Genomic DNA, 229368 nt, shown 5'->3' on the forward strand with positions numbered 1-229368 from the left:
AGTCCATTTTCAACCTGGTGAGGCCGCGACCGATAGCCTTGTCTGTGCCCTTATGTTGGTTGATCATATGGCGCACATAAGCTCCCCTGCGCACCTCATCAACTTCATCTACAGTGTTCTTGAGTTCGGCGATTTCTTCTTTCGTCTTGTCGATCCAGGCCTTCAGCTCCTTCGAATACTTTTCCTTTGCGACACTGGAGCGTGCCCGTAGTTCGTCTTCCAGGCGTTTGATTTCCCCGGCCATAGCTTCGGTAATATAGACGCGGGTCATCTCAGGGTCGTAATGACGGAGCAGATATGCCAGCGAGTCCAAATCGTGCCACTCAAACCCATAATAATAGTAGATGGCAAACCCACGCCTCAATTGGTGACTTGCCAAGCTCCATTCAGCCTCGGGGTCCACAGGCCTCAGCCCCGTGTAATCGACAAATTCTTTCATGTTCTGGGTGAACACGAACGCAACTCGGCTTGTTTGCTTGAAGAAATTGAAGAGGGGCGCTTCAGCTTTGGCATTAACACCACCCTTGGTAAGCTTGTTTACGATTTCGACGGCAGCCGCAACCATCTGCGGTACCGGAATTTTGTCGATCCCCTGCAAGGTTTTTTCGATGTAGACAGTGAGGTAGTAATGGGCTCCTACTTGTGTGATGCAGTTTGAGCGAAGCATCTGTATCTCTCCGCCCCGTCGAGCAGAAAAACACCCGATGATGATCGCGCAGGATGCCAACAAGTGTTTGACTGCTGCCCCGAGCGATATACGCCCTTCGGATTCAGTCTCTGAGACGTCCTGAATTGTCCATCCGTGGTGAAGCTTCGGTGCCCCCTCTGGACGCAAGGGATCAATGCGTGCGATGAAACGCTTTCCGTGTGCTGTTATAGTGCCACGGTTGTGAGCGCGTCGGCTTTCTACAGCTTCACATATATAGTCACTGTACTCGAAAATCCATTTCGCAGCTTCCTTGAGAAGGCGCATGAAATCCTCGGGCTCAAGGGTGTTCGTTCGTTCGCCTTGTCGAAGCTCCAGGCTCTTTATAACCTGCTTAAAGCTACGTTTTTCGAACGCATTGAACGTCAGCACACCGTGTGTGAGTTGTCCTTCTACGCCCAGTCTGTAGAGTTTCATCCAGGGGTAAAAGAGTTTCTGGACGCTCGACTCCGCATAATCTTCGCGGCCTTCTCGGTCATCTCTTCTGACAAGGGAAGCAACCAATCTTGGTACGACCGGGTGATCTATCGATCCCAGTCGGTCCACAAGCTCCGAAACAAACGCTCGCGATGTTGAAAGGTGTATCTTTGTTGTGCCCATCATATCAGCGAACTGAGGCCAGTCAAAATACTGCCGATGGTTTTTCGCATCCTCCTTGTAGAACTGAGTAATATCAATTTTTCCAAAGTTTATTGCACTGAAAACGACGTCGAGCCGGTCCATGATCGGAAGAAAATGCAAAGGATCGCCAGAGACATCATCGCAATAAACCTCGAAATTATGCTTTGTAATGTGCTCGTTATGTTCAATCCCGTTGCTAAGTCGCCAACGCGTAAAGAGATCATATTGACGGGCTCTTTGGATTGCGAGCATAGGGGCTATAGGCTTTTCCCCTGTCGCACCCAATCCAGATAAGACAAAGACCTTCTTCACTAGATAATCGAGTTTGCGTCGGGGAGTCGTGAGCCGCACTCCTTCGAAATCGATGACGTTGTCGAAGTCAAACCAAAGAATTTTTTCATCACCGCGACCGACGATTTGTCGTACGCCCCAGTGATTGTGGTGGATGTTTATCTGGTTGCCTTCTAGGGAACGACCATCAGGGGTCTTTTTCGACGCGATGACTGCGGGCGGCAAACGAAACTTTGAAATCGTTTCGAAGTAAATCCGCTCCATTTCGCTAATGCTGGGTTCGAAGTTCATCGTCACACCTCCAGCAATACGGGGAGGCTGACCTTCCCGGATTTCACTAGGCGTCTTGCATGACGGGCCGCAGCCCAATAGTCGCGCCGAAGTCCACTAGCAATTATCTTTCTGCCGACGGCCTTTATTATCGCTAACAAGGCTTTGCCTTGGATGACCCAGCGTTGATGTGAAACCTCGTAGCGCTGATTTTTTACTCCCGCGTGGCAAAGGTACAGATCAACCAGGTTGGAGAACGTTGGCTCGAACACGAAGTCATCTGTTACCTCGCCGTCCAGCTCCAATTGGGTCATGCCACATGCGCTCATGACGCCGGTGTGGAGAGCTACCATGCGGAAATGCGTTCTTGTTTCGTCGCTTATGTTTAGCTTAAGCGCGATACGCTTGTTTAGGGTAAGTTCCTGTATGCACCCTTGCATCACCCTTACGGAATCCTCGTAGGTGCGGGCAGCTTGTTGATCCACGAAGTAATTCGTGGCTAGAACTTTGCTGGACCGATGACCTGCGATTTCGGCAATAAAGCTCGGCTCATAACCCGCCGTCGACAGCGTGTTGAGGAACGATTTTCGCATTGCAGAGAATGTCGCGCCCTTTCTAGTCAGCGGGCCTTCGGGCATCAGAACGCCGGGGTCACGATCAGCCTTGACCACCGTGTCAGTTCGTTGGCTGAGCGCATAAAAGAACAGGTTTTCCGTCTCACCCTTGGCCCAGCTGCGGCTCAATGCCTGTAGCTTCTCGAAGCGATCAAGGATTTGAATTAGTTCAGACTCCGGTGCCAAGCTCGTCTGTTCGTCAGCCTTGGCCAAACGCAATTCGTTCGCAACTTCGTCCCAGTGCGATTTCAAATCCATTTCAGCGATCCCACGCACGACCGCCGCCATTTCCTTGCCAGCATGGACCATGTGTCCGGCGCGGTTTTTGAAGTTCGCCAGGACTTGTTCCGAGCCGAGAAGAACCGAAGATGATGTTCGGAAGGCATAGGGCTGTTTGGGCAATCCCTGTATAGGTTGGCGGTTCCAGCCGGTGTCTGTGCAAAAAATCACCTGCACGGCCTGGTTCGCGCGAAATGTTGGTCCAATACAAGCAAGGACGGTGTCTGCGACGGTCGTATAGTTTAGAACGTCCTGACTGGTTTGGATGTCGAGACCAAACCCACGCCATATCTCCGCGTCTTTGAGCTGATCTATCCGATCTGCGAGTGGGACTGACCAGGTCATGCTGAATTGGGAACGACCATTCGTTTCCCACGACCGAATTTCGTCCACGATCAACCTTTTCAGGGTCTTGACCGCTTTTTTATTCTTCACCCAGGAGCATTCGTTGTTCAGAACGCACTGACCGAAATGGAAGATTTTTTCGTATCGCTCAAAAACCTCTAACGCGGCCTTTCTAAGTAAGGCGAGGGCCACCGCATCGCGACGCTCTGGCTCAACCCCCTCGAATTCCGGCCAGTCCAGGGTACCCAGTGAGGTGTAGTTCCCGCCATCGTGATGAGAGCCCATCGGCATGGTTCGGGGGTCGATTTTCGGGAAGCTTTCGGGGTCGAACTCCCTAAGCTTGTTCAGCGCCTTAAGGAGATGATCGCGTTGAGCACGTATCGACCCGCTCTTCCAGACGCCGATTTTTTGCAGACCATCGACCCAGCAAAGGATCGCGCTACGGATTGCTCCTAGCGTTGCATGCGAGTCTACATCGCGATTGTCATTGGCTACATACGCTCGCATCCATTCGGCTTCGGAGGTGTCTGACGTGGCGACCCAGCCGAAGAACCGCTTCGCTCCCGCTGTCTTGTGTCCGCTTCCTACGATCTCTTCTAGTTTAGCAATTACTGGATTATCGAGCTTTTCGCGGACCTCTTGCCATGTCGGTACCGGGTCTAATGCTGCTGCCATAATGATTCCTATTGCGAAGGTATATAAGAAACGCTATATATTCCTTCGCAATAAATTGAATTTATTACGAAAAAGTTATGGCTGCCTTATACCTTCTGTTTTCGCAAAACGGGAAAACGAATTCGTATCACAATGGGGCCATGATTTTCGGCCGGAATATCGCGAACTCGGCCAGCTTGGCGAACATTTTCCAGGTGTTCCGCGCATTGCGCTGACGGCAACGGCCGATCCGCATACGCGCGAAGATATTATAGAGCGGCTCGGATTGCAGCAGGCGAAGGTTTTTTCGACCAGTTTTGACCGCCCCAATATCGCTTACGAAATCGTCGAGCGCGACCAGCCACGACAGCAGCTCCTGCGTTTCCTGTCTCGCCACGAAGGGTCGAGCGGCATCGTCTATTGTTTGTCGCGCGCCAAGGTCGAGGATACCGCCGAGTGGCTGAACACACAGGGCATCCGGGCCTTGCCCTATCATGCCGGCATGGACCGGGCGATCAGAGATTCCCATCAGGATGCGTTCCTGAAGGAGGAAAACCTCTGCCTTGTCGCCACGGTCGCCTTCGGCATGGGTATCGACAAACCGGATGTGCGCTATGTCGCCCATCTCGATCTTCCGGGCTCCGTGGAGGCCTATTACCAGGAAACCGGCCGCGCCGGGCGCGACGGACTGCCATCTGACGTGTGGATGGCCTATGGCATGGCCGACGTCATCCAGCGACGGCGGATGATCGACGAAGGGCAGGCCGCCGAGGAGATCAAGCGGGTGGAGCGCGCGAAGCTCAATGCGCTGCTCGCCATCTGCGAGACCGCATCCTGCCGCCGCCAGGCGATCCTCGGTCATTTCGGGGAAGCGCATCCCGGTCGATGCGAAAGTTGCGACACCTGCCTTAAACCGGTCGAGACCTGGGACGGCACGGAGGCAGCGATCAAGGCGCTGGCCGCCGTCTACCGAACCGGCGAACGTTTCGGCACCGGCCATGTGATCGACGTGCTGATGGGCGTTGCCAACGAGAAGACGGAGCGCTTCGGCCATATCGATATGCCGGTCTTCGGGGCGGGCAAGGATATTCCGGCCAAGACGTGGCAGTCCGTCTTCCGCCAGCTTCTGGCGGCCGGCCTGATCAGTGTCGATCATTCCGCCTTTGGCGCGCTGAAGCTGGAGCCAGAATCCTGCGCGGTTTTCAAGCGCGAGCGCGAATTGCGCTTTCGCAAGGATCGACCTTCGCTCGGAAAATCTCAACGCAAGGGATCGCCTGCCGCCGCCGCCCGCAGCACGCTTTCGGATCGTGATGGCGAGCTTTTCCAGGCGCTGCGCTCCTTGAGGGCGACGCTTGCGAAGGATCTCAACGTGCCGCCTTATGTGATCTTCCCCGATACGACGCTGATCGCGCTCGCCAGGGAGCGTCCGTCCGATGAGGATGAACTGCTCGATATCCCCGGCATCGGTCAGTCGAAGCGCGAGCGCTACGGCGATATCTTCCTGAAGGCTATCCGGGATCATGAAGGTGGTTGAGAGGCGGGCTCGCTGAACCCGCTTTTTTGTGGGATACAGGCAAACGGAACTTCCAGAGTCCTCACGGAGGAGCATCGCATGTCGTCGCTTGAACTGTTTGCCACATTCCTGATCACGACGGCGATCTTTGCCTATATTCCCGGTCCCGCCATGCTCTATGCGGCGGCCCAGACGATGGCGCGCGGACGCTGGTCGGGCATGATGGCGACGCTCGGTATCCATATCGGCTGCTATGTGCATGTGCTTGCCGCGACGGCGGGTCTTTCGATCCTTTTTCAGGCGGTGCCGACGCTGTATGTCGCCGTCAAGCTCATGGGCGCGGCCTATCTTGTGTGGCTCGGGGTTTCGCTCATGCGTGCCAAGGTCAATGGCGAGGCGAGCGTCTCCGGCATCTCGCCCAAATCCGGCCGGCGCGCCTTTCTGGAAAGCGTGACCGTCGAGGTGCTCAATCCGAAAACCGCGATCTTCTTCCTCGCCTTCCTGCCGCAGTTCGTCGATGTTTCCGCCGGCTACCCGGTCTGGCTCCAGTTTCTGGTGCTTGGCACGATCGTCAACTGTATCTTCTCGTCCGCCGATATCGTCTGCGTCCTGCTGGCCGGCGCGGTGATGAAACGGTTGCGGCAATCCGGGACCGCCCAGCGCATGCTCCAACGGGCAGGCGGTACCGTTCTCGTCGGGCTGGGCGCCCATCTCGCCCTGCAGAAAAGCTAATCTACATTCTGACCGTCATGCCTCCATCGACGGTCAGGACATGGCCGTTGACGAAGGAAGCGGCAGGGCTTGCGAGAAACAGTGCCGCTCCGGCAATTTCGTCGGGTCGCGCCCAGCGTTGAACGGGGATGCGCTGGCGCACAAAGGGCATCAGCTCTTCATTTGCGGCCATGGCCGCGTTGGTCTCGGTCGCAAACCAGCCGGGCGCGATGGCGTTGCTGGTGATGCCGAAAGGACCGAATTCGACTGCCATCGACCGCATCAGCCCTGTCAGGCCCTGCTTGGCGGCGGGATAGATACCATCCCCGGGCATGGCGACCTGACCGTTGATGGACGTGACGGAGATCAGCCGACCGTATTCGTTCTTCCGCATCAGCAGGGCGGCATCCCGCGAGAGGATGGCAGAGGCTGTCAAGTCTGTGCGAATGAGTTCGTCGATCGCCGCGTCATCCATCTCCGCCAGCGGCCGGCGGTCGCGGGCGCCGACATTGTTGACGAGGATGTCCAGCCGACCATGCCTGTTTTCGATATCCGTCAGGGTTTTGCGCTGCGCTTGCCGGTCGGCAATATCGAAGGCTGCTGCCTCGGCGCTGCCGCCATCTGCGACAATCCTGCTGACTGCATTTTCCAGCGTCGCAGCCGTCCTGCCGGTGATGACGACGTGCGCCCCGGCTTCCGCAAAGGCGCGCGCCATTTCGAAACCGAGGCCTCGACCTGCACCTGTAACCAGCGCCACCTGACCCTTGAGGGAAAAACGATCGAAAATGCTCATGGGAGCTTGATGGCATGGGATGACATGATTTTCCATCGAAAAGGCCAGATTTCGCGACGTACCGTACCGTACGGTTCCTTGACATCGACAAGCCGTGGACGTAACCGGCTCCGATATTTACAATGGAGGAGGCCAAGGTGAAGGCTGTTGCATCATTCTCGACGTTTGTCGGCAAGACATTCGCGATCTGGGTTATTCTGTTTGCCGTTCTGGGGTTCTTCTTTCCCGAGACCTTCAAGCAGATCGCGCCTTACATCGTGACCCTGCTCGCCATCATCATGTTCGGCATGGGGCTGACGATTTCGGTCGAGGATTTCAAGGAGGTCGCACGCCGTCCGTTTGATGTCGGCATCGGCGTTGTCTCCCAGTTCGTCATCATGCCGTTGCTTGCTGTCGTGCTCACCAAGATCATACCCATGTCGCCGGAGGTTGCAGCGGGCGTGATCCTCGTCGGCTGCTGCCCGGGCGGCACATCCTCCAATGTGATGACCTATCTTTCCAAAGGCGATGTGGCGCTCTCCGTCGCCTGCACAAGCGTCACGACGCTGGCGGCACCGGTCGTCACCCCCTTTCTGGTCTGGATGTTTGCCAGCCAGTATCTGCCGGTCGATGGCTGGGCGATGTTCCTGAGCATCGTCAAGGTCGTTCTGGTGCCGCTGGCTCTGGGCTTCGCTTTGCAGAAGTTGCTGCCGGGCGTCGTCAAGGCTGCAGTTCCGGCGCTTCCGCTGGTCAGCGTCGTCGGCATCGTGCTGATCGTGTCTGCTGTGGTCGGGGCGAGCAAGCCGGCAATTGCCGAGTCCGGCATCATGATTTTCGTCATCGTCGTGCTGCATAACGGTCTTGGATATCTGCTCGGCTTCTTTGCTGCCAAGGCAAGCGGGCTTTCGCTGGCCAAGCGCAAGGCGATCGCCATCGAAGTCGGCATGCAGAACAGCGGCCTGGGTGCGGCACTCGCCAATGCCTACTTCTCGCCGGTCGCCGCTGTGCCGAGCGCTATCTTCAGCGTCTGGCACAATATTTCCGGCGCGCTGCTCGCCAATGTGTTTGCCCGCAATGTCGATGAGGATGAGAGCGGCAAGGTTGTCCCTGCCAAGTAAAAATTGCGATGGAAGGCGGCTTTTGTCGCCTTCCATGCTCCTGTCGCGATAGCGCCGTGTATCGCCGCTGTCCTCGGCTGTCTTGAGAGTTCGAATATGCTAGGTCTTGGCCGCAATGCCATCCAGCCTGGAGTGCGACGTCATGACCTCTGCCTTTATCGACCATTTGACCAGCGAACTCGAAGGCTTGAAATCGGCCGGCCTCTATAAGTCCGAGCGGGTGATTACCTCCAAACAGAGCGGCGAAATCCAGGTCGCGTCCGGCCAGAAAGTTCTCAATTTCTGCGCCAACAACTATCTCGGCCTTGCTGATAACGAGGAGCTGGCCGACGCCGCCAAGACGGCGCTGGATCGCTACGGCTACGGCATGGCCTCGGTGCGTTTCATCTGCGGCACGCAGGAAGAGCATAAGCAGCTGGAGGCGCGTATCTCCTCCTTTCTCGGCATGGAGGATACGATCCTCTATTCCTCCTGTTTCGATGCCAATGGCGGTCTGTTCGAGACGCTGTTGTCGGAGGAGGATGCGATTATCTCCGATGCGCTGAACCATGCCTCGATCATCGATGGCGTGCGGCTCTCCAAGGCAAAGCGCTTCCGTTACGCCAACAACGATATGGCTGCGCTGGAGGAAGAGCTGAAGAAGGCGGAAGGCAGCCGTTTCAAGCTGATCGCAACCGACGGCGTGTTTTCCATGGACGGTATCATCGCCAATCTTGGCGGCGTCTGCGATCTCGCGGAAAAATACGGCGCCATGGTCATGGTCGACGACAGCCATGCGGTCGGCTTCGTTGGCAAACATGGCCGGGGCTCTGCGGAATATTGTGGTGTCGAGGGGAGGGTCGATATCATCACCGGCACGCTCGGCAAGGCCCTGGGCGGCGCTTCGGGCGGCTATACCTCCGGCAAGCAGGAGGTGGTAGACTGGTTGCGGCAGCGCTCGCGGCCCTATCTGTTTTCCAACACTCTGGCGCCGGTCATCGCTGCCGCCTCGCTTAAGGTGTTCGATCTGATCGAGCAGGGCGATGCGCTGAGATCCCGACTTGAAGCCAATTCCGTGTTGTTTCGCACCGAAATGGCGAAACTCGGTTTCAGGCTGGCGGGCGAGGGGCATCCGATCATACCCGTGATGCTCGGCGATGCGGCGCTGGCGCAGGAGATGGCGGCCCGCATGCTGGAGAAGGGTGTCTATGTGATCGGATTCTCGTTCCCCGTCGTGCCCAAGGGGCAGGCGCGCATCCGCACCCAGATGTCGGCTGCCCACAGCGAGGCAGATGTTCGCAAGGCCATTGCTGTCTTTGAAGATGTCGGACGCTCTCTGGGCGTCATCGCTTGATACGATGCAGAAAGCCCGCTGCGGCGCAGCGGGCTTTCAAAGCGTTTGGCACTCAGTTCAGAACCTGAACGACCGTGTAGGTGTTGGGATCGACGATTACACGCTGGTTGTTGACAACGGTGTAGGCGTAGCGCGGGTCCTCCTGCACGGGGACAAGCACGACATCTCGCGGAATGGGCTTGCCGATAACGACCGGCTGCTGAACGACGACAGACTGCTGGACCGGCTGCTGCTGCACATAGGTCACGACCTTGGCCGGGGGCGGGTCGATTGTGCCGGCGGCAACGGCACCGACGACAGCACCGACGCCGGCGCCAACAGGACCGCCAACGATCGCGCCGGTGGCTGCACCGCCGACCATGCCGGTCACGGTTGCTTCCTGGGCGGCTGCCGTGGTTGCGAAGGCTGCAAGGGCAGCGGTAACGATAAGCATCTTCTTCATGACGTTCTCCTTTCAATTCGATGGCCGGAGAACGCGGGGCATGCGGTTTCGTTCCGATGCCGTTAATGATGCCGGGGTTGAAGAACACCCGGTATGCGTCATCAAGGGACGGATTCCGGGGCTGTAAAGCAGCCGGAGGACTTGCTACTGTCCGCCTCGGAAAAGGCCCGGATCGGCCTGTCGTGGAGAAAACGATGACCAATATGATGAGGGCGCTGGTAAAGGCGAAGCCGGAAGTCGGGCTCTGGATGGAGCACGTGCCGGTTCCCGAGCCGGGGCCGAACGATGTGCTGATCCGCGTGCGCAAATCGGCTATCTGCGGCACGGATGTCCACATCTGGAACTGGGACAGCTGGGCCCAGAAGACCATCCCGGTGCCAATGGTCGTCGGCCACGAGTTCGTCGGCGAAATCGCCGAGATCGGTACCTCCGTCACCAAGTACAAAGTGGGCGAGCGGGTTTCGGGCGAAGGCCATATCGTCTGTGGCAAATGTCGCAATTGCCGGGCAGGCCGCGGCCATCTCTGCCACTATACGAAGGGCGTCGGCGTCAACCGGCCGGGTTCCTTTGGCGAGTTTGTCTGTATTCCCGAATACAATGTCGTGCCGATCCCTGACGACGTGCCGGACGAAGTCGCGGCGATCTTCGATCCCTTCGGCAATGCCGTGCACACGGCTCTGTCTTTCGATCTCGTGGGCGAGGATGTCCTCGTCACGGGTGCAGGTCCGATCGGCATCATGGGCGCCATGGTTGCCAAGCGCTCCGGCGCGCGCAAGGTTGTCATCACCGACATCAATCCCGTGCGTCTCGATCTCGCTCGCAAGGTCGGCATCGACTATGTGGTCGATGCCTCCAAGCAGGATCTGGCCGATGTCATGAGCGAAATCGGAATGACCGAAGGGTTCGATGTCGGCCTTGAAATGTCGGGCGCGCCGCCTGCTTTCCGTTCGATGATTGATACGATGAACAATGGCGGCAAGATCGCCATTCTCGGCATCGCGCCAGATGGTTTCGGCATCGACTGGAACAAGGTGATCTTCAAGATGCTGACGCTGAAAGGCATCTACGGCCGCGAGATGTTCGAGACATGGTACAAGATGATCGCCTTCGTGCAGGGGGGGCTCGACCTTGCGCCGATCATTACCCATCGCATCGCCATCGACGATTATCGCGACGGCTTCGAGGCGATGCGCTCGGGCAATTCCGGCAAGGTGGTGATGGACTGGTAATGCCGAACGAGGTGCCGTCGTCCGGTTGCGCCGCATTTCCGATAGAATCGAAAGTTGAGTGGACCGGGCTGGCTTATGCACCTGCACCCCTTGTCTTTTAGGGGCGAATACCTACATCTGCCGCAGGAAGCCGGAATTTAAGTCTGAAAGGCTAGATTCAGCGTTTTTTACCGAATTGAACGGTTTTTTGCCGGAATCGCTTGACGGAGCGACATTTTCTGGGAATCAACCATTCTGGCGCAGAAGGTGAAAATGGGTACGGCGGATACGGCAATCATGCAAGTGGTCTTTGTATGGGCACGCTGTCGAAGGCGCCGGCCCCTCCACGGTGACTGTCGTGGTTAATCAGGAATTAAACATCATCCCGTTACGTCAGGGGTAATGATTCGCGGTGGAGGCTTTGCTGGCCCCCGGACCGAGATGGTCGCACCGCTTATAAAAATGCTTGTCCAGGGAAAGCGACGAAGAATGGCAACAAAAGTCAAAGAGAACGAAGAGGCAGAATCCGAACGCGAAGGCGCTCCCGATGGTCCTCTTCTCGATCTCTCGGATGACGCCGTCAAGAAGATGATCAAGGCCGCCAAGAAGCGCGGCTACGTCACCATGGACGAACTCAACTCCGTTCTGCCTTCGGAAGAAGTGACCTCAGAGCAGATCGAGGACACGATGGCGATGCTGTCCGATATGGGCATCAACGTCGTCGAGGACGAGGAAGTTGACGAAGCCGCCGGCGGTGAAGACGACGGCGGTGACGATGACGGTGAAAGCGAAGGCGGCGAAATTGCGCCTTCCAGCGGCACTGCTCTTGCGACTGCGAAGAAGAAAGAGCCCACCGATCGTACCGACGATCCGGTGCGCATGTACCTGCGTGAAATGGGCTCGGTAGAGCTTCTGTCGCGTGAAGGTGAAATCGCCATCGCCAAGCGCATCGAGGCTGGCCGCGAGACCATGATCTCCGGCCTCTGCGAAAGCCCGCTGACGTTCCAGGCCATCATCATCTGGCGCGACGAGCTTAACGAAGGCCAGACGCTGCTGCGCGAGATCATCGATCTCGAAACCACCTATTCCGGTCCCGAGGCGAAGGCTGCGCCGCAGTTCCAGAGCCCGGAAAAGATCGAGGCCGACCGCAAGGCTGCCGAGGAAAAGGAAAAGACCCGCAAAGCCCGTTCTTCCGACGACGACATCACCAATGTCGGCGGCGAAGGTCTGCCGCCGGAGGAAGAGGAAGAGGACGACGACGAGTCGAACCTGTCTCTCGCTGCGATGGAAGCGGAACTGCGCCCGCAGGTCATGGAAACGCTCGACGTTATCGCCGACACCTACAAGAAGCTGCGCAAGCTGCAGGACCAGCAGGTCGAAGCACGCCTGCAGGCAACCGGCACGTTGTCGCCTGCTCAGGAGCGTCGCTACAAGGAGCTGAAGGACGAGCTGATCACGGCGGTCAAGTCGCTTTCGCTCAACCAGAACCGTGTCGACAGCCTTGTCGAGCAGCTCTACGACATCTCCAAGCGCCTGATGCAGAACGAGGGCCGCCTGTTGCGTCTCGCGGAAAGCTACGGCGTCAAGCGCGATTCGTTCCTCGAGCAGTATTCCGGTGCGGAACTCGATCCGAACTGGATGAAGTCTATCTCGAACCTTTCCGCCAAGGGCTGGAAGGAATTCGCGAAGAACGAAGGTACGATGATCCGCAACATCCGCGGCGAGATCCAGAATCTTGCAACGGAAACCGGCATTTCGATCGCGGAGTTTCGCCGCATCGTCTCCATGGTCCAGAAGGGCGAGCGCGAAGCGCGCATCGCCAAGAAGGAAATGGTCGAAGCCAACCTGCGTCTGGTGATCTCGATCGCCAAGAAGTACACGAACCGTGGCCTTCAGTTCCTCGATCTCATTCAGGAAGGCAACATCGGCCTGATGAAGGCCGTCGACAAGTTCGAATACCGCCGCGGTTACAAGTTCTCGACCTATGCGACATGGTGGATCCGGCAGGCGATCACCCGCTCGATCGCCGACCAGGCCCGCACGATCCGCATTCCGGTGCACATGATCGAGACGATCAACAAGATCGTCCGCACCTCGCGCCAGATGCTGCACGAGATCGGCCGCGAGCCGACGCCGGAAGAACTGGCCGAAAAGCTCGCCATGCCGCTTGAGAAGGTCCGCAAGGTCCTGAAGATCGCCAAGGAACCGATCTCGCTCGAAACGCCTGTGGGTGACGAAGAAGATTCGCATCTCGGCGATTTCATCGAGGACAAGAACGCGCTTCTGCCGATCGACGCCGCCATCCAGGCAAACCTGCGCGAGACGACGACCCGTGTTCTGGCATCGCTGACTCCGCGCGAAGAGCGCGTTCTGCGCATGCGTTTTGGTATCGGCATGAACACCGACCACACGCTCGAAGAAGTCGGCCAGCAGTTCTCGGTGACTCGCGAACGTATCCGCCAGATCGAAGCAAAGGCGCTGCGCAAGCTGAAGCACCCCAGCCGGTCCAGGAAGCTGCGCTCGTTCCTCGACAGCTGATCGGGACAGACGAAAAAAATACGAAGGTCGGGCGCGTTGCCCGGCCTTTTTTTGTTTGTGCGACCATACCTCTTTGAAACAACACCTCCTGTAGGATAAAGCCGGATTTCGCGGCATTGCAACTCTTGGTTACGCAACTTTTCGATGTTAGACTTCAATCGCTGGGGCTACTGCGTGTGACAATGGAGCAGCCCAATGACGAAGACTGTTGCGAATGCCGTAGGCAAAGGCCTCTTTTATAGCGGGGCTTCCACAGCCTGGTTTTCTGCCGTCGGTTCGACCGAAATCCTGAATGGTTCGGCCGGAAACGATTCTCTCTGGGGCAGCGCCGATGTCCGGGTGACGATGATGGGCGGGGCCGGGGACGATATCTATTATCTGTACTCAGCTGGAAACATCGCGGAAGAGAGCGTGGCCCAAGGGGTCGATACGATCTCGACCTGGATGAGCTTCACGCTTCCCACCCATGTCGAGAACCTTGAGGTGACCGGTGATGGTCGTCATGCTTTCGGCAATGCCGCCGACAATATCATTTCCGGTGGCTCCGGTGCGCAGACGCTCTTTGGTGGACGCGGCAATGATGTTCTATCCGGCGGTGCTGGCGCCGATACGTTCCTGTTCGAGCGCGGAGCGGGCAGCGACCTCATTCTTGATTTCGGCGCGGAAGACACCCTGCGTCTGAAAGGCTATGGGCTGACGTCATTCGAGCAGGTGCTCGGGCGACTGACCCTGAAGGGCGACGATCTGGCGCTCGATCTGGGCAACGGCGAAAAGCTTGTCTTTGCTGATACACGGCCCGAGGACCTGAGGGCTGAACACTTCGATCTGTCGATCGACAAAAGCCACATGACCCGGACTTTCTTCGACAATTTCTCGACGCTTTGGCTGCGCACCGACAAGGGCGGCATCTGGGACGCGAAGTTTCCCTGGGCGCCGGAAAGCGGCGGCACGCTGCACACCAACGGCGAGCAGCAATGGTACGTCAATCCGGCCTACGTGCCGACCCGTTCGCTCAATCCGTTTTCCTTGAGCAACGGCATATTGACGATCAATGCGGAGCCGGTACCGGAGGGCATGGAGCAGCAGGTCGGTGGCCGCGCCTACACATCCGGCATGCTGACCACCCATTCGTCCTTCGCGCAGACCTATGGTTATTTCGAGATGCGGGCAGATATGCCGGACGATCGGGGCGCGTGGCCGGCATTCTGGCTGCTGCCCGAAAACGGCAAGTGGCCGCCCGAACTGGATGTCGTCGAGATGCGGGGACAGGAGCCTCAGACGATCCATACGACGGCGCACTCGATGCAAACCGGCTCGCATACCAAGCAGCACACTGCGACGGCCGTGCCTAGCACGGAAGGGTTCCACAATTACGGCCTGCTGTGGACCAAAGACGAACTGGTCTGGTATTTCGACGACGTCGAGATCGCGCGGACGGCAACGCCTGCGGATATGCACGACCCGATGTACATGGTCGTCAATCTGGCGGTCGGGGGGACCGCCGGCACGCCCTCCGACGATTTCGCCGATGGTGCCCAGATGAAAATCGACTATATACGCGCCTATTCGCTGGATCCGGACTGGGCCATCTGAAGGGCGCCATCAACCGTGCGCCGAGCCGTAGACATCGGCTCGGCGTCTTTGTTCTCAAAACCGAAATTCGCAGTTGTCTTGGAACCGGCGGTCCACCATCCTGCATCCGCGTACGGCAGCCATAAGGATATCAGCATGAAGCTCCAGCTTTTCCGCAATGCCACCTTGAAGCTCGACTACGCCGGTCACACCATCCTGATCGATCCCTATCTTGCTTCCAGGCATTCGCTGCCGTCCTTCGCCGGCCGCTCACCCAATCCCATGGTGGACCTGCCCGTGTCCATCGACGAGATCCTGGCCGGCGTGGAGATGGTGATCGTATCCCATCTTCACACGGATCATTTCGACGATGTGGCCAAGGAGCGTCTGCCGAAGGATTTGCCCCTCTTCTGCCAGCCCGGTGATGAGGGCGACATTCGTGGGGCGGGTTTCACCGATGTGACACCGCTGACAGATACCGCCATCTGGAATGGCCTGAGGCTGACGCGCCGCGAAGGCAGCCACGGTCTTGGCCCGGTCGTCGATCTCATGGGCTCGGTCATGGGCTTCACGCTGGAAGGAGAGTGCGAGCCGAACGTTTACTGGGCAGGCGATACCGTGCTTTACCCGCCCGTGGAAAAGACGATTCGCGAGACGACACCGCAGGTGATCATAACCCATTCCTGCGGCGCCAAATGGGATGGCGACCTCATCGTCATGGATGCGGCGGAAACGGTTGCGGTCTGCGAATTGGCCGGCCAGTCGACCGTGGTCGCGGTGCACATGGAAGCGCTGGATCACGCAACTGTAAGCCGTGCCGATCTTCGCGCGGCGGCCGATGCCAAGGGGATTTCTGCCGATCAACTGCGCATACCGGACGATGGCGAGGTGCTCTCACTCTGACGCTGGCCTCGACGTTGTTACCTCAAAAGTGCCGGCACTCTATTGATATTTCGGTCCTGCCCGCCAAAGTGAAGGGCAGGATTTTGGTTTTATCCGTCGGTCTTTTTCATCGGCGGGCGTGAAGGCTGTGATGCAGGATAAAGTTAAGCGGGATTGGAAAGAGCTGAGCTGGGGCACGATCGTCTCGATCGCGTTCCATGTGGTAGTCGGCGCCATCCTGCTCTATCAGTTGCCGATGCCCGATTTCACGCCCCCCGAGGAAGAGACTGTGAGCGTCGAGATGGTTCCCCCGCCTCCGGAGGAAGCCGAGGAGCCGCCGCCCGAGGAGGAGGCCGAACAGGCGCCCCCGCCGCCCGCCGAAGAACAGCCGCAGCAGGAGCCACCGCCGGCAGAGCAGGCCGCGCAGGAAATTCCCATCCCCGTCCTGCGCCCGGTTTTTGAATTTGGCGAGAAGGATACGGGAAACGCCGAAGCTAACGATGGCGATGCCGCCCGCGAGGCCGCCAAGCCTGCGCCTGAGCCTGTCACCACGCCGGAAGAAAAGCCGATTGAACCGACCGAGACCGCCGAAATCGACAGCCAGCCGGCGCTCGAGACCCTTGCTGCGATGGCCGAGGCCGATCCGGCGGATGCGATCGAGCCCTTGCCCGAGGTAGCGGAAATCGCACCGGAGCCTGAAAAGACGGAGCCTGAACCCGAAGATATCGTCGCCGATATTCCCGAGGCGAAGAAGCTGTTTTCAAAGGATACGGACGACAACCCGATCGCGCAGGCGGCCATGGGGGATTTGCCACGCAGCGAGCGCATTGCGCGCCTCTGCAGCAGCGAGCTTTACGCCCAGCTCAAGAACGGATCGCCCTCCTACAATGCCGAGCTTGTCCCGTCCTTCGAATTGCCGAAGGGCAATGAGCTGAAGGTTCCCAAAGCTGCATTCCGCTCGAAGAACCGCTGGTATGACATCGCATTCCGCTGCGAGGTTGATGCCGATGGCATGCGCGTGGTGTCCTTCGGCGTGGATGTCGGCGCCGAGGTTCCGAAAAGCCAGTGGCGGAGCAGGGGCTTCCCGTCGTCTTGACGGGCATTCGCGTGCCCCGCGAAAGCATATTCCTCAAGCTTCTCTTGCTGTGGCGGAACCATCCGTGCCCATAATCGATTTCGGGCTATGATGAGTTTTTTCAAAAGGAGGAAAGCGCATGACCTATGTCGATGGTTTTATCGTTGCGGTGCCCAAGGCCAATCTCGACGCCTACCTGGAGATGGCAAGGGCCGCGGGCACGATCTGGAAGGAGTATGGCGCGCTTTCTTATGTGGAATGCGTGGCGGACGACGTTCCCTATGGCGAGCTCACGTCTTTTCCCCGCGCCGTTATGACGAGCGAAGATGAGACCGTGATCTTCTCCTATATCACCTATCCCTCCCGAGAGGTGCGCGACGAGGTCAACAAGAAGGTCATGGCCGATCCGCGCCTTGGACCGGATCAGTGGACCATGCCCTTTGACGGCAAGCGCATGATCTATGGCGGTTTCAAGAGTATTCTGGAAATGTAGGACACCCCTGCAAATTTCGTCGAGAACACCATGCCGCAGCAGATTCTGACCGTCTCCACCCGGGGCGCCGGCCTCTACGAATTCACCGACGAGGCTGCCGCCTTCGTGGCCCATGGTGCCGCGAGGGAAGGGCTCCTGACCCTCTTCGTACGACACACGTCCTGTTCGCTCACCATTCAGGAAAATGCCGATCCCGATGTAAAGCGCGATCTGCAGGCATTCTTCAACCGGCTTGTCCCCCCGGCTGACGATGCTTCCATGGCCTGGCTGCACCACACGATAGAAGGGCCGGATGACATGCCCGCCCATATCAAGGCAGCCTTGACGCAGGTTTCTCTCTCCGTTCCGGTGATTTCCGGCCGCCTGGCGCTTGGCACATGGCAAGGCATCTACCTTTTCGAGCATCGCAACCGCCCTCATCGCCGCGAGATCGTGATGCATCTCAGCGCCTGACCGGCTCTGGACAGCGCCGTGTCCGAAGCGCAGGCTGGGGACGCTTGCAGGTCTATGATTCTCTTCCTGTTCCAGGAACGAAATCAGTGGCTTGGCGTTCTTTGTCTGCAGGGATGTTCCACAGGGGAGACAGATCATTGACCGACGCGCAAACCATCGCCAGCCGTTTCATGGAAGCGCTCAACGAGCGTGATTTTCAGACGATTGCAAGTTACGTCGATGAGGATGTGGCGCTCGATACGATGCTCGGACAGCGCACCATCGGTGCCGAACCGCTGCGCATGGCGATTATGAGCTATTTTCGCTGCTTTGATGAGCAGTTCGGCGACATGGTGGTGATGCACGATGGTTTTGGCCAGCGTGTTGCCGTCGATACCACGGCGAGGGGCCATTACCGGGAAACGGCATCCGGGCTGCCGGCGGCAAACGGGCAGTCTTATTCCATCCCCAGCGTCTTCGTATTCGAGGTCGAGGGAGGACTTATCGTGCGGCTCACCCACTACCGCAACATCCGCACGTTCGAGCAGATGCTGTCCCGTTGAGCACCCCTGCTTCGCTGCTTGTTCCGACTGTCCCATGCCTGAACCGCATATGAATGACCGGTTCGAGCAACATTCAGGTGCAGGCCGCTAGTCTTCTCCCATAGCCCGATCAAGCGCTCCTCAAGCAAACACCGGGCCGCTCAACGAAGTCCAAGGGAGAATGATGATGAAAAATACGTTTGCAAAACTGATGGTTGTCGGCCTGATCGGTCTTTCCGGTTTCGCTGGTCTTGGTGCAACGTCGGCATCTGCCGATACGCTTTCGTTCGGCATCCGCTCCGGCGTCGTCGAAGTCCAGTATGGCGGTGGCTATCATGACCGCCATCGCTGGGATCGCGACCGTCGTCCCGGCTGGGACCGGGATCGCCGCGGCCGCTGCGCGCCTTGGATCGCGACCGAAAAGGCCCGCGACTACGGACTGCGCCGCGCGCACGTCGTTCATGTCAGCCCGCGCCGCGTGGTCGTTGAAGGCCGTCGTCACGGCGATTTCCGCACGATCGTCTTCGCAAACGTCCGGGGCTGCCCGGTTCTCGGCCGATAACGAAGACGGCGCCCATGGTTGCCGGAAACCGGCCGCCACGGGCATTTGATCACACAAAAAGCCTCCAGCTTTGCGAAAGCGGGAGGCTTTTTCGTTGACGAGATGCCGCGCTCCTGCCCGGTAGTGATCCGGACAGGAGCGTATGCACGCTACTGCTTGATCGCGAAGGTGACGTTGACGGTAACGCTGTAGCTGTTTTCGCCGGTTGCGATCGGAACGGCATCAGCCGCATATTCCTTCGCCATGGCGCGCATCATCGGCATGGGCTCGGGACGCTGCGTGTTCTCGGAAATTTCGACGATGCGGCCAAGCGAGATGCCGGCCGCTTCGGACAAGACTTTTGCCTTGGCGATGGCGTCGGCGACGGCCGCCTTGCGCGCTTCGGTCAGCACATCCTCCGGCTTGTCGTTGGTGAACTGGATGCTGCCGCCCTGGTTGACGCCGAGTGTCACGGCCTGATCGATGATTTCCCCCAGCTTCGGCAGATCGCGCACGCGGATGGTGAGAGAGTTGCCCACCTGATAACCGATGAGGACAGGTGGCTTGTTGCCGCCGTCGCTGTTGTCGGGATACTGGTACTGCGGGTTGATCGAGAAGCCGGATGTCTGCAGGTCGCGCTCGGCGATGCCGCCATTTTTCAGCGCGTTGAGCACATCGGTCATCGTCTTGTTGTTGGCGTCAAGGGCCTCGCGTGCGGTCTTTGCGTCGTTGACGACGCTGAAGGACAGGATGGCCATGTCCGGTGCCGTCGCCGAGCGGCCTTCGCCGGACACCGAGATAACGGCCTCGCGCGGTGTGTTCTCCTGAGCTTTTGCAGCGGCTGCGGCCGTAAGCACGATGGCCGCGACGGCTGCAACGCCGAACACCGGACGCGAAAAATTCCTGATCGTCATGAATGGTTCTCTCCAATTGATCGTCCCTGCCGCCTTCTTGGAGACGGATTGTGTAGGCATTACGGCAAAGCCTTGTGGGAACTGAGAATTTGGGTTAGAGCCAGACCCGCGGCGGACTACCATTGATCCGCCGCCGTCCTGCTCGTCGGGAAAGGGCCTGTAGCTCAATGGTTAGAGCCGGCGGCTCATAACCGCTTGGTTGGGGGTTCGAGTCCCTCCGGGCCCACCAAATTTCTAATGTCTGAACTAAGACGTTTATCTATAATAACACAACAGTGTGCAGGCGCGACCGGCCACAGTGTTGTTGCCGTTGCCGAGCACAAAGCAGGAATGTCACCATCTATGTTTGATAACGAACGCGATTACGCACCGGCTTTAAAAGCCCTCAAGCCGGTGCTCCACAATCTGCCTGGCAAGATTGTTGCGATCGGCGGATCACCGGGTGTTGGCAAGACCACTCTCGGCAGATACCTCGCCAGCCGATTCAACGTCTCCTTGATCGAGACCGATCTGTTCCTCATTCGCGGTCAGGGCAATATGGTCTACCGTGAAGACTGGATAAATCAAGTCATAAGCTCGCGCCTTGACAGAGCCGACCCCGATTGGCAACGTCCAGTCATTATCGAGGGCGCCACGGTACTGCGCCTTCTCGCCAGCATTGGTCGGAAGCCCGATTTCATAATCCATGTCGTCAACCACGATGCTCCCGAGAGTGAAGGCACGTTGGCAGAAGACTTAAAGAGCTATGAGGTCGCGTATGCGCCAGCGTCCAAGGCTGATATCGTTCTCAATTTCTCCGATTAGCAGAGTAAGGGTTCATTTTAAGTACCAGCCCCACGGCTTATCCGCGTTGAACGATGTGATCTGCTTGGTCTCCAGATAGTTCTGCAGGCCCCAGCGGCCGAGTTCGCGGCCGATGCCGGATTGTTTGTAGCCGCCCCAGGGGGCTTCGGTGAAGGTCGGTTGCGAGCAGTTGATCCAGACGATGCCGGCGCGCAGTGCGCGGGCGACGCGTTCAGTGCGGGCTTTATCGTCAGACATGATGGCGGCGGCGAGGCCGAAGCGGCTGTCGTTGGCCATGCGGATCGCGTCCGCTTCCGTCTCGAAGGGCTTGACGCAGACGACGGGACCGAAGATTTCTTCGCGCCAGACGAAACTGTCTTCCGCCATGTCGGTGATGATCGTCGGTTCCAGGAAATAGCCGGTGTTGAAGCCGGCCGGGCGCTTGCCGCCGCCGGCTAGGGTGGCGCCGTCCGCACGGGCGCGGTCGATGGCCGCCAGCACTTTCTCATATTGCCCCTCCGAGACCAGGGGACCGAGAAGCGTGCCTTCTGCGAGGCCGTCGCCGATCTTGATCTTGCCGGCTTCCTCGATCAGCCGGCTCATCAGCGCGGGATAGAGACTTTCCTCGACCAGCACGCGGGAGGTGGCCGAGCAGACCTGGCCCTGGTTCCAGAATATGCCGAACATGATCCATTCAACAGCTTTGTCGATATCGCTGTCGGCAAAGACGATGAAGGGGGATTTGCCGCCGAGCTCGAGGCTGACATTCTTGATGTCACGCGCCGCCGCTGCCATGATCTTGGCGCCGGTCGGCACCGAGCCGGTGAAGGCGAGCTTGTCGATATCCGGGTGTTCGGACAGCGGCTTGCCAGCCTCCGCACCAAGGCCGGTGACGATGTTGAGCACGCCGGCGGGAAGTCCCGCTTCCGCGGCAATGTCGCCGAGTTCCAGGGCGGTGACGGGCGTGAGTTCCGAAGGCTTCAGCACCATGGTGCAGCCTGCGGCAAGGGCCGGAGCTACCTTCCAGGAGGCCATCAGCAGCGGATAGTTCCAGGGGATAATGGCGCCGGCGACGCCGATCGGCTCCTGCACCACCTTCGCCGAAAAGCGGGCATCGCCGAGGGAGAGGATTTCTTCCGGGTTCTCGTCCATCTCCTCGGCCATTCCGGCGTAGAAATTGAAGCAACCGGCCGTGTCTTCCATGTCCCAGACGGCTTCCGGGAAGGGCTTGCCGTTGTCCATGACTTCGAGGCGGGCGAGATGCTCCTTGCGCTCAAGAATGAGGGCGCCGATCTTGCGCAGGACGGTGGCGCGCTCCTTGCCGCTCAGTTTTGGCCACGGACCGCTATCGAAGGCGCGGCGGGCGGCGGCGACGGCGCTGTCGATATCCTCTTGCGTGCCGGCGGGCGCGTGATGGATCACCTCTTCGGTCGCTGGGTTGATGACCGCGAAGCTGCCGCCCTTTGCCGGTGCGACCCAGCTGCCGTCGATGAAGAGTTTGTCGCGCATTGGCGTTCCCTTTTGTTTAAAAGCGTCTCGCGATCGATTACACGCAGCCACACCCCCCTCTGTCACTGCGTGACATCTCCCCCTCAAGGGGGGAGATCGTTATTTTCCCTGGTCGGCGTTGGTGGCGGTGAGGGGTCTCTTCCTGCGATCTCCCCGCTTGAGGGGGAGATGCCCGACGGGGCCGAGGGGGGTATCGCAGGTCGTTTCTGTGTTGTTTTGAGGATCGCCTCCGCCGCGCGCTTTACGCCCGCCGCCTCTTGCATTTTGACGGCATTGTCCTTCAGACGTGCCCGCATTGCCGCGTCATTCATCAGGCTGGTAATCGCATAGGTAAGCTCGTCCTCGCTCCAGCCGTAGCGGTCGAGATGCAGGCCGACGCCGGTTTCCTCAGTGCGCTTTGCATTGTCGTGACCATCCCAGCAATAGGGCATGACGATCGAGGGAACGCCGAAATAGAGTGCCTCGCAGAAGGAATTGTTGCCGCCGTGGTGGATGAAGAGGCTGGCCTGCTCGACCACCGACGGTTGGGGAAACCAGGCGTCGATGAACACGTTGTCCGGCACGTCGCGGTATTCGTCGCGCCAGTGGCCGGCATTGACGAGGAAGCGGTAAGGCAGCTTCGAGAAAGTCTCGATCATCCGCTTCATCATCGCCACATCCATGGCGCCCAGCGAGCCGAAGCTGATCAGCGCCAGCGGCGCTTCGTTGTGGCTTGCAAAGCGCGGCGGCATGTACGGCGCTTCGTGGCGCACGCAGCCGTCGAGGAATTGAAAAAGCTCTTCATCCAGCCGATTGCGACGCTCGTGGCGAATGATCTCGGGCGCCAGCAGCAGGTTGAGATAAGGCGACGGCTCAAGGAAGATCGAAGGCGGCGGCGGGCGCAGGCCAGATTGGGTGAGGAAACCCGAAAACCGCCGGTGGGCAGACGCCGTCACCGCGCGATAACGCTCGGAAAAGCGTTCCCAGTCTTCACTCGGCGTTTCGGTGCAGCCGGAGAGATAGGGCGGTACGAGCGGATCGGGGATTTCAGTCTCGGCGCAGGAAACGACGCGAACCCAGGGCACGCCCGCATTGGCGATCGCCGGAAACATCACGACGTTGTCGAGCACGATCGCATCCGGCTGCAGCCGGGCGATCAGCTTTCTGAGCGGCTCTTCCACACGGATCGCGGTATCGACGATCGCGTCCCAGGTCGGGCCGACATAGCTTTCCAGCTGGTCGAACGGGCTCTGGCGAAAGGCATCCTGATGGCGCTCGATGAAGTCGTTCCAGTCGGTGGCCGGAGCGGACGTGTCCTCGCCCAGCTGGTATTCGGCAAAGCCGTAATCTGAAAAAATGCCACTGAAGCCGGGATGACAGATGAACACCGGGGTCGCGCCCAGCCGACGCAATTCCTGCGCGATGCCGATGCAGTTCAGCGCTGCGCCATAGCTGGCTTCCGGAAACAGGGCGATGGTCTTTGCCGGCGTCATCGATCTCAACGCGAAACGAGCTTGAAGGCGGGGGGAACGCCGCGACCTGCAAGGCGCGGCCGCTGGCTTTGGGAGAGCTGTATATGCACGCGCATCAGATCGGCGGCAAGCTCCATCTGGCCGCGCTCCACGTGTTCCAAAATCTGCATGTGCTCAAGGTTGGATTGCATCAGGCGGAAGAGATTGGCGTGGCCGGCGGTGGGGGAGCTGCGCCGGCGGCGGTGATGGTTGATGAGAGCTTCCGACATGAAGGGGTTGCCGCAGCTCTTGGCAATCAGCATGTGAAAGTCGAAATCCGTGCGCTCGAAAAGTTTCTGGTCGAAACTCGCCTCGCTCATGCTGCGGAGAATGAGCATCGACTGGCGCAGCGAAACGATTGCCGGGATGTCACGCTTGAAGTCGGGCATGGTCAGCGCCAACGGCTCTGTCGCGAGACGGAATTCGTAGCTTTTGGCGATGGCATCGCTGCTGACGGCGAACTGCTTCAGCACCCATTGCTGGCCGGCGGCGCGCTCGGCAAGGTTGTCGTCCGCCAGTTTCATCATCGCATTCTGTACCGTCTGCCGGGAGACGGCATAGCGCCGCTGCAGGGAGGCGACGGTCTGCTGGTCGGAGATGCGGCCGGCGGCAAGATCGCGGAGGATAGCGGCATAGACATCGCTCTCACCCTCGTTTTCCGCCGTGCCTTCCAATCTTGGCATGGTCGCGGGATCGGCGGAAAGCGCATAGCCGCCTTCGGCCTCGGTCGTGACGACGCCACGCTCGAGCAGAACTTGCAGCGCCTTGCGGATCGGGGTTCGCGAGACATTGCAGAGCGAGGCGAGCGCCTGTTCGGCCAGCCGGTCGCCGGGACGCATGCCACGCTCGCTTGCGATCTCCAGTATCTTTTGCGCCAATTCGACATGACGGTGGTTGGTCCGTCGTGTTTCGGAACTCATGCGAAGCGTGCCTCCAGTTGGCGCAATGCTGCCGCCTGTTCGATAAAACCGCAAGCCCAGACACGCGAATTTTCGAAAATACGCAAATCGTCAGAAAGCCTATTGACGTATTTTTTTTATAAATAATACTGCCACTCGCAGGGCAATGAGACCGGAAGACCGGCAGGGGCCGTGCGCCAGAGGTAGAACAATCGAAACAAGGGAGTTTTCCGTGAAAGCGCGAAACGGAAAGACGACGTCCTATGCGACGGCGGCAGTCTTGGCTGCAAGCCTGATGGCCGGCACCGCATCCGCAGCCGATCTGGTGATATCCAACTGGGATGGCTACATGGCCAAGGATATCGCCGAGACCTTCAAGGCGGCGACCGGGCTCGAGATCGAGGTCGTCAACCATGCGACCAATGAAGAGGTCATGGGCAAGCTGATGGCCAGCGGGGGCAAGGGCTATGATGTCGTCTTCGTCTCTTCGCCCTTTGCGGAAATCCTGAACCATCAGGGCTTGGCAGCGCCGATCGACAAGGCCGCCGTGCCGAACCTCGCCAACCTCTACCCGGAAGCGGCGGCTCTGGCCTACGATCCGGGCACGGCGTTCTCCGTCCCTTATACCTGGGGCAGCACCGGCCTCTGCTATCGCTCGGATGTGGTCAAGACCGCGCCGGACAGCTGGATGAATCTGCTGGCCCCCTCCGACGATCTCAAGGGCAAGACCACGATGCTCGCCACCGACCGCTGGCTGATGGCCGCCGGCCTGCTGGCCAAGGGCTATTCGGTCAACGAGACCGATCCGGCCAAGGTCGCTGAAGCCAAGAACCTGCTGATCGAAGCCAAGAAGACGCTGCTCGCCTATGACGACACGACCTTCTATTCGAAGCTGGTTTCCGGCGAAGCCTCGCTCGTTCATGCCTGGGACGGCTGGTGCAACTACGGCATCGGCGAAAACAAGGATATCAAGTTCGTCGTGCCGAAAGAGGGTTCCGATCTTTGGGTCGATACCATCGTCGTCATGAAGAACTCGGAAAAGCAGGCAGAGGCGATGAAGTTCATCAACTTCATTCTCGATGCCAAGAACCATGCCTGGGCAGCCGAAAACATCCTCTACAAGGTGCCGAACAAGGCCGCCATGGAAAGCCTCGATCCCAAGCTGATCGAGCAGTATCCGAACATGGGTATGACGCCGGCGGAGCTTACGAAATACGAGCTTCTGCGTGATCTCGGCGATGCGCAGAAGGAATATTCCCGCGCTGTCAGCGAAATCAAGGCGGCAAACTAGGCCCGTCCCTAGAGTTTGTCAGGGAAAAGTGGACACCGGTTTTCCCGAAAAGACAAACGAAAACGAAGTGCGGCGATGCGGCGCCAGGGGGTGCCGCGTAGCCCACCAACCCGTGGCGGCTGGGTGGCGGCCCACCGCCACGGGATCATCTTCAAGACTGTAATGACAGACCAGTAGACGCAGCCGGTCTCACCCGGCAGCGGCGGAGCTTTGCGTGGCCTATCAAACGACAAGACCCAACATGCTGGCGGCACCCGCCGTGCTCTGGCTTCTTGCCTTCATGGTGGCGCCGTGCCTGCTTGTGCTGAGTTACGCCTTTTTCCAGCGCGGCACCTGGGGCGGCATCGAATACACCTTCACGCTCGAAAACTTCGCCCGCGTCTTCGATCCGCTCTATGCCAGGATTTTCCTGAATTCTGCCCGGATTGCGCTGATCACCACCATCCTCGCCATCCTCATCGCCTATCCGGCAGCCTATGCAATCAGCCTTGCGCCACGGGTGCGCCAGCCGATGCTTTTGTTCTTCGCCGTCCTGCCCTTCTGGAGCAACTACCTGATCCGCACCTATGCCTGGATCGTGCTGCTCAATCGTGAGGGGCTGCTGAACGGTTTTCTCTCGTATCTCGGCTATCAGGGCGAACCGCTGTCGCTGCTCTATACGGAAGCCGCCGTCATCACCGGCCTCGTCTACAACTATCTACCCTTCGTCATCCTCGCGATCTACTCCACGCTCTCGCGGCTCAACCCGGAACTGATGGAGGCCTCGCGTGATCTCGGTGCCGGTGCTTTCCGCACCTTCTGGCGGGTGACGTTGCCGCTGACGCTTCCGGGCGTTGCGGCCGGCGGGGTGTTCGTCTTCGTGCTGTCGATCGGCAATTTCGTGACCCCGGCGCTGCTCGGCGGGGGCCGGTTCCAGATGATCGGTAATCTCGTCTACGACCAGTTCCTGACGGCGAACGACTGGCCCTTTGGTGCGGCACTCGGCATGGTGCTGATCGCCATCATGGTCGCACTGCTGTTCCTGCAGGCGCGCGCCACCTCCCATGCCAGCGGCGAACGCAAGGGAGACGAAGCATGAGTGGCATCGCCCCCAAGCGTCTTCCGGGTCGCATCATCCTTCTCCTCGTCTTCGGCTTTCTCTATCTGCCGATCGCGGTTCTGGTGATGCTCTCCTTCAACGAGTCCGGCCTGCCGACCTCGTGGTCCGGCTTCTCCACGCGCTGGTATGCGGCGCTCATGGGCAACGGCGAAATCCTGCATGCCGCCTGGAACACGCTGGTCGTCGCCATCTTCGCCACGCTGGTTTCGACCGTGCTCGGTACGCTGCTCGCCATCGGCATGGAAACCCGCGCCCGCAAGAGCAACGGGCTCGAAGCGCTCGCCTTCGCGCCGATGGTCATTCCCGACATCGTGCTCGCCGTGGCGCTGCTCACCTTCTTCTCGCGCCTCAATATAACGACCGGCCTGCACACGATCATTCTCAGCCATGTGATCTTCGATCTCGCTTTCGTCTGCTCCGTCGTTCGGGCGCGGCTGAAGCATTTCGATTTCTCGATCGTCGAGGCCTCGCGCGATCTCGGCGCGTCCGGCTGGACGACTTTCTGGCGGGTGACGTTCCCGGTGCTCTTGCCGTCGATCATCGCCGGTGCGCTGCTCGCGTTCACGCTTTCCGTCGATGAATTCATCATCGCCTTCTTCACCGCCGGCCCCGGCCGCTCGTCGATCACGCTGCCCATGCAGATCTATTCGATGATCCGGTTCGGCATCACGCCGGAAGTCAATGCGCTCGCAACCATCGTCATGGCCGTCAGCGCCACGGCGCTCCTGCTGTCGCAATGGCTCAATAAAGAACAGATCCAATGACCGCTGCCGCACCCTCCGCAAAGCCGATCCTCAAGATCGAGGAGATCGTCAAGAACTACGGGCCGATCACGGCGGTCGATCGCGTGTCGCTCGATATAAGAGAGAAGGAGTTCTTCGCGCTGCTCGGCCCCTCCGGCTGCGGCAAGACGACCCTGTTGCGCATGCTGGCCGGTTTCGAGGTGCCGACCGCCGGCCGCGTGCTGCTCGAAGGCCGGGACATCTCGCCGCTGCCGCCGGAAAGGCGTCCGCTGAACCTGATGTTCCAGTCCTATGCGCTCTTCACGCATATGAGCGTGCGCAAGAACCTCGCCTACGGGCTGGAGATGGAAAAACTGTCGCGCGCCGAGATCGATCGCCGCGTCGATGAAATCCTGGCGACGACCGATCTCGTGCGCTTCGCCGACCGCAAGCCGGAGCAGCTTTCCGGCGGTCAGAAGCAGCGTGTGGCGCTCGCCCGCGCGCTGGTGAAGCGGCCGAAGGTGCTGCTGCTCGATGAGCCGCTGGGCGCGCTCGACAAGAAGCTGCGCGAGAAGATGCAGCTTGAGCTGAAGCGCATGCAGCACGAGGCCGGTATTACCTTCATCATCGTCACCCACGACCAAGAAGAAGCTCTTGTCATGGCAGACCGCATGGCGATCCTGAAGGATGGGCGTCTCCTGCAATGCGGCACGCCGGAAGAGATCTACGAGCAGCCCGCAGACCCTTTCGTCGCCAATTTCATCGGCGTGATGAACTTCATCGAAGGCACAGTCTCCGCGACTGGTGCATTCGAGGCGCCGGGCCTGCAGCTTGCCGTTTCCAGTAATCGCAGCGGCCCCGCGTCGCTTGCCGTCCGCCCCGAGCATATCGCCGTCGCAAGCGCGGAAGCGGGCTTCGGTGGGGTGATCGAGGAGATCGCCTATCACGGTCTCGACCGGGTGCTGCATGTGCGCACGAGCGCATCACAGAGCGCCATCCAGGTCCGTGTCTCTGCCGAGACCGGCGCCCGCTACCGGCCGGGAGACCGGATCGGGCTCGGCATCGATGCCGCCAAGGCGCGGCTTTTCCATTCCGCGGCGTAAGCCGTGAGCAAAGACAAAGAAGAAGGGAACACCATGTCAAAGACCATCGCATTCTTTCCCGAAGCGGCCTTCGGCCCGGCGCTGAATTCCGTCGGCATCGCGCAGGCCGTCGAGGCACTCGGCCACAAGGCGGTGTTCCTCTCCGATCCCGGCTTCGTCTCGGTTTATGAAGGCTATGGTTTCGAGGCCCATCCGGTGAACCTCTCAGAGCCGATGCCGCCGGAGCAAATGGCGAAATTCTGGGAAGATTTCATAAACGGCCACATCCCGAACTTCCGCAAATCGCCCTACGATCAGGTCGACAACTACGTAAAGGATTGCTGGACGGCGATCGTCGACAGCGCCAAGTGGGCGCAGAAGGATCTGCCGCGCGTGCTGGCGAAGATCAAGCCGGACCTGATCTGCGTCGACAACGTCATCCTCTTCCCGGCGATCAAACAATATGGCACGCCTTGGGTGCGCATCATCTCCTGCTCCGAAAACGAGATCGAAGACCCGAAGATTCCGCCGCATCTCTCTGGCTGCAACGAGAAGGATTTTGCCGGTCATCAGGCTTACCGCGATCATTTCAATGCCGTGATCAAGCCGATCCACGACGACTTCAACGGTTTCCTGGCTGAAAATGGTGAACAGGCCTATCCGATCGGCCAGTTTTTCGAGGCCTCGCCCTTCATGAACCTGCTGCTGTATCCGGAGCCGGTGAAATTCGACCGCGAGCATCCGCTGGATCCGAAGCAGTTCCAGTATCTGGAAGGCTGCGTACGCACCGAAAAGCCCTACGAAGTCCCGACCTTCAAGGCCAACAACGACAAGCCGCTGATCTACATCTCCTTCGGCTCGCTCGGGGCAGGGGACACGGACCTGCTGAAACGCCTGATCGAGACCATCGGCAAGCTGCCCTACAGGGCGCTGGTCAATGTCGGCGATTACAAGGACACTTATGACAACATCCCGGACAATGTGATCATCGAAAGCTGGTTCCCCCAGCCTTCCGTCATTCCGCAGATCGATGCGGCGATCCATCACGGAGGCAACAACTCGTTCACGGAATGCCTCTATTTCGGCAAACCGGCGATCATCATGCCCTATGTCTGGGACGGCCACGACAACGCCACCCGCGTCGACGAGACCGGCCACGGCTTCAAGATGCCCCGCTACGACTGGACTGACGCCGAGCTTGCCGCAAAGCTGGAACACTGCATCACCGATGCCGCGATGAAGGCCAAACTCGCCACCACCAGCGCCCACATGCAGGCCCGCAGCGGCCCGAAGAAGGCGGCGGGAATTCTGGATGAGCTTGTGAAGACCGGGGTCTACAATGGCTGAGCCCAAGCCGTCATCGGCCCCGCATATCTACAACGCCACCACCTATGACGATCTCGTTGACTGGGGAAACCAGCCGGACAGTCTCGAAGGCCAGTCCCATTCCTCTGGCAGGCTCGTCCACAAGGGGCCAAACAACCAGCCGGAATCCGGCATCTGGGTCTGCACGCCCGGTCGCTGGCGGCTGTCCATTCCGCGTGACGAGTTCTGCCACTTCGTTGCCGGCCGCGCCGTCTATCGCTCCGACGAGGGCGAGGTGATCCAGGTGGAGGCTGGAACAGTCGTTATGTTCCGGGCCGGATGGACGGGCGAATGCGACGTCATCGAGACCATGCGCAACATCTACATGCTGGTCTGAACAACAAAATCGAAAGGAAACACCATGACCGCGACACCGCTGATGCGCAAACCGCTCGACGAAACCGATCTCAAGGACTGGGGCGTAATCCCCACCATGATCGAAGGCGAAAGCCGCACCTCCGGCAAGCTCATCCATAAGGGGCCGAACGGCGAGTCCGAATGCGGCCTGTGGATCTGCACCCCTGGAAAATGGTTCTGCCATGTGACCCGCGACGAGTTCTGCCACTTTCTCGAAGGCCGCTGCACCTATGTCCACGAAAGCGGCGAAATGATCGAGATCACCCCGGACACCGCCGCCTTTTTCCCGCAGGACTGGAAGGGCGAATGCACGGTCCATGAGACGGTGAAGAAGGTCTACATGATCCGCTGAGCGGGCTTTGCCCCTCATCCGGCCCGTTGGCCACCTTCTCCCCGCAGGCGGGGAGAAGGGATTTGCCGCACCTTTACGGGCAAACGAACCATTCGCAGAATGCAAGGACGATACCATGTTCAACCCAGCCGAACCCGTGTTCTACCGGCATCCGGCCTATGTGCCGACAACGGGCGAGCGCCATGCCGTGATCGATCCGGCAACGCTTAAAACTGTCGGCCATTTTGCGGATACGACGCCGGCTGAGATGGAGACGACACTGGATGTCGCCACCGCCGCCCAGCGGCAATGGCGCAAGCTCGATGCCAAGACGCGCTCCACCATTCTCCACCGGATCGCCAGCAGCATCGAGGCCAAGGACATGCGCTTCTGCGCCGAGCTGATGTCGCGCGAGATGGGTAAGCCCTATCCGGAGGCGATCGGCGAAGTCGCCAATTGCGCCGGCGCCTTCCGCTATTTCGCGGAGATGGCGCGCGACGACGGCGGCAAGGTGGCGGGCACGACGCAGGCCGGTTCCTTCCAGCACGCCCGCTATGATGCGCTGGGCCTCAGCGTCCACATCATGCCCTTCAATTTTCCGATCCTCTTGATGTGCTGGACGGTCGCCGCCTCGCTCGCCTCGGGCAATGGCTGCATCATCAAGCCGGCCCCGGTAACGACGCTCTCGACACTCGAATTCATGTCGGTGTTCGACGCCTTGCCGGAAGGTCTCGTCGCCTGCCTGCCGGGCGGTGCCGAACTCGCCAAGGCCCTCATCGCCTCGGAAAAGACCCATGCCGTCGCCTTCACCGGTTCGGTTGCCGCCGGTCGCGCCGTGGCGATGGCCGCTGCCGCGCAGATGAAGCCGGCCGTGATCGAGGCGGGCGGCAGTGATCCGCTGATCGTGACGGCCCATGCACCACTCGATGTCGCCGCAGCCGGCGCCGTTACGGCCGCCTTCCATATGTCCGGGCAGGTCTGCACCTCGGCCGAGCGCTTCTTCGTGGTCGATGCCGTGCACGACGATTTCATCGCCCGCTTCGCCACCGAGGCGAAAAGGCTCCGTATCGGCAACGGCCTGAGCAAGGCCGAAATCGGCCCGCTCGTCAGCGAAGCCGCACGCGACAAGGTGATCCGGCTGGTGGAAGACGCCAAGGCCAAGGGCGCGAGCGTCGTGCTCGGCGGCAAGATACCGGAGAGCGAACCTGTCGGCTGGTTCTATGAGCCGACAATCCTCGTCGATTGCACCGCCGACATGGCGATCATGCGCGAGGAGTGCTTTGGTCCGGTGGCGGCCGTTATGCGGGTCAAGGATTTCGACGAGGCGATCGAGAAGGCCAATGACAGCGAATTCGGCCTCGGCGCTTCGATCTTTACGACATCGCTGGAGGAGGCGATGGAAGCCGCCGACCGGCTGGAGGCCGGCATGGTCTGGGTCAACAATCCGCTGATCGACAACGACGCACTCCCCTTCGGCGGCTGGAAGAAATCCGGTCTCGGCCGCGAACTCTCCCGCCTCGGCCTCGATACCTTCCGCCGCTCCAAGATGGTGATCATCGATCACAAACCGGTGGTTCAGGGCTGGTGGTATCCGTACCCGGACGACTGGTTCTACGACGCGGAGGGGCGCAAGCATGTGTGAGGGACGTCCTCTTCTCCCCAGTGGGGAGAAGATGCCCGAAGGGCAGATGAGGGGGATTTCCGCATATTCTGAATGTGCCGCTTCACCCCCCTCTGCCCTGCCGGGCATCTCCCCCTCAAGGGGGGAGATCGCAGGAAGCACGCTCTCGCTTCAGCCACGGGAGCCGGCAAGGAAAAAGAACAATCTCCCCCCTTGAGGGGGAGATGTCACGAAGTGACAGAGGGGGGCGGAGCGGCAACCTCGGAGCTTGCCTAAAGTTCTGCCCCTCTCCCCGCGGCCAAGGAGAGGGGACGATCCTGCCTAGACCAACGCCCATAAAACCAACCAGATTCAACAGGAACACCAACATGATCATCACCCTTCTCGGCGGCGCGGGTTTCATGGGCGCGGGCATCGTGCGCGACCTCATTTCCGATCGCGCCATCATCGATATCAAGACGATCCGCCTCTGCGATGCCTCCCGCGAGAAGATGGAAGCATTGGCCAGTGAACTTGCCGATCCGCGCATCGAACTCGTCTCGCTCGATGTCACCGATCCGGCAGCCCTTTCCTCCGCCATCTCCGGCGCCGATATCTGCATCAACTGCGTGCCCACTTTGCTCGGTTTCCAGATGACGATCTTCGAAGCCGCCCTTGCGGCCAAGGTCGCCTATGTCGATCTCGGTGGTCTCGGCACCTTCACTGTCAAGCAACTCGCCGAGCACGAACGTTTTCGCGCTGCCGGCGTGACTGCCGTCATCGGCGTCGGCGCCGATCCCGGCATGTCCAATGTCATCTGCCGCGCGGTCGCCGAAGAGCTGGATGAGATCGACAGCATCAATCTCTATTGGGCGGCCGAACTGACGGGAGACGAAAACCCCGTGCTGGTGCCTCCCTACAGCGTCTCCACCGTGCTCGCCGAATACGCCCATCCCAGCACCCAGTTCTATGACGGCAAACACGTCGAATGCCCGCCGATGAGCGGCCGCGAATATCTCGACCTGCCGGAACCGTGGGGGCGCTGCGAGTTCATGCACTCGCCCCATTCCGAACAGCTCACCGTGCCGCTTGCCGACGGCATCCGCGAAAAGGGCATCAAGGAATTTTCCTGGAAGCTGCATCTGCCGCATCGCGAGCATGAGGCCTGGGTCGGTCTGGTGAAAGCCGGCTTCGGCGATTTTGCCGAGCCGATCGAGATCGGTGGCGTCAGCATCAAGCCGCTGGATGTGCTGAACAAGGTGATCGAACGCAACATCCGCAAGAACGGTGGTCAGATCCCCCAGCAGGACAGCTACGAAATCCACTTCGCGATCGGCCGCGGCCGCAAGGATGGCGTCGCGCGCACGGTCACGGTGGAAGTCACCGTCTCGCCCGATCCGCTTTACGGCCCCTATATCGACGCCTGCACCTCGATGAACGCCTCGATCGCCGCCCAACTGATCCTTGCGAAACCACGCAAACCCGGCGTCTTCGCCCCGGAATCCTATTTCGATGTCGAGGAATATTTCCCGGAACTGGAAAAGCGCAAGTTTGCGATCAGCAAGCGGATCGATTGAGACCGGGAACCGACCTGCCGCTTTCCCCGCGGCAGGTCGTTGCGCAGGCAATCCTTATGGTTTCGACGTTTCCATCTTACCGTCTGCAAAGAAAGCATTTTGGGGGGCGGGCGTGCCGCGCAGGATGCTCAAAAGTCTCGGTGCGACGACATCGAGCGAGAAGTTTTCCTCGACGTGTCTGCGGCCCTGTTCGGCAAATTGATGCCGCAGTAGAGGGTTCTCTCCCAGCCTGATGAGTGCCTTGGCCCATGCTTCCGGGGTATCCGCGAAATACCCGTTTACACCTTCGCTGACGATATCCTTGTTGGCGCCGACCGGGCTGCAGACCACGGGCAGCCCCGCGCTCATATAGGCGATCAGCTTGAAACCGCATTTGCCGCGCGCTTCTTCATCGTCAAACAAGGGCATGATGCCGACATCGAAGGATTGTATGTCCGCAATCTCGCGCTCCAGCGTCCATTTCCGGAACTCTACGGGAACGCCGCCGCAGTCGAAAGGCTCGGCGCCGACAAAGACGAAGCGGGCTTTCGGCAGTTTTCGCGATACGGTGATGATCGCCTCACGTATCGATCGAAGATACGCCGTTCCCCTGGGCGTCCCGATCCAGCCGATCGTGAAATCGTCACCATGTCGCTGCCCGGGAGGGCGGAAATCCCGCGTGTCTACAACGGTTGGCAGGATCGAAATGCAACTCACTATCGGTTTGTGCCTTGCTGCGTAACGCGCGAGATGATGACTGCCGGCAACGATGTGATCGGCCATGCGGATCAACTTTTCCGTCTTTGAGAAATCGCGGAACCGGTCGAGCGGATTGGTGTAGGCCGTCGAGGACACATAGATGGCATCGTCGTAGTCGAAGATCATGCGGGATGCGCCGGCCGCCATCAGTCTTTCCAGAAGAGGCGGGCCAAAGGGGAAGGCTTCGCGCAGCACGTAGACGACATCATATCGCGTGGAGCGCAGCACGTCGTACAGACGCCGAAGCAGCCCGTAACCTGTAAGAAGGATTTTTTGAGCCGTCTTGCCCTTGTCATAGACAATCGGCGCGAGCGAGGAGGAGAGGAGCGGAGAAACGGTCGCTTCGATCCCGTGCGCCTGAAGATACGGTAGAAACTGATAGACGCGAAAGCGGCTCGAAGGACCTTCGATCGGATGGGGCAGGATAAAAAGCACCCGCAACTTTCGTTGTGCCTGCGGTTCCGGGTCGAGGAGCGGGTTCATGCCTGGATGCTTTCTGTTTCGCTCCGGGGCGATGGCTCTGAAACAGGCCGGTTGCGGTAGTCGCTGCGCATGCGTTCGCCCTCAGCTATCAGCCGCCTCAGCTCGCGCGCTGAAATGCGTCTTCGCACATCGGGCCGTTTTTGCATCATACGCGGCATGTGCATGATGGCTTCGAGCAGCCCGCGACCATAGGCCCTGAGGTTCTTGCGAAGCCAGGGATGGCGGTTCGTGAAGATGCATTGAATCACGGCGCCGATTTGCAGCGCGATCGTTTTCGCCAGAACCTCCGGTATCAGGGATAAGGGAATATCCTTGATGATGATTGCGAAAATATTGCGTGTCGTCAGTCGGATGGAAAACGCGCTCGCGGTTCCCCCGGTCGAGGCGCTCCCCATGTGATAGATTCTGGCTGACGGCACCGAGAGACAGCGATATCCGGCCAGTCGTGCCCGAATGCTGAGATCGACATCCTCCATATAGGCGAAGAAATCGACATCGAACACGCCGATATCCTCAAGCATGCTGCGACGGTATATGGCGGCGCAAGCCGAGGCGCCGAAGACGTCGAAAGCCTCGCTTTCGCTGACATCATCCCTGCAGCGCGAACCGATCTTGAACGAAAGCCCCGCCAACGTATAGCCGTCGCCCACGGTGTCGATGATATCGCGGTTGCGGAAATCTATGACTTTCGAGGTGGCAAGGCCCGCCTCCGGGTGCCTGTCCATCGCCTCCACCAACGCGGCAAGCCAGCCGGGATCGATTTCCGTGTCGTTGTTGAGAGCGACAACATATTCGCTGTCACCGGCTGCTATCCCGGCATTGATCGCGGCGGAAAATCCGAGGTTCTCGGCATGGCTGAGGACGAAGACCTCGGGAAAGCGTTCTGCCAGCAGGGCGAGCGATCCGTCCGCCGATCCGTTATCGACAACGATGGTGCGGAAGTCGGCGAATGTCTGGCCACGCAACCCCTCCAGACAGCCCGGCAGAAGATGAGCTCCGTTCCAGTTGGGGATGATGATCGAGACACGGCTCACCGGGCAGCTCCCGCATTGAGGCGTGCGAGGACGGCGAAGGCGTTGGCGGTGCCGAACATGCGCAGCAACAGGTGAAACGCAGCCGTCGGACCCGTTGCCCCGGAGCGCAGCGCTTGCCATTCCACGATAGCAAGCCCGTGACGTTCGAGGATAGCCCGCACGTCTTGCGGGTCGTATCGCCGATACCGCTTCTCCTTGCCGAGAACGCGCCAAAGGGGACGCAAGCGGGCATTCATGAAATCGAAATAGACGAGCCCATCCGGAGCAAGATAGGGAACGTAGCGGCTGAGAACAGTGTCCAGATCGAGCGCGACCTCATAGAGGAGATCGTGCATCACGATCAGGTGGAAACGCTTCTCCGGATAGCTGACCACCATGGCGTTGGCCGTGGAAAAGGAAACATCTTCAAGCAGGCCCTCGTTGCGGAAAATCTCGAAAAATCTTGCAAATTCGAGCGTGTAGTCGAAGGATTCGATCTTCTGCTGCTGCAGCGCCCCGACGAATATCTCGCTGGCAAAGGGACCGCACCCCGCGTTCAGAACCATCTTGCCGGTGCCCTTGACGTGACGCCGGAGCATGCCTGCCATCGTTTCAAGCCGTCGCATGTTGGCAAAGAAGGGTGCGAAAGACTTGAAGGTTTCCGGTAGATTGTCGTGCAGCAACGCTTCATAGCGCGCCCGGTAGTCCGTGCGAACAAGGGCCGAGGCTGGCTTGCGGGATACGGCGTTCTCAGACGACATCCATGTCCCCCCAGGTAAAATACCAGCCATCCGGTTTCAGGGCATCATTGCCTTCCGGTGACAAAACCAAGCCCGTCAGGAAAAAACGCTTCGGATTGTATTTTTGCGGTACAGTGAAAAAGCCGCTTTTTGAAAGCGCCTGATCGAGGCTATGCCCCTCGCAGGATTGCGCCGCGCACAGTTCCAGTCCGTCTCGCGCACCCTGGCGGACCGCATGGCGTATTATGGCCGAGAGCAGATCGGCATCGTCGCTCTCGCTCAGGGCATCGACGATGAGAAGTGACTTCAGGCCGAGGATGTCGCGGGTGGTGGTGACGACGAAGGCAGCCAGCCGTCCGTCGATCTCCCAGCCGAGAAAACGATATCGGTATATCGGATGATGGAAGTACCGCCAGTTCAGATAACGCCGATCGCGTACAAAGGCGGTTTTAAGATGTTGCGATGCTCTCATCCAGAGCGCGTCAAGCCGTTCATCGGTTTCGACAAGTTCGACGAGCCGCCCTGCCGGGGTTTTGTTCCAGCGCTGAAGGAGGTGGATGCCCTTGGAAAGCATTGCCGTTCCCAGGCGCGTTGCCCATGCAGGTATGCGCGACAAAAAATTTGGGCGAGCGGAGAAACCGTTGAGCGGACGTACGCACAGGTGCGGCTCGAGGATGACCCGCCACTGCAGACGCCCAGAGGTGAGCAACCGGAAGGAGTTTTCGTTGGGAAAGACCACGCCGAAGGAAAATCCCTGATCCGTTGCGAAGCGGGCCCAGGCGGCGCTGACTTTCAGGCCGCACCGTCCGGAAAGCATTCCGCCCAGAAAAGGATCGACCATCAAATCGAGGCCGTGCGCTGCCTGAATGACCTTCCCGTTGAGGGACATCATGCGCGGGCTCAGACCTGCAAAAGCGATGACCTGGCCGGCTTGTCTGGTTAGAGCGCCGGACCCCTCCCGAACCGGGTTTTGTCGCAGCAGCCAGGAAAGAAAACGCGCATCCGTGTGCGGGTGGTCTGCTCCCCAGACTGTGGCGCGCAGCTGCAAAACGTCAGCCTCGTCCTCCTCCGGACGATACGGGCGCACCATACCATCCCGCGGTCGCTCATTCAGCATAGCGGGGCTCCCGTCCGGTGGCTTTGGCCGTCAGAAGCCGGTCGTAGAGATGGGCGGTCTGCGCGATCATGTGTTCCGGTGAGAACGCCCGCACCACTCGTCTTTTTCCGGCGGCACCAAAGGTCTGTCGGTCATCGGGGCTTGCAAGCAATCGCAGAATGCGATCTGCGACATCGCTTGGTGACCTGGACGGCACAAGAAAACCCGTCTTCCCGTCATCGACGATTTCGCTGACGCCTCCGACGTCGGTGGCCACAACCGGCAATCCGGCCGCCATGGCCTCCAGGATCGAGATCGGCAGGCCTTCCGACACGGATGTCAGTGCAAACACGTCAGCGGACGAAAGGATGTCCGGAATGTCACGCCTTTCCCCGGCAAAGATCACATTCTTGGAAATCCCGTCGGTCAAGCACTTTGCCCGAAGTTCGTCATGCTGCGGGCCGGAGCCGACGATCAGGAAGCGGACCTCCGGAACCTGCCGCGATACGATCCCTGCTGCGTCCAGCAGGTCGTGCAGCCCTTTGAACCAGACCAGACGGGCAACCGTGGCGACGACGGGCTGGGTGGCGGCGATGCCAAAGGCCTGTCGGACCAGGTCCCTGGAGCCGGATTCCACGGAAAACCGACCGGCATCGATCCCATTGTGGATCGCGAAAACCTTATATGTCGGAGCTATCCGGCTGCCGACGATGCCGTCGCGCACCCTTTGCGAAACGGTGATTACCGCATCGGCTGTCATGGCGAAAAGCAGCCGGTCGTAAAGCCAGAAAAGCCCTTTTGCCAGAGGGTTTGAAAGGGCAAGGAAGCCGATATTGTGGGCGGTGTTGACGGTGACCGGGATGCCGCTGAGTGCGGCTGCCAGCCCGCCGATCAATGCCGCCTTGGACATATGGGTGTGCACGACATCGAAATCTCCATCACGCAGTGTCTCGCGCAGTCGCGCGAAGCTTCTGAAGTCGGAGAGCGGAGAGAGGGAACGCTCCATGGGAACGCTTACGAACTCTACGCCGAATGCTGCAAGCGCCTTTTCATGCTCTACATCGATCGAACTGGCGATAACCACAACGTCCGCGATTTTGCTCAGGCCCCTGACAAGCGTCATCACATGGTCGGGTACCCCGCCGATATCCATGCGCGTCACGATCTGCGCAATGCGGAGTTTTCTGTCCTGTCGATCTGGTGCGACCCTTGTCGTCATGACGCCCCCTTGGCGAGAGGCATCAGGAGCCTGTTGGAGAGCGAGAGCAGCCGGCGAATTGGCGCGCTGTCCTTGACCACCAACCAGTCAAGGCTGCCGCGAAGTTTCATCCTGAAGACAAGTCTGCTGTCGCTTGCGGAAACCTCCGTGCGGCTCAGCGCAGTCATCCGGTCTGTAACGGTGGCGGCTCCGGTGCGTGTCGTGAAGGCGGTCACATAGCCCGCATGCGCAACACTTTGCTCTACCCTGTCGTCCAGATCTCCGCCCGGATAAGCGAAACTCGTGACCTTGACGCCGAACATCTCTTCCAGTTTTTCGCGCGAACCCTTGATTTCTTCGCGCAGTCCCGGGCTGTCCACGGACGTCAGGAGAGGATGGCTGATCGTATGCGAACCGATCTCTATCCCTTGTGCGAGCATCGCCTCAATCTGTTGGTACGAGAGAAACCTACCGTATTGCCGCTCGTCGGCATAAGGCAGGACGTCAGAGCTCTCCTTCCCGATAAAGCCGGCGACGACGAAAACGACAGCCGGAAAACCATGCTGTTTCAGGATAGGAGCGGCGTACAGGAGATTGTCTTCATATCCGTCGTCAAAGCTTATCAGGATGGAGTTCCGGGACGGCTGCCGATTGTCGGCGCGCAGCGCTTCGAATTCCGAAAGGCTGAGCACGCGAAAGCCGTGGCTGGCGAGATAGGCCATCTGCCAGGCAAATTCTTCCGGACGGACGGTGATCTCCCGGGAGACGGGGCCGAGTTTCGCTACCGGGTAGGGATTGACGCGGTGGTAAAACAAAACCCGCACGCACGGCTCCCGTCGCGGCAAAAACATGCCGGGCAGGCCGAGCGCGGTCTTCAACAGGCGTTTGACGACAATTCTGGCCGTGGAAAGTGCGGGTCCCAACATAAACTCCTTCAGCCAGCGCGATTTGCGATGGTCATGCTGCTTTCCATTCCATGCAGTCATTCCGCCCCGTTTCCGCGGAAATTTCGCGGGCATAAACCGCGTCCACTCGTGCCCATGCGAAATTACGTAGGAGTTGGCGCAATTTTCCCTCCATTGCCGAAAGGTTGACGTAGTGGCGAAATCGCGACCGGGCCTCAACCTTGAGCCGCGGCTGGCCAGGGTCGATTTCCCAGGGATGAAAGTAGAAGTGCGCCGGGCGTTCGTCGGCCTGGATGATATGGCGAAGGACACCCTGGTACAGGAAATAAGGCAACAGGCGGAAATAGCCGCCACCCGAGGCATGAAAACGCCGGTTTCCCACGAGCAGGCTCGTGAGCGGCAGCTCAACGATGCCGTCCGCCCCAGGCCGAAACGGTTGGCGCGGGGCGGAGGGCACGCCGTAGTGATCATGCGGGACCGGGTTTACGCTTGAACTGTAACGATATCCCGCTTTCGCCAGAACCTCGTAAGCCCACCATGTTTTCGCGTTTATGGAGAAGTTCGGAGCCCTGTAACCGAGAACCGGTTGTCCTGCGATATCCTCCAGCAGTTTCCTGGTGTCGGAGATGTCCCTGTAAAAATCGTCGGGAGACAGCTCCCCGACACGATGGTGCATGAAGCCGTGGCTGGCGATCTCATGCCCCGCCTGGGCGATCTCGCGCACAAGATGAGGATGGTGTCTGGCGACGCATCCCAGAACGAAGAAGGTCGCCTTAACATTTGCGTCGGCAAATAGCGTCAGCGTCCTCGTGGTGCTGGCCTCCACGCGCGATGGCATCTTATCCCAGATGTCTCGTGGTGATGCCGCACTCAGGGCAGAGGCATGGAAATAGTCCTCCACATCGACGCTCATCGCGTTCTGAAAAAGGAATTTCTGATTGCCCCTTGACGGCATGTTGCGCTCTCCCATCATGCCAGAAGCGACAACAGCGATCTTGCGCGAACGGTTGACACCGGCATTGCGCCCGGCTTGCGTTCGGGATCGCCTCGCGTCAGCAAGGTCACGCTTGAGAGATAGCGGCAGACGAGATTTGCAAGCGCGGCGGACATGGCCGGGTTGTCGGCATAGAAAGGGGCTCTTTCACGCCCAAGGATGCTCGCCAGTTTGCCGCTGAAGTATCGCCCGGTGTAGCAGAAGGATGACGTCTGGCCGCTCGCCTTGGCCAGCGAATGCGTTTCGCGCTGCGTTTTGTAGTTGGTGAGATGCGTCAGAAACGTACTGTGTTCCCGCACATAGGTTTCGAGGCTGTGGTTCAGTGATGGCGTTATGCTGCGTCGGGCCTGCGCCCATCCAGGATAGCTGGAGAGACGCATCCTGCTGCAGAGCCGAAGCCACGCGTCAAGCAGGTCTGCGTCCCGCAGCCGGTGCGCGAACGGCACCTGCAAATGCGGTTCGACGACACAATGGCGCGAGGGGTAGAGATGCGCGGAAAACCCTTTTGCGTTGAGGACGCGGCCAAGCTCCGAGAAGAACAGAGGCTGGTCGCGCACATGTTCCAGCACCTGGTTCGAGACCACGATATCGAAAAAATCCGCTTCGTAGGGCCATGGATCGTGCTCGGATATCAGGGCAAGCCTTTCGCGCCATTTGCCGCCCGGGGCGGCTGCCTCAAGCCGGGCGAGGGCGTCCTTGAAGAAGCTTGGCGCCTGGAGCCCGTGATCGCCGACGTCGAACCCGTAAAGATCGAATTTGAGCGAGGGCCAGCACGCCTGCAATGCAACGGAAAGATAGATCAGCAGCTTGCCATCGCCGCACCCGACGTCCAGAAGTCTCAGCCTTTCGCCGGAAAGGGGACCACGCCGCTGTATCTCGGTGTTGATGATCGACAGAAGATGGAAGTGTGTCTGGCTCTCGGCTTTTGGCACAAGGTCAGCATCCCACCGGAAGCTGGTTGTGGAGCCGAATTCTAGTTTCGAATGCAAGGCGACAGACATGATCACATCCTGCTTGACGTTTCCGTTCATCAGTTTTGCGGCGTTGTGATGAACCTGCGGCGCACTTCCACGACATCTCCAGGCAGGACGGGTTCGGTTTCGCTGCGGATGTCGTCGAGCACCGAGCCGTCTTCCCGGGTGATCCGGTACGTTACGTAAGCATTGTCCTGCGGCTGCCCGGATGTGCCGGTCTGTGACTCGACGATGACCGCTCGATCCGCCGCCAGTTGCCGACCCAGCCTGTCGATGGTTGCGGTCACGTCCTTTATCCGTCCGAGCACGTCAAGCTTGCGGTCTCGATTGATGTTGTTCAGCTGGATTTCGAGCTGCGTTCTCGCCTGACGGGCCTGATTCAACAGCACGGCGGTCTGCAGGTTGGTGCTGAGCACCTGGCCTTCCTCGCGCCGAAGCTGGAAGATCGTCTGGCGCAGAACCAGTTCCTTCTTTACCAGATCTTCGTTGCTACCAATTTCGGCCCTCAACGCCTCAAGCTGTGCATCCGTGGCCTTTATGCGGGCCGTGAGGGCGGCAATTTCATCGTCGCGGATCCGTATTTCCCGCGTCAGAAAGTCGATCTGACGGCGAAGACCCACCTTTCGAGTCTCAAACACTTCGGTTTCGCGTTCGATCGCGGCAGCAAGATCCTGAGGGCTGGTACCTCCGCCCTGTATCGAGGTTGCATCGAATGTTTCGGCGCCGGAATACTCGGCCTGAAGACGCGCATGCTCGACCCTCGCCGACAAGAGCTGCCTTGATGCGACCTGCATGGCCTCCGAGGCGCGAATACCGGTGACGGTTGCCGTATAGGGATCGCTTTGTCCCTTGAAACCACCGGCAATCGCCACGGCCTTCAAGACTGTTAGCTGCAATCGGGTGGGGTAGGGACCGGCGCTATTGACGTCTCCCAGAATGAAGAACGGCCGCATTTGCGCAATTTCGACCGTCACGGTTGGCCGGACGAGGGTTTTTTCCAGGATTTTGCGGATCGCTTCCGTCGCCTGATCGACAGACATGCCTTGAAGTGGAACTGTTGCTCCGAGCGGCATGGCGGTAACACCATCCTCGCCTAGCACATAGGTACCCGAAAGATTGGGAGACTCCGCCACGATCACCCTGATCTGATCGCCCGCAGCGAGTTTATAGTTGGCGCTGACGGCGGGGTTTGCGCCAAAAGCAGCAGTCAGAAAGACGATCGAAGAGAAGGCTGCTGCCCGCAGGCGTCCAAGGTTTGCCCTTCTCGGTGACAGTCCCGAATGAACCATTGCAGACCTTTCCGCGGGATTGCACCCGCTTTCCCTCTATCAATCCATCAATGCGGTAATGCCCTGCTCACCGTTAAAACGTCCTGCCATAACGGGCTCTGCGGATTTGCGTTGAAGGCGGAACCGTACCAGATCACCAGCTTTGCCCCGTGTTCTATGCTGCTTTGTGCCATGTCCGTGAGTTCTCGCTGATGCGGTGCACGCGCCTCGGCGATCATTTCCGGCGGGGCGATTTCGCTCAGATAGGTTTTCTCGAACTGGTCCGCATAGGCGAAGGACTGCAGCACGGCCATGGTCTGTTTTTCGGGAAGATTTTCCGCAAGCCAGGTCATGTAGCCGTCGATGGCGGTGGGATAATCGACGATCCTTTCGCCATGCCCTGGGCTGCCGAGTTTTGCGATGGCAGGCGGGATGGGATAGAGGCTGAAACCGACGATGTCGGCATAGGCGCTCTGCTGTTTGACCTGCTCCATATATTGTGAGCGGGCGGCATCGCTATCCTGTCTACCGGGCTCGATGACCATTGGGGATTGCACCATCAGGACAGGAAGGGAGGGATCGATCTCTTTCACCCGTTCGTAAAGCTGGCGAGAAGCCTCGGGATCGATGCCGTTCAAAACAGGCTCGTCGAAGCCCAGGACACCGTAGATCGCTTCTCGCCCGGCACAGGCCAGCAGGGCGTTCAGCGGATCGTTGTCCATCGGCGGAAACGCTCCCGTGGGCGGATAGAGCAGTCCGGCCGGTACGATCAGCCGGATCTCGTGGCGCCGAAGGGCTTCAAAACTCGCAGACGTTCGTTTGCAAGGCGGCACGAAGTCGGTTTCGTGCCCAAGCGTCTGTGGAGACGGGGCCTCCTGGTACTGAAACACGGGAAAGAACACCCCGATATCGGCAGCTCTCAGGGCGGAAAACATGGTGTCGTAATCACGGGTTTCGCCGATATACTTGGGGACCCCGGCCACCCCGATGTCCGCGCAAAGACCTTCGCCGGCGGCAAACGCTACGGACGCAAGGAAAAACGCGACACCTACTGGATGTTTCACCGTCCGCTGCTCCTACTCATCAGACGACATGAATTTTATATTTAACGAATATTAGATATGGCAAAGACGGTGTGTTCGATTTGCTTTAAGTTCACTTCTTCTGTTTTTGATTTTAAGCAAGCTATATCGAGTTTACGTAAGAAGTTATGACAAAAATCGTAGATCATTTCTGTTTGTTTGACAATATTTTATTGAAGATATAGGCTTTGTTCTCTGGCGCTGAGCGTTCTTTTGCCGCGCTGTCCTATTTCGCGTCGCATTTTGTATTATTTTTTTTGCGGTGGTGCGTCTTATGAGCTTTTCGCGACAGCTATTGAATCTCGTTCCGGTAAAATTGCGGGTCATGCGATCCAACGCCGTTCACGCCTTGCGGCGCGATAACGCCTATCGGGAGAGGCATGGGCGTCAGGAGTTTTTCCGAAAAGCCTTTCGCGGATTGAAGTTCAATGGAATCTCGGGGAGCTATGCGGAGTTCGGGTGTTGCGGGGCGATGACCTTCAATCTCGCTTTTCGGGCGGCGCGGGAAAACGGCTACCGTGCGCATTTCTGGGCGTTCGATTCGTTCCAGGGCTTGCCGCCGCAGACAGCCCCCGAGGATCAGCATCCGATGTGGGTGGAAGGCGACATGAGCATGTCGGTCGAGGATTTTAACAAGGTTTGCAGAAGCACCGGCATGACTGCGCGGGACTACACGACCGTCAAAGGATTTTATGACGATACGCTAAGGGACGTCGGTATGGCTTCCCCAGGGCGTCCGGATCAGCTTTCGCTGGTTTATATCGACTGCGATCTCTACAGTTCCACGATGGATGTTCTGAGGTTTCTTGCGCCGCGCCTCCGGCACGGCATGGTGATCGCCTTCGACGATTATTTCTGCACATCCGAAGACACGATATCGGGGGAGAGGCTGGCTTTGCTCGAGTTTATCGAGGAAATGGAGGGGTTCAGTTTTCTTCCCTACCTGCCGATCGGCTGGCATGGCATGTCATTCGTGGTTGAGAACCGAAAACTGCTGGACCGGTCGATAACCCGACGTCTGGCGGACGAGGGAAGGGCAGAGCAACTTCAAGACGCCATTGGCTGAGGTCGTTTCGCATGACCGACGGAGAGGCAGGAGCCGCCATTGCAACGGTCGAACCAAGCAGATTTCAAAGGCGTGTTGCGTCCACCCTCTCGCCGGTTCGCCTCGCTTTTTTTCTCATGCTGCTGGTCATTGTCGGTTTTGCGGCTATGGCTGCGCCCCTGTTGCTGGTTGCTTTTGTCGGCGGTGCCGCGTTTGCATTGATGTCCGCGCAGTTTCCCGTCGCGATGGTCGGTGTGTTCGTTTTTTTCCAGCTCGCTTTTCCTCTTTACGCAAGGTTGCCCCCGATCGGTCCCCTTCCGCCGATGCCTGTTGCCTCGGTCATGCTGATGGGCATTGCCGCGACCTCGTTACTCGCGTGGCTGACAGGTGAAAAGGGTAAGCCGCTCGGTCCCCTGGGTACGATGTTCCTGAAGCTGTTTCTTGCTTTCGCGGTGGTTGCTCTTCTGTCGTTGCTGGACGAGCGTACCACGGAGGAAGGCATGGGTATGTGGGTCAAGGTCTTCGTGATCCCAGGGACGATCCTCTGGGTGCTTTTGTACCGGCTTTCCGGGACGCGTGATGTGGACCTCGTGTTCCGCTGTCTGCTGGCGGCAGCTTCGGCCTGCGCCCTTTACGCGCTGCTTGAATCCCTTCTCGGCTACAATCCGCTGCTTGATCTTTATGAGGGGCAGACTGGCGTGGTCTACTTCAGGGCCGAGGAGTTGGGCTCCGCGCTCGCTTACCGCGCCTTCAGCGTTTTCACGCAGCCGATCGAGTATGCCACCTGTCTTGGCATGATTTTCCCCTACGCCATCATCCGTATGGCAACGACGCATCATCCGGTGCACCGGCTGTTCTATGCGTTTGGCGGCGGATTATGCGCGCTCGGGGCGGCATTGACCTTCTCGCGGGGGCCGGTTCTTGCCCTGCTCGTCTGTTCCGTCATCATAGGGCTGACCTACCGTTCGTTGCGGCGTGCTCTGGTGATGCTGATGGTCGCTGGTCTCGTGACCGTTGCTGCTGCTTGGCCGTTTCTGGGGGCGGGCATCAGCGATCGTCTCGGTGATGTCGACAACGTCACGCTGCGGTTCAAGCTGTGGCAAACGGCCTTCGCGGTGTTCAGCGATCATCCCATTCGCGGAGTCGGCATCGGCAATTTTCCGGAATACTATATCGAGGCAGCCCGGCAGCACGAAATCGGGCCATTCTTCGAGTTCGGCGTGGATGCCGTCGAGAGTATCAGGGTGGCCGAGAATACTTATCTTCAGATGCTGGCCGAGATGGGCATCATCGGCTTCATCTGTTCCGTGCTCGTCGTTCTCGTGTTTTTCCGGATGCTCATCGTGACCGCGCTCAAGGCGCCCGAAGCCCTGACGCGCAACCTTTCGATCGCTGTGGCTCTCGGGGGCCTGGCTTATCTCATCAATGGCTTGACGATCACCGCCTACACCCATTTCACATCGACGACGCTCTTTATCGGCATGCTGTTTCCCTTCGCCATCATCCTGGAAAGAGACGGCGTTCAGCGTGCGGACCTCGCCCAGGTCAGGCCGGTATAAGCCACGTCTGCCATGATTTTCCTGAAGCCTTGCGCAGCAACGCCGCAGTAGATGCTGTGACGTTACATTCTTCGCTGGATATCCGGGGTTTGCGGCATGAGCGATAAGGCTGCTATCAAGTTTGTGAAACGGGAACGCTCGTCAGGGCTTCGCGTTATCCGAAGTCGTTCATGCTCCGTTAAACTGTTGAAGCAGAATCTCGGGCCTGGAGAAGTCTACATGAGAGAGACGTGCCAAACCGCAACCGATGTCGAGACCGGTCCTCCCGCACGGGAGCGCTGGACGGTGCGCCGTTGCGCCTTCGTTGTGCTTGGGCTGTCCGCACTTTTCTGGCTCGCGCTTACGGTCTTCTTCTTTTCCTGAGAACTTTAGGCGGGTCGCGATCCATCATATTCGCTCATACGCTTGAGGTTTTTTATACGCATGTCTTTCCGCAAAACCGCGGCACACTTTTGCGAGACATGCTTCAGCGCGCACCTTCGCCCATCAGGATAACCCGTACGGTCTGAAGCAGAATTCTGGTGTCCAGGATGATGGACCCATGTTCCAGATAGAAGAAATCGTATTTCGTCTTTTCCTGCGCATCCTGCAACGAGGCGCCATAAGGATAGTTGATCTGCGCCCAGCCCGTTATGCCGGGTTTGACCCGGTAGCGGTTGCGGTAGTTCGGGATCTCGTTTTCCAGCATGGCAGCTATCGTCGGGCGTTCTGGGCGGGGGCCGACAAGGCTCATGTCCCCCAGTAACACATTTATGAATTGGGGAAACTCGTCGATGCGGCTGCGCCGCAGGAACTTGCCGACCATCGTTATCCGGCAATCGCACACTTCGGCCCAACGGGCGATCCCATCGGCCTCCGCGGCAACGTGCATGCTGCGAAACTTGTATAAAAGAAACGTCTTTCCGTCGCGACCGACCCGTTCTTGCCGATAGAAGATCGGCTTGCCGTCTTCGATCAGAATTGCCAGAGCGGCAAGCGCCGTGACCGGAAGGGTGAAGGCAAGCAGCAAGCTGCAAAGCACGATGTCCATGCATCTCTTCACGGTATTGCTGAACAGGCTTCGTTTGTTGCAGAAGGCCGATCCGAGATTGTGCGTCCGCAACGCATCAAGCCTTACCTGCCTGTTCTCTCTGGCGCGAATGGCGAGCGTTTCGTCGAGATGAAGGACGGATGCGGCGGCCAGCCGTCCGAAGAACATCATGATGAAGGCGAGTGGCAGGGCCGCCAGCCACCGTCCTTGCAGCGTGTTCTGAAAGCCGGCCGCGGACATGATGGCCACCGTGCATGCTGTAACCAAGGTAAAGGCAATCAGCGTCGGGGCGACGATATCGCGCGCCATAAGCCGTTCGAGGCGATAAAGCCCCATTGCGTAGGCCCAGACGATGGCGCATCCGACGATCAGCAGGTTGATCGTGAGTGGAATATTTGCAGGGTCGCTCGAAAATGCGAGCTGCGCGATCGCATCGGCAACCAGCAAAGCTGTCAGAAGGTAGACAATATCAAAGAGGATCGCGACAAACCCCAGCGTGAAGGAACTGTTCTGCGTCGGTGCCATGGCGAATACTCTGGTGCGCTGTCTAGATTTCTATCAACAATTCTGAGTGAAAATTCCTATATATTGATATCGCGCGCGCGCATCTCCGGCATGTGTTGCCAGAACGCGCACGTTGCTTGCGAACGTAGCCTTTCTAATTGATGCTTTATGTATCTGAATGTTTCTACAATGCCTGCACTTTTCATTTTGCACAACAGCTTTATGAGTCTAAGCTAATTTTAATTTGACGGTGCGGGCCAAGCGCTTGCTTCGGCAACACTTTTAATGCGCGAGGGTGGCAGGGTATGGACGCAACTGTTCCCGCGATTTCCGTGGTTATGCCGACCTACAACCGGTGCGGCGTTCTTCTGCGAACGCTCGGCTATTATGGCGACCAGACGCTGGATGGCTCGTCCTTCGAGGTTATCGTCGTAGATGACGCTTCCACAGACGAAACGCAGGCGGTTGTCAGCGGACTGCTTGGCAATTTCAGGTTCACCATTGTTTATAGTCGCCTTCCTGAAAATTCCGGCCCGTCGGCGGCCCGCAACCGGGCCATCGCGCTGGCGCGGGGCGATATTCTCGTCTTCGTCGGAGATGACATCTTTCCCGAGCGGGACTTCCTGGAGCAGCACCTTGTCTGGCATCACGAGCTTTATCAGGAGGACGGTGCGGGAGCCCTGGGGCGCGTCAAATGGTCTGATGAGCTAGGTTGCACACCGCTTATGCGGTGGCTTGAGACGAGCGGCACGCAATTCGCCTATGGCCAGATGGTGCACGGGCAGGTGCTGGAGTACGGTTATCTTTACACATGCAACGTTTCGGTGAAGCGTGCCTTCGTGGAGCGAACGGGTGAGCGGTTCTGCGAGCGATTGCGTTTCTGCGAAGATTCAGAATGGGGCTTGCGCCTGATGCGCCGGGGCTTCGAACTGCGCTACAATGCGCAGGCACGCGCCAGCCATCACCATCCTGTCACGCTGGCCAGTTCCCTCAGCCGCATGGTCGATCTTGGCCGCTCGACGGGAGTTCTGGCGGAGGTAAGCCCGAGCAACTTCAGACGGATAACCAACGCCGACCGCTACGAGGCGCATCGGTGGCGAGCCTGTATAATGAGGATGATGCTGCATCCCGTGATGGGTCGCTTTCTGTATCGTCCGCTCGCCGAGTTCTGCGAGCGCCGTTTTATAGCCGACCGGGTATTTGCGGCCTGCCACGCATCCTATTTTTATCGAGGACTGTTGTCCGGGCGTCCGTCGCCCAAGCTTGCGGGGTGAGCGACTATGCCCGTTATGCGGAGATACCGGCGGCAGCTGCAGGATATTTCAGCGCAAGCGCCCACTGTGCCGCTGCCTTTGCTGCTCTGGCGGCTGGTGCAGTGGAAGATCCTGCGCAGCGTGCATGGGTCTCAGACCGTGCCGGTTCATGCGAACAGTCGCATGCGACTTGATGCACGGCGCGGCGATCATGGCATACGCACGAGCATCTACCTTTTCCGCGACGCCTATGAGCCCTCGGTGCGTTTTGCCATCGATTGCTTCGTTCGTCCGGGTTCCGTCTGTTACGATATCGGCGCAAACCAGGGGCTCTGGGCGCTGCGCATGGCGGAGAGGGCGGGTCGCGATGGCAAGGTGTTTGCTTTCGAACCGATACCCGACAACGCCCGTAGCCTGAAAACCAATGCCGAACTTTCCGGACACGCCATCGAAATCTACGATTTTGCTTTGGGGGACAAGAACGGCTCGGTCATCATGCATTTGCCACGGGATGTCGGCTCTGCATCGATGGCCGCCCATGCGGACGGGGCAGAAACGATGATGGTGAATGTAAGGTGCCTCGATGATATCTGGATATCGCAGGACCGTCCCGGTGTCAGTCTCGTCAAACTGGACGTCGAGGGAGCGGAGCTGCTCGTCCTGAAGGGGGCAAGTGCCTTCCTCGCTGACGTGCAGCCGGTGGTCTGCTGCGAGATCAATCCGGAACGCTTGGACGCCATGGGAGCAAGTGCTGCCGCCATCTTCCAGATTTTTGACCGTCTGGGTTACCGGAGCCTCGTCTGGGACGAGAGAAGGAAAACGCTGGTGGCGCGCGCGCCGGATCCGTCGCGGCAGAGCAATGTGGACGTGGTTTTCCTGCCGTCGAGGCTCGCATCGGATGGGAATTTTTTAGGCTCGCGCATTTAGCGCCGATGCTGTTGTTTTGATATTTGTAAAATAGAAATTTCGCATAAACTGATTTCAGAAAGCAGAGCGTCAACAGCGGGGCCGAGCATGCGCACTGTATTCGATGCCTATTCCATTCTCCTTCAACAACGCCGGCATTTTTTGATCTTTTTTCTGGTTCTGTTCGTCGGTGGGCTGGGTGCCGTCTACCTGAAGCGGCCGGCCTTCGAATCGTCCTCCAAGTTGATGGTCAATATGGAGGGGCTTGACGTTTCGCTTTCCCAGGCGGAAATCCCGGCGGCGGGGCCGCAGCTCCAAGCCGTCGAAGCGGTAATGTCCCAGATCGAGCTGCTGACCTCCCGCGACCTTGTGGTGGCGCTGGTTGACCGGCTTGGGACCGAGACCTTTCGCGCCCCCCTTCCGGAAAACCCGGTCGTGCGTTTGCTGGTCCAGACACTGGACGGCGTAAGCCGAGGGCTCGGTAAATTTCTGGCTGTTCTGGGGCTCGTTCAGCCGGTGGGCGAGCGGGATGCGCTGATCGAGCAGGTTGCGAATGCGATCCGGGTTTTTCCCGTGCGCCAATCGCCGGTCATCGTTGTGAGCTTCCGGTGGAGAAACCCGACGATCCCGCCGTTGGCCTTGCGCACACTGCTTGAACTGTTCAACGAAAAATCCCGAAGGCTCGACGCGATCCGAAGCGAGTACGTGCTGTTTTCCGATCAGGTGAAGCTGGCCGCTGAGGCGCTGGAAAAAGCCGAAGCGGAGGCGCGGGCCTTCGATCAATCCCATGATATTGCCGACCTGGCACGGGAAAAGCAGATGCTGATCGATCGGATAGACAGGCTGTCGGCAATGCGCGCGGACGCTGGCGTCGGATTGGACGAAGGGCAGGCAAGCGTGACCCGGACGCAGACTGCCAGCGCCGGCGAACAACTTGCCCCGTTGCGTGCCCGCCTTCACACATTGAACGAGGAGCGGGCCAAGGCACTGGCTTCGTTCACGCCGGAGCATCGGGCTGTGCAGGAGCTCGATCGCCAGATTTCCGAGACGAAGGCTGCCATAGCGGCTGAAAACGACGCCATCGGTGCGGCGATCGTTGCGTCGCGCGCGCGGCTGCGGATTTTGCTTGATGCCGAACAGGCCAACAACCGCATAAGGCGAAATATCGACGTAGCGTCGCAGGCTTTCCAGACCTATCGAAAGGTCGCCACCGACCGACAGAATATGCTGGCCCACGAAACCGTCGTGCATGTGCAAACGATCGACGCACCGAGCGAGCCGATCCGCCCCCTTGGCGCGAGCCGGCTGGTCTGGGTGATGGCTGCCTTTATCCTGTCGCTGATCGTCGCGGCGGTTGCGACGCTGGCACTGAATTTGTTTCGTCAGCGGTCTCAGGTCGTTCCGCTCGCAGCGGTCGAGCCACCGACGGAGGCGACGTTGCGGCTCAAGTCGGGTTTCTAAGGCTGAGCAGGCGCGCTGTCGCGATGCTGATCGCTGCATAGAGAAAAAGCCCAAGCGCATCCTTGAGCAGATCGATTGCCAGACCGTCCGAAAAGGTCAACCACAAACACGGGATCGCGCCGAGAAGTGCGGGCATGGCCGCGCGGAGCAGCGGTACGCCCGGAGCGTATTTCATGGTTATCATCGCGGTAGACGCCACCGCTGCGCAGATCGATGAAAGGCAGAAGGCTGCCGCAGCGCCCGTTGCCCCGTAGGCAGGTATGATCGCGAGGCTGATGAAGGCTTGCAGGGCAACAAGACTGGCGACAATGATGACGGTGTGTTTCTGTTCGCTGGCACCGAGCAGGAGAGCAAGATTGAGATAATAGACGGCCACGAAAGGGTAGGCCGCAAACAGGATGACGATCAGTTCCGCGACGCCGTCGAAGCTGCGCGACAGCAGTATCGACATGATGGGGGCGGCGAATTCCACGGCGAGCATGGCGCCGAGGAAGCCGCCGAGCAGGACCAGGCGTAAGGCCCAGGCATAGAGGTCGGCGAGTTGCGATCCGTCTTGCGCGTGAAACTGGATGAAACGCGGCGCCAGCACCGAGCCGACGGCAAGCGGCGCGATTGCCGCCGCATCCATCATTCTTGCGGCCACACCATATAGCCCGAGTTCCGGGCCGGGATGAAACCAGCCCAGAACGATGAGCTCCACACGGACCGCGACAATGAACAGGCCGTAGACCACCGCGTAGGGAAAGGCACCAGGGACGACCGAAAAGCACAGGGCGAAGTCTGGCCGAATGTTCAGTTTTATGCCGGCCTTCTGAAGTCCACCGTAGAGAACGGCGACATAGGCGAGATTACCCGCAACGAAGACGGCGGCAATCGCCCTTACATCACCGTCGAATGCGATTACGGCCACGCCAAGCCCGACCTGGGCGACGGAGAGGGAAAGATGCGCCAGGGCTATCGTGGGAAAATGGCTTCTGCCCTGCAAAACCGCTTCGAGCAGTGAGGCGAGCGCCGTGAAATAAAGTCCGCAGGAGGCCACCAGGGCGAGCTCTATCACCGGGGTCGAGAAGCCGAACGCCAGAAAAATCAGGACGACGGCAACGTTTGCCATCGCTGCGGTTGTCAGCCTGAAGGGTATGAACGCCGAGGCATAATGCTGCCCGCGCTCCACTTCGACGGATGCCTCCCGAAGAAGAAAGCGGCCCAGGCCGATATCTCCCAGAGCATCGAAGATGATGACAACTGACAGGACAAGGTTGAGATACCCAAAGTCTTCTGCGCCGACGTATTTTGCGAGATAGATGATGTAGACGAAGTTGAGGGCTCTCGCAAACATCTGCACCGAGAGCAAAACGCCCACGTTGGTGAAGAACCTGATGTTGACGGGGATGTTCTTCAATGCCGAGGAGCCCTGCGATGATACATCCGGTTCGGAAATAGACTTGAGCTTTTTGGAAAATCCCTGTGGCTGCGGCGGATGCAGCTTGGAAAAATCCTAGATTGTTTCCTTTTCGAATGAAAGCAATTGCACTGTCCAACACGATGGGCCCCGTGCTGATGGGCCCAGGTTCCGCCCGATAAAGCGCGTCGCGATCTTTCAGATTCGCTTATGCGCTTTAGGTGTTCGTTCTGACGCATGTCTTTTCGCGAAACCGCGGCACACTTTCGCGAGACATGCTTTCAGAGGTGCTCGCCTGCAGATGGCTCAGGCAGCCCCTTCTTTTCCCGCCAGCCATTCCCGAATGAGGCTCCTGTAGCGCTCGCCGCTGAAGCTCGGGAAATGGCCGCCGTGGACGACACGGACGGGATAGTCGAGCAGGCGCTTCATCGAGGCGAGATAGTCGCCCGCGTCGGAGTGATAGGTGTCCTCGATCAGCGGGCCGTCATAGAGAATGTCGCCGGAAAACAGGGTCTGCGTCGCCTTCTCATAAAGCGCGATGCCGCCGGGGGAGTGGCCGGGCGTATGGATCACCTCGAAATGCCGGTCGCCGAGATCGATGATATCGCCATCGGCAAGGATGCGTGTCGCCGGGGCTTTTTTCACGGCATAGCAGGCCGAGCAGTAGGGTTCCGGCGGCAGGCTGTCAAAGATGTCGTCGGTGACATAAGGGTCGGCCAGCGTGTTGGCGCGGGTCGGCTCGGCCAGAAGGTCGGCTTCCGCCCCGTGCACGGCCCGGCATTCGAATTCGTGGTGGCAGCCGATGTGATCGAAATGGGTGTGGCTGGCGACCGCCAACAGCGGGCGTTCGGTCACCAGCGGCACCCATCGGCGCAGCGATACGACGCCCATGCCGCTATCAACCAGCATGTCGCCGTTACGGCCGCGCACATGCCAGATGTTGCAGCGATAGAATTCCTTGATGTGCGGCTCGCAGATGTAGGTCACGTCGTCATCGAGGCGGCGGACGGCATACCAGTTCTCAGGGGCAATACGCTGCATGCTCAATCCTCAAGCCGCGGGCAGAACCGTCAGGGCAGCGGGATCGACGGCCAGTTCCACCCGGTCGCCGATCGCCGTGTTGGCAGATTGCGGCATATGGGCAACGAGCGAAAGTCCGGATGCGTTCGAAGGCGCCATATGGCAGCGGAAATGCGTGCCGAAAAAGGCGCTGCCGGTCACCACGGCTTCGCCGAGACGGATGGGCGAAGCTGATGTCGCCATGGTGATGTGTTCGGGCCGGATGCAGATCGTGACATTGTCGCCAACTTTCGGCCATTCACGGATGAAGCTGGCGAGCGGCAGGGCGACAGGTCCCGTTGCCGTTTCGATCCGCGCGCCGTCCGCCGCGGTCTCCAGAACCCGTCCGGGCAGCAGGTTGATCTCGCCCATGAAGCCTGCGGAGAAAAGCGACTTCGGCCGCATGTAAATCTCCGCCGGTGGCCCGAAATCCTCGATCCGGCCCTGGTTCATCACCACGATCCGGTCGGCAATCGCCATCGCCTCTTCCTGATCGTGGGTGACGTGCACGAAGGTGGTTCCCACCCGCTTCTGGATCGCCTTCAGCTCATCCTGCATCTGGCGGCGGAGTTTCAGGTCGAGAGCGCCGAGCGGTTCGTCGAGCAGCAGCACATCGGGATCGACGGCCAGCGCCCGGGCCAGTGCCACGCGCTGCCGCTGGCCACCGGAAAGCTCGTGCGGCTTCTTAGCTGCGGACGCCTTGAGGCCGACGAGATCGAGGAACGCCAGCGCCTTTTCATCCCGCTCGCTTTTGCCCAATCCACGCATGCGCAGCCCGAAACCGACATTGTCGATGAGGCGCATGTGCGGGAAGAGGGCGTAATCCTGAAACATGGTCGTCGTCGGCCGGTGTGCCGGCGCCACCCCCGCCATGTCCTTGCCGCCGATCAAGATCGAGCCGCTGCTCGGTGCCATGAAGCCGCCGAGGATCGAGAGTAGGGTCGTCTTGCCGCAGCCGGAGGGACCAAGCAGCACGATGAACTCGCCGGCCTCGATATCGAGCGAGACATTGTCGAGTGCGGGGAAGCTGCCGAATGTCTTGGTGGCGCCGCGGACGAAAACGGATGCGGTCATGTCTTGCGGTTCCTTCCGAAGAGGGCGAGTTCGAGCACCAGCAGAACGGCCACCGAAACAAGGAAGACCAGCGAGCCGATGGCATTGGTTTTCGGATTGAGGCCGGAGCGCAGCATGCTCCAGATTTCGACAGGCAACGTCACATCGAAGCGCGACAAAAGGAACGCGATGATGAACTCGTCCCAGCTGAAGGTGACGGACAGGAAGAAGGCGGCGAGGATCGAGGGCATCAGCATCGGTGCCGTCACCAGCGCCATGACCTTGAGATCATTGGCGCCAAGATCGCGCGCCGCCCGCTCGATGTTGATGTGATGATCGCCCATTGAGGCATAGATGATGGCAAAGCAGAGCGGCAGATTGATCACCACATGGCCGATGCCGACCGTCCAGAGCGACAGCGGGATTTTCATCGCATTGAGGACCGCAAGCAGGCCGAGCGCGATGATCAGGTAGCTGACTGTCATCGGCGCGATCAGCAAGCCGCGTTGCAGGGCCGAGCCCGGCAGCTTGTAGCGCGCCAAAGCGTAAGCCGCGAGGAAGCCGAGCAGGCAGGCGAGGATGGAGGAACCGGTGGCGACGAGGAAGGAATTGCCAAGCGCCGCCATCAGCTTGCGATCGGCAAAGACGGCTTCGTACCACTGCGTCGAAAAGCCGTTGAACGGCGGGACGGGGAGGCGGCCATCCTGGAAGGAAAACAGCACCAGCACGGCGACCGGCAGGAAGATGAAGCCGTAGATGAAGATCAAATAGGCCCAGCCAAAGGACTTGGAGATGATGTCGCGCATCATGCCCTCTCGATCCGCAGCCATCGGGCACAGAGCACATAGGCCGCCGTCACCGTCAGCATGAGGATGATCGACAACGCCGCCGCCATCGGGAAATCCGCCCGCCGGCCGATCTGCAGCATGATGATCTGCGGCAGCACCAGCTCGTTGTTCCCCCCGAGTATCTGCGGGGTAATGTAATCGCCGATGCAGAGAACGAAGGTCAGGAAGGCGCCGGTCATTATGCCGGGAAGGGTGAGCGGTAAAATCACATGCCAGAAGGTCTGGAAAGCGTTTGCGCCGAGATCGGCTGCCGCGCGGCGATAGTTCGGCGACAGCTGGATGAGGTTGGAATAGATCGTCAGCGTCAGCAGCATGACGAAGAAGTGGACGAATCCGATAACGGTTGCGGTTCGGTTGCTGGCTATTTCTAAGGGTTCGGCAATCAGACCGATGCCCATCAGCGCCTGATTGATGACGCCACCCTTGGACAGCACCAGCAGCCAGGAATAGGAGCGCACCACGTAGGAGGTCCAGAAGGGCAGGATGGCAAGGATCAGCGCCATGCGCTGGAGGCGTTTCGGCACACGCTCGGCGATGATCCAGGCCAGCGGATAGGCGAGCAGCACGGAGAGAATGGTGACGGTGATGGTGATTTCGAGCGAATTGGTGAGCCCACGCAACAAGGCGCTTTCGCTGAAGAAGCGGAGGTAGTTGTCGAGGTTCCAGACGTGGACGATATCGCGTCCCTGACGCGACCAGAGGCTGAGCGCCGCCATATAGACGAAGGGCACGACGAAGAAGGCGAGAGTCCAGAGAAGGGCCGGGGCGACGAAACCCCAGGCCTTGCGGCGCTCCCTGTCTTCAAGTGTCGTGGTGGTCATGGGTGTTCGGTGGGTTCTCGTGGACGTCTGAATTAGTGGTAGAAGGGACGGGCGGCAAACTCGATCGTTCCCTCTCCCCGCTTGCGGGGAGAGGGTTAGGGTGAGGGGCAAAACTCTCATCCCCGAGAGTGTCGAGGCCCTTTCCCCTCATCCGNCGGGCGGGGAGAAGGGAAGACCCTTTACTGCTGCATCATGTTGGTCCAGGCGTCCTGCATCTTCTTGTCGAGTTCGGCCGACGGGATCGGATAGAGTTGGGTGTTCTTCAGGTAGCCGGCCTGATCGTCCCAGCGTAGCGCCTTCTTCTGCTCGCCATCCAGATGTTCGCCGGCCTTCTGGTTGGTCGGCATTCCCCAGTAGCAGGAAGACGTCGCAAGACGGGCCTGGCCTTCCGGGCTCAGGATATATTGCACGAACTTCAGCGCCAGATCGGGATTCTTGCTATCCTTCATGACAGCGATCGACTGCGCCCAGCGCACGGCGCCTTGTTTCGGCACGGTCCAGTCGAGGTTTGGCTTGTCCTTGGCGAGCGAGGCGGTGATCCATTCGCCGCCGCCGACGAGGATGTCGACTTCTCCGGTTGCCAGCGCCGTCTGGGAGGAAACGACGTCGCTCACCTGCTTGGAGGCGGCTTTCATCGCCGCCAGCTTTTCCTCGATCGCCGGCATGTCGGCGTCGGAAAGGTCGGCGGTCTTCTTGCCGAGGCCGAGCTGCACGAGGCCGATCATCGGCAGGTAGTAGTCATAGAGCGCGATGCGCCCCTTGTACTTGTCCGACCAGATGACCGAGAGGTCCTCCATGTCCTTCGGATCGACCTTGGTCTTGTCGTAGGAGATCGTGTTGTAACCGAATTTCTCGGTGATGGCGTAGGTCTTGCCGTCCTTGGTGTTGTTGTCGTTCATCACCAGTTCGGGGAAGAGGTCGGCCGAGGGCAGGGCGTTGGCCGGCATTTCGCCAAGCACGCCCATGTCGATGACGCGGTGAACGTCCACGGCATCGATGACCATCACATCCCAATCGCCGGGCTGCGACTGTTCGAGGATGGAGATGCCGGCGCCGGTGCCTTCATATTCCTTGAGGTTGACCTTGACGTCGTTGGCCGTCTCGAAGGGCTCGATCAGCGCCGGGTCGGTGTGGTCGCACCAGACGAGCGCGTTCAGTTCCTCGGTGGCATTGGCCTGGCCTGCCGCAAGGGCGCCCAAAGCGATGGTGGACATGAAAAATCGGCGCGCAGCTGCGCCCTCGAATGATCTGGTCATCGTCATTTCCCTCTGGTTTTAACGCTCGTTTTGGCGCCTTGTAAAAAAGATTGAATGAATTCATTTTTTAAGTCAATATCAAAACTGAAGGCATTCAAAAAAGGAAAACGCAGGTGACGGGACTGCGCGCAAAACAAAAAGCCGACAAGAACAGACGCATTCTGGAAGCCGCCACCAAGCTCTTCCGAGAGGTGGGCTACGATGCCGCACGCATCGAGGATATTGCCGAGCGCGCCGAGGTTTCCGTCGGGACATTCTACAATTATTACCAGAACAAGGGTGACATGCTCTTGGCAACCGTCGCCATGGAAGTGGAAGAGGTGCTGGAGGCCGGAGAGCCGATCGTCGCCAATCCGCCGGCCGGCGTTCTGGCTGCGCTGACCAAGCTGATCGACCAGTATTACGACCACTCGCTCGTCTATCTCAGCAAGGAGATGTGGCGCACGGCCATGGCGCTGTCGATCCAGCAGCCGGAAACACCTTTTTCCAAGCGCTACACTGATCTCGATCGCCGGCTCTGCCTGCAGGTCACGACGCTGGTGCAGAAGCTGCAGCAGCGTGGCGCGGTTCTGATGGGCATCGACACGGTCGCTGTCGGCGCCATGTTCTTCAACAATCTCAACATGATGTTCACAGACTTCGTGCGCGACGAAGCCATGCCGCTCGATACGCTGAAGGAAGAGGTCGCCCGCCAGAACAAGCCGCTGGCGTCACTGATCAGCACACCCAATCTTTAAAAAATACTGGAGGAAACATGAACGATACGCATTCGAGCGTATTGGCTGCGGCCGATCGACTGGTCGATGCTTTCGCGCGTCACGATACGCAGGCCTATTTCGCAGCCTTCGCACCCGATGCAAGTTTCATCTTCCACAATCTCGATCGCGTCCTGACGAGCCGCGATGCCTATCGCGCGGAATGGAAGCTTTGGGAGGGGCGCGACGGTTTTCGCGTGAAATCCTGCCGGTCGAGCGAACGTCATGTCCGACTTTCCAGCGATGCTGCGATTTTCACGCACACCGTCGAAACCACGGTTGAGTTCGGCGAGGAACCGGTAACGTCCGTCGAACGAGAAACGATCGTTTTCGAGCGTTCCGGCGATGGCAGCTGGCTCGCCGTGCATGAACATCTGTCGAAGCTGCCGTAAGGGGTTCGCACGAGTTTTCCTTCTCCCCGCTTGCGGGGAGAAGGTGCCCAAAGGGCGGATGAGGGGCATAAACTTGCTCTGAATTGCCGCGTTGCCCCTCACCCTAGCCCTCTCCCCGCAGGCGGGGAGAGGGGACCCTTCGTGAGCGATTTCCTTGCCCGTGAGCAAGAAGGGGCCAGAGGATCGGTCCTCGCTACTGCCACACCACGATCCGGGCCTTGTAGGGCACGCGGTCATAGAGATCGATAACGTCCTGGTTCATCAGGCGCACGCAGCCCGAGGAGACGGCCTTGCCGATCGAATCCCATTCGGGCGAACCGTGGAGGCGATAGAGCGTGTCTTCGCCATTCTGGAAGATGTAGAGCGCGCGGGCACCGAGCGGGTTCTTGAGCCCTGGGTCCATGCCGCCATTGGCGATCGAATAGCGCTCGAGGCTCGGCTGGCGGGCCACCATCTCGTTCGGCGGTTTCCAGCGTGGCCAGGCTTGGCGCCAGTGGATCACGCCTTCGCCCTGCCAGGCAAAACCGTCGCGGCCGATGCCGACACCATAGCGCATCGCGGTGCCGCCCGGCTCGACGACATAGAGGAAACGCGAGGGCGTATCGACGACGATGGTGCCAGGCGCTTCGCCGGTGGGATCGATGACCCGCTGGCGATAGAAGCGCGGATCGATCTTTTCAAACGGCACGGCGGGAATGGAGAAGCCGCCATCCTCGACCGGCGCGTACATGGCAACGAGCTCTTCCTGGGTGGGAGGGGCCACAGGGCGGCTGATGCGGGTCGGGATCGGTGTGGACCTGCCGCCGGGCACGGTGGAGCATCCGGCGATCAAGGCGGTCATAGAAGCTGCGCCAAGGAGAAATGTCCTTCGCGAAGGATTATAATCTGTGGGCATTTCGGCGGTATCTTTCAAACGGCATCCGGCAAAGCACCGGCCTTACGGGTCTAGGAAGAGACCGGTGATGCTGACAAGCGGCCGGCGATCACAACCGCGTCATACTGTGGATGGCTGAGGAAACATCTCGGTCGCCGTGGCATGGATGCTACAACCATATCGATCTGGCTGTTTACGTGCAGGGTTATCTGCGGGTGGTTGACAGCGTTTACGAAAACAGACAGGTTCACGCACATTCCGAGGGGAGCATCGAACGGTGCTGAGATGGCGGTGAGCCGGACCCTTGAACCTGATCCGGGTCATGCCGGCGTAGGAACGGAAACAGGCGCGCAAGGCTCCCTTTTCTTCTTCGCTTTACCTGGATCTCCATTTGTCTGGAGATCGTCGATGAACATTTCTGTTTTCTCTGATTACACGCTCTGGCGAGCAATCGTGCGCGGATCGATCCTTTTTCCGGACTGAACGTGATGCTCCTTGCCCATGCCTGCGGCGGTCTCGCAGCGCTGGTTGCCCTCTGGCAACTTGGTGTCACTGCCTTTTCTCCGCCACGCTATATCCTGCCGTCGCCGGTGGAAACGGTGGCTGCGTTCCTGCGCCAACCGGCCTTCCTCCTGGGGCAGGGGCTGGTGACGCTCTCGGAAATCGTTGTGGGGTTGACGCTCGGTTCCCTTCTCGGAGCGGCCGCGGCAGTTGCCATCGCTGCCTTTCCATGGGCGGGGCGGCTGTTCTGGCCGGTCCTCGTCGTGCTGCAGGCTCTGCCGGTCTTCGTTCTGGCGCCGGTGCTTGTGCTGTGGTTCGGCTTCGGCATGGCTTCGAAGGTGGCGATGACGACGATCATCATCTTCTTTCCCGTCGCTTCCGCCTTTGGTGATGGGCTGCGCCGAACAGACCGCGATATCCTCGATGCTGTTTCGTTGACGCAGGCCAGTCACTGGCAGACGCTTTGCCACGTGCGTGTGCCTCTCGCGCTGCCAAGCCTCGTTTCCGGGCTGCGGGTCGCTGCTCCGCTGGCGCCACTCGGCGCGGTCGTCGGCGAGTGGGTGGGGGCATCCGCCGGACTTGGCTTCGTCATGGTGCAGGCCAATGCGCGCATGCAGACCGATACCGTCTTCGCCGCCATGGCGATTCTCGCAGTCTTCGCCGTCACGCTCAGGCTTCTCGTCGACAGGCTGACAACCCGTATCGCGCCGTGGGCGCGCGAGGCCGATCCCGTTTTTTAACCCCAACCCCAACGGAGTCATCCATGACCTCAATTGCTTCCCGTCTCGTTGCCAGCCTGCTTGCCGCAGTGAGCCTTGCCATCCCCGTTTCCGCCGATGCGGCTGACAAGCTGACGGTGCTGCTCGAATGGTTCGTCAATCCCGATCACGCACCGATGGTGATTGCCAACGAACGTGGCCTTTTCGCCCGCGAGGGGCTGACGGTGGAACTGATCCCGCCGGCTGATCCTTCCTCTGTGCCGCGGCTCGTTTCCGCCGGGCAGGCGGATATCGGGATCCACTATCAGCCGAATCTCTATCTCGATTACGCAGCCGGCCTGCCACTCGTGCGCTTTGGCACGCTGGTCGAAACGCCGCTCAACACGGTGACCGTGTTGGCGGACGGGCCGATCAAGAGCCTCAAGGATTTGAAGGGCAAGAAGGTCGGCTTCTCCGTCTCCGGTTTCGAGGATGCGATGCTCACCCGCATGCTGACTTCGGAGGGATTGAAAAAAGAAGATGTTGAACTGATCAACGTCAACTTCTCGCTCTCGCCGTCGCTAATATCCGGAAAGGTCGATGCGACGCTCGGGGGGTTCCGCAATTTCGAGTTAACGCAGATAGAGTTGGAAGGGCAGAAGGGCAGAGCTTTCTTTCCTGAGGAACATGGCGTTCCCGCCTATGACGAGCTTGTCTTCGTGACGCGAAAGGATATGGCCGACGATCGTCGGTTGCCAGGCTTTCTTGAGGCGGTGGAAGAGGCTTCGATCTTCATAACCAACCATCCCGACGAAGCCTGGGCGCTGTTCATCAAGGCCTATCCCGATCTCGACAATGAATTGAACCGCCGCGCGTTTTTCGACACGCTGCCACCTTTTGCCAAGCGACCGGCTGCGTTGGATGTCGGCCGGTACGCGCGATTTGGTGCGTTTCTGCAGGAGATGGGATTGATCGAGAAGGCTCCGGCGGTCGAGGAGATCGCGATAGAGATCAGGCACGATCAGGCGAATTGACGAGCCTGCCGGTTACCGTATCCGACATCTCCCCATATGGGGAGATGGGAATTTTGATCGTCGAAATTGCCAGCTTTCAATCCAGCTGGATTTTCGCGTCCTGAACGACGGGCGTCCACTTGGCGATTTCCGCCTTGACGTGGGCGCCCAGTTCCTCCGGGCTGGAAGCGACGATCGCCGCACTGAATTCCTTCATGCGTTCGGCGACAGTCGGATCGGCGAGGGTTTTCTTGGCCGAGTCGTTGAGGCGTGCGATCACCTCCGGCGGGGTGCCCGCCGGGGCGAAAAGCGCGTTCCACGTATAGGTTTCATAGCCGGGAATACCGGATTCGGCGATCGTCGGGATGTCCGGGAAGGAGGCCGCCCGTTCCTTGGTGGTTACCGCCAGCGCGCGAAGCGTGCCGGATTTGATGTGTCCTGAGGACGAGGGCAGGTTGTCGAACATGATCGGCACCTGGTTGCCAAGCACGTCGTTCAAGGCCGGGCCTGAGCCCTTATAGGGAATATGCTCCATCTCGACGCCGGCCATGGATTTGAACAGTTCGCCGGAGAGATGCAGCGGCGTGCCGTTGCCGGAGGAGGCGTAGCTGTATTTGCCCGGCTCGGCTTTGAGGAGAGCCAGCAGCTCTTCGACATTTTTCACCGGCAGTTCCGGATTGACCACCAGCACGTTCGGCACGACGACGAGCAGCGAGATGGGTGCGAAATCCTTTTCGGCATCATAGGGGGTGGATTTGAGGATCAGCGGGTTCAGCGCATGGGTCGCGACCGTTCCCATCAGGATCGTGTAACCATCCGGCTCTGCGCGGGCGACATTGTCGGCGCCGAGATTGCCGCCGGCTCCGGCGACGTTCTGGACGATCACCTGCTGGCCCAGATCCTCCGACATCTTCTGGGCGATGATGCGGGCGACGACGTCCGTCGAGCCGCCGGCCGCGAAGGGCACGACCATGGTAATCTGGCGGTCGGGAAAGTCGGCGGCGACGCTCGCTGCCGCAAGGGCAAATGCCGCCGTAAGAGCAGCGCCCGTGGCAAGCAAAGCGCGGCGTGTCATCCTGGATAAGGTCATTCTTTTCTCCTCCTGTAATGAAAAATGCCCGGCGGCCCTCCAGCCACCGGACGCAACGGTCCTGGGTTCAATCCTCTTCCTGAAACACCTCTTCGCGCTTGGCCTTGATCGAGGGCAGGAAAACAACCACCAGCACGATGGCGGCGATCGCCAGCAGGATCGCGCTGATCGGGCGGGTGACGAAGGTCGTCGGGTCGCCGCGCGACAGGATCATAGCCCGGCGCAGGTTTTCCTCCAGCAACGGCCCCAGCACGAAGCCGAGCAGCAGCGGCGCCGGCTCGCAGCGCAGCTTCACCAGCAGATAGCCGGCAATGCCGAAGAAGGCGACCGCATAGAGGTCGTAGACGTTGGAATTGACGCTGTAGACCCCGATCGAGCAGAAGGCCATGATGATCGGGAACAGCACGTAATAGGGGATGGTGAGCAGTTTCACCCAGAGCCCGATCAGCGGTAGGTTCAGAACCACCAGCATCAGGTTGCCGATCCACATCGAGGCGATGATGCCCCAGAAGAGAGCCGGCTGTTCTGATGCGACATTCGGACCGGGCACGATGCCCTGGATGATCATCGCGCCGACCATCAGCGCCATGACCGGGTTTGCCGGGATGCCGAGTGTCAGGAGCGGGATGAAGGATGTCTGTGCACCGGCATTGTTGGCCGATTCAGGACCTGCGACACCGGCGATAGCGCCGTGGCCGAACTCCTCCGGCGTTTTCGAGATGCGCTTTTCCACCGTATAGGAGGCGAAGGCCGCAAGGATCGCGCCGCCGCCGGGCAGGATGCCGAGCGCCGAGCCGATGGCCGTTCCGCGCAGGACCGGCGCGAACATGCGGCGGAAATCGTCCTTTGTCGGCCAAAGCCCGCTGACCTTTGCCATGAGAAGAGTGCGGGTCTTTTCGCCTTCGAGGTTGCGCAGGATTTCGGCGATACCGAAGACACCGACGGCGACGGCCACGAAGTTCAGGCCATCGGCATATTCACGGATGCCGAGGGTGAAGCGTGGGGTGCCGGTGTAGATGTCGGTGCCGACGAGGCCGAGCAGAAGGCCGAGCGCCACCATGGCCAGCGCCTTGACGATGGAGCCGTGGGCGAGTGCGACCGAGGAAACGAGGCCGACGATCATCAACGAGAAATATTCCGCCGCACCGAATTTCAGCGCGATGCCGGTGAGCGGGATTGCGAAGATCGCGACCAGGAAGGTGGATACGGACCCTGCAAAAAAAGAGCCGAGCGCGGCGATGGAAAGAGCGGCCCCGGCACGACCCTTGCGGGCCATCTGGTAGCCGTCGATGGCTGTGACCGCCGACGAAGACTCGCCGGGCATGTTGATGAGGATGGCCGTGGTCGAGCCGCCATATTGGGCGCCGTAATAGATGCCGGCGAGCATGATGAGCGAGGAAACCGGCTCCAGCTGGAAGGTGATCGGCAGGAGCATGGCGATGGTCGCGGTGGCGCCAATACCCGGGAGAACGCCGATCAGGGTGCCGAGCAGCACGCCGATCAGGCAGAAGAACAGGTTTTCCACTGAGCCGGCCGTGGAAAAGCCGAGGGCAAGATTGCTGACAAGATCCATGACGCGCTCCTCAGAACCGGACCCAAGGGCCAAAACGCTCGAATGGCAGGCCGAGCGCGTAGCTGAACACCGCAACCGAGAAAACGGTGATACCGGCGGCCAGCGCCAGGGCCATCAGCGGTTTCATGCGTTGCGAGGCGAAGGCCGCGATCAGCGCCGTGAAGAACAGGGACGGCACGAAGCCGAGACCGCGCACGGTCAAACCGAAGAACACGGGCGCCGGCAGGATGAACAACATGCCGCGCAGCGCGATCGGACCCATTGGCTCGCCTTCGACGCGGGTCGATTGCACGAGAATGATAGCGCCGAGCAGAACAAGCACGCTGGCCAGCACGAGGGGGAAATAACCCGGTCCCATGCGAAGCGCCGTGCCGAGCTCGAGGTTCAGGCATTCATAGACGAAGAAGCCACCGAGCGCCACGAAGACTGCACCGCAGATGGCGTTGGTTGTATCGAAAGTGAGAGATTTCATATGTTCCCCCGAGGAATGTTCCGATGCCTGCCATCGGCCGGCTCGAAAACTGTTCTGGTTCAAACCTTTGCAGAGATGACCCCTCCCGACATCTCAGGAGGGGCCAGACCGTCCGGAGCCACGACGGGCGGTCTGAAAGCGGTCCCTGAGGCCATTGTTCCGGAGCATGCCGTTACCGACACGCTTGGACGCGGAGGATCAATCCGCGTATTGGCCGGCCGCTTCGATCACGGGTTTCCAGCGGGCGATTTCGCCTTCAAGCTTTGCCTTGAGGGCGGCCGGCGTTGCATCGGCTTCCGGCGAGGGAACGGTGCCCAGTTCGGCAAAACGATCGATGACGTTCTGGTCCTTCAGCGCAACCTGCAGCGACTTGGAGAGGCGCTCTGTCACCTCGGCCGGCGTGCCCTTCGGGGCATAGACGCCATGCCAGATGCCGACCGTAAAGTCCTTGAGACCACCTTCGACAGCGGTCGGGACGTCAGGCAGCACGGGCAGCTTTTCGGGCGAGGTCACCGCATAGGCCTTGATCGTGCCACCCTGAATCTGCTTCGTGGTGTTGGTCGTCTGGTCGCACATGATGTCGACCTGCCCGCCGAGCAGATCGGTCATCGCCGGGCCGGTGCCCTTGTAGGGGACGGTGACGAGTGGCGTTTCGATCGCGCTCATGAACATCATGCCGCAGAGATGAGAGGCAGCGCCGATGCCGGCATTGGCGACGGTGACCGTATCCTTGTTGGCCTTCACGTAGTCGATCAGGCCCTTGAGGTCGGTCGGCTCGAAGTCCTTGCGGGCGACGATGGTCATCGGAACGTCGGTGACGAGGCCGACATATTCGAAGGCATTCAGCGTGTCGTAGGCAAGCTTGCGATAGAGCGTTGCCGAGGTCGCCATGCCGATGTGGTGAAGCAGGATGGTGTAGCCATCGGCGTCAGCCTGGGCGACGCGGCCGGCGCCGAGCGTGCCGCCGGCACCGCCGACGTTCTCGACGACGATCTGCTGGCCGAGATCCTTTGACATGGATTCGGCAACGAGACGCGCGACGGTATCCGTCGGCCCGCCGGCCGCAAACGGGACGACCATGGTGATGGTGCGTTCCGGATAGGTCTGGGCAAAGGTGGATGTGGAAAGAAGCGAAACGGCAGCAGCAGCGGTCACGCCAAGCATGGTCTTGAGGATTTTCATCAAAGTCCCTCCCGGATGAAATCTGACCGGTCCGCTGCGGCTCCTCCCGTAACGGTCCCGGATGAAAGAGAAAGTGGCGCGCAATGGGTTCAGGGCAAGCAGCCAAGCGACCGCGTTGGCGTATATTCTACATGCGTGCGGCGCAGCATGGGTAAGAACGGGGACAAAGTGCGTTTTCAATGGGTGGAAATCCACCCATCTGGAGCAGGTCTATTGTTTTGAAGTGGGATGGCAAGGGCTTGCTCTGTTGTTCCCTCTCCTCGCAGGCGGGGAGAGGGGCGAACTTTCGTCCTCGATAAGGCTGCGATTCTTGCCCCTCATCCGGCCTGTCGGCCACCTTCTCCCCGCAGGCGGGGAGAAGGGATATGCCGCCCCTATGCAGCGTAGTCATCGTCCGGCGACGCGATTTTCCGGTCGAGTCCGTATTTCTGCATCTTCTCGTAAAGCGTTTTTCGCGAGATTCCTAGCTGTTCGTATACCGGTTTCAAGCTGCCACCATGCGCCGAAATGGCGCTGGCGATAAGGCCTCTTTCATAGGCGGCGACCTTGTCGGCGAGTTTCGACGATTCACCGACTGCCAGTGTTTCCTCCGGCTGGGTATCCAGGCCGAGGCCGAGCACGAGCCGGTCGGCAGCGTTGCGCAGTTCGCGCACATTGCCGGGCCAAGTGCGGCCGGCAATCTCGGTGACCGTTTCCGGCGGCACGTCGATATCGTTGCGACCGTATCGCGCAGCCGCCTCGCGCACGAGCTGGAGAAAAAGCAGCGGGATATCGGCAGCGCGCTGGGCGAGCGAAGGTACGGTGATCGTTGCGACGTTCAGCCGGTAGAGCAGGTCTGCGCGAAAACGACCGGCCGCGACCTCCGCCTCCAGATCGACCTTGCTCGTGGCGATGAAGCGGACATCGAGCGGCACAGGCTCGTTGGAGCCAAGGCGTGTGATGACGCGCTCCTGCAGCACGCGCAGGAACTTCGCCTGCAGGTCGAAGGGCATGGAGCCAATCTCGTCGAGCAGGATGGTGCCGCCTCGGGCATGCTCGAACTTGCCGTAACGGGGACGCAGCGCGCCGGGAAAGGCGCCGGCCTCGTGGCCGAAGAGCTCGCTTTCGATCAGGTTTTCCGGCAGCGCTGCACAGTTTATGGCAATTAATGGCCGGTTGGCACGGGCGCTGATATCGTGCAGCGCGCGCGCCACGACTTCCTTGCCAACGCCGGTGTCGCCGATGATCAGCGTATCCGCGTCCGTGGCGCCGATGGCCCGCAGGCGGTAACGCAGATCGACCATGACCTGGGTTCGACCCGGAAGCCGCGCCTCGATATCGTCGCGCTTTCCGGCAACGGCGCGCAGCCGGCGGTTTTCGATTACGAGGCTGCGCCGATCGAGCGCGCGGCGGGTGATCGCAGCGAGGTGTTCTACCGAGAAGGGTTTTTCGAGAAAATCATAGGCGCCGGCGCGCATGGCCTTCACCGCAAGCTGCACATCGCCATGGCCGGTGACAAGGATGACCGGGATTTCCGCATCCATTTCGCGGACGCGCCCGAGCAGCGTCATGCCGTCCATACCGGGCATCCGGATATCGCTGACCACGACGCCGTCAAAGCCATAGCCCACCAGTTCAAGCACCCGGTCTGCCGTGGCAAAAGTATCGACCTCAAGATCGAACAACTCCAGCGCCTGGGCGCTCGATCGGCGCATTTCCTCTTCATCATCGATCAACAGCACGCGGCTCATTCGGCAGCCTCCTCAAGTCCGACGGCTGCCTCAAGCTCCAACCGGAAGATTGCACCGCCTTCGGGATGGTTGGAGACCGAGAGGCTGCCGCCGAAATCCTTGACGATGTTGTAGGAGATGGAGAGCCCGAGACCAAGGCCCTTGCCGACGCCCTTGGTGCTGTAGAACGGATCGAAGATGCGCTCGGCAATCACTGCCGGCACGCCAGGTCCATGATCGCGAACGGTGATGAGGACCTTATCGGCCTCTTCAGCAAGATCGAGGTGGATATGGCGATCGTCCAGCCCTTCGACGGCATCGGCGGCATTGGTGATGATGTTGACGAGAACCTGCTGCAGGCGCACGAAACCGGCCTTGACGACGAAGCCCGACGGTGAGGGCGTGACCGTCACAGTTGCGCCGGCAAGCTTGAGGCGGGCCGCCGCGATTTCCAACGTCTCCTCGATTACCGCATCGACAGCCACGGGCCCCAGCTTTTCGTTCGGCTTGCGGGCAAAGTTGCGCAGGTGTTTGGAGATCGACGCCATGCGGTCGATGAGGCCGGAAATACGGTGCACGTTGTCGCGCGCTTCCTCGACGCGGCCGCGGTCGATCAGCATGCCGGCGCTGTCGGCATAGGTCTTGGCGGCAGCGAGCGGCTGGTTGAACTCGTGGGAGAGGGCCGCCGACATCTGGCCGAGACCGGCAAGCTTGCCCGCCTGGATCAGATCAGCCTGCGTCTTGCGCAGCTCCTGTTCGGTGAGGCGACGTTCGGCGATTTCGAGCTCGATTCGCCGGTTGACGAGGGCGAGATCGGCGGTGCGCTCCTCCACGCGATGTTCCAACTCGTTGCGCGCCTCGACCTGCATGCGCAACCGCTCCTCCGCGCGGGCTCGCCGCTGGATGAGAATTGCAGCGGCGAGGCCTGCAAGACAGAGAAAGAGCACGATGGCAATCAGCACCGTGCGCACCTGAGCACGGATCGAGGCCGTGTCCATCAACACGTTCACCGTCCAGTCCGCATCGGACATATATTGCGACAACGCCATGTATTCGCGCGAGCCGCCGGGCGCGGAGATGGTGAGCAGGCGGTGGCCCTCTTCGATGCTCTCGCGGTAGGGCAGCGGCTTCAGCGCCGCTTCGGCATAACGGCGGGACGCCTGCGTGCGGGCAAGCCGCTCCGACGTGAGCGGGAGGATGGCGGAATAGAGCCATTCCGGGCTGCCGGTCATGAAGATGATGCCTTCGGGATCGCTGACGAAAAGCTTGTACTCGCCGCCCTGCCACGAGGCCTCGATCGAATCGACGTCGACCTTGAAGACGATAACGCCCCTGATCCGGCCGTCGATCAGGATGGGCGAGCCGAAATAATAGCCGCGCACGAAGGAGGTCGTGCCACGGGCATAGAAGCGCGATTGCAGGCCCTTGGCCGCATCCTGGAAATAGGGACGGTAGCTGAAATTCTGGCCGATGAAGCTCGTCGGTTTCTCGAAATTGCTGGCCGCCACCGTGTTTCCATCCAAGGTCATGACATAGATGTCGGCCGATTCGAGAAGGGTGTTGATGCCCTTGAGATAGGTGTTGGCAGCGCTACGCAGAGCGGGATCGTCCGGCCTCTGCACTAGGCTCTGGATGTCGTCGTGATCGGCGATCAGCGCCGGCAGAGGCTCGTAGCGGCTGAGATGGCCGGAGAGAGCCGAAACGGCAAGGCGAAGCGCCGAGCTCGCCTGAAGGGAAGCTTCATCCATGTAGCTGCGCGTCGCGAGCACGCTGCCCTGGTAGATCAGAGCGATCGCGACGATGGGCAGAAGGCAGACGGCCAACAGCTTGCGAATGTTCAACGGGATGCCGGCTCCTCCTCCGCTTCCAGACGGCAAAGCCGCGAACACGAGTTTAAAGAGCAAATTCGCAGTTTCCAAGAGCCGGAGATGGTGCGCGCAAAAACACGAAAATGGGGCTTGTAGCTATAGCGACTAGAGGTCTTACACTGTGACAAACAGTTGAGAAGGATGAGCTATGGCAGTCGAAACACGGTTCCGGGTCGAGGGCATGGATTGCGCCTCCTGCGCCAGCAAGATCGATACGGCGGTACGCCGGGTTGATGGTGTTGAAGATGTTTCGGTGTCCGTGACGACGGGCACCATGACTGTGCGTCACACCGAGGAGGAGGGACTGGCTGATACCGTCGCGAAAAAGGTGAGCGGCCTTGGCTACAAGACTGCGCTCGCGTCCAAGGCGGCAAAGTCGGCGCCTTCTCCGGCTGCCTCGCATGGCAGTCGCTGCGGCCATGCGCATCACGATCACGATCATGCTCACAGCCATGATGCCCCCGCGGTTTCCGGTTTGCATGGCCATGATCATGCGCCGTCTTCCGGGCCCTGGTGGGCATCCGCCAAGGGTAGGCTCACCATCGCCAGCACGATTGCGCTCGTGGTCGCCTATGCGCTCGGCAAGCTGATTCCCGGTGCCGAAATGTGGCTGTTCACGCTGGCGATGCTGGTCGGGCTCGTCCCGATTGCCCGCCGTGCCGTCATGGCCGCGCTGTCGGGCACGCCGTTTTCCATCGAGATGCTGATGACCATCGCCGCGATCGGCGCGGTGATCATCCAGGCGACGGAGGAGGCAGCGGTGGTTGTCGTCCTCTTCCTCGTGGGCGAACTGCTGGAGGGCGTTGCCGCTGGCCGGGCGCGGGCGAGCATCCAGTCGCTGGCAGCCCTTGTGCCGAAGACGGCCTTTGTCGAAAAGGACGGCCGTACGCAGGAAGTGCCGGCGGACAGCTTGGCAATCGACGCCATCATCCTCGTTCGGCCCGGTGACCGTATCCCGGCCGATGGCATCATCCTGTCCGGCGAAAGCACCATCGACGAATCTCCCGTCACCGGCGAGAGCGTGCCGGTTCGCAAGGCCGTGGGCGCCGATGTCTTTGCCGGCACCGTCAACGGGGAAGCCGCCCTTCGCGTCAAGGTCACCGCCGAAGCCGCCGACAACACCATCGCCCGCGTCGTTCGCCTCGTCGAAGAAGCGCAGGAGAGCAAGGCGCCGACCGAGCGCTTCATCGACCGGTTCTCACGCTACTACACGCCGGGCGTCGTGGTGGTTGCTGCACTTGTCTCGATCCTGCCGCCGCTTGTGGTCGGCGCAAGCTGGAGCGAATGGGTTTACAAGGGGCTTGCGATCCTGCTGATCGGCTGCCCCTGCGCGCTGGTCATCTCCACGCCGGCTGCCATTGCCGCAAGCCTTGCCTCGGGTGCGCGCAGAGGTCTGCTTCTGAAGGGTGGCGTGGTGCTGGAAGGGCTTGGCAAGATCACCGCCGTCGCCTTCGACAAGACCGGCACGCTGACCGAAGGCAAGCCGAAGGTCACCGACATTCTCGGTTTCGACCTGTCCGAAGCCGAGGTGCTCAAGCTTGCTGCTGCCCTTGAAACCGGCTCCAGTCACCCGCTCGCCAAGGCCATTCTCGATCGGGCCGCCGGTATTGTCATTCCCCCGGTCTCGGATGCACGGGCATTGGGTGGCAAGGGTGTTGCCGGCCGGGTCGAAGGCCGCGATGTTTTGCTGGCGTCCCCCAAGGCTGCCGCGGAACGCATCGCGTTGACGCCGGAGCAGCTTGAGCGGATCGCGGCTTTGAACGGCGAAGGAAAGACCGTCTCGGTTCTGGTGGTGGATGAACGGATTGCCGGGGCGCTTGCCATGCGCGACGAGCCGCGTGCTGACGCAAGGGCCGGGCTCGAAAAACTCGCCGCCCACGGCATCCGCACCGTCATGCTGACCGGCGATAATGCACGGACGGCCGAGGCGATCGGTCGCCAGCTCGGCATTGAAGTCCGGGCCGACCTCCTGCCGCAGGACAAGCAGCGCATTGTCGGCGAGTTGCAGCGGGAAGGGCTGAAGGTCGCCAAGGTCGGGGATGGCATCAACGACGCACCGGCGCTTGCGGCGGCCGATATCGGCATCGCCATGGGCGGCGGAACCGATGTCGCGCTCGAAACGGCTGATGCTGCGGTGCTGCATGGCCGGGTCTCGGATGTCGCCGGCATGATCGATCTCTCCCATCGCACCATGCGCAATATTCTGCAGAATATCGTCATCGCGCTTGGCCTGAAGGCGGTGTTCCTGGTGACGACGGTGATCGGGATTACAGGGCTTTGGCCGGCTATTCTCGCGGATACCGGGGCGACGGTGCTGGTGACGATGAATGCGCTGCGGTTGCTTTCGGTGAAGGGGGCGGGTTGAGCGGCAGCCCGTTTCCTTCTCCTCTGCCATCGATCCTGTGGAACCAAATCCCGACTTTCTGAGTTGCGGGTTATTCGACCAAGCAGTGCGATTGAGTGGCCTTGGCGATGTCAATGCTTGGTCCAAATTTCAGGACACGGCAAAACTCGAAACTTGGAATAGGAGAAAGAGATGTCCCATCGGTCCACTTTGGTCATCGTTGCTGCATCGTGCTTTGCATTGGCAGGGTGCCAGACGGCGAGCATGAACTCAGGCGCTCCAGCCACACCGGGATGCGTGGCGGGCACGGTCGGCGGCGCGGTCGTCGGCGGCGTGGCGGGGTCCGCGATCGGGTCAGGAACCGGACAGCTCTGGGCTGTTGGCGCCGGAGCGACATTGGGCGGTGCGACAGGTGCCGCGATAGCCTGCCGCTAGCAGACATCTGCGGAAACGCGTGTTAACGGCGCGAGACGCGCCCTTCACGTGACGCAGCGGAAACGAGGGCCCGGACCGCGGGATATGCGGTCCGGGGCTACCTGATACACCATGAGCGTCGCGCGAACCGCTCAGCGGCATGACGAATAATAAGGCAAAACCGGTTATTTGGTGCATATGCGCTCAGCGGTTGGCCCTAGTCGTCCTTGAAGCCGCATGACCCAACCTATTTTCCCACTCTGTACTTTCTCCCCAAGACGCAGTATGAGCGCGCCATGATCGGCCATGATGTATGGCTGCGGATAGCTGTGCGCTGCTTCCTCCCATATTGGCTTGCACGCGGTCCGAATTGCGAAAGATAAATACATGACAGAATTTGCAGGCGTCGTTCCGGCGATCGCAGAGGCGTTGACCAAGCGCGGCTACACCGACCTGACCCCGGTGCAGCTGGCCGTGATCGCGCCGGAACTCGAAGGCCGCGATGCGCTGGTTTCCGCCCAGACGGGCTCCGGCAAGACCGTTGCCTTCGGCCTCGCGCTCGCCCCGACACTGCTCGATGGTGCCGATCGTTTCGGCCGCCCCGGTGCGCCGCTGGCGCTCGTCGTTGCGCCGACCCGCGAACTGGCGCTGCAGGTGAAGCGCGAGCTGGACTGGCTTTACGAATTGACCGGTGCAACCGTCGCCTCCTGCGTCGGCGGCATGGATATCCGCTCGGAGCGCCGGGCTCTGGAGCGTGGCGCCCATATCGTCGTCGGCACGCCCGGCCGCATCTGCGACCACATCCGCCGCGAAGCGCTGGATATGTCTTCGCTGAAGGCTGCCGTGCTTGATGAAGCGGACGAGATGCTCGATCTCGGTTTCCGCGAAGATCTCGAATTCATTCTCGAAAGCGCGCCGGAAAACCGTCGCACGCTGATGTTCTCCGCAACGGTTCCGCGCAGCATCGCCAATCTTGCGAAGAGCTACCAGCGCGATGCCGTGCGCCTTGCCACGCAATCCGAGCAGAAGCAGCATGTCGATATCGAATATCGCGCCCTGACGGTCGCGCCGGCCGACCGGGAAAACGCCATCATCAACGTGCTGCGCTACTATGAGGCGCGCAATGCCATCGTCTTCTGTTCGACCCGCGCAGCCGTCAATCATCTGACGGCCCGCTTCAACAATCGCGGTTTCTCGGTCGTGGCGCTGTCGGGCGAACTCAGCCAGAACGAGCGCACCCATGCGCTGCAGGCGATGCGCGATGGCCGTGCCCGCGTGTGCATCGCGACCGACGTTGCCGCCCGCGGCATCGACCTGCCAGGCCTCGAGCTCGTCATTCACGCCGATCTGCCTACCAATTCGGACACGCTGCTCCACCGCAGCGGCCGCACCGGTCGTGCCGGCAACAAGGGCATCAGCGCGATGATCGTGCCGACGAATTCGCGCCGCAAGGCCGAGCGCCTGCTGCGCGAAGCCAACACCAATGCCGTCTGGGCGAAGCCGCCGAGCGCCGATGAAGTCAGCGCCCGCGATGACGAGCGCCTGCTGGCCGATCCGTCCTTCTCCGAGGCACCACGCGAGGAAGAGGAAGCCCTGGTCAAGGCGCTGCTCGAAAAGTTCGGCGCCGATAAGGTGGCCGCCGCACTTGTGCGCATGACCCGCGCCAACCGGTCCGCACCAGAAGACCTGCTCGATACGCCGTCCTTCCAGCCGACGGGCGACCGCCAGCCGCGTGGTGACCGTCCCGAAAGCACCCCGCGTGCGCCGCGCAGCGAGTTCGGCGATTCCGTCTGGTTTTCGCTCTCTGCCGGCCGCAAGCAGAATGTCGAGCCGCGCTGGCTGATCCCGATGCTTTGCCGCATCGGCAAGATCACCAAGCAGGAGATCGGCGCGATCAAGATGCAGCAGGACGAAACCTTCGTCGAAATCGCCCGCGACTGGTCGGAGCGTTTCAATGAAGCCGTCGGCCCGAAGAAGATGCTCGAGAAGGGCATCACCATCCGCGAACTCGATGGCGCCCCGAACTTCTCGGCGGCTCCGCGCGGCGATTATGCCGACCGCAAGTCGAAGGGTGACTGGAAGGGAGAGGGCAAGCCGAAGCGCAGCTACGGCGATCGGCCGGAGCGTTCCGAGCGTGCCGCCAGTGACAGCCGTCCTTTCGAAAAACGCGACGACAAACCTTGGGGTGGCAAGCCTGGCAAGGGCAAGTTCGACAAGCCGAAATTCGACGGTCCACGCTCCGACAAGCCTGCTTTTGACAAGCCCAAATTCGACAAACCGAAGTTCGACAAGCCGAAGTTCGAGAAGCCTACCTTCGATGCGGCAGGAGCCGATAGTGCCAAGCCTAAGAAAAAGTTCAAGAAAAAGGCCAATGGCTGATATTCGCAAGCGGGCACCGAAAGGTGCCCGTTTTGCGTTCCGGGCCTGTTCAGTTTCCTGTCAGCTTCCAATCCTACCCATGTGACCACGCCTTGGGAGCGATCGATCATGATCGCGGGGTGCGGAAAATCTGGATAGGAAGTCCCATGAAGCTTATTGTCTGCCTTGGTACGCTTGCTGCAATAGCCCTCCCGTCGCTGGCAGTGGCAAGCCCCGCCTGCACCACCGAGCCCAAGTCGAAGTGGATGTCGGAAGACAGCATGAAGGCGAAGGTCGATGCCCTCGGCTACACCGTCAAGACCTTCGAGGTGACCGGAAGCTGCTATGAAATCTACGGCAAGACCAAGGATGGAAAGCGCGCCGAGGTCTATTTCAACCCGGTGTCCGGCGACATCGTCGAATCCGAAATCGACGGCTGATCCATGAGCCGTATGTCACACCGCGGGGAGGGGGCGATCTCCTCCCCGGGCAGACGGGGTTTCATCCGGGTCTGGGACCCGATCGTTCGCCTGTTCCACTGGACCGTCGTCACCGCCTGCATCCTTAATCTCTTCATTCTGGAAGAGGGGCGTTACTGGCACCGTGTCACCGGCTATGGCGTGGCCGGTGTCCTGATCCTCCGCTTCGTCTGGGGCGTCATCGGAACGCGCTATGCCCGCTTCTCCGAGTTCTTCCCGACGCCACGCAAGCTTTTCCGGCAGATCACGGATATCAGGCAAGGCCACCATCCGCGCTTCATTGGCCACAATCCGCTCGCCTCGGTGATGATGCTGACCCTCATGCTGCTTTTGGCCGCCACGTGCACGACGGGCTGGATGACGACGCTTGATGCCTTCTGGGGCGAGAAGTGGCTGGAAGAGATTCACGGCCTTCTTGCCAACGGCATCATGGTCTTCGCCTTCATCCACGCGGGCGCTGCCCTGCTGGAGAGCTACAGGCAGCGGGAAAATCTGGTCTGGTCGATGGTCACGGGCCGCAAATGGCTCTGATCGTCAGGCGCTGATATCGGCGTGCGGGTTTTCCACCCGTGGCCAGATGTTTTCCGGTGCGCGTCGATAGGCCGTCCGGGTCGGGTCGTTCGGGTAGGGTGTGCCGGCCGAGCAATAGATGATGTCCTTGGCGATCTTCGAAAACGACGCATGGAAGTGGTTGGTCGATTTGATCAGCAGGATCTTGCAGGCAGTCGGGTCTATGCCGAGGGCGAAAAACAGGCTTGGATCGAAGCTCTGGGCGCGGGTCGAGTTCAAGATGATGTCGATGCCATCGAGCCGGATATGGGCGGCATCGCCGAAGGGTACGCGGCTTTCGCCGAAATCCATCTCGGCATTCTTCACGAGCTTGATGACGGTCACATGGCCGTCGATTGGTTTGCCCGTCCCCGGTGCCGACTTCGCACCGAAGCGGAGCGGGATGATCGCGCCTTCGCCGGCGGCCATGCAGATCTGAACGGCAATTGGATCCCAGATCGTGCCGACCGCCACGCCTTTCGCGCCCCTTGCCATCAATTCTGCGAGGATGACCGTGGCGTCGCCTGCCGTGCCGCCGCCGGGATTGTCCCAGACATCGGCGATGACGACAGGGCCGTCTTCGGCAGACATGGCTTGTGACACAGCCTGCCTTTCATCCAGTTGCGGCGGGAAGAATGTGCCGCGATGTGCGAAGAGCTCCATGCCGATGGCTTCGGCAAGCTGCACACCTTTTTCCGGGCGATCTTTTGTCACGCAGATGACCTTCGTTCCCATCTCCGGCACATCGCCGGCCATGAAACCATGAATCACTGAGAGCGAGAGGACATCCGGATCGGACGCCTCCAGCGCCATCATCCTGTCGACGATGCCGCGCATCGGCTGGCGAGAGGTGGGGAACACATCGATCATCCGGCAATCGAAAACGGACATGACCGGCCGGACTTTTCCGGCGAGCTTATCGAGGGCGATCCGCCAAAGGTCTTCGGCGCGGGCGACGAAATCCGTGTGCGGAAATTCCTTGAAGGCGAGAAGAAAGGTCGACGCTTCGACACGCTTCTTCGTCAGGTGGCTGTGCGGGTCGAGGGAGGCGCAGAGAAGCGCATCGGGTCCGATGATGGTGCGGATGCGGTGCAGCAGGTCGCCTTCCGGGTCCTCGTACCCATCCGCCACCATGGCGCCATGCAGGCCGAGCACCACGCCATTAACCGGCATCGCCGCCTGAAGCTGGTCGAGAATTTCGTCGCGCAGGCGCTCATAGGTCTGGCGGTTTATGAGCCCGGCCGGATCAGCCCAGGCGGCGGTGCCTTCGATCAGCGTGAAGCCACGTTCCGCCGCCAACCGCCGGCCGACGGTGATCGGCGCGGTGCAGAGCGTGGGCGTTTCGGGGTGGGTGCCTGGTGGCGCGTAGAGAGAGGCTTCGAAAGCCCTGAAATCGATGGCGATGGGCGAGAAGGTGTTGGTCTCGGTCGCAAGTGCTGCCGTGAAAAGCCGCATGATCTGTCTCTCAGACCGTGCCCATCGGATAGGGCAGGTAGCCGGTGAAGCCGGCGATCTTCCAGCGGCCGCCGTCGCGACGGCAGGTGTAGAGCGTCTGCCACTGCATGATGTCACGGGTGCCGTCTGCCTTCAGGATACTGCCGTCGAATTTCTTGCGCACCAGCGCCGTATCGCTAGCAATCTCGATCTCCGTGAGATGGGTGGTGGTAAAGATTGCGGTGCGCGGGTCTTCGGCAAAGCTTTCCCTGGCGAAATCCTGCGCCTGCCGCAGCCATTCGTCGCGGTAGGCGGCAAGATCTGGGAAGGCGAGCGTCCAGCGGTCGGGATTGTCGGCCTTGTTGCCGCTGATGGCGAGGAAACCAGTCTCAATGAAATCGCCGGCAACACGGTTCCAGTCGGCTGCCAGAAAAGCGTCGATATCACGGGTGACCAGCATGTCCCAGATTTCGCGGCGGTCGGGATCGGTGGCGGGGAAAGGATTGGAGAAGGGGTCGCGCATGTCAGCGATTCGTCCAGATTGATCTGGTCTATCTTTCGGCTCCGCTCCAGCCGTCCGTCAATCCTCGTACGGACAATGTTGCCGGTTATTCCGTGCCGAGTTTGACGATGTTGTCGGCCAGTTGCGCGGCGAGCTTCAGGGAAACGCCGGCCGCCATGGCCATCTGCGGCAGGATCATCCATTCTAGCGTCCAGGCGGCACCCGAGCGTTCCTGCTCATGCACCATAGATTGCTGAATGCCGGCGATCTGCGTGGCGTTGAAGCGGGCGAGCGCCACCAACGTTTCGGCCGCGACAGGGTTTTGCTTGTGCGCCATGGCAGACGAGCCGCCACCGCCTTGCAACTTGATCTCGCCGCCGGCCTGCGCCAAGAGCGCGATATCCTGACCGAATTTTCCGAGGCTGCCTGTGATCAGCGAGAAGATATGGGCGATATCGGCGATGGGCAGGCGCTGGCTTTGCCATTGTGACTGGTCGGAAAGCCCAAGTTCGGCTGCGAGCGCCGAGCGCACAGGGGCCGCCTTGTCGCCGAGTTTGTCGAGCGTGCCGGCCGCGCCGCCGAATTGCAGCGGGAAACGCTGCTGCATAAGGCGCTCGCTGTATTCTACAAGCGGTGTCTTCCAGCTTGCCAACCGGTCGGAGACGGTGATCGGGATGGCCGCCTGCATGCGGGTACGCCCCATCAGGGCGCGGCTTCCAAACTGCGCGTCGAGCTTTTCAAGGCTTTTCGCTACCGTGAAGAGGCGTCCGGCGAGAATGTAGAAGACCTTCTTCAGCCGCAGCATCAGGCTCGTGTCGATCGCATCCTGGCTGGTTGCGCCGAGATGCAGGCTCTTCGCCGCATCCCCGCCAATCGCTTCCCGCAGTTGCTTGACCAAATCGGGGATGACGACGCCATCCGTGCCGACCGCCTTGCGCAGGCTTGCCACATCCGGGCGAAACCCGGAGCAGACCTCGGCGATGCGGGCGGCATCGGCTTGCGAGAGCAGGCCAGCGCCAGCCTCGGCCCTTGCAACCGCCGCCTCGAAGGTGAGCATGGCCGCGATATCGGCCTCGACTGTGAAATGGGCGCCAATTTCCTCATCGCCAAGAAGGCCGGCAAGGAAAGGATGCTCGAAGACGGAAACGGTCATGCCTGCACTCAGATATCGAGGAACACGGTCTCCTTCTCCCCCTGGAGATGGATATCGAAGTTATAGACCGAGCCCTCGCGGGTTGCCACCATGGTCAGGACACGGTGGCGATGTTCGATGCGCATCAGCAGCGGATCCGCTGCATTGGCCTCGACTTCCTCAGGGAAATACATGCGGGTGTGCAGGCCGATATTGATGCCGCGCGCCACAATCCAGAAGGTGATGTGCGGCGCCATCTTGCGGCCGTCCCTGAACGGGGCGCGGCCGGGCTTGATGGTTTCGAAGCTGTAGACGCCGGTCTGGCCGTCAGAGGCGCAACGGCCCCAGCCGGTGAAATTCGGATCGGCGGTGCCGCGCATTTCGGCCGGGCTGTTGTAGAGGCCGCTAGCATCGGCCTGCCAGACTTCCACCAGCGCATCCTTGAGCGGGCTGCCGGCGCCATCGATCACCCGGCCGGTGACGGTGATGCGGTCGCCAAGCGTACGCTCGTTGACCATGCTGGAGCCGAGATCGGAGGGATAAACGCCGGTGATATCGGCGAAATTCGGCGTGCAGCCGATGTGGACATAAGGCCCTGCCGTCTGCGACGGGGTTTCCTTGAGATATCCGAGCGACTGGACCATCAGTTGCCCTCCATGCGGTTTTCAAAAAGCGTCGAGCGGCGGCCGCGCAGTACAATATCGAACTTGTAGGCGCGGGCGTCCATCGGGATCGTATTCGCCCAGTCGAGCGGCGCGATGAGCTGTTCGATGGCGGCGCGGTCCGGGATGGTGGCGACGATCGGACACTTCCAGATCATCGGGTCGCCCTCGAAATACATCTGCGTAATCAGCCGCTGGGCAAAGCCGTGGCCGAAAACCGAGAAGTGGATATGGGCCGGACGCCAGTCGTTAACGCCGTTCGGCCAGGGGTAGGGGCCTGGCTTGATGGTGCGGAAGCTGTAGAAGCCGTTTTCATCGGTAATCGTGCGGCCGCAGCCGCCGAAATTCGGATCAAGCGGCGCGAGATAGCTTTCCTTCTTGTGGCGATAGCGGCCGCCGGCATTGGCCTGCCAGAATTCGAGCAGCGCGCCGGGCACGGGGCGGGCGCGCTCGTCCAGCACGCGACCATGCACGATGATGCGCTCGCCGATGGCGCTTTCGCCGGATTTGGCGAAGTTGTGGATCAGGTCGTTGTCCAGTTCGCCCAGCATCGAATGGCCGAAGACCGGGCCGGTGATTTCCGAAATCGTGCCATCCAGCGAAAGCAGCGCCTTCTGCGGCGAACGCAGCACGGAGGTCTTGTAGCCGGGGGTGAGGCCGGGTGCATGCCAGCCGCGGTCGCGCGGGAAAAAGGCGCCGGTTTCCGGCTTCCGGTTGGAAAAATCAGTCATTGTTCTGCCTCATGCAGCCTGTTCGGCATCAATATGCTCGAAAACCTCTTTGGCGATCTTGATGGCGCGGTTGGCCGCTGGAACGCCTGCGTAGATCGCCACATGCAGGAGCGCTTCGCGGATATCGTCGCGGCTGGCGCCGGTGTTCATTGTCGCGCGCACATGCATGGCCACCTCCTCGTCATGACCAAGAGCGGCCAACAGCGCGATCGTCACCATGGAGCGCTCCCGCTTGGTCCAGTTGGGTCGCGACCAGACATTGCCCCAGGCAGCCTCGGTGATCAATTCCTGGAAGGGCTGGTCGAATTCGGTCGTTTTCGCCTGCGCCTTGTCCACATGGCGATCTCCCAGCACGGCGCGGCGGGTTTTCAGCCCCTGGGCATATCGTTCGGAAGTCGCTTCGCTCATCAGGCTGGCTCCAATGTATCGATGAAGGCGCGCAGGATTGCCGTCAGCGCCTCCGGTTGTTCGACGCAGGGGATATGACCGGCGTCCTTGATCACTTCATAGCGCGCGCCGGGAATGAGACGCGCGGTCGACAAGACGAGATCGGGCGGCGTGGAGCCGTCCTGATCGCCGACGATGCAGATCGTCGGAACGGAAATTTTCTTTGCGGCTTCGGTGAAATCGGCATCGCGGACGGAAGCGCAGGTGCCGGTATAGCCGGCGACGGGCTGCCGGATCAGCATGTTACGATAGCCGTGAAAGGCGATGTTTTCCGGCCGGCGGAAGGCCGGGGTGAACCAGCGCTCGAGAACGCTGTCGGCAAGACTGGCGATGCCATTGGCTTCGACCGCTGCGATACGGGTGTTCCACATCTCAGGCGTGCCGATCTTGTGGGCGGTGTCGCAGAGGATCAGTGCGCGCACGAGGTCGGGCCGCGTGGCATAGAGGCCCTGCGCGATCTGCCCGCCGACGGAAAGGCCGCAGATGACAGCGCTTTTCACCGACAGGAAATCGAGAAGGCCGGCGAGATCGGAAACATGCAGGTCGATGGAGTAGGGGATATCACCAACATCGGAGAGACCATGGCCGCGCTTGTCATAGAGCACGATCGCGAAATCGCCGGCCAGCCGCACGATCACGTCGCGCCAGATACGGAAATCCGTGCCCAGCGAATTGGAAAAGACCAGCACCGGCTTGTCACCGGTGCCGCCGATCACCTGGTAGTGAAGGGCGATGTCGTTGATGCGTGCGAACTGCATGATTTTCCTCCGAAGCCAAATTGGAACTTTAATTTGGTTAGGTAAAATGACATTTTCCGGTAATTCATTAACTCCGGGGTTATGTGTCAATGGTCGACAGCCGTGTGAAGTTTCGTCATCTGCAGACCTTTGTCGAGGTTGCACGCCAGCGCAGCGTGATGAAGGCGGCAGAGCTTTTGCACGTCAGCCAGCCGGCAGTGACCAAGACGATCCGCGAGCTGGAGGAGGTGCTGGGCGTCGCCGTTTTCGAGCGGGAAGGGCGCGGCATCAAGATCACCCGTTACGGCGAGGCATTCCTGCGCCATGCCGGAGCGGCCCTGACGGCGATCCGGCAGGGGCTCGATTCCGTGTCTCAGGAGCGTTCGGGTGACGGGCCGCCCGTCAGGGTCGGTGCCTTGCCGACCGTTTCCACACGCATCATGCCGCGCGCCATGCAGCATTTTCTGGAGGAGAAGACGGGCAGCCGGATCAAGATCGTCACCGGAGAAAATTCGGTTTTGCTGGAGCAGTTGCGGATCGGCGATCTCGATCTTGTCGTCGGTCGTCTTGCCGCACCGGAACAGATGACCGGATTTTCGTTCGAGCATCTTTATTCCGAGCAGGTGGTCTTTGTGGTGCGAAAGGGGCATCCCCTTCTCGCGAACAAGGCATCAACCTTCGGCGACCTTGGAAACTATACTGTTCTCATGCCGACGCGCGGCTCCATCATCCGGCCTTTCGTCGAGCGGTTCCTGATTGCCAATGGCATTGTCGGGGTCACCAACCAGATCGAGACCGTCTCGGATTCCTTCGGGCGTGCTTTCGTGCGCAGCAGTGATGCCATCTGGATCATCTCCGCCGGCGTCGTCGCCTCGGATGTGGAAGATGGTCTTCTGGAAATTCTCGATATCGATACGGTCGAGACGCGCGGGCCGGTCGGGCTGACGGTCAGGACGGATTCGGTTCCTTCCATGCCTCAGCAAATTCTGATGCAGACCATTCGCGAAGCAGCGCGCGAGCTTGGTTCGGGAGTGGTCGTACGCATTGAGGTTTCAGATAAATAATCGCTGCGCGAGGAAACGCGCAGCGATGGGAGGTCAGGCCAGAATGCCGGCTTGGCGGGCCGCGGTCACGAAAGAGGCGAAGGCAGCCTTTGGGCTGCGGATGCCGTCCAGCGCATCCAGGCAATGCTGAAGCGCACGGCGATAGGCATTGTCGCGCTTGCCTGGCCAGCGACGCAGAAACTCCACGGCGTCCCAGGCGCTGGCGATGATGTTTTCCTGGCTCTGTTTAATGGTCACTCTGACGGGGGTGGGGAAGGGCTTGTAACTCAACTCGTCCTCGCATGCGTATTGAAATTGCGGCGAGGAAACGCGATGGATCGGGGAAGGTTCCGGCCCTGATTTTACATTCTTTTCCGCTTATTGTCGGATGCGCTTGAATAAGCGGCGCCCCGCGTTCGTCATCATGGAACACGCAGTTTTTCTGCGCTTGGACGAATAGGGAGAGGAAGCATCATGTCGAGGAATCGCAAGCTCTGGCTTGGGTGGATTTTCATCGTCGTCAATGGCCTGTACCTGATCATCGGCCTCGTGAGCAACGATATGGGCGGCATCATCAGCCTCGGCTATAACCCCGATGCGCCACTCTCCTTCGATGCGGCGCCCGGCCGGTTCCTGCTCGGCATCTTGCTCTATGGCGCGATCATGGTGGTGGGCGTGAAGATGGTGCTGGAGGCGCAGCGGATGGAGGGCTGACGACGGTCAGAGACGGAAGGCTTCCTTGAGTTCGGAACCCTTTTCGGCGCGAAGGTCGAGGTCAGCCTCAATGTGATCGATGTGATGGATCATCAGCTTACAGGCGCGCTCGAGGTCCTTTTTCTCGATGGCGTCCAGAATATCCTCATGCTCATGATGGCCGCAGCTGGAAATGGCGGACTGGCCATAAAGCGCGATGACCAACGACGAGCGGGCGACGAGTTCATCCATGAAACGTTGAAGCACGGCATTTTTGGTGAGCGATGTCAGCATCAGGTGAAAATCGCCGGAAGCCTTGATCTCCGCGCGGCGGGCCGACTGGCCACGCTCGCCCATCAGGCGGCGCTCTTCCATCAGCAATTGTTTCAAGTGCTGGATATCCGATGGCGTGATGTGCCTGGCGGCTTCCATCAGCACGCCGGGCTCGATCATGCGCCGGGTGGCGAAGATCTGTCGCGCTTCCTCGGGCGAGGGATTGGCGACGAAGGCGCCGCGGTTTTTCTCGACATTGACCAGTCCCTCATAGGAAAGGGCCTGCAGCGCACCACGAACGAGCGTGCGGCTGACATGGAAGAGGGCGCCGACATCGGCTTCCGAAAGCTTGGTGCCGGGCGCCAGACGGCGATCGACAATCGCATCGCGAATGGCTTCGCGAATATACTGCGTGTCGATGTCGATGGGATCGGTTGCGGCTGTGGTCATGGATGAACTCTTAACACTCTGCCTATGAGTGTATAGCGCTTGCCCCGCAAAGTTAATCGTCAATCGTAGAAAATTCATCGGTCAAATTGTATACGATCTGTTGCCTTAATTGAGTACGAAAGCCTATTTTCTGAGCAAAATGATGATTGCAGAAAAATGGTGCAACTTTGAAAATTTGAAAAGCCGTTTGAACGCAATGGCTTATTAAGCGACATCCGATCTGGCACGGCGAATGCATCGTTAATCCCGTCACAGGGGAGACATGATGTCCAAAGCCGCTGAAATCGATATCGTATCCGTTTCCAAGGTCTATGGCAGCACCACTGCCGTGCATTCCATCAGCCTGAAAATTCCCTCCGGCAGCTATTGCTGCTTTCTCGGCCCCTCCGGCTGCGGCAAGACCTCGACACTGCGCATGATCGCCGGCCACGAGAGCATTTCGTCCGGCGATATCCGTCTCGGCAATACGGTCGTCACAGATTTTCCGCCGGCTAAGCGCGGCACGGCGATGATGTTCCAGTCCTATGCGCTGTTTCCGCATCTTGATCTCGTCGACAACGTGGCCTTCAGCCTGAAGATGAAGGGCGTGGAGAAGGAAGAGCGCCGGGCGAAGGCGCTGGAGATGCTGAAGCTGATGCAGATGGAGCCCTATGCCAACCGGCGTCCGGCCCAGCTTTCCGGCGGCCAGCAACAGCGCGTGGCGCTTGCCCGCGCTCTCATCACTGATCCGGAAGCCCTGCTGCTGGACGAGCCGCTGTCGGCCCTCGATCCCTTCCTCAAGATCCGCATGCGCGCTGAATTGAAGAAGCTACAGAAGAGCCTCGGCATCACCTTCGTTCACGTCACCCATAGCCAGGAAGAGGCGATGGCGCTGGCCGATATCATCGTCATCATGAATGACGGCAAGATCGAGCAGGCGGCGTCCCCGCGCGAGGTCTTCGAGCGCCCGGCGACTGCATTCGTCGCCCGCTTCATGGGCGACCATAACGTGCTCACCGGCCGCGTCGTCGAAAGCGGTGGTGGCAAGGTGACGCTTGAAGTTGCCGAAGGCCAGAAGTTCATCGTCGCCGGTCCCGAGCAGCAGGCGGGCGCACCGATCGATATCGGCGTGCGCACCGATCGCGTCCGTATCGCAGAAGCAACTGACAAGGCGCTTGGTTTCAACGGCATCGTATCCAATGTCGAATACCGGGGCTCGTCCGTCAAAATCACCGTCATCGGCGCCGGAAGCGAGGACTTCACGGTAATCGCAACCGACGCCGACTATTTCGCAAAGCCGGTCTCCGTTGGGGACGCGGTGTCACTGAGTTGGGCCCTGGAGGACGCCGTCCTGCTCGGCCGCATGGCTGCCTGATACAAACATTCAACAAGAGGGAACGAGAGAATGACCACTGAAACCAAAACCACGAAGGCAGCGAAGGGCATCTCCCGCCGCTCGCTTCTGAAGACGGGCGCGGCCGCTGCCGGCGCCATCGTCGGCTCGGGTGCCATCACCGGCTTCCCGACCATCTGGGCGCAGAACCCGATCACGCTGCGCCAGTTCGGCACCGGCGTTTCGAACATCAATGCCATCGCCGAGAAGTGCAAGGAAGACCTCGGCATCACGCTCGAAATGACCGCGACCGACTCGGACGCCGCTGCCCAGCGCGCCGTGACCCAACCGGATAGCTACGATATCGCCGATATCGAATACTGGATCCTGAAGAAGGTTTTCCCGGCCGGCGTTATCCAGCCGATGGATATCAAGAAGCTGAAATATTACGACAAGATCGTGCCGCTGTTCAAAACCGGCAAGCTGACGCCGGACAGCGTCATTGCCCAGGGCACCGCGCCGCACACCGTCGGCTATGTCGAGGCAATCGGCGACAAGACCTTCGCAAAGAGCGAAACCGAGTTCTTCACGATGGTTCCGACCATCTACAATGCCGACACGCTCGGCATCCGCCCGGACCTCGTCGGCCGCGAGATCACCACCTGGGCCGATATCATGGACCCGGCCTTCAAGGGAAAGACCTCGATCCTCAACATCCCGTCAATCGGCATCATGGATGCGGCGATGATCATGGAAGCCATGGGCAACATCAAGTATGCCGACAAGGGCAACATGACCACGGAAGAAATCGACGCGACCATCGACTTCCTGATCAAGGCCAAGCAGGACGGCCAGTTCCGCGCTTTCTGGAAGTCGTTCGACGAGTCCGTCAACTTGATGGCGTCGGGCGAAGTCGTCATCCAGTCCATGTGGTCGCCGGCCGTCGCCGCCGTCCGCTCCAAGGGCATCGCCTGCAAGTATCAGCCGCTCAAGGAAGGTTATCGCTCGTGGGGTGGTGGTCTCGGCCTTGCCGCGCATCTTTCCGGAGCCCAGCTCGATGCGGCCTATGAGTACATCAACTGGTACACCTCCGGCTGGGTCGGCGGCTACCTCAACCGCCAGGGCTACTACTCCGCCGCCATGGATACCGCCAAGGAATACATGTCGGCCGACGAATGGGGCTACTGGATCGAAGGCAAGCCGGCGCAGGGCGATATCCTCTCGCCGGAAGGCAAGGTCATGGAGAAGGCCGGTGCCGTTCGCGATGGCGGCTCGTTCGAAGAGCGCATGGGCAAGGTCGCCTGCTGGAACTCGGTGATGGACGAGGACCGCTACATGGTCCGGCGCTGGAACGAGTTCATCGCTGCGTAACCAAGATTGCCCCTCACCCTAGCCCTCTCCCCGCATGCGGGGAGAGGGGACGACGGAGCGGGCGGCATATCCCTTCTTCCCGCAAGCGGGGAGAAGGTGCCCGATAGGGCGGATGAGGGGCCGTTCCCCTGCGCAATCGAAACGGAGACGACACCGTGGCAGCCATGACAGCGGAAGACGAGAGCACAGTGCAGCCGAAGCGGGCATTCTCCGAGCGTATCGGCGGGATCGCGGCGTCCATCGCCTCTTATCTGCAGGCGGTGCCGCTGGTGCTGATCCTGGGCTTCTTTTTCGTCCTGCCGATCCTGACGATCATTATCGTCAGCTTCTGGGACTATGACTTCGCCGGTCTCTATCCCGATTTCCTGACGATGAACTACACCGATACGCTCGGTTCCTGGGTCACCTGGAAAACCTATCTCAACACGCTGAAATACACGGCCATGGTCTGGGTGCTGACGCTTCTCATCGGTTTCTGGGTCGCCTATTTCCTCGCCTTCCACATCCGCACGACGACGATGCAGATGGTGCTGTTCCTCGTCTGCACCGTGCCGTTTCTGACCTCCAACATCATCCGCATGATCTCGTGGATTCCGGTTCTCGGCCGCAACGGTCTCGTCAACACCACGCTGATCGAGATGGGCATTATCCCTGCGCCGATCGAATGGCTGCTCTATTCCGATTTCGCCGTCATCCTCGCCATGGTCCACTTGAACACGCTGTTCATGGTCACGCCGATCTTCAACACGCTGATGCGCATCGACAAGTCGTTGATCGAGGCTGCGCGTGATGCCGGTGCTACCGGCTGGCAGATCCTCTGGAACGTGATCATTCCGCTCGCAAAACCCGGAATGGCGATCGGCTCGATCTTTGTCGTCACCCTTGTCATGGCCGACTTCTCGACGGTGCAGGTCATGTCCGGCGGGCAGAGCGCGTCCGTGGCGCTGATGATGAAGAACCAGATGTCGCTGCTGCAATATCCGGCTGCTGCCGCCAATGCCGTCGTGCTGCTGGTCGTCGTCCTCCTGATGGTCGCCGCAATCCTGCGCGTCGTCGATATCCGCAAGGAGCTGTAAGTCCATGTCCCACGAGAAGCGAACAATCGAATTCTACGTGCTGGCGGCGTTCTTCACGCTCTTCGTCCTGTTCCTCTACGGCCCGTTGTCCGCCGTCTTCATCCTCTCCTTCCAGGGGCCGGACGGCGGCCTGACCTTTCCGCTGAACGGCGTTTCCGTGCACTGGTTCTTCAACCTGTTCGAACAGCAGGCGGTGGGCGATTTCGGCGCCTCGTTCAAGCGGTCTTTCACGCTCGGCCTGATGGTGATGATCGTCAACGTCGTGGTCGCTCTGCTGGCGGGGCTTGCCTTCCGGCGAAAATTCCGTGGCGCGACGGTGCTGTTCTATCTTTCGGTAGCCAGCCTCGTGGTGCCCTCGATCATCATCTCGCTCGGCATCGGTGTCGTCTTCCAGCAGCTTGGCCTGAAACCGGCCTGGTATTCCTCGGCCTTCGGTGCGCATCTCACCTGGACGCTGCCCTTTGGCGTGCTGATCATGTTCGCCGTCTTCAACCGGTTTTCGCCAGCCTATGAAGAGGCGGCGCGCGACCTCGGGGCAACCTCGTGGCAAACATTCCGCCATGTGCTGCTGCCGATGATCGCGCCGAGCCTCGTCGGCGTCGGCCTGTTCGGCTTCACGCTGTCCTATGACGAATTTGCCCGCACGCTGATGACGTCGGGCACCTACAACACCCTGCCGCTCGAAATCTACGGGATGACCACCAACGTCACGACGCCGGTGCTTTATGCGCTGGGCACGGTGACGACGCTCTTCTCCTTCTCCATCATCCTGGGCACGCTCGGCACGATTTATTATCTGCGCCGCCGCCAAGCCCGGCTCGTCTGAGTTCCTCATGCGCATCCTTCTCGTCAATCCGAACACGACCCGCTCGATGACAGAAAAGGCCGCCGCCGCAGCGCGCGCGGTCGCCGGTCCCATGACCAAAATCGAGGCGGCGACATCGCTCATGGGACCGGCATCCATCGAAGGCCATTATGACGGCGCGCTGGCGCTGCCCGGCCTGCTGGATGAAATCCGCAAGGGAGAGGCGGCGGGCGCGGAGGCCGCCGTCATCGCCTGCTTCGACGACACCGGGCTCGATGCCGCCCGCGCCATGGCAAGCATCCCCGTGCTCGGTATCTGCGAAAGCGCGCTGGTGACAGCCGGTTTTCTGGCGCAGCGCTTTACCGTGGTGACGACGCTGGAGCGCTCGCGCGTGTTGATCGAGGATCTGGCCGCCCGCTATGGTCTTGGCCATCGCGCCAAGGTGCGGGCGGCCGATATTCCGGTGCTCCAGCTTGAGGAGGAAGGCTCCGGGGCGCTAGATAAGCTGCGCCGACAGATCGAACTGGCTCTGGAAAAGGATGGCGCGGAAGCGATCGTGCTCGGCTGCGCCGGCATGGCGGATTTGGCCTATGCGTTGCAGCAGGACTACCACGTTCCCGTCATCGATGGCGTATCAGCGGCGATCAAGCAGGCGGAGGCGCTGGTGGCGCAGCGGCTGACGACAAGCAAGCGAGGGTCTTATGCGGCACCGTTGGCGAAGGCTTATACGGGCGCGATGAGCATGTTTGCGCCGACGGAGTAACAAGCTCAAATCGAGCGTAGCGTTCACGGTTGGCGGTAGGAGGCTTTCAAAGCATAGGTGAGGATCGCGACGGTGATCCAGAGCCGGATATAGGAGGTTCCTAGAAAATAGCCCGTATAGAAGTAACGCTGAAAGGGCCCCGCGCTTGCGGCGTAGTACGGTTCAAGTGCTGCTGTAAGCATGCGTTGGAGTGCATTTGCACCGCTCAGGAAAAGCCAAACAGCGATTGTCCCCAGCAGAATATAAAGCCATCTCTTACCGAGCTCCCGCGCCACGCTGCGTAGAGTTGGAGGTCTGTCGAGCCCCTGTTCCACGACCATCAGGAATGCCAGCATGGCCACACACGCATTCCATGCCGGGTTTGATTGGCCATACCATGGGAACACGATCCCATCGATGCCCAAAGCAAGGGTGATGAGATGAAACGGATGCACGCCCGCAAGATAGCCGATCACGAACACAAGAACTGAAACACCCAAAACCCGTTTGAGAACGGCCCAGCCGAGCTTCGTCTGATCCCGGAACGAAAGCTTGTCGAGGCTTGTCCCACCACCGGTCAGGTTGATCATACGCTGGCTCATCAAGAGAAAAGCCATGAAGACCATCAACTGGACGAGCTGCGTACCGAAGACCAGCGTCGCCATGTTCGTGTGGCTGCGAATTCTGAAGACGGTGGCGACAAACAGCCACGGCACCGCACCAACCACCAGATAGGGCCAGAAGCCGAATGATGGGCGGGAGACCCTTGGCAGGGCGGGAACGGTGGCGCTGACAATTTTTGACATGTCGCGCAGACTGGCAAAATGACTTCAATTTAAGGTTGATGTCATTCTTAAAATTGTATGAACCTGCCTATTTGGTGCAGAGTTATGAAACCGTGTTCTCCATCCTCTCAATCCACTCCTTCCCGATTTGCCACCGCCGCAGCACATCCAGCGGGTTTTCCGCATCGAACCGTGAGCAGATGCGATAGACCTCCAGCACCTCCGCTGCCATCTCGCCTTTCTGGAAGAAATACATCGCTGCCGCATAGCGGGCGCGGCCGGACCATTCGACGCCGGGGGGCGTGTGGATCAGGGTCCAGTTCTGGCGTTCTTCCTCGTCCATGAGCGTTTCAGAAAGTGCCCGGCGGGGTCAGGGTGCGGCGGGCGAGCTTGACGAAGGGGCGGGGTACGATGCGGGCGCGCTTCATCATCTTCTGGTAACGCAGCTCGCGCAGGGCATAGATTTCCACCCACAGATCGTCGTTGAACTTGACCCCGTAGGGCCGGTCGAGCGTGGCGATGGCGATGTTGCGCTTGGCGGTTGGCGACCAGATGGCGGCGGTGACGAGGCCGGCTTCGCGCTTCTTGCCGTGATAGACGATCGCATGCTCGGCCGGAATATTCCCTTCAATTTCAAGGCCGACGAGGATGTGCTTCAGAGTTTGATTCCGGCGTGCTTCAAGTATCGCTTTACGTCCGTTGAAATTCGGCTTTTCGGGATCGACCAGCCAGTCGAGGCCGATCTCGTCGGGCATGCGCACCCGGTCGGCACGAAGAGCCGCTTCGGCGGTGATGAAATCAGTATTGGCAACGATGAAGCCGGCCTCGATGCGGGCGGTGTTAAGCGCGGCATAACCGATCGCCCGTATGCCATGCAGCTTGCCCGCCTGCCAGAGCCTATCCCAGAGCGACAATGCCAGAGCGCGGGATACGAAAAGCTCATAACCGAGATCGCTGGTGAAGCCGGTGCGGGAGATGGTGACGGTTCCCGCTTCATGCGGAAAGCTCGCAATATCGAAAGGCTTCAGCCGCTCGACACCGGAAAAACCGGCGGCAAGAAGCGTTGCGCAGCTGGTCGGGCCTTGCAGTGCGAGGCCGGCGATTTCCTCGGTCTCTTCGTGGATATCGACGGAGAAGCCGAAGGCGCTATCGAGAAGCCAGGGCAGGTGCCGTTCCTGGCAGCAGAGGCGGAAGGTGTCTTCACCAAGCCGGAACAGGGTGCCATCATCAAGCACATGGCCGTGATCGTCGCACCAGGCGGTGTAGTGCACCCGGTTGATGCCGAGCTTGCGGACATCGCGCAGGGTCAGGCGGTTGAGATAGCGTTCCGCATCCGGGCCGGAGATGCGGTATTTCACCATCGGCGAGATATCGAACAGGGCCGCGGTCGAGCGGATCGCGAAATATTCGAGTTCCTCGTCGAACAGCTTGTGCGGCGCCTTATAGCCGGACCAGCTGTACCAGTCGTTGGTCTCGCTGAGGGCGATCAGGCGGGCGTGAAAGGGCGTTTCGAGGCGCGGGGTCTCGATGTGGCTACGCGCCGCGCGACGACCGTCGGTGGCGTTCAGAGGTGGGGTCATCGCATTCATGGCCGTGCTCCGGAAAGAATGTGGCGGGCTGCGTTCCATCCGGGCAGGCCCGAAATGCCGCCGCCCGGATGCGCCCCGGCGCTGGCGAGATAAAGCCCCTCGATCGGCGTCGTGTAACCGGAGGCGGCGCCTGTCGGGCGGTTGATCAGGAGTTGGTCGGCCTGCAACTCGCCATGGTGCCAATGGCCGCCGGGTAGATTGTAATCTGCCTCGATATCTGCGGGCGTGCTCAGATGGGCGGCGACGATCGATTTCGATATGCCCGGCGCATGCCGCTCCAGCGTATCGAGAATGATCTTAAGGAACAGCGGCTTGCTAGCCTCCCAGCCCATTTTCAGCTTGTGCGGCGCATATTGAACGAGTGCCGAGAGCGTACAGGCGCCGGAGGGAGCAAGCGAGGCATCGGCCAGACTTGGCAGCACGATCTCCATCACCGGATCGGTGGAGAATTCGCCGTATTTCGCCGGGTTGAAGGCGCGCTCCACCTGTTCCATCGAGCGGGCAAGCACGATGCGGCCGGCATGATCCGAAGGCCGCAGATTGAGGAAGCTCGGTATACGATCAAGAGCGACATCGAGCTTGGCGACATTGCCCGCCGTGCGCAGGTTGCGTAGCGAGCGGGTAAAGCCTGTGCCGCTTTCGGCGGGATCGACCAGTTGTAGAAAGGCCGTCTGCGGATGCACGGCGGCGACGATGACAGGGGCGGCGATTTCCTGCCCGTCGGCAAGAATGACGCCGGAGGCCCGGCCGCGATCCGCGACGATGCGGCCGACTGATGTGCCGCAGCGGATGATGACGCCTGCCTTTTCCGCCGCCTTGATGAAGGCGGGTGCGACGGCGGACATGCCGCCTTCAGGAATGAACTGGCCGCCAGCTCTGCCCGCGACTTCGCCGGTCAGGCGATAATAGAGGCCGAGCAACGAGGTCGGCGAACGGGGGCCGAGATGGATGCCGAGCGTGGCATCGAAGGCGACGAGGGCCTTCAGCCGGTCATGCTCCAGATATTCGTCGGCGACATCGGCGACGTTCATCAGCATCATGCGCAGGAAATCGCGGCCTTCGCCGCGGCCCTTGCGGATAAGGCCGAAGCCAGCGGAGGCGAAGGTAGCAAGGTCGGCCATGCCGATGGCCCCAAGCTGAGGCGACGCGCGGCGCAGAAAGCGCTTGAGGATGCCGGCCTGAAAAATCAGCTTATCCCGCATGCGGATGAAAGCGGCGGCTTCATCGGCGCTGACACCATCGATGCTGTCGCCATAGGCGCCGTGCAGCACGACCGGCTGTTTGTCGCCATCAAGAACAGAGGTCGGCATGGCCGTGCTTGAGGTCAGCCTGATGCCGAGATCGCGGGTGACATCCGGGTCGAGCCGGTTGATCAGGTGGGCGAGGCCGGCGGAGCGGAAGCCGGGGGCGAATTCGCGGCCGCGCATCGCGCCGCCCGGTTCGTTCGCGGCTTCCAGCACCAGCACCTTGCGGCCGCTGGCGCCAAGCTTGGCAGCGGCGGCAAGGCCGTTGTGGCCGGCGCCGATGACGATGGCATCGTAGGCCTTCGAGGCGGAATCAAATGACGTCATGGGCTTTGCTCATCAGTTCATTGGGACGCTTGAGGTCGCGCAGGATTTCGGCGGCGGCGTTGCGACCGGGCGCACCCATCACCCCACCGCCCGGATGGGTCGAGGAGCCGCAGATATAAAGACCGTCGATGGGGCTACGATATTGCGCGTAGCCCGGAACCGGCCGGTTGAAGAGCAGTTGATCGAAGGTAAGTTCGCCCTGGAAGATATTGCCTTCCGTCAGGCCCACCTCGTTTTCGATTTCGCGCGGGGTGCGCACTTCCATATGGACGATGCGGTCGCGGAAGCCCGGCGAATACTCGGCGATCTGTTTGATCACCGTCTCGGCGAAGGCGTCGCGGTCGGCATCCGTCCAGTCGCGGCCCTCGACCTTGGGCGGGCAGTATTGCACGAAGCAGCTCATGAAATGTTTGCCGGGCGAGGCCATGGTCGGGTCGAGCGTCGTCGGGATCACCATGTCGACGAAGGGGTCGGCCGACCAGCGTCCGTCCTTCCAGTCGTCATAGGCACGCTCCATGCGCTCGATCGAGTCCGTAAAATGCATGTCGCCGCGTATGCAGGAAGAGCCGGGAACTCGGGCAGGCTATCCAGCGCGATGTTGAGCTTGCCGGAGGAGCCGCGCATCTTGAAGTGTTTGACCCGGTGGACGAAGTCTTCCGGTAGGGCGTCTTCATCCACCAGCTTCAGGAAGGTGCGCTTCACATCGGCATTGGAAACAACGAGTTTGCCGCGCACCTCTTCGCCACCTGCAAGCACAACGCCGGAGGCCTTGCCGCCACGGGTCATCACCTTAACGACATCCGCGCCGGTGCGGATCGTGCCGCCGGAGGCTTCGAAGGAGCGGGCCAGCGCCTGCGTCACCGCGCCCATGCCGCCGCGGGCATAACCCCAGGCGCCGACGGAACCATCCACTTCGCCCATATAGTGATGCAGCAAGACGTAAGCTGTGCCGGGCGACATCGGCCCGAGTGCCGTGCCGATGATGCCGGAAAGCGCGAGATAGGCCTTGATCACATCGGTCTCGAAATATTCGTCGAGGAAATCGGAGATCGACATGGTCCAGAAGCGCAGGGTCTGCGCCATTTCATGCGGGCTGAACTCGCCGAATTTCTTCGCAAGATAGAGGAGTTCGGAAATATCGCGCGGCCGAAAACCGAAGGGATCGGGTGCGGTGCGCATCAGCAGCGGCTGGATGAAGCGGCATTGGCGGGTGACGTCGCGGGCGTAGCGCTCATAGGCTTCGGCATCGCGCCTGGAATAGCGGGCAAATTCGCGGCGGTGGCTGTCGTGGTCGCGGTAGGAGGCGAGGTAATCGCCGTCGCGGGTGAAGACCGCGCCGCCCTCATAGGCGATGACCTGCAGCCCGTGTTTCGGCAGTTCGAGATCGCGCATGATCTCCGGCCGGAACAGCGAACAGACATAGGAACAGTTGGAATAGAGATAGCCGGGCGTCAGCTCCCGGCTGGTCGCAGCGCCGCCCACCCAGTCGTTCTTTTCGAGCACGATCACATCGAGCCCGGCGCGCTGGAGATAACAGGCGGCAACCAGCCCGTTGTGCCCGCCGCCGATCATGACAACGTCGTGTTTTTTCATTTTCCTTCCCCTTGTTGACGGAAAATCTGACATGAAAAGCAGAATGTTGTCTAGATATTTTGAATGATCATTCAGCAAGTATGTTGCAATTGCCTGATTATGCGATAGGATTTCGTATCAGCATCCAAGCCGGTGAGGCGGGACGGAAAGCCTGGAGATTTCATGATCGAGACGGCAGGGCAGGAACCGGAATATGACGAGGCGGCCATCTGCTTCCTCGAAGTGCTCTGGGGTGAGGGTTATCTCTCGCCGGGCGGGCCGGAGGAGGTGGATAGGGTTCTCTCCGGGCTCGATCTTTCCGGCAGACGTGTGCTCGATCTCGGCTGCGGCGCGGGCGGGATAACGCTGCATATCGCCCGGACTTATGGGCCTGCTTCCATCGTCGGTTTCGATGTCGAAAAACCTGTGATCGAGAAGGCGCGGCAGGCGGCGGAAGCGGCCGGTCTTTCGGATCGCGTCACCTTCGTTCGGGCAGCGCCGGGCGGCTTACCCTTTGCGGATGGCAGTTTCGATGTCGTCTTTTCCAAGGATGCGCTGGTCCATGTGGCGGACAAGGACGCGATCTTTCGTGAGATCGCCCGTGTGCTGGCGCCGGGCGGCGTCTTTGCCGCCTCCGACTGGATGATCGGCCATGACGGCGCGCCTTCGCCGGACATGCGGGCCTATCTCGATGCCGAGGGCCTAAGCTTCGGCATGGCGTCGGCGGAGCGTTATCTGAAGGCGATGGCCGGGGCAGGGCTCGTCAATCTCAGGGCCGAAAGCCGCAATGGCTGGTATCGCGATGTGGCGCGCGAGGAGCTGGCGCGGCTGCGCGGTCCGCTCGGTGCGGAGGCTGCCCGTATCGTCGGCCGCGCCTATGTCGACAAGAATATCCGCACCTGGGAGGCCATGCAGAAGGTTCTTGACAGCGGGGAGCATTGTCCCACTCATCTGCGCGGTGAGAAACCGGCGGGAGCGGGCTTGTGAGCCTGCGTCTCGGCCTCAAGGGCAGATCGATGGCATTGAAAATGAAGGCGGCATCAGTCGCATCCGAACCGGCCGACGCCGACCGGCGTGGGCGCAAGGCATCCAAGGAAACCCGCCGTCAACAGCTTGTCGAAGCGACGATCGATTCGCTCGCCAAGCGCGGCTATGCGGAAACCACGTTGGCCGATGTGGCCGATGGAGCGGGCCTGTCGCGCGGCATCGTCAATTTCCATTTCGAGAGCAAGGAAAACCTGCTCATCGCCACACTGCAGTTCATGGCCGACGAATATGCCGCCCATTGGAATGCCGCTTACGAGAAAGCGGACGAGACGGCGGCTGGCCGGCTCTGGGCGCTGGTGGCGGCGGATTTCGACCGTAAGATCTGCACCAAGCGCAAACTTGCGGCCTGGTGCGCCTTCTGGGGCGAGGCGAAATCGCGGCCGACCTATCAGGCGCTCTGCGGTGCCCGCGATGTCAAATATCAGGAAACCTTCGTCAGCCTCTGCGCCGATCTTAAATCCGAGGCCGGTTACGGCTACGAGCCGGAGACCATGGCGCTGGCGCTCTGCGCGATGATGGAAGGCCTGTGGCTGCGGCTGATGATGGGCGACGGGCTGACCCGCGAAAAGGCCCATGCGGCGGCGATCGAGCATCTGGTTTCGGCTTTCCCGAAACACATGACCTACGAGGGGCCGAAAAAATAGCGGCCTGACAAAAAGAGGGAGAATGGCATGACGGCAAAGACTTTCATCGGACGAACCCTTTCGGCGGCTTTGTTCGCCTCCCTGCTATCGGGCACTGCGGCCCATGCCGCCGATAACATCACCGTTTTCGACTGGTCGGGCTATGAAGACCCGGCCTTCCACCCCGCCTACACCGAAAAATATGGAACCGAGCCGGATTTCGCGTTTTTCGGCGATGAGGAGGAGGCGTTTCAGAAGCTGCGCTCCGGTTTCAAGGCCGATCTTGCCCATCCCTGTTCGCAGAGCGTCGCCAAGTGGCGCGACGCCGGCATGCTGGAGCCGCTCGATACTGCGAAGCTGAAGGCCTGGAAGGATATCCTGCCCGGTATCGCCGGGATGAAGGGGCTGATGACGTCTGATGATGGCACGGCCTGGCTGCTTCCGTTCGAGTGGGGCAACACCGTGCTGACCTACCGCACCGATACGGTGAAGCCGGAGGAAATTACTTCGCTCAAGGCTTTTGCCGATCCGAAATTCAAGGATCGCGTTTCGATCGGTGACAATGTCGATGATGCCTATGCGCTGGCAAGCCTTGCCGTCGGCGTCAAGGACTGGACGACGATGACCGACGACCAGTTCAAGGCGGCCTCCGACTTCCTGCGCGACGTGCCTAAGAACGTGCGGCTCTACTGGACCGACAACACCGAGGTCAGCCAGGCGATGGCGAGCGGCGAAGTCGATCTCGCCTGGGCCTGGAACGAGACGGTGACGACCCTGCAGGCCGACGGCGTTCCGGCCGCGGTCAAGAAGGATACGGCTGAAGGGCTTTCCACCTGGGTCTGCGGCTATGTGCGGCTGAAGGGAGGCGAAGGCGATGTCGAAAAACAGTATGACTACCTCAACGCCATCAGCGATCCGGCCATCTCGGCCTACATGGTCGAATCCTGGGGCTACGGCCACGCCAATGCCAAGGGCATGGCGGCGGTCGATCCCAAGATTTTGGCCGACAAGGGCTATGCCGATGTCGACAAATTCCTCGGCAATACGCTGTTTCAGTCGCCGATGCCGATCGAGCTTCGGCAGAAGATGATCGCCGAGTTCGAGAAGATAAAGGCGGGCTATTGAGCGCAGACGATGTCGATGTGCTAATCGTCGGGGCCGGATTTTCCGGCCTTGCGGCGGCGGATGCGTTGATCGAGGCGGGCTTGCGCGTTCTCGTGCTGGAGGCACGGGATCGTGTCGGCGGCCGCGTGGAGCCGGCAGATTTTGGCACTGGCCGGCGGATCGATGCCGGCGGCCAGTTTATCAGCGAGGACATGCCGGCTGTGATGGAGCTTGTGCGCCGTTACGGTCGGCCGCTGGTCTCGGTGCCGGATGAGGGGAGGCTGGTGTTGCGGCCGGGCTTACCGTCGCGTGAGGCCTTCCGGTTTCACGAGGGTGTCGAGGCGCTGCGCAGCCGTGCAAACGCGATCGATCCGCGCGATCCTGCTATTTCTGGGCTTTCCGTTTCGGACTGGTTGGCGCGGCAGCCGGAGGATGACGATGCAAAGGCCGGATTCCAGGCGATGATCCATGGCCTCTGGTGCAGGCCGGCGGATGAACTGCCGCTCTGGTACTACATCGATAATGATCGCCGGCTGGAGACGACGGTTTCCGAGCTGCAGTATTATCTGGAAGACAGTACGCACTCTCTAGCTGAGGCGATGGCGTCGGAACTCGGTGAGCGGCTGATGCTCTCGACACCCGTTGACGCTATTACCGTTGCGGCCGATGGCGTGAGCGTCGAAGCGGGCGGCAGGACATTCCATGCCGGGCAGGTTCTGCTGGCGGTACCGCCGGTCATGGCCCGGCGAATTGAGATTTCGCCACCGGTTCCTCCCGAGGTTTCTGCGGCCCTCAATGTCTGGGCGAGCGGCACCGTGATCAAGATTTGCTTTCGCTACGAGCGGCGCATCTGGCGGGATGACGATCTGAGCGGCATGGTGATGTGGCGCGATGTGAAAGGGCTTTTCGCCTGCGATATCAGCAGTGGGGGCGATGCGCTGCTCGTCGTCTTCATCGGCGGGCCGCTGGCGGTTGAGTGGGGTGGGAGCGGCAAGGCGGCTGTTCTTGAAAACGTGCTGCCACGGCTTGTTGAAGCACTGGGACCCGAAGCGGGCAGGCCGATGGAGACCATCTTGCGCGACTGGACGGGCGATCGGTGGAGTGGGGGCGGCTATAGCGACGTCATCCTCGATATGGCGGCCCACGACGCCGAAGACGTGTTGCGCGCCTGTGCCGGTCGCATCCATTTCGCCTCGTCGGAGCTATCGCCGTTCTTTCCCGGCTATATCGAAGGCGCGATCACGGCAGGCCGGGCGGCGGCGCGGCGCATCCTTGCTCAGTCGCGCAACGCTACCAGCGCATCCGGATCGTAGGCCAGCCGGATCGGCGCGCCGACCGGGATGTCGTCGGCACCAAAATTGTTGGTTTCCGAAACAGAGAGCGGCTTTTCCATGCCCGGCACGTCGACAATCAGGTGGGTGATCTCGCCGAAATAATGGCGATCGACCACTTGGCCTTCGAGCGAATGATCCGCCTCTGCATCATCCCAGAGTACGCGCAGCCGCTCCGGCCTTATGCCAAGCGTCGCATGGCCGTCGCGGGCAGCGAAGCCGAGCGGTTTCGAGACGCGGACATTGCCGAAGCGATGGGTCTCGACCGAAAGCTCTCCCGCCGTTTCCCCAGTCACGCGCGCCTTCATGAAGTTCATGCCGCCGAGGAAATCGGCGACTTCGCGGGTCAGAGGGTGCTGGTAGATATCCTTCGGCGTCGCCACCTGTGCGATGCGCCCGCCGAACATCACGGCAATGCGGTCGGAAAGGCCGAGCGCCTCGTATTGATCATGGGTCACCAAAATGAAGGTGATGCCGACCGCCTTCTGCAGCGAGCGCAGTTCCACCTGCATTTCCTCGCGTAGCTTCTTGTCGAGAGCAGACAGCGGCTCGTCGAGCAGCAGCACCTTCGGCCGCATCACCAGCGCGCGGGCGAGCGCCACGCGCTGACGCTGGCCACCCGAAAGCTCGTTCGCCCCACGCTTGCCGAGTGCACCGAGACGCACCTGTTCCAGCGCTGCGCCAACCCGGCGGCGTTCTTCCGCTGTATCGAGCTTCAGGCGCTTCAGGCCGTAGGCGACGTTTTCCTCGACATTCAGGTGCGGGAAGATCGCATAGTTCTGGAACACCATGTTGGTCGGTCGCCGGTTCGGTGGCGTGCCGATGACGGACTGGCCATCAATGCGGATATCGCCGGAGGTCGGCGTATCGAAGCCGGCGATGGAGCGCAAAAGCGTGGTCTTGCCGCAGCCGGAGGGGCCGAGCAGCGAGAAGAACTCGCCAGCGCCGATATCGAGCGAGACATCGTCCAGCGCCTTGTAGATGCCGTAGTAGCGGCTGACCGAGCGGATCGAGATCATGTCTGCCATAGGCCTATGCTCCTTGGATGCGACGTTCGGCCCGGCGGCGGATGATTTCGGCCGTCGTCAGCAGGATGATGGAAAGCGCGATCATGATGCTGCCGAGCGCCAGCACGGACGGTAACTTGGCGGCAAAGCGCAGCTGGCCCCAGATATAGACGGGCAGCGTCGGCTCGGTGCCGGAGAGGAAGAAGGCGAGGATGAACTCGTCGAGCGAAATGGTGAAGGAGACCAGCAGGCTCGAGACGATCGCCGGCGCCACCACCGGCAGCGTCACCCGGCGGAAGGTGCCGAAGGCGGTTTCGCCGAGGTCGAGCGAGGCTTCTTCCAGGCTGCGGTCAAAGCCTTCAAAACCGGAGGTCAGCACCGACATGGCGTAAGGCAGGCAAAAAACCGTCTGGCCGAGAATAACGGTCGCCAGCGAAAGCTCCATGCCGATCTGCAGGATGATCATCAACAGCGAGACTGCAACGATGATTTCCGGCAGGAAAAGCGGCGCCATCAGCAGACCGTTGGCCGCCTCCCGTCCCCGGAAGCGATAACGGGTCAGCGCGCGGGCGGCGCAGATGCCGAGACCGGTTGAAAGAGTGGCGACGCATATACCGACGAAAAGGCTATTGCGCGCTGCCTCCAGCATCACCGTGTTGGTCCAAAGCGAGGCGTACCATTTCAGCGTAAAGCCCGCGAGAGGGAAGGTAGTTGCCGCCGCATTGTTGAAGGAGAAGATCGGCAGCAGCAGGATCGGCAGATAGAGAAACGCGAGGTAGACCACCACATACGCCGGCAGCCAACGGGATTTTGCGATGCCGTGACGTCCGCTCATCGAATGCGCCTCACGAAAAATTTGAGCGCCAGCACGACGGCCCCGGCCATGACGGACACGACCACCATGGTCGTGACCGAAAGGGCGGCACCCAGCGGCCAGTTGGCGCCCTTGCCGAACTGCGCCTGGATCGCGGTTGCGATCATCACCCCATCCTTGCCGCCGACCAGTTTCGGCGTGACGTAGTCGCCGACGGTCGGGATCATCACGATCAGGAATGCCGAGATGACGCCCGGCAGCGACAGGGGCAGGGTAACGCGCAGAAAGCTCCTGATCTTGTTGTCGCCGAGATCGTGGGCCGCCTCGATCAGCGAGCGGTCGATCTTCTCCAGCGAAACGAAGATCGGCAGGATGGCGAAGGCCGCCCAGCTATGGACGAGCGTGATGACGACGGCATTGGAATTATAGAGAAGTGATGTGACCGGCTTGTCGATCAGCCCGGTCGACATGAGGCCGGTGTTCAAGACGCCCTGATAGCCGAGGATCACCTTCCACGACATGACGCGCAGCAGATAGCTCGTCCAGCAGGGCACCGTAATCAGGAACAGCCAGAGGCTTTTGTGGACGCCGCCGTGGAACGAGATGAACCAGGCGATGGGGTAGGAGACCATGACGGTGATCAGGCTGACGACCAGCGAGATGGTGAGCGAGCGCCAGAGAAGATCCTGATAGATCGGCTCTCCCAGCGCCGTGCGATAATTGTCGAGGGTGAAGCTGTGGTCGATCGTCAGATAATCCTGGGACCAGAAGCTGTAGGCGAAGACGATCAGGATCGGTAGCAGGAGAAGCGCCAGCGCATAGAGCAGGGTGGGGGAGACGAGCATCAGCCCCTTAGCTTCGTCGCTGTCTTTCCAGTGCGCGCGGGCTGGAGCATCTGGATCTGCGATGGTCGATGCCGGAAGCGCCGTCATGGGCGGCGCCTCGCCGGGGCCGAGGTTTTGACTGTCGGGCCGAGGCTGGCTCCCTCTTCTCCCCCACAGGGAAAAGATGCCCGAAGGGCAGATGAGGGGGACTTCGCCGCGAATTGAGAGCCTGCCGCCCCCTCATCCGGCGCTTTGCGCCACCTTCTCCCTGCTGGGGAGAAGAGGGAGAACGTGGCTAGTTCACAGCCGGTAACCCAATTCGCATCGAGCGTGCTTCGACAGTCGAAAAGCAGGCTTTGTTCCATGCCATCCACCCATGGGCCTTGTTGGCCCTTTTGTTCCCATTTCGCAGAATGTGCGCAAAAGCGGATTGAAAGCAAGTGTTTTTTCTGACAGTATTGATTGAACGGACATTCAAAATAAGCAGATTTCTTGAAAAATATCAGTTGATTGTTCCGTTTAAAAAGTTATTGGAGGTCGTTTTATGGCGGCGAAGCGGGAAGAGGTTGTCAAGGTCGGCGAGGATGAGGGGCTGGCGGCGCTGGCGCGCCAGCATCTGGTTCAGCCATGGCCGGTGGCGGGGGAGATCGGCGATGAGGCGCGGGGCGGAATTCGCTCCGGCGAGGGCATCTATGTGATCGATGGCGAGGGGCGGCGGCTGATCGATGGCCCTGCCGGCATGTGGTGCGTCAATGCCGGACACCGGCGCCAAGAACTGGCGCAGGTGCTCTACGATCAGGCGATGGAGCTTTCCTACAATTCGCCGTGGTACACGATGAACGAGCCGTCCGTGGCGCTGTCGGCGCGGCTTTCCGGCCATGCGCCGGGCGATCTCTCGCATGTGTTCTACACGACCGGCGGTTCCTCCGCCGTCGAGACAGCGCTGCGCTTCATGCAGTTCGCCAACAATGTGCGCGAGCGGCCGGAAAAGAAGCTGATCGTCTCGCGTCAGGGCGGCTATCATGGCTCGACCTATCTTTCCGCCTCGCTCAATGGTCGTCCGCGCGATCACGACTGGATGGACAGCGCCACCGATCAGGTGATCAAGCTCACCTGTCCCAATCCCTTCCGCCGGCCTGCGGGCATGGATGAAGCGGCCTTCTGCGACATGCTGGTCGAAGAATTCCGCGATGTGATCGCAGCGCGGGGCGCGGAGCGAATTGGTGCCTTCATCGCCGAACCGGTGATGGCCTCCGGTGGTGTGATCGTGCCGCCGGCGGGTTACCTTCAGCGGATGCGCGCGCTCTGCACCGAAAACGATATCCTGTTTATCGCCGACGAGGTGGTGACCGCCTTCGGGCGTCTCGGCTCCGTCTTCGCTTCCAAAGAGGTTTTCGGTATCGAGCCGGATATGATCACCTTCGCCAAGGGTGTGACGTCAGGCTATTTCCCGCTCGGTGGCGTTATGATCTCGGCGCGGCTTCTGGAAGACCTGCGCCGCTCGAATCACTCAGAGGCGATGTTTGCCCACGGGCTGACCTATTCCAGTCATCCGATCGGCTGCGCGGTGGCGCTGAAGAACCTCGATATTCTCGAAGGTGGCCTGCTCAATCATGCGCGCGGCGTCTCGGAGTATTTCCAGTCGAGCCTGAAACGGCTGGAAGATTTGCCACTGGTTGGCGAAGTGCGCGGCCTCGGGCTGATGGCCTGCATCGAATGCGTGGCCGACCGGGTCAGCAACAACCCGCTGACGCTCGATCTCGAGGTCGGCAAGCGCATTGACGCCCATTGCCAGGAGCTTGGGCTTCTGGTGCGGCCGCTGATCAATATGTGCGTGATGTCGCCGCCGCTGACGATCGAGCGGCCGCAGATCGATACGATGACGGACATCCTTCACACGAGCATTCGCCGCACCATGGATGAGCTCGTGCGGGAGGGGCTCTGGAAGGGGTGAATTTGAAGAATATGGATGCGGCCCGGTTCCCTTGGCCGCATCCGGACTTGAGGGCCGGGCGACCGGCCCTTTCTTTTTGCGCCTCTTATCGCGCGCCACGCATGTCTGCGTTGATGCCGGCAATGCGTTCTTCCTCCGGCGCCTGATCGAGCGTCATCACCGGCAGCACAGACCGCAGATGGTCGTGATGGGTGCGCACGCCGTATTCCAGATCGGACAGGTAGAAGCCATGAAACGCTTTTGACGTCATGGCCTCGTTCGACCAGACCGTCAGTTGTACATCTTCGGCCTGCGTATCGCGATCGATGCGGAAGCCGAGATAGCGGGCGGCGCGTTGTTGCCGCGTTTCAGACGCATGGCGATAGACGCCACCGCGCAGCAGGGTCTTTCCGGTCGAAAGCGGAAATTCCTGGTAGAACTGCACCGTCTCCGGCGTCACCGCGATCACCGCATTTGGAAAGAGGCCATAATAGATCCAGGTCTTGCGCAACCGCGCCGGCAGATGCGTCGCTTCCGGCGCAATGGCCACATAGTTGCGCACGCTCCAGCGGCGACCGGCATGAGGATTGTAGGTGGCGAAGGAGCGGCACAGGCCGCCGACGAAAGGCTCGTCGTAATAGGTCGAACCATAGAGGTCCTGCAGGGCCGGGTGGGCCATGGCGACGTGATAGCCCTCGTTATCGACATCTCGCACGGACTTCCAGTTGACCGGCGAGACATGCGTCCAGATCGAGGCTGCGGGCACCATGGTTTCGCAATGATAGTGACCGAGTTCTTCCGCGAAGGGTTGCATCTGCTCGGCGACGGATGGCTGGGGTCCCTTGGCGAAGCGGATGAAGACGAAGCCCATCCAGACTTCTGTCTCGAGCGGTACCAGTCCGAACTCGTCCTTATCCAGCGGCGGGAACGAACGCGGGCGGGCCGCGCCTCGGAGCGTTCCGTCGAGATTGTAGACCCAGCCGTGAAACGGACAGACGAGCGCGTTGCGGCAGGTCCCTTTATCGTCCGCGACAAGCCGCGAGCCGCGATGGCGGCAGATGTTGTGGAAGCCACGCACGCTGCCGTCCTGGCCGCGCAGGATCAGCGCCCGCTCGCCGACCACGTCCATGGCGATATAGTTTCCGGGTTCGGGAATGTCGGAGACATGGCAGGCGATCTGCCAGTGTTCGCGGAAAACATGCTGCTTTTCCAGCTCCAGCAGGGCATCGCTGTGATAGCACCAGCCGGGCAGGCCGCGTCGGTCCCAGCCTTCGGGAATGCTGATGTCGCGGATCATCTCGTTCATGTCTCGCCCCTTACTTTGCTGAACGTTCATTCAATATAAGCACATTTAACAATAAAAAGGAATAGCTTGCCATTGTATGACATTCATGAAGAAAGGCAGGGGAGATCTCAGAAAACCGCTGAACGATCGAGTTACCGATCGAAGCGGTCGAAGTAGCGGGGGCGCAGCTTTTCCCCGATCATGCAATCGCTCGCTGCACCGGCGGTGGGGAAAACGCGCGCCGGCGGCTGCCTTTGTGTGATCTCCATGACCAGTTTCTGGCGAATGGCGACCGCGAAGTCATCGCGGCGATGGACGGGAACGACGAAAGAACCCGCGCCTCCGATCACGCAATCCGCATAGTAGGTGTCGAGCGGTCCTGCGGACATCGAGGGCCGCACGAGAATGGCAAGCCCGTTGACGATGATGCCGGCCTTGACGGCTGCATCCCTGGCGGGCGCCACCGGTGGGCCCATGTTGTTCGGACCATCGCCGGAAACATCGATGACCTGGCGCAAGCCGGCGTAGCCATTGCCTTCGATCAGCCGCATCCCATAGAAAAGCGCGTTGGAGATGGACGTGCCCCGTCGTGTGGCGACCGGGCGCGAGGCGATCGCGGCGGCAAATTCCGCCGCGTCCTCGCCCGTCTCGATGACCTGCCAATCCACCAGCGACGTCTCGTTCACGCTGCCGGCCCATTCGAAATAGCTGATGGCGACGCGTCCGAGCATACCGGCACGTACGGCATTGATGAAATCCGGATGGGATATCGCCGCGACATAGCCGGAGCGTTGGATTTCCGCTTCTTCCATGTCCATCGAGCCGGACATATCGACGGCAAGAACGAGTTCAACGTCCACCTCCTCGCCGCCCGGTGAAATCGCCGCGGGTGTAGCTGAAAGGCTAAGAAGCAAGGCAATTGCTGCAAGCATCTTGTCGTCCGATCATGTTGTACTAGTTCAAGAGAGCGCAGTTTAACATGGGCACGGGCTAAGGTGGCGATCATGACGGCTTTTGTGTTCAACAATCGGTGATTTGAACATGGGCCACACCTGTGGTGATCTTCTGCCGCTGGAGAAGTTATTGAATGTTATTAAAGACTGATACGGATGCGTCCATCCTGGACCGCATCCAAAAATCCGCTTTTGACTATTTTGTCGATTTTGCCAATCCGCGCACGGGTCTGATTGCCGATACGTCACTGCCCGGTTCCCCCTCAAGCATTGCGGCAACAGGCTTCGGGCTCAGCTGTTATGCTATCGGCGTCGAGCGTAACTGGATAGGTCGCAGTCATGCTGCGGAAAAGACGCTTACCCTGCTCCGGTTTCTCGCGGAAAGCAACCAGAGCCGGGAGAAGGACGCAACCGGCTACAAGGGCCTCTACTATCATTTTCTCGATATGGAGACGGGCAAGCGTACCTGGCGCTGCGAACTGTCGTTGATCGACAGCGCTCTTTTGTTGGCGGGGGTGCTGACCGCCGCGGCTTACTTCGTCGAGGAAAATCCGCTGGAGCGGGAAATTCGCTCGCTCGCCGCAATGCTCTTCGCGCGGGCGAACTGGGCATGGGCGCTCGATGCGAGCGGGGCCCTTTCGCTTGGCTGGAAGCCACGGAGCGGATTTCTTCCCTATCGCTGGGAAGGTTATAGCGAAGCCCTTATTCTCTATGTCCTTGCGCTTGCCTCTCCCTCGTATCCGGTGCCGGCGGCAAGCTACGAGGCGTTCGCCTCGAAATTCGAATGGACGACGGTGGACGGCAAGCCATATCTTTATGCGGGGCCGCTCTTCATCCATCTTTTCTCCCATGGCTGGATCGATTTTCGGGGCATCCGTGACGCCGCCATGGCCGAAAAGGACAGCGATTATTTCGAAAACACCCGGCGCGCAATCGCTCTCCAAAGGGACTACGCGCAGAAGAACCCGGGCGGTTTCAGCGGATACGGACCGGACCTGTGGGGCTTGACGGCCTGTGATGGACCGGAGCGGTTGCGGCGGCTGATCGATGGACGCCGTCAGCAGTTTGCCGGATATGCGGCGCGCGGCGTACCGCTCGGCCCGGATGATGGAACGGTTGCGCCGTGGGCGTCGCTTGCCTGCATTGCGTTCGAGCCGAGATACGCAATGGCGGCGGTCCGCCATATTCTTGCTGCCTATCCCAATGTTATGTCCGACGGGCGTTTCCTTGGCAGTTTCAACCCGAGCATACGCGGCGAAACACCCGAAGGTTGGCTCAACGATCGTGTTGTCGGCCTCGATCAGGGAATCCTGGTCATGATGATCGAGAACTCCCGCAGCGGGTTGATCTGGGAGTTGATGCGTCAGGTTCCCGTGATCCGGCGCGGATTGAAGCGAGCAGGATTTCAGGGCGGTTGGCTTTAGGGTCTGCGTCCAGGCGGATTAGGTTTTACCCAAGACTGCATGGCGTATCGCAGGCGGTGATTATCATTTATGGTCGCTTGCGGAGAAAGAATGCCGTGTGACCGATGCCATCCAGCGAAGATCTGAAAGTTTCAACACTCAATGGCGAGCATCCGACAGTCAACGCTGCGCATGCGGCCTTCCTGCCTGTGGCGGACGCCTGGAGGCTATGGATCGATGACTGGTTGGCGTATCAGGCCAATTTCGGTACTGGCCCGGATGAGAAGATCAGGTCGGCGCATCTGGCAACATTCTACGCGCATCAATTGGCGCTGACGGTTGCCAAGCGCGTTCTCGCGGATGAGCGACCGCCCGATCTCCATCCCGAGCGCCTGCGTGTCGGGTTTGTTCCTTGCGATTCGGGAGACGGCGTTCCGGTCGGTGCGCGACGGTTCCATTTTCACGCCGTTTCGCAGATCGAGCCGGCCGATCTGCACGATTGTTTCGTCGAAAGCCTGAAGCCCGTCATCGACGCGCTTTCAGCCCGCAGCGCTCTGTCACGCGGCTCGCTGTGGCGTCTCGCTTCAGACGGTATAGCAGGCGCCTTTCTCGATACGGGGGAGATGCTGGGCGACACCCAGCGGGCCACGCAAATGGCAATGGCCATCGTGGAAAGGCATGCTTCGCCATTTCGTTCGGGGATGGCGCGCTTCGAAAGCGTGCGCGGCGCCGACGCCGCGTGCCGAACATACCGTATCCGCACCGGCTGCTGCCTGGTTTACAAGGCGGAGAACGGCCGACATTGCGACGTCTGTGTGCTGCTGACCGCATCGGAGCGGCGCCGGCGGCTCCTGGCATTGGGTGGGTTCTGAGTAGGGACTGCCGCATCTGTTGCGGCAGTCCCGACCGGTCAGGCTTTCAGGAAGCGGTCGTTGATGAAGCCCAGCACGGTTCCCAGCACCAGCCAGAAGGCGAGGGTGGTGGCAAGGGCGGCAACGGCAAACTCCGCACCCAGAACAGCGGGCACACTGCTTGAGATATCCAGGGGTTGCGGAGCCCCATAGATATGGGGAAGGGCGATCAGAACGAGCCCGGCGATCTTGGCCAGCAGTTCGGGCCGCAGGGCCAGAAGATAGAGGCCTGCGCCTGAAAACAGGATCGTCGCAATCCACCAGAGTTGACGGTCCTGAAGCTCGGCCGCGGGGAAGCCCGGCAGTTCCGGCGGAAGGCCGATTGCCGGCAGAAGGTGAACGGCCAGCCAGCCGCATGCTCCCCAGTAGACGCCGTTCGCAAATGTCACCGGATGGTTGGCCACGAGGCTGATGCCGGCCAGCAACAATGCGAAGCCGGCGCCGGCGACAAGATTGGCAAGCAGCGTGCCGGAGAAGCGGCTCATGCCGAACATGATGCCACCTTCCTCATGCTCACCTTCATGGGCATAGGCCGGCGTAATCGGCGACAGGGCTGCGAGAACGCCGTCGAGAATTTTTCCCCCTTCGAATGAAGAGGAATGCTGGTGATCCGCTTGCGGGGTGGCGGGGTCCGCAGCCGGTTCCTGCCCTTCGAATTCCTCGGCATGGAGGATGAGCGGAATGACCCTTAATTCCTGGGCGCCGGTCATGAAGACACCGGCAATCAACCCGGCCACCAAAGCGGCCAGAAGTGTTTTGACGATCATTGTTCTATCCCTCTAAAGCGCCAGATCTCGCCCGTCTGTGTCCCCGGGCGGAGCCGATGCTGTGTCATCTCTCATTCGGTACCGCGCCGGATCACTTGGGAAACGGCGCACAACATCAACCGCGCCGGAGAATGGTCCTGGCGCCGGGTTGTTACATAGTCCTGCAGACTTTAGCGGTAAGCCGCTGTGTCAGTGGCAGGGGAAACCGAACGAGTGACGAACGTCGTGCGCGGTGTCGTGGATCGTGGCGGAATTGGCGAGCCCTGCGCCAAAAACCAGGAAACCGCCAATGATAAGGGCAACGATGCCCGCGGTGATGCGGTCGCTGAGCGAGACGCTGGAAACTGCAGATGTAGCCATGACAACCTCCGTGATGGCGTGTGGGGTGCTTTTCACCCTTCGGGCACTATGCCCTTCATCAAGCGGCAGGTATCCTGGCTCGCGGTGTTCGATGCCGTGGCACCGTGGAGCTTGCCTCGCCTTCCCAGAAACAGGCATGAAATGCCCTCTTCCAGTGGCTTTTTCCGAAGGAAACCTCGGAACGGAAAACTCTCACCGCTCTACAGTCGCGGGGTCGGCCGTGATAAGGATGCCCGGCAGGGGTCCATCCCGTCACGTTCCCATTTACTCCGCCAAGGCTTGCGCTTTCGGCGGAACCGTTTGATCCGTCGATCATTAGGTTTTCGTCAGGCTTCTGTCAATCGACCGCATTACCCGCAAAAGCGGTGGTGAAACGAAGCGGTAACGTTTTTGGCATGTAGAAGTTGTGCGGCCAACGGCGTGCGATTACTATTCTACAAGAGATGCTCGCGATTGCCCGTTATGATCGCCGGTGGTGGAGGTTTAGGGCAACGCAGGCATTGCTGAGGTGCAGGGCTTCCCAATTGCAGGCCCCATGCGATCACCTTGAGACGGCGATGAAACCGGTGCGATCCGAACAGGAATATCAGAGCATCCTCCGCAGGCTGGAGCTTGCGCTCGATGCGTCGCGGATCGGCGTTTGGGAGCATGACCTCTCGACCGACGTACTGACCTGGGACGAGCAGATGTTTCGCCTCTACGGGCGAGCCAAACCGGGCGGGGTTGTCGATTCATCGCTCTGGAGCAATGCCATCCACCCTGAGGATCTCGCCGGGGCCAAGGCGGATTTTGCCGATGCCGTTCGCCGTCGCAACGACTACTCTTCGGAATACCGTATCCTCTTGCCGGATGGAGCGGTGCGACACCTGCGGTCTCGCGCGCGATACTTTGAGGAGAACGGCAAAGGAACCTTCATCGGCGCCGAATGGGACGTGACGGCGGATGTCGAACTCAACCGCGAACTATCAGAACAGACGCGGATAGCCGAAAGGCGGGCCGAGGCACTTGAGGAAACTGCCGCACGCATCGAGCACGCTGCGGCGCACGACTATTTGACCGGCTTGCCCAACCGCCGGTTCTTCGACCGCAAACTCACTGAGCTCTCGGGCTCCGGGGACACGGCAAAGCTGGCGCTTTTTCACATCGGGCTTGATCGCTTTGCCATGGTCAACGACCTCGTCGGCCACGATGCCGGCGATCGCCTTTTGAAGGCGACTGCCGCCGTTTTGGCGGACCAGCTTCCCGAAGGCACTTTCCTGGCGCGCATCGGTGGTGACGAGTTTGCGGCGCTGATTGGCAACTTCCCGTCCGTCGATTCCCTCCGGAAACTGGCGGATCAGCTGCTGGAGAGCCTGAAACGGCCGATCTGGCATAGCGAGGGCATGATCAGCGTCACGGCTTCCATCGGGATCGCCAGCGCCCATAGCGGTAGGGTGTCCAATCTGTGGGCCGAATCCGATATTGCCCTGATGCGCGCAAAACGGGGAGGCCGCAATCGGGCAGACTTCTTCTCCGCCCAGATGAAGGCGCAGATCAACAGCGAAAGACGGCTCGCGGACCAGTTTGCGCGTGGTCTGGAGCGCGGAGAGTTCGTACCCTTCTATCAGGCACAGGTCGATGCGCGCACGCGCCGCATCGTCGGCGTCGAGGCGCTTGCCCGATGGCGGCATCCGAAGCGCGGGCTCTTGGCGCCCGGTGAGTTTCTGGGCACCGCTGCCGGTCTCGGCATGCTGGAAGAACTCGATGCGACCATCCTCCGGCAGACGCTGCTTGATCGGAAATCCTGGACGCGCAACGGCGTCCGCGCGCCGAAGGTGGCGGTCAACGTATCGGCCGCGCGCCTGTCGGATGTGTCTCTCATACCGGAATTGAAGGCCCTTGATATCGAGCCGGGCAGCCTCTCCTTCGAGCTCCTCGAAACGATCTTCCTCGATGAGATCGAGGATGGCATGCTTGCCAATGTGTCGGCGCTGAAGTCGATGTTCATCGATATCGAAGTCGATGATTTCGGCTCCGGTCACGCCTCGATCATCGGCCTGATGAAACTGAAGCCCCGGCGCCTCAAGATCGACCGGCGTCTGGTGAAACCGATCACAACATCCCGGGAGCAGAAGAGGCTGCTGCGCTCTATCGTCGAGATCGCCAAGGCGCTCGGCATCGAGGTGGTGGCCGAAGGGGTAGAGACACAGGAACACGCCAGACTTCTGACGCGACTCGGATGCGACGTGTTGCAGGGCTACGCGATCGCCTATCCGGTTTCGGCGGAGGATATGCTGGATGCCCTGATCGAAGCCGATGAAGGAAAGTTCCTGACCGAGGCCTGATCCTCGACATGCCGCGGCTCCATCAATGGTTCGACGTCAGCAACGCTTCCATGATGCCGATGATGCGCCTGTGCTGGTGCGCGTGTCGGCTGCGGATGCTGTTCGCGGCATAGACGGCCTGGACGATTGTTGGTGCATCCTCGACAGCAAGCGCCGCTCCGTCCCTGACCAGTTGAGACGCCCTGGATTGCTCGAGATAGGTCGTACCGCCGAGTTTTTTGAGAAGACTGGTCATGGCAAGGTTCTGGCCGAGAGCAAGCGGCGCGGACGACAGGTGCGGCAAGGCCAGCCGGTGGGCGCGATCGAAGGCCGGCGAGTAGACGGCCTGGATATAGGTCTGAGGATCTATTTCGGCCACCGTTTGTGCTGTCGTGCTGACCATCAGGTAATGCAGTTCTCCGATTTTTTCATAGTGAAGGTCGGGCAGGTAATGCGGCGTGTATAGGATTGCCAGATCGAGATCACCGGCTGCCAGATCCCGGTTCATCTGGTTGGAATAATCGGCTTCCATGTATATCGATGTGCCGGGCAATTCGGCCCGGATTTTCGACAGCCAATCGCCCGCAAAAAGCTCGGAGACATCGTGCTGGATGCCGAGTCGCATGGAGCGCTCATAGGTGCCCGCGCTTTCCACCGCGCGCGTCGCCTCATGCCATTGGCGCTGCAGCGCCTTGGCGTGGTCGAGGAAACGCAGACCTGAGGCGGTCGGCGCGGTGCCGCCCTTGTTGCGGGTGAAGAGCTTGCGATTGAACTGGGCTTCCAGCGCTTTTACCCGATGTGAGACTGTGGATTGGGTGATGTTGAGCCGCTCGGCCGTGCGGTTGAAGCTGCGGGTTTCCATCAGGTCGAGAAAGGTTTCGATGAGGTCGATCTGCATTTATGTCGTCGATTCTTCGCTCGCTGTCTCTGTCGGATTTGCCCCTCACCCTAGCCCTCTCCCCACTCGCGGGGAGAGGGGACGACTGTGGTTGCCGCTCGCTTTGGCCGCCATCAGCAAGAGCGACGACGGAGCTTGCCGCATGTCCCTTCACCCCGCGAGCGGGGAGAAGGTGGCCGACAGGCCGGATGACGGGCACTCCCCAACAATCTAATCGAATTCTTCGATCAATAAAGCGAAATCCCACCGCTTGATGCTGATGCCTTTCATCGCCAAAACTTCTCCCAAAATAAGGGAACAGACATGTCGCAATTGCCGTCTCAAGCTCGCGTCGTCATCATCGGGGGAGGCGCGGTCGGCGCTTCCGCGCTCTATCATCTGGCGAAGTCCGGATGGACGGATTGCGTGCTTCTGGAAAAGAACGAGCTGACGGCCGGTTCCACCTGGCATGCGGCCGGCAACGTGCCGACCTTCTCGTCTTCATGGTCGATCATGAACATGCAGCGCTATTCCGCCTCGCTCTATCGCGAGCTTGGGCAGCGCGTCGATTATCCCATGAACTACCACGTAACCGGCTCGATTCGTCTTGGTCATTCGAAGGAGCGGCTGCAGGAGTTCAAGCGCGTCGTCGGCATGGGCCGCTATCAGGGCATGGACCTCGATATCCTGTCGCCGGACGAGATGCGCGGCAAATATCCCTTCCTCGAAACCCATGAGCTGACAGGCGCGCTCTACGACCCCTATGACGGCGACATCGATCCGGCGCAGCTGACCCAGGCGCTCGCCAAGGGTGCGCGTGACATGGGTGCGAAAATCTTCCGCTTCTGTCCCGCCACCGGCGCGCGCCGGGAGGGGGAGGAATGGGTGATCTCGACGCCACAGGGCGAAATCCGTTGCGAGAAGGTGGTCAACGCCGCCGGTTATTACGCCCGCGAAGTCGGAAAATGGTTCGGCCGCGATGTGCCGATGATGGTGATGAGCCATCAGTACATTCTCTTCGAGGAAATCCCCGAACTGGCGGCTTGGTCGAAGGAAGTCGGCCACAAGCTGCCGCTTCTGCGTGACGTCGATAGTTCCTATTATCTGCGACAGGAAAAGACCGGCATGAACCTCGGCCCCTATGAGCGCAATTGCAAGGCGCATTGGGTGACGCCGGATGATCCGATGCCGGACGATTTCTCGTTCCAGTTGTTCCCCGACGATCTCGACCGGCTCGAATGGTATCTGAACGATGCCGTCGAGCGCGTGCCGATCCTCGGCACGGCCGGCCTGTCGCGCATGATCAACGGCCCGATCCCCTATGCGCCGGATGGCAACCCGCTGATCGGGCCGATGCCGGGCGTGCCGAATGCCTATGAGGCCTGCGTCTTCACCTTCGGCATCTGTCAGGCCGGCGGCGCCGGCAAGGTGCTGGCGGAGTGGGTGACGGAAGGCGAAACGGAGTGGGATATGTGGTCCTGCGATCCGCGCCGCTATACGTCCTTCGCCGCGGACAAGGATTATTGCATCGCCAAGGGCATGGAAATCTATGGCCATGAATATGCGATGCACTTTCCGAAGCATGCATGGCCGGCCGGACGCGACCAGAAACTCTCGCCGATCCACGATCGCATCAAGGCACTAGGTTCGCAGTTCAAACCCTATAACGGCTGGGAGCGCGCCAACTGGTATGCCAAGCCGGGCGACGATCTTTCGGAAGAATCCACCCAGACCTGGAACCGCGAAGGGCCATGGCGGCCGCGCATCGAGGAGGAATGCCGCGCTGTCACCGAGGCCGCCGGCATTCTCGATCTGCCGGGGTTTTCGCGCTACCGCGTGAAGGGTGAGGGAGCGACGGCATGGCTCTCTTCCCTCATCACCGGCAAGGTTCCGAAGCCGGGCCGTATCGGCCTTGCCTACTTCTCCGACGACAAGGGCCGCATCGTTACGGAAATGTCCGTCATGATGCTGGATGAGGATTTCTTCTTCCTCATCACCGCCGCAACGGCGCAGTGGCATGATTTCGAGTGGTTGAAGAAGCATCTGCCTGACGGCGCCGCCTTCACCATCGATGACGTGACCGAGGCGTTTTCCTGCCAGATACTCTCCGGTCCGAAGTCCCGCGACATCCTCGCTGAGGTCTCGGATGCCGATCTGCAAAAGGGCTGGCTGACCCACCAGAGCTGCCAGATCGCCGGCCGCTGGTGCCAACTCGTGCGCGTGTCTTTTGCAGGTGAACTGGGCTGGGAAATCCATACGAAGATCGACGACACCGGCGTCATCTTCGATGCTGTCTGGACGGCCGGGCAGAAACATGGCCTGAAACCCTTCGGCATGGAGGCGCTGGACAGCCTGCGCATCGAGAAGGGCTACCGCGCGTGGAAGGGAGATCTTTCGACCGACTACACCATCCTGCAGGGCGGGCTTGAGCGTTTCGTCGATTGGACGAAACCGGAGTTCAAGGGCAAGGCGGCTCTGGAGCGCGAGAAACAGCAGGGTGTTTCCAAGCGCTTCGTGACGCTGACGGTCGAGGCCGGCGAATGCGATGCGCCCTATATGTCGACGCTCTGGCACGATGGCAAAGTTGTCGGCGAGACGACATCGGGCAACTGGGGTTACCGCGTCGGCAAGTCCATCGCGCTCGGCATGCTCCGCACCGATCTCACGGCACCCGGCACGGAAATTGAGGTCGAAATCTACGGCGACCGTTTCAAGGCGACTGTCCAGCCGGATGGTCCGCTGTTCGACCCCAACAATGAAAGACTGCGTGCATGAGTGCCAAGCCGATCCCATCCAAAGCCCGCGCCGTCATCATTGGCGGCGGTGTTTCAGGCTGTTCCGTCGCCTATCATCTGGCGAAGCTCGGCTGGACGGATGTGGTGCTCTTGGAGCGCAAGCAGCTGACATCCGGCACCACATGGCATGCGGCCGGTCTGATCGGCCAGCTGAGGGCGTCGCAGAACATGACGCGGCTCGCCAAATATTCCGCCGATCTCTACACCAAGCTCGAGGCCGAAACCGGCATCGGCACCGGCATGCGCCAATGCGGCTCGATGACCGTGGCGCTGACGGAAGAGCGCAGGCAAGAGATTTATCGTCAGGCCTCGCTCGCCCGCGCCTTTGGCGTCGATGTGCGCGAGATCACCGTCGATGAGGTGAAGGGCATGTATCCTCACCTCAACACGGCGGATGTGAAGGCCGCTGTCCACCTGCCGCTCGATGGACAGTGCGATCCGGCCAACATCGCCATGGCGCTCGCCAAGGGCGCGCGGCAGAACGGCGCGACAATCCTCGAAAACGTCAAGGTGACATCCGTCGTCACCAAGGACGGCCGTGTGACCGGCGTCACCTGCGAGCAGAACGGCGAGACCTTCACCATCGAGACGGAAAACGTCGTCAATGCCGCGGGCATGTGGGGCCGTACGCTAGCGGATATGTCTGGCGTCACCCTGCCGCTGCATGCCTGCGAGCACTTTTACATCGTCACCGAGCCGATCCCGAACCTTCAGCGACTGCCGGTCCTGCGGGTGCCGGACGAGTGCACCTATTACAAGGAAGATGCCGGCAAGATGCTGATCGGCGCCTTCGAGCTGAAGGCTAAGCCCTGGGGCATGGAGGGCATCCGCGAGGATTTCTGCTTTGACCAGCTGCCGGAGGATTTCGATCACTTCCAGCCGATCCTCGAAAACGCCATCAACCGTATGCCGATGCTGGAAACCGCCGGTATTCACACTTTCTTCAACGGCCCGGAAAGTTTCACCCCTGACGATCGCTACTATCTCGGCGAAGCGCCGGAGCTGAAGGGCTATTGGGTCGCCGCCGGTTACAATTCCATCGGCATCGTCTCCTCCGGCGGGGCGGGCATGGCGTTGGCGCAGTGGATGAACGATGGCGAAGCACCGTTCGATCTCTGGGAAGTCGATATCCGCCGCGCCCAGCCGTTCCAGAAGAACCGGGCCTATCTCAAGGATCGTGTCTCCGAAACGCTCGGCCTGCTTTACGCCGATCACTTCCCATATCGCCAGATGGCGACGGCCCGCGGCGTGCGCCGTTCGCCGCTGCATGAACACTTGAAGGCGCGGGGCGCGGTGTTCGGCGAAGTGGCGGGCTGGGAGCGCGCCAACTGGTTTGCGAAAGAGGGCCAGGAGCGGGAATATCGCTACAGCTGGAAGCGGCAGAACTGGTTCGAAAACCAGAAAGAGGAGCACCTCGCTGTCCGCACTGGCGTTGGCCTCTTCGACATGACGTCTTTCGGCAAGATCCGCGTCGAGGGCCGCGATGCGCTGGCGTTCCTGCAACGGCTTTGCGCCAACCAGATGGATGTTGCGCCGGGCAAGATCGTCTACACCCAGATGCTGAATGCCCGCGGCGGAATCGAGAGCGACCTGACGGTGACGCGGCTTTCGGAGACGGCGTTCTTCCTCGTGGTGCCCGGCGCGACATTGCAGCGTGACCTCGCCTGGCTGCGCAAGCACTTGCGCGACGAGTTCGTCGTCATCACCGATGTCACGGCGGCCGAAAGTGTGCTCTGCGTCATGGGGCCGAAATCGCGCGAGCTGATGCAGAAGGTGAGCCCGAACGACTTTTCCAATGCGCATCATCCCTTTGCGACTGCGCGGGAAATCGAAATCGGCATGGGCCTCGCCCGCGCCCACCGGGTCACCTATGTCGGGGAGCTCGGGTGGGAGCTTTATGTCTCCACCGACCAGACGGCGCATGTGTTCGAAGCTTTGGAAGAGGCGGGGGCGGATGTCGGCCTGAAGCTCTGCGGCCTGCACACGCTCGATAGCTGCCGCATCGAAAAGGCCTTCCGCCATTTCGGCCATGACATCACCGATGAGGATCATGTGCTCGAAGCCGGCCTCGGCTTTGCCGTGCGCACGAAGAAGGGCGATTTTCTTGGCCGCGACGCTGTGTTGCGGAAGCAGGAGCAGGGGCTGAAGCGGCGCATGGTGCAGTTCAAGCTTTCCGATCCCGAACCGCTGCTCTTCCACAACGAGGCACTGGTGCGCGATGGCAAGATCGTCTCGACCATCACGTCAGGCAATTACGGCCACTTCCTCGGCGGCGCGATCGGCATGGGCTACGTGCCCTGCGCCGACGAGAGCGAGGCGGATGTGCTGGGGTCGGATTACGAGATCGAAATTGCCGGTGTGCGGGTGAAAGCGGAGGCCTCGCTGGCGCCGATGTACGATCCGAAGGCTGAGCGGGTGAGGGCTTAGTCCAGAGGGGAGGGACAGCCCCTCATCCGCCCTGCCGGGCACCTTCTCCCCGTACACGGGGAGAAGGGACAAGCGGCGAGCTCCGTCGTCCCCTCTCCCCGCGAGCGGGGAGAGGGCTAGGGTGAGGGGCAACCCCGCCACAAAAGAATGCGCGCGCCGGAACGCGGATTTTCCGGTCAAATCTTGGAGACGTCACATGCTCGCGCCAGAATTTTTGAAAGACAGCACCAAGGGCGACCGCATCGACCAGCTGATCGCCGCCCACAAGCCCGGCCACGGCCTCACCCGGCCATTCTACGTCGATCCGGAGATCTACGCCCGCGATCTGGAGCGGGTGTTCTATCGCCATTGGCACTGCGTCGCCCATGAGACCGTGATCCCCAAGGTCAACGACTTCGAAGTCTTCCGCATGGCCTCCGAGCAGGTGATCGTCACCCGCCATGCCGATGGCTCGATCCATGCGATGCTGAACGTCTGTCGCCATCGCGGCGCGGAAGTCTGCACCAAGGACAAGGGCAATGCCCGCATGTTCGTCTGTCCCTATCACGCTTGGACCTACGGCAATGACGGCGCGCTGAAGGCCGCGCGGCTGATGCCGAAGGATTTCAAGCGCGAGGATCATGGCCTGAAGAAGCTGCATGTCCGCGTCGTCGAAGGGCTGATCTTCATCTGCTTCGCCGAAACGCCGCTCGATTTCTCCGAAGTGGAAAACTTGCTGCATGCCACCTGCGGCCAATATGGCTGGGCCGATGCCAAGGTCGCCTATCGCCAGTCCTATCCGGTCGATGCCAACTGGAAGCTCGCCGTCGAAAACTATGTCGAGTGCTACCATTGCGGCCCGGCGCACCCTGAGTATTCGCAGACCCACGCGCTGGAACAGCCGCTGCACATGATCGAGGCGCTGAATGCGGCGATGGAAGAGCGCACCTGTGCACTCGGCATCGAGGTCGGTTCCGGCGATCACTGGCAGACATCGGCAAACGGCAAGGAAACCATCCACGCCTTCCGCTATGCGCTCTATGACGGAGTGAAGACCGGCAGCCAGGACGGCTCGCCGCTCAGCACGCTGATGGGCCGCTTCACCGAATTCGACGGCGGCGTGACCTCGGTGCATCTCGGTGGCACGTCCTTTCTCGTCTGCTATCCCGACCACGGCATGATCTACCGTTTCGTGCCGAAGGGGCCGGAAGCTTGCGAGATGGAACTGATCTGGCTCGTCAATGGCGAGGCCGAAGAGGGCCGGGACTACGACCTCGAAAAGCTGAAATGGCTCTGGACCGTCACTACCGACGAGGACAAGGCGATCATAGAGCATACCTCGCGCGGCGTGCGCTCGAATTTCTTCGTGCCTGGCCCGATCGCGCCGATGGAGCAGAACGAACTGCGTTACATCAATTGGTATCTCGACGAGATCAGCCGGCCGGTCTAAGGCTTCAGAGATTACGCCCCGAAACGCTGTCGATCCGCGTTGTCCAGCGCGGCGTGCGTGGCGTGGCGCCGAGGCGGTTGGGGAAGGTGAAGAAGGTGCTGATCGCCTGACTTTCGCCCGGCGGAACACGGGCAAGGATCAGCGCGGTATCCTCGCCGACCAGGCGGCATGGGGTCTCGGCGCAATCTTCGAGGATGGCCGTCAGCCTGAAATACTCCAGAAAAGCGCCGCTCGTGTTGCGCACGGTACCCGTCGCGCGAAAACTCAGGTCGGTACCATTGCGCTCGAAGCCAATGGTTTCGACCACAATCTGATCCGGCGTGATGGGCGGGGCCGGTCGCGCGGCGGTTGACGGTTCCGCGGCGGGCTTGCGGTTGTCGTCCGTCAGCCAGACCACGAAAGCGACGCAAAGACCGATTGCCACCAGCACGCTCAGAACAGGTTCGGCGAAGCGGCGGAACCGCGACGAACGCATGGCGAAATAGACGATCAATATGGCCGCCAGCGCGGGAATTATCCAGATCATTCAAAAGCCTCCCAGGCCAATATAGGAAGCCGGACGCTGCGAGGGAAGCTGTGCGCGTCGCTATAAAGCGAGAACTTCATTCGCAGCCTGGAGACCAGATTTTACTTCAGGCTGATCCAGTAGGCGCCGCGAAAAGGCACGGCGGCAAAGCGTGCGTTGATTTCCTTCAGGCTCGCATCCGGATCGATGTCGCCGAAGATGTCCGGACGCAGCCAGTGGGCGAAGGCCTCGGCTGCGAGGATATTGAGCGGTACGGCATTGAAGAAGTTCCAGAGGCCATGCACACGACCCTCGCGCACACCCTTGAGGTTGGCAAGCAACGGGTTTTTCACAGCCGCTTCCAGCGTGCTGCGGGCTTCTTCCGGGTCAACGCCGGGGCCAATCGAGAAGCTGCTATAGGTGCCGCCCGGCGAGGCCGTGGCAATATAGACTTCCGGGTCGGCGGCGATCAGGAATTCGCTGCTGACGGTGCCGCCCTGCGGCGGCAGGTTCTTGTTGGCGATGTTCCGGCTGCCGGTGATGGCGATGAACGCGCCGAGCCCGCCGACGCCATAGGCGTAGCAGCAGCGATCCGGGTTCGGGAAGGCATCCATCACCACCGTCGGGCCGGGCTCAGGATGGGCGGCCACCCGGTCCGTGATGGTCTTCAGATGCGCCTCGTAGAAATTGGCAAAGGCATTGGCCTGCTCATCGCGCTCCAGAATCTGGCCGAGCAGGCGCATGTTTCCGGGGGTATTCTTGAGCGCATCGCTGTTGAAATCCACGACCACGACCGGCAGGTCGATGCTTTCCATATATTCGATGGCGCGCTTGCCGAGTTCGGTATCCGCCTGCCAGTTGGCGAGGATGGCGAGATCGGCATTCAATGTCAGAATCGTCTCCATCGAAAGCCCGTCACCCGTACCATTGCCGATCAGCGGCACATCTGCCAGCCTCGGAAACTTGGCGACGAAATCCTTGTAGATTTCCGGATTGTCGCCCTTCATGTCCCCGGACCAGCCGGCAAGGATGCTCACCGGATCGGGATGGATCAGCGACAGTGCCACCAGATTGAAGCCGCTGCCCAGAAGCACGGCCTTCGGCTTTGCCTTGATGGTGACGCTGCGGCCGAGCGAATCCGTGATCGTCATCGGCCAGCGTTCCTGCGCGACAGACGGCGAAACGAGCCCAACCATCAGGGCGGCAAAAACAACGAGGAAACGGATCAATTTACTGCTTTCTTTGTTCGGGAAGGGCGCAGAGTTCGCCACAGCTGGGGATGCCCGGCAGCATGTAACGCAGGCAGCAGACCTTGCGTCGACAGATCGTCTGCTCGCCATCGGTTTCATGGCGCAGGCAGCCGCGGAAGGGATTGAGCGTGCCATCCGGCAGGAACTGTTCTTCAAAAAGGGCGCGCGACGCCCAGTTGCCGGCCTCGGAGGCCTTGCCCTGCGCCGTGGCATTGAAGGCGTAGTCGATATAGACGGCGGCATTGTTCCAGGCGAGGCGGGGTGCCAGCCCGCCCTGGTTCTTGAGCTCCTGCACGATCGGGGTCAGATGATCGCGCACGAGAGGAGCAACGAAGGACAGGAGATCGTCGTCGCTCGCTTCGCTCCACGCACCTTCGTCTGCAAGGCCAAAGGCGCGCGGCAATCCATCCTCGCCAAGCGCGATCGACATGGCATTCATGTCGACGGAGAGTTCCTGATGGAAGCGGCGCGCGACGATATAGGGGATGGTGAGCGCCGAGAAATAATAGAGCGACCACATGGAGGCGACGGCCCGCCGGTCGGCGCCATTTTTCCCGGCCGCGTAAGTATCCAACGCTTTTGAAAACGCATCCGAGGCAAAGAACTCGGCGAGAGTGGTCGCACCATCCAGGTCACCAGCGAGCATCATCTTCTCGCCGCACCAGGCGTGCTCACCGGCGAAAACCGTCTTCAGGCTCGAAGGCCCGAATGCGGCTTTCGTTTCATGCTGAGAGGTTATGCTCAAAGGGTCACCGGTTCGAACGGCAAACGCGGAGCACCGTTCTTTCAAGATAAAGATGAATTCCCTTATCAAGAATTACGGGCGAAAATCAATCCGTTTCGTTTCTGGTCTAGCTGGATCGTTCCCTCTCCCGGCGTGCGAGGAGAGGGCTAAGGTGAGGGGCAGAACTTTCATCCTTGAGAAGGCCGAAATTTGCGCCCCTCATCCGCCCTTCGGGCACCTTCTCCCCGCGGGCGGGGGGAAGGGATAACCCGAATCAACCGTGATTGATCATGATGTGGCGGACGGCGGTGTAGTCTTCCAGCGCGTAGATAGACATATCCTTGCCGTAGCCCGACTGCTTGACGCCGCCATGGGGCATCTCGTTGGTCAGCATGAAGTGGGTGTTGATCCAGGTGCAGCCGTATTGCAGGCGGGAGGCCGCCTTCATCGCCTTCGAAATATCCTTGGTCCAGACGGACGAGGCCAAGCCATAGTCGCTGTCGTTCGCCCAGCGGACGGCTTCGCCATCTTCCTTAAATCGGGTGACGGATACGACCGGGCCGAAGACCTCGCGGCGTACGATCTCGTCGTCCTGGGTCGCGCCGGCAACGACGGTCGGCTGGAAGTAGAAGCCGTCCGTGCTGCCGAGTGCGCCGCCGGTGGCGATTTCGATATGCTTCTGCTCGGTGGCGCGCTCGACGAAGCTCGCTACACGGTCGCGCTGACGCTTGGAGATCAGCGGGCCGATCTCGTTTTCGGTGTCGTCGGCCTGATTGTACTTGATGGTCGAGACGGCGGAGGAGAGGTCGGCGACCAGCTTCTCGTAGATGCCGTCCTGCGCATAGATGCGGCAGGCGGCGGTGCAGTCCTGACCGGCATTGTAGTAACCGAAGGTGCGGATGCCGGAAACGACGGCGTCGATATCGGCGTCGTCATAGACGATGACCGGAGCCTTGCCGCCGAGTTCCAGATGGGTGCGCTTGACGGTCTTGGCGGCGGCGGTCAGCACCTTCTTGCCGGTGGCGATATCGCCGGTGATCGAGACCATACCGATCTTCGGATGGTTGATCAGCGCGTTGCCGACAGTTTCGCCGCGGCCGAGGATGATGTTGACGACGCCTTCCGGGAGGATGCCGGCGAGCAGCTTCGCCATCTTCAGTGCCGTCAGCGGCGTCTGTTCGGAGGGTTTGAAGACAACGGTGTTGCCGCCGGCAATCGCCGGTGCCAGCTTCCAGGCCATCATCATCAGCGGGTAGTTCCACGGCGCGATCGAACCGATGATGCCGACCGGATCACGGCGGATCATCGAGGTATGGCCGGCAAGATATTCGCCCGCGACCGGCGCGTGCATGGAGCGGATGGCGCCGGCGAAGAAGCGCCAGCAGTCGACAATGGCCGGCAGTTCGTCATTGCGCACGGCATTGATCGGCTTGCCGCAGTTGAGCGCTTCCAAGGCCGCGAAGGCATCGACTTCGCTTTCGATAGCGTCGGCGATCTTCAGGAGATAGCCGGAGCGTTCGGCCGGCGTCGTTGCCGCCCAGCTGTCAAAGGCTTTTTCGGCCGCCGCAACCGCCGCCTCGATCTGGCTGTAGGATGCTTCCGGCAGATCGATGATCTTGCCGCCGGTGCGCGGGTTGAGGATATGCTCCTCGGCTTCGGTGCCTGCTTCGAAGCGCGAGCCGATCAGGAGTTCGGTATCCATTGTTCTTCTCCCTTGGTTTGAGGGGAGCGAGTAGCGAGTAGCGAATAGATTTGTCTTAAGAACTCTGTTCGCTATTCGCCATTCGCCCCTGTTCATTTTCCGGCGCCGGCGATCTGGTCGCCTTCGCGGGTGAGGTAATAGGCCGCCAGGATCGGCAGGAAGGTGACGAGCACGACCACCATGGCGACGACATTGGTAACGGGGCGCTGGCGCGGGCGGATCAGCTCTTCCAGCATCCAGATCGGCAGGGTCGATTGCTGGCCGCCGGTGAAGGTGGTGACGATGACCTCATCGAAGGACAGCGCGAAGGCGAGCATGCCGCCGGCCAGAAGGGCGGTGCCGATATTGGGCAGGATGACGTGGCGGAAGGTCTGGAAACCATCGGCGCCGAGATCCATCGAGGCCTCGATCAGCGAACCGGAGACGCGGCGGAAGCGGGCGACGGCATTGTTGTAGACGACCACGACGCAGAAGGTGGCGTGGCCGAGAACGATGGTCCAGACCGAAAACGGAATATCCGCCATCGAGAAGGCCGAGCGCAGCGCAATGCCGGTGATGATGCCGGGAAGCGCGATCGGCAGGATGACGAGCAGCGAGATGACCTCGCGGCCGAAAAAGCGCGTCTGGCTGACGGCGGCGGCGCAGAGCGTGCCGAGCACGAGGGCGATGGCCGTCGCGATGCTGGCAACCTTGATGGAGAGAAGCAGCGCCTCCCAGACATCCGGCCGGTTCCAGGTGACGGCAAACCATTGCAGCGTCAGGCCGGGCGGCGGGAACTGGTAGCTCTTTTCCTCGGTCGTGAAGGCATAGAGGAAGATGAGCAGGATCGGCACATGCAGGAAGAGCAGGCCTGCACCGGCTGCGATTTTCAAGCTCAGCGGAGTGGAGGAGCGATCAGAGCGCATCGAAAGCTCCCATGCGTTTTGCCATCCAGAGATAGAGGCCCATGATGACGATCGGGACGACGGAGAAGGCGGCGGCGAGCGGAATGTTGCCGGCCGTGCCCTGCTGGGCATAGACCGCCTGGCCGATGAACAGCCGCGACGAGCCGATGACCTGCGGGATGATGTAGTCACCCAGCGTCAGCGAGAAGGTGAAGATCGAGCCGGCGACGATGCCGGGCAGGGCGAGCGGGAAGAGCACATACTTGAAGGTCTGGGCCGGATTGCCACCGAGATCGGCTGATGCCTCGATGAGATTGCCGGGAACCCGCTCCAGCGATGCCTGGATCGGCAGGATCATGAAGGGCATCCAGACATAGATGAAGACGATGAAGGTGCCGGTGTAGCTGATCGACAGCGAGTTGCCGCCGACGACCGGAAGCGCAAGCCATGCATCGAGCAGCCAGAGCAGGTGCAGCTTGGTCAGCGCCCAGGTGACGATGCCTTCCTTGGCGAGGATCAGCTTCCAGGCATAGATCTTGACCAGATAGCTCGACCAGAGCGGCAGCATGACGCCGAGATAGAAGATCGCCTTCCATTTGCCCTTGGCATAACGCGCCGCGTAATAGGCAATAGGGAAGGCGATGATGGCGGAGGCGAGCGTCACCAACGCGGCCATGACGACGGTGCGCAGGATGATGTCGAAATTGGCCGGGATCAGCAGCTGTTTGTAGGTGGCGAGCGTGAACTCGTAATTGATGAGCCCGGAGAAATCATCAATCGAGAAGAAGCTCTGCAAGAGCAGCGCCAGCAGCGACCCCAAATAGATGATGCCGAGCCAGAGGACCGGCGGGCCGAGCAGGATCAAGAGCAGCACATGCGGATGCCGCCAGAGGAAATCCGACAGGCGGCGGGCAAGACCCGAGCGCTCCGGCAGGATGGACTGATGGGTGACGGCGCTCATGCTTGCTCCATCACGTGCATGTCGTTGCGGGAAAAGGCGAGGGTGATGTTGGCGCCCTGTTCAGGCACGGGCATTGCGGCCGGAGCCGAGATGATGATGCGCTGGCCATCGCAATCGACGGTGATGCGATTGACCGCGCCGAGGAAGCTGCAGGCGACGACCGTGCCGGACAGCGTCAGCAATTCTGCCCACGAGGTTCCGATCTGGATCGCTTCAGGGCGCAGGCTCGCGGCCCCAGCGGAAATGCCGAGTTTGGCGAGCGTGGCGGAAGAGAGGACGTTGGACGAGCCCACGAAATCGGCGACGAAGCGGGTCTGTGGACGCTTGTAGATATCCTCGGGCGTGCCGAGCTGCTGGATCTTGCCGTTGTTGAAGACGGCGATGCGATCTGCCATCGACAGGGCCTCGCCTTGGTCGTGGGTGACGAAGACGAAGGTGATGCCGAGCGATTTTTGCAGGCTCTTCAGCTCTTCCTGCATCTGCTCGCGCAGCTTCAGGTCCAGCGCGCCGAGCGGCTCATCGAGCAGCAGGACTTTTGGGCGATTGACGAGCGCCCGGGCGAGCGCCACGCGCTGGCGCTGGCCACCGGAAAGCTGCCCCGGCTTGCGCACGCCGTAACCCGGCAGTTTCACCATGGCGAGCGCATCTTCCGCCGCCTTGCGCCGTTCTTCACGGCCGACGCCCTTGACCATCAGGCCGTAGGCGACGTTGTCGAGGATCGAGAGATGCGGGAAGAGGGCGTAATCCTGAAACACGGTGTTGACGTTTCGGCGATAGGGCGGCACGCCCTCGGCCGTTTCGCCGAAGATTTCGATGTGACCGTCTGTTGGCTGCTCGAAGCCGGCCATGAGGCGGAGGCACGTGGTCTTGCCGGAGCCGGAGGGGCCGAGCATGGCAAAGAATTCGCCCTCGGCGATCGAAAGATCGACACCATCGACGGCACGCACATTACCGAAGTGGCGGGATACTTTCTGGAAGAGAACGGCGGCGGTCATGGAGGCTCCGGAATTCGCGTTTGTGCCCCTCATCCGCCCTGTCGGGCACCTTCTCCCCGTGAACGGGGAGAAGGGACAAGCGGCAATCTCCGTCGTTCCCTCTCCCCGCGTGCGGGGAGAGGGTTAGGGTGAGGGGCATTCTTGAAGGTTTAAATGGAGGCCGGACTTACCGGCCGCCGATCACTCCGATATAGTCGGAAACCCAACGGTGGTAGGGTACGCACTCGCCCTGGCTTTCGCACTTGGAGACCGGGGTCTTCCAGAAGCTGATCTTGTCGAAGTTGTCGAAGCCGTTGGTGTGGCAACCCTCGTCCGTCAGCAGTTCATTGCCCTTGCAGGCGCCGGGAACGGAAGGAACGGCACCGAACCAGGCGGCGGCATCACCCTGTACCTTGGCGGAAAGCGAATGCTCCATCCACTTGTAGGCGCAATTCGGGTGGGCGCTTTCGGCATGGAGCATGGTTGTGTCCGACCAGCCGGTGACGCCTTCTTCCGGGAAGGTCGAGGCGATCGGCAGCTTTTCGGCCTGCATCAGGTTGACCTGGAAGGGCCAGGAGCCGGAGGCGACGACGCCTTCGTTCTTGAAGTCGTCGATCTGGATCATCGCGTCATGCCAGTAACGGCCGACCAGCGTGCGCTGGACGCGCAAGAGATCGAGTGCTGCCTTGTACTGGTCTTCGTTCAGCTCATAGGGGTCCTTGATGCCGAGTTCCGGCTTGTGGGCCTTGAGGTAGAGGGCGGCATCGGCGACATGGATCGGGCCGTCATAGGCCTGGATGCGGCCCTTGTTCGACTTGCCGTCCGGCAGCGTGGTTTCTTCGAAGACGACGTTCCAGCTCTTCGGGGCTTCCCCCTTGAAGGCTTCGGTGTTGTACATCAGCACGTTCGGGCCCCAGAGATAAGGCGTGCCGTAATGTACGCCATCGACGGTATTCCATGGTGCGCTCTGCAGGCGCTCGTCGACGGTCTTGAAACTTGGAATGAGATCGGTGTTGATCGGCTGGACGCGCTTGCCGGCAATGAGGCGCAGCGATGCGTCGCCCGATGCGGTGACGAGGTCGAAGCCGCCTTCGTTCATCAGGGCGACCATTTCATCGGAGGTGGCGGCGGTCTTCACCGTGACCTTGCAGCCGGTTTCCTTTTCGAAGGAGGTAACCCAGTCGTAGTTCTTGTCGGTTTCGCCGCGCTCGATGTAACCGGCCCAGGCGACGATCGAAACTTCGCCTTCCCCGGCGCCGATTTCCTTCAGCGGTTCCTGGGCAAAGGCAGGGGCAGTCATGGCAAGGGTGAGGGCAAGCGCAGTGCAAGAATGAAGGACACGCTTCATTTTCAGTCTCCCGGTTTGTCCGCTTCTTGGCGGTATTGTTCCCGGGAGAAAAGGTGCCTCGATTTTGGCGCATTCGCAAATTCATTAATCAGAAAGGTGATATCGGAATTTCCGATATCGATCGTTTTTCTGCCAGAGTGAGCTGTGGCGGCGATCAACTAACGATTGCGGCCGCTTCTTAAAGCTTCTGCCACGCCGATGAAATCCTTTGCCGATTGTGGCAGGCCCGAGCCCTTGCGCCAGACCATGCCGACCTGCACCACGGGCAGCGCGCCGGAGACGTCCCGGCTTTCGATCCGGTCGCCTTCCAGCGACCACGGGCGATAGACAAGATCGGGAAGGAGCGCGATGCCGGCCCCGGTTGCGACAAGGCTGCGCACCGCTTCCACCGAGCGGGTGCGGAAGGCGACATGTGGACGGGCACCGAGTGCGCTCAGTAGCTTGCCGGTGTTCTCCTCGATTTCATCCACCGTCAGCATGATCAGCGGCTCCTTGGCGATATCGGCAACGGAGATGATATCGGCCGACACCAACGGGTGGCCGAGCGGTAGCCAAAGGCGATAGGGTGACGTCTCGATGATCTCGGCCTGCAGCGCCATGCGATCGCGCAGGTTGGAAATGACCATGACGGCCACATCCAGCTCACCGCCGATCAGCAGATGCTCAAGATAGGAGCCGTTGTCCTCGATGGCACTGACATCGACGCCGGGGCAGGCGCGGCGATAACGCGCGAGCAGGTCGGAGAGCACATAACCTGCAACCAGCGATGTCACGCCAAGATTGAGCTTGCCGCCGCTTCGGGATGTCTGTTCCAGCGAAAAGGAACGTCGTGCATCCGAGACATCGGCAAGGATTTTCGTCGCGTGGCGCAGGAACTGATGGCCATTGTGGGTGATGTGCAGCCCGCGCGGATGGCGCTCGAAAAGCTCGACCCCTAGATCCGTTTCAAGCTCCTTCACGGCCTCGGTGATGGAAGACTGCGATATCGAAAGATTCTGCGCCGCCCGCGTCACCGAGCCCTGCTCGGCGACGGCGATGAAATACTGCAATTGCCGGAGAGTGAATGCCATGGCCTAGCTAAGCGAGGCGGGTGGGGGATGGCAAGGCTGGTGCTTGCTATTCGGAGCTGTAGGATTTATATTTCTGGAGTGGTGACCGGAGCGCTAACTCCGATCACCGTTTCGCTTATCTGTCGAATTGGACCCGGACCGCTATTGACCAGCTCGTCCGGGTCTTTCGTACAGTAAGCGTGATGCTAAATGGCAAAGGCCACATAGATCACCTCCATTTTCATCGGCAAGGCCGTTGCCTCGGTCCGAGAGGCCTATCTTCCCGGATGACGCCAGCTGGCTCGGCGCGCTCTGCTTTGGCCGATGAACAGCATTGTTAGCAGATATGCGAAAGCTCGCAATGGTTGTGTTTGCGTGTGCGGTTTTCTGTTTTGCGCTGTGGCTCTCGATGTCTAATTCGTATCGGACCATTCTTCGGGAAAGTCGCGGCCGCCGTAGAATATGCGCAGAATGCGTACCGTCGTGGCATCCACCATGAATGCGATCGATATCCTGCGCTCGAAGCCGAGAAGACGCACACCCGGAAACAGATCGTCGCGGCGGGTACCTCTATGTGGAAAATCCGTCAAGGCAATGCATGCCGCCTCGATACGGGCGAGATAACGGTCTGCGCGCTCATCGCCGCTTTGATGGGCGATATATGCGTAAAGTCCTGCCAAGTCGTCTTCTGCCGCAGGACGAAACACGATCGTATGCGGCATCGTTCACGAGGCCCTATCGTACGGTCTTGCGTAGCTTGGTGAACACTTCGGAGGCTGGAATATCTGGCCGGGGATCGTCGATTGCCTGCTTTATCTTGGCGCGCATGATGGCATCAAAGGCGATTTCTTCCCGCTCAAGTGCTCGCAACCCGGCACGCACCACTTCGCTTGCCGATTCATAGGTTCCGTTTTCCAAGCGTTTTTCCAGCATGGTGTGCTGTTTGCCCAGGGTAACGGTGATCGGTTTGCTCTTGCGCATGACGTTCCTTTCCTCCCTAACAATCTAGCACCGTTGTATGACAATGTCATTCTTCCGGAGTGTCGTTTTTGGGCGAGACGAAGGCTCAGCTTGGCATAGATTGGCAAAACAAGGAGCTTGCCAATGACCTCGAAGCCACACCCCACCGAACCCGGCATTCTTGCCTTTCACGCCCGTTGCGAAGCGTTTTACCCGGCCGATGCTGTCGATGCGCCCATCGCGCGGCAGCGGGAGTGGTATGATGCGCTCTGCAAGGAGTTCGATGCTGCGCCACCGGTTGGAATGAACAAACGCGATAGTCTCGTCGAGGGGCGGATCGACATCCGCACCTACCGCCCCGCGAATGTAAGGACGCAGACGCGGCTGTTCTACATCCATGGCGGCGGCTTTGTGGTTGGTTCGCTGGAAAGCCATGATGCGATCTGTGCGGAGATTTCCGATGCGGTCGGGGCAGAGCTGGTGTCGGTCGACTATCGGCTTGCGCCGGAGCATGTCTGGCCAGCGGCGTTCGAGGATTGCTGGGCTGTTTTCAAGCATTTGTTGGTCGATGGTCGGACTCTGGTCCTGATCGGCGATAGCGCCGGCGGCAATTTGGCGGCGGGTATTGCCGTGAAGGCTCGGGATGAGGCGCTTTCCGGCATCGTTGGACAAGCGCTGGTCTATCCGGGTCTTGGCGGCGACCTTGTTTCCGGCTCGTACGTTGAAATGGCGCATGCGCCAGGACTTTCCACCGCAGATGTGTCCTATTATAGGGAAGTGCTACGGGCCCCCGAGGACAATCGCTATGCCTTTCCCCTGGCCGTCTCCGATTTCACCGGACTGCCGCCGGCCTATATCACCGCCGCGTACTTTGATCCGCTTCGGGACGACGCCCGCCTTTATGCCGCGCGGCTGATCGAAGCCGGCGTCAATGTCACGTTCCGTGAAGAGCCGCAGATGATCCATGCCTGGCTGCGGGCCCGCTTCATGAGCGAGGGTGCGAGGGCCGGTTTTACGGCCCTCTGCCATGGCATCAGCAGGCTCGTCGAAGCCTGAGTTGGTCAGCCTTTCGCATTCGCGACCAGAACGGGCCGTTCCGAAAAGCGATTCGGAAACAAGGCCTTGAGGTTCTCAATCTTCGGCAGATCGTTATAGACGATATAGGGATGGGTCGGATTGGTCGTCATGAAGTCCTGATGATAGGCCTCTGCCGGATAAAATTCGGTCGAGCCCGACACCTGCGTCACGATCGGTTCTGGGAAAGAGCCTGCTTTGCCGAGCTGGGCGATGTAGGCGTCCGCCACCTTCTTCTGCTCGTCCGATAGCGTGAAGATCGCCGAGCGATACTGCGTGCCGTGGTCCGGCCCCTGATAATTCAGCTGTGTCGGGTTGTGAGCAACCGAGAAAAAGATCTGCAGCAACTGACCGTAGGTCACCGTTTTCGGGTCAAAGGTCACTTCGACGGATTCCGCATGGCCGGTCGTGCCGGAGGTTACGGCTTCATATATGGCCGTCTCCTTGGAGCCCCCGGCGTAGCCGGATACTGCGTTCTTGACGCCTTTGACATGCTGAAACACACCCTGCACGCCCCAGAAGCAGCCGCCGGCGAAGATGGCCTTCGCAGTGCTGGCGGTCGAAACCTCATCCACGACCGGCGCGGGGATGACAACCGCTTCTTCCGCCGCGAGCGCAACTGAGCCGAGGCCCTGAAGCGCAATGCCGGCTAGAATGGCGATGGTGGCAAGCCGGAGGCTGGTCTGAATTCTGGATGTTCGGGCGGTCATAGGTTGTCTCCTGAGGTCTCGGCGGAGCGTGCGGCGTTCCTCTCCGCTGCGCTTGATGGAGCGGAGCATCCTCTCACGCCCATCAACCGTCAAATCGCAATTGCGTGTGCTGCTCGTGACGGAGGATTCCATGTTGCAGCGAGCCGGCTTCACCTGCATGTATCAGGACCAAGAGCCGAATCCGGGAGAGAGACATGGCCGCAATAGTTGATCTTCACGTGCTGCTGAGCGAGATGCGACCGGCTTTGCGCGAAGCCGATTATGTCTATTGCTGCGTCTCGCCGGAAGACATTGCCAAGCATCTTTCATCGACCTTGTGCATCTTTCGCGAAGAGCAGGGCGTGACGCTGATCGTCGAGCGTTCCTATGCGCAAAAGGAAGCCCTGGCGTTCGGACCGGTGATGCGCTGCATAACCCTCTCGGTCCATTCGGCGCTTGAAGCGGTCGGGTTGACGGCTGCCGTCTCCGCGGCACTGACGCGACATGGCATCAGCGCCAATGTCGTGGCTGCCTATCATCACGATCACATCTTCGTGCCGGCAGGCGATGCGGAACGGGCGCTGCTGGCCTTGAAGGAAGCAGCGCCAGTCTCAAGCTCTACATGAAGTCGCGCGGGATGCGCTTGTCGAAGGTCTTGTCGAAGATTTCCTTTTCGCCTTCGAAGGCCGTGATCGAGCCGGAGATCAGCCATTCTTCCTTCGTGCAGGCGATGGTCGAGACCGTGATCGTCCTCAAGGATATATCATCGCGCTGCATGTCGCAGGTCCAGGTCGAGGTGCCGGTCATCGACAGCGGATCACCGTTCGCAATCGACCAGAGCTCATCACGGATCTGGCGGGTCGCAAGCCCCGTATCCGGATGGCGGCTGAGGCCGGTATCCTCGTAGATCGTATAATCGGTCACGCCGTTGGTGAGATCGCGCAGCACGCTGCGGGCGGTCTCGCCGGGCTCGAGATCGATATATTTCGGCAGCGGGTCCGGATTTTCCGGCTCTGGCACGGTGATCCGCTGATGCTCGCCGAGCAGCGGCAAGGCGAGCCCGATCGAGGCGCGGTCGATGGTCAAGCCCGGATCGGTCGGTGCGGGCAGGACCATCGGCCAATAGGATGTCGACAGCGACAGGCGGATGCGATGTCCTTCGCGGAAATTGTAGCCGAGCGCATCGAGCACGAGCCGAATCTGCGTCTTCTTGCCCTTTTCCATCGCCTTCGGTTCGGCATTGCCGTCGCGGTGGGCGAGGTTGAGCACGCCGAAGGTGACGCGCGTTGCCGTGCCATCCGGATGGATGTCGACGATGCGAGCGATCAGGTTGGCCCAATCGTCGTCACAGGCGACATCGAGCGTCAGTACCGGCTGGCCGAGCGCGGTCACCGCTTTTGTGAGTGGCGCGGTTTCGAAGACGAGCGAGCCGGCGTCGTCGACGCGCTGGTCGCCGGCCATCTCGGCATCGGGCTTCAGCGTGAACCATTCGCCCGATGCAGTACCGGTATCGAGCGGTGAGCGGATGTAGATATCCTGCCCGGTCGCGCCGGCAATCGGCATGCCCTCATCGAGACCGCCGAACTGATCGACGTAGTAGGTCTGCATCTCCGGCTGTTGCCACTCGTCCTTGGCGATCCAGAAGCCGGGGTCGAATTCACGACGGATTGAGGGCTTAGGGCCGTCCTGGATATAGGCGCGCATCTGCGGCAGCTTGTCGGCGCCGGTGTCTTCGTCACGCAGCCACTTGTTCCACCAGGCGATTGCCTCGCCGTGGAAATCGGCCCTTGGCTTCGGCCAGGCAAAATGCGGATATTTGTGCACCCACGGGCCGATCATCGCCTTGGCTTTGTCGCCCAGACCCTCGATCGCCTTGATCGGCGTGTTGCGATAGCCATCGGCCCAGCCGGCAATTACCAATGCGGGGACCGGGAAGTCGGCAAAATCTTCGCAGATCGAGCCATGCTTCCAGAATTCGTCACGCCGCTGGTGCTCCAGCCATTCCTCCATGAAGTACGGCTCGTTTTCCAGCCGCTCCATCCACATCTGTTTCCACTTGTCGCCAACCAGAGCCGGGTCCGGCGCGCGCGACTGGTAGGCGAGCATGGTTGCCGCCCAGGAAAGCTGGGCGGAGAGATGGGTGCCGTTCTTGTAGTGAATGTCGTCATTGTAGCGATCGACGGTTGAGGCGATGGAGATCACCGCCTTCAGCGCTGGCGGCTTGAGGGCCGCGACCTGCAGGCAATTGAAGCCGCCCCAGGAGATGCCCATCATGCCGACCTTGCCGTTCGACCACGGCTGAGCGGCGATCCATTCGATCAGCTCGTAGCCGTCGGTCAGTTCGCGCGGCGTATATTCGCCGTCGATGACGCCGTCGCTTTCGCCGGAACCCCGGATATCGACGCGAACGCCGGCAATGCCGGCTTCGGCAAAGACGGGGTAGGTCGATTCATCGCGAAGACACGTTCCATCGCGCTTGCGATAGGGCAGGTATTCGAAGACGGCGGGGACGGGCGCCTGATCAGCGCCCTCCGGCATCCAGATGCGCGCGGCAAGCCGCGTGCCGTCCTTCAGCATGATCCATTCGTTTTCGATGACCGTGAAATTACGCTTTGTCATGGAATGCACCCTTACGCATCGAGCCAGATACGGCTGCCAATATAGCCGTTCGACATGTCGTTGCCGATATCATCGACGAAGCCCTTCACGGAGGCAGAAGCCGCCATGATGTAGTCGTTGAACACCGGCAGGATCACGCCGCCTTCGTCGCGCACGATGACAGCCATCGTGTGGTAAAGCTCCTTGCGCTTGGCATCGTCCAGTTCCGAGCGGGCCTGCAGCAGCAGCTTGTCGAAATCCTCGCGCTTGAAGTGGGTGTCGTTCCACTCCGCAGTCGAGAGATAGGACGTCGAATAGCGCGAATCCTGTGTCGGGCGGCCGCCCCAATAGGAGGCGCAGAAGGGCTGGACGTTCCAGACATTGGTCCAGTAGCCGTCTTCCGGTTCGCGGCGCACCTCGATCTCGATGCCGGCAGCCTTGGCGCTTTCCTGATAAAGCACGGCCGCATCGACGGCACCGGAGAAGGCTGCGTCGGAGGTGCGCAGCAGGATCGGCCGGTCATGGCCGGATTTCTTGAAGTGGAAGGCCGCCTTGTCGGGGTCGTAAGCGCGCTGCTCGATGCCTTCAGGGGCCAGCGCATAGTTGCTGTTGACCGGATAGTCATTGCCAAGCGTGCCGTAGCCGCCGAGCACCCGGTCGAGGATCGCCTGACGATCGATCGAATATTTGAGCGCCAGACGCAGGTCGTTGTTGTCGAACGGCGCGGTGTCGCAGTGCATCAGGAAGCTGTAAAAACCCTTGCCGGAGCTGCGCAGGATTTCCACCCGCGGCGCCCGCTTCAAAAGCGGTACGGTCTTCGGGTCGATATTGTTGATGAAATGCACCTGGCCTGAGGAAAGGGCGGCGATACGGGCGGTCGCGTCGTTCATGACGATGATCTCGACCGAATCGACGAAGCCGCGATCAGAGCGCCAGTCTTCGGCATTCTTCTCGAAGGTGGCGCGCACGCCGGCTTCATAGCTTGTCAGCTTGTAGGGGCCGGTGCCGACGGCGGCGTTCGGGTTTTCGGTGCCGCCCTTCGGCTGGATGATCAGGTGATAGTCGGTCAGCATCAACGGCAGGTCGGCATTGCCTTCTGTCAGCGTCAGCACGAGATCGCCGGCTTTTTCCTCGATGGTCTTGATCGAGCGCATCAGGCCGAGTGCGCCGGATTTCGAGCCTTCATCCGAATGGCGCTTCAGGGTCGCGATGATATCGGCAACCGTCATCTTGCTGCCGTCGTGGAAGGAGATGTCGTTGCGGATCTTGAAGGTCCAGACCGAGGCGTCGGCCGAAGGCTCCCAGGAGGTAGCAATCGAGGGCAGGGCGGCACCGGTCTTCGGATCGGTCTCGACCAGCGTATCGCCCCAGAGATGGCCGATGACGAAGAGTACCGAGGCGCTATAGGTGGCAGGATCGAGCACATCCGTTGCCGCACCGCCCTTCAGGCCCATCTTGAAATGGCCGCCGCGCTTCGGCTCCTGGGCGCGTGCTTCGCCGGCCGCCATCGTGCCGCCAAGGGTGGCGGTGAGGCCGAGGGCGGCAGTGCCGGCGAGGAAGCCGCGGCGGTTCATGCTGCTCGGAATGATAAGCCCGTCAGGGCGCTTGGTGAACTCGGTCATGCGGTGGTTCCCTTGTGATGTTGTTGCGGAAAACCTATCCCGACCACGCGCATGCACAATTTCGCGACTTGACGCTGCTTGACGCTATTTTACGCTATGCCAATAACTTCAGGGGGCCTGCAATGCGGGATGACGACGGCTTTCATCAGAACCTTCGATTTGCGTGCGCAACGCGGCGTTCGATATCGCAGATATGCCGCGAGATCGGCATCAACCGACAACAGTTCAATCGCTATATCAGCGGGGAAGCACGCCCCTCGGCCCACAATATCGGCCGTATCGCCGCCTTCTTCGGCGTATCCTCGCAGGATTTCGAGCTTTCGCCGAAGGTGTTCGAAACGCGCATGACGCGGCCGGATCGTGACCGGCTACAGGCGGGTTCGCTGCTGGATGGTTTTCCCGGGGATATCGCGTCGCTTCGCCGCCATATCGGTTATTACCAGACCTATCACATCTCGCCCTCCTGGCCGGGCCTCGTCGTGTCGTCCTGCTCGCGTATTTTCGAGGACAATGGTTCAATCCGGGTAAAGTCGATCGAGCGCATTCGCGACACGGCCAACGAGATCGTGCAGTTTTCCAAATATGTCGGGCTCGCCACCTTCTGGCGCAATCGCATCTTCATTGCCGAGCGCAGCGTCGGGCGGCAGCCGATGTTGTCGCAGACGATCCTCCTGCCGTTCGAGGTGCACCAGCGTGTCTATTTGCGCGGCACGACCATGGGCGTCTCCTGGCGCAAGGAAAACCTGCCCTATGCCTCGCGCATGATCTGGCGGCATATTGGCCAGGAGCCGGACCTTCGGCAAATGCTGTCGCGCTGCGGCGTGCTGGCCATGAACTCGCGGCAACTGCCGGCGATGGTTCGGCATTTTCTGGAAACGCCCGATGCCGAGGTGCTGACGCTGTCTTCCGATTATTGAGGGAGGCGGTCGGCGTGTTATGGTTCGCGCAATAGGAGGAGGGACGCGATGAGAGCGAGATTGCTGACCTGCCTGCTGCTTGCCGGGGTTCCGACCGAAGGCTTTGCCGAGGAAGCCGCCACCATCCCGCCCTGTGCGCTTTCCGGCGCCGTCAGCGTCATGATCGGTGGAGCCCCGGCGCTCAGGCTTTCGGATGTCGCCAACTGCCCGCCGGAACTTTACGAGGTCGTGCCGAGCATTATGATCGAGGGCCAACCCGTGGTGCATTTTCGCGGTGGTTCGGACGGTAAGACAACGTGTGCGGCAAAGGCTGACGGCAGCGTGATGATGGAAGGCGAGGTGGCGAACAGGCTGGGGGATGTGACGTGTACAGCGAAGTAATTGTCTATATTTCCAGCGTGAGCAAAACTGGAATCAGGGTTTGATGATCAAACCAGAGTTAAAACGCCTTCATAGTCCCGATCATTTCGATCTACATAATCTGACGATAGATGAGAGGACCCCTTTCTCTATTCTCGTGCAAGCCATGTTTTCACCCGAGGGCGAGGATGGAGAGGAGTCGTTTGATGTGGTTGTTTGTAATTCGTTGTGGGTCACCAACGAAGCGAAAAGAGCGGCATTTTCAGGCCGCCACCATTTGATCGTTGATCATTTCGACGTCAAAGAAATCCGTGCGTTCTGGCAGCAGATCGCAGCCCAAAGCACAGGTGCTACCTGGGCCGAGGTCGGCGCAAAGTTCGGGCGGTATGGGAAGTGGGAGTTCGAAGACTACGTGGACGGCTATGAGCGTTAGACAGCCATGGCCTCTCCTTCATCCGAACGAACAAAAGGCGGTTCTGCCTTGTTGCTTTGGCAAAACCGCCTTTTTAGCAGTATTTATGATGGAGGCTAATTCCCCGCACTCTCCATCCGCCGGGTCGCCAGCACCTTTTCCAGCCAGCCGATTTCCATTTCCGGAACCGACTTTAGCAGCAGGTCCGTGTAGTCATCGAACGGGGGTGAAAGCACTTTCGACTTCGCCCCGAAGCGCACCAGCCTGCCCCGGTGCATGACGGCGACCGAGTCCGCGATGGCGCGGACGATGGCGATGTCGTGGGTGATAAAGACATAGGAAACAGCAGTTTCCTCCTGCAGCTTCAGAAGAAGATTCAGGATGCCTTCGGCCACCAGCGGGTCGAGAGCAGAGGTTGGTTCATCGCAGAGGATCAGTTCCGGCTTGGCCGCCAAGGCGCGGGCGATGGCGACGCGCTGTTTCTGACCGCCGGACAATTCGGCCGGATAGCGGTCGAGGAAACGGTCCCCGAGTTCGATCTGGTCTAGCAGTTCCTTTACCCGCTCCGTCTTCTTGGCGCCGTGCACGCCGTAATAGAAGGTGATCGGGCGGCCGATGATGTCGCGCACCGTCTGGCGCGGGTTCATCGCGGTATCGGCCATCTGGTAGATCATCTGCACCTGGCGTAGCTCGTCCTTGCTCCTGCCCTTCAGCGCTGGCGGCAGTTGCTTACCGTCGAAGGTGATGCGACCTTCGCTGGGCGGCAGCAGGCCGGTGATGACGCGGGCAAGCGTCGATTTACCCGAGCCGCTTTCCCCGACGATCGCCAGCGTTTGCCCTTTCGGCAGATGCATGGAAACATCATGCAGCACCTTGAAGCCGTTGCCGTAAGCGGCGCTGACGTTCTCGATGTTCAAGAGCTTGTCGGACTGGTCGGCAGCCTCGTCGCGCTTGGTCTGGCGCACGCTGACGAGGGCGCGGGTATAGTCCTGCGCCGGCGCTTCGATGACCTGCTGGGTCGTGCCGTATTCCACCGTCTTGCCATAGCGCAGCACCATGATGTCGTCGGAGATCTGGGCGACGACGGCAAGATCGTGGGTGATGTAGAGGGCCGCGGTGTGCGTTTCCTCGATCGCGTGCTTGATGGCGGCGAGAACGTCGATCTGGGTGGTGACATCGAGCGCCGTCGTCGGCTCGTCGAAGACGATCAGCTCCGGGTTGGGGCAGAGCGCCATGGCGGTCATGGCGCGCTGCAATTGGCCGCCGGAGACCTGGTGCGGATAACGATCGCCGAAGGTATCCGGGTTCGGCAGGCCGAGCACGCGGAAGAGATACAGCGCCCGCTTTTCGGCTTCGGGCCGGCTCATGATCTTGTGGCGCAGCGACGCCTCGATCACCTGTTCGCCAAGTTTGTGGGCCGGGTTGAAAGCAGCAGCGGCTGATTGCGCGACATAGCAGACCTTGCAGCCGCGCACGGAGCGGATGCCGCCGCGCCCGAGCGTCAGGATATCCTTGCCGTTCAGCAGCACTTCGCCGCCAACGATGGATGCCCCGCCGCGGCCATAGGCGAGGGCGGACAGGCCGATGGTCGACTTGCCGGCGCCGGATTCGCCGATCACGCCGAGCACCTTGCCCTTTTCGACGGAGAAGGAGACGCCATCGACAAGCGTTACCGTTTTTGGCGGTTCGCCCGGCGGGTAGCTGGTCGCTTCGATCTTCAGGTTCTTGACGGTCAACAAATCAGGCATCGCCACGGCCTCCCTTCAGGCTGGAGGTTCGTTTCATCAGCCAGTCGACGACAAGGTTGACGCAAATGGCAAGCGCCGCGATCGCACCGCCCGGAATGAGGGCGGCGTTGATACCGAAGATGATGCCGTCCTTGTTGTCTTTCACCATGCCGCCCCAGTCCGCTGCCGGCGGCTGAATACCCAGGCCGAGGAAGGAGAGGGTGGAGAGGAACAGGATCGAGAAGGCGAAGCGCAGGCCGAATTCGGCCAAGAGCGGCGAGAGCGTGTTCGGCAGGATTTCGCGGAAGATGATCCAGCCAGTACCTTCGCCGCGCAGGCGTGCCGCCTCGACGAATTCCATGACCGCCACATCGAGCGCGACGGCGCGGCCGATGCGAAAGACGCGGGTACTATCCAGCACCGCCATCACCAGGATCAGAATCCAAAGGTGCTGCGGCAGAACGGCCAGCACGACAAGGGCAAAGATCAGGGTGGGGATCGCCATCATCAGGTCGTTGAACCGGGAAAACAGCTGGTCGATAAAACCGCCGGTGACGGCGGCCGTGAACGACAGCAGCATGCCCAGCGAAAACGAGATGACGGTTGCCGCCAGCGCCACGAAAATGGTGGTGCGGGCGCCGTAGATCAGGCGCGACAGCAGATCGCGGCCGAGATTGTCGGTGCCGAGGAGGAAATCGCCGCCGCCGGGCAGCCAGATGTCGCCCACCACCTGGCTTTCGCCATAGGGGGCAATGAGCGGGGCAAATAGGGCGCAGATGAGGGCGATCGCGATACCCGCGAAACCGACCCAGGCGCTGATGGGAATGGATCTCAGGTTCATCGCGGGTGCCTTAGTCTTGGATTGGCAAGAATGGCGAGGATATCGGCCGCCATGTTGAGGAAGATGTAGAAGGCGGCGAAGATCAGGCCGCAGGCCTGAACGACCGGCATGTCACGCACGGTCACCGCATCCACCATATATTGCCCCATGCCTGGATAGACGAAGACAACCTCGACGACGACGACGCCGACGACGAGATAAGCGAGGTTGAGAGCCACCACGTTGATGACCGGCGCCACGGCGTTGGGAGCCGCGTGGCGGGCGATGATGCGGAAAGCGCCGAGGCCCTTGAGTTCGGCGGTCTCGACATAGGCCGAGGACATCACATTGAGAATTGCCGCCCGTGTCATGCGCATCATGTGCGCGAGAACGACGAGGACCAATGTAGCCACAGGCAGGGCAATGGCCGAGAGGCGCTCCAGGAAGCCCATGCTGTCATAGACGGTGGAGGGGAAGGTTGCTACGCCGAACTTGACGGCGAACAGCACGATCAGGATATAGCCGACGAAAAATTCCGGCAGCGAAATCGCCGCCAGCGACACGACGTTGATGATCTTGTCCGGCAATCGGTTTCGGAATTGCACGGCGAGCATGCCGAGCCCGATGGCGAGCGGAATGGAAATGATCGCCGCGAAGAAGGCGAGGAACAGCGAGTTGCCGAGACGCTTGCCGATCTGCTCGCTGACGGAATTGCGGCTGGCCCAGGAGGTGCCGAAGTCGCCCTGCAGCGCGCCACCGAGCCAGGAGAAATAACGCTCCGTCACGGGCCGGTCGAGACCGAGATCCTTGCGGATGTTTTCGACCGCCTGCGGGGTCGCCGACTGACCGAGATAGGTCGTCGCGAAATCGCCGGGCAGGGCTTCCACGCCACCGAAGATCATCAGCGACACGGCAAACAGAAGCCCGACGCTCAGGCCGAGCCGCTGGACGATGAGAGCAGCTAGGGGGCGGCGCAGGCTGAAGCGACGCCAGAAAGTTCCCCCGACAACGCCCGTGTTCATGGTGGCGACAACGCCTGATCCGGCAACGGCTGCGGCCTGCGGCTGGAGAGTTCCAGCCGCAGGCGTTTCAGTCGTCGGTGCCGGACCGTTTTCAGGTCCGAGCGCCGCCATTACGCGTCGAGCCAGACGCGGGTTGCGACGTAGCCATTCGACATGTCGTTGCCGATGTCGTGGACATAGCCCTTCACGTTCTTGCCGCAGGCGTTCACGAAGTCGTTGAACATCGGCAGTATCAGACCGCCTTCGTCACGCACCATCGTTGCCATGGTGCGGTACATGTCCTTGCGCTTGTTCTCGTCGAGTTCCGAGCGGGCCTCGAGCAGGATCTTGTCGAAGTCCGGACGCAGGAAGCGGGTGTCGTTCCAGTCGGCCGTCGAGAGATAGGCGGTGGAGTACATCTGGTCCTGGGTCGGGCGGCCACCCCAGTAGGAGGTGGAGAAGGGCTGTACGTTCCAGACGTTTGACCAGTAGCCGTCGCCGGGTTCGCGCTTCACTTCGATCTCGATACCAGCTTTTTTGGCGCTTTCCTGATAGAGCACGGCCGCATCGACGGCACCCGGGAAGGCAACGTCGGATGTGCGCAGCAGCACCGAGCCGCTGTGGCCGGACTTCTTGTAGTGGAAGGCCGCCTTGTCCGGATCATAAGCGCGCTGCTCGATGCCTTCCGGGAAGAGGGCATAGGTCGAGTTGATCGGGAAGTCGTTGCCGACCTTGCCGTAACCGCCGAGGATCTTGTCGACCATGGTCTCGCGGTCCATCGCGTATTTCAGCGCAAGCCGCAGGTCGTTGTTGTCAAACGGTGCGGTGTTGCAATGCATGATGAAGACGTAGTGGCCACGGCCGGAGGTCGACAGGATTTCGACGTTCGGGGCCTTCTTCAAAAGGTTCACGGTCTTCGGATCGACGCGGTTGATATAGTGCACCTGGCCCGAGGAAAGGGCGGCGATGCGGGCGGTCGCGTCGTTCATGTTGATGATTTCGATCGAGTCGACGAAGCCGCGATCCGTGCGCCAGTCGTCGGCATTCTTTTCAAGCGTTGCGCGCACGCCCGGCTCGAAGCTCGACAGCTTGTACGGACCCGTGCCGATGCCGGCGCCCGGATTGTCGTAGCCGCCGCCCGGCTGGATGACGAGGTGGTAGTCGGTCAAGAGCAGCGGCAGGTCAGCGTTGCCTTCGGTCAGCACGAGAACGAGGTTGTCGCCGTCGGCCTTGATTTCCTTGATCGACTTCATGACGCCGAGCGCGCCCGATTCCGACTTCTCGTCGGTGTGGCGCTGCAGGGTCTTCACGACGTCATCAATGGTCAGATCCTTGCCGTCGTGGAACTTGACGCCCTTGCGGATCTTGAAGGTCCAGGTGGCGGCGTCGGCAGACGGCTCCCAGCTTTCGGCAAGGGCCGGAACCGGCGCGCCCGTCAGGGGCTCGGATTCGACCAGCATGTCGCCCCAGCAGCGGCCGATGCAGAACATGACCTGCGACAGGAACTTTGCCGGATCGTTCGAGTCGGTGGCCGAGCCGCCTTCGAGGCCGAGTTTCAGATGGCCGCCGCGCTTGGGCTCCTGCGCCATGGCGCTTGTCGAAAACAGCGTGCCGGCCGTGGTCGCGGCGATGCCGAAGGCTGCCGCGCGGCCCATGAACTCGCGGCGGTTCATTTTGCCAAGCGTAACCTGGCTTGTGAGAAAATTCTTGTAGTCGCTCATGCCCCTGTTCCCTTTGTCCGTTGCCAGCCTGATTGGCCGGTCAATCTTGTTTTGTCCGACGAGGTCGCTCGCTATGCGCAGCATGCATGGCAAAGACCCCAACCACCAGTGTTTTTGCAGCCTTTTCGGCCGTCAATTTCTCATTGCAAGGATTCTGGCGTTCAGCCGATCCTCGTTTTTGCTCAGGCTAGTTTCAAAATCTCCCTTTGTATTCACATGAAAATCTGTTCCACTGCATAAGTCTCGCTTATGACAAGCGGCATGCTTTCGGCCGTTTCGTCCGGCGCGTTTCCTCGCGCGCCGTAAGTGTTATCGCCCTTTCCAGACGGGATCGCGCTTCTCGGTAAAGGCGCGAGCGCCCTCGAGCTGATCTTCGCTGGAATAGAGAATATCCACCGTCTTCAGCTGACGGCGGGTGATCTTGTTCATGGTCGTCTGGAAGGCCTCGCCTTCCGCGGCGCGCACGACTTCCTTGATGGCGGCATAGACGAGCGGCGGCCCGCTTTCGAGAAGCCGCGCTAGGTCCCAGGCGCGCTCCATCAACTTGTCGGCCGGCAGGATTTCGTTGACGAAGCCCCAGCGATGGGCCTCCGTCACGTCCAGCCAGCGACCGGTCAGCAGCATGTCCATGGCGATGTGGTAGGGGATGCGCTTCGGAAGCTTGATCGAGGCGGCATCGGCAACGGTGCCGGAGCGGATTTCGGGCAGCGCGAAGGTCGCGTGTTCGGCGGCGAGAATGAGATCGGTGGACAGCGCGATTTCGAAGCCGCCGCCGCAGCAGATGCCGTTGATCGCCGCAATGATCGGCTTGTTGAGATCGCGAAGCTCCTGCATGCCGCCGAAGCCGCCGACGCCGTAATCGCCATCGACAGCATCGCCTGCGGCAGCCGCCTTCAGATCCCATCCCGGACAGAAGAATTTTTCACCCGCACCGGTGATGATCGCAACACGCAGGGTCTCGTCATCGCGAAAGTCGCGGAAGATTTCGCCCATGATCCGGGAGGTGACGAGATCGATCGCATTGGCCTTCGGCCGGTCAATCGTCACTTCCAGAATGCCGCCTTCGCGGCGGGTCTTGATCGGTCCTGTCATGCGCGTGTTTTCCTTCGCCTGATCAGGGCATCGGCCGCGACGGTTCCAGAACCTTCGGGCAGTACCATGATAGGATTGATATCTACTTCTTCGATCATTGAAGCGTTTGAAACGACATAGGATGCCACTGATGCGACGGCGCGGACGAGGGCGTCGATATCGCCCTTCGGCTGGCCGCGATAGCCGCCGAGAAGCTTCGCAGTCTTTAGGCCGGACAGGGTTTCGCGGATCGCCTTGTCATTGGTCGGAAGCGTCAGGATCGCCGAGTCCTCGATGAGTTCGACGAGGATGCCGCCGGCACCGACGGTCAGAACCGGGCCGGCCACGGGATCGCGCATCGCGCCGACGATCAGCTCCGCCACCGGCTTTGCCACCATCTTTTCGACCAGATAACCGGAGGCAACGCCGGCCATGGCTTTCGCAGCATCAAGAACGGCATCGCGACTGGCAAGGTTGAGCTTTACCGCGCCGGCTTCGGTCTTGTGGGCAACGCCCTGTCCCTTGAGGACGACAGGGAAACCGAGCTTTTCAGCGGCATCGGCTGCCTCTTCTGCTGTGGCGGCGGTGACGCCTTGCGGGATCGTAAGCCCAAAGGCGGCCAGCTCCGTCTTTGCCTCGTGCTCGGAAAGCGTGACGCTGTCCTCGTCCGCGGCTCGCGACGCTGCCAGCAGCGGCTCGGCCGCCGGTTGCGACCAGTGACGGCTGATTTCTGCTGCGATTTCGCAGGCTGTCAGCGCCTCGTCGATGCCGGAGAAGGGCACGACTTTTTCGGCCATCAGCCGCAGCGCCGTTTCCTCCGGCATGTTTTCGCCGAGGCTGGCGACGACGCCGGCAACAGCGCCGGTTGCCCGCGAGGCATCGATGACGGCGTCGCAGGTGGTGACCCAATCGGCGGCATCGCAGCGATCCTGTCGCGGGAAATCCAAGACGATGAGGTTCATGGCGTAATCGCCCTTCATCATCGCCGAAAAGGCCGTCGTCTGCTTTTCGCGATTGCCCCAGACGAAGGTGTGGTAATCCAGTGGGTTGGAGATCGTTACCATCTCGCCGAGGCTTTCGCGTAGCGGCAGGCGCTGCTCGTCCTTCAGCGCCCGGTAGACCACCTTGCGACCGACGCCAGCATCCGCCATCAGCGAGGCCTCGCCACCCGAACAGCTCATCGAGGAGATGTCGAAGCTCTTCAGCGTGCCGTGTAGGTGCAGGAGTTTCAGCGTTTCCAGCAGTGCGGGCAGGGTATCAACGCGGCCGATTCCGAGCCGGGCGAGGAGCGCGGATGATACCGCGTCATTGCCGGCAAGCGAGGCGGTGTGCGAGACGGTCGCAAGCTGTGCGGCTTCCGATTTTCCGACCTTGAGCGTGACGACAGGTTTGCCGAGTTCCCGTGCCCGCTTCGCCAATCGCTGCAGGGCTTCGATGCTGTCAAAACCTTCGATATGCAGGCCAACGGCGGTGACGCGCGGGTCTTCGATGACGGCGCAGGCGAGGTCGGACAGCCCGGTCTGCGCCTGGTTGCCGGCGGTCATCAGATAGGCGAGCGGCAGCCCGCGCATCTGCATGGAGATGTTGCAGGCGATGTTGGAGGACTGGGTGAGGACGGCGACGCCGTTTTCGACGCGCAGCATGCCGTGCTGGTCGGGCCAGAGCAGGGCGCCATCGAGCATATTGATGAAGCCGTAACAATTCGGCCCGACGATCGCCATGTCGCCAGCCGCTTCGACGAGAGCCGATTGCAGCTCATTGCCGTCAGCGAGTTCGTTCACCGCCTCGCGAAAACCCGAGGCGTAGCAGATCGCACCACCTGCACCGCGCGCGGAGAGATCACGAATGATCTCGATGGTGAGCTGGCGGTTGACGCCGACGAAGGCGGCATCCGGCGCTGCCGGCAGATCGGTGACCGAGCGGTAGCACTTGCGTCCGAGCACGTCGTCGAGCTTGGGGTGGACCGGCCAGATTTCGCCGGCAAAGCCCATCTTGTTGCATTGCTCGATCACCCGGCGCGCTTCCTTGCCGCCGAAGACGGTAATGGATTTCGGGCGGATGAGACGGTCGAGAGGGCGGGGGGAGGTAGTCATGCGACGTATCCCTCCGTCGTGCCGAACACCCCCCTCTGCCCTGTCGGGCATCTCCCCCTCAAGGGGGGAGATTGGATAGCAGCGCCGTCTCGGGCATCTCCGAGTTCCAGGATGCCGATCCTTTTCAAATTAGCTTTCCGCCAGAGGCTTACGGTTGAGGCCAAAGTTGCCTTCTGCCGATCTCCCCCCTTGAGGGGGAGATGCCCGACAGGGCAGAGGGGGGCATCACGGCGCATATTCATCCTCACGCCCCCAGCGGCCGCAGCAGGTCGCGGCTGATGATGTGCCGCTGGATTTCGGAGGTGCCATCCCAGATACGTTCCACGCGCGCATCGCGCCAGAAGCGGGCGAGCGGCAGGTCGTCCATCAGGCCCATGCCGCCATAGATCTGGATCGCCTCATCCGTGACCCGCGCCAGCATTTCCGTCGCATAGACCTTGGCCGAGGCAATTTCACGGTTGGACGGCAGGCCCTGATCGAGCCGCCATGCGGCCGAGAGGGTCAGAAGGTCGGCGGCATCAATCTCGGTGATCATGTCGGCGAGCTTGAACGAAACGCCCTGATTGGCGCCGATGGGCTTGCCGAACTGCTTGCGTTCTGCGGCGTAGGAGAGAGCATAATCAAAGGCCCGACGTGCGCGGCCGACGGAGGTCGCAGCGACTGTCAGGCGGGTCGCGTAGAGCCAGTCATTGGCGATGTCGAAGCCCTTGTGCACTTCGCCCAGAATCTGCGCCGAGGGAAGGCGGCATTCGTCGAAACTGAGGATGCAATTCTTGTAGCCACGATGGGACACGGAGCTGTAGCCGTCGCGGATTTCGAAGCCGGGCGTGCCGCGATCGACGAGGAAGCAGGTGATCAGCTTTTTGGGGCCGCGCGGTGTCTGTTCTTCACCGGTGGCGATGAAGACGATGACGAAATCGGCGATATTGGCATGGCTGATGAAGTGCTTGGTACCGTTGACGATCCAGTCGTCTCCATCCTTACGGGCAAAACACTTCATGCCGCGCACATCCGAGCCGGCGTCCGGTTCGGTCATGGCCAGCGCATCGAATTTCTCACCGGAAACCGCCGGCAGAAGATATTTTTGCCGCTGCTCGTCATTGCAGGCCATCAGGATGCCCGAAGGGCGGCCGAAGAACACGGTGAGCGCCATCGAACCGCGGCCAAGCTCGCGCTCGACCAGCGTAAACGTCTGGTGATCAAGTCCGGCGCCGCCGACCGATTCCGGCATGTTGCAGCCGAAAAAGCCGAGTTCCTTACACTTGCGGGCAATCTCCTGGCCAAGTTCCGGCGGCACGAAGCCGGTGCGCTCGACTTCGTTTTCATGCGGATAGATCTCCGTCTCGACGAAGCCGCGCACGGTGTCGACGATCATCTGCTGTTCGTCGGAGAGTGCGAAATTCATAATTGTTCTCCCTCGTGTTTTTTTGCCGGAGCAGTCCCCTCAGATTTGCCCCTCACCCTAGCCCTCTCCCCGCTTGCGGGGAGAGGGGACGACGGAGTTTGCCGCTTGTCCCTTCTCCCCGCTAAAACGGGGAAAAGGTGTTGGATAGGGCGGATGAGGGGCAAACTCGTAAGTCTATTACCGCTTCTGCCCTACAGCCCGGCCAACACCCTCCGGTGCCGGCAGCGAGGCATGGGCCTCGGCAATCGCCTTGACCTTGGCGAGCACCGCCGGCAGTGCCGGAACAGCCTTGCCCTCCTTGCTGCTGACATGCAGCAGCATCTGTTCGGCCGTCGCGAGCTTGGCGCCCGTTTCGGCGTTGTAGATGGTCGAGAAGATGTGCAGTCGCTTGTCGTCGTGAGACAGGATCTGGCAGGTCGAAGTGAGCGTATCGCCGAGCTTGCCCTCGTCGAGGTTTCGGATGTGGGTCTCGACCGTGTAATAGCTGTGACCGTCGCGCACATAGTCGAGATCGACGCCGATCAGGCGCAGCAAGCCATCGGACGTGTCGCCGAAAACCTGAAGGTAGCGATGCTCGGTCATGTGGCCGTTGTAATCGACCCAGGCGGCGTTGACCTTGGTTTCGAGAATGCGGATCGGCTGGGCTTCGCCGAGATCCGTTTCCGGCTTCTTGGCGTTTGCCCAGAGACTCTGCTCGAAATCGGCAAGCAGCTTGCCCGCACCCCAGCCCTTGCCGCCATCGCCGCTCTTCAGCGCGTGCATGATGCCGACGAGGTTTTCGTCGCGGATGCGCTCGAGGTCGCGGATGCCACGGGCGCCGGATTGCGCGTCGGACTGGCCGGCGATCTTGTCGACCAGCTCGTCATCGAGATCGACGACATCCATGAGCTTGGTCCAGGGCCAAGACAGGCAGGGGCCGAACTGGGCGAGGAAATGGCGCATGCCGGCTTCGCCACCGGCGATGCGGTAGGTCTCGAACATGCCCATCTGCGCCCAGCGCATGCCGAAGGAATAACGGATCACGTCGTCGAGCGTTTCCGTGTCGCAGATATCGTCCTTGATCAGCCAGAGGCCTTCGCGCCAGACGGCTTCGAGAAGGCGGTCGCCGACGAAGGCCTCGATCTCCTTGTTGATGATGACGCCCTTCATGCCGATCGGCGCAAGTTTCGCCTTGGCGTCTTCAAGCGTGGCCTTGGCCGTCTTCTCGCCGCCGACGAGTTCGGCGAGCGGCAGGAGGTAGACCGGGTTGTAGGGATGGGCGACGAACATGCGCTCGGGGTGCTTCATGTCGCGCTGAAGCTCAGTCGGCATGATGCCGGACGTCGAGGAGCCGATCAGCGCTTTCGGGTCGGCCGCCGCATCGATCTGGGTGATGACGTTGCGCTTGAGATCGACGCGCTCCGGCACGCTTTCCTGAATCCAGTCAGCGCCTTGCACGGCCTCTTCAATGCTCTTGACGAAGGTGAGCTTGCCCTTCGGAGGCAGCGGCGCCATGGTCAGCATGCCATAGGCGCGGTCGGCATTGGCCATGACTTCGCCGACGATGCGCTCGGCTTCCGGATGCGGATCGTACATCGCGACATCGATGCCGCCGAGAATGAAGCGCGCCGCCCAGGCTCCGCCGATAACGCCGCCGCCGATACAGGCCGCCTTGGTGATCTTGGTCATTTTTCTTGTGTTCCCTCTATATATGTCCGTTCCGCGGTTCTTTTACCCCTCACCAAGCGCGCCCAAGCACTCAGCTGCGCTTCCTGCGGGCTTGCTATCCTCTCCCACAAGGGGAGAGGCGGGACCGCGCGACACCTTGCTTCTGAAATCGCGGTGAGCTTGCGGCAGGTTCCTCTCCCCTTGTGGGAGAGGATAGTTCGTCCCCGAGAGGCGAAGCCGATCGGTTGGACGAACTTGGTGAGGGGTAATCTTACCTCGGACGCATGTTCTACCGCTTCGTCAGCCTCAGCTTCTCGCGCACTTCAGCCGGGCCTATGACACGAGCGCCCATGCCCTCGATCACGGTCACGGCCTTTTCGACGAGCTGGCCGTTTGTCGCGAGCTGGCCCTTGCCGATATAGAGATTGTCTTCCAGTCCGACGCGGACATTGCCGCCGGCAAGCACGGCTGCCGCCGGATAGGCGAGCGCGTTTCGGCCGATGGAGAAGGCCGAGAAGGTCCAGTTTTTCGGCACGTTGTTGACCATCGCCATGAAGGTGTTGAGGTCATCCGGCGCGCCCCACGGAATACCCATGCAGAGCTGGATCAGCACCGGATCCTCGATCAGACCTTCTTCGGCAAGCTGTTTGGCAAACCAGAGATGGCCGGTATCGAAGGCTTCGATTTCCGGGCGCACGCCCAGCGCCGTCATCTGCCGGGCCATTTCGCGCAGCATCGAGGGCGTGTTGGTCATCACATAGTCGCCGAGCGAGAAATTCATCGTGCCGCAATCGAGCGTGCAGATTTCCGGTAGGCATTCCGCCACATGGGCAACGCGCTCGGTGGCGCCGGCCATGTCGGTGCCGTTCGGATTGACGGGGAAGGGCGCCTCGACATCGCCGAACACGAGGTCGCCGCCCATGCCGGCCGTGAGGTTCAGGACCACATCGACATCAGCCGAGCGAATACGGTCGGTCACTTCCTTGTAGAGGTCGAGGCGGCGTGCGGCGGCGCCGGTTTCCGGATCGCGCACATGGCAGTGGGCAACGGCAGCGCCGGCCTTCGCCGCTTCGATCGCGGCATCGGCGATCTGCTTGGGCGTGATCGGCACATGCGATGATTTGGATACGGTGTCGCCGGCACCGGTCACGGCGCAGGTGATGAAAACATCGCGGTTCATAGCGAGTGGCATGGAGGTCTCCCCGTTTTTCTTTGGACCCATTACGATCCAATAAAATTGCGTTTGCTTTCCATTGCCGGATGCAGACTATACATTCTCGGAAATTCCGGTGCGGAGGAAAACTATGCTGGTTCCGGCCGATAAGACGCAACATATCGATCTCCTGATCCTGCCAGAGACCAACCTGATCCTCACGGCCTCGGTGATCGAGCCGCTGCGGGCGGCAAATCGCATAGCCGGCCGGCCGCTCTACAGCTGGAATCTCTACAGCCCCGATGGCGCACCGATCGAGACGAAGAGTGGTATCCCCATCCCCGTCAAAGGCGCTTTCCGGCCGCAGAAGGAGACCGAGCCGCTGTTCATCCTCTCCAGCTACAACTGGCAGGGCAGCGACACGCCGCAGCTACGCATGCAGCTATCCCAGACGGCGCGGCACCGCGAGATGATGGCCGGAATCGAATCCGGCTCGTGGCTGCTTGCGGAAATGAGCCTGCTCGACAATTTTCAGGCGACGACCCACTGGGAGGATTTCGAGGATTTCACGGCCGCCTATCCGCAGGTAACGATGGTGCGCGAGCGCTTCGTCATCGACGGCAAGCGCATCACCACCGGCGGTTCGCTGCCGACGCTCGATCTGATGCTGGAACTCATCCGCCGCCAGCACAGCTATTCGCTGGCGCTCGAAGTCTCGCGGCTGTTCATCTACGAGCAGGAGCGCACGCGCGGCGACCTGCTGCAGGTGCCGGCCATCGGCAACATGCGCATTGCGGATAACCGGGTGAGCGCCGCCGTGAAGCTGATGGAGGAAACGGTGGAGGCGCCGCTGACGCTTGCCCGTCTCGCCCGCCGCCTCGGCGTCAGCGCCCGCCATCTGCAGACGCTGTTTCAGGAAACGATGGGGGTGGCGCCGCATGTTCATTATCTTGCGCTGAGGCTGAATGCCGCCCGTCGAAAAGTCATCGAAAGCCGGGCCGATTTCGCCGATATTGCGGCGGCCACCGGCTTCAACTCATCCTCCGCTTTCTCCCGCAGTTACCGTGCCCACTACCGCGAAAGCCCGAGCGAGACGCGGCGGCGGCTCAAGCTCAAGGCCTGATTCAAGTGCTTGAGAGACCGATTCAGCTTTGCCGATTTTGTTGAATCGGATCAGATGTTTATGGGCTCATGCGAGGAAAGTGATTCCGCTCGCATCATCTCCAGCATCGCTTCCCCGAGCTGACGCGAGAGGGCGTTTTTCGGCCAGACGAGCGACAGAGACTGGGCATAGCTCTCATCGAGCCGGATCATCGCCGGTGCATTGCGCACCCGCGACAGAGAGCTCTGCGGTAGCACGGAAAGATAGCCGTGATTGAGAACGAGGTTGATGATGACGGGGATGGAATCGACTTCCGCAATCGTCAGTCGCGGCCGCTCGGTCTCGCTCAATGTGTTTTCCAGAAACCGGGTTGCCTGCTGACGCAGACCGCTGCGCAGGCTTGGCACCGCGATGGGGTGTGTGGTGAGGATATCATTCAGCGGCTTGCCGGTGGCGAAGAGCTCGGGTTGCCCGGCCAGCGCCAGCGGACCTTGCGAAACGAGGTGCCCCTCGAACTCGGCTGGAAAGTCCGCCACATCCAGCAACACGGCATCGAAGCGGCGGCTTTTAAGGCCGGCGATCAGTTCATCCGCCGTGGTGCTGGAGAGGAACAGCGGCTGGCGCGGCCGGGCGCGATGCCACCTTGCCGTCAGCGTCGCCAGCATGCGGGCAATCTCGCTTTCCGGCCCGAGCGGCATGACCGAGCCGAGCCGCCACGTCGCGGCACTTCGGCGGAAACGATCGGCCGATGCGCGCGACAGCTGCGCCCAGATTTCGCTCAGCGTTTCCGCAAGCGGCATGGCAGCAAGCCCCTCGGCGGTGCAGACGACACCCGCCGCCGAGCGGGTCAGAAGCGCGTAGCCCAGCGCCTTTTCCAGATCGGCGATCTGGCGGGTCAGTTGCGGCTGCCCGACGCCGATCTGCCGTGCAGCCGCTCGGACGCTGCCGCAATGGGCAATGGCGAGGAATCGTTCGAGGGCGCTGATGCTGATCGCTGGCACGGTCTCAAGGGTTTTCTCCGCCGGAGCCAGTAGGTCGGAGATCGCGGCACGGGCGGCGGTGAGATCGGCGAGGCGGCGCTGGGCTTCCAGGGTCGGAACGAGATTGCCACCCTCCCGTCGCACCAGCGGCACGGCAATCGCCGCCTCCATGCGCTTCAACGCGGCGCTGACGCTCGCCGGCGGGCGGCCGGTCACTTTTGCGGCACGTCTTATACCGCGTTCGGTGAGAACGGCATGCACGAGGGTGAGGGTGGCGATATCCATGACAAAGGCGTGCTCGTCGAGGGGTGGAGGCCGATACTACCGGCTGTTCAGTATGCGGCATCTCCTGTTTGGTTTTTGGGATATACCACAAGGCCTGCCATTGCGCATAGCATGGTGACAATCGGGAAAGAGCAGGCATGAATGCGGCGACGAAAACCATTGTTTTGACGGGACAACCGCTGAGCTTCTCGGCGCTGGAAAGAATCGGTGCCGGTGAACATGTGCCGGAAGTCTCGTCTGTCGCGCTGGAGCGGGTACAGGCGGCCCGCACCGTGATTGCCGATCGCATCGCGTTAGGGCTTCCCGTTTACGGCGCCAATACAGGCGTCGGCTCGATGAAGGACCGGCTCTGGACGGCAGATGACCTTACCCAGTTCAACGCCTCGCTGGTCAAGGCTCATCATTTCGGAACCGGGCCGCTGTTTACACAGTCCGTCGTCCGCAAGGCGATGGCAATCCGGGTGAATACGGCGCTTGGTGGCCATACCGGCTGCAGCGTCGAACTGGTCGACGCGTTCCTCGGGCTTCTGCGCGCCGGCGTCGTGCCGGCTGTGCATCGTCATGGCTCCATCGGATGTGCCGATATCGGGTTGATGGGCCAGGTGGCTTCTGTTCTTACCGGCGCAGGCCGGGCTTTTTATCGTGGGGAATTGCTGGATGCGCCGGAGGCCCTTAAGCGGGCCGGCCTCACACCCCTTGTCATGCAGCCGCGCGATGCGCTGGCGGCCCTCAGCGTCAATGCAACGGCTTATGCCGCCGCCGCCGAATTGGTGCGTGAAGCGGCCTCTGTCGTCCGCGTCCTGATGGTCACAGGCCTGATGTCGTCGCTGGCGCTTGGCGCTTCAGCCGATCCGTGGCGCGTTGCAGCAACGCTCGGCACGCGCGGGGAGGCGTTGGTCGGCTCCTGGCTCTATGGGCAATCCGACATGGTCGACTGGCCGCTGCCGACGGCGATCCACGATCCCTTGAGCCTGCGCATGACGGCCCAGGTTTTCGGCGCGGCAGTCGATACGCTGGTTGTCGCGGCCGAACGCCTTCTCGATGCCACCTATCTTTCTGATGACAACCCGGTGGTTCTGGGCGGTCAGGTGCATTCCTCCGGCGCTTCGCTTCCGCTGACGACGACGCTCTACATCGAGACGGCGCAGATCGCCTTCTCCCATGTCGCCCGCAATGTGCTCAATCGCTGCGTCCTGCTCTCCAACGGGGTGCGGCGTAACCTGCCCATCAATCTTGTGGCACCCGGCGAAGTGGCAAGCGGCCTAGGCCCGCTGATGAAGCTTGCCGTCGAGCTTTATATGCGCGTGCAGTCCAATGCCGTGCCGCTTTCGGCGCAGTCGATTGTCGTCGCTGGCGGCCTTGAGGAGGAAGCGACCTTTCTGCCGCTGATCGTCGAGCGCATGGAGGCCCAGGTGCGCGATCTCTGCCAGATGGGCGCGATCGAGGCGCTCTTGTCCGCACAGGCCGTCGACCTGCTCGGTGACAAACCGCAGGCCACGACCAAGCTGGCCTATGACCGCGTCCGCGAGATCAGCCCGATGTATTTGCAGGACCGGCCTCTTTCCGACGAAATCGAGGCATTGCGGATGGCGTTTTCGTGCCCAGATCTGCGCCGAAGCCTGGTCGCGGCGGCACCCATGCCGGAATTCGACGATTTCTTTGCTCTCGCGCTTTAGGAAGGCAAGCTCATGGCCGATTTCGATCTCGTCCTTAAGGGAACGCTGGTTCTGCCCGACCTGATCGTTGAGGCCGGCCATATCGGCGTTATCGGCGAGCGCATCGCCGTTGTCGGGCAGGGCGCGATGCCGGCTGCCAAGGAAAGTCATGATCTCGGCAGGGCTTTGATCCTGCCGGGCGCGATCGATGGACAGGTGCATTCGCTCAGCCAGAAGGATCAGGAGGATTTCATCTGGTCGACCCGCTCGGCGGCGGCCGGCGGCGTCACGACCATCGTCGACATGCCCTATGACGAGGGCGATCTCGTCTGCTCCGGCAATGCCGTGCGCCGCAAGATCGCCCATGCCGGCGCGCAAGCCCGCGTCGATTTCGCGCTTTATGGCACGGTCGATCCGGAAGAAGGCTCGTTGCGCATTCCGGAAATGGTCGAGGCCGGCGTCGCCGCCTTCAAGTTCTCGACCTTCGGCACGGACCCGAAGCGCTTCCCTCGTATCCCGGCCGCCCTGCTGGAAGATTGCTTCGCCACCATTGCTCCGACGGGGCTGACGGCTGGCGTCCACAACGAGGATGACGAAGCCGTCCGTGCGGCCATTGAAAAGGTCAAGGCCGCCGGCATCACTGATTACCGCGCCCACGCGCTGTCGCGCCCGCCGCTGACGGAACTGCTTGCCACCAACCAGATTTACGAGACGGGCGCCGCCACCGGATGCCCGGCCCATGTGGTGCATTGCTCCGTCGGCCGCGGCTACGACATTGCCCGCAGCTACCGCAACCAGGGTTTTCGCGCGACGATCGAGTGCTGCATCCATTATCTTGTTCTGGACGAGGAAAATGACGTGCGCCGGCTTGGCGGCAAGGCGAAGATCAATCCGCCGATCCGTCCGCGCGCCGAGGTCGAAAAACTCTGGCGGCATGTGGCCGAGGGCAATGTCACACTGGTTTCCACCGATCACGTCAGCTGGTCGGAAAATCGCAAGACCAACCCGGATATGCTCGCCAATTCCTCCGGCGTGCCGGGGCTGGAGGTGATGGTGCCGCTGTTCATCAAGGGTGCGCTGGAGCGCGGCATTCCGCTCACCCGCGCCGCCGAGCTGATGGCGCTAAACCCGGCCCGCCATTTCCGCCTCGATCATGAGAAGGGAGCGCTTGAGGTTGGCAAGCACGCCGATATCGCCGTGCTGACGCCCGAGCGTTACGTCTACGACGCGGCCGAAAGCGGCAACAATGTCGTGGGCTGGTCGCCCTACAACGGCATTCACCTGCCGTGGCGTGTGGCGGCGACCTATAATCGCGGTCGCAAGGTCTATGAAGGTGGCAAGGTGCTGGCAGCACCCGGCGATGGCCGTTTCGTCCGGCCCCTGGCAAGCCTGCCGCTTGCGGGGCCGGTCGCATGAGGCAGACCAATCTTCCCGTCAATGCCGCGCGCATTGCCGATAATATCAAGGGCCTTGCGCGCCTGACCGAGCCGGACAGGCCCTACACCCGCCGCGCTTTCACGCCGATGTTTCTCGAAGGCCGCGCTTTTCTCGATCGTCAGTTCAAAGCAGCCGGGCTTGAAACCCGCATCGATGCCAGCGGCAACCTGATCGGTCGCCGCAAGGGCCGCAAATCCGGTCTCGGTACGATCATGCTCGGCTCCCATTCCGACACGGTGCCGGAAGGCGGCCGTTTCGATGGTATCGCCGGTGTCGCGGCGGCGCTCGAAGTCGCCCGCGCTTTGGATGATGCCGGCATTCGGCTGGATCATGATCTTGAGATTGTCGATTTCCTTGCAGAAGAAGTCTCGATCTTTGGCGTCTCCTGCATCGGCAGCCGCGGCATGGCCGGGCTTATCCCCGATGGCTGGTTTTCCCGCAGCGAAGGGGAATTGACTCTGCGTCAGGGCATCATCGATGCCGGCGGTGATCCCTCACGCATTGCCCAGCTCAAGCGCACCGATATCAGGGCATTCCTTGAGCTGCACATCGAGCAGGGTCCGGTTCTGGAAAACGAACGCCGCGATATCGGCATCGTCACCGCCATCGCCGGCATCACCCGCATCGAGATTTTCGTCGAGGGCCAGGCCGATCATGCCGGTACGACGCCGATGGGTGCACGCCGCGATGCGCTGGTGGCCGGTGCCGCGCTGGTGGCCGATGTTGAGCGCGTCGCGCGCCGGATGGCACAGGGCGAGGGGCATTTCACGGCAACGGTCGGCGAATTCGAAATCGAGCCGAATGCCGCCAATGTCGTGCCCTCGCGCGCTCGGCTGCTGATCGACGCCCGCGCCGAACGACGCGAGGACATGGAGCGCTTCATTGCGGAGGTCGATCGCATGGTCGTGGAGTTGCAGCGCGACCGGGGCGTTACGGTTTCATCGCCCAAGATCTTATCCGACAATATGCCGACCCCGGCCGATACCACGGTGATGGCGGCCCTCGAAGCCTCGGCGGAAAATGCCGGCGCACGTTTCCGCCGCATGGCCTCCGGCGCTGGGCATGACACCGCCTGGATGGCGCGGATTTCGCGCTCGGCCATGATCTTCGTTCCCTGCCGCGAGGGGCGTTCCCACACGCCGGACGAATGGGCCGAAAACGACGATATCGCGCTGGGTGCAGCCGTTCTTTTCGGCGCCGTGCGCCGCCTTGATGCCGAGCTATAGGAGCAGACATAATGGGACGCATCTTGAAGGAGAAGGATGTCGAGGCTGCGGTCAAGGGCGGTTCCGTCTATGCCGCCGGCGGTGGCGGCTGGGCCGATCATGGCCGCATGCTGGGCTACGCCGCCGTTTCCATCGGCAAGCCGGAACTGGTTTCCATCGATGAGCTCGATGCCAACGACTGGGTGGCAACCGCCGCCGCCATCGGCGCGCCGGCCTCAACCACGCCCTGGGAAATGCGCGGCGTCGATTACGTCAAGGCGGTCGAGATGCTGCAGGAGGCGCTGGGCGAAAAGCTCACCGGCCTCATCGTCGGCCAGAACGGCAAATCCTCGACGCTGAACGGCTGGCTGCCATCGGCCATTCTTGGCACCAAGGTCGTCGATGCCGTCGGCGATATCCGCGCCCATCCGACCGGCGACATGGGGTCCATCGGCCTTGCGGGCTCGCCCGAGCCGATGATCCAGACGGCTGTCGGCGGCAATCGCGAAGAGAACCGCTACATCGAGCTTGTCGTGCGGGGCGCGACGGCCAAGGTCTCGCCGATCCTGCGCACCGCTTCCGATATGTCCGGTGGCTTCATCGCCTCCTGCCGCAATCCGGTGCGGGCGTCTTACGTCAGGGCCAATGCGGCGCTCGGCGGCATTTCGCTGGCCCTGACTCTCGGAGAGGCAATCATCGCTGCGGAAGGTGGCGGTGGCCATGCGATCATCGATGCTATCGTCCGCACCACCAACGGCGCCATCATTGCGGAGGGCGAAATCACCGACAAGTCGGTCGTCTATACCAAGGAAGCCTTCGATATCGGCACGGTGACTCTGGGGAAGGGAATTGACTCCACGGTACTCCACGTCATGAACGAATACATGGCCGTGGAGAATGCCGAGGGCAAAAGGCTTGCGACCTTCCCCGACGTCATCACCACGCTTTCGCCGGAAGGCGAGCCCTTAAGCGTCGGCCAGCTGAAGGTCGGCATGAAGATTTTCGTGCTGCATGTGCCGAAGACCGTTATCCCGCTCGCCTCCAGCGTGCTCGATCCGTCCGTTTATCCTTCGGTGGAAAAGGCGATGGGCATAGAGCTTGCCAGATACGCGCTTGCCAAAGAATAAGGAGCGGTCACCATGCGCGATGAAGGGCTTGAAGAATTGGTGGAGGCCGAACTTGAGGACCTGCATGGGCTTGTGCGCAAGCGCATGTTCGGCGGGCTCGCCTGGATGCTGGATGGGCATCTCCTCTGCGGCGCTAGCGATCGCGGCCTGATGGTTCGGCTCGGCAAGGGCAATGACGGCTGGGCGCTGGCCTTGCCGGATATCGAAGAGATGATGTCGAGCCGCAAGATGTCCGGCTGGGTCCGCGCCGGGCCGGATGCCTACGGCGACGACGATTTGCGGCGGAAGCTGCTGCACGATGCGGTTGCGTTTGTGAGGACATTGCCGCGAGAGGATTAGGCGGCGGTCTCCCTCTTCTCCCCTTGTGGGAGAAGGTGGCGCGCAGCGCCGGATGAGGGGACGGCTGGCTCGGAATTCGCGGACAAGACCCCCTCATCTGTCCTTCGGACATCTTCTCCCACGAGGGGAGAAGAGGGAGATCGCCGCGGCCGAACAAGAACAATCTCCCCCCTTGAGGGGGAGATGTCCCTAAGGGACAGAGGGGGGTGTCTGCGCTCTCCACAGCCAAACAGGAGACGACAATGCCGAAGCCCAATCCCCGTCATCCCGATTTCCCGATCCCCGGCGGGCCGGAGCTGCGCGCCAAGGGCTGGCGGCAGGAGGCCTTGCTGCGCCTCCTCGAAAACGTGCTCTCCGTCGGCGAAGCGCCGGAAAAGCTGATCGTCTATGCTGCGCTGGGCAAGGCCGCCCGCAACTGGGCCTCCCACAAGGCCATCGTGAAGACGCTGATCGAGATGGACGAGGACCAGACGCTGGTGATCCAGTCCGGCAAGCCGGTCGCGCTCTTGAAGACCCATGCCAGGGCGCCGCTGGTGATCATGGCCAATTGCAACATCGTCGGACAATGGGCCAAGGCGGAAATCTTCTACGAGCTGGAGCGCAAGGGGCTGATCTGCTGGGGCGGGCTGACGGCCGGCGCATGGCAATATATCGGCAGCCAGGGCGTCATTCAGGGCACCTACGAAATCTTCATGCGCATCGCCGAAAATCGTTTCGGCGGCGATCTCGCCGGCCGTTTCATCCTGACGGCGGGGCTCGGCGGCATGGGCGGAGCGCAGCCGCTGGCCGGCCGCATGGCGGGTGCTGCCATCCTCTGCATCGACATCGACGCGGAGCGGGCCGAAAAGCGCAAGGCGATCGGCTATCTCGAACACATTGCCCCCGATCTCGATACGGCGCTGGCGATGATCGATCAGGCGGTGAAGGAAAAGCGTGCGACCTCCATCGGCCTCGTCGGCAATGCCGCAGCGCTCTATCCCGAAATCGCCCGGCGCGGCATCGTGCCGGATATCGTCACCGACCAGACCTCGGCCCACGATCTCGTCTATGGCTATGTCCCAAAGGGCATGAGCCTCGACGAGGTGAAGCGCCTGCGGGAAGAGGGCCAAGGCCAGCTGATGGCCGCCAGCCGCGCCTCGATCGCCGATCACGTCCGCGCCATGCTGGAATTTCAGGAGCGGGGCTCGGAGGTCTTCGACAACGGCAACCTCATTCGCACGCAGGCGCGGGAAGGCGGCGTGGCCAATGCGTTTGATATCCGCATCTTCACCGAAGCCTATCTACGCCCGCTGTTTGCCCGCGCCATCGGCCCCTTCCGCTGGATGGCGCTGTCCGGCGAGGAAAGCGATATTGCCCGCATCGACGATCTGCTGCTGGAAATGTTTCCGGACAACAAGATCGTCACCAACTGGATCAAACTCGCCCGCCAGCATATTCCCTTCGAAGGCCTGCCGGCCCGCATCGCCTGGCTCGGCCATGGCGAACGCACCGATCTGGCTGTCGCCGTCAACGCGCTGGTGCGCTCCGGCGAGCTGAAAGGCCCGGTCGGCTTCTCCCGCGACCATCTCGATGCCGGCGCCATGGCCCATCCGAACATCATGACGGAGCGGATGAAGGACGGCTCCGATGCCATCGCCGACTGGCCACTGCTCGATGCCATGCTGCTCTGCTCCTCCATGGCTGATCTCGTCGTCGTCCATTCCGGCGGCGGGGGCTATGCCGGCTATATGACGAGTTGCGGCGTGACGGTGGTGGCCGACGGCACGGTGGCCGCGGATGAGCGGCTATCGCATGCACTGACCAACGATACGGCGCTCGGCGTCATCCGCTATGCGGATGCGGGCTATGAGGAATCGCATGAGGAAATCGCGGAGAAGGGGATTGGGTATATTCGGCTGGGGTAGACGTGACTTATTTCAGTGGCCCGAGCTTGGTGGATTTCATGGGAAGCTCGAACATTGCTCCTCCACTGACGCTTCCGGCTACGGTTTCAATGACTGGCCAAAGAGCGATCAGGCGTTCCGCTTGTTTTAGAACAGGAGCTTTGTAAAGCCCCGCCGAAAGAAACATCCCAATCACTTTGGAGTTGTGAAAAGCACGCTTTTCCGCTTTGCTTCGGGTTATGCGGCGATCGCCGGATATCAGCACCCACCCGCCCTGTTTGCTGAGTTCCGCAATAAGATCAACATCCTTGATAGTCGGAGGGAATTTATCTTTTAGCGCGACAATTTCATGCTCATCAGGAAAGAGTGCTTGCAAACTTCTGGCAAGGCGAGGGGAAAGGTTGTGATCAAACAGAACCTTCAAGCAGCTAGCGACTCCTCAAAAGCAACGGCATCTTTCACCACAGACAGTGGTACTTCAAATAGTCGAGCTACGGCTCTTTCCGATCCCTCTGCTTTAACAGCCTGAGAGAGCGCAACAGTCGGCACATTGTAGATTGCAGTTGTCGGCTGCCCAAATACAAGCTCTGGATCAATGATAATAGATGATTTTCCGTGATATGGGCGCCAGCGACTTACTGCATCGTTGTCGACATCCAAATCTTTGAAAGTGCGATCAATCACGGCTTTGATCGTGTACTGCTTTTCCTTCAGATCAAGAAGACTATCGTCTCCGGAGGAATTGGCACTCTCCAGAAATATGGTTTTTCCGTCGGTTCTGAAGCGGCGTGTTGAGAATGGCCTCATGTCGTCAACGCACGTCTTGGCGTAGTCCAGGCAATGTCTTATCGTTTTCAAGCCGAGGCCCGCCTCGATAAAGGCTTGTACGAAGCGTAGCTCTATGAGGTCTCTAAAGCCAAGTTCTATACGATCGTCATGGTGCGGCAGCTGAGGTTGCCATAACGGCTCCATGCGCAGCGTTTTGCCTTGATGGCTATACTCGTATCCTCCCAACCACCTTCGCACATTGCGCGCAGGAATGCTCAACAGCCGCGCAGCATCACTGGCAGAATAAAAGCCAATCCCCAAAGTGGTTGTCGTATTGTCAGTCATGTCAGATTCGGGCTTCTAAAACTTACCGTTCGCGAGTGATTATCCACCATGGCATCAAAGCGTCAAAGGAATTATTTCTTACGTTCGAGGTAATCGCGGAAGCAGGTGAGTGCGGCATCAAAGGGTGCCGCACTCACCGCAATCAAGCATTCACCAGCGCAACTTCCGCCCGTGCCGCCAATATCTGCCGCGTCGCATTGGCCGCTTCGACACCCTTCACCACGAAATGATCCTTGAAGAAGCGGATATGGGCTTCCGATTCCTGGAAATTATGCGGCGTCAGCACGGTTGAGAGCACCGGAATGCCGGTGTCGAGTTGCACCCGCATCATGCCATCGAGCACGGTGCCGGCGACGAAGTCGTGGCGGTAGATACCGCCGTCGACGACGAAGGCGGTGCCGATGATGGCGGAGAAGCGGCCGGTCCTGGCCAGCGTCTGGGCATGTAGCGGGATTTCCAGCGCGCCGGGCACGTCGAAGATTTCGACGTCAGCGGCCGAGCCGCCGAGCTTCTGCCATTCGGAAATGAAGGAATTGACGCACTGATCGACGATATCGGCGTGCCAGCGGGCACGGATGATAGCGATCTTCTGCGAGGGGTGGGAGGCAATCGTCATAAGTCTTGGCCTTTCAAGGGTTGTGCCATTCTTCAATGGTCCCTTGGGCGAACGCACAGGCGCAGCTACCCCTGATGAGGTTTCCGCCTGCTTGCTCTCTTCCATCCGGACTTTAACCGTCGGCTCCGGAATTCAACCGGATCTGCTGACCTTCCGGCTTGTTCCGGAAGCGCTCGCGGGCTCCGGGCACTTCTGCCCGTTACCGCCGGTGGGGAGTTTCACCCCGCCCTGAGAACTACAAGGCCAACTATAAGCACCTGACACAAAAGATCAAACCCGCTTGCGACGTCGAAAGCGGGTTTGGCGACAGATTTTACCGCAATGCACAAGCGGTTAGAAACAATCTGCTATTCGCGGATGATCAGGAGATCGCTGGCGGTGAAGCGCAGCGTCACGACATCGCCGACGGCCGGCGGCACGAGGCCGGGGCTGTTGAACATATCGAACGAGATCACGCTCTCGCCAACCTTCATGCGGGTGCGGATGACGGAACCGAGGAAGTTGGACGAAATGACCTCGCCGGAGAGCGCGGTATCGCCCTTGGCGCCTTCGGCAATCGACCCTGCTTCCGGGCGCAAGGCCAGAGAGACGGTATCGCCGGCACGGACGGCACCCAGCGGCTCGCGCAGCGTGATGCCCTGATCGCCGATGGTGATGCGGTTTGTGGCGGGATCGACCACCTTGGCCTCGATCAGGTTCAGGGTACCCACGAAGGAGGCGACGAAGCGGGTGGAGGGGCGGTTGTAGATCTCGTAGGGCGTGCCGATCTGGTCGGCGCGGCCGGCATTCATGACGACGATGCGGTCGGAGATCGACAGCGCCTCTTCCTGATCATGGGTGACGAAGACCGTGGTGATGCCGAGCTGCTGCTGGATCATGCGGATTTCTTCGCGCAGCGACACGCGGATTTTGGCGTCGAGCGCCGAGAGCGGCTCGTCGAGCAGCAGAACCTGCGGCTTCGGCGCCAACGCGCGGGCGAGCGCCACGCGCTGCTGCTGGCCGCCGGACATCTGATAGGGATAGCGTTCGGCCAGATGGTCGAGCTTGATGAGGCCGAGCATTTCCTTGACGCGGGCGTCGATCTCGGCTTTCGGCTTGCCGGCGATCTTCAGGCCGAAGGCGACATTGTCGGCGACGTTCATGTTCGGAAACAGGGCGTAGGCCTGAAACACCATGCCGATGTTGCGCTGGTTGGGCTTCAGGTTTTCCTGGCTCGTGCCGCCGATCTGGATGGTGCCGCCGGATGGCGTCTCGAAGCCGGCGATCATGCGCAGGATCGTCGTCTTGCCGCAGCCGGAGGGCCCGAGGAACGAAACGAACTCGCCCTTCTCGATGCCCATGTTGAAGTCCTTGACGACCTGCACCGGGCCGAAGGATTTCTGGATACTGGTCAGAGTAAGAAAAGACATATGTGAAATATCCCTCAGGCCTTGCGGGGGGCGGTTTTGGAAAAACGACTGACGAGCTGGATCAGGGCGAGGCAGCCCCATGTGATGGCGAAGGCGATGACCGAGAGCGCGAAGGGCTCGTAGGCCTTGTTGGCGCCGACGCGCTGGAGATACGGCCCGAAGGCGGGTCGATCGAGAAGGGCTGCCAGCGTGAACTCGCCGATGACGATGGCAAACGTCAGGAACGCACCGGACAACACAGCGGGAATGACGTTGGGCAGGATCACGCGGCCGAGGATGGTCGCCCAGCCGGCGCCGAGGCTCTGGGCTGCTTCCGTCAGCGTCGCGACGTCGATGGTTCTCAGACCCGTATCGACGGCGCGGTACATATAGGGCAGCGCCAGAATGGTGTAGCCGAAGGCGAGCAGGATATTCGTTCCCATCACCGAGCCGGTCAGCGGCAGCCAGCTCGATGTGTTGTAGAGCCGAATATAGCCGAAGACGATGACGATCGCCGGAATGACCAGCGGCATCAGCGTCAGGAACTCGACGTAAGGTCGCGCCCACGGCATCTTGAGACGCACCCAGTAGGCGGTCGGAACGACGATCAGGATGCCGATGACGATGGTCACCAGCGCCATGATCACCGAGTAACCAAAGGTCTGCTGGAACTGCGGATCGGCAAACACGCTGGCATAGGCATCGAGGCTGTAGACCCCGCGCCGGGCCTTCAGCGAGAATTCGAACAGGCCGCCGAGCGGAACGAAGAAATAGAGCAGGCCGAAGATCAGTGCGGCCCAGCCGGCAATGCGCGCCCAGATACTCATTTCAGCCACCTTTCGGCGCGGATGCGCAGCCAGATATAGATGATGTTGGCCACGGCGGTTACCACGATCATCCCGAAGGCCATGGCGTAGCCGAGATGGGGATTGCCGAGAACGTCGCCGCGGATCTGCGCGTAAAGCTGGATCGGCACGATGTTGAGGCTCGATCCGGTCAGCGCGATCGCGGTCGCCACAGCGCCGAAGGCATTGGCGAAGAGTAGAGCGAAGGTGCCGAGCAGCGACGGAAACAGGATCGGGAAGGCGACCATGCGCCAGTATTGCGTGGCGGTTGCGCCAAGCACCTCGGCCGCTTCGCGCCATTCCTTCTTCAGCCCTTCGAGCGCCGGCGCGATGATCAGGATCATAAGCGGGATTTGGAAGAAGAGATAAGTGACGGTCAGCCCCCAGAAGCTCAGGATGCTGAAGCCGAGGTCACGCTGGAGAACGATGCCGAAGTTGTTGCGCAGGAACAGGGTGACGAGACCCACCGGGCCGAAGGTGGCCAGGAAGGCGAAGGCCAGCGGCACGCCGGCAAAGTTGGAGGCGACCCCCGAGAATGTCAGGAGGGGCGACTTGATCCAGCCGGGCACGGCGCCGAAAACGACGGCCGCCGCCATGGCGAAGCCGATGGCGCAGCCGAGGGCTGCGGAGGCGACCGAGATTTTCACCGAAATCCAGTAGCTGGACGGAATGGTGCCGTTCTGCAGGTCGATGATGTTCTGGAAGGTGAACGAACCATCGGCGGTCTGAAACGCCCCGATGATGATGTTCATCGTCGGCAGGATCAAAAACATCGTGACGAAGATCACGAAGGGCATAAGGCCTATCCACGTCAGGGGCAGGCGAAATCGGCGTGCGGGGGGAGCCTGGTTCATCGGGTCGGGTCTTCGCTATCGTGGTTTATGTATGACTAAAGTAGGGCTTAAAATTTTGATATGGCAAGCCCCGGCGGGTGGATAACCGGCCGGGGCTCTTGTCAGGAATTCAAATGCTTACTGGACGTTGGCGCCGACGACGCTGTCCCAACCGCCGGTCACGGCAGTCTTGTTGGCATTCTGCTCTTCAACGGTCGGGAACACGGCGGCTTCATAGGACGCTGCCGGCGGCAGGGCGTCGATCAGTTCCTGCGGAACCTTGCCGGCCTTGACCATGGCGTTGAAGCGAGCCGGGTGGCAATAGCCCTTCAGCCACAGGTTCTGGCCTTCGTCGGAATAGAGGTACTCCATCCAGAGCTTGGCAGCGTTCGGGTGCGGGGCGTAAGCCGAGATACCCTGAACGTAAACGCCGGCAAGAACGCCCGTCTTCGGAACGACGACTTCAACCGGCGGGTTGCCCTTCAGTTCGTCGCGCCATGCGAGAGCGTTGTAGTCCCAGGCAACGGCGATCGGGGTTGCGCCCTGAGCGATAGTGCCGGCCTTGGCGATAACCGGAACGAAGTTGCCGGCCTTGTTCAGCTCGGCGAAGTATTCGAGACCAGCCTTGCCGCTTTCTTCGCCAGCCTTGGCACCCTTGTGCAGGCCGGCTGCGAGAACGGCGAGGATCGCCTGGTTGGAAGCGCGCGGGTCACCGGCGAGAGCAACCTGACCGGCATATTCCGGCTTCAGAAGATCGGCCCAGTCGGCCGGCACGTTCGGAACGAGGTCCTTGTTCACGATGAACGAGAGAACGCCGTAATAGTCGCCGTACCAGTAGCCTTCGGCGTCCTTGATGGTTTCCGGGATTTCGTCCCAAGTCGAAACCTTGTAAGGCTGCAGGAGGCCTTCAGCCTTCATCTGCGGGCCGAAGGCGAGGCCGACGTCGACAACGTCAGGAGCCTGCGGGCCCTTGTTGTCCTTGTTTGCCTTGATGGCTTCGACTTCGTCGGCAGAGCCGGCGTCGGGGTTCAGTTCGTTGACCTGGATTTCCGGATACTTGGCCTTGAAGCCGGCGATGACGTCGCCGTAACCGCACCAGCTGTGGGGCAGGGCGATCGTGGTCAGCGCGCCTTCTGCCTTTGCAGCCGCGATCAGTTCAGCGCTCGGCTCGGCATAGGCCAGAGCGGACGAGGCCATGACGATGGCCGTCGTGAGCGAAAGCAGGCGTCTCGTATGTGACATCACGGGTGTTCTCCTTTTGTGTGTCAGTCAACTTCGGCGAAGCTGATACTGGTGGCAGGTGAAAGTTATGTGACAGTTTTCTTTCAGTTTTTTTGGTTCGAGGCTTTTGCCGGGCGTGACTGTCTAACGCCGTTTCCGGAAGGCGCGGCTTTCTTCGAAAAGCTGTTCCAAAGTCGCCATGCGGTCGCGCGTTTGCGTCCACTCGCTGCTTTGGACAGCTTCGATGAGCGCTTCGACGATGAAGAGGCTGACCACGGAAGAATCCCATGCGGACGGCGCTTCGATGTGAACGCGGAAAACCGACGAGGCGATCTTGGCGATGGGGGAGGACCATTGGTCCGTAAAAAGGATGATCTCGACGTTGCGTTCGCGGGCGGCACCGGCAAGCGCCTCCATTTCCTGTTCGTAGCGGCGGATGTCGAAGATCACCAGAACGTCACCGGGCTTCATGTTGAGCACATAGTGCGGCCAGGCGCTGGCATTGGCGGCGATCTGTGTGACACCCGGACGAACGACCTGCAGATGGGTGAAGAGATACTCGGCAAGCGCCTTGGTGATGCGGCCGCCGACGACGTAAACATCGCGTTTTCGATCGGCGATCAGCTTCGCTGCGCCGTCGAATTCCTGTGTCGGGAGTTGCGACAGGGTTTCGCGCATGTTGTTCATGATCGCATCGGCAAAGCGATTGAGGATATGGGTTCCCGGCGCATTGGCCGCCCAGCGATCGTGTTTGGCAATCGGGTTGGAGAGGGTGGCTTCCAGTTCCTGATGCAGGCTCGCCTGGAAATCGGGAAAGCCGCGAAACCCGATCTTCTGCACCATGCGCGCGACCGTGGGCGTGGAGACCCCGGCATTTTCGGCGACCGTCGTGATGCTGCCCAGCCCCGAGACCGGGTAGTTTTCGAGAAGCGATGTCGCAAGCTGCTTTTCGGCGCGCGTCAATGCGTCGAAATGCGCGGCGATCACGTTCGAAACGGTGGTCGAAGCCTGGCTCAAGTCTGATTATCCCCCGCGGCCGGTCTTTGCCGGCCTGTGAGAAAATTAAACATCGCTGTCTCAACTCGAGTCAATGGTTTTTTTGAAGAGATTTTTTCACTTTTCCGTTGACAGTCGGTTGATCCTGAAGAATTCTTTTCATTAACGATTGATTAGCCGATCGAGGGGATGCGGCTTGGTGGCTCTGTTGCGTGCAAGGGAAGGCGATCCGGTCGCGATCGAAAATGGCGAAGGCGCGAGCCCGGTCATCATCGTCTGCGAGCATGCGTCCAACGTCATTCCCGAGAGCCTCGGCACGCTCGGCCTGTCGCCCGAAGCGCTCGGCAGTCATATCGCCTGGGATCCCGGGGCACTTGCGGTTGCCCGTTTCATGGGCGAGGCGCTGGATGCGACCGTGATCCATCAACGTTTTTCCCGCCTCGTCTACGACTGCAACCGCCCGCCGGAATCGCCGGGCGCTATGCCGGAAACGAGCGAAGTCTATCAGGTCCCCGGCAATGTTTCGCTTACCCATGAGGCGCGTGCCGCGCGGGTTGAAGCGCTATATTTTCCGTTTCACCGGAGCGTCGAAGCGCTGGTCCAGGAGCGGATCGCAAATGGTCCTACCCCGGTTCTGGTGACGGTTCACAGCTTCACGCCCGTCTATTTCGGCAAGCCGAGAGCTGTCGAAATCGGAATTCTGCACGATGCCGACAGCCGCCTTGCCGATGGCATGCTCGCCGCCGCGACCGGCAACGGCAACTACGCGATTCGCCGCAACGAGCCTTATGGGCCGGAAGACGGCGTTACGCATACGCTGAAATTGCATGGGCTGGCCAATGGCCTGCTCAATGTCATGATCGAGGTCAGAAACGACCTCATTACAAATGAGAGCAGCCAAAGGGTCGTGGCTGACTATCTGACGGGGCTACTCGGCGAAAGCCTGCGGTTACCGTCGAAACAATAACAAAAGACCCGGGGAGCGGCATGTCCGCGGAGAATGTGGCCCATGGCTCGCCATGGAACAGGGCGTTTGAGGCTTTCGGCAATTCCGCCGAACGCCCCTTCGATACAGGGGAAAAGAATGTCAGATTATTCAGACTTAGACAAAAAAGCGGATATGCAGGTTCTGCATTCCATGGGCTATGCCCAGGAACTTGAACGGCGTTTGAGCTCTTTCTCGAACTTTGCGGTGTCCTTCTCGATCATCTGCATCCTGTCTGGCGGGATCAATTCGCTGGCGCAGGCGACCTCCGGCGCCGGCGGAGCGTCGATCGGCATCGGTTGGCCGCTCGGCTGCTTCGTATCCTTCGTTTTCGCCGTTGCCATGGCGCAGATTTCATCGGCCTACCCGACGGCGGGCGGCCTTTATCACTGGGGTTCGATCCTCGGCAACCGCTTCACCGGCTGGCTGACGGCATGGTTCAACCTGCTCGGTCTCGTGACCGTCCTCGGCGCCATCAACGTCGGCACCTACTACTTCTTCATGGGTTCCTTCGGTGCTCCCTATTTCGGCCTTGAAGACACCACGACGACGCGGATCATCTTCCTCGCCATCATCACCGGTCTTCAGGCGCTCGTGAACCACATGGGCATTGGCCTCACCGCCAAGCTCACGGACTTCTCCGGTTATCTGATTTTCGCGACGTCGATCGCTCTCGCCCTGGTGTGCCTTGTTGCTGCCGACAGCTATGACATCGGCCGTCTCTTCACCTTTGCCAACTATTCCGGCGAAGCGGGCGGCAACGTCTGGCCCGCAACCTCGGGCACCTGGGTCTTCCTGCTGGGCCTTTTGCTGCCGATCTACACGATCACCGGTTATGATGCTTCGGCCCATACGTCGGAAGAAACCGTCAAGGCTGCAACCTCCGTTCCGAAGGGCATGATCTCTTCGGTCCTGTGGTCGGCGCTGTTCGGTTACATCATGCTTTGCTCCTTCGTCTTGATGCTGCCGAACATGGACGAAGCTGCCAAGCAAGGCTGGAACGTGTTCTTCTGGGCTATGGACGCGCAGGTACACCCGATCATCAAGGATATCCTTTATCTCGCTATCCTCGTCAGCCAGTGGCTGTGTGGTCTGGCGACTGTTACCTCGGTTTCCCGCATGATCTTCGCCTTCTCGCGTGACGGCGGTCTGCCGGCTTCCAAGGCGCTCGCCAAGGTCAGCCCGACCTATCGCACGCCGGTTGCCGCCATCTGGACCGGCTCGATCCTGTCGGTGCTGTTCGTCTGGGGCTCTTCGCTCGTCACCATCGGCGAAACGCCGGTCTACACGATCGTCGTATCCTGCACGGTCATCTTCCTGTTCTTCTCCTTCGCGATCCCGATCACGCTCGGCCTCTTTGCCTGGGGCACGTCGAAGTGGGACAAGATGGGTCCGTGGAACCTGGGCGAAGCCGTGTTCAAGCTGTTCGCGGTCCTGACCATTCTGGCGATGATCCTGATCTTCGTCCTCGGCATCCAGCCACCCAATGACGCAGCGCTCTACGTCACCGTCGGCTTCCTTGTCCTGACCGGCATCGTCTGGTTCGGCTTCGAGCAGCGCCGCTTCCGTGGTCCGCCGATCGGCGAAGAAGTCGCTCGCCGGCAGGCCGAGATCGCAGCGGCTGAAAAAGCAGTCGGCGAACGCTGATCGCCACCTCGGCCAGCGGAGGCCGCCCATCGCGGCCTCCGTTTTTTATGTCTATAGCGGCGCCATCGTTGCCCGCTCTCCAGTCACGGGATCGAGATCCATGAGCGTCACCTATTCGTTCGACGAGTTGAAGAAGGATGTTGCCGAAGGCCGCATCGATACGGTTCTGGCCTGCCAGGTCGATATGCAAGGCCGCCTTATGGGCAAGCGTTTTCAAGCCGAATATTTCGTTGAGAGCGCCTATGAAGAGACACACAGCTGCAATTACCTGCTGGCGACCGACATGGAGATGGACACCGTCTCCGGCTATAAGTCGACGAGCTGGGAAGCCGGCTACGGCGATTATACGATGAAGCCGGACCTTTCGACCCTGCGCCGCATTCCCTGGCTCGAAGGCACGGCGCTGGTGCTCTGCGACGTGCTTGACCACCACACCCACGAAGAAGTGCCGCATTCGCCTCGCACCATCCTGAAACGCCAGGTGAAGCGGCTCGAAGCCATGGGTCTCAAGGCCTATATGGCGAGTGAACTGGAATTTTTCCTCTTCGATCAGAGCTATGACGATGCCCGCGAAAGCGGTTACCGCGACCTGCGTCTCGTCAGCGGCTATAACGAAGATTACCACATCTTCCAGACCACCAAGGAAGAAGACGTGATGCGGGCGATCCGCAAGGGCCTGCAAGGTGCCGGCATTCCGGTCGAGAATTCCAAGGGCGAGGCTTCTGCCGGTCAGGAAGAGATCAATGTTCGCTACGCCGACGCGCTGACCATGGCCGACCGCCATGTCATCATCAAGAACGGCTGCAAGGAAATCGCCTGGGCGCGCGGCAAGGCCATCACCTTCCTCGCGAAGTGGCACTACGCTGCGGCGGGCTCGTCCTCGCACATCCATCAGTCGCTTTGGAGCCTTGATGGCAAGACCTCGCATTTCTACGACAAGGACGCCAAATACGGCATGTCGGAGATGATGCGCCAATACGTCGCCGGCCTGCTAACCCACGCCAGCGAAATCACTTATTTCCTCGCGCCCTATATAAACTCCTACAAGCGCTACATGGCCGGCACCTTCGCGCCGACAAAGGCCGTGTGGAGCAAGGATAATCGCACGGCCGGTTACCGTCTTTGCGGCGAAGGCGGCAAGGCGATCCGTATCGAATGCCGCGTCGGCGGCTCCGATCTCAACCCCTATCTCGCTATGGCGGCCCTGATCGCGGCGGGTATCGCCGGCATTGAGGGCAAGCTCGAACTCGAGCCTGCGTTTGTTGGCGATGCCTACGGTGGCAGCGGCGTGCGCGAGATCCCGAAGACCTTGCGCGATGCAACGGGCTTCATGACAAACTCGAAGATGCTGCGGGATGCTTTCGGTGATGACGTGATCGATCATTATACGCGCGCAGGTCAGTGGGAGCAGGAAGAATACGATCGCCGGGTGACGGACTGGGAGGTGGCGCGCGGGTTCGAACGGGCGTAATCTCCGGTTGTTGATGTGAGGACAACGTGATGATAAAATCACAACAATCAGGAGGTGCCTCATGATTGACAGTGCGTGGTTCTATCAACAGTTGGAAAAGGACGGTCGTTCGCTTCGCGGCATGGCGCGGGCGTTGGGCTTGGACCCAAGCGCTGTTTCACGCATGTTGCGAGGCGAGCGGAAGATGACGGCGGAAGAGCAGGACGGCATCGCAGCCTATCTGGGTGTGCCGATGACCGAGGTCGCCGCTCGTCGCCGCGGTGACATCTTGGGTTTTGCGGAAAGGGGACAGGAGCCGCTGAAGAGAGATGATGAGGCTGGGTCGGATAAACGCGCCGAAAGCGATGGCAGCAAAGCCGATAATTGGCTGGATCGAGTACGTGGCTGTATGAAGGGTACGGTTACGATTGCGCCAGGTGTCGACTTGACCGAGCCGGCTGATCCTGAGTGGGCGAAGATTTACGATGAAGATTGAACGGTATCTACTGGATACCTGTACCCTCATCTATGTGGCCCATGACGAGCCGATATCCGCTGATGCGGCGACCTTGCTGCGGGAAATTCCGCCTGATGTCGTTTTCGTTTCGGCTTTTTCCGCGTGGGAAATAGGGCTTCTGGTCAGCAAAGGGCGAATGAATATTACACATCCACCGTTCCGCTGGTTTGAGGAGGCGGCGAGAAAAATGTCTGCGTCGGTCATCGGGGCTACACCCGAAATCCTCGTCGCTTCCTCGTTCCTGCCGCAGCCGCTGCATGCCGATCCTGCCGACCGCATCCTCATCGCGACCGCCCGCGAACATGATTTGACGATTATTACCCGTGACCGCGCCATTCTGGCCTATGGCGCGGCGGGGCATGTGAAGGTACTGGCGTGCTAGGCTCGGCCTGCAGCCGAAGGAGAACGGAATGACAATGATCCAATGTATTTCCCCCATTGACGGCTCGGTTTATGCCGAGCGTCCGGCCTTGCTGTTGGAGGCTGCCCGCGATGTGGTCGCGCGCGCTAAAAAGGCGCAGAAGAGCTGGGTCAAGCGGCCGCTCGAAGAGCGTGTCCAACTCGTTTTGAAGGGCGTTGCGCGCCTGAATGAAATGGTCGACGAGGTCGTGCCGGAACTGGCATGGCAGATGGGTCGGCCTGTGCGTTACGGTGGCGAGTTCCGCGGCTTCAACGAACGCTCCAACTATGTGGCAACGATTGCTGCCGATGCGCTGGCGCCTCTGGTCATTGAAGAGAGCAATGCTTTCGAGCGCCGCATCGAGCGCGAAGCTCATGGCGTCGTCTTCGTCATCGCGCCGTGGAACTATCCCTATATGACCGCGATCAACACGGTCGCGCCGGCGCTGATGGCTGGCAACACCGTCATCATCAAGCATGCCAGCCAGACGATCCTCGTCGGCGAGCGCATGGTGCGCGCCTTCAACGAAGCTGGCGTGCCGGAAGACGTATTCCAGAACGTCTTCCTCGACCACGGCACCACCTCGGCGCTGATCGCGGAAAAGAGCTTCGATTTCGTCAACTTTACCGGTTCGGTCGAAGGCGGGCGCTCGATCGAGCGTGCTGCTGCCGGCACGTTTACGCCGCTCGGCCTTGAGCTTGGCGGCAAGGACCCGGGCTATGTGATGGAAGACGCCGATCTCGACGCCGCCGTCGATACGCTGATGGACGGCGCGACCTTCAACTCCGGCCAATGCTGCTGTGGCATCGAGCGCATCTACGTGCATGAAAGCCTCTACGACGATTTCGTCGAGAAGTCCGTCGCCTGGGTGTCCAACTACAAGCTCGGCAATCCGCTCGACAAGGAAACGTCGCTCGGCCCGATGGCGCACAAGCGCTTTGCCGCGACCGTGCGCGCGCAGATCGCTGATGCCGTTGCCAAGGGCGCCAAAGCGCTGGTCGACCCGAAACTCTTCCCGGCCGATGATGGCGGCGCCTATGTCGCCCCGCAAATCCTCGTCAATGTCGATCACTCGATGGAATTCATGCGCGAGGAAACCTTTGGTCCGGCTGTCGGCATCATGAAGGTGAAGAGCGATGAAGAAGCGCTCTCGCTGATGAACGACAGCAAATACGGCCTCACCGCATCGCTCTGGACCAAGGATGCCGAACGTGCCGCGCGCATTGGCTCCGAGATCGAGACGGGCACCGTCTTCATGAACCGCGCCGATTATCTCGATCCGGCGCTGTGCTGGACCGGCGTCAAGGAAACCGGCCGCGGCGGCTCGCTGTCGGTCATCGGCTTCCAGAACCTTACCCGCCCGAAATCCTATCACCTGAAGAAAGTCACAGCATGACCATCACCGCCAACTGGAGCTACCCGACCGCCATCAAGTTCGGGGCAGGGCGCATTTCGGAACTTGCCGATCACTGCAAGGCTGTCGGCATGAAGAAGCCGCTCTTGATCACCGACCGAGGCCTTGCGCCTATGCCGATCACGCAAAAGGCGCTCGATGTTCTCGAAGCCACCGGTCTCGGCCGCGCCATCTTCGCCGAGGTCGATCCGAACCCGAACGACAAGAACCTCGACGCCGGCGTCAAGGCTTTCAAGGATGGCGGTCATGACGGCGTTGTCGCCTTCGGCGGTGGCTCAGGCCTCGATCTCGGCAAGGCGGTCGCCTTCATGGCCGGCCAGACCCGGCCTGTCTGGGATTTCGAGGATATCGGCGACTGGTGGACACGCGCCAGCGTCGAGGGCATCGCCCCTATCATCGCCGTGCCGACCACGGCCGGCACCGGATCGGAAGTCGGCCGCGCCTCGGTCATCACCAATTCCGAGACCCACACGAAAAAGGTCATCTTCCACCCGAAGTTTCTGCCGGCCGTCACCATCTGCGACCCGGAACTGACGGTCGGCATGCCGAAGGTCATCACCGCGGGCACAGGCATGGATGCGTTTGCCCATTGCCTGGAAGCCTATTCCTCGCCCTTCTATCACCCGATGTCGGCGGGCATCGCGCTCGAAGGCATGCGTCTCGTCAAGGAATACCTGCCGCGCGCCTATCAGGACGGCACGGACATTGAGGCCCGCGCCAACATGATGTCGGCTGCCGCCATGGGCGCGGTCGCCTTCCAGAAGGGGCTGGGTGCGATCCACTCGCTCTCCCACCCGGTCGGCGCGATCTACAACACCCATCACGGCATGACCAATGCGGTGGTTATGCCGCCGGTGCTTCGCTTCAACCGCCCGGCCATCGAAGGCAAGATCGCCGCGGCTGCCGCCTATCTCGGCATTTCCGGCGGCTTCGACGGCTTCTACGAATACGTCCTGAAGCTGCGCGAAGAACTTGGCGTTCCCGACAAGCTTTCCACGCTCGGCGTCGGGACGGATCGTATCGACGAGATGTCCGAGATGGCCATCGTTGATCCGACGGCTGGCGGCAATCCGGTGGAACTGACGCTGGAAGCCGCCAGGCAACTTTTCCGCGAATCAATCTGACATCATTCTCTTGACCCTGAAGGCCGGCTCGATGCCGGCCTTTTTCGTTTCCCGCTCCCAATTCAGCTGTGGGAAAGCTTCGCCGGCTATTAATTCTTGCGGGTGACTTGTTATGAAAATGTCATCAAATTATCTTTTGTCGGGTAACGATTTCCTTTTGTTCGGTTTTCGTTAATCATCCTTTGCAAGCCTCATGGTGCGCTATGTAAAAGGGCAGGCGCGGCGGCATATCCGAACACCCGCGGCGCCCGTTAGGAAGGTCGTATGGCAGTCATTTCCATCGCAAACGCCAAAGGCGGAGCGGGCAAGACGACCGTGGCATTGCTACTGGCGATGGAGTTTGCCCATCGGGGTGAGCCGGTTGTGGTCCTCGATTGCGATACCTTCACCTATGCTGCCAACTGGCTTAAACTAACCGGTACGGTTGAAAACATAACCATCGCCACGGGCATCACCTTCGTTAATCTGGCGGGAAAACTGCGTGACCTTCGTCCGGTGAATGGTCATGTCATCATCGACCTCTCAAGTGCCAGTGATGCGCTGGTAGCGCTGGCCGCCGGTCTCTCGGATCTCGTGATTGTTCCCGTGCAGGGTTGCATGATGGATGCGCAGGGTGCGACCCATGTGCTGGATCTTGTTCGCCGTGTCGAACAGACCGCGCGTGGCCGCATCGATCATGTCGTGTTGCTCACGCGGGTCAATCCTTTGGTGACCACGCGGGCCATGCGCAGCGTCAAGGTCATGCTTGCGGCACGCGATCTCGATCTTCTGGACACGCCCATCGTCGAACGCAGCCCCTACAGGGATATGTTCGAGTGTGGCGGCTCGCTTTACGACATGCCGGCAAGCCGCGGCGAGCCGTTGCGCAAGGCTGTGATAAACATGCAGCTGTTCGGTTATGACGTGGCGACGCGGCTTGCGCGCTCGGGGGCCATTTCCTCGCTCGCGCCCTTCGCGAGGCTTTGCTTCAAGACGGTGCCAGCCGCCGCGGCAGCGCGACTTCCAGCCACAGCCCGAGATCCTCACGAGCCGGCAGCCATCACGGTTCTTTCATAATTCCCGTAATGGAATAACGCCGCAGAGAAACGGCAAAAGCCGCGATTCACGCTGATTCCGATGAGTCTTCCCACTTGCAAGTGCGCGAAATGGTTAATTCTCGGGAGGAGCGTCTTTAGCTTTTGTTAACCACGTTCTGAAAGGTTTGAGTAACCGAAGCGCGATGGAAACGGGCGCTTGACGGGAGCCATGCCGGGGCTCGGGCTATCACTCAGACGGGGACTACCATGCCAGTCATTACATTTGCGAATACCAAGGGCGGCGCGGGCAAGACGACCGCAGCCTTGATCCTGGCGCAGGAGCTTGCACGCACGGGGGCGCGTGTCACCATCCTCGACTGCGATCCGCAGCACTGGATCACCACTTGGCACGAAATTTCCGTGTCGGTGCCGAATGTTCAGGTCATCTCCTATGTGAGCATGGCCAACATCCAGACCCACATCAACGAAAACCGCGCCAACACCGACTATTTCGTCATTGATCTCGCCGGTGCCCGCAACACCCTGATGGCGACGGCGATCGGCATGTCCGATCACGTCATGATCCCGATCCAGGGCTGTGCGATGGATGCCAAGGGCGGCGCGCAGGTTCTCGAACTGCTCGGCTATCTCAAGGAAAAGGCCGGCATCAGCATCGCCCATTCGGTCGTCCTGACCCGCGTCAATTCGCTCGTCACCACCCGCGCGCTGCAGGTGGTCAAGAACCTGCTCGCCCAGCGCAGCGTTCGCGTGCTTGATACGCCGATTGTCGAACGCGCCGCCTTCCGCGACATCTTCGACTGTGGGGGCACGCTCCAGACCATGGATCCGGAGCGCGTCAGCAATCTCGACAAGGCCCGTGACAATGCCCGTGCTTTTGGCGACGAAGTCCGTCGTCTAGTGCCGCTGCGTACCGTGACCTCGGCCCGCCGTGCGGCCTGATAGAATTACGCTCCAGCAAAAATCCCCGCCAAATATTTGGCGGGGATTTTTGCGTTTAAAATCGATGATCGACGAAGTGCTTTGCCTGGGCGCCGACATGGTAGAAGGCGGACTTCGGCGTGCGCCACAGGTCGGGCACTACCGGCGTGTCGGCGATCGGAATAGCGGTCTCGTCCCCCAGTACGCGCTGCGCCAGAGCACGGCCGAAGACAGTGCCCGGAGCAATCCCCCGGCCATTGTAACCGCTGACGGAAAACACGTTCGGCGCAACCTGATGTGTCTGAGGCAGGTTGTTGGTGGTCATGCCGATGCGGCCATCCCACCAGTATTCGAAATTAAAATCGCCGATCTGGGGAAAGAGTTTGCGCACGGAACGCTCGGCAAAGGCGCGGTGTGTGCCCTCGGCGATGGCATCAAGGCGGCCGATGCTGCCGAAGATCAAGCGGTTCTGCCTGTCGGTGCGGAATGAGGTCATGACGAGGCCCGTGTCCCAGCAGCCCTGCCGCTCCGGCAAAATCGTCGTCGCAACATTGTCCGGCAGCGGATTGGTTGCGAACTGGAAGTATGGGAGAATGGTGAGCTCTTCCGTATGGGCTTTCCAAGGCGTCTTGCTCACGGTTGCGCCGTAGGCGTTCGTGGCGAGAATCACATGCTTTGCGGTGATGCTGCCGCCGGGCGTGGCGAGCTTCCAGAGCTCACCCCTGCGCTCGGCGCCTTCCAGTGGCGTATCGGTGAAAATGCGGGCGCCTGCTGCCAGTGCGGCCTCGGCAAGGCCACGGGCATAGGCGAGCGGCTGGATCGTGCCGGCGCGGCGATCAAGCAGGGCGCCGGAAAAGCCGGTCGCGCCGGTCAGCTTACGCGCGGTTTCCGCATCCAGAACCTCGACGGGCGCTCCGAATTTCTTCCACTGCGATTGACGCTCCTGCACCTCCGTCACGCCTTCGGCGCCGACGGCCATATGCAGCGTGCCGTTGCGAACGGCCTCGCATTCCATGCCATGCTTCTCGATCAGCGAATAGACGAGGGAAGGGCCGTCGCCGAGTTCGGTCAGCAGCCGCTCTCCGCTCTCCTTGCCCAGTGTTGCGATCAGGTCGTCCGGCTTCGTCCAAATGCCGGCATTGACAAGGCCGACATTGCGGCCGGAACCGCCGAAGCCGATCATCCGAGCTTCGATGACGACGGCCTTGACGCCTTGTTCCGCGAGGTGCAGCGCGGCCGACAGTCCTGTAAAGCCGCCGCCGATGATAGCGACATCGACGGCGATGTCGTCGGAAAGCCTTGTCGTCTGCGGTGGAGGGGGCGCCGTCGCGTGCCAGAGGTTGGGAAGAGCGCGTTCGGCCATCGGTGGTCCTTGTCAGTCCGGGAGTTGAGCTTCCCTGACGATAGAACAATGCGGGGCGCTTGTTTCATGACAACATCTCATGAAGTCATGAAGGGGATTGGCGACGTTGGCCCCTTATCCGGTCTGTTGGCCACCTTCCCCCAGAAAGCGGGAGAAGATTAGGATGAAGGGTCGAAACCGCGAAATCAGTCGACGAACTCGACCGTCGTTCCCACGCTCACCATCTTGGCAAGCTCGGTCGCATCCCAGTTGGTCAGCCGGATACACCCGTGGCTCTGGGTCTTGCCGATCTTGGACGGTTCCGGCGTTCCGTGAATACCGTAGGTCGGCTTCGAAAGCGCAATCCAGACCGTGCCGACCGGACCATTCGGACCCGGCGGAATGGAAAGGACCTTGTCGTTGGCGCCCTGCTGGAAATTGATTTTCGGGTTGTAGGTATAGCCCGGATCGAGCGCGATACGATCGACCTGCACGGTACCGGACGGCGAGGGCGTGTCCGAAGAACCGATGGAGGCGGGATAGGCGGCGATCAGCGTGCCTGCCTCATCATAGGCGAAAAGCTGCTTGCGGCCCTTGTCGGCCAGGATGCGGGTGACCTTGCCGGTCTTCTTCTCACCGGGCGCGATGACCTTGATGATCGTGCCGGGCACAGTGAAATCGACGCCGGGGTTCAACTCGCGCAGATAGGCCTCGTCCATATGGAATTTCTCGCCCAGCATCTCGGCCGTGGAGGTGAAGGACAGGTGGGGAAGTGCTGCCTTATGAGCATAGTCTTCGGGAATGGAGGCGACATAGGGACCGGCAGCGTCGGCCGCCGTGATCGTATAGGACTTGATCGGCAGACCGCCGTTCAGCCGCAGCCGCTCAAGAATGTCTTCGGTGTTGTTCGGATCGAGCGTTTCGCCCGTCGCCTGTTGCCAGGCCTCGATCGCCTTGGTGACGTTCGAGCCCTTTTTGCCGTCGATGACGCCCGGTGAAAAGCCTTCGCGATCCAGGAAAAGCTGAAGCGCGGTGATTTCCGCGCTCGACTTCTTGCCAATCGCAGCAGCCGGCGCAAGCGACGGACCACGCGGGCTGTCTTGCAAAGCCGGCAAGGCTGCACTGTCGTTTTCATCCGGCAGGGAAGCGGTCTGAGAATCAGGCAGCGGTTCTCGATCGACGCCCTGGAGATTGTCGTTATAATCCGGGATCGATCCTGTCACGTCGCCGGGTTCGCGGAAGGCGGGGTCGCGATAGTCCGGAGCGGCGTTGTAAACGGTGTCGCCATAACGGCGAACCGAAGAGCCGTAACCCTGATTGTCATAGGAGCGATTCGCTTCCTGCCGGCCAAAGCCGTCGATCGCCCGGCTCCGCGGGCGGCCGGAGCCCATGACGGTCGCGACGACGTTGCCCCAGTTGTCGACCAGCACCGTGCGCCCGCGCCGATCGCGCATGATCGCGACCTCTCCCGATTCGGGGATGTAATCGAGGATTTCACCTTGCGGGGTGACGAGCACGGCATCCGGCGGCAGTTGGCCGAAATCCTGGGCCGTGGATATTCCAGCGCTGATGCCGAAGGCACTTACGGCTGCAACAAGGGCGATCATGGTCCTGAAACGGGGCGTCACTTGCAAACCTGCTGTCTTCCGGTTGGTCTCGGAGCGAAGAAATCAAATGGGACGGTAATGTGAAAAATCTGAATTCATCATGAACATCTCGTTAATCGCGACGTAATTCGTTAGCTTGGCTCTTTCAAGGCAACTGTGCGGCAGCCATAAGGCACAGATATCAAACGTTTGTCGGCCGCATTTGGTTTCAAACCGGAGGGAACGATCAGAATGCCGATCCGCATCGCAGGGCAGGGGAGTGAAGGAAATTTCCATATCCTTCTCGATCGGCAATCGGCCCTAGATATAGCAGCCTTCGTGGTCGATGGCTTCGACCTTTCCCCGGGCGAAGCGATCCCGTCAGATGGCGATCCGCGTATCGATCACGCTCTGAAAGGCTTTCTCTTTACCTGCGGGCCAGATCATATCCGCCACCCGGAAACGCTCGATGGTGGAGGCGGGCTGTATCCTCTGCACGGATCGCTTGCCGGGACGCCGGTTCTCGAATCGGAAATAGCGGGACCGGAGCAGGCACCGGGCTGCAGGGCGATCATCGAGTGCGATCTTGCCGGGGGCGGACGGGCGCGGCTTGAGCGGCACTGGCGGGTGAATACGGCCCTTGGCGCGGTGCATCTTCAAGACCGCGTGACGAATATCGGCGATGACGCCTTTGCGCCGATGATGATGTATCACATCAATCTGGGTGGTTGGCTTATGGGCGCGGAAACCGAAATCATTGCCGATGCTTTCGCCGGCCAGGCGCGTCCCTGGCGGTTAGGAGAAGGGGAAAGCGCCCATTTTTGCGTGCCGGCGGCGGGGGTGGATGGCTGGAGCGAGATAACGCTTGGCCCGTTTCACGCGCTCTCCGATCGGTCCCTGCATGTCAGGTTTGCCACTGCAACCCTGCCGTTTCTCCAGATGTGGCGCTGCGAACGCGGTGACGCAAATGTCGTGAGCATCGAGCCAGTGTCCCATCGCATCGCCAAACGGCCCGCGCTTGCCGCGGCCGGCGAAATGCCGCTGCTTCACCCAACGGAAAGCATCACCTACGAGCTTGCCTTTCGCGTTGCCTGAGCTTGGCGACCGATTGACGCCCGCTTCACTCGGTCTTACACCAGAGCCGACATTTTCCGAGAAAGGGCCCCGCCATGGATATCCGCCAGATCAACGACGAATACTCGGTTACCGGACAGATCTCCGTCGAAGATCTCGATGCGATCAAGGATATGGGCTTCAAATCCATCGTCTGCCACCGGCCCGATCATGAAAGCCCGGATCAGCCGGAATTCGCCGCCATTGCAGCGCGCGCCGAGGAACTCGGCCTTGACATAGCGCACATCCCCGTCGGACCGGCAGGCGTAACGGCAGATGCCGTTCACCAGATGAATGATGCGCTCGATGCCTTCGAGCGCCCGATGCTCGGCTATTGCCGTTCCGGTGCCCGCTCGACGGCGGTCTATCAGCAGACGCAGCATATCCGGAACTGAGTTTCCGGCTTTTTGCAACACGAAAACGGCGCGCATCACACGCGCGCCGTTGCGTATGGAAATATTCAGCCCGCGCGAATCTGGCTTAATGTGCGCGTCGGCGTGATGGCTTCGGGATCGAGCCTGATCTCGACAATCGATGGTTTGCCGCTGGCCCGAGCCCGTTCAAACGCACCGGCAAAATCCGCGGTCTTTTCAACAATCTCACCATGTCCGCCATAGGCGATGGCGAGCGCCGCAAAATCCGGGTTGGTGAGATCGGTGGCGCTGACCCGGCCCGGATATTCCCGCTCCTGATGCATGCGGATCGTGCCGTAGATGCCATTGTTGATGATGAGCGTGATGATCGGCAGCCTGTAGCGCACGGCCGTCGCAAATTCCTGTCCGTGCATCAGAAAGCAGCCATCGCCCGCGAAACAAACGACTTCTCGCTCCCGAAACAGCGTCTTTGCGGCGACGGCGGCGGGCAGGCCATAGCCCATGGAGCCGGATGTCGGCGCGGCCTGCGTGGCGAAGCGGCGGAAACGGTGAAACCGGTGCACCCAGGTCGCGTAGTTGCCGGCGCCATTGGTGAAAATCGCATCATCAGGCACATTGGCCTCGATCCACTCCATGATCGGCCCCATCTGCACGGCGCCGGGTCCCGTCTGCGGCGGGGTCGACCATTCGAGATAGGCACCGTGCATCCGCCTGGTGCGATCGCCCCATGCGGGTGATCGTGTCGGAACTGACGCCGAAAGGGCAGCGACGAAATCGCTCGGTGACGCAGCAATTGCCAGATCGGGGCGATAGACACGGCCCAGTTCGCCCGGATCGGGGTGGACATGGACCAGCGTCTGTTTGGGATAGGGCACGTCGAGCAGCGTATAGCCCGACGACGGCATCTCCGACATGCGCCCGCCGATCAAGAGGACCAGATCGGCTTCCCTAATCTCCTTTGCCAGCGCCGGATTGATGCCGATGCCGACATCGCCGGCGTAATTCGGATGCAGATGATCAAACAGCATCTGCCTGCGGAACGAGCAGCCGACGGGCAGGTGCCAGCGTTCGGCGAAGCTTTGGAATGCGCTGACGGCCTCTGCGTTCCAGCGCGTGCCGCCAAGGATCGCGATCGGGCGTTCCGCCTGGGCGAGCAGCGCTTCCATGCGGGCAATCTGGCCGGGGCCGGGATGGCTTTCCACCGGCACGGCGGCTCGGGCGGCCACGGCGTCTACTGCCTTGGTCAGCATATCCTCCGGCAGCGACAGAACGACTGGACCGGGGCGACCGGAGGTGGCAACCGCAAAGGCGCGGGTCACGAATTCCGGAATGCGCGCGGCATCATCGATCTCGCCCACCCATTTGGCGACTTCGGTCAAGGCGCGGCGATATTCCACCTCCTGAAACGCTTCGCGCTCGCGAGCATCGCTCTGCACCTGCCCGACGAAGAGAATGACGGGGATGGAATCCTGCCGCGAGATGTGCAGCCCGGCGGAAGCATTCATGGCGCCGGGACCGCGGGTTACCATGCAGATGCCGGGCTCTCCCGTCAGCCGGCCCCAGGCATCCGCCATCATCGCAGCGCCGCCTTCCTGCCGGCAGACGAGCGTTTCGATGCCGCTGTCATACAGCGCATCGAGGACGGCGAGATAGCTTTCGCCGGGAACGCAGGCAATGCGCTTCACGCCGTTTGCCTGCAGCGTCTCGACGATCAGTTGTCCTCCGGTTTTCATGGTCTGCTCCTCCCAAAGCATGCGACCGGCGGCTAGATAGCCGGCGAGACCGGCGCGGTGCCGGCAGTCTTGTTGACCCGGCGCTCACGCCAGATGATGTAGAGCCCGGAACCGATGATGATGGCGATGCCGAGCCATTTCAGCGCGTCCGGCAGGTGATCGAACACCAGCCAGCCGAAGATGGTCGCCGAGACGATTTCGAGATATTGCAGCGGCGCCAGAACCGAAGCCGGCGCGGCGCGATAGGCATAGACGCCCAGTACGCCCGAGATCGTCGCGGTGACACCGACGCCCAACAGATAGAGCATGGCTTTCGTATCCGGCATGACCGGATCGAAGATCGCCGATCCCGTTCCATCGCCGAAATAGAGCATCACCGCGCAGAACAATGCCCCCCAGACGCCGGCATGGAACTGCATCGACCATGGGTCCTCGTTCTGCGCCACAAGCCGCGTCACCAGCAGGAAGACAGCGAGCGTGAAGGCGGATACCACCGGCAGGAGCGCGATCAGACCCACCTCCTGCATGCTCGGCTGGATGACGAGCATGGCCCCGAAGAAGCCGACGCCGCAGGCGGTATAGCGCCGCCAGCCGATGGTTTCCTTGAGGAAGATGCTGCCGAGAATGGTAAGGATGATCGGCTCGACGAAGAAGATGGCGATGGCATCCGCCACCTCCATCGCCTTCAGGGTGGTGATGAAGGACAGCATGGTGGCGACCAGAAGCGCGCCGCGCAAGGCATGCAAACCGGTTTTCCTCCATGTGAGATCGAACAGCGTGCCGCGCGCGATGACCACCGGCAGAATGAACAGCACCTGCAGGGCGAAGCGGACTGCGGTGATCTCGCCTGAAGGGATGGTCGTGATCGCCAGTTTTGCGAAGATGTCGATCAGCGGCGAAATCAGAACCGCGATCACCATCAGCGTCAGGCCGAGGGACACGTCGTCCTTGCCGGCGATACCCACTGCTTTCTGGTATGTCATGCCTGTGCCTTGCGTCGTGCGTCGGTGAGGGCGACGCACCAGGCGGCGAAATCCCGGACGGGACCTTCCCTGCCTTTTTCGTTGAGCGTCTCGTGTCGCATTTCGGGATAGATTTGCGTCGTCACATTTAAAAAACCTTGGCGCTCAAGGCGCTTCGCCAGCCATGTGATCGCGCGACCCCGGTCCGTTGCAGGGTCCTGTCCACCACCGACAAGATGGATTGGCAGGCCGGTCCGCAGGCGGCGCAGCCGCTCGCCGCTTGCTCCGGCAAATGTCATTTTGAACAGATCGATCCACAGCGAGACGCTGGCATCGAACCCGCAGAGCGGATCGGCTATATAGGCGGCCACTTCCTTTTCGTCTCGCGAGAGCCAGTCGAAGGGGGTCTTGTGCCCGTCAATGGATTTCCCCCATGCGCCGAATGTCAGGTGTGGCAGGATCGTGCTTGGAACGTCCGACCCCTTCAGCATGCGCTCCGCGGCTAGGATGAGAAGGGCGGCACGACCGGCAAGGCCCGGATTGAAATTGGAATTCCACACCGCCAGCCCGTCGTAAAAATCCGGATGCTCCTCGGCAGCATTGAGCGCGATCAGGCCGCCCATGGAATGGCCGAAAAGAATGACAGGCAGGTCGGGGTGTTCCGTTCTGGCCAGTTTGCAGATGGCCGTGATGTCGTCGACCACCTTTTGCGGTCCATCAGCCAGCGCGTAGCGACCGAAGGGAGCATCCGCGCTTTGCGTCGCGCCATGACCGCGATGATCGTGCGCATAGACGTGGAAACCCTGCAGTCCCATCACCTTGGCGAAGCGGTTGTAGCGCGCGGAATGCTCCGCAAGTCCATGGCTGATCAGAAGTATTCCGCGTTCGGGTGCGGATGCAGGCTGGTATCGCCAGGCAAGCGTTGCGCCCGTTGGGCTTTGCAGCGCCCTTACCTCTTGAAACATCATGCCTCCCGTCGTCCGGTGCCGCAGCGCAGTCGCGTCTCGCGGTCTTTGTCACGCACTCAAGGAGATTTGCTGGGCGAAAGCAATGGCCTCTTGTTGATGGTTGCGCATTACCTCAGAAAAAATCGCACCATGATAATTTGGGGTTGTAATATTCCCGTTTTTGTTGGTTAATGATCATGTTTTGTTCTCGTTGTGGGAGGTGAGCCATGATCATGATGATCAGACAGGTTGCATGCTTTCTTGTTGTCTCTCTGATGGCTTTCACGGCCCACGCCGACGGTGCTCAGACTGCCGCGAGGCAAAGTGAAAAAGGCCGGACGACGGTTGTCTTCGCCGTAAGCTGGCTGCCGGGCTTCTGCGTGACCCGGCCCGAGCGCGCAGAATGCAAGGCGCAAAAACCGGGCAGTTTCGATGCCACGCATTTTACGCTTCACGGGCTATGGCCGGTCGGCAAATCCTACTGCGGGGTCGATGCCACCGTCAAAGCGCAGGACCGAAAGAGGAAATGGCTGGATTTGCCGCGACCGGAGCTTGAGGCGGATGCGAGAGTGACGCTTGCTTCCGCGATGCCCGGCGTCCAGTCCGGCCTCGATCGCCACCAATGGGTGCGCAGCGGCCGCTGCCATTCGCCGACAGCGGACGCCTATTTCAAGACGCAGATGCAGTATCTGAATGTTCTGAACGGCTCGGCGGTTCGCGGTCTTTTCGTCGAGCGTCTGGGAGGGCACGTAAAGGAGCAGGAGGTCCGGCAGGTTTTTGATCGCGTCTTCGGGTCGGGTGCCGGTGATCGTGTGCGCCTGCAACGCCGCAAAGTGGGTGAGACGACGGTTGTAACCGGATTGACGATCGGGCTGGGCGGAGGAACGTCGAACCTTCCGGCGAAAGCGGTTTCCGATGTCGGCGTGCGCGCGAGCGAAGGTGATGGAGACTACTCCGATCTCTCCGCGTTGATCCTCGCCGCCGATGCGATTGACGGCAAATGCCCAACCGGTCTTATTCGGAGTGTAGACGCCCGCTAAACCGGAGATATCGCCGGTTTCGACATTGCTCCTGCGGGATAATTCGCCTACATAGCGGCCAAAATTTAATTCCGTCGGAGCAGAGCTTAATGGCACGCCAATTCATCTTTCACATGTCGGGGCTGAGCAAGGCCTACGGCGCGAAGAAGGTTCTCGATAATGTGAGCCTTTCTTTCTATCCGGATGCCAAGATCGGTATTCTCGGCCCGAACGGCGCCGGTAAGTCGACGGTTCTGCGCATCATGGCGGGTCTCGACAAGGAATATACGGGCGAAGCCTGGGTCGCCGAGGGTGCAACGGTCGGTTACCTCGCCCAGGAGCCGCAGCTCGACCCGGACAAGACCGCGCTTGAAAACGTCATGGAAGGCGTTGCCGACAAGACGGCGATCATCGAACGCTACAACGAACTGATGATGAACTATTCCGACGAGACCGCCGAAGAGGGCGCGCGTCTCCAGGACATCATCGACGGCCAGAACCTCTGGGATCTCGAAAACCAGGTCGAAATGGCCATGGACGCGCTGCGCTGCCCGCCGGGCGATGCCGACGTCACCAGCCTTTCGGGTGGTGAACGCCGCCGTATCGCGCTCTGCCGTCTGCTCCTGTCGAAGCCGGACCTGCTGCTGCTCGACGAACCGACCAACCACCTTGACGCGGAAACCATCGGCTGGCTTGAAAACCATCTGCGCCAGTACCCGGGCGCCGTGATCATGATCACCCACGACCGCTACTTCCTCGACAACGTCACGGGCTGGATTCTTGAGCTCGACCGTGGTCGGGGCATTCCCTACGAAGGCAACTACTCGGCCTATCTGCTTGCCAAGGCCAAGCGCATGCAGCAGGAATCGCGCGAAGACGCGTCCCGCCAGAAGGCGATCAGCCGCGAGCAGGAGTGGATTGCCTCCAGCCCGAAGGCGCGTCAGTCCAAGTCCAAGGCCCGTATCAAGGCCTACGACCAGCTGGTGGAAGCGGCCGAAAACATCCGGCCGACGGATGCCCAGATCATCATTCCGGTTGCAGAGCGTCTCGGTAACGTCGTCATCGAACTCGACGGCATCAGCAAGTCCTACGGCGATCGCCTCCTGATCGACGATCTGTCGCTGAAGCTGCCCCCGGGCGGCATCGTCGGCGTCATCGGACCGAACGGCGCCGGCAAGACGACGCTGTTCCGCATCCTGACCGGTCAGGAGCAGCCCGATAGCGGCTCGATCCGCGTCGGTGACAGCGTGCAGTTCTCCTACGTCGACCAGAGCCGCGATGCGCTGGCTGGGGAAAAGACCGTCTGGGAAGAAATTTCCGGCGGGGCAGAAGTGGTCAAGCTCGGCAAGTTCGAAATGAACTCGCGCGCCTATTGCGGCGCCTTCAACTTCAAGGGGGGCGATCAGCAGCAGAAGGTCGGCAATCTCTCAGGCGGTCAGCGCAACCGCGTTCACCTTGCCAAGATGTTGAAGTCCGGCGGCAACGTTCTCCTGCTCGACGAACCGACCAACGACCTCGACACCGAAACCCTCGGCGCGCTCGAAGTCGCGCTCGAAAACTTTGCCGGTTGCGCCGTCATCATCAGCCACGACCGCATGTTCCTCGACCGTCTGGCAACCCACATCCTCGCCTTCGAAGGCGACAGCCATGTCGAATGGTTCGAAGGCAACTTCGAGGATTACGAAGCCGACAAGATCCGCCGCCTCGGCCCGGAATCGGTCAATCCGAGCCGCGTCAGCTACAAGCGTCTGACGCGATAAGCTGTCTTGCGGGGCGTGGTCTGAAGCCACGTTGCGCTATCATGCAGAAGGGCGGTCCGCAGGGGCCGCCCTTTTCGTTGGGGCACCTATTGCCCGCACGCTCCAACCCCTTCTCGCGGGGCACCTCACCGTAGCAACAAGACCTTTTTCAGCGACGTTCCATTTCCGAGTTGCGCGACCACATGAAATCACATAAAGATATCTTTATGTGTTGATGGGGTTGTTTATGGTAGACGCACAGGGCCTTGGATTGGACGCGCTGGTCGACGTATTGAAGGCGGCAGGCGAGCCCACGCGGATGCGACTGCTGGCGCTGCTTGCTGCCGGAGACCTGACCGTCACCGATCTTACCGAAATTCTCGGCCAGTCCCAACCGCGTATTTCCCGCCACCTGAAGCTGCTCTCCGAAGTTGCCCTCATCGATCGTTATCAGGAGGGCGCCTGGGCTTATTTCCGGATGAAGAACGAGGGCGCGCCGGTCAGGCTTGTGCAGGACATGCTGTCAGCCGCCTCGCGCTCGGATGCCGTGCTGGCGCGTGACAGTGAGCGTCTTGTTGCCTTGAAGCGGGCGCGGGCGGAAAAGGCGCAGGCCTATTTCAGCCGCAATGCCGGTGAGTGGGATGCGCTGAGGCGCCTGCATGTCAGCGAGGCCGATGTGGAAGCGGCCCTGAAGACCGTCGTCGGGAACGACCCGGTCGATGCGCTGCTCGATCTGGGAACCGGTACTGGCCGCATTCTTCAGCTCTTCGAGGGGATTTATCGTCGCGGCATCGGTATCGATGCCAGCCGCGACATGCTGGCCGTCGCCCGCGCCAATCTCGATCGCAGCGGCACCAGCAAGGCCACCATTCGCCACGGCGATATCTTCAACCTGCCGCTGGATGGCCAGGCTTTCGATCTCGTCACCATTCACCAGGTCCTGCACTTTCTGGAGCAGCCGGAAGCGGCCGTTTTCGAGGCCGCGCGCATGCTGGCCCCGGGTGGACGACTGGTGATCATCGATTTCGCTCCCCATGGGCTTGAGCATCTGCGCGACGAACATGCCCATGTTCGCCTCGGCTTTTCTCACGCGACGATGGCGGAGTGGCTGGAGCGGGCAGGGCTCTCTGTCGAGGATGTGGTCGATCTGAAGCCGGATAGCGACCGACAGCTGACGGTGTCCATCTGGCTCGCGCGGGATCGTCGCGCTGCCGATCCTAAGGTAAATGACAATACCGGTGCCGGGGACGTCGAGCGCACCCGTTATGCCCAGGCGGGGAGGAACTGACCATGCCAATCCACACGCTTTATCCGGCCGAGCGCGGCAACCTGCACCTCTCCTTCGAATACTTCCCACCGAAGAACGACGACATGGAAACGCAGCTTTTCGAAACTGTCGACAAGCTGTCTGCCTTCTCTCCTGCATTCGTCACCGTAACCTACGGCGCCGGCGGCTCCACGAAGTCGCGTTCGCTGACCACCGTCTGTCGCATGATCAAGGAAACCGGGCTGGCGAACACTGCGGCGCACCTGACCTGCGTTGGTGCGACGAAGGCGGAGGTGGATGCGGTGGTTGATGAATTCGCCAGCTGCGGTGTTCGTCATTTCGTGGCCTTGCGCGGCGACCCCCAGGGCGGCATCGGCACGCGCTATGAACCGACGCCCGGCGGCTATGACAATGCAGCCGCACTCGTTGCGGGTATCCGGGCCAAGGGCGATTTTGAGATTTCCGTGTCGGCCTATCCGGAAAAACATCCGGAAAGTGCGGATGTCGCAGCCGATATCGACATGCTGAAGCGCAAGGTCGATAACGGCGCAACCCGGGCTCTCACCCAGTTCTTTTTCGACAACAACGACTTCGAACGCTATCTTGAGCGTGTGCGCCGGGCCGGCATCAGTATTCCCATCGTGCCCGGCATCCTGCCGATCAACAATTTCGCCCAGATGCGCAAGTTCGCTGGGCTCTGCGGAGCGCGGGTGCCGGATGCGATTACCACACGGCTCAGCCATCTGGATGAGCAGCCGGAGGAACGCTTCAAGGAGGCGACCCATATCGCCGCAGAGCAGATCGTTGATCTGGCCCGCCGCGGCGTGCGGGATTTCCATCTCTACACCATGAACCGCTCGCCCTTAATCACAGCGGTCTGCGATCTCGTAGGCTTCGAGCGCGCGCCGGTGGCACAGCCCAAACGGCACGAGGGCGCAGCTGCCTGATACGGGCAATCTTAGTGCGTGACATGAAAAATCCCTGCCGGGTAGCCGACAGGGATTTTTCATGTGAGGCAGTCTTTTATCAGCATGCGCAGTCTGCGTTGGATATGCTGTATGGCTGCAATGGCATCCGGATTTGGTCCGGTTATTTGTCTCCTGGCGCTTTCAAATGAAAAGCATTGTTGCGACGAAGACGAACGCTGCACTTATCATGAGGACATTCAGCGAATGCGTAAGTCCCATAATCGGCCCTCCTTGCGTTAACGTCTGAAAGATAGGGTGAAAATGCCACACCTCAAAGAGGATTTTATGCTGCACCGCGAGAGAAGCATGCGGAAATGAGGTTATGCACAGGCTTAAGATTCTGAATATATTATATTTTATCACCGCCACATTTTTTTCACATTTCGGCCGATCTCGTTAATGTGAACGGCTGAAATATCCCGTGTGTCGTCAATTCGACACAGACTCACGAGGTTCGTTAACTTTTCCGCAGCCACGAAATCAACCGCCCGTCCAGGACCAGCAGACCGAAGGCGATTAGTGCCATACCGGCCAGATCGGCGGCATGGAGCGTTTCTCCCAGAAACAGGAAGCCGAGCAGCACGGCGCTGGGCGGCACAAGCAGGGTGACGAGCGAAGCATTCGTTGCACCGGCCTGTGCGAGGATACGGAAATAGAGGATGTAGCCGTAGGCTGTCGAAAGCAGCGCCAGCGCGAGAATGGCCGATAAGACCGTCACCTCCGGCATGGCAAGCTGCCACGGCTGATCGATCGCAAGAGATACGGGCAGCATGATAACGCTTGAGGCGATCAGTTGTCCGGCTGCCGTGACCGGCGGCGCAAGATCGCGGAAGCCTTTGCCATAGATGGCGGCGAAACCGTAGCTGACGGCCGCCGCCACCGGCAGGATCAATGCCCAGAGCGGCACGCCGCTGGTCGGCGAAAGGCCGGTAAACGCGCTTGGGCCGATGAGGACAGCCGTTCCGGCAAGGCCGAGCAGGCAACCTGCGATTTTCATGGCGCTCAGCCGTTCGTCCGATGTCAGCACATTGGCGATCAGGACAGTCCAGACCGGCGTGGTGGCATTGAGGATGGCCGCAAGGCCGGCGCCGATCTGCGTTTGGCCGAGGAAGATCAACGTGTGCGGGATCGCATTGTTGATCAGGCCGAGGAGAAGAAACTGGCGCCACCGGCCGGCGAAGGCCGCATAGATACCGTGCCGGCCGGCAACGTAGATCTGCAGGGCAATCGCCGCGAGCGCAACGCGCAGCAGAACCAGCGTGAACGGCGGAATGGCCGTCACCGCGATACGGGCGAAAAAGAAGGAGCCGCCCCAGATCAGGCCGAGAAGGCAGAGCAGCCCCCAGGTCGAGGCGTTCATGCGCGCCGCATGTTGCTCGCGTGCCGATAAGGCCTGTCGCTCCAGATTTCGCTGCATATGCCTTGACCTTTCAGCACCTGATTTGAAACATGGTTGCGGGATACGCATTTCGGCGTGAGATCGCCACCCGATTCGTGTGGTGACCGGGGTGAATGAGGGAGCTTGCGCTGGAACCGTTAGATGCCGCCGCGCAAACCGCATCCCATGGCGATCAGGGCCTTGTCTCCATCGCTGTCGTGGTCGCCGTGGCGGCCTTGCTTGGCCTAGGGTTTCTGCGGCTGCGTCAGCCGCCGCTCGTGGGGTTCATCCTTGCCGGTATCGCGCTCGGTCCCACAGGCTTCGGCCTGATCTCCTCCAGCGGAAATGTCACCCTGCTGGCCGAAATGGGCGTCGTCGTCCTCCTGTTCTTCATTGGTATGGAGCTTTCCGTCAAGGCGTTCACCCTGACGCTTCGTCAGGCCTTGCTGGTTGCCGGCGGGCAGGTGACGGTGGCGCTTTCGGCGGCGCTGCTGATCGAGCTGGTCACGGGCGCAAGTCTTGCCGAAGGCATGATCCTCGGTTTCGTGGCGGCAATGTCCTCGACGGTCGTTGCCATGAAAATGCTGGAGGATATGGGTGAGCTTCGCAGTGAAACGGGCAGGATCGCGATCGGTGTTCTGATCGCGCAGGATGTCGCGGTCGTGCCGATGCTGATCCTCGTCTCCAGCCTTGGTGGCGGGGAGCTGGATATCCCGGCGATCGCGCTGAAGATGATTGTTGCCATCGGCTTGCTGGCCGGTCTGCTCTGGTGGTTCGGTCACCGCAGCAAGCTGAAGATTCCCTTCAGCGAATCGATGGAAGACAAGGTCGAGATGCTGGCTCTCGGCGCCCTGGCGCTCTGCTTTTCGGCGGCCGCCGTTTCCGGCCTTGCCGGCATGTCGCCGGCCTATGGTGCTTTTCTTGCAGGCATCGTGCTCGGCAATTCCACCTTGCGCAGTCGCATCATCCCGGTGATCGAGCCCATCCAGAGCGTTCTGCTCGTTGTTTTCTTCCTGTCCATCGGCCTGTTGATCGATTTGCCCTTCGTGTTCGATCATGCGCTTCTGCTGCTGGGCGTCGCGGTCATGGTCATCGCCGCAAAGACCGTTCTCAACATCTTCCTCCTTCGCAAAACCGGTTCTTCGCCGCAGGTCGCGCTGATTGCGGGTCTTTCGATGGCACAGATCGGCGAGTTCTCCTTCGTTCTGGCCGCCGCCGGTTTCAGTGCCGGCGTGCTGCAGCTTGATACCTACAGGTTGGCCATCACCGTCACGGCCATTTCGCTTCTCGTATCGCCGGTCTGGGTCAACCTCATGCACCGTGTCGAGAATATCGCATCCGAAGAGCTGGAAGATTACCGTGCAGCCTTTGCCGTCGCCTATGCCCGCGAGATCGCCGAGCTGTCGCGTCAGGGGCAGGCGCTTGCGGGCGCGCGCTGGTCGATACGCCTGCGTTATCGTGCCTTGCGGCTGGCACGCCACCACCGCAAGCTTCGGCGTGCGCAGCAAAAAGGGCCGGAAAACCGGCCCTGAGAATGCTGCTCCTGCTGATCTGGGCTCAGAGGGCGTTCAGAACCGCTTCCGTTGCCCAGCCATCCGCAGGAATGCCGAGCCGCAGCTGTTCCTGTTGCAGCGCCGCGCGTGTGCCCGAGCCGAGGATGCCGTCGATCTTGCCGACATCATGGCCCATGCCCTGGAGCTTCGTCTGAAGCGCCTTCATGGCGTCATCGCTCAGGCCCTTTTCAGGGTTCCCGCCATTATAGGACGGAGCGCCGTTGAGGCGGGTGGCGAAATAGGCGGCCGAGGTCGTGTAGATGAACGACTGGTTCCATTCGAGATAGATGTTGAAGTTTGGATAGGTCATGAAGGCCACGCCCTTGCGGCCCTGCGGCAGGACGACGGAGGCCGGCAGCTGGCTGAAAGAGGTGTCGCCGTCGCGCGGCGTGACGCCGAGCGCAAACCAGTCGCCGGCGGTCATGCCCTGCTGCAGCCCGGTTTTTTCCCAGGGCAGGTTTTCCGGCACGCTGACTTCCTGAATCCAGGGCTGGCCGGCCTTGAAACCAAGGCTTGAGATGAACTTTGCTGCCGTCATGATGGCGTCTGGTGAGCTTTCCTTGAGCTTCACATGGCCATCGCCGTCGCCATCGACGCCATGCGCGATGATATCCTCTGGCAGCATCTGCACCTGACCGATCTCGCCGGCCCAGGCACCGGTGGTCGCCGCCGGATCGAGATCGCCGTGCTGGACCATCTCGATGGCCGCGATCAGCTGCGGACGGAACATCTCCGGGCGGCGGCAGTCATGGGCGAGCGTGACAAGGGCATTGCGGGTGTTGAAATCCCCCTGAACGGCACCGAAGTCGGTTTCCAGTGCCCAGAAGGCCGTGATCACCGGTGCCGGTACGCCGAATTCCTTCTCGGCGCGGGCGAAGACGTCGGCATATTCCTTCATTTTCTTCGCGCCGATATCAAGGCGCGCCTTGCTGACGGTGCGGCTCGAGAATTCGGTAAAACTTTGCTTGAATACGCCTTGCGCGCGGTCGCGGTCGAGCACCTTCTCGTCGATCCTTGCACCGGCAAGCGCCTGATCGACAATATCGGCAGGAATGCCCTTGGCAACGGCTTCCGCCTTCACGCCTTCGAGGAAGGTCGATAGGTCGCCGCCACAGGCCGGCGCCTGCTGTGCAAAGGCAGACGATGCCATGAGAGAGACGAAGGCGGTGGAGACAAGCAGTGGCCGAACGCGGCGGAACATCGCAAATCCTTCAAATATTTGTCCGTGCTGCTCAGGGGCGGAGCAGGGCGGATGCGCTGGGTTTCAGAACGTGATGCACGCCGATGCCATGGCATTGGGGCGGAAACAAGAATTTTGTATTCACGCTTTTAGCGAAGGTGAGCCTGCAGGCAAAGGCCTGACCTGCCGCGGCAATGGCAGAGTGGATGGTGATCGACGAATGGTATAGAATGAGAGCATGAGCAAGGCGGAAACCATCGAGAAGTTGCGTCAACATGCCGAAGCCATGAAAGGCATGGGCGCGACTGCACTTTATCTTTTTGGGTCGGTCGGTCGCAACGAGGCTGATGCGTCCAGCGATATCGATCTGTTTATCGACTACGATTCAGAAAGGCGGTTTTCGCTGCTCGATCTTGTCGAGATCAAGCAATATCTCGAAGAGAGATTTCAACTGGATATAGATGTTACGACACGCAGCAGCCTGCATCCGATGCTGCGTGATGACATCAAACGCAGCGCTATCCGTATCTTCTGATGGCTCCGCGCAAGGTCGGGCCAGTTCTTGCGGAAATACTGGAAGCCATCGAGACCCATACGGCTGGTAAAAGCCTTGCGGATTTTCAACAAAGCTGGCTTTTGCGTCTTGCCGTCCAAAGGGCCTTGGAAATTATATCCGAAGCCGCTCGGCATATTCCCGATGAGCTGCTGGTTATTGCACCGCGCGTCCGTTGTAAGCAAATCCGCGGCATCGGAAACATCCTTCGGCACGAATATCACAAAAATCGCGGACGATGTGATCTTGGCCGTTATCAGCAATGATATCGCGCCGCTGAGGGCTGCCGTTGAAGCTATCCGCCGACAGTTGGAAGTCGGGGAATAAGGCGGTGGCCTTTCACCGAACGCTGCGTTTCAGTTCTGCGCCACCTGTTGTGGCCGTGTGACTGCCGCAACCCACTTCTTCCAGTTCGCGGCAGAACCGGAAAAGACATTGATATCGGTTTCGCCGTCGATACCGGGAATGACGCCGGTGCTGGTGTATTGCCAGAAAGCCCAGCGGCGGTCGGAGTAGATTTCGTTCGGATGCTGGGCGACCGCGCGCACCCAGAAATGATAGTCGTTGAACTGGCCGACAAGGTTGTCGCGGTGGAAATCGACGGAGGTGTAGATGATCGGCCGTTTGCCGTAGTGGGCTTCAAGCCGATCCATGAAACGTTTCATCTCGGCCCGCACCGTCAGCGCCGGCGGGCGCAGGCGGCAGGTCGGGGATTCATTGTTCCACTCGACGTCGAGAACCGGCGGCATTTGCACGGCGCTTTTCGGGACATTGGCGATGAACCAGTCTGCCTGTTCATCCGCGGTGGAGCAGAAGTAATAGAAGTGATAGGGCGCATAGGCGAGCCCGGCGGCGTGTGCACCCCGCCAGTAGTCGTTGAAGCGGCTATCGACGCGATCCTTGCCTTCCGTTGCCTTCATGAACACGAAGGAAACTCCGGACTTGCGAACCTTTGCCCAGTCGACGTCGCCGTTCCATTTGGACACGTCGATACCGTGGACGGCGTGATGATGCGGCGTGCGCTCTCCGAAATTCTGCGGGTCCTTGTCCTGAAAGCGCGGCGGAATGGAGGACGTCGATACGAGGTCGTAGTCCGCATAGGTGCAGGCCGAAAGAAGCGTCAGGATAGGCAAGAGAGCCATAAAATGCCGGCGCATGAGGTTTCCGTTCCGAAACGATTGGATGGTGCGACCTCACACGATCATGCCCTTGATGTGACGATCCCCCGGGAGGCGTGAGCCCCATAGTCGTCCTATCATGGTAAAAAATAGGTTATTTTCAAGCCGCAAATGATTGAACGGCAAGCCCGATAAGCCGGGTAGACAGCCTCAATCAAGCTTCAGGCGTGGCGGCGGTAGGTTGCGAGCCAGGCGTAACCGCGACCCAGCGATCGAAATTCGAGGGTCGCGCCGGCGCTGTCCGCCCGCTGCCGGAGCACCTTCAGGAGATCCGGGCGTGGTGTGACGTGGAAACGTGCAAGCCACGCCTTGAGGCCTGTTCCCACAAAACCGGGAAGACCTTCCTGCTGGCCAAAATCGGCAATGTGCAGCGATCCGCCCGGTTTCAGCGCCCCGATGGCCGCATCGATTGCCGCTTCCCAGTCCGGGATCATCGACAAGGCATAGGAGATCACGATGCGGTCGAAACCATCGGTGCCGAACTGTTGCGAGGAGAAGTTCGTGGCGTCCGCGACCCGAAGTACCGGAGCAGTTGCGCCTTTCTGCCCGAGCCCGGCAAGCTTTGCTTGCGCGCTCGCCAGCATCTCGGCAGAGATATCCAGTCCGTAAAGCCGGCAGTTCGGAAAACGCTTTGCGATCAGGGCCATGTTTCGCCCGGTTCCGCAACCGACCTCCAGCACGCTGCCGCGGCGGGGCGCATCGAGATTGCGAATGAGCGTATCGCGTCCGAAGAGATAGTATTTGCGGGTGAGGTCATAGATGTGCCGCTGGTAACGGTACATCCGGTCCATGCGGGCCGCATGGGTGTCCAGGCTTGGGGAAAGGCTCACGGCTTCTTCCTGTAGATGTGGAAACCGCCATAGATGGCCGATCGATCCCTGTGGCCGAGTTCCATTGAACGGCTCGCGTCGTAATCCCACTGATTGAGCAGGGCTTCGGAGAGGCGACCGGTCAGAATGCTGTCTTCGGCAGCGGTGCGGAAGATCACCATGGCGCCGGGGGCTGCGGTACGGCTGATTTCACTCCAGAGATCGTTCAGCTGTGCGTCGGTCATCCAGTCCTGCGCGTCGAGCAGCACGTAACGATCAACGGTTCCGGCGGCCTTGCCGGAGAGTAGTTCGGTGTAGCTGGCGTGATGAACCGTAACGCGTTCTGCGCCGTCACGGATCGCGTCGCGACGGCTTTCCTGCAGGTAAAGCGGCAGAGCGCCTTCATGGGCCTGCGGATAGCGGCGGGCGAAGGCCTGCCAGGCAAAATAGTTTTCCTTCAAGGGGAAGTGACACACCAGCTTTTCGAGTCGCGCCCGCAACACGCTCGAAAGCGAGCGTTCTTCGCTGAGCCGCGCCAGTTCGTCGAACTGCTGCGGCGGGATACCAAGGCCGAAGAGCGAACTTTTGCGCGCCGTAATCCAGCGCACCACCGGGCGGTCGAAAAGGGGCGCCAGGCGCTCATCGAAAAACTGGCGCTGTTCGCGAATGGAGCGTGCCTTCACCAGTTCCTTCGGATCCACACCGTGCAACCGCGCGAGCAGATGCCCGAGCCCGATGAAACGGCCAAGCAGGCCGGTGCGGTAGATGTTGCGCGAGAAAACGCGGATGCGACGACGTCCGATCAGGTCGCGGCCGTTCCAGTAGTCGCGCGTCTCCCGGTCGAGCTTGGAGGCGATGAAGAGGTCGAAAGCCTGGATATTGCTGGCGTGCCCGGCTTCGGCGAAAAAGCGGCGTATATCGCCATAGCTCGGCAGATGCCGGAAGGCGGCAAGCTTGAGCCGGTTCAGCGCGATGTGATGCCGGTTGAGATCAACCACATCAATCTTGGCCGGTCCGGCGGAAAGATAGGCCAGCATGTTGCAGCCGCCGGACCCGATCGTGACGATCCTGTGGTGCGGCTTGATCTGCATCGCCTCCATATCCACGGCCGGGTCTTCCCAGATTTGCGGGTAGACGAGCCCGGAAAACAGGAGGCCGAACAGCCGTTCGGAAAGGCCGGCCGGGCTGAGGGCGTCGTGTTGAAGAAGGGCGGTCTTGAGCTTGGCTTTGGTGCTGCCATAGCCGGCATCGGGGGCGAGATCAGTCATTGCGCTGCCATCCGTTTTGAAGTTGACCGCTTTTATGGCGAGTCCGCTACAGTTTGATGACGTCATAAAGGAACAACCGCGCCGCCAATCTGGATGATGGGGCAAGGTTCGTGGCCATATACGCGCCGATTGCGCATCAAGCGTTTGTTAAACATGGCAGTTCGCACATTGCGTGTGGCGATGACACATTCATGATTTGGTAGCGAAATGGTTTATACAGTCCCCCCAATTTTAATGAGGCACATTTTCCATGTGCCATTTTGCGAAACCAGTCACAGCAGAATCAAATCTGTCGGGATGAACATGATGTTTAAGGTGTTTCCGCTCAGCTCCGAACCCCGCAATGCCTTGATCGGCATGGTTGCAGGCGTGTCGCTGCCCACTGTCCTGTGCCTCGGCCATAACGTCATGGGCGATGGCTCACCGCTGACCGTCGGTATGCTGGCCTTGTCGACGACGGTTGCCTTGCCCTTGATGAGCGGAGCGCTCGTGTTCCAGTGGAGCCGTTCTCGCGCACGCTTGATTGCGGAGCTGGAACGGAGGCGGGAAACGGAGGAGAAACTCTCCCGGGCCGTCTACACCGATCAGCTGACGGGCATTGCCAACCGTTTTGCCCTGGAGCGGGACTTCAACGCCGAGCCCGCGGACGGGGAGAAGACCTGTGGCGCGCTTCTGCTGCTTGATCTCGATCGCTTCAAATTCGTCAACGACACCATGGGGCACGATGCCGGCGATCAGCTGCTCGTGATGCTCGCCAATCGTTTGACAAGTGCCCTGAGCGGCGTTGCCGGCATTTACCGTCTGGGCGGCGATGAATTTGTCGTGGTTGTCGGCGGAACTCCGTCCGAGGGCAAGATTCATGATGTCATCGAGGTCATCGAAGCCCTGTTTCTGGAGCCCTTCGTGCTCGGTGCCGGCAAGTTCTGGAGTTGCGTCAGCATCGGCGTGGCCCGCGCCGCAGACAGCGATGGATCGATGTCCGAGCTTTTGAAGCAAGCCGATCTCGCGCTTTACAAGGCCAAGGAAATTCCCGGCAATGGGCATGTCTTCTACACCGCCGAGATCGCCGCCGAAGCGTGTCGGAAGCTTGAGATCGAACACGATCTTTCCCGCGCGCTGGCAGCCGGTGAGTTTTTCCTCGAGTACCAGCCGATCGTCGGCGTCGAAAGCCGTGCGGTGCGGTCGTTCGAGGCGCTCATTCGCTGGCGCCACCCGCTAAAGGGCGTCATTGCGCCTGATGTCTTCATCGGTGCTGCGGAAAAGACCGGCATGATCCTGCCGATTGGCAACTGGGTGATGCGGACCGCCTGTCTGGAGGCTTCGCGCTGGCCGGCACCGACGGGCGTCGCCGTCAATGTCGCCGGGGACCAGTTCAAGGATCGCGCCTTCGTGCCTTTCGTCAAGCAGTGCCTTTCCGAAGCCGGGCTTGCGCCGGGCCGCCTGACGATCGAGGTTACCGAATCGATCTTCTCCGTCGATGCGGACGTCATCTGCGAAAGTCTCGCGGAACTGCGCAGCCATGGTGTTCGTGTGGCGCTGGATGATTTCGGCATCGGTTTTTCGTCGATCAACAACCTGAGACGCTTTCCTCTCGATCAACTCAAGGTAGATCGATCCTTCACCCGCGCCATGCTCGCCAATCGGCGGGATGCGGAACTCGTGGATATCATCCTGCAGCTCGGCAGCACCTTTCAGGTTTCGACGACGATAGAAGGCATCGAAACGGAAGGGCAGCTCGAATTCGCGCGCTCCCGTGGCGTCGCCGAAGCCCAGGGGTTCCTGATCTCCCGCCCGGTGTCCGCCGCTGACGTGATGGGGATCCTTGAGCGCGGACGCGTTCAATCCGAAAGCCTTCGCGCCTGATGGATACAGCTATTTCTGCTTTTTGATCAATGGCCTGCCAGATTTTACGGAATTGATGGCGGCGGCCCCTTCCTAAGCGGAGCAAATCCTGTTTTTCTGACCGCGCTCTTTTGATGTGCAGGCGGACCATGTTCCGCATCCGGCAGAAACAGAGGCGAGGTGCATGCGTAAACTTTTGAAGTGGCTTGCGGGTTCGGCAATCGTCATCGTTGCGTCAGCTGCCGCCTGGCTTGCCGTTGCGCCGCCGGAACTTTTGCGGGTTGGCGACGCCTATGCGGCCAAGATCGTCTGTTCGAACGTCTTTCTCGCCGATCGTGACGCAGCCGATGTTCTCGCCGAGGACGTACAGGCACCCGGCCACCCGCTTCTGCGGTTCATTCGCGTATCCGTCGATGAGGCTCGCAAATCGGTCACCGCCCGCATCTTCGGTTTTGCAGCACCCGGCCATGCCATTTACAGGGAGGGTCTCGGCTGCACCACCGTCGCCGACGGCGATTTCGCCGCCTTTCCCGGCAATCGCCAGTTGCGTCGGCGCGGTGCGGCGGGTGATGAGGCCAAGCCATGGCCGGAAGGCGAAGGACTGGTCACGGAACCGGCGCTGCAATCGATTGTGTCCAACGACCAGCTCGCGGGGCCGGGTTTCCGCGCTATCGTCGTCGTCAGAAACGGGCGCATCGTGGCGGAGCGGTATGGCGAAGGTTTTAATCGCGCTACTCCCTTGCTCGGCTGGTCCATGACCAAGACCGTGACTGCCGCCCTTGTCGGCCTTCGTGTCCGGGATGGGCAGATGGCGCTTGATCGAGGCGACCTGCTGCCGCAGTGGCGCAACGATCCGCGCAGCGACATCAAGCTGTCAGACCTCCTTGCAATGCAGAGCGGCCTTGAGTTCAATGAGGATTACGGGTCCGTGACGGACGTCACGCGCATGCTGTTTCTGGAGGGGGACATGGCCGGCTTTGCGGCAGCCAAGCCTCTCAGCGCAACGCCGGGGACCCAGTTCAGCTATTCCAGCGGTACAAGCACGCTTGTCTCTCGCCTTTGGATGGAGACCTTCGGCAGTACGCGGGAAGCGTTGGTCTTTCCGCGCGTCGCGTTGTTTCGTCCGCTTGGCATGAGCAGTGCGGTGCTGGAACCGGATGCTCACGGAACCTTCGTCGGCTCGTCCTATATGTATGCGACAGCGCGCGACTGGGCGAGGTTCGCGTTGTTCCTGCTGCGCGATGGACGCTGGAACGATCAGCAGATTTTGCCTGAGGGTTTCGTCGATTTCATGCGCACACCGACGAAGGCATCGAACGGTGTCTACGGCGCGGGGCAGGTCTGGATAAACGGACCCGGAAACAAGTCGATCGACCTGCCGGATGATGCGTACTGGATGCAGGGCCATGACGGGCAGACGGTACTGCTGGTTCCGTCACTTGATCTTGCCGTGGTGCGCCTTGGCCTTACTCCGTCGTCGCTCGGTTACGATGTTCGAACGTTGGACGCGGAAATCATAAAGGCGATCCGTTGATCGCCTTTTGAAGTTTATTCCATGCGAATGGCCGGTAGCGCTTGTCAGCGCATGTCGAGTTCGTCGAGGAGGCCCTTGCGCTTGGCCGTGTAATAATAGCCGCTGGCGTACAGCTTGACGGCGTTGTCGTGCTGGTTGTCGGCAACGACAAAGGCGCCACGCAGATATCGGGTGGCATACTTCAGATTGGTCTCCGCATCGAACAGGCCTTCAGCGGGGCCATTGTAGCCGAGTCCCTTGGCCGTGTTGTAGCGGATCTGCATCAGGCCGTAATTGCCGTTGTGGTAGGCGCGCGGATTGTAGGTGCTTTCGCGCTTCACGACGCGATGCACCAGTTCTTCCGGCAGGTTGTTCAGCTTGGCATAAAAAGCGATGAGGCGATCCAGTTCCGGCCGCGAGCTGGTCGGCTTGGCAGCGAGCGCTGTCGTCAGGGACGCCGGCGTTGCGCTTGCAGCGGCGTATCCGACGGCAGAGCCCGGGCGCGGCATCGGCACGATCATCTGCTTGGCGACAAGGTTTTCAAGGCCCATCGGTTCGCCGGTATCGAAGTCCGATTCCATCGCCGCCATCGTGTACATGCCCTGCGGGATCTGCGGCGAGGTTTTCAGCGAAGCGGTCTGGACCAGTGCTGCGGCAGCCACCGGGAGCGCCTCCTGTTGCGGAACGGCAGAGGCGACCTGGGCAGGCGAAGCCGGCAGAGCGGTTTCCGCCGTCGCGAAGGCGGTCTGAGGAATGTCAGGACGGGCGGTCGGTACGCCGGGATTGCCGGGGACGACGAACGTGGTCGCAGCCGCTGCTGCCGCGAGATCGACCGGCGGTGGTGCATCGGAATCGACAACGGATGTGGTTGCTGCCGCAGCCGTTGCAGGCGCTGCCGTGGTGGCTGCTGCCGTTGCCGTGGCTGTCTCGTTTGTGGGAGCCTTTGCTTCAGCGGCGGGGTTGGTCATGGTGCCGAGCTGGGCGGCTGCCTGTTGAGCGGGCGTCAAAGAAGAATTTGCAGTGGCGTAGGCGGTTGGCGTAGGGACAGTGCCATTTTGTGTGGCAGGTACTGCGTAAGCGGCGGTTTGCGTTTGGCCCTGCGGTTGAGGCTTGGCCGTCTGAATCGCGGAGAGCTGTTTTGTCGAGGTGCTTTCGACGCTGGAGCATCCCGTTATCAGAGCCGCCGATGCAAGGGCACACGCCGTAAGAATCTGATTCGAAACGGTAAAACCGAACTTTGCCATTCTGTCGCTTTCCTGCTGTCGAGCCTTTCGGCTTCTCGCAATTCGGCGGTCAAAGGCCGCCAGACGTAGAGCTTCATTAACCTATAGACCAGTGGATCGCAAGAAGGCGGTCACATATGGCCTTTGTTCAGGCGCCTGCACGCCGCAAACGGGCCGTCAAAAGGCCGGCGCATATCAGCAGCGAGCCGCCTGCCCGGTTGACGATCCGTTGTATTTTCGAGGCCGAAGCAAGCCCATTTCCGATCGATATCATGGGTACGCCCTATAGCGGCGCAAGCCTGCGCGAAGCCTTCGGAACTATTGTTTCGCAGCGAGGGAGGACGAAAGCCGTGGGGCGGGCGAGGGGGCCGCGCCCGCCCCATGGATGTCCTGGCAGGCTGTCAGGCGCCCGCGCGCCAAGGCTGGCCGATATGGGTCATGACGTCGCCGAACCATTTGGCCGACGTGTCGAAATGCTTGCCGCCCTTGATGCGCGGGAACTCGATCGTGCGCAGCTTGCCGTTCTGGTCCTCGTCATGGCCGGTTACGCCGGACACCTTGTTAAGGGCGCTTTCGACCGCGAGATCCACCATCCCCTGGATGAGGCGCAAGTCGTCCTGGTTTGCCGGAGCGGAGCGGGCATAGTAGCCGGATTTCTGAACCATGGAGCGTTCCGCGCCCAGCAGGTTGGCAAACTGCTTGGAGAACCAGTTGCCCACATTGATGGTGTCGATCTTCACATGGCCGAAGGCGTCGCGCTTGATGGTTTCGCCGGCTGCTTCCCGCTCGGCGACGATCGCGTCGAGGCAGGCGCCTTCGCTCACGAACAGGGTGACGTAACCGGCCTTGTTCATGACCTCGCGCAACCGCTCCGCCTCGGCGTTCAGGTCGAAGGCCATTTCCGGCAGGTAGAGACCGTCGATGTTCTTCATCTGCGCGTTCATCATGAAGCCGTCGACGAATTCCTTCTCGCCAGTCATCTTGATGTAGGCCTGCGCCGTGGCAGCAGTCAGCCAGCCCGAATGGCGGCCCATGACCTCATGAACGACGAGCGTCTTTGGGGCGGCGCTTTGCTCGTTGCTGACGTGGTCGAAGAAGCGGGCCCCGTATTCGGCAGCCGTCCATGCGCCCAGCGTCTGGCGGATCGGCACCACGTCGTTGTCGACGGTCTTCGGCAAGCCGACGACGGTGAGGTTATAGCCATTGGCGCCAAGATAGGCGGCGAGGTCGGCGGCCGTGGTGTTGGTGTCGTCGCCGCCGATGGTGTGAAGAATGGTCACGCCATCCGCCGCCAGCCGCTCGGCGGCCACGCGCAGCGGGTTCTCGCCTTCCTTTACAAGCCCGCGCTTAACGCAGTCAGCCGCATTGGTCAGCTTCACACGGCTGTTGCCGATCGGCGAACCGCCGTGGCGGTGAAGGATAGCCGCCTTCTCGCGCATGTCGCGGGTGATTTCGATGCGATCGGCAAGCAGCAGCCCCTGATATCCCGAGCGATAGGCAATGAGTTCGATCTCCGGAGCGACATCGGTATAGCGCTCGATCAGGCCGCCAACGGCGGACGAAAGGCACGGGGCGAGCCCACCGGCGGTGAGCATGGCGACTTTCTGCTTGGGCATGATTTCTCCTCGGGTAGTGGCGGGGATGCGTGCCCCCGTTTCCGGCTGACTGTCTAGCGCAATTCCCATGCAAGGGAAATGACAGCCGGGCGCGCGCTGCGACTGCAAGCGGGAAATTTTAAAACAAAGCGTGCCCGGCTGTGTTTTGCATGGCGCAGCTCGACATCCTGCGAATGGCAGCTCGTTGGTTGGCGCATTGCTGCCTGAATATCGTTGTCCGCAAGTGACGGAAAAGGTTTGCTATTCTTTGAAAATAACGCGCTCCGCCGGCCTCTCCCGTGAAATGATGAGGGCCATCACAAAATTGTCAGATTGGCGATTCCGCAGGCTCGGAAGCTTGCTTTTTGTCGGTATTTCTGGTCAAGCTGGTTCTTCGCGACGGCAAAATGTGGGCGTCGCATTTCCGTTTTCCGTGCCTGAGAGCAGCCTTTGTTTTCACACGACCGGAACCGGCCTATGGGAAAGAACGTGCCTATGACTTTCTGGGACAGCCTGGTCGGTTTCGTCGCCGCGACGGGCAATGCGCTTGCGGGTGTGGTCGAGGCGATCCGGACGTTGTTCGAAGGTGACCCGGAAACCCGCCGCAAAGTGGCGTTTTCGGTCGCGATGATTGCGCTTTCGGCCAAGATGGCCAAGGCTGACGGTATCGTGACCGAGGCCGAGGTAAGCGCCTTCCGCGATATCTTCAAGTTCCCGGACGATCAGGCGCAGAATGTCGCGCGCCTCTACAATCTCGCCCGCCAGGACGTTGCCGGTTATGAGGCCTATGCGGAAAAGCTGTCCTCGCTTTGCATCTCCTGCGAGCAGAACTGCCCGATCCTCGAAGACATCATCGACGGACTGTTTCATATCGCCAAGTCCGATGGCGCGCTTCACGACAAGGAACTGAACTTCCTGCGCCGTGTCGCGGAGATCTTCCGCATGAAGGAAAGCCGCTTCGAAGAGATCATGGCCCGGCATGTGCATATCGACGGGATCGATCCCTACAAGGTTCTCGGCGTGTCTCCAAAGGATGATTTTTCGACGATCCGCAGCCGCTACCGCGTGCTGGTGACGGAAAACCATCCGGACATGCTGGTTGCGCGCGGCGTGCCGCAGGAGTTTCATGCGATCGCCAACGACCGGATGGCGGCGCTGAATGCGGCTTATGAAGCCATCGAGAAAGAACGCCGCGCCGCATGATAGAAGCATTCCCTGCTGATTACGCCAAGGCGCGCGTCGTGCCTTCGCCGAACCATGGCGAGCGGGCAGGGGGCGTGTCTCCCGATATCATTCTTCTGCACTACACCGGCATGCCGACTGCCGAAGGCGCGCTCGACTGGCTCTGTCGGGAAGAAAGTCAGGTTTCCTGTCACTATCTCGTCTATGAGGATGGTCGCGTGGACCAGCTCGTTCCGGAAAGCCGCCGCGCGTGGCATGCGGGCAAGAGCCTTTGGCAGGGCGAGACGGACGTGAACTCGCGTTCGATCGGTATCGAGATCGCGAATCAGGGGCATCCGGCTCTTCCGGCATTTCCCGAAAAACAGATCGCCGCCGTCGTCGAATTGTGTCGGGATTGTGGCGAACGCTGGTCGATCGCCCCTGAAAGGGTGCTGGGGCATAGCGATGTGGCCCTGATCCGCAAGGTCGATCCGGGCGAAAATTTTCCATGGAACATCCTCTTTAAGGGCGGAGTCGGGCATTGGGTTCCGCCGGCCCCAATCGGAGGCGGACGCTTCTTCCAAAAGGGAGATCAGGGTCAGCCGGTCGAGGCGATCCAGTCCATGCTCGGGCTTTACGGTTACGGAATTGAAGTCACAGGCGTTTTCTGTGAGAAGACGGAAGGCGCGGTTGCTGCATTCCAGCGGCATTTTCGCCCTGCGCAGGTGGATGGTATCGCCGATATTTCAACCCTCGATACGCTTCACAGACTGCTCTCGGCATTGCCGAAATTCCGGGCCTGACAGCTCTTTTTGCGGACGACCTTCGAAAATTCTAAACGGGTCGATATCCCTAATTTTGTGCGCTGCCACATGATTACCATGATGCACCGGCTTTTTCTGCCTCGTACCGAAGCGCAGGAAATGCAGGGGCTGTCAGTCTGAGACGTCAAGCTCTGTCCTGCCATTAAAGACCAGCAAGTGGGATCTTGCGGCAGGACGGGGTGCGTCCGGTGTGCCGCATCCCCGATACGGAGACTTCACACTCGATGCGAATTACAAAAGGTGCTGCGGTTGCGGCATGCTTCTGCATGCTCGTTTCCAGCGCGACGACGACCTATGCCGGGGGCATTCAAGACGAAATCATCAAGACTGAGGCCATTCCGTCGGTAGAACGGACGACAGGCTATCCCAAGCCCGACGTCGCCATCCAGGCGTCCGCCTACAGCGATATCATCGAAGATTACGCGGAAGAATACGGCGTTCCCGTCGATCTTGCGCATGCCATCGTCAAGGTCGAGAGCAACTTCAATCCGAAGGCACGCGGCAGTGCCGGCGAGATCGGCCTGATGCAGATCAAGCCCGCGACGGCGCGCATGATGGGCTACAAGGGCGGTCGCAACGGTCTGTTTGATCCGGAAACCAACATCAAGTTCGGCATGAAGTATCTGGCCCAGGCACATCAGCTGTCCGGCGGTTACACCTGCGGCACGGTGCTGCGCTACAATGCAGGTCATGGCGCCAAGCGCATGAACCCGGTGTCGCGCCGCTATTGCGGCAAGGTGCAGGCGATCCTCGGCTGATGCCGTCCGAAGGGCGGGCATATCGTCCCCGTCCTTGCGCAAGCCGGATCTGTTTTTGCGTACCGGCGCTTTGCGCATTTCCCGCCACTCATGCTATTCCCGATATCGGTCTTCGGAGTGGATGGCATGGCGGAAGAGTTTGATTTCATTGTTGTCGGCAAAGGCATGATGGGCGCTGCCGCCGGACGGCATCTTGCCCGTTCAGGCGCGAAGGTCGCTCTCGTCGGGCCTGACGAACCGTCCGACTGGCGGCGTCACGACGGCGTTTTCGCCAGCCATTACGACAATGGCCGCATCACCCGCACCATCGATCCCGATCCGGTCTGGGCGCGGCTCGCCTATCGGTCCATCGAACGTTATGCCGACATTGCCGAGCAGGGCGGAGTGGAGTTTTACAGTGAAGTTGGCTGCCTGCTGACCGCGAAAGCTCCTGGCGGTGATTGCGACTATCTCGACAACGTTCTTGCCGCCCGCGACCGCCTTCAGGTCGATGCTCCCTATCTCGAAGCCGATGCGATGGGCGCCAGGTTTCCGTATTTTGAGTTTCCCGCCGATTTTGGCGGCATCTTCGAGCCGAAAGGCGCGGGTCATATCAATCCGCGCGCGCTCGTGAAGGCACAGGTGAACGCTGCCGAAAAGGCCGGCGCTCGTATCGTCGCGCAGGAGGTTGTCGCCCTCACGGAGGAAACGAACGGCGTTCGCGTCGAGACAAGGGACGGTCTCCCGTTGAAGGCTGGCCGTGTGCTGATCTCCGCGGGCGGCTTCTCGATCTCGCGCAAGCTCTTTGCCCGCCCTCTCGATCTCGTCGTCCTCGGCCGCACGGTGCTGTTCGCCGAAGTCTCCGACGCGGACCTTGCGCGTTTCGCATCCATGCCCTCCTTGATCCTCAAGAGGGATACCGAAGACCAGAGCTTCTACATGCTGCCGCCAGTGCTTTATCCGGATGGTCGCAACTATATCAAGATCGGCGGCGATCCGACCGATATCCCGATGGAGGATGAGGCGGCTGCGCGGGCGTGGTTCCATGGCGAGGGGAGCCGGGAGGCGGCGGCCCATATGGCGAAACTCATCGCCGGCGTGATGCCGAACTTCAATCCCGTTTCGACCCACTCGGCGCCTTGCGTCACCACCTACACGCCGCACGGCTACCCCTTCATCGGCTTCACCGACAGCGATCGCATCGCGACCGTCACCGGCGGTAACGGCGCGGCGGCCAAGAGCTCGGACGAAATCGGCCGTCTCGGCGCCTCGCTGGTGCTGAACGGCGTGCTCGATGCCCAGGAATACGAGACGGATTTCGCTGTCTCCTACCGGCAATAGCACCTGAATCTGCGATTGCCTCTGGCAATTGCCGGTCGCCTCGGTTAAGCACCGCCTGCCAGTTGGCCGGGCAGCCGCTCTCCGCTAGGGCCGAAAGGCTGCGGGGGGAGGAAAGTCCGGGCTCCACGGAAAGACGGTGCCGGATAACGTCCGGCGGGGGCGACCCTAGGGAAAGTGCCACAGAAAGCAAACCGCCGCCTTCGGGCGGTAAGGGTGAAAGGGTGGGGTAAGAGCCCACCGCGGTCATGGCAACATGAACGGCACGGTAAACCCCACCGGGAGCAAAACCGAATAGGGATAACGTGGAGCGCGCAAGCGCTCCGGCCTTTTCCGGGCTAGTTATCCGGGTGGGTTGCAAGAGGCATCGCGCAAGCGCTGTCCCAGATGAATGGCTGCCACGTTCCGGCCTCGGCCGGAGCCATACAGAACCCGGCTTACAGGCCAACTGGCAAATTTTCTTTTTTGATTGTTTGGGTGCTGTCACCCTCTGTGAGGGTGAGCAGGTCCTGCTACTGGCCCAACGCAGTCGCCGATCATATTGCAGTGAAACCCGCGATATATAAAATTGCTCAATCTCAATGCGTAATTGTTTGAATGTTTTTGAGCTACTCCTACGCGCAAATGGGAGTTGAGAATGCGAGTTATATTTGTCCTCACTGCAGCGGCACTCGTAACTGCTGGTTTATTCGTCACCATGAAGATTCCCAACGTCAAAGCTGTAGAGCGGCTCTTGACCAGCTATCGTGCCGATCCTGAAGAAACTTCAAAGCGGCTTGAGGCAGCGGTTCTCGAATGCACGCCAGGTATTGCAGAAAGCCCAATTGGCATTGACTTCGCGAAGACAATTATCACGCCCCTGTACGTCAACACTCTTGAGCTTCGGATCAAGGGAGCGTCCAAAAGCAATTTCAATTTGCAACTTCAAGAGTGGATCAAAACCAATCATCCAGAGCTTTTGACAGCCCTACCAGACAGGGATTTTCGTGAGTTGGTTGGCTATCTCAAAAAAGTTGGAGAAGATGACGTTGAAAACTGCATTCTTTCTTCCGCGATATCGGGTGAGAGCGTCATGAAAACGAGCTCGAATAAATGGGACCTCCGCATCTAGCCTCAGAACCTTCAAGATGAACCGCTCTTAGCGCGAAGCAGTCGTAAGCGACCGTTCCCAATACCCGCAGTTATGGGTGGGGGAGAAATGATATGCAGCCCTTTCCGTGCATGCTTTTCCGCGCCTCATCTAGACGTTGCCGAATCGATTTTTAAGCTCTTTCGCCCAACTCTCTGACGCCAGCAGAAATGCCGTCCCGGAAAATAAACCCGACCATTTCCGCTCCAGTCCTCAGGCTCAGTTTTTAACCTCACCTTAACCATTCGAATTTAGATTTAAGAAACTGTTTTTGTTCGGGGTCGATCCGGGCGGAAAAGGGTTTCGGGGCCGCGCTGCAGACGTCGGCGATCCTCAGCTCAGCCGTCGGGATGCGAGCTCAAGAAGGTTTCGTCCCATTGACGCCCATATGGTCCCATGTTATCCCAATCATGCACTGCACAAGGGCGGTTTGAGGCCCAATCATCAAGCGTTTTGCAAGTGCTCCTAGCGGGGCGTGTGTCCGGGCATGTCGTCCGGCGGTCGTCTGTTGCGTGTATTGTTGGGGTGGCGTTCGGACGGTTTCGTCCGGCAGGGGCGTCCAGGGTTTCCGTATCGCGTCATGAACCGTTTTCTGTCCCATGCGACGCAGCGTATCGATGCGAAGGGGCGCGTTTCCGTTCCCTCGGCGTTTCGGGCGGTGATGTCGGCGTTGGATATCAGGGAATTATACTGCTTTCAGGATTTCGTGTTTCCGGCTATCAGCGCCGGCGGTCCGGAATTGCTGAATCGTTTCGAGAAGCAGATCGCGCTGGAGGATTCTCTCTCGGCGCAGGCCAATCAGATGTCGCTCCTGGTTCATGGGGGCGGGGTCTTCATGAAGCTCGATCAGGAAGGTCGGCTGGCGGTCACGGATTTCATCCGCGATTTCACCGGCATAACCAGCGAGGTGACCTTCGTTGGGCGGGCGGATCATTTTCAGTTGTGGGCACCGCAGGCGTTCCTCGAAGCGCAGGCGAGTGCGCGCGAAGAGCGCAGATTGCGAGGTCTGCGGTCTCAGTAGAGTGGAGAGACGGAATGGTGGCGGATCAAGGCGGAGGTTCCACTGAAGCCGATGGCGGACCGGTTCGCCACATTCCGGTTCTTCTTCGCGAAGTGCTTTCGAGCCTTGAGCCGGCTCCGGGAAAAATCATCCTGGACGGCACTTTCGGGGCGGGCGGCTATACCTCGGCGATCCTCAAAGCTGGTGCCGATGTCATCGCGCTCGATCGCGATCCCAATGCGATCGCCGGCGGGCAGGCTCTGGTCGCTGCGAGTGACGGCCACTTGCAACTCATCCAGTCCCGGTTTTCCGAGCTTGCCGATCACGCGCCTGCAGGCGGCCTAGATGGCGTGGTGCTCGACATCGGCGTCTCCTCCATGCAGATCGATGAAGCCGATCGCGGCTTCTCTTTCCAGAAAAAGGGGCCGCTCGATATGCGCATGTCGGCCGCCGGCGTATCGGCCGCCGATGTCGTCAATCGCGCCAAGGTTTCCGATCTCACCCGCATCTTCGGCTTCCTCGGAGAAGAGCCGCAGTCCGGCCGCATTGCCCGCGCCATCGAAAAGCGTCGCGCCGAAGAGCCGTTCGTCACGACCCGCGATCTCGCCGGCCTCATCGAAATCGTCACCCCGCGCAAGGCCAAGGACAAGATTCATCCGGCGACCCGCGTCTTCCAGGCGCTGCGTATTTTCGTCAATGACGAACTCGGCGAACTTGCCCAGGCGCTGTTTGCTGCCGAGCGGGCGCTGAAGCCCGGCGGCGTGTTGTCCGTCGTCACCTTCCATTCGCTGGAAGACCGTATCGTCAAGAAATTCTTCTCCGATCGCGCCGGCAAGGCTTCCGGCTCACGTCACATGCCTCTCGTCCATCAACGTGCGGCAACCTTCGCACCAGTTGGTAAGTCTATGGTTTCGGCCAGCGAAGAAGAAGCGGCCCTCAATCCGCGCGCCCGGTCCGCCAAGTTGCGATCGGCCGTGCGTACCGAAGCCCCTCCTGAGGCCGATGATATGTCCATCTTCGATTTGCCGAACCTTGCAAGCCTTGGAAAGATGGGGGCCTGAGACATGCTGCGTACCCTGGATATTGCCCTGATCGTCGTCATGACCGCTGCTGCGACCGTCACTTACACGATCAAGCATCAGGCTGAGAACAAGCTTGAGGAAGTCCGCAGGCTCGATGCCGCAATCAAGCTCGAGGAAGACACGATCGATCTGCTGCGGGCCGACTGGTCGCTGCTGACCCAGCCGAGCCGTCTCGAAAAGCTTGTCGGCGTCTATCAGCAGGATCTCCAGCTCATCCAGACCGCACCGACGCAACTCGCCAGGCCGCAGGAACTTCCAATGCTGAAGGCGGATGTGCCCGTGGAGGACGAGATCGCCAAAGGCAAGGACGGCAAGCCGGTCGCCAAGACGGCGAAGGCCGAAAAGACAGACAATATCCAAACCGGTTCGGTGGCCAACTGATGTCCTTTTTGTCGCGTATCATGGTGGTTAAGAGCAAGGCGCATTTCTCCGCTGGCGGCAGCAATCGTCCCGGCGAAGTCAACGGCACCTTTGTCGGCAGCAGGAAGAAAAGCGGCAGTCAGGCCCGCAGTCGCGTCGCGATCATGATCTTCGGCTTTACCGCCTTCTATTGCGTCATCGGCGGGCGCCTCGTGCAATATGGTCTTGCCCAACCGGACACCGTGTCGAGCATCGGTCGTGCCGATAACCTCATGGCCTCGCGCCCCGATATTCTCGATCGCAACGGCGAAATTCTCGCCACCGACATTCGCACCGTCTCGCTCTATGCCGAGCCGAACAAGATTGTCGATGCCGACGAGGCCGTCGAACAGCTCTCCACAGTGCTGCCCAACCTCAATGTTGCCGACATCTACAACAAGCTGAAGTCCAAATCGCGCTTCCAGTGGCTGCGCCGTCAGCTGACACCGAAGCAACAGAGCGAGATTCTGGCGCTCGGCATTCCCGGGATCGGTTTCCGTCCGGAAAAGCGCCGCTTCTATCCGGGTGGCCCGACGGCTGCTCACATCGTCGGCCACGTCAACGTTGACAACCGGGGCATCGCCGGCATGGAGCGGTACATCGACAGCCAGGGGCTCGCCGATCTCGCCGCCATCGGCATGACCAGCGACGCCAAGCTGGAGCCGGTCAAGCTTTCCATCGATCTGCGTGTGCAGAACATCGTGCGCGATTCCGTCCTGAACGCGATGACCGAATACCAGGCGATCGCGGCCGGCGCTGTGGTCATGGACGTGCATACCGGCGAAATCCTGGGCATGGCCTCCGTGCCGGACTACGATCCGAACAATCCGGCGGGCGGCGCCCAGGAAGGCTGGATGAACCGCATGTCGAACGGCACGTTCGAAATGGGCTCCACCTTCAAGTCCTTCACGACCGCGATGGCGCTCGATTCCGGCAAGGTGACGCTGAAGGACAGCTTCGACGCCCGTTTCCCGATCCGTATCGGCGGCTTCACCATCAAGGATTTCCACGGCAAGCATCGCGTGCTGACCGTTCCGGAGATATTCCAGTATTCGTCCAACATCGGCACTGCCAAGATGGCCGATATCGTCGGCATCGACGCGCACAAGGAATTTCTCACCCGCATAGGCCTGCTTTCGAAGATGCAGACCGAGCTTCCGGAAGTGAAGATGCCGAGCCAGCCGCGTGTCTGGAAGAAGATCAACTCGATCACCATTTCCTTCGGTCACGGCGTCTCGACCACGCCGCTTCAGACTGCTGTTGCCGGTGCGGCTCTCATCAATGGCGGCAAGCTCATCGAGCCGACCTTCCTGCCGCGCACGGTCGACGAGGCCGACGCGGTGGCTGTCCCGGTCATCAAGAAAAGCACCAGCGACGACATGCGCTATCTCTTCCGCTACAACGGCATTTATGGCTCGGGCAAGAACGCTCTCGTGCCCGGCTACAATGTCGGCGGCAAGACCGGCACCGCCGACAAGGTGGTCAACGGCCGCTACGCCCACGACCTGAACTTCAACGCCTTCCTTGCCGGCTTCCCGATCGACAATCCGCGCTACATCGTTCTCTCCTTCATCGATGCGCCCAAGACGGGTGAAAAAGGTGTCCGCACGGCGGCCGGCAACGCCGCGCCGATCGTCCGCAACATCATCAGCCGTTCGGCGCCGCTTTTAGGTGTGGAGCCGAAGTTCGGGGAAGATGGTTCTGCCTTGCTGGTGTCTTATTGACCGTGGAATGACAGGCGCAAGGATTCGCCAAGGGGCGCGTCAAACAGTTTGAAAGTGCAGTCCATGAAGCTCAATGAACTCCTTGGAGGGGATTTCCCTGAAATCGCCGCGCAGCTCACCGATGGCCGTGGCGATATAGATATTCGCGGCATCACTGCGGACAGTCGCAAGGTCGAGCCGGGGTCTCTCTTCGTCGCACTTTCCGGCACAAAGGCTGACGGTGCTTCGTTTATTGTAGATGCGATTTCCAAGGGCGCTGCCGCAGTCGTTTCCGAACACGCGGTTGCCGGTTCGTCCGTTCCGGTTCTTGAGACGTCCACGCCCCGCCGCGCCCTCGCGCTCGCCGCCGCCCGCTTCTACGGCCGACAGCCGGGCACCATGGTTGCCGTCACCGGCACCGCCGGCAAGACATCCGTTGCCTCTTTCACCCGCCAGATCTGGGCGCATGCTGGTTATGCGGCCGCGATGATCGGCACGACCGGCGTCATAGCCCCTGGCCGCAACGACTATGGCTCGCTGACGACCCCCGATCCGGTTTCGTTGCACCAGCTGCTCGCCGAACTTGCCGGCGAAGGCGTGACCCATGCCGCCATGGAAGCCTCTAGCCACGGTCTCGACCAGTCGCGCCTCGATGGCGTGAAGCTCGCTGCCGCCGGCTTTACCAATCTCGGCCGCGATCACATGGATTACCATCCGACCGTCGAAGATTACATGGCTGCCAAGATGCGCCTCTTCGATACGCTGATGCCGAAGGGCTCGCCCGCCGTGATCTTCGCCGATGGCGAGTGGTCCGGGAAGGCGATCGAAGCCGCGGCGAAGGCCGGCCAGGACATTCGCACCGTCGGCCGCAAGGGCGATTTCCTGACCTTGAAGCGCGTCGAGCACTTCCGCCACAAGCAGATTGCGGAAGTCCACATCGACGGCGAAATCTTCGAGGTTCACCTGCCGCTCGCGGGCGATTTCCAGATTTCCAATGCGCTGGTTGCCGCCGGGCTTGCGATTTCCACCGGCGTTTCGCCGAAGGTCGCCATGGCGGCACTCGACAGGCTCACCGGTGCGTCCGGCCGTCTCGAATTGGTCGGCCACACGGCTGACGGCGCGCTCGCCTATGTCGATTACGCTCACAAGCCCGATGCGCTTGAAAACGTCCTGACGTCGGTGCGTCCTTTCACAACCGGTCGTGTCATCGTCGTCTTCGGTTGCGGCGGTGATCGTGACAAGGGCAAGCGGCCGATCATGGGCGAGATCGCCACGCGCCTTGCCGATGTGGTGATCGTCACCGATGATAATCCGCGCTCGGAGGTTCCGGCGACCATCCGCAGCGAGATCATGGCAGCCGCACCAGGCGCCACCGAGATCGGTGACCGCGCCGAGGCGATCAAGGCCGCCGTCGCGATGCTGACATCCGGCGATACGCTGATTGTCGCCGGCAAGGGGCATGAGGAGGGTCAGACTGTAGGCTCGTTCACGCTGCCGTTCTCCGACCATGCCGAGCTGAAAAAGGCCCTTGAGGCAAACGCGGGAGGCCGCTGATTTGAGCTATCTCTGGACCACTGCCGACCTTCTGGCCGCCATGCACGGCCGGCCGCTCGGAAATCTGCCGGAAGGCATCACCGGAATTTCCATCGACAGCCGCTCGCTCGGCAAGGGCGAGGCCTTCTTCGCCATCAAGGGCGACAGGGTCGATGGCCATGATTATGCCGGCGTGGCCATGGCCAATGGTGCTGCCTTGTTGGTCGTCAGCGAAGGCAAGCTGCCCGCGCTCGGCCGCCTGATCGCACCGATGATTGTCGTCGATGACGTGCTGGAAGCGATGATCCGCCTCGGCTGCGCCGCGCGTGATCGCAGCGCCGCCAAGATCATCGCCGTCACCGGTTCCGTCGGCAAGACGACAACCAAGGAGATGCTGCGCCATGTTCTCTCGCCGCAGGGCAGGGTGCATGCCTCCGTCGCCTCCTTCAACAATCACTGGGGCGTGCCGCTGACGCTCGCCCGCATGCCGGAAGCAACCGACTTCGGCATCTTCGAAATCGGCATGAACCATCCCGACGAAATTCGTCCGCTGGTAAAAATGGTGCGTCCGCATGCGGCCATCATCACCACCATCGCGGCGGCCCACCTCGGCAATTTCAAGGACCTGTCCGAAATCGCAGCCGCCAAGGCCGAGATTATGGAAGGTCTTGTCGGCGGCGGTCATGTCATTCTCAACCGCGACAACGACCAGTTCGGCTTCTTGGAAAAGAAGGCGGGCGAGCTTGGCGTCGCCCATATCCATAGCTTCGGCACCAATCCGCGCGCGGATTTCCGGCTTGTCGAGTTTGCCAGTGGACCCGAAAGCGGCGTTCTCTGGGCCGGCATCGACGGCCGCACGCTGGAGATAGCGATCGGGGCGCCTGGCCGTCATATCGCGGAAAACGCGCTCGCCGTTCTCGGCGCCGCCAGCATCGTCGGCGCAGATATCGACCGCGCCGCCGCTTCGCTCTCCACCCTGCAGCCCGAAAAGGGCCGCGGCGAGCGCCATCGTCTGGCGATTGATGGCGGCAGCTTCGCGCTGATCGACGAAAGCTACAACGCCAATCCGGCGTCCATGCGGGCGGCGATTGCGCTTCTTGGCGATGCCGAACCGGGCGAGGGCGGTCGTCGTATCGCCATCCTCGGCGATATGCTGGAGATGGGCGAGTTCTCGGCCAAGGTTCATGCCGCCCTTTCGGTACTTTTGAAGGAAGCCGGCATCGAACATGTCTGGCTCGCTGGCCCGGAAATGGCCCATCTGCGCGACGCGCTGCCCGAAACCGTGGATGTCGAATATCGCGAAAGCGTCGACGAGTTGAAGGCTTTCGCCGTGGATGCCATCGCGGCCGGGGATGTCGTGATGATCAAGTCGTCCAAGGGCACCGGCTGCGGTCGCATCGTTGCGGCACTGCTTGACAAGTATCGGGGATTTCAAGACACGGGTTCCGCCGACAAGGGAGCCGCCGAATAAAACGCGCTTGCGCAGCCGGCGTTACACTTTTACGGCCGCAAGGCTATCCTTCCTTCAGCTGATTCTGATGGATGGAATCTGAAACGAACCTTTGGGGAAAGGTCCCTTATGCTCATCTGGCTTGTCGAACTGGCGGACCATCTGCAATTTTTCAATCTGTTCCGGTACATCACCTTCCGCACCGGCGCCGCGCTGTTCACTTCGCTGCTGATCGTTTTCCTCTTCGGGCCGAAGATGATCTCGTCCCTGCGCGTGCGTCAGGGCAGGGGGCAGCCGATCCGGGCCGATGGTCCGCAAACCCATTTCAAGAAGGCTGGCACGCCGACCATGGGTGGCCTGATGATCTTGGCCGGGATCGTCGGAAGCTCGCTGCTGTGGGCGGACCTTTCCAGCGTCTACGTGGTTGCAACCTTGCTTGTGACGCTCGGCTTCGGCGCCATCGGCTTCTATGACGATTACCTGAAAGTCACCAAACAGTCCGACAAGGGTTTTTCCGGCAAGGCACGCCTTGGCCTGGAGTTCCTCATCGCCGCCATCGCCGTGTTCTTCATGATGCGCGCCGCTCTTTCTGCCGGCACGGCGGGCTCCACCTTCGGCTCCTCGATCACTTTCCCTTTCCTCAAGGATTTCACCCTCAATCTCGGCTATTTCTTCATCCTCTTCGGTGGCTTCGTAATCGTCGGTGCGGGCAATGCCGTGAACCTGACGGATGGCCTTGATGGTCTTGCCATCGTGCCGGTCATGATCGCCGCCGCGTCCTTCGGAGTCATCGCTTATCTCGCCGGTAATGCCGTCTTCGCAAATTACCTGCAGATCCATTTCGTGCCCGGCACGGGCGAGCTTGCCGTCATCCTCGGCGCGGTCATCGGCGCGGGCCTGGGGTTCCTCTGGTTCAATGCGCCACCCGCCGCCATCTTCATGGGCGACACCGGTTCGCTGGCGCTCGGCGGCCTGATCGGCACCATCGCCGTCGCCACCAAGCACGAGATCGTCATGGTCATCATTGGCGGCCTGTTCGTCATGGAAACGCTCTCGGTCATCATCCAGGTCTTCTGGTTCAAGCGCACCGGCCGTCGCGTCTTCCTGATGGCGCCGATCCACCACCATTTTGAAAAGAAGGGTTGGACCGAAAGCCAGGTCGTCATCCGCTTCTGGATCATCGCCGTCATCCTCGCGATGATCGGCCTCTCCACGCTCAAGCTGCGGTAAGGCCCGATGATCCCCGTCACCACGCTTGAAGGTAAGAAGGTCGCGCTTTTCGGCCTCGGCGGCTCGGGTCTTGCGACGGCGCAGGCGCTGGTTGCGGGCGGCGCCGACGTGACCGCTTGGGACGACAACCCGGAAAGCGTCGCCAAGGCAAAATCCGAAGGCATCGGCACCGGCAATCTGCGAGAAGCAGACTGGTCGTCCTTCGCCGCTTTCGTCCTTTCCCCCGGCGTGCCGCTGACACACCCAAAGCCCCATTGGACGGTCGACCTCGCCCAGGCTGCCGGCGTCGAGATCATCGGCGATGTCGAGCTGTTCGTGCGCGAACGCAAGGCCCATGCGCCGGAGTCCCCGTTCATCGCCATCACCGGCACCAACGGCAAATCGACGACGACGGCGCTCATCGCCCATATCCTGAAGACTGCCGGTCGCGATACCCAGCTCGGCGGCAATATCGGCACCGCCGTCCTCACTCTTGATCCTCCGGCCGCTGATCGCTTCTACGTGGTCGAGTGCTCGTCCTACCAGATCGATCTTGCCCCCGGCATCAACCCGACCGCCGGCATCCTGCTCAATTTGACGCCGGATCATCTCGATCGTCATGGCAGCATGGAACATTACGCGGAGATCAAGGAGCGTCTGACGACAGGCAGCGGCACAGCCATTGTCGGCGTTGACGATACCTATACGGAGCAGATCGCCGACCGCGCCGCGCTCGCCGGCCGAAAGGTTATCCGCATCGCGCGCCATCGTCCGCTGGGCGAGGGGTTCTATGCCGACGGCACCCGCATCATGCGCGCCGAGGGCGGCCTCTCCGAAGTCTTCGTCGATCTCGACGGCATCTCCACCCTGCGCGGCAATCACAATGCCCAGAATGCCGCCGCCGCCATTGCAGCCTGCCTCGTCGTCGGCGTCTCCGAGGCCAAAATCCGTGAGGGCCTGAAAACCTTCCCTGGCCTGAAGCATCGCATGCAGCCGGTCGGCCGCAAGGGCGAGATCGTCTTCGTCAACGACAGCAAGGCGACCAATGCCGATGCGTCAGCACCCGCGCTTTCGAGCTACGACCGCATCTACTGGATTGCCGGCGGCCTGCCGAAAGAGGGTGGCATCACCACGCTCGAGCCCTTCTTCGGCAAGATCGCCAAGGCCTATCTGATCGGCGAGGCGGCACCTGCCTTTGCGGCAACGCTCGGCGAAGCCGTGCCGTTCGAGATTTCGCAGACGCTGGACAAGGCGGTGGCCCATGCGGCCGAGGATGCGGCGCGAGACGGTCAGTCCGCCGCCGTGATGCTCTCCCCGGCTTGCGCAAGCTTCGACCAGTACAAGAATTTTGAAGTCAGAGGCGAGGCATTCGTCGAACACGTGCGCGCGATCGACGGCGTAACGATGCTGATCTGACGATTGGAAGATTTCGGGCGCGTTGCGCCCGCGTGAAGGGGACAAAGACATGGTAAGCCGCGCCGAAAGAGGCCCGTTGGCCGACTGGTTCTGGACGATCGACAGGTTCTTCCTGGCGACCTTCATCCTGTTGATGGGGATCGGCTTCATGCTGTCGTTTGCGGCGAGCCCGGCCGTTGCCGAGCGCCTGAACCTCGACAGTTTCCACTTCGTCAAGCGCCACGCGGCCTTTCTCCTGCCGTCGCTCGCGGTGATGATCGGCATTTCGTTTCTTACGCCGCGGCAGGTGCGCCGTGTAGCGATCATCCTGCTGCTTGCCTCGATCGCCATGATGCTTCTGGCCCTGTTCTTCGGCGCGGAGGTCAAGGGGTCCCGGCGCTGGATTTCCATCGGCAGCCTCTCGGTCCAGCCTTCGGAGTTCATGAAGCCGGCCTTCGTCGTCGTCTGCGCCTGGCTGTTTTCCGAACACGCCCGCCAGCCGGAAATTCCGGGAAACCTTTTTGCCATCCTTCTGTTCGGCATGGTCGTCGCCCTGCTTGTGGCCCAGCCCGACCTTGGCCAGACCATTTTGACGACCGTTGTGTGGGGCGGCATGTTCTTCATGGCCGGCATGCCGTGGATATGGATCATCCTGCTCGGCGGCGCCGGTGTCGGAGGCCTTGTGGTCGCCTATACATTGCTTCCACACGTCGCCGGCCGTATCGACCGGTTCCTGACGGGTGAAGGCGATACTTTCCAGGTCGATACCGCCCGTGAAGCCATTATCCGCGGTGACTGGTTCGGACAGGGACCGGGAGAGGGCATCATCAAGCGCATCATCCCGGATAGCCATACCGACTTTATCTTCTCCGTTGCAGCGGAAGAATTCGGCATTATCTTTTGTATGGTGATCGTTGCGATCTTCGCCTTTCTCGTCATGCGGGGCCTCTCCCATGCGTTCCGCGAGCGCAACGATTTCACGCGCTTCGCCGTTGCCGGCCTGGTGCTTCAGATCGGTATCCAGTCGATGATCAACATCGGCGTCAATCTCGAACTGCTGCCGGCCAAGGGCATGACGCTGCCGCTGATTTCCTATGGTGGTTCGTCGATGGTGGCGATCTGCGTCACGGCCGGCTTCATCCTGGCCTTGACCCGTCATCGGCCCGAAAAGCGCGCGGTTGAACGCAGCCTGTTCCGCTCCGGCATCGGCGTGCCGGCGGAGTGACGCCTTAGCCTGGCTGAGGCAGGAGAAATTTACAAATGACCAAAGGCATCATCATGTTGGCCGCCGGGGGAACCGGCGGACATCTTTTTCCGGCAGAAGCGCTTGCCCATGAGCTGAAGGGGCTCGGCTGGTCCGTGCATCTCGTGACCGACAGCCGCGCCGAACGCTTCGCCGGAAAATTCCCGGCAGACGAAATCCATGTCGTTCCGTCGGCCACGATCGGGTCGAAGAACCCGGTGAACGTCGCCCGCTCGCTGTGGAAGCTCTGGACTGGTATCCGCGTGGCAAAGCGGCTGATGGCGAAGGTGCGTCCGGCCGTCGTCGTCGGTTTCGGCGGGTACCCGACCGTGCCGCCGCTCTTAGCCGCGAACGGCCTCGGCATCCCCACCATGATCCACGAGCAGAATGCCGTCATGGGTCGCGCCAACAAGGCGCTCGCCAACAAGGTGAAGGCCATTGCCGGCGGCTTCCTGCCGGAGACGGAGGGCCGCTATGCGGCAAAAACCGTGACGACCGGCAACCCGGTGCGCCCGGCCGTGCTCGAAGCGGCGAAAGTCGCCTATCAGCCTTCCAACGCTGGCGAGGATTTCCGCCTCGTCGTCTTCGGCGGCAGTCAGGGCGCGCAGTATTTTTCCAAGAGCGTGCCAAACGCGATCAGCTTGCTTGATGCCGATTTGCAGAAGCGTCTGCGCCTCACCCAGCAGGCCCGTCCGGAAGACATGGAGATGGTCTCGGCCTGCTCGGCCAAGCTCGATCTCAAATCCGAGATCCAGCCGTTTTTCACTGATATGGCCGAGCGCATCGGCACGGCGCATCTGGTGATCTGCCGCTCCGGCGCCTCGACCGTCTCGGAAATCTCCGTCATCGGCCGCCCGTCAATCCTTGTGCCGTATCCTTACGCGCTCGATCACGATCAGGCTGCAAATGCTGCGGCTCTCGCTGCGACCGGCGGGGCGAAGGTCATCGTGCAGGCCGATCTCTCTGCCGAGAAGCTGAGCCGCATCCTGACCAACGCGATGACCAACCCCGAGTCGCTGGTGCAAATGGCGGAAAACGCGAAACGTGCGGGAAAGCCCGACGCCGCGCGCTTGCTTGCCGCCATGGTTGAAGCTATTGCAGGCGGTTTAACGATCGCGAAATTCAAGGAATCACGCCCATGAAAATGCCGCAGAGCATCGGTCTCGTCCATTTCATCGGAATTGGCGGCATCGGCATGAGCGGTATCGCCGAAGTGCTGCACAATCTCGGCCACAAGGTTCAGGGCTCCGACCAGTCCGACAGCGCCAACGTTCAGCGCCTGCGCGACAAGGGCATTGAGGTCTTTGTCGGCCACAAGGCGGAAAACCTCGGCGATGCCGAAGTCGTCGTTGTCTCCACCGCGATCAAGAAGACCAACCCGGAACTCATCGCCGCCCGCGAGAAGCTTCTGCCGGTCGTGCGCCGCGCTGAAATGCTCGCCGAACTCATGCGCTTCCGCAACGCCATCGCCATCGGCGGCACCCACGGCAAGACAACGACCACCTCAATGGTTGCGGCCCTGCTCGAAGCCGGCAATCTCGACCCGACCGTCATCAATGGCGGCATCATCAATGCCTATGGCACCAATGCCCGCATGGGCGAGGGTGAGTGGATGGTGGTTGAGGCCGACGAATCGGACGGTACCTTCCTGAAGCTGCCTGCGGACGTTGCCGTGGTCACCAATATCGATCCCGAGCATCTCGATCACTACGGCAATTTCGATGCCGTGCGCGCTGCCTTCCGCCAGTTTGTCGAGAACGTACCGTTCTACGGTTTTGGCGTCATGTGCCTCGATCATCCCGAAGTGCAGACGATGGTGTCCAAGATCGAGGACCGCAAGGTCATCACCTACGGCGAAAACCCGCAGGCCGACGTGCGCTTCTTCAACATCCGCATGGATGGCGCGACCTCCGTGTTCGACGTCGAGATCCGCCGCCGCCGCACGGGCCAGGTCATTGCCCTGACAGACCTGCGCCTGCCGATGCCCGGTCGGCACAATGTTTCCAATGCGACCGCAGCCATCGCCGTGGCTCAAAGTCTCGGCGTCTCGACCGAAGCCATCGCCCGCGGTCTTGCCGGTTTCGGTGGCGTCAAGCGGCGCTTCACCTTTACCGGCGAATGGAACAATGTCCGGGTCTATGACGACTACGGCCACCACCCCGTCGAGATCAAGGCCGTGCTCAAGGCGGCGCGTGAGGCCTGCCAAGGCCGTGTCATCGCGGTTCACCAGCCGCACCGCTATTCGCGGCTCGAAAGCCTGTTCTCCGATTTTGCCGCCTGCTTCAACGACGCTGACACGATCATGATCGCGCCGGTCTATGCGGCGGGCGAAGATGCGATTGAAGGGATCAATTCCGAGGAACTCGTGGCGCGCATGAAAGCCGGCGGCCATCGCGATGCCCGCTACGTCGAAGTCCCGGAAGCGATTGCACCAATCGTCGCAGGCATTGCGCAACCGGGAGACTTTGTGGTTCTCTTGGGGGCTGGCAGCATCACCTACTGGGCCGCTGCCCTCCCGAAAGAACTCGCAGGCATTTCAGGAAATTCCGCATGAAACAGGTAAACGGCACCAAACTTCTGGCCTCCCTTGGAGATGGCGTGAATGCCTTGCGCGGACGCCTGACGCCGGATGCGCCGATGGACCGCGTCACCTGGTTCCGCGCCGGCGGTCTGGCCGAACTCATGTTCCAGCCGCACGATACCGAAGACCTCGTCGCGTTCCTGCAGCTTCTGCAGGAAGACGTCCCGGTCATGGTTGCGGGTGTCGGCTCCAACCTGCTCGTGCGTGACGGCGGCATCGAGGGCGTGGTTATCCGTCTCTCGGCCAAGGGCTTTGGCGATGTCGAGCTTGTCGGTGAAAACCGCGTCATGGCCGGCGCCATCTGCCCGGACAAAAATCTGGCGGCAATGACGCTCGATCACGGAATCGGCGGCTTTGCCTTTTACTACGGCATTCCCGGCACCGTCGGCGGCGCGCTCCGCATGAATGCCGGCGCCAACGGTGGCGAGACGCGCGAGCGTGTCGTCGAGGTCCATGCTGTCGATCGTAAGGGTAACAAGCATGTGCTCTCCAATGCCGACATGGGTTACAGCTACCGCCATTCCTCGGCCTCCAAGGACCTGATCTTCACCCACGCCGTCTTCGAGGGCTACGCCGAGAACAAGGCCACGATCCGCGCGGACATGGACGCCGTGCGCCAGCACCGCGAAACCGTGCAGCCGATCCGCGAAAAGACCGGCGGCTCGACCTTCAAGAACCCGGAAGGTCATTCCGCCTGGAAACTGATCGACGAGGCCGGCTGCCGCGGCATGATGATCGGTGGCGCCCAGATGTCGCCCATGCACTGCAACTTCATGATCAACACCGGGCAGGCGAGCGGCTACGAGCTTGAGTATCTCGGCGAGACCGTGCGCCAGCGCGTGATGGAAAACTCCGGCATCGCGCTGCAGTGGGAAATCAAGCGCGTCGGCAATTTCATGGCCGGTTATGAGGTCAAGGAATTTTTGGGGAAGGCTTTGGCGTGATGGGCGAGGATTTATCTTCCACGGATGACCGGAAGAAAATCCTTGTGCAAAACGAGCGGACCAAGCTCTCCGCCAATGCGATCGATCGGCTCTCGACAGCTTCCATAGCGGCCGGGTTCATTGCTCCTACGGTCTCTGGCGAACGGTCAGATTACCGTCGCATTCTCATTTGCGCTTTCCACGTTGACTTGGCTTTTGAGCGCACTCGCATTACATTTTGCAGCGAGACGTGTTCTTGGAAAGCTTGAACCATGACGTTGACGACTGCGTTTTATCTTTATCTGCTTCCCGTTGCGATCGGCGCGACCGTTTGGGGCGCGATATGGCTTGGCGAGTGGCGCGATGGTCATCTTCGTCATCGGGTTTCACCGGGCGAGTAAAACTTTGATAATTTGCAAAGAAAAAAAGCCGCGAAATCAGAGATTTAGCGGCTTTTTCGTTAGTTCCGATTCAAGGTGAACTCAGACTTCGTCCTTGCCCGACAACAGGATGCAGGCGAGCGTGATCACGGCCGATAGGCCAAGGTAGTAGCCGACATAGGTCATGCCGTAGTTGGTCTGCAGATAGGTCGCGATGTATGGCGCCAGTGATGCGCCAAAGATGCCGGCGAAGTTGAAGGTGAGCGACGAGCCGCTGTAGCGCACGTTGGTCGGGAAGGGTGCAGCGAGCGCCGTGCCGATCAGGCCGTAGGTCATGCCCATCAGCGCCATCGCGAAGATCACGAAGATGAAGATGCCGCTTTCGCCTGATGTCATCAGGCCTGGCAGGAAGAAGGAGAAGATGCCGATCAGCACCGTGGTCGCGATCAGCACCTCCCGGCGGCCGAAACGTTCTGCCAGCTTCCCGGAGATCGGGATGAAGATACCGAACAGCACGGAGCCGAGAATCTGCACTTCCAGCGCTTCGAGGAACGGCAGCTGCAGGACTTTCACATTGTAGGAAAGCAGATAGGCCGAGCCGATATAGAACAGCACGAAGGTTGCGAGCGCGACGAAGGTGCCGAGCACGAGGCTGCGCTTGTGGTTACGGAAGAGTTCCGCGACCGGCACCTCAACACGCTCCTGCTTTTCGATCGCCTTCTGGAAGTCTGGCGTCTCGGTGATCGAGAGGCGAACCCAGAGACCGACGGCGATCAGCAGGATCGAGGCGATGAACGGCACGCGCCAGCCCCAGCTGAGCAGCGCTTCCTGCGACATGAAGTGCAGTAGAATCCAGAAGACGCCGGAGGAAAGGAACAGGCCGACCGGTGCACCGAGCTGCGGGAACATGCCATACCAGCTGCGCTTGCCTTCCGGCGCGTTTTCGGTTGCGAGCAGAACCGCGCCGCCCCATTCGCCACCGAGGCCGAAGCCTTGGCCGAAACGGCAAAGCGCCAGCAGCAGCGGAGCGATGACGCCGATCGTCTCGTAGGACGGCAACAGGCCGATGATGACGGTCGAGATGCCCATGGTCAGCAGCGCCGCCACAAGCGTCGTCTTGCGGCCCACGCGGTCGCCGAAGTGGCCGAACACGATGGCGCCAAGCGGACGGGCGAAGAAGGCGATGGAGAAAGTCGCAAACGAGGCGAGAAGTGCTGTCGTCGGGTCGCTGTTCGGGAAGAACAGGGTCGGGAACACCAGCACGGCGGCGGTTGCGTAAACGTAGAAATCGAAGAATTCGATGGTCGTGCCGACGAGGCTTGCAAACAGGACGTGCGCCGGCGAGTTGGCCGGGGCTGCCTTCGTTGCAGCAACGCTCGACGACCGGGAGGAGGTCGCGTCAGTCATTTTTATCATCCGTACAGGGGAATATTGTGCCGTCTTGGGAGGCGGATGGCGGTGCCATAACGCAGGCGGTGCAGCATTAAAACCCTTTAAAGCCGTTCAAGCGCAAGAAATGGCAAGATTTCGGGGTGCTGCTGTCTCGAAACTGTCGTGGAATCCCGCGTCATGTGTTGGACGCAGCGATGTGATGAAAAACCCGTCATCTCCCGCGCAGGGCGTGCCTAATCCTTGACCAGAATCGAAATGTGGAAAATTCTGGTTGTACGCTCATCGGTCGAGCGCGGTAAACTGGCTGAAATGTGCATGTGTTTTCTTCCAGGGGGCTGGCGGAACATGCAGTTCGCGCATCAGCCCTCGGAGCATTGCTCTTTTGAAGGGGGACCCCATGTTCAAGAAGCTTTCTGCGGAATTTTTAGGAACGTTCTGGCTTGTTTTCGGCGGCTGCGGCAGCGCGGTTCTGGCGGCTGCTTTCCCGGAGGTCGGTATCGGCCTGCTCGGCGTATCCTTTGCGTTCGGCCTGACGGTCCTCACCATGGCCTATGCCGTTGGCGGCATCTCGGGCGGACATTTCAATCCCGCCGTCTCCGTCGGATTGGCAGTCGCCGGCAAGTTTCCGGCCTCATCGCTTCCGGCCTACATCGTCTCCCAGGTGGCCGGCGCTATCGTTGCGGCCGCCGCGCTTTATGTGATCGCCAGCGGCAAGGCCGGCGTCGACCTCGGCGGTTTTGCGGCCAATGGTTATGGTGAACATTCGCCGGGGGGCTATTCCCTGATTTCGGCGCTTCTGATCGAAGTGCTGCTCACGGGTTTCTTCATCTTCATCATCCTTGGTTCGACGCACGGCCGGGTACCTGTCGGCTTTGCGCCGATCGCGATCGGTCTTGCGCTGACGCTCATCCACCTGATCTCCATCCCCATGACCAACACCTCGGTCAATCCGGCTCGCTCGACAGGGCAGGCGCTCTTTGTCGGCGGGTGGGCCTTGCAGCAATTGTGGCTGTTCTGGCTCGCTCCGCTGGTCGGTGGCGCGCTTGATGCGGTCGTCTGGAAGGTCGTCGGCGAAGACGATTGATACGAGGGTTTCTTTTTAACCTTTTGTACTCCGGAAAGGCCCTGTCGCTTGGCGACGGGGCCTTTTCCGTTTTTGACGTACACCATCAACGGATCGGCGGGTCGCGCTTGCGCTTGCCGCAACTCTCTGATTCTAAGCCACGAATCCGAGGGGTGATTTGATTCTGTCCTGCCTTTTCCGGCCACCTCACCAAGGAGGTTAACAAAAGTAAACGGTTCATTAACCATAATGCCGTTCTAGTGAGATCGTGCCTGAAATTCGCGACTCGCAGTCCCTACAAGCTCTGCGCAAGCGCAATTTCATAAGGCTGGTGTTTGATGTCGGAGAGTGTGATGAGTGCCAAGCATGTGGCAGTCCTGATGGGTGGATTTTCCTCGGAGAGGCCGGTGAGCCTGTCGTCGGGGACCGCCTGCGCGGATGCCCTTGAGGCGGAAGGTTTTCGCGTGACGCGCGTGGATGTCGATCGCAATGTTGCGGCGACGCTCGCTGCCTTGCGTCCGGATGTCGCCTTCAACGCCCTGCATGGACCCTACGGCGAGGATGGCACGATCCAGGGCATCCTTGAATATCTCGAGATTCCCTACACCCATTCCGGCGTTCTCGCTTCCGCGCTCGCTATGGACAAGGCGCAGGCGAAATACGTCGCTGCGGCCTCCGGTATTCCGGTTGCTGAAGCGCGCATCATGAATCGTTACGATTTCGGTAACGAGCATCCGCTGAAGCCGCCCTATGTCGTCAAGCCGGTCTCCGAAGGCTCGAGTTTCGGCGTTGTGATGGTCAAGGAAGACCAGTCGCATCCGCCGCAGATCCTCGGTTCGTCCGAATGGCGTTACGGCGACCGTGTGATGGCGGAGCGCTATATCTATGGTCGCGAGCTCACCTGTGGTGTCATGGGTGGTGTTGCGCTTGGCGTAACCGAGATCATCCCGCAGGGTCATGCCTTTTACGACTATGATTCCAAATACGTAAAAGGTGGCTCGCAACACGTCATTCCGGCGCAAATTTCACCAATTATTTACCAAAAAATACAATCATTGGCAGTCAAGGCGCATCAGGCGATCGGCTGCCGCGGAGTGAGTCGTTCAGACTTCCGTTTCGATGATCGTTTCTCTGAAGAAGGCGAGCTTATCTGGCTGGAGATCAACACTCAGCCGGGTATGACCCCAACCTCCCTGGTGCCCGAAATGGCCGTTCATGCCGGCTATTCGTTTGGTGGTTTCCTTAAGTGGATCGTGGAGGACGCTTCGTGTTCGCGTTGAGAGGCAGAAGGCAGAGCAGGGTGCGTGCGCCGCTGGAGGTGGCTGATCTGGATGGTCAGTTCGTGCTTCCGCGTCCGCTTCGCCGTGTGGTGCGCTTCCTTGTTGCGCTCGGCAGCGGTCGCATTCATTTCGCGCCTCACACCGGCACGGTTTCGGCTGCCGCCTTCCTTGCTGCGACGGGTTTCTATGGTATGTCGCTCGGCGGTCACACGCAGGGCGTTACGCAGGCCACGACCACGGCGGCTGGTTTTGCCATCGAGGATGTCAAGATTTCCGGCAATGAGCAGACATCGGAAATCGACATCCTGCAGCAGCTCGGTCTCGACGGTGCAACCTCGCTGGTCGCTCTCGATATCGCCGAAGCCCGCAAGCTGATCGGTGAAATGCCGTGGGTCGAGGATGTCTCGGTTCGCAAGGTTTATCCCGGTACCATCGAGGTCGCGCTGAAGGAGCGTGTTGCTTTCGGTATCTGGCAGCATGGCTCCGATCTGTCGCTGATCGAAAAGAGCGGCAGCGTGATTGCGCCGCTGCGCGACAACAAGCTCTCGTCTCTGCCGCTTTTCGTTGGTCGTGATGCGGAAACGGCAGCTGCGGATTTCTATGAGAAGTTTTCGGCCTGGCCGGAAATTCGTGACCGCGTGAAAGCCTATATCCGCGTTGCCGGTCGTCGCTGGGATCTCCAGCTCGACAACGGCATCGTCATCAAGCTGCCGGAGCAGGATCTGGAGCGCGCCATGCAGGTCCTCTCCACCATGGAAGAAGGGCAGCAGCTTCTGGAGCGCGATATCGCCGCCGTTGATCTGCGCCTTGAAGATCGCACCACCATTCAATTGACGGCTGAGGCAGCGGCTCGTCGTCAGCTGGTGCTGGATGCCCGCACGAAGCAGCTGAAGAAGATCGAGCAGGAGAACCGTACATGAGCCTTTTCGGTTCGTCGCATTTTGGCCTGCCGCGCCTGAAGCCGCTTTCGTCGAAGCGGTCGCATATCGTTTCGGTTCTGGATATCGGCTCGACCAAGGTCGTTTGCATGATTGGCCGGCTGACGCCGAAGGTCGAGAGCCAGATCCTGCCGGGCCGCACGCACTCCATCGAAGTCATCGGCATCGGTCACCACAAGTCGCGCGGCATCAAGAATGGCGTGATTGCCGATCTCGATGCGACCGAAAGCGTCGT

General features: G+C 60.6%; 206 protein-coding genes, 1 tRNA gene, 1 other RNA gene, 2 pseudogenes and 3 riboswitches (2 of these 213 cut by a window edge). Of the genes and pseudogenes, 111 read left to right on the top strand and 99 right to left on the bottom strand.

Annotation, left to right across the window (positions count from 1 at the left end; translation table 11 throughout):
* Nucleotides 1-1909: the 5' portion of a hypothetical protein gene (locus tag BLX89_RS16345; RefSeq protein WP_075292028.1), read on the bottom strand. It extends 476 nt beyond the left edge of the window; the window shows 1909 of its 2385 coding nt (coding positions 1-1909); the start codon lies at nt 1907-1909; its stop codon lies off the left edge, out of view.
* A 2-nt stretch (nt 1910-1911) separates the two neighbouring features.
* Nucleotides 1912-3801 carry a hypothetical protein gene (locus tag BLX89_RS16350; RefSeq protein ID WP_075292029.1) on the bottom strand — a complete coding sequence of 630 codons (1890 nt, stop codon included), beginning with the start codon at nt 3799-3801 and terminating at the stop codon, nt 1912-1914.
* Between the two features lie 94 nt (nt 3802-3895).
* Between BLX89_RS16350 and BLX89_RS16355 the strand changes: the two are divergent.
* Both BLX89_RS16355 and BLX89_RS16360 read left to right on the top strand, forming a co-directional pair.
* Nucleotides 3896-5314: pseudogene (locus BLX89_RS16355) on the top strand (RecQ family ATP-dependent DNA helicase); the annotation flags it as partial.
* 78 nt (nt 5315-5392) lie between these two features.
* Nucleotides 5393-6025 carry a LysE family translocator gene (locus BLX89_RS16360; RefSeq protein ID WP_075292030.1) on the top strand — a complete coding sequence of 211 codons (633 nt, stop codon included), beginning with the start codon at nt 5393-5395 and terminating at the stop codon, nt 6023-6025.
* Between the two features lies 1 nt (nt 6026).
* On the opposite strand, the gene BLX89_RS16365 is transcribed toward BLX89_RS16360, so the two are convergent.
* The gene (locus BLX89_RS16365) at nt 6027-6797 is read right to left on the bottom strand and encodes an SDR family oxidoreductase (RefSeq protein WP_075292031.1); all 771 of its coding nucleotides are present in this window, start codon (nt 6795-6797) and stop codon (nt 6027-6029) included.
* Nucleotides 6798-6934: 137 nt separating this feature from the next.
* Between BLX89_RS16365 and BLX89_RS16370 the strand changes: the two genes are divergently transcribed.
* Nucleotides 6935-7894 (top strand): bile acid:sodium symporter family protein, encoded by a 960-nt coding sequence (locus BLX89_RS16370; RefSeq protein ID WP_075292278.1) that lies wholly within the window; start codon nt 6935-6937, stop codon nt 7892-7894.
* 142 nt (nt 7895-8036) lie between these two features.
* Nucleotides 8037-9227, top strand: a complete 1191-nt coding sequence (locus BLX89_RS16375; protein WP_075292279.1) for a glycine C-acetyltransferase — start codon at nt 8037-8039, stop codon at nt 9225-9227.
* Nucleotides 9228-9279: 52 nt separating this feature from the next.
* Here BLX89_RS16375 and BLX89_RS16380 read toward each other — a convergent pair whose 3' ends face one another.
* Nucleotides 9280-9669: a DUF1236 domain-containing protein gene (locus BLX89_RS16380; RefSeq protein ID WP_075292032.1), complete on the bottom strand. Its 390-nt coding sequence runs from the start codon at nt 9667-9669 to the stop codon at nt 9280-9282.
* A 194-nt stretch (nt 9670-9863) separates the two neighbouring features.
* Between BLX89_RS16380 and tdh the strand changes: the two genes are divergently transcribed.
* From tdh to BLX89_RS16425, 9 genes are all read left to right on the top strand, one after another.
* A complete protein-coding gene (gene tdh / locus BLX89_RS16385; RefSeq protein WP_075292033.1) occupies nt 9864-10898 on the top strand; it encodes an L-threonine 3-dehydrogenase in 1035 nt (344 codons plus the stop codon).
* Nucleotides 10899-11366: 468 nt separating this feature from the next.
* Complete coding sequence (gene rpoD / locus BLX89_RS16390; RefSeq protein ID WP_075292034.1) at nt 11367-13415, top strand: RNA polymerase sigma factor RpoD; 2049 nt, start codon at nt 11367-11369, stop codon at nt 13413-13415.
* A gap of 195 nt (nt 13416-13610) precedes the next feature.
* Nucleotides 13611-15008 (top strand): endo-1,3-1,4-beta-glycanase EglC, encoded by a 1398-nt coding sequence (gene eglC / locus BLX89_RS16395; protein ID WP_075292035.1) that lies wholly within the window; start codon nt 13611-13613, stop codon nt 15006-15008.
* Nucleotides 15009-15143: 135 nt separating this feature from the next.
* The gene (locus tag BLX89_RS16400; RefSeq protein ID WP_075292036.1) at nt 15144-15890 is read left to right on the top strand and encodes an MBL fold metallo-hydrolase; all 747 of its coding nucleotides are present in this window, start codon (nt 15144-15146) and stop codon (nt 15888-15890) included.
* A 130-nt stretch (nt 15891-16020) separates the two neighbouring features.
* Nucleotides 16021-16965 (top strand): DUF930 domain-containing protein, encoded by a 945-nt coding sequence (locus BLX89_RS16405; RefSeq protein ID WP_075292037.1) that lies wholly within the window; start codon nt 16021-16023, stop codon nt 16963-16965.
* Nucleotides 16966-17083: 118 nt separating this feature from the next.
* Nucleotides 17084-17437 (top strand): DUF1428 domain-containing protein, encoded by a 354-nt coding sequence (locus BLX89_RS16410; RefSeq protein WP_075292038.1) that lies wholly within the window; start codon nt 17084-17086, stop codon nt 17435-17437.
* 30 nt (nt 17438-17467) lie between these two features.
* Nucleotides 17468-17890 carry a secondary thiamine-phosphate synthase enzyme YjbQ gene (locus tag BLX89_RS16415; RefSeq protein WP_075292039.1) on the top strand — a complete coding sequence of 141 codons (423 nt, stop codon included), beginning with the start codon at nt 17468-17470 and terminating at the stop codon, nt 17888-17890.
* A gap of 137 nt (nt 17891-18027) precedes the next feature.
* Nucleotides 18028-18432, top strand: coding sequence for a ketosteroid isomerase-related protein (locus BLX89_RS16420; protein WP_075292040.1), 405 nt, complete (start codon nt 18028-18030; stop codon nt 18430-18432).
* A 166-nt stretch (nt 18433-18598) separates the two neighbouring features.
* Complete coding sequence (locus tag BLX89_RS16425; RefSeq protein WP_075292041.1) at nt 18599-18973, top strand: hypothetical protein; 375 nt, start codon at nt 18599-18601, stop codon at nt 18971-18973.
* A gap of 149 nt (nt 18974-19122) precedes the next feature.
* Here BLX89_RS16425 and BLX89_RS16430 read toward each other — a convergent pair whose 3' ends face one another.
* Nucleotides 19123-19866, bottom strand: coding sequence for an SIMPL domain-containing protein (locus tag BLX89_RS16430; RefSeq protein WP_075292042.1), 744 nt, complete (start codon nt 19864-19866; stop codon nt 19123-19125).
* A gap of 153 nt (nt 19867-20019) precedes the next feature.
* On the opposite strand from BLX89_RS16430, the gene BLX89_RS16435 reads away from it, so the two are divergent.
* Together BLX89_RS16435 and BLX89_RS16440 are read left to right on the top strand one after the other, a co-directional pair.
* Nucleotides 20020-20095, top strand: a tRNA-Ile gene (locus BLX89_RS16435).
* Between the two features lie 113 nt (nt 20096-20208).
* Nucleotides 20209-20670 (top strand): AAA family ATPase, encoded by a 462-nt coding sequence (locus BLX89_RS16440; protein WP_075292043.1) that lies wholly within the window; start codon nt 20209-20211, stop codon nt 20668-20670.
* A 12-nt stretch (nt 20671-20682) separates the two neighbouring features.
* Here the strand turns inward: BLX89_RS16440 and BLX89_RS16445 are convergent, their stop codons facing one another.
* From BLX89_RS16445 to BLX89_RS16455, 3 genes are all read right to left on the bottom strand, one after another.
* Nucleotides 20683-22158 (bottom strand): aldehyde dehydrogenase family protein, encoded by a 1476-nt coding sequence (locus BLX89_RS16445; protein ID WP_075292044.1) that lies wholly within the window; start codon nt 22156-22158, stop codon nt 20683-20685.
* 83 nt (nt 22159-22241) lie between these two features.
* The gene (locus BLX89_RS16450) at nt 22242-23630 is read right to left on the bottom strand and encodes a glycosyltransferase (protein ID WP_075292045.1); all 1389 of its coding nucleotides are present in this window, start codon (nt 23628-23630) and stop codon (nt 22242-22244) included.
* Between the two features lie 5 nt (nt 23631-23635).
* On the bottom strand, nt 23636-24568 hold the full coding sequence (locus BLX89_RS16455; RefSeq protein WP_075292046.1) for a GntR family transcriptional regulator: 933 nt from the start codon (nt 24566-24568) through the stop codon (nt 23636-23638).
* Between the two features lie 211 nt (nt 24569-24779).
* Between BLX89_RS16455 and BLX89_RS16460 the strand changes: the two genes are divergently transcribed.
* The 9 genes from BLX89_RS16460 (at nt 24780) to BLX89_RS16500 (ending at nt 33971) form a co-directional block, all read left to right on the top strand.
* Nucleotides 24780-25838, top strand: coding sequence for a polyamine ABC transporter substrate-binding protein (locus tag BLX89_RS16460; protein ID WP_245292847.1), 1059 nt, complete (start codon nt 24780-24782; stop codon nt 25836-25838).
* A gap of 241 nt (nt 25839-26079) precedes the next feature.
* Complete coding sequence (locus BLX89_RS16465) at nt 26080-26916, top strand: ABC transporter permease (protein WP_075292047.1); 837 nt, start codon at nt 26080-26082, stop codon at nt 26914-26916.
* Nucleotides 26913-27701, top strand: coding sequence for an ABC transporter permease (locus BLX89_RS16470; RefSeq protein WP_075292048.1), 789 nt, complete (start codon nt 26913-26915; stop codon nt 27699-27701). Before BLX89_RS16465 ends, BLX89_RS16470 begins: the two co-directional genes overlap by 4 nt.
* Nucleotides 27698-28762 (top strand): ABC transporter ATP-binding protein, encoded by a 1065-nt coding sequence (locus tag BLX89_RS16475; protein ID WP_075292049.1) that lies wholly within the window; start codon nt 27698-27700, stop codon nt 28760-28762. Before BLX89_RS16470 ends, BLX89_RS16475 begins: the two co-directional genes overlap by 4 nt.
* A gap of 33 nt (nt 28763-28795) precedes the next feature.
* A complete protein-coding gene (locus tag BLX89_RS16480) occupies nt 28796-30088 on the top strand; it encodes a nucleotide disphospho-sugar-binding domain-containing protein (protein WP_075292050.1) in 1293 nt (430 codons plus the stop codon).
* Nucleotides 30081-30443: a cupin domain-containing protein gene (locus BLX89_RS16485; protein ID WP_075292051.1), complete on the top strand. Its 363-nt coding sequence runs from the start codon at nt 30081-30083 to the stop codon at nt 30441-30443. The genes BLX89_RS16480 and BLX89_RS16485 overlap by 8 nt, the downstream gene beginning before the upstream one ends.
* 24 nt (nt 30444-30467) lie before the next feature.
* Nucleotides 30468-30815 carry a cupin domain-containing protein gene (locus BLX89_RS16490; RefSeq protein ID WP_075292052.1) on the top strand — a complete coding sequence of 116 codons (348 nt, stop codon included), beginning with the start codon at nt 30468-30470 and terminating at the stop codon, nt 30813-30815.
* A 115-nt stretch (nt 30816-30930) separates the two neighbouring features.
* Nucleotides 30931-32436, top strand: a complete 1506-nt coding sequence (locus tag BLX89_RS16495) for an aldehyde dehydrogenase family protein (protein ID WP_075292053.1) — start codon at nt 30931-30933, stop codon at nt 32434-32436.
* Between the two features lie 347 nt (nt 32437-32783).
* A complete protein-coding gene (locus tag BLX89_RS16500; RefSeq protein WP_075292054.1) occupies nt 32784-33971 on the top strand; it encodes a saccharopine dehydrogenase family protein in 1188 nt (395 codons plus the stop codon).
* Between the two features lie 54 nt (nt 33972-34025).
* On the opposite strand, the gene BLX89_RS16505 is transcribed toward BLX89_RS16500, so the two are convergent.
* From BLX89_RS16505 to BLX89_RS16550, 10 genes are read right to left on the bottom strand one after another with little or no spacing between them, the layout of a single operon-like run.
* The gene (locus BLX89_RS16505; protein ID WP_075292055.1) at nt 34026-35192 is read right to left on the bottom strand and encodes a glycosyltransferase family 4 protein; all 1167 of its coding nucleotides are present in this window, start codon (nt 35190-35192) and stop codon (nt 34026-34028) included.
* Entirely contained in the window at nt 35189-36226 is a 1038-nt protein-coding gene (locus BLX89_RS16510; RefSeq protein WP_075292056.1) for a glycosyltransferase family 2 protein, read from the bottom strand. Before BLX89_RS16510 ends, BLX89_RS16505 begins: the two co-directional genes overlap by 4 nt.
* Complete coding sequence (locus BLX89_RS24340; protein ID WP_075292057.1) at nt 36223-36966, bottom strand: methyltransferase domain-containing protein; 744 nt, start codon at nt 36964-36966, stop codon at nt 36223-36225. The genes BLX89_RS16510 and BLX89_RS24340 overlap by 4 nt, the downstream gene beginning before the upstream one ends.
* Nucleotides 36956-38062, bottom strand: coding sequence for a hypothetical protein (locus BLX89_RS16520; RefSeq protein WP_075292058.1), 1107 nt, complete (start codon nt 38060-38062; stop codon nt 36956-36958). The genes BLX89_RS24340 and BLX89_RS16520 overlap by 11 nt, the downstream gene beginning before the upstream one ends.
* A complete protein-coding gene (locus tag BLX89_RS16525) occupies nt 38052-39260 on the bottom strand; it encodes a glycosyltransferase family 4 protein (protein WP_075292059.1) in 1209 nt (402 codons plus the stop codon). The genes BLX89_RS16520 and BLX89_RS16525 overlap by 11 nt, the downstream gene beginning before the upstream one ends.
* Nucleotides 39257-40162, bottom strand: coding sequence for a polysaccharide deacetylase family protein (locus BLX89_RS16530; RefSeq protein ID WP_158025961.1), 906 nt, complete (start codon nt 40160-40162; stop codon nt 39257-39259). The genes BLX89_RS16525 and BLX89_RS16530 overlap by 4 nt, the downstream gene beginning before the upstream one ends.
* A gap of 34 nt (nt 40163-40196) precedes the next feature.
* Nucleotides 40197-41099, bottom strand: a complete 903-nt coding sequence (locus BLX89_RS16535) for an XrtA system polysaccharide deacetylase (protein WP_075292061.1) — start codon at nt 41097-41099, stop codon at nt 40197-40199.
* Between the two features lie 14 nt (nt 41100-41113).
* The gene (locus BLX89_RS16540; protein WP_158025962.1) at nt 41114-42139 is read right to left on the bottom strand and encodes a class I SAM-dependent methyltransferase; all 1026 of its coding nucleotides are present in this window, start codon (nt 42137-42139) and stop codon (nt 41114-41116) included.
* A gap of 29 nt (nt 42140-42168) precedes the next feature.
* Nucleotides 42169-43401, bottom strand: a complete 1233-nt coding sequence (locus BLX89_RS16545) for a polysaccharide biosynthesis/export family protein (protein WP_075292063.1) — start codon at nt 43399-43401, stop codon at nt 42169-42171.
* A gap of 47 nt (nt 43402-43448) precedes the next feature.
* Entirely contained in the window at nt 43449-44444 is a 996-nt protein-coding gene (locus BLX89_RS16550) for a hypothetical protein (protein ID WP_075292064.1), read from the bottom strand.
* Between the two features lie 343 nt (nt 44445-44787).
* Here BLX89_RS16550 and BLX89_RS16555 point away from each other — a divergent pair, with 343 nt between their 5' ends.
* Nucleotides 44788-45528, top strand: coding sequence for a TylF/MycF/NovP-related O-methyltransferase (locus BLX89_RS16555; protein WP_075292065.1), 741 nt, complete (start codon nt 44788-44790; stop codon nt 45526-45528).
* Between the two features lie 11 nt (nt 45529-45539).
* On the top strand, nt 45540-47066 hold the full coding sequence (locus BLX89_RS16560; protein ID WP_075292066.1) for an O-antigen ligase family protein: 1527 nt from the start codon (nt 45540-45542) through the stop codon (nt 47064-47066).
* Between the two features lie 466 nt (nt 47067-47532).
* Here BLX89_RS16560 and BLX89_RS16565 read toward each other — a convergent pair whose 3' ends face one another.
* Nucleotides 47533-48621, bottom strand: a complete 1089-nt coding sequence (locus BLX89_RS16565; RefSeq protein WP_075292067.1) for a sugar transferase — start codon at nt 48619-48621, stop codon at nt 47533-47535.
* 284 nt (nt 48622-48905) lie between these two features.
* Between BLX89_RS16565 and BLX89_RS16570 the strand changes: the two genes are divergently transcribed.
* The 3 genes from BLX89_RS16570 (at nt 48906) to BLX89_RS16580 (ending at nt 52220) form a co-directional block, all read left to right on the top strand.
* Nucleotides 48906-49874, top strand: a complete 969-nt coding sequence (locus BLX89_RS16570) for a glycosyltransferase family 2 protein (RefSeq protein ID WP_075292068.1) — start codon at nt 48906-48908, stop codon at nt 49872-49874.
* A gap of 6 nt (nt 49875-49880) precedes the next feature.
* On the top strand, nt 49881-50780 hold the full coding sequence (locus BLX89_RS16575; RefSeq protein ID WP_083637595.1) for an FkbM family methyltransferase: 900 nt from the start codon (nt 49881-49883) through the stop codon (nt 50778-50780).
* Nucleotides 50781-50867: 87 nt separating this feature from the next.
* Entirely contained in the window at nt 50868-52220 is a 1353-nt protein-coding gene (locus BLX89_RS16580; protein WP_075292070.1) for a GumC domain-containing protein, read from the top strand.
* Here the strand turns inward: BLX89_RS16580 and BLX89_RS16585 are convergent.
* The 6 genes from BLX89_RS16585 to BLX89_RS16610 all read right to left on the bottom strand — a co-directional run bounded on the left by BLX89_RS16585 (nt 52204) and on the right by BLX89_RS16610 (nt 58656).
* Nucleotides 52204-53619 carry an oligosaccharide flippase family protein gene (locus BLX89_RS16585; protein ID WP_075292071.1) on the bottom strand — a complete coding sequence of 472 codons (1416 nt, stop codon included), beginning with the start codon at nt 53617-53619 and terminating at the stop codon, nt 52204-52206. The genes BLX89_RS16580 and BLX89_RS16585 overlap by 17 nt on opposite strands.
* Before the next feature lie 306 nt (nt 53620-53925).
* The gene (locus tag BLX89_RS16590; protein ID WP_075292072.1) at nt 53926-54660 is read right to left on the bottom strand and encodes an MBL fold metallo-hydrolase; all 735 of its coding nucleotides are present in this window, start codon (nt 54658-54660) and stop codon (nt 53926-53928) included.
* Nucleotides 54661-54669: 9 nt separating this feature from the next.
* The gene (locus BLX89_RS25480) at nt 54670-55752 is read right to left on the bottom strand and encodes an ABC transporter ATP-binding protein (protein ID WP_075292073.1); all 1083 of its coding nucleotides are present in this window, start codon (nt 55750-55752) and stop codon (nt 54670-54672) included.
* Nucleotides 55749-56537: an ABC transporter permease gene (locus BLX89_RS16600; RefSeq protein WP_198935160.1), complete on the bottom strand. Its 789-nt coding sequence runs from the start codon at nt 56535-56537 to the stop codon at nt 55749-55751. Before BLX89_RS16600 ends, BLX89_RS25480 begins: the two co-directional genes overlap by 4 nt.
* Complete coding sequence (locus BLX89_RS16605) at nt 56537-57400, bottom strand: ABC transporter permease (RefSeq protein WP_075292075.1); 864 nt, start codon at nt 57398-57400, stop codon at nt 56537-56539. Before BLX89_RS16605 ends, BLX89_RS16600 begins: the two co-directional genes overlap by 1 nt.
* Nucleotides 57401-57579: 179 nt before the next feature.
* A complete protein-coding gene (locus BLX89_RS16610; RefSeq protein ID WP_075292076.1) occupies nt 57580-58656 on the bottom strand; it encodes a polyamine ABC transporter substrate-binding protein in 1077 nt (358 codons plus the stop codon).
* Nucleotides 58657-58769: 113 nt separating this feature from the next.
* On the opposite strand from BLX89_RS16610, the gene BLX89_RS16615 reads away from it, so the two are divergent.
* Both BLX89_RS16615 and BLX89_RS16620 read left to right on the top strand, forming a co-directional pair.
* Complete coding sequence (locus BLX89_RS16615) at nt 58770-59393, top strand: TetR/AcrR family transcriptional regulator (RefSeq protein ID WP_075292077.1); 624 nt, start codon at nt 58770-58772, stop codon at nt 59391-59393.
* A 17-nt stretch (nt 59394-59410) separates the two neighbouring features.
* Nucleotides 59411-59803: a YybH family protein gene (locus tag BLX89_RS16620; protein WP_075292078.1), complete on the top strand. Its 393-nt coding sequence runs from the start codon at nt 59411-59413 to the stop codon at nt 59801-59803.
* 193 nt (nt 59804-59996) lie between these two features.
* On the opposite strand, the gene BLX89_RS16625 is transcribed toward BLX89_RS16620, so the two are convergent.
* Nucleotides 59997-60698 (bottom strand): L,D-transpeptidase, encoded by a 702-nt coding sequence (locus tag BLX89_RS16625; RefSeq protein WP_075292079.1) that lies wholly within the window; start codon nt 60696-60698, stop codon nt 59997-59999.
* A gap of 230 nt (nt 60699-60928) precedes the next feature.
* Nucleotides 60929-61031, top strand: a riboswitch (TPP riboswitch).
* A gap of 134 nt (nt 61032-61165) precedes the next feature.
* Between BLX89_RS16625 and BLX89_RS16630 the strand changes: the two genes are divergently transcribed.
* Together BLX89_RS16630 and BLX89_RS16635 are read left to right on the top strand one after the other, a co-directional pair.
* Complete coding sequence (locus BLX89_RS16630; protein ID WP_075292080.1) at nt 61166-61918, top strand: ABC transporter permease; 753 nt, start codon at nt 61166-61168, stop codon at nt 61916-61918.
* 23 nt (nt 61919-61941) lie between these two features.
* Entirely contained in the window at nt 61942-62910 is a 969-nt protein-coding gene (locus tag BLX89_RS16635; protein ID WP_075292081.1) for an ABC transporter substrate-binding protein, read from the top strand.
* A gap of 76 nt (nt 62911-62986) precedes the next feature.
* Here the strand turns inward: BLX89_RS16635 and BLX89_RS16640 are convergent, their stop codons facing one another.
* The 6 genes from BLX89_RS16640 to BLX89_RS16665 all read right to left on the bottom strand — a co-directional run bounded on the left by BLX89_RS16640 (nt 62987) and on the right by BLX89_RS16665 (nt 70756).
* Nucleotides 62987-63979 (bottom strand): Bug family tripartite tricarboxylate transporter substrate binding protein, encoded by a 993-nt coding sequence (locus BLX89_RS16640; protein ID WP_075292082.1) that lies wholly within the window; start codon nt 63977-63979, stop codon nt 62987-62989.
* Between the two features lie 67 nt (nt 63980-64046).
* Nucleotides 64047-65552, bottom strand: coding sequence for a tripartite tricarboxylate transporter permease (locus BLX89_RS16645; RefSeq protein WP_075292083.1), 1506 nt, complete (start codon nt 65550-65552; stop codon nt 64047-64049).
* A gap of 10 nt (nt 65553-65562) precedes the next feature.
* Nucleotides 65563-66024 (bottom strand): tripartite tricarboxylate transporter TctB family protein, encoded by a 462-nt coding sequence (locus BLX89_RS16650; protein WP_075292084.1) that lies wholly within the window; start codon nt 66022-66024, stop codon nt 65563-65565.
* Between the two features lie 198 nt (nt 66025-66222).
* Nucleotides 66223-67206, bottom strand: a complete 984-nt coding sequence (locus BLX89_RS16655) for a tripartite tricarboxylate transporter substrate-binding protein (protein WP_075292085.1) — start codon at nt 67204-67206, stop codon at nt 66223-66225.
* Nucleotides 67207-67580: 374 nt separating this feature from the next.
* On the bottom strand, nt 67581-68936 hold the full coding sequence (locus BLX89_RS16660; RefSeq protein WP_075292086.1) for a sigma-54-dependent transcriptional regulator: 1356 nt from the start codon (nt 68934-68936) through the stop codon (nt 67581-67583).
* Nucleotides 68933-70756 (bottom strand): ATP-binding protein, encoded by a 1824-nt coding sequence (locus tag BLX89_RS16665; RefSeq protein WP_075292087.1) that lies wholly within the window; start codon nt 70754-70756, stop codon nt 68933-68935. The genes BLX89_RS16660 and BLX89_RS16665 overlap by 4 nt, the downstream gene beginning before the upstream one ends.
* A gap of 175 nt (nt 70757-70931) precedes the next feature.
* Here BLX89_RS16665 and BLX89_RS16670 point away from each other — a divergent pair, with 175 nt between their 5' ends.
* The 5 genes from BLX89_RS16670 to BLX89_RS16690 all read left to right on the top strand — a co-directional run bounded on the left by BLX89_RS16670 (nt 70932) and on the right by BLX89_RS16690 (nt 76909).
* Nucleotides 70932-73148, top strand: coding sequence for a heavy metal translocating P-type ATPase (locus tag BLX89_RS16670; protein WP_075292088.1), 2217 nt, complete (start codon nt 70932-70934; stop codon nt 73146-73148).
* 171 nt (nt 73149-73319) lie between these two features.
* A complete protein-coding gene (locus BLX89_RS25070) occupies nt 73320-73562 on the top strand; it encodes a glycine zipper 2TM domain-containing protein (protein ID WP_075292089.1) in 243 nt (80 codons plus the stop codon).
* Nucleotides 73563-73928: 366 nt separating this feature from the next.
* Entirely contained in the window at nt 73929-75920 is a 1992-nt protein-coding gene (locus BLX89_RS16680) for a DEAD/DEAH box helicase (protein WP_075292090.1), read from the top strand.
* A 146-nt stretch (nt 75921-76066) separates the two neighbouring features.
* Nucleotides 76067-76339, top strand: a complete 273-nt coding sequence (locus tag BLX89_RS16685) for a PepSY domain-containing protein (RefSeq protein WP_075292091.1) — start codon at nt 76067-76069, stop codon at nt 76337-76339.
* 3 nt (nt 76340-76342) lie between these two features.
* On the top strand, nt 76343-76909 hold the full coding sequence (locus BLX89_RS16690) for a cytochrome b/b6 domain-containing protein (RefSeq protein WP_075292092.1): 567 nt from the start codon (nt 76343-76345) through the stop codon (nt 76907-76909).
* A gap of 3 nt (nt 76910-76912) precedes the next feature.
* Here BLX89_RS16690 and BLX89_RS16695 read toward each other — a convergent pair whose 3' ends face one another.
* The 7 genes from BLX89_RS16695 to pcaD all read right to left on the bottom strand — a co-directional run bounded on the left by BLX89_RS16695 (nt 76913) and on the right by pcaD (nt 82593).
* A complete protein-coding gene (locus BLX89_RS16695; RefSeq protein WP_075292093.1) occupies nt 76913-78382 on the bottom strand; it encodes a M81 family metallopeptidase in 1470 nt (489 codons plus the stop codon).
* A 10-nt stretch (nt 78383-78392) separates the two neighbouring features.
* Nucleotides 78393-78884 (bottom strand): hypothetical protein, encoded by a 492-nt coding sequence (locus BLX89_RS16700; RefSeq protein WP_075292094.1) that lies wholly within the window; start codon nt 78882-78884, stop codon nt 78393-78395.
* Between the two features lie 85 nt (nt 78885-78969).
* Entirely contained in the window at nt 78970-80016 is a 1047-nt protein-coding gene (locus BLX89_RS16705; protein ID WP_075292095.1) for a 3-carboxy-cis,cis-muconate cycloisomerase, read from the bottom strand.
* Between the two features lie 8 nt (nt 80017-80024).
* On the bottom strand, nt 80025-80639 hold the full coding sequence (gene pcaG / locus BLX89_RS16710; RefSeq protein WP_075292096.1) for a protocatechuate 3,4-dioxygenase subunit alpha: 615 nt from the start codon (nt 80637-80639) through the stop codon (nt 80025-80027).
* Entirely contained in the window at nt 80639-81388 is a 750-nt protein-coding gene (gene pcaH, locus BLX89_RS16715) for a protocatechuate 3,4-dioxygenase subunit beta (RefSeq protein WP_075292097.1), read from the bottom strand. Before pcaH ends, pcaG begins: the two co-directional genes overlap by 1 nt.
* A 9-nt stretch (nt 81389-81397) precedes the next feature.
* Nucleotides 81398-81796 carry a 4-carboxymuconolactone decarboxylase gene (pcaC, locus tag BLX89_RS16720; RefSeq protein ID WP_075292098.1) on the bottom strand — a complete coding sequence of 133 codons (399 nt, stop codon included), beginning with the start codon at nt 81794-81796 and terminating at the stop codon, nt 81398-81400.
* The gene (gene pcaD / locus BLX89_RS16725; protein ID WP_075292099.1) at nt 81796-82593 is read right to left on the bottom strand and encodes a 3-oxoadipate enol-lactonase; all 798 of its coding nucleotides are present in this window, start codon (nt 82591-82593) and stop codon (nt 81796-81798) included. Before pcaD ends, pcaC begins: the two co-directional genes overlap by 1 nt.
* Nucleotides 82594-82682: 89 nt before the next feature.
* Between pcaD and pcaQ the strand changes: the two genes are divergently transcribed.
* Nucleotides 82683-83636 (top strand): pca operon transcription factor PcaQ, encoded by a 954-nt coding sequence (gene pcaQ, locus BLX89_RS16730; RefSeq protein WP_075292100.1) that lies wholly within the window; start codon nt 82683-82685, stop codon nt 83634-83636.
* A 33-nt stretch (nt 83637-83669) separates the two neighbouring features.
* Here the strand turns inward: pcaQ and BLX89_RS16735 are convergent, their stop codons facing one another.
* A complete protein-coding gene (locus BLX89_RS16735) occupies nt 83670-83906 on the bottom strand; it encodes a DUF982 domain-containing protein (RefSeq protein WP_075292101.1) in 237 nt (78 codons plus the stop codon).
* A 183-nt stretch (nt 83907-84089) separates the two neighbouring features.
* On the opposite strand from BLX89_RS16735, the gene BLX89_RS16740 reads away from it, so the two are divergent.
* The gene (locus BLX89_RS16740) at nt 84090-84329 is read left to right on the top strand and encodes a hypothetical protein (protein WP_075292102.1); all 240 of its coding nucleotides are present in this window, start codon (nt 84090-84092) and stop codon (nt 84327-84329) included.
* 6 nt (nt 84330-84335) lie between these two features.
* Here the strand turns inward: BLX89_RS16740 and BLX89_RS16745 are convergent, their stop codons facing one another.
* Nucleotides 84336-85031 carry a GntR family transcriptional regulator gene (locus BLX89_RS16745; protein ID WP_075292103.1) on the bottom strand — a complete coding sequence of 232 codons (696 nt, stop codon included), beginning with the start codon at nt 85029-85031 and terminating at the stop codon, nt 84336-84338.
* A 265-nt stretch (nt 85032-85296) separates the two neighbouring features.
* Here BLX89_RS16745 and BLX89_RS16750 point away from each other — a divergent pair, with 265 nt between their 5' ends.
* The 5 genes from BLX89_RS16750 (at nt 85297) to BLX89_RS16770 (ending at nt 90358) form a co-directional block, all read left to right on the top strand.
* Nucleotides 85297-86385 carry an ABC transporter ATP-binding protein gene (locus BLX89_RS16750; RefSeq protein WP_075292104.1) on the top strand — a complete coding sequence of 363 codons (1089 nt, stop codon included), beginning with the start codon at nt 85297-85299 and terminating at the stop codon, nt 86383-86385.
* A gap of 30 nt (nt 86386-86415) precedes the next feature.
* Nucleotides 86416-87714, top strand: coding sequence for an ABC transporter substrate-binding protein (locus BLX89_RS16755; RefSeq protein ID WP_075292105.1), 1299 nt, complete (start codon nt 86416-86418; stop codon nt 87712-87714).
* Between the two features lie 164 nt (nt 87715-87878).
* Complete coding sequence (locus tag BLX89_RS16760) at nt 87879-88790, top strand: ABC transporter permease (protein WP_143523668.1); 912 nt, start codon at nt 87879-87881, stop codon at nt 88788-88790.
* Nucleotides 88791-88794: 4 nt separating this feature from the next.
* Nucleotides 88795-89616: an ABC transporter permease gene (locus BLX89_RS16765; protein ID WP_075292106.1), complete on the top strand. Its 822-nt coding sequence runs from the start codon at nt 88795-88797 to the stop codon at nt 89614-89616.
* Between the two features lie 7 nt (nt 89617-89623).
* Nucleotides 89624-90358: an aspartate/glutamate racemase family protein gene (locus tag BLX89_RS16770; RefSeq protein ID WP_075292107.1), complete on the top strand. Its 735-nt coding sequence runs from the start codon at nt 89624-89626 to the stop codon at nt 90356-90358.
* Nucleotides 90359-90381: 23 nt separating this feature from the next.
* On the opposite strand, the gene BLX89_RS16775 is transcribed toward BLX89_RS16770, so the two are convergent.
* The 5 genes and pseudogenes from BLX89_RS16775 to BLX89_RS16795 all read right to left on the bottom strand — a co-directional run bounded on the left by BLX89_RS16775 (nt 90382) and on the right by BLX89_RS16795 (nt 95875).
* Nucleotides 90382-91143, bottom strand: a complete 762-nt coding sequence (locus BLX89_RS16775) for a hypothetical protein (protein ID WP_075292108.1) — start codon at nt 91141-91143, stop codon at nt 90382-90384.
* An 82-nt stretch (nt 91144-91225) separates the two neighbouring features.
* A complete protein-coding gene (locus tag BLX89_RS16780) occupies nt 91226-91465 on the bottom strand; it encodes a hypothetical protein (RefSeq protein ID WP_075292109.1) in 240 nt (79 codons plus the stop codon).
* Nucleotides 91466-91472: 7 nt separating this feature from the next.
* A complete protein-coding gene (locus BLX89_RS16785; protein WP_075292110.1) occupies nt 91473-92711 on the bottom strand; it encodes an aminomethyl transferase family protein in 1239 nt (412 codons plus the stop codon).
* Nucleotides 92708-94282, bottom strand: coding sequence for a phytoene desaturase family protein (locus BLX89_RS16790; RefSeq protein WP_075292111.1), 1575 nt, complete (start codon nt 94280-94282; stop codon nt 92708-92710). The genes BLX89_RS16785 and BLX89_RS16790 overlap by 4 nt, the downstream gene beginning before the upstream one ends.
* Nucleotides 94269-95875, bottom strand: a pseudogene (locus BLX89_RS16795) (phytoene desaturase family protein). Before BLX89_RS16795 ends, BLX89_RS16790 begins: the two are co-directional and overlap by 14 nt.
* Nucleotides 95876-96037: 162 nt before the next feature.
* Between BLX89_RS16795 and BLX89_RS16800 the strand changes: the two are divergent.
* Genes BLX89_RS16800 through BLX89_RS16815 form a run of 4 tightly spaced genes read left to right on the top strand, consistent with a single transcriptional unit; the run spans nt 96038 to nt 99941 of the window.
* A complete protein-coding gene (locus tag BLX89_RS16800) occupies nt 96038-96841 on the top strand; it encodes a class I SAM-dependent methyltransferase (protein WP_075292112.1) in 804 nt (267 codons plus the stop codon).
* Between the two features lie 29 nt (nt 96842-96870).
* On the top strand, nt 96871-97545 hold the full coding sequence (locus BLX89_RS16805; RefSeq protein WP_198935167.1) for a TetR family transcriptional regulator C-terminal domain-containing protein: 675 nt from the start codon (nt 96871-96873) through the stop codon (nt 97543-97545).
* Between the two features lie 27 nt (nt 97546-97572).
* Nucleotides 97573-98649 carry an ABC transporter substrate-binding protein gene (locus BLX89_RS16810; protein ID WP_075292113.1) on the top strand — a complete coding sequence of 359 codons (1077 nt, stop codon included), beginning with the start codon at nt 97573-97575 and terminating at the stop codon, nt 98647-98649.
* A complete protein-coding gene (locus BLX89_RS16815; protein WP_075292114.1) occupies nt 98646-99941 on the top strand; it encodes a flavin monoamine oxidase family protein in 1296 nt (431 codons plus the stop codon). Before BLX89_RS16810 ends, BLX89_RS16815 begins: the two co-directional genes overlap by 4 nt.
* Here the strand turns inward: BLX89_RS16815 and BLX89_RS16820 are convergent.
* From BLX89_RS16820 to BLX89_RS16830, 3 genes are read right to left on the bottom strand one after another with little or no spacing between them, the layout of a single operon-like run.
* Complete coding sequence (locus BLX89_RS16820) at nt 99905-100978, bottom strand: ABC transporter ATP-binding protein (protein ID WP_075292283.1); 1074 nt, start codon at nt 100976-100978, stop codon at nt 99905-99907. The genes BLX89_RS16815 and BLX89_RS16820 overlap by 37 nt on opposite strands.
* Nucleotides 100979-100991: 13 nt before the next feature.
* Nucleotides 100992-101801: an ABC transporter permease gene (locus BLX89_RS16825; protein ID WP_075292115.1), complete on the bottom strand. Its 810-nt coding sequence runs from the start codon at nt 101799-101801 to the stop codon at nt 100992-100994.
* Nucleotides 101798-102625: an ABC transporter permease gene (locus BLX89_RS16830; protein ID WP_245292854.1), complete on the bottom strand. Its 828-nt coding sequence runs from the start codon at nt 102623-102625 to the stop codon at nt 101798-101800. Before BLX89_RS16830 ends, BLX89_RS16825 begins: the two co-directional genes overlap by 4 nt.
* Nucleotides 102626-103148: 523 nt before the next feature.
* On the opposite strand from BLX89_RS16830, the gene BLX89_RS16835 reads away from it, so the two are divergent.
* A complete protein-coding gene (locus tag BLX89_RS16835) occupies nt 103149-104558 on the top strand; it encodes an aminotransferase (protein ID WP_075292117.1) in 1410 nt (469 codons plus the stop codon).
* A gap of 85 nt (nt 104559-104643) precedes the next feature.
* Here BLX89_RS16835 and BLX89_RS16840 read toward each other — a convergent pair whose 3' ends face one another.
* Both BLX89_RS16840 and BLX89_RS16845 read right to left on the bottom strand, forming a co-directional pair.
* The gene (locus BLX89_RS16840) at nt 104644-105843 is read right to left on the bottom strand and encodes an aromatic ring-hydroxylating oxygenase subunit alpha (RefSeq protein WP_075292118.1); all 1200 of its coding nucleotides are present in this window, start codon (nt 105841-105843) and stop codon (nt 104644-104646) included.
* A gap of 131 nt (nt 105844-105974) precedes the next feature.
* Nucleotides 105975-106754 carry a DUF1194 domain-containing protein gene (locus BLX89_RS16845; protein WP_075292119.1) on the bottom strand — a complete coding sequence of 260 codons (780 nt, stop codon included), beginning with the start codon at nt 106752-106754 and terminating at the stop codon, nt 105975-105977.
* Between the two features lie 155 nt (nt 106755-106909).
* Here BLX89_RS16845 and BLX89_RS16850 point away from each other — a divergent pair, with 155 nt between their 5' ends.
* Together BLX89_RS16850 and BLX89_RS16855 are read left to right on the top strand one after the other, a co-directional pair.
* Nucleotides 106910-108199, top strand: a complete 1290-nt coding sequence (locus BLX89_RS16850; RefSeq protein ID WP_075292120.1) for a glucoamylase family protein — start codon at nt 106910-106912, stop codon at nt 108197-108199.
* Between the two features lie 104 nt (nt 108200-108303).
* Nucleotides 108304-109050: a (2Fe-2S)-binding protein gene (locus BLX89_RS16855; protein WP_075292121.1), complete on the top strand. Its 747-nt coding sequence runs from the start codon at nt 108304-108306 to the stop codon at nt 109048-109050.
* Between the two features lie 38 nt (nt 109051-109088).
* On the opposite strand, the gene BLX89_RS16860 is transcribed toward BLX89_RS16855, so the two are convergent.
* Nucleotides 109089-109856, bottom strand: a complete 768-nt coding sequence (locus BLX89_RS16860; RefSeq protein WP_075292122.1) for a CbtA family protein — start codon at nt 109854-109856, stop codon at nt 109089-109091.
* A 189-nt stretch (nt 109857-110045) separates the two neighbouring features.
* The gene (locus BLX89_RS16865; RefSeq protein ID WP_075292123.1) at nt 110046-110216 is read right to left on the bottom strand and encodes a CbtB domain-containing protein; all 171 of its coding nucleotides are present in this window, start codon (nt 110214-110216) and stop codon (nt 110046-110048) included.
* Nucleotides 110217-110263: 47 nt separating this feature from the next.
* Nucleotides 110264-110532: riboswitch (cobalamin riboswitch) on the bottom strand.
* Nucleotides 110533-110773: 241 nt separating this feature from the next.
* Between BLX89_RS16865 and BLX89_RS16870 the strand changes: the two genes are divergently transcribed.
* Complete coding sequence (locus tag BLX89_RS16870) at nt 110774-112540, top strand: putative bifunctional diguanylate cyclase/phosphodiesterase (protein ID WP_075292124.1); 1767 nt, start codon at nt 110774-110776, stop codon at nt 112538-112540.
* 22 nt (nt 112541-112562) lie between these two features.
* Here BLX89_RS16870 and BLX89_RS16875 read toward each other — a convergent pair whose 3' ends face one another.
* Nucleotides 112563-113417 (bottom strand): LysR family transcriptional regulator, encoded by an 855-nt coding sequence (locus BLX89_RS16875; protein WP_075292125.1) that lies wholly within the window; start codon nt 113415-113417, stop codon nt 112563-112565.
* Between the two features lie 303 nt (nt 113418-113720).
* Here BLX89_RS16875 and BLX89_RS16880 point away from each other — a divergent pair, with 303 nt between their 5' ends.
* The 3 genes from BLX89_RS16880 to BLX89_RS16890 all read left to right on the top strand — a co-directional run bounded on the left by BLX89_RS16880 (nt 113721) and on the right by BLX89_RS16890 (nt 120047).
* A complete protein-coding gene (locus BLX89_RS16880; RefSeq protein WP_075292126.1) occupies nt 113721-116171 on the top strand; it encodes a GcvT family protein in 2451 nt (816 codons plus the stop codon).
* The gene (locus tag BLX89_RS16885) at nt 116168-118618 is read left to right on the top strand and encodes a GcvT family protein (protein ID WP_075292127.1); all 2451 of its coding nucleotides are present in this window, start codon (nt 116168-116170) and stop codon (nt 118616-118618) included. The genes BLX89_RS16880 and BLX89_RS16885 overlap by 4 nt, the downstream gene beginning before the upstream one ends.
* A gap of 196 nt (nt 118619-118814) precedes the next feature.
* A complete protein-coding gene (locus BLX89_RS16890; RefSeq protein WP_075292128.1) occupies nt 118815-120047 on the top strand; it encodes an aromatic ring-hydroxylating oxygenase subunit alpha in 1233 nt (410 codons plus the stop codon).
* A gap of 4 nt (nt 120048-120051) precedes the next feature.
* Here BLX89_RS16890 and BLX89_RS16895 read toward each other — a convergent pair whose 3' ends face one another.
* From BLX89_RS16895 to BLX89_RS16945, 11 genes are all read right to left on the bottom strand, one after another.
* Complete coding sequence (locus BLX89_RS16895) at nt 120052-120573, bottom strand: hypothetical protein (protein ID WP_075292129.1); 522 nt, start codon at nt 120571-120573, stop codon at nt 120052-120054.
* Nucleotides 120574-120674: 101 nt separating this feature from the next.
* Nucleotides 120675-121748 (bottom strand): ABC transporter substrate-binding protein, encoded by a 1074-nt coding sequence (locus tag BLX89_RS16900; protein WP_075292285.1) that lies wholly within the window; start codon nt 121746-121748, stop codon nt 120675-120677.
* A 34-nt stretch (nt 121749-121782) separates the two neighbouring features.
* Nucleotides 121783-122451 carry a siderophore-iron reductase FhuF gene (gene fhuF / locus BLX89_RS16905; protein ID WP_083637601.1) on the bottom strand — a complete coding sequence of 223 codons (669 nt, stop codon included), beginning with the start codon at nt 122449-122451 and terminating at the stop codon, nt 121783-121785.
* A 349-nt stretch (nt 122452-122800) separates the two neighbouring features.
* Nucleotides 122801-124228 carry a gamma-aminobutyraldehyde dehydrogenase gene (locus BLX89_RS16910; protein WP_075292130.1) on the bottom strand — a complete coding sequence of 476 codons (1428 nt, stop codon included), beginning with the start codon at nt 124226-124228 and terminating at the stop codon, nt 122801-122803.
* 92 nt (nt 124229-124320) lie between these two features.
* Nucleotides 124321-125133, bottom strand: a complete 813-nt coding sequence (locus BLX89_RS16915; RefSeq protein ID WP_075292131.1) for an ABC transporter permease — start codon at nt 125131-125133, stop codon at nt 124321-124323.
* Entirely contained in the window at nt 125123-126073 is a 951-nt protein-coding gene (locus BLX89_RS16920; RefSeq protein ID WP_075292132.1) for an ABC transporter permease, read from the bottom strand. Before BLX89_RS16920 ends, BLX89_RS16915 begins: the two co-directional genes overlap by 11 nt.
* Nucleotides 126070-127068, bottom strand: coding sequence for an ABC transporter ATP-binding protein (locus BLX89_RS16925; RefSeq protein ID WP_075292286.1), 999 nt, complete (start codon nt 127066-127068; stop codon nt 126070-126072). The genes BLX89_RS16920 and BLX89_RS16925 overlap by 4 nt, the downstream gene beginning before the upstream one ends.
* A 166-nt stretch (nt 127069-127234) precedes the next feature.
* Nucleotides 127235-128395, bottom strand: coding sequence for an ABC transporter substrate-binding protein (locus BLX89_RS16930; protein ID WP_075292133.1), 1161 nt, complete (start codon nt 128393-128395; stop codon nt 127235-127237).
* A 158-nt stretch (nt 128396-128553) separates the two neighbouring features.
* On the bottom strand, nt 128554-129465 hold the full coding sequence (locus BLX89_RS16935) for a LysR family transcriptional regulator (protein WP_075292134.1): 912 nt from the start codon (nt 129463-129465) through the stop codon (nt 128554-128556).
* 392 nt (nt 129466-129857) lie between these two features.
* Entirely contained in the window at nt 129858-130166 is a 309-nt protein-coding gene (locus BLX89_RS16940) for a type II toxin-antitoxin system RelE/ParE family toxin (protein ID WP_075292135.1), read from the bottom strand.
* A 13-nt stretch (nt 130167-130179) separates the two neighbouring features.
* A complete protein-coding gene (locus BLX89_RS16945; RefSeq protein WP_075292136.1) occupies nt 130180-130425 on the bottom strand; it encodes a type II toxin-antitoxin system ParD family antitoxin in 246 nt (81 codons plus the stop codon).
* 123 nt (nt 130426-130548) lie between these two features.
* On the opposite strand from BLX89_RS16945, the gene BLX89_RS16950 reads away from it, so the two are divergent.
* Complete coding sequence (locus BLX89_RS16950; RefSeq protein ID WP_075292137.1) at nt 130549-131460, top strand: alpha/beta hydrolase; 912 nt, start codon at nt 130549-130551, stop codon at nt 131458-131460.
* Nucleotides 131461-131465: 5 nt separating this feature from the next.
* On the opposite strand, the gene msrA is transcribed toward BLX89_RS16950, so the two are convergent.
* Nucleotides 131466-132188 (bottom strand): peptide-methionine (S)-S-oxide reductase MsrA, encoded by a 723-nt coding sequence (gene msrA, locus BLX89_RS16955; protein ID WP_075292138.1) that lies wholly within the window; start codon nt 132186-132188, stop codon nt 131466-131468.
* A 194-nt stretch (nt 132189-132382) separates the two neighbouring features.
* On the opposite strand from msrA, the gene BLX89_RS16960 reads away from it, so the two are divergent.
* Nucleotides 132383-132793, top strand: a complete 411-nt coding sequence (locus BLX89_RS16960; protein WP_075292139.1) for an ACT domain-containing protein — start codon at nt 132383-132385, stop codon at nt 132791-132793.
* Here BLX89_RS16960 and BLX89_RS16965 read toward each other — a convergent pair.
* Together BLX89_RS16965 and BLX89_RS16970 are read right to left on the bottom strand one after the other, a co-directional pair.
* Nucleotides 132786-134786 carry a CocE/NonD family hydrolase gene (locus BLX89_RS16965; RefSeq protein WP_075292140.1) on the bottom strand — a complete coding sequence of 667 codons (2001 nt, stop codon included), beginning with the start codon at nt 134784-134786 and terminating at the stop codon, nt 132786-132788. The two genes, BLX89_RS16960 and BLX89_RS16965, sit on opposite strands and share 8 nt — an antisense overlap.
* Before the next feature lie 11 nt (nt 134787-134797).
* Nucleotides 134798-136387: an ABC transporter substrate-binding protein gene (locus BLX89_RS16970; RefSeq protein WP_075292141.1), complete on the bottom strand. Its 1590-nt coding sequence runs from the start codon at nt 136385-136387 to the stop codon at nt 134798-134800.
* Nucleotides 136388-136509: 122 nt separating this feature from the next.
* On the opposite strand from BLX89_RS16970, the gene BLX89_RS16975 reads away from it, so the two are divergent.
* Genes BLX89_RS16975 through BLX89_RS16985 form a run of 3 tightly spaced genes read left to right on the top strand, consistent with a single transcriptional unit; the run spans nt 136510 to nt 138097 of the window.
* On the top strand, nt 136510-137304 hold the full coding sequence (locus BLX89_RS16975; RefSeq protein ID WP_075292142.1) for a helix-turn-helix domain-containing protein: 795 nt from the start codon (nt 136510-136512) through the stop codon (nt 137302-137304).
* 48 nt (nt 137305-137352) lie between these two features.
* Nucleotides 137353-137685, top strand: a complete 333-nt coding sequence (locus BLX89_RS16980; RefSeq protein WP_143523660.1) for a hypothetical protein — start codon at nt 137353-137355, stop codon at nt 137683-137685.
* A gap of 43 nt (nt 137686-137728) precedes the next feature.
* On the top strand, nt 137729-138097 hold the full coding sequence (locus tag BLX89_RS16985; protein WP_075292144.1) for an Imm8 family immunity protein: 369 nt from the start codon (nt 137729-137731) through the stop codon (nt 138095-138097).
* 95 nt (nt 138098-138192) lie between these two features.
* Here the strand turns inward: BLX89_RS16985 and BLX89_RS16990 are convergent, their stop codons facing one another.
* From BLX89_RS16990 to bcoG, 9 genes are all read right to left on the bottom strand, one after another.
* Entirely contained in the window at nt 138193-139824 is a 1632-nt protein-coding gene (locus BLX89_RS16990) for an ABC transporter ATP-binding protein (RefSeq protein ID WP_075292145.1), read from the bottom strand.
* On the bottom strand, nt 139817-140644 hold the full coding sequence (locus BLX89_RS16995; protein ID WP_075292146.1) for an ABC transporter permease: 828 nt from the start codon (nt 140642-140644) through the stop codon (nt 139817-139819). Before BLX89_RS16995 ends, BLX89_RS16990 begins: the two co-directional genes overlap by 8 nt.
* Nucleotides 140641-141645, bottom strand: coding sequence for an ABC transporter permease (locus tag BLX89_RS17000; protein ID WP_245292855.1), 1005 nt, complete (start codon nt 141643-141645; stop codon nt 140641-140643). The genes BLX89_RS16995 and BLX89_RS17000 overlap by 4 nt, the downstream gene beginning before the upstream one ends.
* A gap of 110 nt (nt 141646-141755) precedes the next feature.
* A complete protein-coding gene (locus tag BLX89_RS17005) occupies nt 141756-143345 on the bottom strand; it encodes an ABC transporter substrate-binding protein (RefSeq protein ID WP_075292287.1) in 1590 nt (529 codons plus the stop codon).
* Nucleotides 143346-143654: 309 nt separating this feature from the next.
* Nucleotides 143655-144437 carry a carnitinyl-CoA dehydratase gene (locus tag BLX89_RS17010; protein WP_075292148.1) on the bottom strand — a complete coding sequence of 261 codons (783 nt, stop codon included), beginning with the start codon at nt 144435-144437 and terminating at the stop codon, nt 143655-143657.
* Nucleotides 144434-146509 (bottom strand): acetate--CoA ligase family protein, encoded by a 2076-nt coding sequence (locus BLX89_RS17015; RefSeq protein WP_075292149.1) that lies wholly within the window; start codon nt 146507-146509, stop codon nt 144434-144436. Before BLX89_RS17015 ends, BLX89_RS17010 begins: the two co-directional genes overlap by 4 nt.
* Before the next feature lie 244 nt (nt 146510-146753).
* Nucleotides 146754-147914, bottom strand: coding sequence for an acyl-CoA dehydrogenase family protein (locus BLX89_RS17025; protein WP_075292151.1), 1161 nt, complete (start codon nt 147912-147914; stop codon nt 146754-146756).
* 177 nt (nt 147915-148091) lie between these two features.
* The gene (locus BLX89_RS17030; protein ID WP_075292152.1) at nt 148092-149582 is read right to left on the bottom strand and encodes a carnitine 3-dehydrogenase; all 1491 of its coding nucleotides are present in this window, start codon (nt 149580-149582) and stop codon (nt 148092-148094) included.
* Nucleotides 149583-149850: 268 nt separating this feature from the next.
* The gene (bcoG, locus tag BLX89_RS17035) at nt 149851-150753 is read right to left on the bottom strand and encodes a 3-dehydrocarnitine:acetyl-CoA trimethylamine transferase BcoG (RefSeq protein ID WP_075292288.1); all 903 of its coding nucleotides are present in this window, start codon (nt 150751-150753) and stop codon (nt 149851-149853) included.
* A gap of 112 nt (nt 150754-150865) precedes the next feature.
* Here bcoG and BLX89_RS17040 point away from each other — a divergent pair, with 112 nt between their 5' ends.
* Nucleotides 150866-151837, top strand: coding sequence for a GlxA family transcriptional regulator (locus tag BLX89_RS17040; protein ID WP_075292153.1), 972 nt, complete (start codon nt 150866-150868; stop codon nt 151835-151837).
* 50 nt (nt 151838-151887) lie between these two features.
* Here the strand turns inward: BLX89_RS17040 and BLX89_RS17045 are convergent, their stop codons facing one another.
* Nucleotides 151888-153081 carry a LysR family transcriptional regulator gene (locus BLX89_RS17045; RefSeq protein WP_075292154.1) on the bottom strand — a complete coding sequence of 398 codons (1194 nt, stop codon included), beginning with the start codon at nt 153079-153081 and terminating at the stop codon, nt 151888-151890.
* 137 nt (nt 153082-153218) lie between these two features.
* On the opposite strand from BLX89_RS17045, the gene BLX89_RS17050 reads away from it, so the two are divergent.
* The 6 genes from BLX89_RS17050 (at nt 153219) to BLX89_RS17075 (ending at nt 160748) form a co-directional block, all read left to right on the top strand.
* Entirely contained in the window at nt 153219-154757 is a 1539-nt protein-coding gene (locus BLX89_RS17050; RefSeq protein ID WP_075292155.1) for an aromatic amino acid lyase, read from the top strand.
* A 12-nt stretch (nt 154758-154769) separates the two neighbouring features.
* Nucleotides 154770-156152: a dihydroorotase gene (locus tag BLX89_RS17055; RefSeq protein ID WP_075292156.1), complete on the top strand. Its 1383-nt coding sequence runs from the start codon at nt 154770-154772 to the stop codon at nt 156150-156152.
* Entirely contained in the window at nt 156149-157399 is a 1251-nt protein-coding gene (locus tag BLX89_RS17060) for a Zn-dependent hydrolase (RefSeq protein ID WP_075292157.1), read from the top strand. Before BLX89_RS17055 ends, BLX89_RS17060 begins: the two co-directional genes overlap by 4 nt.
* An 11-nt stretch (nt 157400-157410) precedes the next feature.
* The gene (locus tag BLX89_RS17065; RefSeq protein WP_075292158.1) at nt 157411-158505 is read left to right on the top strand and encodes a thiohydantoin desulfurase; all 1095 of its coding nucleotides are present in this window, start codon (nt 157411-157413) and stop codon (nt 158503-158505) included.
* A gap of 12 nt (nt 158506-158517) precedes the next feature.
* Entirely contained in the window at nt 158518-158844 is a 327-nt protein-coding gene (locus BLX89_RS17070; protein WP_075292159.1) for a TfoX/Sxy family protein, read from the top strand.
* A 242-nt stretch (nt 158845-159086) separates the two neighbouring features.
* On the top strand, nt 159087-160748 hold the full coding sequence (locus BLX89_RS17075) for a thiourocanate hydratase (RefSeq protein WP_075292160.1): 1662 nt from the start codon (nt 159087-159089) through the stop codon (nt 160746-160748).
* 7 nt (nt 160749-160755) lie between these two features.
* Here BLX89_RS17075 and BLX89_RS17080 read toward each other — a convergent pair whose 3' ends face one another.
* The 8 genes from BLX89_RS17080 to BLX89_RS17115 form a co-directional block, all read right to left on the bottom strand.
* Complete coding sequence (locus BLX89_RS17080) at nt 160756-161151, bottom strand: DUF5615 family PIN-like protein (protein WP_075292161.1); 396 nt, start codon at nt 161149-161151, stop codon at nt 160756-160758.
* On the bottom strand, nt 161148-161840 hold the full coding sequence (locus tag BLX89_RS17085; RefSeq protein ID WP_075292162.1) for a hypothetical protein: 693 nt from the start codon (nt 161838-161840) through the stop codon (nt 161148-161150). The genes BLX89_RS17080 and BLX89_RS17085 overlap by 4 nt, the downstream gene beginning before the upstream one ends.
* Nucleotides 161841-161982: 142 nt before the next feature.
* Nucleotides 161983-162456: a 6,7-dimethyl-8-ribityllumazine synthase gene (locus BLX89_RS17090; protein WP_075292163.1), complete on the bottom strand. Its 474-nt coding sequence runs from the start codon at nt 162454-162456 to the stop codon at nt 161983-161985.
* A gap of 89 nt (nt 162457-162545) precedes the next feature.
* Nucleotides 162546-162696, bottom strand: a riboswitch (FMN riboswitch).
* 107 nt (nt 162697-162803) lie between these two features.
* On the bottom strand, nt 162804-163865 hold the full coding sequence (locus BLX89_RS17095) for an ABC transporter ATP-binding protein (RefSeq protein WP_075292164.1): 1062 nt from the start codon (nt 163863-163865) through the stop codon (nt 162804-162806).
* A 14-nt stretch (nt 163866-163879) separates the two neighbouring features.
* The gene (locus tag BLX89_RS17100; RefSeq protein WP_075292165.1) at nt 163880-164671 is read right to left on the bottom strand and encodes an ABC transporter permease; all 792 of its coding nucleotides are present in this window, start codon (nt 164669-164671) and stop codon (nt 163880-163882) included.
* Nucleotides 164668-165543 carry an ABC transporter permease gene (locus BLX89_RS17105; RefSeq protein ID WP_075292166.1) on the bottom strand — a complete coding sequence of 292 codons (876 nt, stop codon included), beginning with the start codon at nt 165541-165543 and terminating at the stop codon, nt 164668-164670. Before BLX89_RS17105 ends, BLX89_RS17100 begins: the two co-directional genes overlap by 4 nt.
* Before the next feature lie 117 nt (nt 165544-165660).
* Entirely contained in the window at nt 165661-166767 is a 1107-nt protein-coding gene (locus BLX89_RS17110; protein ID WP_075292167.1) for an ABC transporter substrate-binding protein, read from the bottom strand.
* A gap of 120 nt (nt 166768-166887) precedes the next feature.
* Nucleotides 166888-167760 carry a MurR/RpiR family transcriptional regulator gene (locus BLX89_RS17115; protein ID WP_075292168.1) on the bottom strand — a complete coding sequence of 291 codons (873 nt, stop codon included), beginning with the start codon at nt 167758-167760 and terminating at the stop codon, nt 166888-166890.
* 178 nt (nt 167761-167938) lie between these two features.
* On the opposite strand from BLX89_RS17115, the gene BLX89_RS17120 reads away from it, so the two are divergent.
* The 9 genes from BLX89_RS17120 to BLX89_RS17160 all read left to right on the top strand — a co-directional run bounded on the left by BLX89_RS17120 (nt 167939) and on the right by BLX89_RS17160 (nt 177252).
* Nucleotides 167939-168706, top strand: coding sequence for an N-formylglutamate amidohydrolase (locus BLX89_RS17120; protein WP_083637627.1), 768 nt, complete (start codon nt 167939-167941; stop codon nt 168704-168706).
* 117 nt (nt 168707-168823) lie between these two features.
* Nucleotides 168824-170371: an amino acid permease gene (locus BLX89_RS17125; protein WP_075292170.1), complete on the top strand. Its 1548-nt coding sequence runs from the start codon at nt 168824-168826 to the stop codon at nt 170369-170371.
* Between the two features lie 100 nt (nt 170372-170471).
* Nucleotides 170472-171842, top strand: coding sequence for a glutamine synthetase family protein (locus tag BLX89_RS17130; protein ID WP_075292171.1), 1371 nt, complete (start codon nt 170472-170474; stop codon nt 171840-171842).
* 61 nt (nt 171843-171903) lie between these two features.
* Nucleotides 171904-172317, top strand: coding sequence for a helix-turn-helix domain-containing protein (locus tag BLX89_RS17135; RefSeq protein ID WP_075292172.1), 414 nt, complete (start codon nt 171904-171906; stop codon nt 172315-172317).
* Nucleotides 172307-172720 (top strand): type II toxin-antitoxin system VapC family toxin, encoded by a 414-nt coding sequence (locus BLX89_RS17140; RefSeq protein WP_075292173.1) that lies wholly within the window; start codon nt 172307-172309, stop codon nt 172718-172720. The genes BLX89_RS17135 and BLX89_RS17140 overlap by 11 nt, the downstream gene beginning before the upstream one ends.
* A gap of 28 nt (nt 172721-172748) precedes the next feature.
* Nucleotides 172749-174134: an aldehyde dehydrogenase family protein gene (locus BLX89_RS17145; protein WP_075292174.1), complete on the top strand. Its 1386-nt coding sequence runs from the start codon at nt 172749-172751 to the stop codon at nt 174132-174134.
* Nucleotides 174131-175276, top strand: coding sequence for an iron-containing alcohol dehydrogenase (locus BLX89_RS17150; RefSeq protein WP_075292175.1), 1146 nt, complete (start codon nt 174131-174133; stop codon nt 175274-175276). Before BLX89_RS17145 ends, BLX89_RS17150 begins: the two co-directional genes overlap by 4 nt.
* 264 nt (nt 175277-175540) lie before the next feature.
* Nucleotides 175541-176332: a ParA family protein gene (locus BLX89_RS17155; protein ID WP_075292176.1), complete on the top strand. Its 792-nt coding sequence runs from the start codon at nt 175541-175543 to the stop codon at nt 176330-176332.
* Nucleotides 176333-176559: 227 nt separating this feature from the next.
* A complete protein-coding gene (locus BLX89_RS17160; protein ID WP_075292177.1) occupies nt 176560-177252 on the top strand; it encodes a ParA family protein in 693 nt (230 codons plus the stop codon).
* A gap of 55 nt (nt 177253-177307) precedes the next feature.
* On the opposite strand, the gene BLX89_RS17165 is transcribed toward BLX89_RS17160, so the two are convergent.
* Together BLX89_RS17165 and BLX89_RS17170 are read right to left on the bottom strand one after the other, a co-directional pair.
* Nucleotides 177308-178594, bottom strand: a complete 1287-nt coding sequence (locus BLX89_RS17165; protein ID WP_075292178.1) for an NAD(P)/FAD-dependent oxidoreductase — start codon at nt 178592-178594, stop codon at nt 177308-177310.
* A gap of 185 nt (nt 178595-178779) precedes the next feature.
* The gene (locus tag BLX89_RS17170; protein WP_083637607.1) at nt 178780-180180 is read right to left on the bottom strand and encodes a L,D-transpeptidase family protein; all 1401 of its coding nucleotides are present in this window, start codon (nt 180178-180180) and stop codon (nt 178780-178782) included.
* A gap of 231 nt (nt 180181-180411) precedes the next feature.
* Between BLX89_RS17170 and BLX89_RS17175 the strand changes: the two genes are divergently transcribed.
* Both BLX89_RS17175 and BLX89_RS17180 read left to right on the top strand, forming a co-directional pair.
* Nucleotides 180412-181254, top strand: coding sequence for a DUF4432 family protein (locus BLX89_RS17175; protein WP_075292179.1), 843 nt, complete (start codon nt 180412-180414; stop codon nt 181252-181254).
* A gap of 74 nt (nt 181255-181328) precedes the next feature.
* The gene (locus BLX89_RS17180; protein WP_075292180.1) at nt 181329-181667 is read left to right on the top strand and encodes a protein tyrosine phosphatase family protein; all 339 of its coding nucleotides are present in this window, start codon (nt 181329-181331) and stop codon (nt 181665-181667) included.
* Nucleotides 181668-181732: 65 nt separating this feature from the next.
* Here the strand turns inward: BLX89_RS17180 and BLX89_RS17185 are convergent, their stop codons facing one another.
* Genes BLX89_RS17185 through BLX89_RS17195 form a run of 3 tightly spaced genes read right to left on the bottom strand, consistent with a single transcriptional unit; the run spans nt 181733 to nt 185306 of the window.
* The gene (locus BLX89_RS17185) at nt 181733-183379 is read right to left on the bottom strand and encodes a thiamine pyrophosphate-binding protein (RefSeq protein WP_075292181.1); all 1647 of its coding nucleotides are present in this window, start codon (nt 183377-183379) and stop codon (nt 181733-181735) included.
* A 32-nt stretch (nt 183380-183411) separates the two neighbouring features.
* On the bottom strand, nt 183412-184362 hold the full coding sequence (locus BLX89_RS17190) for a DMT family transporter (protein ID WP_075292182.1): 951 nt from the start codon (nt 184360-184362) through the stop codon (nt 183412-183414).
* A complete protein-coding gene (locus BLX89_RS17195; RefSeq protein ID WP_075292183.1) occupies nt 184359-185306 on the bottom strand; it encodes an alpha/beta hydrolase in 948 nt (315 codons plus the stop codon). The genes BLX89_RS17190 and BLX89_RS17195 overlap by 4 nt, the downstream gene beginning before the upstream one ends.
* Before the next feature lie 209 nt (nt 185307-185515).
* Between BLX89_RS17195 and BLX89_RS17200 the strand changes: the two genes are divergently transcribed.
* The 4 genes from BLX89_RS17200 (at nt 185516) to metF (ending at nt 190260) form a co-directional block, all read left to right on the top strand.
* Nucleotides 185516-186328 (top strand): ribonuclease T2 family protein, encoded by an 813-nt coding sequence (locus tag BLX89_RS17200; RefSeq protein WP_143523663.1) that lies wholly within the window; start codon nt 185516-185518, stop codon nt 186326-186328.
* Nucleotides 186329-186417: 89 nt separating this feature from the next.
* Nucleotides 186418-188067: an energy-dependent translational throttle protein EttA gene (ettA, locus tag BLX89_RS17205; protein ID WP_075292184.1), complete on the top strand. Its 1650-nt coding sequence runs from the start codon at nt 186418-186420 to the stop codon at nt 188065-188067.
* A 226-nt stretch (nt 188068-188293) separates the two neighbouring features.
* Nucleotides 188294-189334, top strand: coding sequence for an ArsR/SmtB family transcription factor (locus BLX89_RS17210; RefSeq protein ID WP_083637631.1), 1041 nt, complete (start codon nt 188294-188296; stop codon nt 189332-189334).
* Between the two features lie 2 nt (nt 189335-189336).
* Complete coding sequence (metF, locus tag BLX89_RS17215) at nt 189337-190260, top strand: methylenetetrahydrofolate reductase [NAD(P)H] (RefSeq protein WP_075292185.1); 924 nt, start codon at nt 189337-189339, stop codon at nt 190258-190260.
* Nucleotides 190261-190738: 478 nt separating this feature from the next.
* Here metF and BLX89_RS17225 read toward each other — a convergent pair whose 3' ends face one another.
* On the bottom strand, nt 190739-191641 hold the full coding sequence (locus tag BLX89_RS17225; protein WP_075292291.1) for a DMT family transporter: 903 nt from the start codon (nt 191639-191641) through the stop codon (nt 190739-190741).
* 152 nt (nt 191642-191793) lie between these two features.
* Here BLX89_RS17225 and BLX89_RS17230 point away from each other — a divergent pair, with 152 nt between their 5' ends.
* A complete protein-coding gene (locus BLX89_RS17230; RefSeq protein ID WP_083637610.1) occupies nt 191794-193191 on the top strand; it encodes a cation:proton antiporter in 1398 nt (465 codons plus the stop codon).
* Between the two features lie 25 nt (nt 193192-193216).
* On the opposite strand, the gene BLX89_RS17235 is transcribed toward BLX89_RS17230, so the two are convergent.
* A complete protein-coding gene (locus BLX89_RS17235; RefSeq protein ID WP_075292187.1) occupies nt 193217-194413 on the bottom strand; it encodes a lytic murein transglycosylase in 1197 nt (398 codons plus the stop codon).
* Between the two features lie 217 nt (nt 194414-194630).
* On the opposite strand from BLX89_RS17235, the gene BLX89_RS17240 reads away from it, so the two are divergent.
* Entirely contained in the window at nt 194631-194927 is a 297-nt protein-coding gene (locus tag BLX89_RS17240; protein WP_075292188.1) for a nucleotidyltransferase family protein, read from the top strand.
* Complete coding sequence (locus tag BLX89_RS17245; protein ID WP_075292189.1) at nt 194927-195211, top strand: HepT-like ribonuclease domain-containing protein; 285 nt, start codon at nt 194927-194929, stop codon at nt 195209-195211. The genes BLX89_RS17240 and BLX89_RS17245 overlap by 1 nt, the downstream gene beginning before the upstream one ends.
* Before the next feature lie 90 nt (nt 195212-195301).
* On the opposite strand, the gene BLX89_RS17250 is transcribed toward BLX89_RS17245, so the two are convergent.
* From BLX89_RS17250 to BLX89_RS17260, 3 genes are all read right to left on the bottom strand, one after another.
* Entirely contained in the window at nt 195302-196102 is an 801-nt protein-coding gene (locus BLX89_RS17250) for a glycoside hydrolase family 25 protein (protein WP_075292190.1), read from the bottom strand.
* Nucleotides 196103-196284: 182 nt separating this feature from the next.
* A complete protein-coding gene (locus BLX89_RS17255; protein WP_075292293.1) occupies nt 196285-196914 on the bottom strand; it encodes a class I SAM-dependent methyltransferase in 630 nt (209 codons plus the stop codon).
* 35 nt (nt 196915-196949) lie between these two features.
* Nucleotides 196950-198200 (bottom strand): BtaA family protein, encoded by a 1251-nt coding sequence (locus BLX89_RS17260; RefSeq protein WP_075292191.1) that lies wholly within the window; start codon nt 198198-198200, stop codon nt 196950-196952.
* A gap of 306 nt (nt 198201-198506) precedes the next feature.
* Here BLX89_RS17260 and BLX89_RS17265 point away from each other — a divergent pair, with 306 nt between their 5' ends.
* Together BLX89_RS17265 and BLX89_RS17270 are read left to right on the top strand one after the other, a co-directional pair.
* Complete coding sequence (locus tag BLX89_RS17265; protein ID WP_158025963.1) at nt 198507-200063, top strand: putative bifunctional diguanylate cyclase/phosphodiesterase; 1557 nt, start codon at nt 198507-198509, stop codon at nt 200061-200063.
* 163 nt (nt 200064-200226) lie between these two features.
* Entirely contained in the window at nt 200227-201576 is a 1350-nt protein-coding gene (locus BLX89_RS17270; RefSeq protein ID WP_075292193.1) for a serine hydrolase domain-containing protein, read from the top strand.
* Between the two features lie 44 nt (nt 201577-201620).
* On the opposite strand, the gene BLX89_RS17275 is transcribed toward BLX89_RS17270, so the two are convergent.
* A complete protein-coding gene (locus BLX89_RS17275; protein WP_075292194.1) occupies nt 201621-202799 on the bottom strand; it encodes a transglycosylase SLT domain-containing protein in 1179 nt (392 codons plus the stop codon).
* Nucleotides 202800-203179: 380 nt separating this feature from the next.
* Nucleotides 203180-204394: a pyrophosphate--fructose-6-phosphate 1-phosphotransferase gene (locus BLX89_RS17280; RefSeq protein ID WP_075292195.1), complete on the bottom strand. Its 1215-nt coding sequence runs from the start codon at nt 204392-204394 to the stop codon at nt 203180-203182.
* Between the two features lie 474 nt (nt 204395-204868).
* On the opposite strand from BLX89_RS17280, the gene BLX89_RS17285 reads away from it, so the two are divergent.
* The 19 genes from BLX89_RS17285 (at nt 204869) to BLX89_RS25355 (ending at nt 224481) form a co-directional block, all read left to right on the top strand.
* Complete coding sequence (locus BLX89_RS17285) at nt 204869-205576, top strand: J domain-containing protein (protein WP_075292196.1); 708 nt, start codon at nt 204869-204871, stop codon at nt 205574-205576.
* Complete coding sequence (locus tag BLX89_RS17290) at nt 205573-206337, top strand: N-acetylmuramoyl-L-alanine amidase (RefSeq protein ID WP_075292197.1); 765 nt, start codon at nt 205573-205575, stop codon at nt 206335-206337. The genes BLX89_RS17285 and BLX89_RS17290 overlap by 4 nt, the downstream gene beginning before the upstream one ends.
* A 245-nt stretch (nt 206338-206582) precedes the next feature.
* Complete coding sequence (locus BLX89_RS17295; protein ID WP_075292198.1) at nt 206583-207116, top strand: lytic transglycosylase domain-containing protein; 534 nt, start codon at nt 206583-206585, stop codon at nt 207114-207116.
* 126 nt (nt 207117-207242) lie between these two features.
* The gene (locus BLX89_RS17300; RefSeq protein ID WP_075292199.1) at nt 207243-208436 is read left to right on the top strand and encodes an NAD(P)/FAD-dependent oxidoreductase; all 1194 of its coding nucleotides are present in this window, start codon (nt 207243-207245) and stop codon (nt 208434-208436) included.
* Nucleotides 208437-208494: 58 nt separating this feature from the next.
* Nucleotides 208495-208889, top strand: an RNA gene (rnpB, locus tag BLX89_RS17305) — RNase P RNA component class A.
* Nucleotides 208890-209070: 181 nt separating this feature from the next.
* A complete protein-coding gene (locus BLX89_RS17310; protein ID WP_075292200.1) occupies nt 209071-209544 on the top strand; it encodes a hypothetical protein in 474 nt (157 codons plus the stop codon).
* A gap of 598 nt (nt 209545-210142) precedes the next feature.
* On the top strand, nt 210143-210583 hold the full coding sequence (gene mraZ, locus BLX89_RS17315) for a division/cell wall cluster transcriptional repressor MraZ (protein ID WP_075292201.1): 441 nt from the start codon (nt 210143-210145) through the stop codon (nt 210581-210583).
* Between the two features lie 14 nt (nt 210584-210597).
* Complete coding sequence (gene rsmH, locus BLX89_RS17320) at nt 210598-211623, top strand: 16S rRNA (cytosine(1402)-N(4))-methyltransferase RsmH (RefSeq protein WP_075292202.1); 1026 nt, start codon at nt 210598-210600, stop codon at nt 211621-211623.
* Between the two features lie 3 nt (nt 211624-211626).
* Entirely contained in the window at nt 211627-212025 is a 399-nt protein-coding gene (gene ftsL, locus BLX89_RS17325) for a cell division protein FtsL (protein WP_075292203.1), read from the top strand.
* Nucleotides 212025-213767: a peptidoglycan D,D-transpeptidase FtsI family protein gene (locus BLX89_RS17330; RefSeq protein WP_075292204.1), complete on the top strand. Its 1743-nt coding sequence runs from the start codon at nt 212025-212027 to the stop codon at nt 213765-213767. The genes ftsL and BLX89_RS17330 overlap by 1 nt, the downstream gene beginning before the upstream one ends.
* Before the next feature lie 63 nt (nt 213768-213830).
* Nucleotides 213831-215300, top strand: coding sequence for a UDP-N-acetylmuramoyl-L-alanyl-D-glutamate--2,6-diaminopimelate ligase (locus BLX89_RS17335; RefSeq protein ID WP_075292205.1), 1470 nt, complete (start codon nt 213831-213833; stop codon nt 215298-215300).
* Nucleotide 215301: 1 nt separating this feature from the next.
* Complete coding sequence (locus BLX89_RS17340) at nt 215302-216750, top strand: UDP-N-acetylmuramoylalanyl-D-glutamyl-2,6-diaminopimelate--D-alanyl-D-alanine ligase (protein WP_075292206.1); 1449 nt, start codon at nt 215302-215304, stop codon at nt 216748-216750.
* 108 nt (nt 216751-216858) lie between these two features.
* Nucleotides 216859-217959, top strand: coding sequence for a phospho-N-acetylmuramoyl-pentapeptide-transferase (mraY, locus tag BLX89_RS17345; RefSeq protein ID WP_075292207.1), 1101 nt, complete (start codon nt 216859-216861; stop codon nt 217957-217959).
* A gap of 6 nt (nt 217960-217965) precedes the next feature.
* Nucleotides 217966-219354, top strand: coding sequence for a UDP-N-acetylmuramoyl-L-alanine--D-glutamate ligase (gene murD / locus BLX89_RS17350; RefSeq protein WP_075292208.1), 1389 nt, complete (start codon nt 217966-217968; stop codon nt 219352-219354).
* Between the two features lie 49 nt (nt 219355-219403).
* The gene (gene ftsW / locus BLX89_RS17355) at nt 219404-220558 is read left to right on the top strand and encodes a putative lipid II flippase FtsW (RefSeq protein ID WP_075292209.1); all 1155 of its coding nucleotides are present in this window, start codon (nt 219404-219406) and stop codon (nt 220556-220558) included.
* 35 nt (nt 220559-220593) lie between these two features.
* Complete coding sequence (gene murG, locus BLX89_RS17360; RefSeq protein WP_075292210.1) at nt 220594-221718, top strand: undecaprenyldiphospho-muramoylpentapeptide beta-N-acetylglucosaminyltransferase; 1125 nt, start codon at nt 220594-220596, stop codon at nt 221716-221718.
* A complete protein-coding gene (gene murC, locus BLX89_RS17365; protein ID WP_075292211.1) occupies nt 221715-223130 on the top strand; it encodes a UDP-N-acetylmuramate--L-alanine ligase in 1416 nt (471 codons plus the stop codon). The genes murG and murC overlap by 4 nt, the downstream gene beginning before the upstream one ends.
* The gene (gene murB / locus BLX89_RS17370; protein ID WP_075292212.1) at nt 223127-224101 is read left to right on the top strand and encodes a UDP-N-acetylmuramate dehydrogenase; all 975 of its coding nucleotides are present in this window, start codon (nt 223127-223129) and stop codon (nt 224099-224101) included. The genes murC and murB overlap by 4 nt, the downstream gene beginning before the upstream one ends.
* A gap of 251 nt (nt 224102-224352) precedes the next feature.
* Nucleotides 224353-224481: a hypothetical protein gene (locus BLX89_RS25355; protein ID WP_280950589.1), complete on the top strand. Its 129-nt coding sequence runs from the start codon at nt 224353-224355 to the stop codon at nt 224479-224481.
* Nucleotides 224482-224562: 81 nt separating this feature from the next.
* Here the strand turns inward: BLX89_RS25355 and BLX89_RS17380 are convergent, their stop codons facing one another.
* Nucleotides 224563-225867: an MFS transporter gene (locus tag BLX89_RS17380; RefSeq protein WP_075292214.1), complete on the bottom strand. Its 1305-nt coding sequence runs from the start codon at nt 225865-225867 to the stop codon at nt 224563-224565.
* Between the two features lie 382 nt (nt 225868-226249).
* Between BLX89_RS17380 and aqpZ the strand changes: the two genes are divergently transcribed.
* From aqpZ to ftsA, 4 genes are all read left to right on the top strand, one after another.
* Entirely contained in the window at nt 226250-226936 is a 687-nt protein-coding gene (aqpZ, locus tag BLX89_RS17385; RefSeq protein WP_075292215.1) for an aquaporin Z, read from the top strand.
* A 332-nt stretch (nt 226937-227268) separates the two neighbouring features.
* Nucleotides 227269-228195: a D-alanine--D-alanine ligase gene (locus BLX89_RS17390; RefSeq protein WP_075292216.1), complete on the top strand. Its 927-nt coding sequence runs from the start codon at nt 227269-227271 to the stop codon at nt 228193-228195.
* Nucleotides 228183-229115 carry a cell division protein FtsQ/DivIB gene (locus BLX89_RS17395; protein WP_075292217.1) on the top strand — a complete coding sequence of 311 codons (933 nt, stop codon included), beginning with the start codon at nt 228183-228185 and terminating at the stop codon, nt 229113-229115. Before BLX89_RS17390 ends, BLX89_RS17395 begins: the two co-directional genes overlap by 13 nt.
* On the top strand, nt 229112-229368 hold the 5' end (the start) of the coding sequence (gene ftsA / locus BLX89_RS17400) for a cell division protein FtsA (RefSeq protein ID WP_075292218.1). Its footprint extends 1075 nt past the window's final position; 257 of the gene's 1332 nt are visible here — the first part of the coding sequence; it begins with the start codon at nt 229112-229114; the stop codon falls past the right edge of the window. Before BLX89_RS17395 ends, ftsA begins: the two co-directional genes overlap by 4 nt.

The sequence above is a fragment of the Pararhizobium arenae genome (assembly GCF_001931685.1).
GTDB classification, from domain to species: Bacteria; Pseudomonadota; Alphaproteobacteria; order Rhizobiales; family Rhizobiaceae; genus Pararhizobium; species Pararhizobium arenae.

Bases quoted from the DNA above. Each gene is read 5' to 3' on its own strand.
- BLX89_RS16350 (WP_075292029.1), bottom strand. From the start codon at position 3,801: ATGGCAGCAGCATTAGACCCGGTACCGACATGGCAAGAGGTCCGCGAA.
- BLX89_RS16360 (WP_075292030.1), top strand. From the start codon at position 5,393: ATGTCGTCGCTTGAACTGTTTGCCACATTCCTGATCACGACGGCGATC.
- BLX89_RS16365 (WP_075292031.1), bottom strand. From the start codon at position 6,797: ATGAGCATTTTCGATCGTTTTTCCCTCAAGGGTCAGGTGGCGCTGGTT.
- BLX89_RS16375 (WP_075292279.1), top strand. From the start codon at position 8,037: ATGACCTCTGCCTTTATCGACCATTTGACCAGCGAACTCGAAGGCTTG.
- BLX89_RS16380 (WP_075292032.1), bottom strand. From the start codon at position 9,669: ATGAAGAAGATGCTTATCGTTACCGCTGCCCTTGCAGCCTTCGCAACC.
- tdh (WP_075292033.1), top strand. From the start codon at position 9,864: ATGACCAATATGATGAGGGCGCTGGTAAAGGCGAAGCCGGAAGTCGGG.
- rpoD (WP_075292034.1), top strand. From the start codon at position 11,367: ATGGCAACAAAAGTCAAAGAGAACGAAGAGGCAGAATCCGAACGCGAA.
- eglC (WP_075292035.1), top strand. From the start codon at position 13,611: ATGACGAAGACTGTTGCGAATGCCGTAGGCAAAGGCCTCTTTTATAGC.
- BLX89_RS16400 (WP_075292036.1), top strand. From the start codon at position 15,144: ATGAAGCTCCAGCTTTTCCGCAATGCCACCTTGAAGCTCGACTACGCC.
- BLX89_RS16405 (WP_075292037.1), top strand. From the start codon at position 16,021: ATGCAGGATAAAGTTAAGCGGGATTGGAAAGAGCTGAGCTGGGGCACG.
- BLX89_RS16410 (WP_075292038.1), top strand. From the start codon at position 17,084: ATGACCTATGTCGATGGTTTTATCGTTGCGGTGCCCAAGGCCAATCTC.
- BLX89_RS16415 (WP_075292039.1), top strand. From the start codon at position 17,468: ATGCCGCAGCAGATTCTGACCGTCTCCACCCGGGGCGCCGGCCTCTAC.
- BLX89_RS16425 (WP_075292041.1), top strand. From the start codon at position 18,599: ATGAAAAATACGTTTGCAAAACTGATGGTTGTCGGCCTGATCGGTCTT.
- BLX89_RS16430 (WP_075292042.1), bottom strand. From the start codon at position 19,866: ATGACGATCAGGAATTTTTCGCGTCCGGTGTTCGGCGTTGCAGCCGTC.
- BLX89_RS16440 (WP_075292043.1), top strand. From the start codon at position 20,209: ATGTTTGATAACGAACGCGATTACGCACCGGCTTTAAAAGCCCTCAAG.
- BLX89_RS16445 (WP_075292044.1), bottom strand. From the start codon at position 22,158: ATGCGCGACAAACTCTTCATCGACGGCAGCTGGGTCGCACCGGCAAAG.
- BLX89_RS16450 (WP_075292045.1), bottom strand. From the start codon at position 23,630: ATGACGCCGGCAAAGACCATCGCCCTGTTTCCGGAAGCCAGCTATGGC.
- BLX89_RS16455 (WP_075292046.1), bottom strand. From the start codon at position 24,568: ATGAGTTCCGAAACACGACGGACCAACCACCGTCATGTCGAATTGGCG.
- BLX89_RS16465 (WP_075292047.1), top strand. From the start codon at position 26,080: ATGCTGGCGGCACCCGCCGTGCTCTGGCTTCTTGCCTTCATGGTGGCG.
- BLX89_RS16470 (WP_075292048.1), top strand. From the start codon at position 26,913: ATGAGTGGCATCGCCCCCAAGCGTCTTCCGGGTCGCATCATCCTTCTC.
- BLX89_RS16475 (WP_075292049.1), top strand. From the start codon at position 27,698: ATGACCGCTGCCGCACCCTCCGCAAAGCCGATCCTCAAGATCGAGGAG.
- BLX89_RS16480 (WP_075292050.1), top strand. From the start codon at position 28,796: ATGTCAAAGACCATCGCATTCTTTCCCGAAGCGGCCTTCGGCCCGGCG.
- BLX89_RS16485 (WP_075292051.1), top strand. From the start codon at position 30,081: ATGGCTGAGCCCAAGCCGTCATCGGCCCCGCATATCTACAACGCCACC.
- BLX89_RS16490 (WP_075292052.1), top strand. From the start codon at position 30,468: ATGACCGCGACACCGCTGATGCGCAAACCGCTCGACGAAACCGATCTC.
- BLX89_RS16495 (WP_075292053.1), top strand. From the start codon at position 30,931: ATGTTCAACCCAGCCGAACCCGTGTTCTACCGGCATCCGGCCTATGTG.
- BLX89_RS16500 (WP_075292054.1), top strand. From the start codon at position 32,784: ATGATCATCACCCTTCTCGGCGGCGCGGGTTTCATGGGCGCGGGCATC.
- BLX89_RS16505 (WP_075292055.1), bottom strand. From the start codon at position 35,192: ATGAACCCGCTCCTCGACCCGGAACCGCAGGCACAACGAAAGTTGCGG.
- BLX89_RS24340 (WP_075292057.1), bottom strand. From the start codon at position 36,966: ATGTCGTCTGAGAACGCCGTATCCCGCAAGCCAGCCTCGGCCCTTGTT.
- BLX89_RS16520 (WP_075292058.1), bottom strand. From the start codon at position 38,062: ATGCTGAATGAGCGACCGCGGGATGGTATGGTGCGCCCGTATCGTCCG.
- BLX89_RS16525 (WP_075292059.1), bottom strand. From the start codon at position 39,260: ATGACGACAAGGGTCGCACCAGATCGACAGGACAGAAAACTCCGCATT.
- BLX89_RS16535 (WP_075292061.1), bottom strand. From the start codon at position 41,099: ATGCCGTCAAGGGGCAATCAGAAATTCCTTTTTCAGAACGCGATGAGC.
- BLX89_RS16540 (WP_158025962.1), bottom strand. From the start codon at position 42,139: ATGTCTGTCGCCTTGCATTCGAAACTAGAATTCGGCTCCACAACCAGC.
- BLX89_RS16545 (WP_075292063.1), bottom strand. From the start codon at position 43,401: ATGGTTCATTCGGGACTGTCACCGAGAAGGGCAAACCTTGGACGCCTG.
- BLX89_RS16555 (WP_075292065.1), top strand. From the start codon at position 44,788: ATGCGATCCAACGCCGTTCACGCCTTGCGGCGCGATAACGCCTATCGG.
- BLX89_RS16560 (WP_075292066.1), top strand. From the start codon at position 45,540: ATGACCGACGGAGAGGCAGGAGCCGCCATTGCAACGGTCGAACCAAGC.
- BLX89_RS16565 (WP_075292067.1), bottom strand. From the start codon at position 48,621: ATGGCACCGACGCAGAACAGTTCCTTCACGCTGGGGTTTGTCGCGATC.
- BLX89_RS16570 (WP_075292068.1), top strand. From the start codon at position 48,906: ATGGACGCAACTGTTCCCGCGATTTCCGTGGTTATGCCGACCTACAAC.
- BLX89_RS16575 (WP_083637595.1), top strand. From the start codon at position 49,881: ATGCCCGTTATGCGGAGATACCGGCGGCAGCTGCAGGATATTTCAGCG.
- BLX89_RS16580 (WP_075292070.1), top strand. From the start codon at position 50,868: ATGCGCACTGTATTCGATGCCTATTCCATTCTCCTTCAACAACGCCGG.
- BLX89_RS16590 (WP_075292072.1), bottom strand. From the start codon at position 54,660: ATGCAGCGTATTGCCCCTGAGAACTGGTATGCCGTCCGCCGCCTCGAT.
- BLX89_RS25480 (WP_075292073.1), bottom strand. From the start codon at position 55,752: ATGACCGCATCCGTTTTCGTCCGCGGCGCCACCAAGACATTCGGCAGC.
- BLX89_RS16600 (WP_198935160.1), bottom strand. From the start codon at position 56,537: ATGCGCGACATCATCTCCAAGTCCTTTGGCTGGGCCTATTTGATCTTC.
- BLX89_RS16605 (WP_075292075.1), bottom strand. From the start codon at position 57,400: ATGACCACCACGACACTTGAAGACAGGGAGCGCCGCAAGGCCTGGGGT.
- BLX89_RS16610 (WP_075292076.1), bottom strand. From the start codon at position 58,656: ATGACCAGATCATTCGAGGGCGCAGCTGCGCGCCGATTTTTCATGTCC.
- BLX89_RS16620 (WP_075292078.1), top strand. From the start codon at position 59,411: ATGAACGATACGCATTCGAGCGTATTGGCTGCGGCCGATCGACTGGTC.
- BLX89_RS16625 (WP_075292079.1), bottom strand. From the start codon at position 60,698: ATGCCCACAGATTATAATCCTTCGCGAAGGACATTTCTCCTTGGCGCA.
- BLX89_RS16630 (WP_075292080.1), top strand. From the start codon at position 61,166: ATGCTCCTTGCCCATGCCTGCGGCGGTCTCGCAGCGCTGGTTGCCCTC.
- BLX89_RS16635 (WP_075292081.1), top strand. From the start codon at position 61,942: ATGACCTCAATTGCTTCCCGTCTCGTTGCCAGCCTGCTTGCCGCAGTG.
- BLX89_RS16640 (WP_075292082.1), bottom strand. From the start codon at position 63,979: ATGACCTTATCCAGGATGACACGCCGCGCTTTGCTTGCCACGGGCGCT.
- BLX89_RS16645 (WP_075292083.1), bottom strand. From the start codon at position 65,552: ATGGATCTTGTCAGCAATCTTGCCCTCGGCTTTTCCACGGCCGGCTCA.
- BLX89_RS16650 (WP_075292084.1), bottom strand. From the start codon at position 66,024: ATGAAATCTCTCACTTTCGATACAACCAACGCCATCTGCGGTGCAGTC.
- BLX89_RS16655 (WP_075292085.1), bottom strand. From the start codon at position 67,206: ATGAAAATCCTCAAGACCATGCTTGGCGTGACCGCTGCTGCTGCCGTT.
- BLX89_RS16660 (WP_075292086.1), bottom strand. From the start codon at position 68,936: ATGAGCCGCGTGCTGTTGATCGATGATGAAGAGGAAATGCGCCGATCG.
- BLX89_RS16670 (WP_075292088.1), top strand. From the start codon at position 70,932: ATGGCAGTCGAAACACGGTTCCGGGTCGAGGGCATGGATTGCGCCTCC.
- BLX89_RS25070 (WP_075292089.1), top strand. From the start codon at position 73,320: ATGTCCCATCGGTCCACTTTGGTCATCGTTGCTGCATCGTGCTTTGCA.
- BLX89_RS16680 (WP_075292090.1), top strand. From the start codon at position 73,929: ATGACAGAATTTGCAGGCGTCGTTCCGGCGATCGCAGAGGCGTTGACC.
- BLX89_RS16685 (WP_075292091.1), top strand. From the start codon at position 76,067: ATGAAGCTTATTGTCTGCCTTGGTACGCTTGCTGCAATAGCCCTCCCG.
- BLX89_RS16690 (WP_075292092.1), top strand. From the start codon at position 76,343: ATGAGCCGTATGTCACACCGCGGGGAGGGGGCGATCTCCTCCCCGGGC.
- BLX89_RS16695 (WP_075292093.1), bottom strand. From the start codon at position 78,382: ATGCGGCTTTTCACGGCAGCACTTGCGACCGAGACCAACACCTTCTCG.
- BLX89_RS16700 (WP_075292094.1), bottom strand. From the start codon at position 78,884: ATGCGCGACCCCTTCTCCAATCCTTTCCCCGCCACCGATCCCGACCGC.
- BLX89_RS16705 (WP_075292095.1), bottom strand. From the start codon at position 80,016: ATGACCGTTTCCGTCTTCGAGCATCCTTTCCTTGCCGGCCTTCTTGGC.
- pcaG (WP_075292096.1), bottom strand. From the start codon at position 80,639: ATGGTCCAGTCGCTCGGATATCTCAAGGAAACCCCGTCGCAGACGGCA.
- pcaH (WP_075292097.1), bottom strand. From the start codon at position 81,388: ATGACTGATTTTTCCAACCGGAAGCCGGAAACCGGCGCCTTTTTCCCG.
- pcaC (WP_075292098.1), bottom strand. From the start codon at position 81,796: ATGAGCGAAGCGACTTCCGAACGATATGCCCAGGGGCTGAAAACCCGC.
- pcaD (WP_075292099.1), bottom strand. From the start codon at position 82,593: ATGCAGTTCGCACGCATCAACGACATCGCCCTTCACTACCAGGTGATC.
- pcaQ (WP_075292100.1), top strand. From the start codon at position 82,683: ATGGTCGACAGCCGTGTGAAGTTTCGTCATCTGCAGACCTTTGTCGAG.
- BLX89_RS16740 (WP_075292102.1), top strand. From the start codon at position 84,090: ATGTCGAGGAATCGCAAGCTCTGGCTTGGGTGGATTTTCATCGTCGTC.
- BLX89_RS16745 (WP_075292103.1), bottom strand. From the start codon at position 85,031: ATGACCACAGCCGCAACCGATCCCATCGACATCGACACGCAGTATATT.
- BLX89_RS16750 (WP_075292104.1), top strand. From the start codon at position 85,297: ATGTCCAAAGCCGCTGAAATCGATATCGTATCCGTTTCCAAGGTCTAT.
- BLX89_RS16755 (WP_075292105.1), top strand. From the start codon at position 86,416: ATGACCACTGAAACCAAAACCACGAAGGCAGCGAAGGGCATCTCCCGC.
- BLX89_RS16760 (WP_143523668.1), top strand. From the start codon at position 87,879: ATGACAGCGGAAGACGAGAGCACAGTGCAGCCGAAGCGGGCATTCTCC.
- BLX89_RS16765 (WP_075292106.1), top strand. From the start codon at position 88,795: ATGTCCCACGAGAAGCGAACAATCGAATTCTACGTGCTGGCGGCGTTC.
- BLX89_RS16770 (WP_075292107.1), top strand. From the start codon at position 89,624: ATGCGCATCCTTCTCGTCAATCCGAACACGACCCGCTCGATGACAGAA.
- BLX89_RS16775 (WP_075292108.1), bottom strand. From the start codon at position 91,143: ATGTCAAAAATTGTCAGCGCCACCGTTCCCGCCCTGCCAAGGGTCTCC.
- BLX89_RS16780 (WP_075292109.1), bottom strand. From the start codon at position 91,465: ATGGACGAGGAAGAACGCCAGAACTGGACCCTGATCCACACGCCCCCC.
- BLX89_RS16785 (WP_075292110.1), bottom strand. From the start codon at position 92,711: ATGAATGCGATGACCCCACCTCTGAACGCCACCGACGGTCGTCGCGCG.
- BLX89_RS16790 (WP_075292111.1), bottom strand. From the start codon at position 94,282: ATGACGTCATTTGATTCCGCCTCGAAGGCCTACGATGCCATCGTCATC.
- BLX89_RS16800 (WP_075292112.1), top strand. From the start codon at position 96,038: ATGATCGAGACGGCAGGGCAGGAACCGGAATATGACGAGGCGGCCATC.
- BLX89_RS16805 (WP_198935167.1), top strand. From the start codon at position 96,871: ATGGCATTGAAAATGAAGGCGGCATCAGTCGCATCCGAACCGGCCGAC.
- BLX89_RS16810 (WP_075292113.1), top strand. From the start codon at position 97,573: ATGACGGCAAAGACTTTCATCGGACGAACCCTTTCGGCGGCTTTGTTC.
- BLX89_RS16820 (WP_075292283.1), bottom strand. From the start codon at position 100,978: ATGATCTCGATCCGCTCGGTCAGCCGCTACTACGGCATCTACAAGGCG.
- BLX89_RS16825 (WP_075292115.1), bottom strand. From the start codon at position 101,801: ATGAGCGGACGTCACGGCATCGCAAAATCCCGTTGGCTGCCGGCGTAT.
- BLX89_RS16830 (WP_245292854.1), bottom strand. From the start codon at position 102,625: ATGCTCGTCTCCCCCACCCTGCTCTATGCGCTGGCGCTTCTCCTGCTA.
- BLX89_RS16835 (WP_075292117.1), top strand. From the start codon at position 103,149: ATGGCGGCGAAGCGGGAAGAGGTTGTCAAGGTCGGCGAGGATGAGGGG.
- BLX89_RS16840 (WP_075292118.1), bottom strand. From the start codon at position 105,843: ATGAACGAGATGATCCGCGACATCAGCATTCCCGAAGGCTGGGACCGA.
- BLX89_RS16845 (WP_075292119.1), bottom strand. From the start codon at position 106,754: ATGCTTGCAGCAATTGCCTTGCTTCTTAGCCTTTCAGCTACACCCGCG.
- BLX89_RS16850 (WP_075292120.1), top strand. From the start codon at position 106,910: ATGTTATTAAAGACTGATACGGATGCGTCCATCCTGGACCGCATCCAA.
- BLX89_RS16855 (WP_075292121.1), top strand. From the start codon at position 108,304: ATGCCATCCAGCGAAGATCTGAAAGTTTCAACACTCAATGGCGAGCAT.
- BLX89_RS16860 (WP_075292122.1), bottom strand. From the start codon at position 109,856: ATGATCGTCAAAACACTTCTGGCCGCTTTGGTGGCCGGGTTGATTGCC.
- BLX89_RS16865 (WP_075292123.1), bottom strand. From the start codon at position 110,216: ATGGCTACATCTGCAGTTTCCAGCGTCTCGCTCAGCGACCGCATCACC.
- BLX89_RS16870 (WP_075292124.1), top strand. From the start codon at position 110,774: ATGAAACCGGTGCGATCCGAACAGGAATATCAGAGCATCCTCCGCAGG.
- BLX89_RS16875 (WP_075292125.1), bottom strand. From the start codon at position 113,417: ATGCAGATCGACCTCATCGAAACCTTTCTCGACCTGATGGAAACCCGC.
- BLX89_RS16880 (WP_075292126.1), top strand. From the start codon at position 113,721: ATGTCGCAATTGCCGTCTCAAGCTCGCGTCGTCATCATCGGGGGAGGC.
- BLX89_RS16885 (WP_075292127.1), top strand. From the start codon at position 116,168: ATGAGTGCCAAGCCGATCCCATCCAAAGCCCGCGCCGTCATCATTGGC.
- BLX89_RS16890 (WP_075292128.1), top strand. From the start codon at position 118,815: ATGCTCGCGCCAGAATTTTTGAAAGACAGCACCAAGGGCGACCGCATC.
- BLX89_RS16895 (WP_075292129.1), bottom strand. From the start codon at position 120,573: ATGATCTGGATAATTCCCGCGCTGGCGGCCATATTGATCGTCTATTTC.
- BLX89_RS16900 (WP_075292285.1), bottom strand. From the start codon at position 121,748: ATGGTTGGGCTCGTTTCGCCGTCTGTCGCGCAGGAACGCTGGCCGATG.
- fhuF (WP_083637601.1), bottom strand. From the start codon at position 122,451: ATGATGCTCGCTGGTGACCTGGATGGTGCGACCACTCTCGCCGAGTTC.
- BLX89_RS16910 (WP_075292130.1), bottom strand. From the start codon at position 124,228: ATGGATACCGAACTCCTGATCGGCTCGCGCTTCGAAGCAGGCACCGAA.
- BLX89_RS16915 (WP_075292131.1), bottom strand. From the start codon at position 125,133: ATGCGCTCTGATCGCTCCTCCACTCCGCTGAGCTTGAAAATCGCAGCC.
- BLX89_RS16920 (WP_075292132.1), bottom strand. From the start codon at position 126,073: ATGAGCGCCGTCACCCATCAGTCCATCCTGCCGGAGCGCTCGGGTCTT.
- BLX89_RS16925 (WP_075292286.1), bottom strand. From the start codon at position 127,068: ATGACCGCCGCCGTTCTCTTCCAGAAAGTATCCCGCCACTTCGGTAAT.
- BLX89_RS16930 (WP_075292133.1), bottom strand. From the start codon at position 128,395: ATGAAGCGTGTCCTTCATTCTTGCACTGCGCTTGCCCTCACCCTTGCC.
- BLX89_RS16935 (WP_075292134.1), bottom strand. From the start codon at position 129,465: ATGGCATTCACTCTCCGGCAATTGCAGTATTTCATCGCCGTCGCCGAG.
- BLX89_RS16940 (WP_075292135.1), bottom strand. From the start codon at position 130,166: ATGCCGCATACGATCGTGTTTCGTCCTGCGGCAGAAGACGACTTGGCA.
- BLX89_RS16945 (WP_075292136.1), bottom strand. From the start codon at position 130,425: ATGCGCAAGAGCAAACCGATCACCGTTACCCTGGGCAAACAGCACACC.
- BLX89_RS16950 (WP_075292137.1), top strand. From the start codon at position 130,549: ATGACCTCGAAGCCACACCCCACCGAACCCGGCATTCTTGCCTTTCAC.
- msrA (WP_075292138.1), bottom strand. From the start codon at position 132,188: ATGACCGCCCGAACATCCAGAATTCAGACCAGCCTCCGGCTTGCCACC.
- BLX89_RS16960 (WP_075292139.1), top strand. From the start codon at position 132,383: ATGGCCGCAATAGTTGATCTTCACGTGCTGCTGAGCGAGATGCGACCG.
- BLX89_RS16965 (WP_075292140.1), bottom strand. From the start codon at position 134,786: ATGACAAAGCGTAATTTCACGGTCATCGAAAACGAATGGATCATGCTG.
- BLX89_RS16970 (WP_075292141.1), bottom strand. From the start codon at position 136,387: ATGACCGAGTTCACCAAGCGCCCTGACGGGCTTATCATTCCGAGCAGC.
- BLX89_RS16975 (WP_075292142.1), top strand. From the start codon at position 136,510: ATGCGGGATGACGACGGCTTTCATCAGAACCTTCGATTTGCGTGCGCA.
- BLX89_RS16980 (WP_143523660.1), top strand. From the start codon at position 137,353: ATGAGAGCGAGATTGCTGACCTGCCTGCTGCTTGCCGGGGTTCCGACC.
- BLX89_RS16985 (WP_075292144.1), top strand. From the start codon at position 137,729: ATGATCAAACCAGAGTTAAAACGCCTTCATAGTCCCGATCATTTCGAT.
- BLX89_RS16990 (WP_075292145.1), bottom strand. From the start codon at position 139,824: ATGCCTGATTTGTTGACCGTCAAGAACCTGAAGATCGAAGCGACCAGC.
- BLX89_RS16995 (WP_075292146.1), bottom strand. From the start codon at position 140,644: ATGAACCTGAGATCCATTCCCATCAGCGCCTGGGTCGGTTTCGCGGGT.
- BLX89_RS17000 (WP_245292855.1), bottom strand. From the start codon at position 141,645: ATGAACACGGGCGTTGTCGGGGGAACTTTCTGGCGTCGCTTCAGCCTG.
- BLX89_RS17005 (WP_075292287.1), bottom strand. From the start codon at position 143,345: ATGAGCGACTACAAGAATTTTCTCACAAGCCAGGTTACGCTTGGCAAA.
- BLX89_RS17010 (WP_075292148.1), bottom strand. From the start codon at position 144,437: ATGACAGGACCGATCAAGACCCGCCGCGAAGGCGGCATTCTGGAAGTG.
- BLX89_RS17015 (WP_075292149.1), bottom strand. From the start codon at position 146,509: ATGACTACCTCCCCCCGCCCTCTCGACCGTCTCATCCGCCCGAAATCC.
- BLX89_RS17025 (WP_075292151.1), bottom strand. From the start codon at position 147,914: ATGAATTTCGCACTCTCCGACGAACAGCAGATGATCGTCGACACCGTG.
- BLX89_RS17030 (WP_075292152.1), bottom strand. From the start codon at position 149,582: ATGACCAAGATCACCAAGGCGGCCTGTATCGGCGGCGGCGTTATCGGC.
- bcoG (WP_075292288.1), bottom strand. From the start codon at position 150,753: ATGCCACTCGCTATGAACCGCGATGTTTTCATCACCTGCGCCGTGACC.
- BLX89_RS17040 (WP_075292153.1), top strand. From the start codon at position 150,866: ATGCTGGTTCCGGCCGATAAGACGCAACATATCGATCTCCTGATCCTG.
- BLX89_RS17045 (WP_075292154.1), bottom strand. From the start codon at position 153,081: ATGGATATCGCCACCCTCACCCTCGTGCATGCCGTTCTCACCGAACGC.
- BLX89_RS17050 (WP_075292155.1), top strand. From the start codon at position 153,219: ATGAATGCGGCGACGAAAACCATTGTTTTGACGGGACAACCGCTGAGC.
- BLX89_RS17055 (WP_075292156.1), top strand. From the start codon at position 154,770: ATGGCCGATTTCGATCTCGTCCTTAAGGGAACGCTGGTTCTGCCCGAC.
- BLX89_RS17060 (WP_075292157.1), top strand. From the start codon at position 156,149: ATGAGGCAGACCAATCTTCCCGTCAATGCCGCGCGCATTGCCGATAAT.
- BLX89_RS17065 (WP_075292158.1), top strand. From the start codon at position 157,411: ATGGGACGCATCTTGAAGGAGAAGGATGTCGAGGCTGCGGTCAAGGGC.
- BLX89_RS17070 (WP_075292159.1), top strand. From the start codon at position 158,518: ATGCGCGATGAAGGGCTTGAAGAATTGGTGGAGGCCGAACTTGAGGAC.
- BLX89_RS17075 (WP_075292160.1), top strand. From the start codon at position 159,087: ATGCCGAAGCCCAATCCCCGTCATCCCGATTTCCCGATCCCCGGCGGG.
- BLX89_RS17085 (WP_075292162.1), bottom strand. From the start codon at position 161,840: ATGACTGACAATACGACAACCACTTTGGGGATTGGCTTTTATTCTGCC.
- BLX89_RS17090 (WP_075292163.1), bottom strand. From the start codon at position 162,456: ATGACGATTGCCTCCCACCCCTCGCAGAAGATCGCTATCATCCGTGCC.
- BLX89_RS17095 (WP_075292164.1), bottom strand. From the start codon at position 163,865: ATGTCTTTTCTTACTCTGACCAGTATCCAGAAATCCTTCGGCCCGGTG.
- BLX89_RS17100 (WP_075292165.1), bottom strand. From the start codon at position 164,671: ATGAGTATCTGGGCGCGCATTGCCGGCTGGGCCGCACTGATCTTCGGC.
- BLX89_RS17105 (WP_075292166.1), bottom strand. From the start codon at position 165,543: ATGAACCAGGCTCCCCCCGCACGCCGATTTCGCCTGCCCCTGACGTGG.
- BLX89_RS17125 (WP_075292170.1), top strand. From the start codon at position 168,824: ATGTCAGATTATTCAGACTTAGACAAAAAAGCGGATATGCAGGTTCTG.
- BLX89_RS17130 (WP_075292171.1), top strand. From the start codon at position 170,472: ATGAGCGTCACCTATTCGTTCGACGAGTTGAAGAAGGATGTTGCCGAA.
- BLX89_RS17135 (WP_075292172.1), top strand. From the start codon at position 171,904: ATGATTGACAGTGCGTGGTTCTATCAACAGTTGGAAAAGGACGGTCGT.
- BLX89_RS17140 (WP_075292173.1), top strand. From the start codon at position 172,307: ATGAAGATTGAACGGTATCTACTGGATACCTGTACCCTCATCTATGTG.
- BLX89_RS17145 (WP_075292174.1), top strand. From the start codon at position 172,749: ATGACAATGATCCAATGTATTTCCCCCATTGACGGCTCGGTTTATGCC.
- BLX89_RS17150 (WP_075292175.1), top strand. From the start codon at position 174,131: ATGACCATCACCGCCAACTGGAGCTACCCGACCGCCATCAAGTTCGGG.
- BLX89_RS17155 (WP_075292176.1), top strand. From the start codon at position 175,541: ATGGCAGTCATTTCCATCGCAAACGCCAAAGGCGGAGCGGGCAAGACG.
- BLX89_RS17160 (WP_075292177.1), top strand. From the start codon at position 176,560: ATGCCAGTCATTACATTTGCGAATACCAAGGGCGGCGCGGGCAAGACG.
- BLX89_RS17165 (WP_075292178.1), bottom strand. From the start codon at position 178,594: ATGGCCGAACGCGCTCTTCCCAACCTCTGGCACGCGACGGCGCCCCCT.
- BLX89_RS17170 (WP_083637607.1), bottom strand. From the start codon at position 180,180: ATGATCGCCCTTGTTGCAGCCGTAAGTGCCTTCGGCATCAGCGCTGGA.
- BLX89_RS17175 (WP_075292179.1), top strand. From the start codon at position 180,412: ATGCCGATCCGCATCGCAGGGCAGGGGAGTGAAGGAAATTTCCATATC.
- BLX89_RS17180 (WP_075292180.1), top strand. From the start codon at position 181,329: ATGGATATCCGCCAGATCAACGACGAATACTCGGTTACCGGACAGATC.
- BLX89_RS17185 (WP_075292181.1), bottom strand. From the start codon at position 183,379: ATGAAAACCGGAGGACAACTGATCGTCGAGACGCTGCAGGCAAACGGC.
- BLX89_RS17190 (WP_075292182.1), bottom strand. From the start codon at position 184,362: ATGACATACCAGAAAGCAGTGGGTATCGCCGGCAAGGACGACGTGTCC.
- BLX89_RS17195 (WP_075292183.1), bottom strand. From the start codon at position 185,306: ATGTTTCAAGAGGTAAGGGCGCTGCAAAGCCCAACGGGCGCAACGCTT.
- BLX89_RS17200 (WP_143523663.1), top strand. From the start codon at position 185,516: ATGATCATGATGATCAGACAGGTTGCATGCTTTCTTGTTGTCTCTCTG.
- ettA (WP_075292184.1), top strand. From the start codon at position 186,418: ATGGCACGCCAATTCATCTTTCACATGTCGGGGCTGAGCAAGGCCTAC.
- BLX89_RS17210 (WP_083637631.1), top strand. From the start codon at position 188,294: ATGGTAGACGCACAGGGCCTTGGATTGGACGCGCTGGTCGACGTATTG.
- metF (WP_075292185.1), top strand. From the start codon at position 189,337: ATGCCAATCCACACGCTTTATCCGGCCGAGCGCGGCAACCTGCACCTC.
- BLX89_RS17225 (WP_075292291.1), bottom strand. From the start codon at position 191,641: ATGAACGCCTCGACCTGGGGGCTGCTCTGCCTTCTCGGCCTGATCTGG.
- BLX89_RS17230 (WP_083637610.1), top strand. From the start codon at position 191,794: ATGAGGGAGCTTGCGCTGGAACCGTTAGATGCCGCCGCGCAAACCGCA.
- BLX89_RS17235 (WP_075292187.1), bottom strand. From the start codon at position 194,413: ATGTTCCGCCGCGTTCGGCCACTGCTTGTCTCCACCGCCTTCGTCTCT.
- BLX89_RS17240 (WP_075292188.1), top strand. From the start codon at position 194,631: ATGAGCAAGGCGGAAACCATCGAGAAGTTGCGTCAACATGCCGAAGCC.
- BLX89_RS17245 (WP_075292189.1), top strand. From the start codon at position 194,927: ATGGCTCCGCGCAAGGTCGGGCCAGTTCTTGCGGAAATACTGGAAGCC.
- BLX89_RS17250 (WP_075292190.1), bottom strand. From the start codon at position 196,102: ATGCGCCGGCATTTTATGGCTCTCTTGCCTATCCTGACGCTTCTTTCG.
- BLX89_RS17255 (WP_075292293.1), bottom strand. From the start codon at position 196,914: ATGGACCGGATGTACCGTTACCAGCGGCACATCTATGACCTCACCCGC.
- BLX89_RS17260 (WP_075292191.1), bottom strand. From the start codon at position 198,200: ATGACTGATCTCGCCCCCGATGCCGGCTATGGCAGCACCAAAGCCAAG.
- BLX89_RS17265 (WP_158025963.1), top strand. From the start codon at position 198,507: ATGTTTAAGGTGTTTCCGCTCAGCTCCGAACCCCGCAATGCCTTGATC.
- BLX89_RS17270 (WP_075292193.1), top strand. From the start codon at position 200,227: ATGCGTAAACTTTTGAAGTGGCTTGCGGGTTCGGCAATCGTCATCGTT.
- BLX89_RS17275 (WP_075292194.1), bottom strand. From the start codon at position 202,799: ATGGCAAAGTTCGGTTTTACCGTTTCGAATCAGATTCTTACGGCGTGT.
- BLX89_RS17280 (WP_075292195.1), bottom strand. From the start codon at position 204,394: ATGCCCAAGCAGAAAGTCGCCATGCTCACCGCCGGTGGGCTCGCCCCG.
- BLX89_RS17285 (WP_075292196.1), top strand. From the start codon at position 204,869: ATGACTTTCTGGGACAGCCTGGTCGGTTTCGTCGCCGCGACGGGCAAT.
- BLX89_RS17290 (WP_075292197.1), top strand. From the start codon at position 205,573: ATGATAGAAGCATTCCCTGCTGATTACGCCAAGGCGCGCGTCGTGCCT.
- BLX89_RS17295 (WP_075292198.1), top strand. From the start codon at position 206,583: ATGCGAATTACAAAAGGTGCTGCGGTTGCGGCATGCTTCTGCATGCTC.
- BLX89_RS17300 (WP_075292199.1), top strand. From the start codon at position 207,243: ATGGCGGAAGAGTTTGATTTCATTGTTGTCGGCAAAGGCATGATGGGC.
- BLX89_RS17310 (WP_075292200.1), top strand. From the start codon at position 209,071: ATGCGAGTTATATTTGTCCTCACTGCAGCGGCACTCGTAACTGCTGGT.
- mraZ (WP_075292201.1), top strand. From the start codon at position 210,143: ATGAACCGTTTTCTGTCCCATGCGACGCAGCGTATCGATGCGAAGGGG.
- rsmH (WP_075292202.1), top strand. From the start codon at position 210,598: ATGGTGGCGGATCAAGGCGGAGGTTCCACTGAAGCCGATGGCGGACCG.
- ftsL (WP_075292203.1), top strand. From the start codon at position 211,627: ATGCTGCGTACCCTGGATATTGCCCTGATCGTCGTCATGACCGCTGCT.
- BLX89_RS17330 (WP_075292204.1), top strand. From the start codon at position 212,025: ATGTCCTTTTTGTCGCGTATCATGGTGGTTAAGAGCAAGGCGCATTTC.
- BLX89_RS17335 (WP_075292205.1), top strand. From the start codon at position 213,831: ATGAAGCTCAATGAACTCCTTGGAGGGGATTTCCCTGAAATCGCCGCG.
- mraY (WP_075292207.1), top strand. From the start codon at position 216,859: ATGCTCATCTGGCTTGTCGAACTGGCGGACCATCTGCAATTTTTCAAT.
- murD (WP_075292208.1), top strand. From the start codon at position 217,966: ATGATCCCCGTCACCACGCTTGAAGGTAAGAAGGTCGCGCTTTTCGGC.
- ftsW (WP_075292209.1), top strand. From the start codon at position 219,404: ATGGTAAGCCGCGCCGAAAGAGGCCCGTTGGCCGACTGGTTCTGGACG.
- murG (WP_075292210.1), top strand. From the start codon at position 220,594: ATGACCAAAGGCATCATCATGTTGGCCGCCGGGGGAACCGGCGGACAT.
- murC (WP_075292211.1), top strand. From the start codon at position 221,715: ATGAAAATGCCGCAGAGCATCGGTCTCGTCCATTTCATCGGAATTGGC.
- murB (WP_075292212.1), top strand. From the start codon at position 223,127: ATGAAACAGGTAAACGGCACCAAACTTCTGGCCTCCCTTGGAGATGGC.
- BLX89_RS25355 (WP_280950589.1), top strand. From the start codon at position 224,353: ATGACGTTGACGACTGCGTTTTATCTTTATCTGCTTCCCGTTGCGATC.
- BLX89_RS17380 (WP_075292214.1), bottom strand. From the start codon at position 225,867: ATGACTGACGCGACCTCCTCCCGGTCGTCGAGCGTTGCTGCAACGAAG.
- aqpZ (WP_075292215.1), top strand. From the start codon at position 226,250: ATGTTCAAGAAGCTTTCTGCGGAATTTTTAGGAACGTTCTGGCTTGTT.
- BLX89_RS17390 (WP_075292216.1), top strand. From the start codon at position 227,269: ATGAGTGCCAAGCATGTGGCAGTCCTGATGGGTGGATTTTCCTCGGAG.